Genomic DNA, 225291 nt, shown 5'->3' on the forward strand with positions numbered 1-225291 from the left:
CCCGCCAGACCGGCCAGTCGGGCTCGTCCGCCGGCGCCGGCGCGGCCTCACCGGTGTAGGCGCTGAGTGGCTGCAGCCCGTACTGCTCCTGAACGGCCCGCAGTTCCTCGATGTCCTTCTCCGTGGCGCCCGTGAGCGTGGTACGCCCGAGGCAGCCGACGAGCTGGGAGTCGGCGCGGAGTACACCGGCCGCGCCGTCAGGGAGTGGTCCCGTCCATCCGGGGCCGGCGATCACGTAGTCGCCGGCACCCTGGCCGGTGGTGCGGGCGCCGACGAAGCCGACGTACGTGGTGTCGAGATCATGGAAGGGGAGGACGTAGTACCGGTCCATGGCAGGTACCGAGACCACCCAGGGCTCGGCCCGAAGGTCGAGCCAGCACCACGAGTACGGTGTGTCGTTGTTCGGTGTCACGATGTCGGTGTTCTCCGGCCGTGAGGGCCTCGGATAGTGCCGGAACGTGCCGAAGCCCCCCACGTATCGGTGATCGTTGGAGTCGACGGCCTGCGTGTACAGCGTTCGGTAGTTCTCCAGCATCGGATGGCCGAAGATCCAGGCCCGAGCCGCCGTGTCCCGTACCGCGTCAAGGCTCGCACCGCTCATACGCACCGCCCTTGGAAGGTTGCTTACTTACCCTTTTCGGGAGTTTAGGGACGAGGCGAAGGTATGCGCGTTCCACGCGCCGGGCGCGGTTCCTGCAGGTGGGTTCAGTGCGTCTCCGCACCTCGACGCCCCCACCGCCCGCGGGATGTGCGCAGCACACGGAGGCCCGCCGCACTCTGAACGGTCATGGCGGCGGCGGCCGTGGCGGTGACCGCGAATCCGCCCTGAGGTCCGAACGTGTCGATCGCCCAGCCGGACAGCGCGGCCGCGGCAGCCGAACCCGCCGCGCCGGCGGCGCCGAGCCACGCGAATGCCTGGGTCAGGACGGTGTGGTCGACCGTGGCCTCCGTGAACACGGGGAAGAGCACGAGCAGAGGCGGGATCGCGGCTCCGGTCAGGATCACGACCAGGGCGAGCCCGAAGGGTGAGCCGACCGTGAACAACAGCATGGTGCCGAGGCTCAACACGCTTGTTGCCGCGACCAGTTGTACAGGCGGTGCCGCCCTCCATCGGCGCAGGCCGTAGAGCCATCCGGCCAGCAGACCGCTGAAGCTGGACGCCGCGAAGATCGGGCCGGCGGCGCCCGGCGCGCCGCACTCCACCGCGAGCCCGGTCACCGACACCTGCATGGCTCCGAAGAAGATCCCGATGGCAAGGTTGAGCCCCATCAGGAGCAGAACTGGTGCGCACAGCAACTGCCCTCTCCCCCTGGCGTGTTCGGCGTCTCCGGTCGAGGTGGCGGGTGCCGTGTCGCGCCGGGTGGCGAGGAACAGGCCGCCGAACACCGACAGAGACGCGGCCAGCACCAGGCCCGCGACGGCATGTCCGGCCGCGGCGAGGGCGCTGACCAGTGCGGGACCCACCAGGAAGGCGCCCGCGTTGCTGATCGACTCCAGGGCGAAGGCGGTGGGCAGTTCGGCGGCACGGTCCGGGCGCAGAAGCGCCGCCCAGCGTGCGGCGGACATCGCGCCGAGTTGGGGAACACTGCCACCGACCAGCCCTCCCCCGACGATCAGGAAGGTGTCGTCGGCATCTGCGGCGACCAGGGAGAGGAGGAGCGCCACGGCGACGGCGTGGGCGAGAAGAGTGGGTGGCAGGATGCGGGTCTGCCCGAACCGGTCGACCAGTCGGGCCAGTTGAGGGGCGCCGAGCGCCTCGGACACGGCGAACGCGCCGGTGACCAGGCCGGCGGCGGAGAAGGTACCGGTGTGGCTGTGCACGAGCCAGACGATGCTGAGGCTGGTCATCGCCACGCCGACGCGGCCCAGTGACGCCGGGAGGAAGAAGGCTGCGGCACCCGGGGTGCGCAGCAGGGAACGGTAGTTCGCCGATGGCACGGCGAGTCCTGTTCGCTGCCCGGCGGGACGGCCCACCGGGCCGTCGGTGCCCGACCGGACCGACCCGGGGTTGCCGTCTGGAACCGTCCAGTGCTGGCGCGGAGAGGGGGCACGCGCCCCGCACCGACTCCGTCACCGGGCAGAATTCTTGACGTGTTGTGGGCGTCCAGTCTCACCGCGGGGAGCGTTGATGTCCATCCCGCCCTGGCCGGCCACGTGCTGCGGAGCCCCGGTGCGGGACGGCCCGGCCGGGCTCGCAACCCCGCCGATCTGCCGTGGTACGTCCGAGCGCCACCGCCGGATCAGCCGCGGGTGACGGTGACTCCGCCGAGCAGCCCCCAGGCGTCGATACGGACCGTCGGCCCGCCGGGCTCGGTCGGGCCGTCGTCCTTCACTCCCCCGAGGCGGATGCCGTGGACCTCCACGACGACGTCGGGGCGGACCCGGAGGCTGACGCCGCCGATCAGGCTGAGCTTCGTGACGCGCAGTTCGGCACCGTCAGGGATGTCGATGTCCGTGAGGTCGATGTCGGCCCCTCCGATGAGGGACGCCGTGAGCGTGCGCTCGTGCAGCGTCGCGCCCTTGAGCCGGTGACCGCCGATCAGGCTCACCTTGACGTCGGTCTTCTGCGGCTTGCTGTCAGCTGTTTTCGTCATGAGAAGAAGGTAGATCCAGGGCGTCCGGCTCCCCCAGTGCCCGGCGTACGGCATTTCGCATGACAGGTGTCACGGGTCCGTCCGGACACGACCCCTCCGCACGACATCGACGTACAAGAACGCAATCCCACGGCATGCCGGTCGCCCTTCGGCGGCCCTCCCGGATCCCTCGGCGATAGCGTGACCCGTATGACGGCAGATGGTGCGGCGGCAGACCGTGAAGCGCTGGTCGGCGGGATGGCGAACGCCGGCGCCGTCTTCCGCCGGGGCGCGCTGGTGGAACGCCCGGCGCCGCCGAACGCGGTGGCGCTCCACGCCTACCTGCGTGCGCTGAAGAAGCACGGCTTCGACGCGGCTCCGACCCCGGTCGGCCTCTCCACGGACGGGCGCGAGCAGTTGACCTTCGTCCCGGGCGATGTCGCGCTCCCCCCGTACCCCCGGTGGGTGATGACGGACGCCGCCCTCGCGTCCGTGGGAAGCCTGCTTCGGCGCCTGCACAAGAGCAGTGCGGCGGTCGAGGTCGATCCGCACGTCACGTGGTCCGACGATCTCGCCGACCCGGAGGGAGGGACGATGCTGTGCCACAACGACGTGTGCCCGGACAACGTCGTCTTCCGTGACGGCAACGCCGCTGCGCTGATCGATTTCGACCTGGCGGCGCCCGGGCGCCCGCTCTGGGACCTCGCCATGACGGCCCGCTACTGGGTCCCGATGGTGGATCCCGAGTCCGCCGCCGGCTTCTACCCTCCGGGCCTCGTCGCATCGGTTCGACTGCGGATCCTCGCCGACAGCTACGGCCTCTCCCCACGGGAGCGCGGCGAGTTGCCCGGCGCCGTCGAACAGGCCACCGAGGTCTGCCGGGCCTTCGTCGCACGGCGCGTGGCCGACGGTGACCCGGTGTACGTGCGAGCGCTGGCGGAGCGCGGCGGTTGGGAGCGCTGGGACCGGATACAGGACTGGCTCGCGGCTCGGCGCGATACGTTCACGGCCGTACTGCTGCGGTGACCTCCAGGGTGTCCGGACGCCCCCCGGTGGGGACGTTCACGCTCAGTCGGTCAACGTGAGGAGAACTTCGTCGATTTCGGTCCCCCGGGCGTTCGCGAAGCCCCGCCCGGTGCCGGAGAGCACGAACCCGCAGTTCGTCAGGACCTTGATCGAGGCGAGGTTGTCCGCCGCCGCGCGGGCGTACACCGGCCGCTCCGTCGCGATGCCGAGCAGTGCCCGCAGCGCCGCGGTGGCCACCCCGCGGCCCCAGTAGTGCCGTCCGATCCAGTACGTGACCTCGCGCTCCTCAGGCGGTCCGAACACGGAGACGTGCCCGAGGATATCGGCGTCATCGATGTCACCACCGTCATCGGCAACGACGGCGCGCATCACGATCGCCGGATCTCGGCGGATCCGCGCCCAGTGGTCCTCGAACCATCTCTCGTCCGACGGGTCCTTGGCGGTGAACGCCGCCATACGACATCCTTCGGGATCGTTCGTCTGAGTGAAGAAGACGGGCAGGTCACTGTCCCGTACGTCACGCAGCCGTACCTTCATGCGGGCCTCCCGGCCGGTGATCGTGAGCCGTGGCGCAGTTCTCGGCGACGACGCCCGCGCAGTCGGACAGGCCGGCGCCTCGACGCCCCGGGTTCGGGGCGCTGGTTCATCTCTACACCAGGCCAACCGCACGCGTCAGGGCATTCGTCCCGCCGGGGGGCGAGGACCGTCACGCACCCGGAAGGAACAGGCAGAACAGATGGCCGTGCGGATCGCGGAGTACCCGTACGTCCTGCTGAGGCTGGTGTTCCTCCAACGTCGCTCCCAGGGCGCAGGCCCGCTCGGTCTCCTCCTCCAGGTCGTCGACCAGCAGGTCCAGATGCGCCTGCATCTGCTGAGTGCCCGGCCGTTGGGGCCATGTCGGAGGGGTGTGGTCGACCTCCAACTGGAAGCTCAGGCCGGGGCGTTCCCGTTCCGGGGCTTTCAGCCGGACCCACTCCGGAGCGCGATGGACCTCCTGCCAGCCGAGCAGTGTCCGGTAGAAGTCGGCCAGCGCGGGAGGATCGGGCGTGCCGAGGACGAAGGCGCCGAGTGTTGTGGTCATGCTTCGGGCCTTGCCCCCATCACTCCCGCCCATGCGTCCGCCCACCCCACGGACAGGGGTTCCCATGGTCAGCTGCCGCGAGCACCCGGACGCCTGCACGTGGGTAGGCTGCACGTCCGGATGCATGGGAGGTGGCCGCGTATGCGGGAGCCAGTCGGGGTGGATCGGCCTGACCGATCAGCCGTCAGGATCGGTGCCCTCGTGCCGTTGACCCGGCCCGGCTGGGCCGAGGCGGGCCGACACCTGCTCGCCGGACTCGAACTGGCCGTCCGTGACGTCAATGAAGGCGGCGGGATCGCCGGAAGGTCACTCGAACTGGTGGTCCGCGACACCGCGGCGGATCCGCAAAGGGCCGCGGCCGCCGTGGACGAACTGGATCGGCTTGGCGTGGCCGCCTTGGCCGCGGAGTACCACAGCGTCGTCGCGCGCACCGCGGCCGCAAGAGCCGACGCTCTCGGAGTGCCGTTCCTCTGCTCGTCCGCGGTTCTCGACGCGCTCACCGAACACCCCACGGACTGGGTCGCACGCCTCGCGCCGCCGCAGTCCCGCGGCTGGCAGCTGTACGCGGACTTCCTCCTCGGTTCGGGGCACGGTCGCATCGCCGTCGCAACACAGCCGAGTGCCTACTGGGCGTCGGGGACCCGCATTCTGCGCGAGTACGTCACCGCACGTGGGGGCAGCGTCGTCGAACTCGACATGACCGCGCTGACGCCCTTGGCCGTGTGCGAGAAACTCGTCGAGAACGAGGCGACGGTTCTCCTGCTGCTGGTCGGCCACCCGGACCCGGCGGTGTCCATCGTCCAGGCCGTCCGCCGCGATCAGCGCCTCGCCGACATCCTGATCGGCGCTCCGGCCGGACAACCGGAACTCGCCGACTGGAAGACCTTGTTGGGTAGCGAGGGCGCCGCGATCCCGTTCCTCCGCTATCTGCCCGAGCACCTCACCCCACTCGGCACCCGTGTCGCAGAGGCCCTCGTCGAGCGGCTGGCCCAAGCACCTTCCTTCGTCGCCTTCGAGGGCTACGACACGGTCACCGTCCTCGCCGACATGCTGCGCACTCACGGCGTGGACCGGAACCGCATCGCCGCCGCCTGGCCTCGCGTTGCCGTCGAGGGCACCCGAGGACTGATCCAGTTCTCCCGCACACCGGGCATCAGCGTCTGGCAGTGGGGCGGTACGCCGATCCAGGTCGCGGATCGCGACCCCGCCGAACTCGACAGATTCCGGATCCTCCATGCGAGCTGAGGGCGAGCGGAGCCTGCGCTTCCCGATACGTCCGGAACTTCGGAGCCCGTGATCACCTGGCCCTATGCTGCAGCGGTGATCAAACCGATCGAGCTGGTGATATTCGACTGCGACGGCGTGCTGGTCGACAGCGAACGCATCGCGGTACGCGTTCAGGTCGCCCTCGGCGCCGCCCTTGGCTGGCCTCTCACCCACCAGGATGTCGTTGCACGGTTCATCGGGCGCTCACACGCCGCCATCCGCGAGCAAGTGGCGGCTCAGCTGGGTCACGAGACAGCCGCGGCATGGTCGGCCCAGTTCGAAGAGCGTCATCGCGAGGCCGTGGACGCCGAGCTTCTGCCGGTCGAGGGGCTGCCGGAGGCACTCGACATGATCACGCTCCCCACCTGCGTCGCCTCCAGCGGCTCGCACGACAAGATGAGACACACCTTGGACCGTACCGGGCTGTACGAACGCTTCGCGGGCCGGATCTACAGTGCCGCCGAGGTCGCCCACGGCAAGCCCGCGCCCGACCTGTTCCTGCATGCCGCACAGCACATGGGCGTCGATCCCGCGGCCTGCGTCGTCGTGGAGGACAGCCGGCCGGGCGTCCGCGCGGCCCGCGCCGCAGGCATGCGGTCCTTCGGTTACGCCGGCGGACTCACTCCGGCCGAGGACCTCGCGGGCCCAGGCACCGTCATCTTCCACGACATGCGCGAACTGCCCGCCCTGCTCGCCGAACAGTGAACCCCGCCGCCCTCCGGCCTGCGTCCCGCCCAGTCGGACCCCGCACCCACCGCGGCACAGGCCACGTATCGGATCACGGCCCGCGAACCCGTTCCGGCCGGAACCTTCCATGCCGAGGGGCGACATGGCCGGACCACGGGCCCTGCGGTAGGTCGCCGTCATCGCGCCGAGGAACGTGTGCCGTCGAGCGACGCGGGCACCCGGCTGTCCTGAGAGGCCGTCACGGAGTCGGAACTCCACGGCTCAGCCTCACTCGGGAAATGAATGTCGTTGAGGGAGTCGCACTGTGAGTGACAGCATCTGGGGCTATCAGCCGACCGCCGGTTTCATCGCAGGAACGGACCTGACCGGGTGGCATGTCGAGGCAACCGACGGCAGCATCGGGAAGATCGACAAGCACTCCGACGAGGTCAACTCCTCCTACATCGTGGTCGATACCGGCGTATGGATCTTCGGCAAGCACGTTCTCCTGCCCGCCGGAACCGTCAAGACCGTCGACCTTCTCGAACACAGGGTCTACGTCGATCTCACTCAGGAACAGATCAAGGGATCCCCCGAGTTCGACAAGGACAAGCACCTTCAGGATGCCGGGTACCACGAGCAGGTGGGCGGCTACTACCAGAGCCACCGACGGGTCTGACCGTCCACCGGACTCACCGCGGGGGGGGCGCCCGGAGACTCTCCGGACGGCCCCCTGCCGACTGTCGTGAGCAGCCCCTTCGCGCGAAGGATTGTCAGGTACGCGACATCGCTCTACGGTGCGTTTCAGGAGTGGGACCGCTCCCACCCTCCTGACGTCCGAGCAACGGAGCTCCGATGCGATCAACTCTCCTGTCCAGGACCAAACTTGTCGCCGCCGCGTTCGCGGCCCTGGCGCTGGTTCTCCTGACCCAGCCCCCGGCGCACGCCGGCACCTGGGGCGCTCCGCAGACCGTCAACTCCTGGAACACGATCAACGGCCGATGGACGGCCAACAACGAACTCGAGACCTACACGCCCGCCTGCGTCTGGTACGAGGGCGGCACACTGGTCATCAAGACCTACAACGCGGGGAACGGGACCTACTACTCCGGCCGCGTCGAATCCAAGGCGCTCTACGGCTACGGGACGTACAGCTTCACCGCGAACATGCCCAACGGAAAAGGGCTGTTGCCCGCGGTGTGGGCCGCCTACCTCAGCCCGTGGCTGCCCGAGTTCGACGCCGCCGAGATCGTGGGGTCCAGTCCCAACACCGTCTACCAGACGTTCCACGACACCAGCAACGCACAGGCCCAGTGGGCCGTGAACAACAGCGGCGGATGGACCAACAGCTTCCACACCTACTCGTTCACGTGGTGGCCCGACCACATCGACTTCACCGTCGACGGTGCCTACCAGGGAACGAAGTGGTACTCGACCGCTGCCGGCGTCGGGATGCACTTCATCGTCAACACCGCTGTCGGCGGCGACTGGCCGGGCAACCCCGACTCCTCGACCTGGGCCACGGCGGACGGCGCGCGCTATCTCAAGGTCTCGGCGATCACGTACACGCCCTACTACCCGTGAGGCGGGCCGGCCGGACGCGCGTCCTGCCGGGTCCAAGGGGCGGCACATGGCGAAGGCAAGGAGAGAACCCTCTCCTTGCCTCTCTCAACTTATAGCGCACCGGGGGGCTTGCGGCAAGGCCCCCGTCGTGGCGCAGAATCGTCCGCCGAAGCCATCACCTGCGGAAACGAGAGCCGTGCCGTGTGTGCCGCCCGACTGGCGGAGCGGCCGGGTGACTCGTCAGAGGGAATGCGGCCAGGGATGACGACGTGTCCGACAAGAGGTTCGAGAGAGTGGGAGGCGCCGGTGATTCGGTCGGCCATGGCGGCACGACGGAACACGGCCGCCTCGGAGGTGTCGCAGTGACTGAACAGTACGTGCTGGATCTTCAAGAGGTCGACGAGACGCAGGTCGCCGTCGTCGGCGGCAAGGGCGCACACCTGGGCGAGCTGTCGCGGATCGAGGACATCCGTGTCCCGGCCGGTTTCTGTGTGACGACGGAGGCCTTCCGGCGGATCGTGGCGGAAACCTCGTCGCTCGACGATCAGCTCGATCGGTTGTCACGCTCGGCCCCGGACGACCGCGAGGGCATCCGGACGCTGAGCGCGCGGATTCGCCGGACCATCGAAGAGGTCGCCGTCCCGGAGGAGCTCGCCGCGGCGATCACCCGCGCGCTCGGCCGGCACGGCGAACAGGCTGCCTACGCCGTGCGCTCCAGCGCGACGGCGGAGGACCTGCCGACGGCCTCCTTCGCGGGCCAGCAGGACACCTACCTGAACGTCATGGGAGTGACGGCCGTCCTCCAGCACGTCAGCCGGTGCTGGGCGTCGCTGTTCACCGAGCGGGCCGTGGCCTACCGCCAGAGGAACGGCATCGACCACCGCACGGTGCACATGGCCGTGGTCGTGCAGCGCATGGTCTTCCCGCACGCGGCCGGCGTCCTGTTCACGGCGGACCCCGTCACGGGCAACCGGAAGGTCGCCACTGTGGACGCCGGCTTCGGTCTGGGCGAGGCCCTGGTCTCCGGGCTGGTGAATCCGGACGTCTTCAAGGTGCGAGACGGTGAGATCGTCTCCAAGGTGATCGCCGCCAAGCAGCGTGCCGTTCACGCGCTGCCGGCCGGCGGTACTCGGGAGGTGGCCGTCGACGCGCAGCGGCAGGAGCAGCCGGCGCTGACGGACGCTCAGGCGGTGCGGCTCGCGGAGGTCGGCCGGCGGATCGAAGCGCACTTCGGGCGCCCTCAGGACATCGAGTGGTGCCTGGTCGACGACGGCTTCCAGATCGTTCAGAGCCGGCCGATCACGACGCTGTTCCCCATCCCGGAGAGCGACGACCAGGAGAACCACGTCTACGTCTCCGTCGGCCATCAGCAGATGATGACCGACGCGATGAAGCCGCTGGGGCTGTCCATGTGGCAGCTGACGGCCATGGCGCCGATGCACGCGGCCGGCGGGCGACTGTTCGTCGATGTCGCCCGGCGCCTGGCGTCGCCCGCGAGCCGGGCCGGCCTCCTGGACCTGATGGGGAAAGGTGATCCGCTGGTCAGGGACGCTCTGGAGACCGTTCTCGCCCAGGACGGCTTCGTCCCGTCACTCCCCGACGCGGGCCCCGGCGGGCTACCCGGGCGCGGCGCGGCCGACCCGATCGAGACGGATCCGGCCGTCGTCACCGAGTTGATCGAGCGCAGCCGGACGTCCATCGCCGCTCTTGAGCACGACATCCGGAGCAAGACCGGACCCGCACTGTTCGACTTCCTGCTGGAGGCGTTCGAGGAGCACAAACGCGTCCTCAGTGATCCGCTGAGCATTCAGGCGATCATGGCGGGGATGGAGGCCACGTGGTGGCTCAACGACCAGTTGCGGGAGTGGCTGGGCGAGAAGAACGCGGCGGACACGCTCACGCTGTCCGCCCCGGACAACATCACGTCGGAGATGGGGCTGGCGCTGCTGGACGTCGCGGACGTGATCCGCCCGCACCCGGAAGTGGTGGCCTTCCTGGAGGGCGTTCAGGACGAGGGATTCCTGGACGAGCTGGCGAAGCTGACGGGCGGGGCCGAGGCACGCGACGCCATCGAGGCCTATCTCGACCGGTACGGGATGCGCTGCGTGGGCGAGATCGACATCACGCGGCCACGGTGGCGCGAGCGTCCCAGCACGCTGGTGCCCGTGATCCTGGACAACGTCAGGCTCTTCGAGCCGGGCGCGGCGGAGCGGCGCTTCGAGCAGGGACGGCGCAAGGCCCGGGAGAAGGAGCAGGACGTGCTGGCTCGCCTGCGGGCCCTGCCCGACGGGGACCGGATGGCCGACGAGACCAAGCGGATGATCGACCGAGTGCGGACCTTCATCGGGTACCGGGAGTACCCGAAGTACGGCATCATCGCGCGCTACTTCGTCTACAAGACGGCCCTGATGGAGGAGGCCGAGCGCCTCGTGCAGGCCGGCGTTCTTCCTGAACCGGAGGACAGCTTCTACCTCACGTTCCAGGAGTTCCACGCTGTCGCGCGCTCGCACCAGGTGGATCAACGGCTCGTCCAGCGGCGCAAGGACGCGTTCCGCTCGTACGAAAGGCTCACTCCGCCCCGCGTGCTCACGTCGGACGGCGAGGCCGTCACCGGGGCGTACCGGCGCGACGACGTGCCGCCCGGCGCTCTGACGGGTCTGCCGGTGTCCGCCGGGACCGTCGAGGGACGGGCCCGCGTCATCCTCGACATGGCGGAGGCCGACCTCGAAGCGGGCGACATCCTGGTGACGACCTTCACGGACCCCAGCTGGTCACCGCTGTTCGTCGGCATCGCAGGCCTGGTGACGGAGGTGGGCGGCCAGATGACCCACGGCGCGGTGATCGCGCGTGAGTACGGCCTGCCGGCGGTCGTGGGGGTGGACCGGGCCACCCGCCTGATCGAGGACGGGCGGCGCATCCGCGTACACGGGACGGACGGGTACGTCGAGATTCTGTCGTGACCGTGCGCACCGGGCGGCCTCATCGGTGGGCGAGCCACCGATGAGGCCGTCCTGCGGGCGTCAGTCGACGAGTGCCCCCGCGGACAGGTTGGCGACGGTGCCCGTCATGGCTCCGGCTCGGTCCGAGGCCAGGAAGGCGGCCGTCTCGGCGATCTCGGAGAGCGTCGGCAGCCTCTTGAGGAGCGTTCCCTGCGCCATTCCCCCGTCGTCGAGCATTTCCTGGACGGACTGTCCGGCGGCTGCGGCCATCGGCTTGAAGAGGTCCTTGGTGTAGGAGCCGGCCGCCGGTGCGTCGACGACGGCGTGGGGGCGGATGCAGACCACCCGGATGTTGTGGGGTGCCAGTTCCGCGGCGAGCACGCGGGAGAATGCCTCCTTGCCCGCGGCGCTGACGCTGTGGCCCAGGATGCCGCCCGCAGCCAGTTTCGATCCCGGCTCGGACAACGTCAGGATGACGCCGGGACGTTCCCCTCCCATGTGCCGTGCCACGGCCTTGCTCGTGATGAACAGCGCTCGCAGAAAGCCGTCGACCGGCCGCATGAACTCCTCGACCGAGAGGTCCGCCAGGAGCGTCCCCTGGTCGTGCAGGACGCTGACGGCGTTGAGGGCGATGTCGATGCTTCCGGCTGTCGCCGCGACCGACTCGGCGTGCTTCTCGACCGCCGCTTCGTCGAACACGTCGACCTGCGCGGTCTCGACCCGCCCGCCCGCCGCGGCGATGTCACGGGCCACGGTGTCGAGCTTCCCCTGAGTGCGTCCGGCGATGAAGACCCTCGCGCCTTCCCGGGCGAACACCCGCGCGACGGCGCCGCCGATGGCGCCCCCGCCTCCGTGGATCACAGCGTTCTTGTCAGCGAGCAGCAGAGTCATGGCGCTCTCCCAAGGTGATCGATACTTCTGACTGATGGAGGCTGTCGTCGCCTCCGGCGGACGGCGGCCGGTCACTCGCTCCGCTGCCGCTGGATCTCCTCCGCGATGCGCTTGATGCGGTCGAGCCGGGCGTCCCAGGTCCTGCCGACCTCGTTCAGTTGTCGGACGGCGCGGGCGAGCTGTGTCTCGTCGACCTCGTACCGCCGTTCGCGGCCGATCGGTGTCGCGTGCACGAGGCCCGCGCGATCGAGGACCCCCAGGTGCTTGGTGACCGCCTGGCGCGTGATCGGGAGACGGTCGCTGAGGCTGGTCGGCGTTCCGAAGCCCTCCGCGAGCAGCAGGTCGAGCAGTCGACGCCTGATCGGGTCGCCGATCGCGGACCAGAGTTCGTCGTCGACGGCGGCCGACATCACAGCTCCACGGACGGCGCGTAGCCCAGCAGCCTGGGCAGGAACATGTCCCAGCCGCGCTCGTGGTCGTGGAAGGCCTCTTCGAGTACGGCGGCCTCCCAGCCCCTCTCGCGCCAGCCGCTCTCGGTCAGACGCAGGATCGTGCCGTCGCCGGAGGGTTCGAGCTCGAAGGTGACCAGGAGGGAGTTGTCCGCGTCGGGCAGCTCCGCGGCGGGGGCGACCCAGCGGAAGGCGAACCTGTGAGGCGGGTCCACGTCCACCACGGCGATCGATTCAACCGCGGTGCGGTCGCCCCACACGAGTTCGCCGAACGTGCCGGGCTCCGGCTCGAACGCGGCTTCGTCGGACCACCACATCTTGATGTGCTCGGGCCGGCTCACCACCTCGAAGACGATCTCCGGTGGCGCGTCGACATGGATCTCACGCTCCAGCTTTCCGAACTCCACCAGGACCTCCAACATGCAACCATCAGTTGCATGTAACCCTAAGCGTCGAGCCGGAGATCCGCAACCTTATGTTGCGCAAGGGCCGCGAGTGCGCCTGCCGAGGGAGCCGGGGGCGAGCGTCCGGAGTCGTGCGAGCGCCTGCCGTCGGTGCAGCGGCGGTGCACATCCCACATTTCTTCGCACCGGGTCCATCCATCCCCCCGTCGGTCTCGAATACCTCGTAGAACGTCCGCGTGGGATCGGCACCGGGTGCATTCGGCACAGAGGCACCCGACCGCCGAGGGATCACGGTCCGCGCCCACGGTTCCACGCGTCGTACGTCCGCCCGACCCGAGTCCCCGGCCGTGCGGAGGACAGCACCTCCGGCCCGGGCCGCTCCAGGGTCGTCGACGTCGCATCGAATCCTTCTCAGGGAGTTCCCATGACGGGAAAGCCGGTCGGCACCTTGCCCCAGAGCCCCCGGAGTGCCGTGACCGAGGCCACGGTGCCCGGCCCCTGCGCCGAGGGCACCGAGGAAGCGCTGGCGCGGGTGCTCGCGGACGTCATGCACCTCGACCAGGTGGAGACCGACCGTCACTTCTTCAACGACCTGGGGGCCGACTCCCTGGTGATGGCCCACTTCTGCGCCCGGGTCAGGAAACACGCGGGCCTGGGACGGGTGTCCATGAAGGACGTGTACGCGCACCCCACCGTCGGGGCTCTGGCGGTCGCGATGGCCGCACCCGTTCCCGCCACGATCACGGAGTCACCGCACTCCGCTCCGGCCGCTCCTCCCCCGGCCTCTCCCACAGGGAAGGCCAGGTACCTGGTGTGCGGGGCGCTGCAACTCCTGGCGTTCGTCGCGTACTCGGGCATCATCGCCTTCATCAGCGTCCGCGGCTACGCATGGATCTCCGCCGGGTCGGGTCTGCCGGATGTGTACCTGCGCTCCGTGGTCTTCGGCGCGGCCGTCTTTCTGGGACTGTCCGCTCTGCCCGTCGCGGTCAAGTGGGTGCTGATCGGACGCTGGCACCCGCAGCGGATCCGCATCTGGAGCCTGGCGTACTTCCGGCTCTGGATCGTGAAGACGCTCGTCCGCTCGGATCCGCTGGTCCTGTTCGTCGGTTCGCCGCTCTACACGTTCTACCTCCGAGCGCTGGGCGCGCACATCGGGTCCGGTGTCGCGATCTTCTCCCGCAACGTGCCGCTCTGTACCGACCTGCTCACCGTCGGGGACTCCGCCGTCATCCGCAAGGACTCCTTCTTCGCCTGCTACCGCGCCCGCGACGGTCTGATCGAGACGGGCACCGTGACCCTGGGGAAGGACACGGTCGTCGCCGAAGCGTCGGTGCTCGACATCGGGACCTCACTGGGCGACGGGGCGCGGCTCGCCCATGCGTCCTCGCTGCACAGCGGTCAGGCGGTGCCGGCCGGCGAGCACTGGCACGGATCGCCGGCGTTGCGCACCGAGGTGCCGTACGAGGTGGTGGCGTCGGCCGCCTGCGGCACCGTGCGCAGGTCGATCCACAGCATCACCCAGTTGCTGAGCGCGCTGCTGGTGTATCTGCCGCTGGCCGTCGGCGGGATCGGCATCCTCCTCGCCGAGGCACCCCAGCTGTCGGCCGTACTGGAACCGGGACCCACGGTCCTCACGACCTGGGCGTTCTACCGCGATGCCCTGGCCGTCTCCTTTCTCCTGCTCTTCGTGATCACTCCGCTCGGGTTCCTGCTGCTCGCGACCGTTCCCCGGCTGCTGAGCCGGACCATCCAGCCGGACCGGGTCTATCCGCTCTACGGCTTCCACTACGGAGTGCATCGCGCGATCACCCTGCTCACCAACCGGCGCTTCCTGACCAGGCTGTTCGGGGACAGCTCCGGGATCGTGCCCTACCTCCGCCTCCTCGGCTACCACCTGACCCCCGTCGAGCAGACCGGCTCAAACTTCGGCACCGAGGTCAAACACGAGACGCCGTACCTGAGTTCGGTCGGAACGGGGACGATGGTCGCCGACGGACTGTCCATCAACAACGCGGAGTTCTCCAGCACCTCGTTCCGGGTGTCCCGGGCCACCATCGGAGCGCGCAACTTCCTGGGCAACCGGATCGCCTACCCCGCGCGGGGACGGACCGGGGACAACTGCCTGCTGGCCACCAAGGTCATGGTCCCTGTCGACGGGGAGATCCGGCGGGACGTCGGCCTCCTCGGCTCACCCAGCTTCGAGATTCCGCGCTCGGTCCGACGCGACAGCAGCTTCGACCCGATGTACGAGGGTGAGGCGCTGCGCAGTGGCCTCGCCGCCAAGAACCGGCACAACGCGACCTCCATGATCCTCTACCTGCTGGCGCGTTGGTTCTACGCCTTCGTGGTCACCATGGTCGTGTCGGGAGCCGCCGAGCTGTACACCTCGATCGGGGCCGAGGCCATCGCGCTCGGCAACATCCTCGTCGTGGTCGTCAGCGCCGTGTACTTCGTTCTCGTGGAGCGCGCGGTCACGGCCCTCCACCCGCCGGGCCCGCTGTTCTGCTCGATCTACGACCGTCGCTTCTGGCGGCGTGAGCGCTTCTGGAAGGTGCCTTCGGAGACGTACCTCCAGGTCTTCAACGGAACCCCCTTCAAGAGTCTGGTCTGGCGTCTGCTGGGCGTCCGGATCGGGCGCCGGGTCTTCGACGACGGCTGCTACCTGACCGAACGCACGATGGTCAGCATCGGGGACGACGCCACCCTGAACGCGGGCAGTGTCGTCCAGTGCCACTCGCAGGAGGACGGCACCTTCAAGTCCGACCGGTCCCGGCTGGGTTCGCGCTGCACCCTCGGCGTCGGTGCGTTCGTGCACTACGGCGTGACCGTCGGCGACGACGCGGTGCTCGCCCCCGACTCCTTCCTGATGAAGGGCGAATCGGTCCCCCCGCACGCCTGGTGGGGCGGTAATCCGGCCCACCAGATCCGCCCGGGCGGGTCCACGGACGAGGAGGCGTCACGATGAACGGGTCCGTACGGTCCGGCGCGGAGTACTGGCGCGACGTACTCACCGCGGGTGGGGCCACCTCCGTGCCCCGGTGGACGCGCACTCCGGTGCCCGGGACCGCGGTGGCCGAGACGGCCGTCCCCGACGCTCTCGTCGGGGAGTTGGACCGTCTGGCGACTTCGGCCGGCGTGTCCGTCACGGCGGTGCTGCTGGCGGCCCACGCCAAGGTTCTCGCCGCCCTGTCCGGGGAGTCCGCCGTGACCACCGGATACCTCCTCGGTGCACGTACGGAGCCGCTGCTCTGCCGTCTGTCGACCGACGCCGTGTCGTGGCGGAGCCTGCTCCTGCACACACACGCCGCCGAAGCGGAGCTGCTGGCCCATCAACGGTTCCCGGTCGAGGCACTCCGCGCGGAACTGGACCTGCCCCGCCTCGTTCCTGAGACCGTGTTCGATCCGGCGGGCAGCGTCACCGCCGCCGTGAACCCCGTACTGAACGTGGCCTTCCCGCGGCGCGACGGCCGCTTCGTCATCCGGATCCGGTACCGGACCGACGTCCTCGACGCGGAGGCCGCCGACAGGATCGGCGGCTACCACCTCACCGCGCTCAGCCATATCGCGGCGGACCCGGATGCGGCGCACGGCCGGCAGAGCCTGTTGGCGGACGACGAACTCCGCCACCAGGTCGACGGCCTCGCCGGGCCCGACCGTCAACTGCCCGACCAGCGCTGCCACGAGCTGTTCGAGGAGCAGGCGCGGACGCGTCCGGACGCCGTCGCGGCCGTGCAGGGCGACCGCCTGTGGACCTACCGGGAACTCGACGGCCATGCCAACCGGGTCGCCCACGCCCTCCTCGACGCCGGACTCCACCGGCAGGAAGTCGTCGCCGTACTGACCGAACGCAACCTGGAGTGGATGGCCGGCGTCATCGGCATCCTCAAGGCCGGCGGCGCCTACCTGCCCGTCGAGCCGCACTTCCCGGCAGAACGCGTCACCGGCATGCTGCAGCGCGCCGACTGCACGCTGGTCCTCACCGCATCCGGCAGCACCGCCGCCCTCGACAGCGCGCCGGACCACCACCTGCCGGGAACAAGGACGTTGTTCGTCGACCGACTCTGCGAGCAGAGGGGCGAAGACAGCGGTCCAGGCGTCCCCGTGCGGCCCGGCGATCTCGCGTACGTCTTCTTCACCTCGGGCTCCACCGGCGAACCCAAGGGCGCGATGTGTGAACACGCCGGACTGCTGAACCATCTCTACGCGAAGATCGACGACTTGGGGATCGGCGAGGGCGACGTGGTCGCTCAGACGGCGCCGCAGTGCTTCGACATCTCCTTGTGGCAACTGCTGTCCGCGCCCCTCGTCGGTGGGCGCACCCTGCTGGTCGAGCAGGAGGCCGTCCTCGACGTCCGACGGTTCCTCGACACACTGGTCGACGGCAGAGCAGGCGTGCTCCAGGTGGTGCCCTCCTATCTCGACGCGGTTCTCTCCTTCCTGGAGCGGAACCCGCGTGAACTGCCCGATCTGCGCTGCGTGTCGGTCACGGGCGAGGCGGTGAAGACGGATCTCGTCGAGCGCTGGTTCAAGGCCCGCCCCGGTGTCCGGCTCGTCAACGCCTACGGGCTGACCGAGACGTCGGACGACACCAACCACGCGGTCCTGGACGGCGTTCCGGAGGGCGACGCGGTGCCCCTCGGCCGTCCGATCAACAACGTGCGCCTCTATCTCGTCGACGAGCACCTCGCCCCGGTCCCGCTCGGCGCACCCGGCGCCATCGCCTTCTCCGGGGTCTGTGTCGGACGCGGATACATCAACGATCCCGAGCGAACAGGGGCGGTCTTCCTGCCCGATCCCCATCGGGCGGGCGAGCGGCTCCATCTCGGAGGGGACTACGGGCGCTGGCTGCCCGACGGGCAACTGGAGTTCCTGGGCCGCCGGGACAGCCAGGTCAAGGTGCGCGGATTCCGGATCGAGATCGGTGACGTCGAGGAAGGTCTGCTGCGCGTACCCGGCGTGCACGACGCGGCCGTGGTGGTCGCCGAGAGGGCGGAGGGCGGCCGGCACCTGCACGCCTTCTACACGGGGCCGCGCCCACTGGATCCCGCCCGTATCCAGGCGGAGTTGGGGCACATCCTGCCCGCGTACATGGTTCCGTCCGCCTTCAGCCGTCGGGAGTCCTTGCCGCTCACCGGCAACGGGAAGATCGACCGGAGTCAACTGACCGCTTTCGCAGCCGAGTCCGATCCCGGTGGCGGGCTCGGGAACGACACGCCCCGCACGCCGACGGAGCGGCGCCTCGCCGCGGTCTGGGCCGAGGTTCTCGGGGTCCCGCCCGGCCGTGTGGGACGGAGCGACGACTTCTTCGGCCGTGGCGGGACCTCGCTGTCAGCCGTCAGGGTGGCCGTCTCCCTGGACCGCGAGGTCACGCTCAAGGACCTTGTCCGCCACCCCGTCCTCACCGATCTGGCCGCGCTGGTCGACCGGCGTTCCACGCCCTGAACCGATCGCAACGCAAGGAGCGACATGCCTTCCATCGAATCGACCATCTCACCGCTCGGCCTGGAACTGGAGCCCGGTCGGCCCGCGCTGCTGCGGGTCCGGGACACCGACGACCCGGCCGGCTGGGCGGCCGCATCCCGGGAGGGGCTCGCGTCCGCGCTCGCCGAGCACGGAGCGGTCGTGATCCGAGGGCTGGCGCTGCACGACACGACCGACGTGGCGGCCGTCCTGGATCGACTCGGAGTGCAACCCATGGCGGAGAAGGAGACCTTCGCCGCTCGGGAGACGTACGGCCCGGGTCTGTACTCCGCCTCACCGTGGCCGCCGAACCAGCCCATGTGCATGCACCACGAGCTGAGTTACACCCTCGATCCCCCTGGCCTGCTGCTCTTCGCCTGCCTGTCCGAGCCCACCGTCGGCGGAGCGACCTGCGTCGCCGACGCCGCTGCCGTTCTCGACGCGCTGCCCGGTGATCTCGTCAATCGCTTCGAGCGCGACGGATGGCTGCTCACGCGTACCTACAACGACGAGATCGGGGCGACCCTCACCGAAGCGTTCGGCACAACCGACAGGGATGTCGTCGAGGCCTACTGCCGCTCCCAGGACATCAGTTGGGCCTGGCAGCCCGACGGCAGTCTGCGCACCGCGCAGCGCCGCCGGGCGGTGGTGCGCCATCCGGTCGACGGACGGCGCTGCTGGTTCAACCAGGTCGCCTTCCTGAACGAGTGGACGCTCGCCCCCGAGGTGCGCGAGTACCTGGTCGAGGAGTACGGCACCGACGGTCTGCCCTTCAACACGTTCCACGGCGACGGGGAGCCCCTCGGCGAGGACGTCGTCAGGCTCGTCAACGCGGCCTACGAGGACCACACCGTCCGTACACCGTGGCAGGCCGGAGACCTCCTCGCCGTCGACAACGTCCGCACGGCGCACAGCAGGGAGCCCTATGAGGGACCCCGAAGCGTCGTCGTGGCGATGGCCTCGCCAACACACCTCGACGCCCCTCCCACGATCGAATCGGGGTCGCGATGAACACCGGACCCGCACCGTCCGCCCTCGTGGACGGCGCCGCCGAGGCCACCGTGCCACCGTTCGCGGTGATCCCGGGCGGCCAGGTGCGGCGCGCCCTGGCCGGTCGCGAGAAGGAGATCGTCGAGGTGGTCGAGGCCACCTACCGGCTGCACGGGGCCGGCGAGACCGTCAACCCTCCCTCATCCTTCCTCCGCTTCCCGGACCGTCCCTCCTCCCGGATGATCGCCCTGCCCGCCTCGCTCGGCGGCGAGTCGCCGGTGGACGGGCTGAAGTGGATCTCCAGTTTCCCGGAGAACGTGCGGTCCGGGACGCCCCGGGCCTCCGCCGTCCTGATCCTCAACGACCCGGCCACCGGCTACCCGTTCGCCTGCCTGGAGAGTTCCATCATCAGCGCGACCCGGACCGCGGCCTCCGCGGCGTCGGCCGCCGACCGCCTCAGCCGCGACCGTCCGACGCCCACCAGCGTGGGGTTCTTCGGAACGGGACTGATCGCCCGCTACATCCACACCTTCCTGCAGGGCGCGGGCTGGTCGTTCGACGACCTGGGGCTGTACGACGTCTCGGCCGAGAGCACCGACGGGTTCCGCGCGTACGCGGAGCGGTCCGGCGAGACCGCCCGGGTCACCGTGCACCGGCGGCCCGAGGACCTGATCCGTGCCGCCGATCTGATCGTCTTCGCGACAGTGGCCGGCGAGCCGCATGTCGGCGACCCGGCGTGGTTCGACCACAACCCCGTGGTGCTGCATGTGTCGTTGCGGGATCTCGCACCCCAGGTCCTGCTGGCCTCGACCAACATCGTGGACGACGTCGAACACTGCCTGAGGGCCGCCACCTCGCCCCATCTGACCGAACAGCTCACGGGAGACCGGGACTTCGTCCACGGCACGCTGAGCGACGTGATGGCGGACCGGGTGCGTGTCCCGGCGGACCGCCCCGTGGTGTTCTCGCCGTTCGGCCTCGGCGTGCTCGACCTCGCGGTCGGGAGCTACGTCTACGACCAGGTGGCCCGCTCCGGCGAACTGCGGATCGTCGACGACTTCTTCCACGAACGAGGCCGCTACGGATAGGGAGACCGTGCAGGCCGGTGCACCACGAGAAGAGCCCGCACCGAGCCGCATCCGGCCCCCGCAACCAGCACGACACCGAAGAGGAGCTCGTCATGTCGGTCATCTCCGTTCCTCAAGCCTTCAATGAGGAGGAGCTCTACGTCGACCTGGAGTCGATCTTCGGGCACTCGCTGCTCCTCAAGTGCGAGGGGTTCAACTTCGCGGGCTCGATCAAACTCAAGGCCGCCGCCGAGATGGTGGCGTCGGCCGAACGCGACGGATCCCTCACCGCCGACTCCATCCTCGTCGAGTCCTCGTCCGGCAATCTCGGTGTGGCGCTGAGCATGATCGCGGCGAGCAAGGGCTACCGGTTCGTCTGCGTCACGGACTCCCGCTGCAACCTGGCGACCCGGCTGATGATGGAGGTGCTGGGCAGCGAGGTGCACGTCGTCTCCGGCCAGGAGACCAACGGCGGGCTCCTCGGCGCACGCCTGGACCACGTCCGGCGCATGTGCGCCGCCGACGACCGGTGCGTCTGGCTCAGCCAGTACACCAACGAGGCCAACTGGAGAGCGCACTACCGCACCACGGCACCGGAGATCGCCCGCGCCTTCCCGGAACTCGACGTGCTGTTCGTCGGCGCGGGGACCACCGGCACGCTGATGGGCTGCGCACGCTACTTCCGGGACCATGACCGGCCCGTTCGGATCATCGCCGTGGACAGTGTCGGCTCGGTGGCGTTCGGCGGCACCCCCGGCCGCCGCATGATCCCGGGGCTGGGCATGAGCATGCGCCCGCCGCTGCTGGACGAGTCCTACGTCGACGAGGTCGTCCGGGTCGAGGAGGCCGACACCATACGTACCTGCCGTCGCCTGGCCCGTCAGGGCTTCCTCTTCGGCGGCTCCACCGGCACCGTGGTGAGCGGCTCGATCGGCTGGCTGGCCGACCACAGGCCGCAGGAACTCACCGCGGTGGCCGTCGCGCCGGACCTCGGGGAGCGCTACCTCGACACCATCTACCAGGACAACTGGGTCCAGGACCTGTACGGCGGGGATCCGCTCGACGAGGTCCCCCTCGCGCCGGTGCAGGCCGTCGGGGACCGACGGTCGCGGTGAGGAAGGCGCCGGGGTACCGCCTTGTGACGGTACCCCGGCGCCGATGTCAGCCGACCTTGAGGGTCAGAGCCGCGGTGTGCAGCTCCCCGCCGGCCCGGAACTGCAGGAACAGCCGCCAGTTGCCGGCTGTCGGCAGTTCGGCGTCGAAGGCCAGCTTCGGGCCGCCGTGGTCACCGTCGACGCGGGTCGTGGGGTGCAGGTGGGCGAACGCGGTGTCGCCCTCGTGGAACGCGGTCAGGTGGGCGTAGGTGTCGAGGTAGGGCTGCAGTGTGGTGATGGGCCTGCCGTCCTTGGTGACGGTGACCGTCAACGGGTGGGACATGCCGGCCATCGGCTCACCCTGGACCGTGACGGTGTATCCGTCGACGCGGGCTCTGGCGGCCGCCGCCGGGACGGGAGTTCGCTTCTCGGTTCCGGGGACGGTGACGGCGCGGCTGAGGACGAACGCCGTGCCCTTGCCGGCGCCGCCGTCGGGCGTGAACGAGGCGAACATCCGCCAGGATCCGGGCGCGAGGGCGGAGAGATCGGCCGTCCAGGTGCCGTCGGCCGCCATGGTGGGGTGGAGGTGCTGGAAGCCGGTCAGGTCGGTGCGGATGGCGTAGAAGTGCATGCGCTTGGTCTGGTCGAGGGCGAAGGCGGTGACGGGCTTCGCGTCCGGGCCGGTGACGGTGAAGCGGTAGGCGGTCCGCTCACCGGCGGCCAGGGTCGCGTTCGGGCTGCCGAGCCGGTAGCCGTCCTTGGCGCTCGCGAGGCCGTTGCCGCCGGCCATGTGGTCCATGCCGGGCATGTGGCCCTTCGAGGGCGAGTCCTTCGAGGGCGAGCCGCTCGCCGCTGGGGACGTGGACGCTGTGGCGCCATGGTCCATCCCCGGCATCGAGGAGGGGTCGCCGGAAGAGCCGCAGGCCGCGAGGACGAGGGCCAGGGCGACGGCCGTTCCGGGTGCCACGAGGGCGCGTCGGCGTACGGCGGGACGGGCTGTGAACATGGAGTCGGTCTTTCCGCGTGGGCGCACCACGCCGGGCGGGCGCGCGGGAGTGAGCAGGACACGTCGCCGGCTCCGGGAGTCCGGAGGCCGGCTCGGTCCTCTCAGGTCCGCGCGATGCACACCTGGAGCAGGAGGCTTCGCCCGCCCGGCGGGGGTAGGCCGCGCCGTCCCATCGGCCCGAGGAACACGGGCTGGGCCAGGAGGGCGGCGGCCAGTACGGCGACGAGGGCCGGCAGGCTGCCCGTCGGCAGGGGCATCCGGTCGCGAACGGGCGTCGAGACGCATGGGGTCCCGCGCGTCCCGGTCACCTCGGAAGCCTGGTGAGCCGCTGCCCTTGTCGACGTCGGTGTCACGGCGGAGTGCATCGCCATCGCAGGCTCGGCGCCTGTCGATGGCACGGCGACGAGGTCGTGAGGCTCGGCCATCGATCCGGCCGACGTCGCACCGTGGCATCCGTCGGCGGCGCTCGCCGGCGCTCCGTGCATGAAGAAGAGGCCGAGCAGGACCGCGCACAGGGTGAACAGCCGCATGCCGCCTCGCCTGTTCCGCTGTCCGTCGCCTGCCACGCCCGGTCCCTCTCCCCGCGTCGTTCGGATGCGCGCTCGCACGAGCGCGGGCTCGACGATACCCCGGGCCGGTATCCGCCGCATGCCGGCGGAGGCTCGCGCAGCGGGTCAACCGGGCGGCGGGGAGACCGAGTCAGGGACGCGCCCGGGGCAGCGACGCGATCACCGACCGCCCCCGGTCGGGCCGGTGGCAGCGGCAGTGGGGGTGGCGGTGGGAGTACCGGTGGCGGTGGACTTTGGTGATCGATCGCCGGGGACCGCTCCGTCCACCGGCGGCGCATCCGAGGACCCTGCCGCGCGTCGGACATCGCGGCCTGTCGTGCGACCGCCTAGCACGGCGGCGAGGACGAGCGCCATGCCCGTCGCCTGCGGTGCCGTCAGCGCGTCCCCGGCCATGGTGACGCCGAGCAGGACGCCGGTGACCGGATTGAGCAGGCCCACGAGGCCCACGGTGGCCGCGGGCAGGCGCCGCAGGCCGGTGAACCAGGCGACGAAGGCCAGAGCCGTGGCGATCACGGAGGTGTAGGCGTAGGCGGCGAGGGCGGCAGGCCCCGTAGAAGGGGGCGCGCCCTCCGTCGCTGCGGCGAAGGCCACGAGGAGGAGACCACCGAAGGTGAGCTGCCACGCCGTGACCGACAGGACGTTCGGCCCCGGATCCCATCGCTTGCTCAACAGGAATCCGACGGCGGAGACGAGCAGGGCAGCCACCGAAGCGAGGACGCCCACCGGCCGGACCTCGGCGCCGGGACCGCCCAGCATCAGAGCGACCCCTCCGAGGCCGACGGCCGCCGCGACGAGTTGGGCACCGCGTGGCCGCTCCGCGAGCAGAGCCCATGCGCCCAGCATCAGCACGAGCGGCGAGAGCGCCATGACCATCGAGGCCGTACTGGTGGGGAGCGTCTGCGAGGCCACGTAGACGAGGACGAAGAACGCGCTGGTGTTCAGCAGCCCCAGGACCGCGGACCGGCCCCACCACGCGCCCCGCGGTCGCTCCCGGGCGATGGCGAGCAGCAGGCATCCGGCGGGCAGAGCGCGCAGCGCGGCGCCCCAGAGGGGCTGCCCAGCGGGCAGGAACTCACGCGTGACGTAGTAGTTGGCACCCCAGGCGACGGGAGCCACCGCGGTCAGGGCTATCCACCGAAGATTACCTTCCATGGAAGCCATTATAGCTTCCTCAGAAGATATAGTGGCGTCGTGGAAGACGACAGCCCCGAAGCGCCCGACCATGTAGCCCGCATCCAAGCCGCCTGGCGTCGTGAACGACCCGACCTCGATGTCGCCCCTCAGGCCGTCATCGGCCGCCTGCACCGCCTGGCCGCGCTGCTCACGGAGGAGCTGTCCGTCGTCTACCGCCGCTACGGACTGGGCGAGGGCGACTTCGACGTCCTGGCGGCTCTCCGCCGGGCCGGCGAGCCCTACGAACGAGCGCCGGGAGAACTGGCAGCCCACACGATGGTCACGACCGGCGCCATGACCAAGCGCATCGACCGACTGGAGCGCTCGGGCCTGGTCACCCGCCGCCGCGCCGCCGACGACGGCAGGGGCCGAGTCGTCGCCCTGACCACGGCGGGCAAGGAACTCTTCGACCGCGCCTTCACCGACCACATCCACAACGAGCACCGCCTGCTGAGCGCCCTCGACCCCGACGAGACCACGACCCTCGAAACCGTCCTAACGAACTGGCTGGGACGGCTGGAGTCGCCTTGAGGTGCCGGGCACGGCCGGAGCCCGGACAGCCGGTGTCGGTCCCTGGGGGCCGAGCCGACGGCGCCGCTCTCGTCGACGGACCGCGCGCTGCGGCCGGCCAACTGACGGCCAGGCGCAGGGGCAGGGGCGGGGACGAGGGCAGGGGCAGGGGCAGGGGCAGGGGCGATCCTGTTCGGCCGACAGGCCCCGCGTGCGTTCGCCGCACTGGCACGATGCACATCCATGACTGATCAAGAGGCTGCGTCCACCCATGCCGCCCGCATGGTGGCCGAACTACTCCCCCACGCACTCGGGGCCGTGCTCGGCGGTTCGGCTGCGCAAGGTCGTTCGACTCCGACCAGCGACCTCGACATCGGGGTTCTGGTCCCGGATTCCGCTCGAAGCGGCCGAGAAGTCCTGCGTCACGAAGGACGCCTCGTGGAACTGTTCCTCAACTCAGTCGAAGATCTGGCCGAGTTCTTCCAATGGGACCGTGCGCGTCGTCGAGCGACTGTGGTCTTCCTCTACGCCCGTGGGGCAACCCTGACCGACCCGCGCGGTCATGTCGCCCGCGCCCGTCGGATGGCGGAAGAGATCATCAAGCTGGGGCCACCACCCCTGACCACGGAGCAATGGCGTCACGGTCGTTACGTGCTCACCTGCTACTTCGACGACCTCGTCGACTCTTCGAGCTCGAACCGCCACGAGCAGCTTGCCGTCGCCGACCACGCGCTTCGGGAGGCTGCCGAACTCCTCACGGCCCGCCAAGATTCCTGGACGGGAATCGGCAAGTGGCTACCGCGGCGGCTCGTCGAGGCCGACCCGGAGCTGGGCACCAAGCTCCTTGACGGCCACCAAGCAGTGGCTGAACGCGCGGACCCGACTCAGTTGGCGTCCGCCGTGGACGAGCTTCTGCGGTCGATCGGCGGCCCGTTGCGCGAAGGCTACTCACAAAGGTGGCAGTCGTCCGCAACAGGGCGATCATGAAGGCGAGGTTCACGCACGCCAACCCCCTGGCCTCACTGCCGCCCCCCGTCCAGGATCATCGACATCAGCTGTGCGTGGGTCTCGGGATCGGCGGAGGCTAGGAGGCCTCGGCGTGTGCGGCCCACGGGGGCGCCGTCGATTCCGGTGACGACGCAGCCGGCCGACCGGCAGAGAGCGATGCCGGCGGCGAAGTGCACGCTCTCGGAGAGGTCACCCCCGTCGGTGATGTAGGCGGCGCGCTTGCCGGCTGCGACCCAGGCCAGCGCCAGTGTCGTCGACACCACCCGGGGCCGGAACCCCTCGACGAAGTCGGGTCTGGCCAGCAGGTCGACGGCTCGGAAGCCGGGGGCGTTGGGGAAGGGCGGGTCCAGGTTCACCTCCACGAGCCGTGTCGCGGACGTGGGCGCCAACGGGGTGTCGGCACCGTCGTGCCGTACCCAGGCGGTCTCGCCGTCGGTGTGGAAGATCTCGCCGCTGAACGGATCGGCCACGGCGGCCGCCCCGTCGCGCAGCGCCACGTTGACCGCCACCAGCGTGGTGCCGACGGCGTAGTTCAGCGTGCCGCACAAGGGATCCACCAGCCACGTGCGAGCGGTCTGCGAGGCGCCGTACCGGCCGCCCTCTTCGCCGAGGACGGCATCATCGGGCCTCGCGGCGCGAATGACGCCGAGAATGCTCTTCTCGGCCTCGATGTCGGCGGCCGTCGCGAAATCTCCGCCACCCTTGTCCACGCGGAACAACTGTCGGCCGTACAGGGCGCGCACCACGTCGGCACCGGCGTGCGCCGCGGCTATGGCGACACCGGCATCATCAGTGCTCGCGGGTGAGTTCGTCACGACGCCGAGGGTATCGGGCGGGTGATGTGGCGGGAGCCGCCGTCGCCGCGCTAGGCGGGACGGACCTCCACCGCGCGGACACCCGCGTCCACCTGCTCGATCGCGTAGATGACGGTCTGGCCCTGTGTCAGATGGTCGACGAACTTGAGGGACTGCGCCTGGAACGGGACATCCTCGTCACCGCCGTAGGGAGCGATGAGGCCGGAGCCCCTGACAGCGTCGAACGAGAGCACCCTGCCGGCCCGCAAATGGGTTCGCACACCCTCACCTCTTCGTCCGTGCTCTGTCGTCTTGTCGCTTTGTCTTTTCCCGCGCAGGACTGTAGAGCACACCTCGCCTCCCGAACAGCACGCCAGGCAGTTGAGGGGCCGCGGTTCGCTCATGGCGATCATCGCGCGACAACGCCGACCGGTCCGACCGATCACTGGGGCGCATCGCCGGTCAAGGACCGCGCCACGGCGGGTGGAAGGACACGCACAGCCGCTGCATGACAGGTCGTGGCTATGCCGCGTCTGATGGCCAACCATGGAGAGCATGGACCAAACGTTCGATCGCTCGTCCCTGGGCGCCTTCCTGCGCACCCGCCGCTCGGCGCTGCAGCCGGAGGACGTCGGGCTGCGGCGTGGCCGGCGCCGTCGCGCCCCGGGGTTGCGTCGTGAGGAGGTGGCGGAGCTGTGCACCATGTCCGCCGACTACTTCGCCCGGCTGGAACGCGGGGACGGGCCCCAGCCGTCGGAACAGATGGTCGCCGCCATCGCCCGCGGCCTGCGTCTGACTCCGGACGAACGCGATCACCTGTTCCTGCTCGCCGGCCACCGCGCGGCACGCCGTGATCTGCGGCTCGGCCATGTGAGTCCCGGGATGATGCGGGTCATGGACGGTCTGGCGGGTGCCACCGCCCAGGTCATGGGCCCGCTGGGCGAGACACTTCTGCAGACGCCGTCCGCCGTGGCCCTGCTGGGCGACCAGACCCAGTACACCGGCGACGCCCGCAGCGCGACGTACCGCTGGTTCGCCGATCCGACGGCGCGTGAGCGGTACGACCCGCAGGAGCACGACGACACCAGCCGGGTCAACGTGGCGCTGCTGCGCGGGGCCGTCACCCGTGACGGCCCCGGTTCCCCCGCCGCGGACCTGGCGGATGTCCTGCTGCGGACCAGCGACGAGTTCGCCCGCCTGTGGGAACGCCACGAGGTCGGACTGCGGTGGAGCGAGACCAAACGACTCGTCCATCCCCAGGTCGGACCGCTGGAGCTCTACTGCCAACTCCTGCTGGAGCCCGACCAGGGACAGTCCCTGCTCGTCTTCACCGCCACCCCGGGCACGGAGAGCCACGACAAGCTCGCGCTGCTCACCGTGCTGGGGACGGACCGGTTCGCCGCGGACCCAGGAGCACGCCCGGACCCTCCCCTCTGAGACGCACCGAGGCGGAGGCCCCTTCGTGCGGATGCGGTCAGAACCAGTGGAGGCAGTGCGGAGGGCGGTCGGCGCGGAAGAGCGCGTCTGCCAGGGCGGCCGCGCCCGGGCGGTGGGTCCGGATGTGTCCGGCACGCACGAGGGTGCTCGGAGCGGTGCCGCCGAGGTAGATCGAACCGAGGTCACTGACATCCAGGGACAGGTCCGGCTCGCGGTCCGTCGGCACGCAGTCCGCCTTGCCGTCCCGGACGGTGAGCAGGTACCGCTCCCGCTCACCGAGGAACGGGTCGTCGACGTCGAGGACGAGTTCCCCGTCCGTGAACCAGCCGCGTGTGGTCAGCGCCCGCGGGACGTCGAGGATCCGTACCCAGAGCCAGTCGGTCTCGTGGCTCACCTCGCCCGCGCGGAAGTCCTCGAACTGCCAGCGCAACGGGTGCTCCGGCGGGAAGTGCTTGAACACGATCTGAGCCACCAGGTCGTGGCCGAGGAGGAACGTGGCCAGAGCGGCGAACGCGGCGTCGTCGGTGGCGATGGTCTCGTCCACCGTCAACGTGTCGCCGTCACCGAGCGAGTAGCTCGCGTACCCGTCCGGGACGCCGTCGCCGTCACGGTGGACGGCGATGTACCGCGGCGCCGGAGAGATCGGCGGCTGCCCCGCTCCCGAGGCCCACCAGCGGTGCGGCCGGGACAGCGCACCCGGCTGTGCGCGCCGGTAGCGGTCGTAGATCTCCTCCAGGATCGGGCCGCACTCGGCGCGCCGCATGACCTCGATGGAGCCCGGCGCCTCGGCCTCGGCCGTCCCGCGCCCCCGGGGTGCGGCGAGAGCGCCCTTGTGGCGCGTCACCGACAGCCGGCGGGTGTAGGTGGACGGCCCGTAGCCGAACCTGCGGTAGATCCCGGCCTCGGAGGCCAGGAGCACGGAGAGGAACTCCCCTCGTGCCCGCAGCTCCGTGAGCTGGCGCCGCATCATCGCGCTGAGCAGGCCCTGGCGTCGGTGCGAGGGCACCACACCCACGGCGGTCACCCCGGCGGCCGGAGCCAGGACCTCGCCGGGCAGGGTGAGTTCGAAGGAGTACGCGGCCGCGGTGCCGACGGGCCGGCTGTCCTCCGTCGTCGCGAGCAGTCCGCGGTCCATTTCCAGCGCCGCCCACCAGACTCCGCCGCCGTCGGTGGGGGTCCCCGGGAAACGTCCGAACGCGGCATGGAGAGTGTCGACGAAGACGTCGAGGTCCTGGTCGGTCGTGGGACGGATCTCCATGACTACAGCTGCCTCCCCGGCATGCGGACACCACCGGTCGTCGTGTCCCGCAACAGTGGAGCGACGGGCATCGCTCGGGACAATCGTATGGCGGTCACCCTCGGGGCCGTTCACCGCCGTCCTGTCCCCGGGGGCGGCTCCCGCCGTGGTGGGCCGCCCCCCGGGACATGGGTCTCGACTTCGAGGAACCGTCAGCGGCGGGCCAGCGCCAGGACGCTCAGACCGAACATCAGCACACCCAGCGGGAGATGGACCGACGGAACGTGTGCGATACCGAGGACGACCTGGATCGAGGCGAGGGCGAGGAAGCCCGATGCCTGCCCTATGTGCCGGGGCGAGCCGCCGCCCGGCTTCCATGCCAGCACCGCCGCCAGCACGTACAGCATCGACGCCCCGTACATCACGCGGGCTCCGACACTGTGCAGCGTCTCTCCGTACGACGCGGTCAGCAGGATTCCCGCGGAGACGGCCTGGAGGAAGATGGTCAGGGTCTGCAGAGTGATCGCGATCCGAAGAAACGAGAAGTGGTGCTGTGTCGTCGCCTGGGTGGCCATGCCACGGTCCCCTTTCCGCCCCGGGGGCGGTCGATCGATAAGGTCTCACCATCCCGACGACGCGGGACCGCGAAAGGTAAGGCCGGGGGGCGGGTCAGAGGATGGGGACGGCTGGGGCGGGCACCGCTGAGACAGCGGGTGAGCGACGCCAACTGATGAACATCGCCTACCGGTTGCTCGGCTCGGTCGCCGAGTCGGAGGACGCGGTGCAGGAGGCCTACGCGCGCTGGTACGCACTGCCGCGCAGCCGGCAGGAGGAGATCGCGTCGCCCGGCGCCTGGCTGACGACGGTGACCGGCCGCGTCTGCCTGGACGTGCTCGGCTCGGCACGGGCGCGGCGAGAGCGCTACGTCGGCGCGTGGTTGCCCGATCCGTTGCCCGACCGTGCCGAGTGGGACCAGGCGCCCGGACTCGACCCCGCGGACCGGATCGTCCTGGACGAGTCCGTGACCATGGCCTTCCTCGTCGTCCTGGAATCGATGACACCGGCGGAGCGGGTCGCGTTCGTCCTGCACGACGTCTTCCGGTACCCGTTCGCCGAGATCGGCGGGATCCTCGACCGGACCCCCGCGGCGTGCAAGCAGCTCGCGGCCTCGGCCCGCCGACGGGCACGGGACGCCCGTGCCTCGGTCGCGGCGGCCGTGCAGGCGGACGCGGTGCGCCGGGTCAAAGAGGCGTGGGAGACGAAGGACGTCGCGGCCCTCGTCGAACTGCTCGACCCGTCGGCGGTCATGACCGCGGACGGCGGCGGGCTGGTCGGCACGGTCCTGCGTCCGATCGAAGGCGGCGCGCGCATCGCCCAGTACATGGTCGCCATCGCCGACAAGGCACCGGCGCTCGAACTGCTGGAGCGGTCGGTCAACGGGCGGCCGGGTCTCGTGGCCCGGAGCGGGGGCACCGTGATGACCGTGGCCTCGTTCGACGTGACCGAGGGGCGTGTGACCCGGATCTGGGCGGTGCGCAACCCCGAGAAGCTGGGACCGTGGCTCGTGGACAACAGACCCTGAGGCACCAGGACTTCACCTGCGGATCTCCCCACGGACGTGCGATAGGTTGCCCGCCATGACTGGACTCGGACCCGTGCCCTGGCCGCCCGCCCCCATGAAGACCGAGCGGTTGGTGCTCCGCGAAGGCGAGGCCCGGGACCGCCCGACGTTCATCGAGCTGTTCGCGTCGCCGGAGGTGGGCACGTACGTCGGTGGCGCTCGACCGTGTGATCAGCTCGAACGCGAGGTGCCGGAGGTCCCCGGCCGGCGTCCTGGCTTCTTCGTGGTCGAGCTCGACGGATCGATGATCGGCATGATCACTCTCGATCGGCGCGACGCGGAGCCTCCGGGGGATGTCCGTTCTCATGCCGGGGCGACCGAACTCGGTTATCTGTTCCTGCCGCAGGCGTGGGGACAGGGGTACGGCGCGGAGGCGTGCGCAGCGGTACTCGACTGGTTCACCGAGACGCTTCCCGGCGAGCCGGTGGTGCTCACCACCCAGACCGCCAACGTCGGTTCCCTGCGTCTCGCGGCGAAGCTGGGATTCACGGAGGTGCGGCGGTTCGAGGAGTACGGCGCCGAGCAGTGGTTCGGCGTGCGGTCCCCGATCCCGCGATCCGGCTGAGGGGCACGGCTGTTGCTCTCCCCGGCGGCGCCCGAGCCGGTTCCCGTGTCCGCTCGGGCGAGCCAGACACGACGGGCCGACAGGGACTCCGACCGGCTGATCAGACGGAACAGCGAGAAGGCCCGCCGATGACAACCGGCGGGCCTTCTGCGCGACTTCGGGTACTGCGGCGACTCAGACGGCCGGCGCGTACTTCGGGTTGGGGCCGTACTCGTTCGGCTGCTGCTTGCCCTCGCTGGCGAGGAACACGATCAGGATGATCGCGCCGACGAGAGGAATGAGGCCGATCAAGATCCACCAGCCCGAACGGTCCGTGTCGTGCAGGCGGCGGACTGCCACGCCGAGCCCGGGAAGCAGGACCGCAAGCGAGTAGACGGCGCTCAGGATGCTCGTTCCGATGATCCTGCCCACGACCGCCAGAACGATCGCGATGATCAGGTTGAACAGGAAGAACATCCAGTATTCCTGTCGCCGAGCGCGACCGCTGAACACGGCGTACTTCTTCAGTACGTCTACGTACCAGTTCATTTCTCGTCCCCCAGGGAATCAAGGTAGGTGCTGAAGTACATCGAATCAGCCACGCTGACCGGAAGCCATGATCTTGGCGTGCGCGGTTCAAGCCGTTACCTTGCTGCGGCCGTTCAGTGATCGATCGCGCGGTCCCGCACTGCTCGGCGAGGTCGGCAAGGGGGATGGACCGCCCCCTCCATCCGACGGGGGTTCGCGGCGCGGAGAGTCCGGCCGCACGGTCAAATCGTCGCGGAACGAACACGATCCGGTGTCCGCCCTTGCCACGGACCGGATCTTTGCCAGGGTGTTCGCGGCATCACTTGATGAACAGTGGGCATCAGACCGTCTGCACGTCACCTCTGCCTGAAGGAACCCGCTCGTGCCCGAATACCCCACCACGACGTGGATCTACTCCGTTGCCGTCTGCGGGGGCGCGGTCGAGCACGATCGGTGCACCCGTTGGCACATCGTCAGCGAGCACGTCGACGGGCGCGACGACGCCTTGCGCTCCGCGGTCACGCACGCACACGCCCGGGTCACCCGGCACGCGCAGGGGTATCCGCAGGCGGCCTGCCTCGCGTTCGAGCACCAGGAGGGCGGCGGCCCCTGCGCCGTATGCGTCAACGGGCGCGGGCCCTGCGCGGAGACACCCGGTGGACCCCTGTTCCTGTGCGCCGACTGCACCACGGTTCTGGACCGGGCGCTGGGCCGGGACATGGCCCAACTCGGCCTCGCCTCGCCCCTGACCGACAGCGCCGTCGTCTTCGCGTGACGGCACCCAGGCCGTGCCCCGTTCCAGGGTGCGGCCCCGCGGGCCGCGGTCGAAGCCGGACGACGTCGATTCGATAGGCTGCGCTGATGGACTAGGAGGTTCCGAATGTCGGCCAACTGGCTGTTGCTCATTCCCGTCGCCGCTCTCGTGGCGATCGCGCTCGGTTCCTTCGCTGTGCTGAGGCTCCAGAGGGCCACCCTCCGGCACGCCGACCCCCGCTCGGCGACGTCACCGGCCGGCGTGAACGGAGCGGGCTTCCGGCAGTCACCGCAGGAATCCCGTGAGGACTTCGTACGAAGGCACCGACAGCGCCCCGGCGTGGTCGCCGACGGCGAGACACTCGTCGACCTCTACGACCGCATCCGTGCCCTCGAAGAACGCGTCAGGGCAGCCGAGGAGCGCGCGGCGGCACCGGAGCGGGACTAGGGCCGACACCCCGGACCCGTTCGCGAGATCGTCGTGCTCGCGCACGAGCCCCGATTGATCAACCCCGGCGACGCCGATCCGCGCTCCGTGAGGCAGGGAGCGGCGGATGCTGAGATGCGTACGACCTCGTCATGCGAGCCAGTTGTACGGCAACTTGAGGACGGCCACGGCGTTCACGGCGACCGCGGCTGCGTGGGGAGGAACGCCTCCCTCAGCGAGGCCGCGGGTCAGGTGCAGATGCAGCGATTGCAGAGTCGCGATCGAGTTGAACGCCCACGGTGGCACCGCGCCGGCTCCTCCGTCCGCGAACGCCCGGGACACCACGCTCAACCAACCCGTGGCCTGCTCCGCTGTCAGACCGGGCGCCATCAGAATGCGGCAGACCGCGCGCGCCAACCGGGCGTCCTCGAACTGGACATAGCGGTAGTCGGTGGGTGCCGTCATGCGGCGGGCGCACAGCTCCAGTGCTTCCACGCGACGAGCGGGCAGGGCCTGTGCGAATGCCGCGGCGGCGTCGGCGCCATGGGCGACCGCGTGCAGCCAGCCCAGTGAATCGTCCCACCCTCGGGTGTCGCGCTCGGCGGGATACCAGGTCGCGAAGGCGGCCCACCAACGCTCCGCGGAGGCCGTCCCGAGGATGCCGGGCTCAGTCACCGCACGCGCGAGCACGCATCTGAGGACGAGGGGAGCAAACGTCCGCGCCTGGATCTCAGGATGCGTGAGCCGCTCGACGGCCGTGTCGCCGAGGTCCTCCAAGACCTCGTCGAGACGACCCTCGCCCATCCACCGTGCGGTGGCCGTGTACGCGTGATGGTCGCGAACCTCCGGGTCGGGCGACACGAGCATGGTGGACAACTCGTCGCTCACGCGCTGAGCCGAAACACCTTCGGGATAGGGAAAGTTGTCGGCGGCGATCGACGACCAGGACTGACACTCGGCAGGCATCGCGACACCCTAGCCAGGACCTCTGCTTCGAGGAAGAGTGCGGCATCGCAGTGGGTGATCCGCGCAACGCTCGGCGGACAGGAGAAGTGGGCGGGAGCCGTCGGCCTTCAGCGGTGACCCTGGCCGGAAGCCCCGCAGGCTCACCCGGTTCGTTGCCGCGTCCGGTCGTACCAGCGGCGGTGCACCAGGGGTTCGACGGACAGGACGGCGGCGCCCGCCATCACGCCGATCAGGAGGGCGGGCGGGCCGCCGCCGTTGAGGAACGCGCCGAGGCAGGCTGCCGCGACGGCGAGCGGGCGCAGCAGGGTCAGGGGGCCGAGGCCGATGACCATCGCGAGGGTGCCGGCGCGGAACGGCAGGGCGAAGTAGGCGCCGAGCGACAGCAGGACGGCGGCGGCGTACACGGTCAGGGGGATCAGGTAGCCGATGCCGCCGGCCGTGAGGGTGGCGTAGGTGTCGCGCCGGTCGTGGGCGGTCAGCAGCACGAAGGTGCCGACCAGCGCCGGGACCAGCAGGAGTGCGGACCCGACGGCCAGGCCTCGCAGGGCGGCTCGGGTGTTGGGCCGTCGCTTCCGGATGCGGGCGTCGCTTCCGGCGTACGCGCGAAAGCCGCTGAAGGCGGCGTCGACCAGCCCGAGCAGCACCAGCGGTGCGGCGGGCGTCATCGAGCGGCCCCTGCGAGGTGTTCCGGGCCGACGAGGCGGCGTGCGTCCCGCTTGAGTGCCTGACGAAAGGGTGCTTCCAGGTGGGGGCGCACTCCGATGACCGGGCGCAGGGTGGTGCAGAACGGGTTGGCCGTGGCGCGCGGCTCGTACAGGAGCGCGCGGATGCCCGGTTCTGCCGCGGCGCGCAACAGGGTCTCGTCGCTGTGGGCGCGCAGTGCGGAGGCGACGCCGTCGTGGCGTCCGAGCGGGTGGCGCATGCGGGCGCGATGGAAGATCCAGGCACCGAGCGGTGCCACCGGGGTCCGGGCGATGTCGAAGTGACAGAAGGCGTACGCCGGTGACGCGGCCTGCGCCTGGAAGAACTCGGTGAGGGCGGAACCACGGAAGTGGTGCAGCACCCCGGTGGAGACGTAGACGGTCGCCGCCTCGGGCAGAGCGAACGCGTTGCCGTGGACGAAGGCGCAGTCGAGCCCTTCGGCCCGGGCCAGGCGCTCCGCCTCACCGACGAGAGCCGCGTTGAGGTCGACGCCGACCAGGTCGACGTCCGCGCCGAGCGCGTTGGTCGCCGCCAGCCAACGGACCAGGTACCCCAGGCCGCAGCCGACGTCGACCAGCCGGTAGGGCCCGGAGTCGCCGGTGGTCGACCGGATCGCGGTGAAGAGGGGTCCGAGCACGTCGACCATGCGTTCACCGAGCCGCAGTTCCTCGCTCAGGCGCTGCAGCTCGGTGTGCACACGGACGAGCAGGCGGTCCACGGCGTGCGGGTCGAGTACGTCGTCCGGGCCCGCGGGCAGCGCCGCCACGATCCGGACCGCCCGCTCGTCGCCGTTCTCACGGAGCTGTCGGATCACCTCGGAACGCCGGACCGGGAGCCGGTGACCGCTGTGCGGGTCGACCGCGGTGATCAGGTCGGATATCTCGAGCTGGGGCACGAGCGGGAATCCTACGTCCTCGACCGCGCGGAGCCGGCTGGGCCGACGGCCTCGCATCCCGTAGCGCGTACGGCGTCCTGGCCATCCCGGTCCTGGCGCTGGGACTGTCGACCGCACACCCTCCCGGCGGTGGCTGCGCCCGGAGACGGCCGACGCACGGCTGAACGAGCGAAGCTTCCGCGGGTGCGGGGACGCGGGCGTGGCCTGCTTGACCGGCCCGGCGGCCCCCTGCACAGTCGGGATGCGGCGCCTGGCGGCGCCGCCCGACTCTTCCGACGGGCCGGTCCGTCCATGTCGGGAGGCGGCCCCGATATCCAGGAGCGACTGATCCGATGGTCCTCGACCTGCTCCTGATCGGTACGGCCATCACGCTGGGGCCCCTGCACAACAGTGCCTTCATCCTGCTGCTGTCGTCGCGGCGCGGCACCCGCCAGGGCCTCGCGTTCCTGCTGTCGTGGCTGGCCGACCTGATCGCGGTGATCGCCTGCGTGGTGCTGCTGACCGGTGGTCAGCCACCGGCCCGTCACAGCGCGCCCTCGACGGTCGCGGTCGCCGCGAAACTCGCCATCGGTGTGGCGCTGGTCCTGTACGGCGGGCACAGACGCCGTCGGCCGCCGCGCCCGCACGGACCGCCCCGCTGGGCCGCCCGCATCGACGACGCCTCCCCGGCCACCGCGGCGGGCCTCGCCTGGGTGCTGCAACCCTGGGCTCTGGTCGGCGCCGGCGCCGCGACCGCTGTCGACGCCGACCTCTCCACCCTCGCGGACTGGCTCGCGCTGACCGGCTACTGTCTGCTGGCCACGCTCAGTCTCGTCGTCATGGAGATGTACACGGTCTGGGCGCCGACGGCCGCGAACGCCCGGTTGAGCGCCTTGCGCAGCTGGCTGGAGCACCATCAGGAGCAGCTGATCGTCACGCTGTCGCTCCTTCTGGGCCTGTGGCTGATGGCTCGGAGCATCTACGAACTGGTCGGCTGACCAGCACGAGCGCGGCGCTACGTCAGGACCAGCCAGCGGCGGCCGTCGATCAGCTCGCGTGCCGCGTCGAGGTGGCCGGCGTGACATGCCGTCTCGGTGATGACGTGCAGCAGGACGTCGCGCAGGGTGTGCAGGTGTGGTTCGCCGAACAGGTCGTGGGGCCACCAGGCCAGAGCGGCGTCGGCGGGGGACGCGGTGATGACGGCGTCGGCGGCGGCCGTCTCCTGGCGGTATCCGTCGAGGACGGCGGCGGCCGTCGCTTCCGGGCCCACGTTCCACGCCTCGTCGCCGGTCGGCAGGCCTCGGATGATCTCCTCGTCGCCGGCGACGACGCCTCGGAACCAGAAGCGCTCGACGTCCAGCGCGAGGTGCTGGACCAGCCCGAGGCAGTTCCATCCGGAGGGCAGCACGGGCCGCCGCAGTGCGTCGTCGTCGAGCCCGTCGAGAATGCCGAGGACGTGGCGGCGCTGGCCGTCCAGCACCTTGAGAAGCGAGGAGACCTCGCTGTCCGCGTCCGCTTCGCTCATGTAGTCGGTCACGGCCATCAAGGGTCCCTGATGTCCCGCGTCCACGTGAGGTCTTGCCTACGATCCGGGAGGCCCGGCCGGCGTGCCACCGGCCTGACCTCTGAAGTGACCGGTCTGCGGGCTGAGTTGACGATGCGCATGACGCTGCGCGGGATATTGACGGGTTCACGGACCGTGGCTACGTTCGGGAGCGCTCTCAGTCAACTCACATCGCGTACAGCGCTGTAGCGGAGTTACGGAGTATCCCCCCATGAAATGCACCAAGTCATTCGTCGCCACGCTCCTCGTCTCGATGACAACGTTATCGGGCGGGACGGCGCTCGATCTGTCCGCGGCCGGGTCCGCGGTCGCCGCGACAGCGGTGTGCAACAAGTTCTGCGACGCCCGGGATCCGGGCTTGAGCGGCCAGGACCGGCAGCCCGTCACGGTCACCCTCCAGTCCCGCTCGATCACCCTCCACTTCGACGACACGGACGCGATGGGCTGGGCGTCCGTCACGAAGGGCGCGGCGGGTGACGAGGTCTGGCTCGACCGTTCGATGGACGGCGGCCGGACGTGGGCGAGCGGCAGCAAGCTAGGCGACACCAGCGTTCCGACCGGCAACACCGGTTGGCGCACGCTGATGTACAACGTCGACGACTGGAATACCCAGGGCGTGGGTGCTCTGCGGGCCTGCGGGCAGGTGGCCGGGAGCATCGCCTGTACGGGCTGGGCGCGGACGACCTGGAACGCCGGCGACCGGCGGACGGCCGCGGCCACCGCCCTGATGATGTCGTTCGACCGCACCACCAAACTCTTCGGCGGAAACGGCTGGTGGACCAGCGCCAACGCGTTGACGGCGATCATCGACAACGCCCGGGTCAGCGGAATGGGCAGCTACAAGTACACGATCGCCGACACCTACAACAAGAACATCAACGCCCAGGGCGGCAACTTCACCAACGAGTACCTGGACGACACCGGTTGGTGGGGTCTTGCCTGGGTGGACGCCTACGACATGACGGGCGACAGCCGCTACCTCGCCACCGCCCGCGCGGACGCCGACCACATGTACGCGAACTGGAACTCCACGTGCGGCGGCGGTGTCCGCTGGAACACGAACGGCAACTACAAGAACGCGATCACCAACGAGCTCTTCCTGTCACTGACATCGGCACTGCACAACCGGATCGCCGGTGACACCTCGTACCTGAACGAGGCCAAGGACGAGTGGGCCTGGTTCCAGAAGAGCGGCATGATCAACGGCGACCACATGATCAATGACGGACTGGCCGACTCCTGCGCCAACAACGGCCAGACCGCGTGGACGTACAACCAGGGCGTCGTGCTCGGCGGCCTGACCGAGCTCTACAGGGCGACCGGTGACGCGGGCCTGCTCGACTCGGCCCGAACGCTCGCCAACGCCTCCACCGTCAGACTCCAGTCGGCCGGCGTACTGCGTGAACCGGGCGAGGGCGACTCGTGCACGGGCGACGGTCCGACCTTCAAAGGTGCGTACGTCCGCGGCCTGGGAAAGCTCAACAACCAGCTGAGCGACCACCCGTACGCGTCGACACTCAGCAGCTGGGCGAACTCCGCGTACACCAAGGACCGCAACACCCTCGACCAGTACGGCCCGCACTGGGCGGGCGGCAACGGCAGCAGCGACTACGGGTGTCAGGCGAGCGTGCTCGATCTGCTCAACGCCGCCGGCTGACCGTCGGCCTCAGTCATCGCACCGGGAGATGCTGCGCACGATGCGCAGCATCTCCTCGTTGAGCAGGTGTTCGTTCGCGGTGGCGAGCGTCTCGTCGGGCAGCAGATGACGCAGGATCACGACGCCGATGAAGAGCGACAGGACGAGCTCGGAACTGAGGTCGGCCGCCCCCTCGGACGTCTCGGTCCGGTCGGCCCGCAGGGCCCTGCTCAGCCGGTCGACCGCCGTCAGCAGGCCCTCGCGTCGAAGGCGCTCGGCGACCGGGTCGGGGCCGGCGTTGCGCAGCATCAGCATGATCGGGTGTTCCCCGCCGTACTCCGACCAGTCCCGCTCGTTCAGGCCCGCGAGCATGGAGGCGAACACCTCGGACGCGGACTCCTCGACCGGCCTGCCGGCTTCGTCGGAACCGTCGAAGAGCGAGTTCGATTCGTCGAGCACCGCGGCGAAGAGGCCGTCCTTGGACCCGAAGTAGCGGTTGATCAGGGCGACGTTGACGTGGGCGTCCGCGGCGATGGCGCGCATCGTGGTGCGCTCGTACCCCATGAGCGTGAAGCGGCGACGCGCCGCGCGCAGCAGGTCGGCCCGCGTCCTGGTGGCATCGCGGGGCCGGGAGGCGGGAACGGCGGCGTCGGCATCCATGGCTCCATCCTCCTATACGCCGGCATGTAAACAACTGTTTGCATGCCCGGCCGGACCGCCGCTAGGGTGATGTAAACACTCGTTGACTTAGGGGTCCGGATGGAACGTGACGCGATGACCGACGAGTCGGTCGCGCAGAAGACGTCACCTGTACGCGCGTATCTGGAGATCGGCGCCGTCGGTCTGGGCGCGCTCATGGCGTCGCTCACGCAGACACTCGTCATTCCCGTGCTCCCGGTGATCTCCAAGGACATCGGGGCGTCCACGACACAGACCCAGTGGCTGCTCACGTCGACGCTTCTGGTCGCGGCGGTGTCCGTGCCGGTGGTAGGCCGGTTCGCCGACATGGTCGGACGCCGGCTGATGCTGGTCTTCAGCCTGGGCGCCCTGGCCCTCGGGTCCCTCATCGACGCCCTCACCACCGACACCACGCTCATGATCGTCGGGCGGGCCCTCACCGGACTGTCCGCGGCGTCGATCCCGTTGGGCATCAGCCTGCTGGCCGCCGTCCTGCCCGTCGACCGGAGGTCGTCCGCCACGGCCCTCATCAGCGCCATGCTCGGCATCGGCAGCGCGCTGGGGCTCCCGCTGGCGGGCCTGCTCGCCGACAACGTCGACTACCACGTGCTGTTCTGGATCGGCGCGGTCGGCGCGGTGCTGAGCCTCGTGGCGATCCTGGCCCTGGTGGGCGAACCCCGGCACACGAGCACCCGGTCCGTCGACCTGCCCGGCATCGCGCTGCTGACTTCGGGGCTCGTGTGCCTCGTTCTCCCGTTGTCCCAGGGCGGAACCTGGGGCTGGGGCTCCTTGCGCACGATCGGCCTCCTGGTGGCCGCCGTCGTACTCCTGGCCCTGCTCGTCCGGGTCGAGTCGAGGTCGGCGGCACCGGTGGTGAACGTGCGCGCCCTGGCGAATCCCCCGATCGCCATGACGAACGTGGCGAGCCTCTTCTTCGGCTTCGCCCTCTTCGCCAGTTTCGTGGGCACGGCCAACTACGTTCAGGCGCCCGCCGCCACCGGCTACGGGTTCGGCTCCTCGGTGCTGACCGCGGGTCTGTGCCTGCTGCCCAGCGGTCTGCTGATGCTGCTGCTCGCCCCGGTCACGGCGAAACTCAGCACACTGTGGGGAGCGGGCAGGGTGCTGTTCCTGGCGGGCCTCATCGTCGCCGCCGGACTGATCGCGAGAATCCTCTTCGTGGACAGCCTGTGGCAGATCGTCGTCGGAACGGCGATCATCGGCGCCGGATCGGGCATCGGCTACGCGACGCTGCCGACGCTGATCAACACCTACACCCCGGCGACCGACCTGGCCGCGGCCAACGGCATCAACGCCCTCGCGCGATCGCTCGGGAGCACCCTCGCCAGCGCCGTCGGCGGGAGCATCCTGGCCTCGATGACCATGGCTCTCGGCGGTTTCGAGATCCCGTCGCTCAAGGCGTACCGCGTGCTGTTCGTCATCTGCGCGGTGGCCGCGGTCGCCGCGGCGCTGCTCGGCCTGATCGCGTCCCGCACGAAGGTTCCGCAGGAGCACACCCAGCCTGTGGTGGAGACCGTCTGACCCGCCCGGTCGGGCGCGGCCCCGATTCACGGGCCGCGCCCGACCGGGAACGCGTCACCCCTCGGAGGCGTGCGCCGTCCTCCGGCGGTCGACCCCACGGCCACCGGGCACCGCAGGTCCGGGCGCGACGCGGGGCATCCCGTCAGCCGTACATCGCCAGGCGGTAGAAGTCCGCGAGCGCGGCGTCGATGGGGTGCGGTTGCGGCCTGCCCGTGGCATCGAGCCTGTTCCACCGCTGCGCGGTGACCGCGACGCTCATCTGCCGCCCGCCGTCCGCCCGGGTCATGGCCAGGGCTCCGCCACCCCAGACCGTGCCGCCATGGCCCCAGAAGGCGCGGGGACCGGGGGCGTCCATCGGGTGCAGGCCGAGACCGTAGTCGATCACCCTCCCCTCCTGGGAGACGACGGGGACGGTGCGCTGCATCTCCGCCAGCGACGCCGGGCTGACGATCTCGCCGGCGAGCAGCTTGCGGAAGAAGCGGTTGAGGTCCGTGACGGTGGATATCAGCGCGGCTGCCGGTCCCACCCAGGACATGTCGTAGACGCTGAAGTCACGCGGTGGGTCGATCATCCCGAACCATGCCTCGTAGATCTTCGCGTGGGGCCCGCCGAGGTTCGGCTCGACGGGCAGTTCGGTGTCCCGGAGTCCGGCACGCTCGATGACGTTCCGGGTGATGATCTGCGCGGCGGGCGCCCCGGTGACGTGGCGGAGGAGCTCGCCGAGGAGCAGGTAGTTGGTGTTGGAGTAGACCCCCGGCGTGCCACCGGGTGGGCCGACGGCCGGTGCGGTGACCCCCATCTCGATCAGTTCGGTGGGATCGAACCGTGTGAACCGGTTGTCGTCCAGACTCTGCGGTCCGGTGTCCGCGAGCACCGGGAACGCCTTGAGGGAGGGATAGGCGTACGGGAGGTACTCGGCGAGGCCGCTGGTGTGGTTGATCAGCATGCGGACCGTGACCGCGTCGCCGCGCGCTCCGGGGACGAGCTCGGGCAGGTACCTGCCGATCGGCGCGTCGAGGCCGATCCGGCCGCTCTCGACCTGCTGCATCACCGCGGCGGCGGTGAAGGTCTTGGTGATGCTGCCGACGCGGTGCCTCATGCCGGCGGTGACGGGGCGGCCGGTCGCGGTGTCGGCGACACCGGCGGCGCCGCGCCAGATCTCGTCGCCGTCACGGACCTCGGCGAAGAGGCCGGGCATTCCGGCGCGGTGGACGTTCTCGATGGCGGCGTTCAGTTGCGCGGGATCCGGTGAGTTCCTCATGACACGCGTCCTTTCGTCCTCGCCGGGTGGGCTCCACGTCGGCCGCCCGACCCGGGTGACCGGGCTTCGAGTGGCGCACCGGGACGTCTCGGGTCAGGCCGCTCGGCACGCCATGCACCCATTATGCACGCGGTGCGTGCAACACCAAGTGCATAGGTTAGGCTGAGACCCGGTGAAAGGAGCCGAAATGGCTGGTCGAAGGCGCTGGGCGACCGAGGAGATCCTGGATGCGGCAGCGGAACTGCTGCGCACGAGCGACGCCGAGTCGTTCAGCGTGCGCAAGCTCGCCGCCGTCCTCGGGACGGACTCGTCGAGCCTCTACCGGCACTTCCGCAGCAAGACGGAACTGCTGCGGGCCGTCGCCGACCGCATCCTCCTGGCGGCCGTGGACGGCTACGTGCCCGAGGGTGACTGGAAGCAGCGCATCACCGGCCTGGCCCTGCACGTACGAGAGGCCTTCGGTCAGCAGCCCCAACTCGCCGCCGTCTGGGGACGTTACGCGTCGAGCGGCGCCGGCTCCCGACTGATCATGGAAGAGATGCTCGAGGCCTTGCAGGCTTCGGGGCTGCCCGACGAGAAGATTCCGGCGCAGTACCACCGGCTCGCGGTCCTCGTCACCTCGCTGATCGCCTCCGAGGCGGGGTTCGGCACCCTCACCCCCGAGGAGCACGAGCAGGGCCTGGAGCTGTTCCGGGTGGCGGTGCTGGGCGCCGACCCCGAACGCTTCCCCGCCCTGGCCCACTTCGCCCGCGACGTCCGCCCCCTGGGAGTGGATCGCGGAGCCGCGTTCGAAGAGATCCTGGCCGCCCACCTGGCCCACGTCGAGGCGTCGATCTGACCGGCTCGCGCTCGCGCGGGGACCAGGAGGGCGGCACCCGGGAGGCGGCCGTGCTGTGGACCTGCCCTCTCGTCAGCGTTCGTAGACGCCGGTCAGCCGGCCTCGGGCGAGGACGGGTGCGGTGATGGCGAGCAGGAGGGTGCGGGGACGGGCCCGGTCCACCGACGTGGCGGCGGACCCGCTGTCCACCGGTGCCGCGAGGGCGAAGAGCTGGAAGGTGTAGTGGTGCGGGCCGTGGCCCTTCACGGGCGCGGGACCGTGGTAGCCCCGCCCGATGGTGGACTTCAGCAGTCGCACTCCGGGGGCGGGTTGCCCCGTGTTGAGCCCACCGGCCTCCAGGTGCCCGGCATCGGGGTCGACCAGTGCGAGACAGTGCACGGCCGGCTTCCCGACCGGGACGTCGATGTCTTCGACGACGAGCAGGAGTTGCTGCGTCCCGGACGGCGGCGGGGTCCAGGCGAGGTGGGGTGACAGGTTGTCGCCGCCGGCGTACTTCTCCGCGTGGGCGACGGGCATGGCGCCACCGTCGCCGAACTGGCCGCTGGTGAGGGCGAGTTCGTCAGGGCCTTGCAGGTTGGGCAGGTTCCACGCGGTGTGGGTCTCGCCCGCCCTGCGGTTGATGAGAAGCCGACCGAGCAGGCTCATCGCGTCTCCTCCACCATCGTGACGACCTCCGCGGTGGTGGCGGTTTCCCCGAGTTTGGGGAAGACGCGTTCGACACTGTGACGGTGTGCGTCCGCGGCGGGGTCACTCATGGCGTCGATGGCCAGGACGACGTGGTAGCCGTGGTCGGAGGCCGACCGTGCCGTCGACTCGACGCCGGAGCTGGTCGAGATGCCCGCGAGCACCACCTGGGTGACGCCCAGGTCCCGCAGCAGGGTGTCGAGGCCGGTGTCGTGGAACGCGCTGCGCCGCCGCTTGGTGATCAGGTGGTCGGTCGGACGGACGTCGAGTTCGTCGATGAGGTCCGCCCAGCCGTCCGGCAGCGCGAACGTGCTCGCGGATCCGCCGTTGTCGGTGCGTCCTGGCGCGCGGCCGGTGACGTTGACCAGAACCACGGGAAGGTCGTGCTGCCGGAACGCGTCGGCCAGGCGGGTCGCCCGGGCCACGGCCGCGGTGGCCGCGGAGTCGGTGTGGGCCGAGACGATCCCCTTCTGCAGATCGATCACGACCAGTGCGGCCGTGGGGTCGAGGGTTGTCAGTGCCATGGGTCTTCTCTCCTGCGGAAGTCGGCTGTCGGTCGCTGGGGCGGGTGGGGGCCGGCCTCAGCTGCTGGTGGACCTGTCGGATCGACGAGGTCGGCCTCGCCGGTCGTGGCGGTGTGCGCCCTGGTGGTCCCGGCGGTGGAGCTGGTCCCGCGCAGCAGGGACGCGATCGCGGCGAGGAAGGCGAGGGTGGCGCCGAAGGCGAAGACGATGACAAGGCCGGAGTGGAACGGCCCGGCTATCAGGCTCGGGAAGAACTCCCGGCCGGTCAGGGCCTGTTGCTGTGCGGCGGTCAGGTGGGCCAGGGCGCCGGTGGGCTGGAGGAGGTGCTGGATCGGATTGACGCCCAGTTGGGCGGCGAACAGGGACGCGACCGGGGGCAGGCTGCCGATCTGGCCGGCCACGTGAGCCGACACGCCCTGCTGCTGGAGTCCGGCGGTGAGGGTGTGCGGAAGGCTGCCGGCCAGTCCGGCGATCATCAGCGAGAAGAACACACCGATGGAGACGGCGGTTCCCGAGTTCTGGAACGTGGCCCGCATGCCCGAGGCGACTCCGCGCAGCGGGGCGGGGACGCTTCCCATGATCGAGGAGGAGTTGGGTGAGGCGAACATGCCGCTGGCGATCCCGTTGAGCGCGATCAGCAGCGCGAAGATCCCGTAGCTGAAGTCGATCGGCAGGAGCATCAGGCCGAGGAAGGTCGCCCCGAACAGCAGCGCGCCGCCGGTGGCCAGCCCCCGGGAGCCGAGCCGGTCGGAGAGGTAGCCGGAGACCGGGCCGGCGGCGAGGAATCCGGCGGTGAGCGGGAGCATGAAGATGCCGGCCCACAGTGGGGTGTCGGCGTAGTCGTAACCGTGCAGCGGGAGCCAGATGCCCTGGAGCCAGATGATCAGCACGAACTGCATGCCGCCGCGGCCGATCGAGATGGCCAGACCGGCGAGATTGCCGAAGGTGAAGGCCCGTTGACGGAAGAGGCTCAGCTGGATCATCGGCGCCGACGTGCGGTTCTCGATCGCGACGAACGCCACCAGCAGGGCCAGTCCCCCGGCGATGAGCAGGTCGACGAGGGGGTTGGTCCAGCCCATGGTGTGACCGCCGTAGGGCTGGAGGCCGAAGGTGACGGCGATCAGGACGGCGCTCAGCCCCACCGCGAAGGTGATGTTGCCCCACCAGTCGATCCGGCCGCCGCCGCGCTTGCCGGTCTCGCGCAGGGTGCGGTAGGCCCACACCGTGAAGAACACGCCCACGGGCACGTTCACCCAGAACACCGCCCGCCAGTCCCAGGCCGCGAGCAGTCCTCCGGCGACCAGGCCGATGAACATGCCGGCCAGGGCCGCCACCTGGTTGATGCCCAGGGCGAAGCCGCGCTGTTCCTCCGGAAAGGCGTCGGTGAGAATCGCGGCGGAGTTCGCGGTCAGCATCGATCCCCCGACTGCCTGCAGCACCCGCCAGGCGATCAGCCACATCGCGCCGTGCCCCCCGTCGAAGGGATCGAAGGACAGCAGGATCGAGGCGAACGTGAAGACGGCGAACCCGGCGTTGTAGATGCGGACGCGGCCGTACATGTCCCCCAGGCGCCCGACGGTGACCACGAGGACGGCCTGGACCAGCCGGTACCCCATGATCATCCACAGCAGGAAGGCGATGTTGCCCGGGGCCAGCGGGTCCAGGTGCACGCCGCGGAAGATCGCCGGGAGGGCGATCAGCACGATGGAGCCGTCCAGCGCCGACATGAAGACGGCGGCGGTCGTGTTGGACAGGGCCGTCCACTTGTACCGGTCCCCGGGCGGCGGTCGGACCGGGGCGGGCGTCTTGGGGGTGACCGACATCAGGTCGCTTCCTCGAAGGTCCGGTGTCGCGATGTCGCGGCGTCGTCAGATGTTCCGTGCCAGTCGCTCGAGCAGCGGCGCGGCCGAGGCGAGTTGCTCCAGTTCCGCCGGGGTGAAGGTGCCGCCGGTCAGCGCCTCGGCGAGGAGTTCCGTCCGTGCGTTGCGCTTGTCCTTCAGCGCCTGCCGCCCTGCGTCGGTCACCGTCAGCACCACGCGTCTGCCGTCGTCGGGGTCCGGGCGGCGTTCGACCAGGCCACGCTCCCGGAGCGCGCCGACTGTCGCCCCCATGGCCTGCGCGGTGATCTGCGCCTCCCGGGCGAGCGCCGAGGAGGTCGTGGGGCCGGAGCGCTCCAGGTGGGACAGGGCGCTCCGCTCGGGCATGGTGAGTCCGCCGCCGACCGGCACCTGCCGTATCCGTCGCACGAGCAGGCTGAGGCTCGCCAGCAGGACTGAGGCGACCGCGTCGGGATCAGGAGCCAGGTCCTCGTTCATATGCTAAGGCTACCTTATCAATCCGCCTTAGTAGATTCGGGCCACCAGATCTGCCGCGCGGACCGGACCGAACGCGATGCCCGCGTACCAGGTCGGAGGGGGCGGACTGCGATACTCCCGCCATGAATGCCGACATGCCGCCGGGCCGGACGCGATCGGACGTGGGAGTGCCTGCGCAGACCGGGCCGGGGGGTGGCGCCGGCTGGACGCTGCGTCCCGCCGTCGCGGCGGACGTCGAGGTACTCGCGGAGTTGCGGGCGACGGTGATGCGCGCGGACCTGGAGCGCCTCGGACGCTACGACGGACACCGGGTGCGACAGCGCCTGCGGGACTCCTTCTCCACGGAGCACACGTCGGTCATCACGGTCGACGGCGACGTCACGGGATGCGTCACGGTCCGCCCTGCCGAGGGTGCGCAGTGGCTGGAGCACTTCTACCTCGCGCCGCAGCATCAGGGCCGCGGGCTGGGATCTGCCGTCCTGCGCACGGTGGTGCGGCGGGCCGAGACACACGGCACGACCCTGCGCCTGAACGTGCTGCAGGGCAGCGCGGCCCGTCGTCTCTACGAGCGGCACGGATTCGTCGTCGACTCCGAGGACCCGATCGACGTCTTCATGGTGCGCCCGCCGGGCGCGGGCACCGCCGGGAGAGCCTGACCGCGCAAGCGCCCTCGTCGCGACACCGCCCGCGCGGGGCCGGCGTCAACAGTTCGCGCTGTAGCGGACGCACATGGTCGACGGGGCGCGGTGATCGTTGTCCCACTCGTGCTGCGCAGCCGTCAGCGCTCCTCCTGCCAGGACGGCGAGCAGCAGGTGTGCGATCACCGTCCAGCGGGCCCGGAAGACTGCCGCCAGAACCGTCGGCACGAGGAGGACGATCAGAAACGTTCGCAGCCGCTCCATGTGGGCGAGGCTCGCGGCGTCGATCCGTCCTTGGTCTCCTTGCGCGGCCCACACCTCCAGCCCGAAGGCGAACACCCAGTCGAACGCGAGCCACCCCACCCCCAGCAGAAGCATCGGGACGGCGAAGGCGAGATCCACGCCGAGGCGTGTCCTGTCCGACCAGGGACGGCGCCGGGCCGGGGCGGAAACGGTGTCGGTCATGGATGCAGGGTGCCGCGCCGGGTGGTGACGCACATGAGCACGCGTACTCAACTCCACTCCGCACGGGATCGGTTGTTCCCGGGTGGGCCGGCATCGTCCCGGCGTTCAGTCTCCGTGGAGCCCGGGCGGTCAGACGGATGCCGCGGTCGGACCGACGGGCCCCTCGACGTACGGAAGGTGCACGGCGAACACCGATCCGCTGCCGGCGGTGCTGGACACGGTGACGGTTCCGCCGTGCGCGGTGACGAGTTGCCGGACGATGGCCAGGCCCAGACCGCTGCCCCCGGTGCGCCGGCTGCGGGACTTCTCGGCTCGCCAGAAGCGGTCGAAGACGTGCGGCAGGTCCTCTGGGTCGATACCGGCGCCGGTGTCCGACACTTCGAGGACGATCCGGTCGTCCTGGCGCCGGGCGCGCAGGGTGACCGTGCCGCCTGCCGGCGTGTGGCGGATCGCGTTGGACATCAGGTTGCCGAGGGTCTGCCGCATCCGCACGGGGTCGGCGTTCAGCCACAGCGTGCCGGTCGAGCCGACGGCAAGGCGGACCTCCGCGTCCTCCGCCCGCACGCGGTGGATCGCGGCCACCTGTTCGAGGAGTTCGTCGGCACGTATCTCCTCGGGGTGCAGGCGCAGGGTGCCGGCGTCCGCGGCAGCGAGTTCCTGAAGGTCGTCGATGACACGTTGGAGGATCACCGCCTCGTCGTGCAGGGAGGCCAGCAGTTCCGCGTCGGGGTCGACGAGACCGTCACGGGCCACCTCCAGCCAGCCCCGAATGTTGGTGAGCGGGGTGCGCAGTTCGTGGGCGATGTCGCTGACCATCGCCTTGCGCTGCGCCTCCATGCGTTCACGGCGCTCGGTGAGTTCGTTGAACGCCAGGGCCAGCACCCCGGTCTCGTCGTGCGTGGTGACCGGGACACGGACGTGCTGCTCCGGCGGCTGCTGCGCGGCCGCCGTCAGGGCGCGGAGCGGACGTACGAGGCGAAGGGCGATCAGTGCGGTGGCGGCCACCGTGAGAGCGAGGACGAGTCCGGCGACCCCGGCCACCTTGACCTTGTTCGCGGTGGACATGTTGAAGCGCGGGGTGGCGCTGTCACCGGTGCCGAGGAAGAGTTCCGCGGCCGGGGCCGCATAAGGGACGAGCTGCTGCCGGCGCGCGCCCTCGACGCAGGCCTTCACCGTGCGCCCCCGGGCCCCCTGCTCGTCGAGGGGCTTCTTGTCCATGAAAGAGGGCTCCGCGGCGGATCCGGTCGTGGCGTCGACGGTCAGGGCCACGGGATGGCCGAGGTGCACGTCGTGCCGGTCCAGACAGGACTGGGTCAGCGCGGAGAGAGCGTCCAAGGCCTTCTGCTCGGTCGGGGTGGGGGTGTTGAGTTTCCCGTCGGCGCACTCGTCGGGGACGTAACCAGGATCTGCCCGCGGAGCGAGGTTCGTGAGGTGCGTCCTGCCGCTCGGCAACCGTTCCATCCGGGTGCGAACACCGTTGCGGGCGAAGCACTGCTGACGAACGGTGGCCAGTTTCGCGACCTTGAGGCGTTCGGCCGCGGGCAGCCGGTACGGTCCCACGGCGCGCGGATCGATGCCGCTGAGCTGCGCGCCGGGCTCGGTGTCGGTGTCGGTGCGCAGCGGATCGACCGTCGCCGCGGCTTTCAGCGGCAGGGAGGACGTGCGGTCCGCGGAGTCGGCGATGGGGACGCGGCCGGTCGTGGTCAGGGCGATGCGGCGGCCGGTCCGGTGAGAGATGGAGCGCAGGGTTCCGGCGACATGCGTCCAGTCCGGATGGGTGGCCGCGTATCCGCTGAGCTGCCGGAGGATGTCCATGTCGTCGGCCAGTACCTGGCCCTGTTCCTCCTGGATGGCCCGGGTCGTGGTCTGCACCGCGAGCCAGGCCGTCGCCGCCACCGAGCACGCCGCGATGAGCACCGAGGTGATCAGCAGCCGTACGAGAAGGCTTCTGCGCAGGGGCAGTGCGCGGCTCACGCGCGGCCTCCGCTGAGCTTGTACCCGACGCCGAACACGGTGAGCAGGCGTACCGGCCTGCGCGGGTCCGTCTCGATCTTCCGGCGCAGGTTCATGATGTGGACGTCGATGGCGCGTTCGGTCGAGGCCCGGTCGATACCGCGGGTGTGATGCAGCAACTGGCGTCGTGAGAAGACCCGTTCGGGTTCGCTCACCATCGCGAGGAGGATCTCGTACTCGCCCGGGGTGCAGACCACCGGTGTGCCGTCGCACAGGACGGTGTGCCGCACCGGGTCCACCGTGATGCCCGCGGCGCGTACGCACGGGTCACTGTGCTGGTCGGCCGCGAGCCGGCCACCGCGGCGCAGGACCGTACGGATCCGGGCCATCAGCTCGCGCGGGCTGTACGGCTTGGTCATGTAGTCGTCGGCGCCGAGTTCGAGGCCGAGCAGTATGTCGTCCTCGGTGGAGCGAGCGGTCAGCATCAGGACGGGGATGTCGTCGTCTCTGCGCAGTGCCCTGCACACCTCGAAGCCGTCGATCACCGGAAGCATCAGATCGAGGACGACGAGGTCGGGGCGGTGTCGCCGCGCTTCCGCGAGGGCGGCTCCGCCGTCGTGAACGACGGTGGCCGTGTGTCCCTCCCCCAGCAGCGAGCGACGTATCAGTTCCGCCTGCTTCTCGTCGTCCTCGGCGACCAGCACATGTGCGCACACGGCGCCGATGCTATGCGCATCCGGCCGGGTACCGGCCGGTGAGAGGGGCTTCCCACACGCTGACACCTTCCTCACAACCCTCTGCGTGGCTGTGCCGGAGCCCCTCCCCCGCTCTCTTCCTCGCCTCCGTCAGCGGGCGAGCGAGGCGGCGTCCCCCATGACCACTACCGGATGCCGGCCGGGGTCCAGCGCGCGCATCAGGTGCTTCAGGTCGTCCTCGCGGAGGCTGACGCAGCCATGGGTCGGACCCCCGTGGTCGACGTGCAGCCATATGCCGCCGCCCCGGTCCGCCCCCATCGGCCGCGTCCAGTCCAGGGGTGAAGTGCCGGACTTCCGGTTGTAGTTGATGGCGACCACGTAGTCGAAGGAGCCCGACAGCGACTCGCCCTCGAATCCGGTGCCGGGTGAGACGAAGCCCTGTGAACGGTCGTACGGGAGCCGGGTTCCGGGGTCCGGCCGCAGTCCCCCGGCGTCCGTCAGCGTGAAGACGCCGATGGGGGAACGGAGGTCACCACCATGATGGTGATCGCTCCAGCCCTTGAGGGCGTTGTGCGCGGGCAGACTCGGGCCGGCCTGCCAGCCCGCCTCGGTGCGCTCGTACAGCACCACGGTGGACTGCGGGGAGTCCTTGCCCCGGCCCGTCACCACGACGGCCTGTCGACTCCGCGCGGGAACCGCGGCCCGGGTCCTGGGCCCCAGTCCCGGGAGTTCCCGTGGTGGCGCGTCCGGTGAGGCGGCGGACGCCGGATCCAGGGTCACCGCATCCTGGTGCGGCGAGGGCCCGGCGGTGCTCAGCCGGTCGGTCTGGGTACCGGCGCCGCACCCGGCGAGCAGAAACGAAGCGGCGGCGATCGCGAGCGGAACGCGGTGTACGGGGTTGATCATGCTCCGACCATGGCCCAGGCATATGAGGAACTCGTCAGGTCATCCACGATGCGGTGGAGTACCTCGGTGGGAGCGTTTCATCCATGATCCGCGGACTTGTTCATCGGACGGTCACGGACGGCCCACCGCATGGGCGCCCAACTCGGCGCAGGCAGACAGCCTCCCGGGCTCGATCCGGTCGGCACGAGCGCGACGGGGAACGTGGACTTCGCCCGGCCGCACCGACCGCGACCCGGACCGGGGAACGTGAGAACCCCGCCATCACCAACCCTGTTCTGTACGGGGCTGGTTCGGCAGCGGGCCATGGGTACCGGGACGGCCACATGCGTGCCTCGTACACTTTCACTCTCGGCAGGGCGACCGGTCGGCGCCGGCGTGCCGCCCGGCCGACGTCACACCGGCTCTTCCTCCGGGAAGGGCATGACGCGTAGGGAGAGACAGCCGTTGTCCGTGTCCACCGGTCCCCGAGGCAGCTACTTCGAAGCCATCGACGACCACCGCTACAAACCGACCCCGCACGCAGGCGGCGCCTGGGACCCCGACGAGCAGCACTTCAGTCCGCTGGGCGGGCTGGTCGTCCACGCCCTCGACCGCCACCACGCGGCAGGCCCGAACCGTGGGCTGGCCCTTGCGCGGGTGAGTTACGACATCCTCGGCCGCCTCGCCCTCGACGAGTGCACGATCGAGGTGGAGACCGTCCGCCCCGGCCGGACGATCGAGCTTCTGGAGGCGGTCGTACGCATCGCGGACCGGCCGGTCGTCCGGGCCCGCGCCTGGTTCCTGGCCACCGCCGACACCTCGGCGGTCGCAGGGAGCGCCGGAGATCCCCTCCCCCACCCCGATTCGCTCGCCACGTGGCCGATGTCCGAGGTCTGGCCCGGCGGCTACATCGCCTCCTTGGACGTCCGCCCGCTCGCACCGCCTCGGCCCGGTCGCACAACTGCCTGGGTGTCGACCCCACTTGATCTGGTCGCGGACAGCCCCGTCAGTCCGCTCGCCTCGTACCTCGCCCTCGTCGACACGGCGAACGGCATCGCCGTGCGCCAGTCGCCCACCGAGTGGATGTTTCCCAACGTCGACCTGACCGTCCACCTGCACCGCCGGCCACAGGGCACGTGGACAGGGCTCGACACCACGGTCACCTTCGGGCCCATGGGGCAGGGCCTCACCAGCACGGTGCTTCACGACGTCGACGGCCCGGTCGGCCGCGCCGAACAGATCCTCACGGTTCGGCCTGTGCCGTAGCTGTGGCGCTGTGGCGCTGTGGGACACCCTGGACCCGGCACGGCCAAAGGGGTCTTCACCTGGGAGGCCTCTGCGCCGTCGATCCTCCGCACCGGCTCACGAGCCCGACGCCGTGGCGCCGGCGGGCCCAGGCGGACGGCCCGCCCTTTTCAAGATCACAAGATGGACACACCCGTCCCGCTCGGGCTGTGCGCAACGCATGATTCCCTGTCAGCACCAGCACTTCCCAGGGGGACCATGCCTGTCCGCAGAGCCGCCGCAGTCCTGCTCATCGCCGCATCGGCCACCGCCTGCGGCTTCGCCGACGGCGGCGGACCGGGTGCCGGGACACCGGCCACCGCAGGACAGTCCGGCGCCGGGCCGAGTTCCCGTCCCGCCGCCAAGGCGCTCCCCTTCGGTACGGGCTCCCACTGGAGCGACACGGACACCGACGGCAGTCACATCAGCGGCACGACCACCGTCATGGGCTACCGGCAGCCGGCCAAAAGCGTTTCCCTGCCCGACGAGGCGTCGGGCGTCCCCGACCCGGACTGGGCGGTCCTCGACGTCAAGTTCTGCGCCGCCACGGACAGCACCAACGTGATCGTCGCCCAGGCGCCCTGGAGCCTCCGCTACGCCGACGGCACCCGGCTCGCCGCCCCCAGGATCACCTCCCGAGGAGTCGCCGAACCTCTGTACTCCGTCGCCGGGACCGCGGTGAGACCGGGCACGTGTTACCGGGGAAAGATCACGTTCTCCGTCAAGCACGGGAGCAGACCGACAAGCGTCGTCTACGACGTCGACTCACGCGACCCCGTCGAATGGACCGTCCCGAAGGCGTAGACCGTCAGGCGGCGCCCGGGGCTCCCTCGCCCGCCGTGAGCACCGGTTTCCGAGCCGGCGCCCGATCACGCGAAAGCCGAACCGGCGTGGCCGAGGCCCCTGGAGCGCGCCTCGCGTCACAGCCCCCACACGATCGCGGCCCTCCGGGTCACGCCGTGGCCCCCTTCGGATAGTGGCGACGCAGGTTGGCGGCGAGGATGCGGTCCAGGGTGCGATCGGAGAGGAGTCGGCCCAGGCGCATGATGAGGGCGGCGTCCCGGCCCGCGGTGTAGCGGGGGCGTGGCCTGCGGGTCGTCACGGCTTTGACGATGACCTGGGCGGCGGCGTCCGCGGTCAGGCCCGATGCCGTACCCGAGGCCATCAACCGGTTGTTCGCCCGGACCAGATCGCCGTAGCGCCGGTCCTGCTCCGGTGTCATCCGGGCCGCCAGATCGTTCGCCGTCGCGATGCCGCGGGCCGCGATCTCCGTACGGACGCCGCCGGGCTCGACCACCACGACCTGAACGCCCAGCGGGGCGACCTCCCGGCGGAGCGAGTCGCTCACCGCCTCCAGGGCGAACTTCGCCCCCGCGTACGCGCCGTACGTGGCCATGGCGTACTTGCCGCCGATCGAACTGATGTTGATCACGCGACCCTTGGTGCGCAGCAGCTCCGGCAGGAGTGCCTGCGTGACCGCGATGTGGCCGAACAGGTTGACCTCGAACACCCGCCGCCACTCGGCCATGGGCAGGGCTTCGACCGGAGCGTTCACCTGGACACCGGCGTTGTTCACGAGTGCGTGCAGCGTGCGGGAGTCGGCGGCGACCCGGGCCGCCAGCGCCTCCACCTGTTCGGGCTCGGTGATGTCAAGGATCACGGGCTCGACGCCGGTCGCCCGGATGGCGTCGGCGTCGCGGTCGCGTCGCACGCCGGCCAGGACGTGGAAGCCCCTGCGGGCCAGTTCACGGGCGGTGGACGCGCCCATGCCCGTGGAGGCTCCGGTCACGACGACCAGCTTCTGTGCTTCAGATGACGTTGTCACCTCAGTTACGTTACCCGTTCGGATGACACTGTCAACTGTATGATGGACGCCATGGTCACCCGCGCGGAATCCGCCGCCGTCACCCGTCGCGCCCTGCTCGACGCGGCCTCCGATCTCCTCGACCTCGGCGGCCCCGAAGCCGTCACGCTGCGCGAGGTGGGAGCGCGAGCAGGTGTCTCACGAGGAGCGCCGTACCGGCACTTCACCGGCAAGGACAGCCTGCTCACCGCGATCGCCACGGAGAGTTGGGAACGCGTCGCCGACCAGGTCCACAGCCTGCGGACCGATACCGGCCTGTCGGCCTCCGACCGACTGCGCGGCGCGCTCGGCACTCTCCTCGCCATCGGCCGGGACCGGCCCCACCTGTACGACTTGCTGTTCAGACGGCCCGGGCGCCGCCCTGAGGACCTCGACGCGGGACTGGACCCCGTCCGGCGCCGGCTGTGCGGCCCGGCGGGAGACCCGGTGGCGGAGCGGATGCGGGCTGCGGGACGCTTCCAGGGGGAGTTCACGGCCATCGTCGCCGACCTCGTAGGAGAACAGAGCGCCCGCCACTACGGCGCCCTCCTCCTCGCCGGCGCGCACGGCATCGCGGACATGGAGCTCAGCGGCCACCTCGACCCGGGCAGTCTGGGCACCACCGCGGACGAACTCGTCGACACCCTCGTACACATGGTCGCGAACGCCCGCGCGACGACGTAGCGGCGCCGGCGCCACATCAAGGCATAGCGGGGCCCGCGCCGCATCGCGCGCGGACGAGCGTCGTCCCTCGCCGCTTCAGCGATGAGGTCGCCCCTGCTCGGGGTCGTCGTCGGGAGTGCTCCAGTCGGCTCCGCTGCGCGGGGGGTCTTCCATCTGCCGGCGCGCCTCCGCCACCTGAGGACCCGGCGGCGTGGGGGCGGACGCCCGGCGTTCGGCGGTGCGCCGACTACCGAGCACGAAGGCCGCGAGCAGGATCGCGACGACGAGGACGCCCGCCACCGTCACCCACAGGACCCCGGCGGACGAGAAGGCCAGTACCGTCTGCGTTTCGGCAATCATGACCGCCGAGTGCCCCACATAAGGACAAACTACCCTTCCGTCCGGTTACCGGACATCGATCTCGCTCGGACCGGCCTTGACCTGCGCCCGGACGAGCCCCACGCGACGCGATCGCGTCACCGACATGGCCGTCGTGGCCGTATGCCCTGCGGCGGCAGCACGGAGGCGGGCGTCCGCCGCCGCCCGAGGCCGTCCATGTGCCGGCGGACCAGGACCGCCGAGCTCACAGTCCGTCGTTCAGCAGCGCGTACATGAACATGTCCCTGCGCTCGTCACCCACTTGCTGCCATTTCCGCAGCAGTCCCTCGCGTTGGAACCCCGCACGTTCCGCGGTGCGGACGGATGCCGTGTTCTCGGGTTCTATCCACAGTTCGAGCCGGGGGATGCGCAGGGTGCGCAATGCCCAGTGGGCCACCGCGCCCACGGCGGCCACCGCCGCGCCCCGACCGCGTGCCGACCTGGCGACCCAGTAGCCCATGGAGGCGCGTCCCTGCGCCAGATCCTTCAGCCACAGGCCCACCTGGCCGACCGGCCGGCCGTCGGAGGCCACGACGACGAACGTGTAGCCCGCACCCGTGGTCGCCCGGCTCCACTGTCGTTCGATGAAGGCGACACCGGCCGCGTCGGTGCAGGGCGAGGGCACTGTCGTGATCAACGGGATGTAGTCGTCCTCGGATGCTTCGAGGACGAGCGGGAGATCCGAAAGGCGCCACGGCCGGAGGGTGAATCCGTCACGGGCGTCGAGTTCGGGCACGTCAAGGGGCTGTTCCATCCGCCCATCCTGCCGTGACGCCCGCTCGGCCCGCGCCACGGGTTCGCGCTCGACCGATCGACAAGGCCGTACAGCGTGTGACGTCGGATATACAAGATCGGCGATAGCACCTCAATGTCGAATGAACAGGATGAAACGATGGCACTCACGCGTCGTGGTTCGCTCGCCGCGCTGACCGGACTCGCGGTCGTCCCCCTGGTCGGCGCCGCACCACGCGCGCCGGCCGTGCCGACGCGAACGGCGCCGTCCTTCGCGGGCCTGGAGCGGGAGTTCGATGCCCGGTTGGGCGTCCATGCCGTGGACACCGGCACGGGCAAGGCCGTCGCGTACCGGCCGGACGAGCGGTTCGCCTTCGCCTCCACCTACAAGGCCCTGGCCGCCGGGGCGGTCCTGAGGAGGAACACGCCGGCGGGGCTGGAGCGCGTCGTCCCCTACACGCGGGCCGAGCTGGTCGCCCACTCCCCCGTCACCGAACGGCACGTGGAGTCCGGCATGTCGCTGCGCGCGTTGTGCGATGCCGCGATCCGGTACAGCGACAACACCGCCGGGAACCTCCTGTTGGACGAACTCGGCGGCCCGAAGGGCTTCCAGGCCGAACTGGCCGGTTTGGGCGACACCACCACCCGGGCCGACCGGTACGAACCCGCTCTCAACGAAGCCGCTCCGGGCGACCCCCGCGACACCAGCACCCCCCGTGCCCTGACCTCCGCCCTGTACGCGTACACCCTCGGCGGCGTCCTGGACGGCGAGAAGCGCGCGCTGCTGCTCGACTGGCTGGGGCGCAACACCACCGGCGGTGCGCTGATCCGCTCCGGCGTCCCCGCCCACTGGAAGGTCGGCGACAAGACCGGCAACGCGAGCTACGGCACCCGTAACGACATCGCCGTGGTGATTCCCCCCGGTGCCGCCCCGATCCTCCTCGCGGTGCTCTCCAGCCGTGCCGCCCGGGACGCGGCCTACGACGACCGGCTCATCGCCCGAGCCACCGAGGTCGTCGTCGCCGCGCTGCGGGCGTGAGCCGGGGCGGACGGTGCGGCCCGGCCCCTCAGTCGAGGGCGGACGTACGCAGGTAGGCGTACTGCCGTGAACCGAGGCAACCCCGCGAGGCCTTGGCGGGGCCGCTGCCCGTGCCGTAGTGGATGACGGTGGCGCCTGCTCGCGCCGCGGCCTCGACCAGGTGGTAGTAGAGCAGTTCGAAGTAGAGCGGCAGCCCGCGTTGGGCCGCGTAGTCGAAACCCGCGCGGTGCGCGAACCAGCGGTCGTGATGGACCACGATCAGCGCGAAACCGATGATCTCGCCGTCGAGGCGGGCGGTGGCCGCCAGCGCGTCGGGGCCGCAGGCACGGAGCGCGCGCTCCAGGATGGCCGCGGAGCGCGCGGTGGTCCAGGCGCTCATCCCGTATTTGCCGAGGAGGGTGGTCTCCAGCTCCGCGAAGCGGGGGATGTCGGCGGCGTCGAGCGGAGCCGTGGCGATCTGGACACCGGCATCGCGCACCGCCCGGCGTTCGGCGCCCATCCGGCGACGGCGGTGAGCGGAGAACCCTGCGGCGTACTCCGCGAAACCGCCCGACGGCACCGACAGCCAGTGATAGTCCTCGGAGTGGAAGGAACGGTAGCCGCGCCGGGCCAGCAGCGTCCGCAGCGCGGTGTCGTGCTCGTCGACGTGAAGGAAGGAAACGCTGCGCAGCCCCTCCTCGTCCGCGAGCCGCTCGGCGGCGCCCAACAGCCGTTCGGCGGTGCCGTCGTGGCCGTCGCGGCTCAGGAGCGTGGTGCGGCCGAGATGCCGGCCTCCGCAGACGAGGCCGGGCAGCAGGGCGTCGGCGAGGTCGTCGGGCAGGTCGCCCGCCACCTCCCCCGCACCGTGGCGTCCCTCCTCCGCGCAGAGCCGCAGCACGGTGTCCGGGCGGCCGGCGAGCCACGGGGCGTTCGTGTCGGCGACCGCGGTGGCGAGCGCCCCGGCCAGGCCCTCGCCGTCGGTGAGGGTGAGGTAGCGCATGACCGCGCCGGAGGTGTCCTCCGCCACGTCGAGCCAACGGGTCGCCAAGTAGGCGGCGTCGGGGCCGGCGAGGCGGTCCCAGGCCGCGCGGGGAAGGTGCGCGGCCCGGCGGACGACCCCGAGTGCCGGAGGGCGGGGGGATGCGCCGCCGGAGACGGGCCCTTCGTCCAACGGCGGTAACGCCGGTCTGAGGCGGGCGCGTTCGGTCGCCCGGATGTCCACGTCCGGAATCTGCACGGTGCTCTCCTGATCGGCTTCACGGCGGCCGGTGTCGGTGCCGTCGTGTGCGGGTCCAGCGGCCGGGCCGGGCTCCCGGAGCCGTCGGAGGTCCCGTCGGCCGATGCTTCTGACGGAGTCTTGTTGTGCTGCTGCATGGCGCCCTGTCGTCGGCCCCTCCCACAGCGGCATGCCGCAGACCCGTGCGGGCGCAGCGCCCTGCCGGTCCGGGACGCTCCACAGGAGGTACGGGAGCGGGGGAACCGTCGCGAGCGGGGCACAGCACAGGGGTGGACGGGGGTGTCACGTCCGGCGGGGCGCCGGGAGGAACGCCGCACCGGCACACGGCGGGAGAGCCGGGATCAGGGGTGCGGAGCGGTACGAACCGCGGCGAGGTGGTCGTGCCGTCACCCGCGGAGCGGCGGCGAGGACAACGTAGGTGAGTGCCCCCTGCGACGCAAGCGCCCGTATGCCACCGAAGGGACGTCTCCGCCATTGTCGCGGCTCGTCAGCGGAAATCGGCGGAAAACCGATGGAGCAGGTGACCTGCCGCTCTGCGCGGAGATTCACGAGATGGGCGCCAACTCTCCTCCTTCTCCGGCCATTTCACGTCTCTCCGCCCGCTCTCCGTCGTCTCTTCGCCGCTTGCGGCGCCTCCGTACCGCCTCTAGCGTCGTCGCGCTCCCCGGCGGGACCCGGGCAGCCCGCTCCGCACCCCGGAGAGCGGCGTGCACGGGCCCCGCCGTCGCTGTGCGCCGTACCGCGGTTCCGTGACGGCACGGGACCACGCCCTCCGGAAAGGCCTGGTGATGGTCGGACCACCCCGTTCCACCGCCGGCGCGGGCGAGGTGGGCGCCCTGCGCCTGCTGCTGACCGCCCAGGCGCTGAGCCAACTCGGTTTCCGGCTGCTGGGGTTGGCGATGCCGATCCTCGCCACCACCACCCTGCACGCCTCCGCCTTCGAGGTCAGCGCCGTCGCGGCCTGTCAGACGGCGGCGTTCCTCGTCGTCGGGCTGCCCGCCGGCGTGTGGGTGGACCGGATGCGCAAGCGAACGGTGATGGTCGCCTGCGACCTCGGCCGCGCCGTCGCCCTGGGCAGCATTCCGGTGGCGTGGACCCTGGGCACCCTCGACGTGCTCCACCTGTGCGCGGTCTCCCTCGTCACCGGCGTCCTCACCGTCTTCTTCGACGTCGCCGAGCAGAGCTACCTGCCGCACGTGGTCGGTGGCGACCGACTCGTCACCGCCAACGCCCGGCTCACCGGTGTGGAGGAGGTGGCGGGTGTGGTCGGGCCCAGCGCCGGCGGCCTGCTCATCCAGGTGGTGAGCGCACCGCTCGCCATCGTCGCGACGGCGTTCGGGTACGTGTGGTCCGCCGTGTGCGTGGCCCTGATCCGACGGCCGGAGCCGCTTCCGCCCCGCAAGGACCGTCCCCAGCTCCTCAGGGGAATCGCCGAAGGCGTGCGGCTGGTGACGCGGGACGCGCTGCTGCGGCCCATCGTCCTGTGCTCCACGACGTTGACCTTGTTCTGGAGCATGTCCTACGCGATGCTCCTGGTCCTGCTCGCCCGCGACCTCGCCGTACCCGCCACCACCGTGGGTCTGCTCCTCACCGCGGGAAGCCTCGGAGGCGTCCTCGCGACGCTCGTGGTGCGCCGGCTCATCGACGCGGTGGGGGACGCGACGGCGGTGAAGTACAGCGTGGCGTGCGGCGCCCCGCTCACCCTGCTCGCGGCCCTCGTCCAGCCCGGGTGGCGACTCGGGCTGGTCAGTGTCTCGCTGTTCGGGCTGGGGGCGGCGCTCGTGGTCTACAACGTGGCCCAGGTCAGCTTCCGCCAGCGGGCCGTGCCGCCCGACCGTCTGGGCCGGGTCAACGCCACCGTGCGGTTCTTCGCCTGGGGGGCCCGCCCCGTCGGCAGCCTGTGCGGCGGTGTGCTGGCCGAGGTGTTCGGTGCGCGCGGTGCCGTGCTCACCGGGGCGGTCGGCACCTCGCTCGCCTTCCTCTGGCTCTTCCTCTCACCGCTGCGCCGACTGCGGACCCTGCCGACCGGCACTCCCGCCGGAGAACCCCTCGCGGCCACCTGACCGGGGCCGGCCGCCGCACCGCACGACCGTGGCCGATCACCGCCGCTCGGCCCACTCACCCGTCCGCCCGACGAACGGAACCCCTGCCGTGACCGACGCCCTCCCCCCGACCGACGCGCCCGACGCCCCCGCGATCGTGTGGATCACCAACCCGGACAACTACGACCCGCGCCGCCACCTCCTGCTGCAGAAGGAGGGCTCCGACCGCGTGAACCTCTTCGAGAGCAACGGTCTGCCGGTCCGCGTGGTGCATTCCGGAGACCTGGTACCGGCATGGTCCGGCGGCGCTCCGCGCCTGTACCTGGACGAGGAGGACCTGCTCGGCGGCGGTCACGCCTTCCTGCTGTCGGACTGGACCTGGGACGCGGGCATCGGACGCCACGTCCAGGCCATCACGCGCACCATCAGGGCGGCGGGGCGCGTGCTCCTCAACGACGGCATCCGTGACGCCGAGTCCCTGGGTTCGGACAAGCTCGCCATGTGCCACACGGCGGCGGGACTCGGCATCCCGGTCCCGCCCACGGTCGCGGTCCCCTTCGGACGGTACGCACGGCGGGTCCTGCCCGTGGTCGGACGGGAGTTGGGAACCGGTCCGTACGTGGTCAAGCCTCGCGCGATAGCCATGGGGTTCGGCGTGCTGAAGGCCGAGGGCCCGGAGCAGTTGACCGCCGCGGTCGACCTGGTCACCCCCGCGGCGCTGGGCGCGGTGGTGCAGCCGTTCCAGGAGAACGACGGCGACGTACGGGTGTACGTGCACCGGGGGAAGGCGGTCGCCGTGATGCTGCGCCGCCCGAAGGAGGGCTCCTACCTCGCCAACGTGAGCGAGGGCGGGTCCGGCGCGTCCTTCGAGGGTGACGACCGCGTGCGCTCGCTCAGCGAACGGCTGGCCGCGGGAGTGGACGCGGACTACCTGTGCGTGGACTGGCTCCTCACCCGCGAGGGCCCGGTCTTCAACGAGTGGATGACCGTCTCCGCGGCCTACGAGGACCTGCCGGAACCGGACCGCTCCCGGGTGGCGGCGGCGCTGGTCGCCTATGTGCGGGACCGGATCGCCGCGGGCTCCTGACACATACCTTCCGGGCGTCCGTCCGGGGCGTTCCCTTGACGGGCTGCCCCGGACAGGTCCCGGACGACCCCCGTGCGACCTGCGCACGGCCGTACGCGCGACACCGCCGCGGCGTCCGGAGCGCCGCCTCACCGGCGCGGTTCGTGCCCCTGCTCCGCGAGGTGAGCGACGAGGACGCCGACGTGGCTGTTCTCCGGTTCCTTCACAGCGGTGACCAGGGTGACGGTGCCATCGCTCGCCAGGCCGAGGAGGTGCTCGACCGCCGCTGCGTGCTCGGCGTCGTCGAGCTCCGCCTCGTACTGCCCCTGGAAGGCGGCGAAGTCCACCTCACCCGCGTGGTACGCGACGCGAAGACCGCTCGACGGCGCGATGTCCTTGAGCCACTCGTCGAGGTTCGCCCGTTCCTTCGAGAGCCCACGGGGCCACAAGCGGTCCACCAGAATCCGTCGACCGTCGGCCGACTCCGGCGGGTCGTAGACCCGGCGTACGCGGAACCCCGCATCCGACTTCATCTCGTCTCCTCTCGGACGGTGTGTCGGGGGAGGCCCATCGAGAAGGACCGATCTCGGTCCACGGGCCCCATGGTCCGCACGGGCTAGTCGGATTCCCTGGCAAGAACACGGCGAGCCGCCTCGGCCTCGGCCGCCGCCGGGGACACCTCGTCGAGGGTGTCGAGTTCGTCGTCGCCCGCCAGCTCCTCTTCCCAGGCGGCTGCGAGCCGTTCCTGCTCCTCCCCGGGTCCGGCGGTGACGGACTCCCTGTCCTCCGGGGTCAGTGCGGCCAGGAAGCGTGCGACCGAGTCGTTCGGCATGCGTGACCTCTCATCGCTGGGCATGGTGCGGGTACCGGCTCAGCATGGTCAATCGGCCCGGTGGCCGGTGCCCGACACAGCCGCGGCACACTCGGATGGCCCCGGCTCCCGATGCCGCTCGCGGTCCCCGCTCATCCCTCTGGACGGACCGCGCCTCGAAACGTGATTCCGCGTCAGGACGGCGCGAGCACGCAGAAGGCGTGGCCCTCCGGATCGCTCAGACATGTCCACGGGACGTCGCCCTGACCGACGTCGAGGTCGGTGGCACCGAGGGCCCGCAGGCGGGCGACCTCCGCCTCTTTGTCGTCGCCGGGACGCGGCAGCAGGTCGAGGTGGACGCGGTCGTCCCCGGCCTTCGTCTCGGGCGTCCGAATGAACTCGAGATAGGGGCCGACGTCCTGCGCGGAGCGCAGCGACGCCTGATGGTCGTTCACCTCGTGGAGGGTCCAGTCCGTCGCCGCGTCCCAGAACCGGGCCATGGCCCGCGGATCCACGCAGTCGACGACCACCGCGGCGATCGGACCGGTGTCCCGGTAGATGTCGCGAGGCTCCAGGACGCAGAACTCGTTGCCCTCCGGGTCGGCGAGGACCGTCCACGGCACGTCGCCCTGGCCCACGTCGACGGGCGTCGCGCCGAGAGCCCGGAGACGCGCGACCAACTCCGTCCGATGGGCCGCGGAGGTGGTGGCGAGATCGAGATGCACTCGGTTCTTCGCCGTCGTCTTGGGTTCCGGGACGGGAACGACGTCGATACAGACATCGACCGGGTCCGGCCAGACGAAGCCGACGGGCGCCACGAGCCGGGTCACGCCGGACGCCCCGCCGGACATGTGCCGGCCGAGCGCCTCCGCCCAGAACAGGCCGACCGCCGAGACATCAACGGCCTTGATGTTCACCTGGACAGGTCGCAGAGCCATGCCGCCGATCCTATGCACCACTCCGTGACGACTTCCACAGGTGCCGCCTCGCGACGGGTCAGGGCGAGACGAACGCGGGGCGTGGGACGTCGGGGGCCCCGGTCGTGTCGGTGGCATCCGACGGCGACGCCGAGAGGCGATTACCGCGCCGGTCGGCAAGGAGCACACAGGTGACCCCGATGACGCCCCAGGCCGTGAGCACCAGGGCGGGGAAGCCGGCGCCCGTTCCGTCGAAGAAGGCGTTGGTCCGCAGCAGACTGCCCGAGGCGCCCGGCGGGAGCAGTTGGCCGACGGTGGCCCATCCGTCGGGGAGCCAGTGGGGGCCGGTGGCCAGTCCGGACAGCGGGTTGCCGAGCAGCATCATGAGGGCGCCGCCGAGGGCGAAGCCGCCCATGCCGAGGAAGGCCTGGAGGCCGAGCAGGGTGGTGGACATGGCCGTCATACCGAGGATGACGCCGAGGGCGGTGAGCCCGTAGGTGCCGTCGATCGAGTGCGTGCCGAACTGGAGCACGGCGGTTACAGCGGCGCCCGCGACGACGGAGAACAGCAGGGCTCCCGCCAGCCGGATCCGCAGGCCGCGGTGACCGGGGAAGACGCCGCCCAGGATCAGTGCGGGGAAGATCCCGCCGAAGATCATCGGCATCAGTGCGGCCGTCAGACCCGCGCCCCGAGGGTCCTCGGCGGTGAACGGCACCAGGTCGTGGACGGTGGCGCGCGTCCTGTTCTGTTCGGCGACGCCGTTGCCGAGTGCGGTGAGGGCGCTGGTGGCCGAGGGGCCGCCGGCGGTGGCGGTGTAGACGTCGACTCCGTGGGCGGTGACGGCGAGGCCGCCCGCGATGTCCTTGTTCCTGACGGCCGTCTCGACGGCGTCCGAGGTCTTGTAGAGGCGGACGTCCCATGCCGGTCCGTCGACGTTTCCCTGGACCGCCTCGGTTGCCTGGCGGGGCCCGGTGACCCCGATGGGTACGTGGTGCGGGCCGCTGTGGAGCGAGGGCAGCGCGAAGGCGCAGAGCATCGCGGCGATCAGGGCGGACAGTCCGAGGACGACCAGGGCCAGCTTGCGTCCCGTACCGGGTGGGGTGGCGTCGTGCGACATGGTGAGGTCTTCCTTTTCCGGGCACCGTCCGCCGGAGGGCCGGGCCCCTTGTCGTCTCGGGTGGTGGGGAACGTCGGGCAGGCGTGGAGGGACGCTGAGGGAGCGCGTACGCCGGTGAGCCGACGGGTGTCGGCCGGCCTCTCGGGCGGTTCAGCGCCTGCCCCGAACGACACGACCTGAGCGCCGCCGGGAGCGCGCTCCCGGACGCCCGACGGCTGCCGGCCGATGACGTGGGCTCGCCGACGGCCGATGACAGCCGACGGCGAGCCTTGCCGAGGTCCGTCAGGCCTGGGCCGCGGCAGCGGCGACGATCCAGTTCCTGAACTCGACGGCGTAGTGCCGCAGGTGGTGGTCGAGGACGTCCTGCGGGCAGGACGTGGGGAAGTAGACCGTGAGGTTCGCGGTGAACCCTTCGGCGGTGTCACCGAACTGGATCAGCGCCCGCCCGACGACGGTGCCGTCCTCCAGGAACAGGTTCGAGGACATCTTGCGCGGATACTCCGACTCCGGAAGGAGCTCGTCCGCGTCCTCGGCCCACGCCATCGCGGCCGTGCCCCAGCCGCCCATGTAGAACGAGCAGATGTGGGGGCCGATGTTCTCCACCACGCGCGCCCCGATGTCGTCGGTGCCCATCGCGTAGTGCTCGGGGTGCGCCGCGAGGAGCGGCCGCTCGTCCTTGCCCGCGAACGCCGCGTCCATCCAGGTCAAGAACTCGCCCGAGGTCAGTCCGCCCGCCTGCAGCACCGTCGTCCCCGCGCGGAACGCACCGTCGGAGGTGCGCGCGCACTCCCGCAGGAACGCGTTGCCCTCCTCGATGTCCGCGGCCAGCAGATCGAGCAGGCCCTGGCGGCCCAGTCGCGCCCTGAAGCGATCCAGGGCACGGCGGGCGTAGAACAGCTCGAAGTCGTCGATGCTCCCGGCGCCCGTGGGCCCCGACTCGAGCGTCACGGTCACCGGCGGGAAAGTCCGGTCGTCGGTCATGGTCGCCACCTCCAGTAGAATGCGAATGTAGATTCACATTCGCGTTATGAGAGTACGCGGAGAGGTGCACCCCTTGTCAAAGGTCCCGCCGGGGCAGCCGCCGATACGATGCGGGACATGACCGACGAGCACGACCGCCCGGCGCCCTATCGCGAGCCCCGGCAGGCGCGCAGCGCCGCGACCCTGGCCCGTGTGCTGCAGGCGGCAGAGGACATCGCGTCGTCGGCCGGACTGGACGAGATGACGATCACCGGTGTCGCGGAACGCGCGGGCGTCTCGGTCGGCACGATCTACCGCCGTTTCGAGGACAAGGACCAGCTGGTCAACGCGTTGACGGAACGCATGCTGGACCGGCGTGAGGAGTACGTGGCCGAGCGGCTGTCCGAGGCCGAGCCGTCCCTGTCCGGCGTCATGGACGCCTACGCGCACGCCCTGCTGGAGTCGTTCGCCGACAGCAGCGGTCTCTTCCCCCAACTGCTGCGCGCGCGGGGAACCAAGCCTCCGGACCGCGGCGCCCGCACCATCACGGAGATCCATCGCCTCCTGCTCGAAGCGGCGGCTCCCTACGCGGACCAGATCCGCCGCTCCGACCCGCGGGCGGCGCTCGACACCGCCGCCCGTGCGGTCCTCGGCGCCTGCTTCCACAACTCCGTACGCCCCGACCCGGCGACCGGCGAAGTGGCCCAACGCCGCTACGCGGACGAACTCAGCGACATGGCGATCGCCTACCTTCTGACACCCGACCGCCGGCGTCCCGCCCGCACCTGAGTGGTCGCGCGGAGGGCGGGACGAGCGACCTGCACGAGACCGAGGCCTTCGGCTCCTCCGTTCCCGAGGTGAACCGAAAAAAGACCTCGTGCCCGGCGGCGGGCTGCGCGATCATGACCCGATGGACACGCGCTTCCTTGCGATCGCAGAGTTGGACGACGCCCCTTCCGTGGCGGTCGTGGTCGACGTGATGCGCGCTTTCACGGTGGCCGCCTGGGCCTTCGCCCGGGGAGCGGAAAAGATCGTCCTGGCCGAGTCGCTGGACGAAGCGCTGGCGCTGAAGGCTCGCCACCCCGGCTGGGTGGCCCTCAAGGACGGACCGCCCGCGCCCGGGTTCGACGCTGTCAACTCTCCAGGCATGCTGCGGTCCGTCGACCTCGGTGGCCGGACCGTCGTGCAGAAGACCACCGCGGGGACGGTCGGCGCCCTCGCCGTCAAGGAGGCGTCGCTGGTGCTCTGCGCCGGGTTCGTGGTGGCGGAGGCGACGGCCCGGCTCCTGCGGATACACGCGGCCGACCAGGTCACGTTCGTCGTCACCGGCGAGGACGGCCGCGCGGACGAGGATCTGGCGTGCGCTCAGTACATCGCTCGGAGAGCCACCGAAGCGGATACGGACGCGGACGCGTTCCTGCGCCGCGCCGGCGGGTCGCGCGCCGCCGCCGAACTGGCGCAGGGTGTGCGTCAAGGAGTCCATCCCGACGACGTGGCGCTCTGTCTCGAGCTGGACCGGTTCCCCTTCGCCATGGTGGCGACCCTGGAAGACCAGCTCATGGTCCTCCGCCCGTCCGCCGTTCCTTCACCGACCGACTGAGTTCGTCCGCCACCGCCCGCTCCGCCCGGTGACCGGCAGGTGCCGGGTGTGCTCCGGGTTCGCCGTGGCCGGCGAGAACAGGGGGGCGGACACACCCGGCAGCAGGCTCTACTTCGGTGCCTGGAAGCCACCCATGGTGTCTTCGAGCAGTTCCGCCAGCCGCAAGGGCGTGCGGTCCTCCAGCATCGGACCGATGAGCTGAACTCCCACCGGCAGACCGTCGGGAGACAGGCCCGTCGGTACGGCGGTGGCGGGCAGGCCCGGCATGGTGGCGAGACCGGCCCAGACGAGCTGGTCGAAGAACGGGTACGCGACGCCGTCGATGTCGATCCGGCGCCCCATCAGATCGGGGTCGTGGTCATGGGGGAAGGCGGGAGTGGGCGTGATGGGACACACGACGGCGTCGAACTCGGCGAAGAACAGCCGCCAGCCGAGGCGGTGGAGTTCACGACGGCCGTTGACCTCCATCCAGTCGCGGTGGCTGAGCACCATGCCGCGCAACCGCGCCGCGTCGAGACTCCGGTCGTCCGCGCTCAGTCGCGCTGCCCGGGTTTTCAACTGCTCGTACGCTTCGACGGGAAAGCGTGCCACGGAGCCCGAGAACAGCAACTGCGTGTAGAGGACGGCGGCCTCGGTCAGGTCGGGCAGCAGCGGAGTGTGCCGTTCGACGCGGGCACCGGCCGCGACGAGCACGTCGGCAACCCGGTTCACGCCCGCCCGCACGGCTGATCCCGTCGGAAGGAGGGGATGCCGGTCGAGGACCAGGACCCGGAAGTCGCCGAGCCGTTCGTGGCGCGCGGGCGGCAGCGTCGCCCTGTAGGCCACACCCCGCGTCAGAGGATCCGGTCCCGCCATGACATCGAGCAGGAGAGCGAGATCCCGGGCTGAGCGTGCCATCGGACCCACGACGGCGAGGTCGAGTTCGTCCGGCAGCGCCGGTCCGGGCGGCGGGACCATACCGCGCGTCGCCGCCAGCCCGACGGTCGGCTTGTGCGCGTAGACACCGCAGAAGTGCGCGGGGGTGCGCAACGAACCTCCGATGTCGGAACCGATGGACAGCGCGCCGAATCCCGAGGCGAGGGCAGCCGCCGATCCACCGGATGATCCGCCCGGCGTACGAGCGGGATCCCAGGGGTTGTTGGTGGTGCCGTGGATCTCGTTGAAGGTCTGCAGGTCCTGCAGTCCCAGGGGCACGTTGGTCTTGCCGAGCACCACCGCCCCGGCGGCCTTGAGCCGCGACACCTGCACGGCGTCCTCGACCGGCAGGTGGGTCCTGTACTGCGGCATCCCCCACGTCGTCGGCAGACCCGCGATGTCGTAGCACTCCTTGACCGTCACCGGGATGCCGAGCAGCGGACGGTCCTCGCCGCGCGCGCGTGCCTCGTCGGCAGCGCGCGCGGCGAGCCGTGCACGGTCGAAGTCCCGCACACAGATCGCGTTGATCTCCGTGTCGTCCCGCTCGATACGGGCGATCGCCGCGTCGGTCAGTTCCTCCGAGGTCACGTCGCCGGCCCGCATAGCGGCCGCGAGTTCTACGGCTGTCCGTTGGTTCCAGTCCATGACGCGGGAACGTACCTTTCCCCCGTCGGAGCCACGAAATGCCGCTGTGCGCAACGGAGATGGAGCTATCGGCGTGCCCGGCGGCGTGTCACCGCGACACCCACGGCTCCGGTGCACAGCGCCACGGCCGCCGCGGCCTCGATCCAGAGCAGTCCGCCCGAACCGGTGGCAGCCATCGAACCGTTCTGGGCGCTCGACCCGCCGCTCGTGCCGGCTCCGCCGGATGTCGAGTCGGACCCTCCCGTCGCGGTGCCGGACCCGGTTCCGGGGGATGCCGAGGCCGACACCGACGGGGAGGGTGAGGCGGACGAGCCGCCACCGGTGATCTTCAGGGTGACCGGTGCGGAGTCGTTGCCCGGCTGATCGTCGCGGTTGGGGAAGTCGGTGCGGCCCATGACCTCGACGGAGCCCGGCTTCGGGTGCGCGACCGCCTTCTGGATGCGTACGTAGAAGGTGAGTTGGTCGGTGTCGCCGGCCGGGAAGGTGTCCGAGATCCGGCACTCGTACGTGTGGGTGCCCTTGATCGGCGCGCCGCAGGCGTGGTCGTCGTCCTCGCCGGGGAAGGGGATCTTGGTGATCACCGTGCCCTCGGGCGGGGTGACGCGGTAGACGCCGGAGCCCTGGCCGGGACGGCTTTAGAGGTTCATGGAGCCCGGGCCGCCGTTCTTCACGCCCAGGCTCACCGGCACCGTCCGACCCACCTTGCCGGTCACCTGGCCTCCCAGCGCCTGGTAGTCGGCCCGCTGGGCGGTGGACACCTCGACGAAACCGCCGAAGTCGGGGAAACCGGAGGCGGGGACGGGCGTGAGGCCGAGTTCCGGTCCGCTGCCGGTGACGGTGTAGTCCGCCGGGTCGTCGTACTGCCACGGGTTGCCGCTGCCGAGCGGCCAGGTGAGGTAGCTGATCGTGGCGTACATCAGGTCGTCCGACGCGGTGAAGTGCCACGGCTTGTCGAACGCGTACGCCGTCCCGGGTTCGATCGGGGTGTCGAAGGTGCAGTACGCGGTGGGCTGCGGCATCGGCCGGTAGTGGCAGTTGCTGTACTGCTCGGCGACCTTCAGTCCCTCCTCGCCGAACAGCTTCACGCCGATGCCCCGGGGCGCGGCCAGCGGGCCGGTGTTGGCGATGGCCGGGGTGATGTCGAAGTTTCCGCCGGGGGCGACGCCGGTGACCTTCTTCTCGCGCTGGGTGAGCAGTTTGGGGCCGCCGATGATGGTGTGCGTGGTGGCGGTGGCCGTGCCCGCGTCGCTGGAGACGGCGGTGTAGTGGATGTCGCCGGAGGCGCCGGCCTTCACACCTTTGGCGCCCTTGATGTAGAAGGGCTGGACGCTGGTCAGGCCGTCGATCGAGGTGTACGTGCAGGTGTAGACGTACCCGGAGCGCGAGCAGGCACCGCCGTCGCCCGTGATGAGGGCCTTGCCCTCCAGTTCGGTGGCGTCGATGGTCAGCTTGACGTTCTTGGCCAGCGGCTCGGTGCCGTCGGGGGCGCTCAGGTTCAGGTCGAGCCGGAACAGATCACCGTCACCGGGTGGACCCTCGCCGTACTGGTAGGTGTAGTACGTCTCCTGAGCGTCGATCGTCAGCTTCGTGTCGGCGGCGTTCGCCGTGGCGGGCAGCGCCGCCACACCGAGTCCGGCCGCTCCGGCCAGCAGTGCTGTCAGCCGACTCCATCGCCGTATCCGTCCCATGCCCCACACCCGTCCCACCCGCGTCATCCGGAACGCACACACGTGTCGTTCGGATGGCTGGACTCCCCGCGCGAGGGGATGGTTGCGCTCCGGATCGTTGCGATTTCACGACTGCCCGCCGCCTCGGGCTCCTCGTTCACCGACGAGCCCGTACGCACGACCGACGGGACGCCGCACCGGAACCGCCCGCGCGGGGCCATTGACCCTCACGTGGCGTCATGCCGCACAGTCGGTGGTGTGGAGGAGCATCTGACGGTGGGGCGGGTGGCGGAACTGGCCGGCGTGAGCGTCCGCACGCTGCATCACTATGACGAGATCGGCCTCGTACGGCCGTCGGTGCGGACCGGGGTCGGGTATCGGGCCTACGCGGCGGACGACGTGGAGCGGCTGCGGGAGGTGCTGGCCTACCGGCGGCTGGGCTTCGGGCTGCGCGAGATCGCGGATCTGGTCGACGACCCGGCCGTCGACGCGGTCGCGCACCTGCGCCGGCTGCGCGGCCTGCTGGCGCAGCAGCGCGACCGCGCTGTCGCGATGGTGACGGCGATCGACCGGGAACTGGAGGCGCGAGCGATGGGGATCAGGACGACACCGGAGGAGCAACTCACCATTTTCGGAGCGGAGTTGTACGACGCCATCGGGTCGGCGTACCCGGTGACGCGGCGAACCGAACCGCGGATCGCCGCCCGGGTCTGGGACGCCCTCGGGGACGCCCGCACCGTGCTGAACGTCGGCGCCGGCACCGGCTCGTACGAGCCCCCCGACCGCGACGTCGTCGCGGTGGAGCCGTCGGCGGTCATGCGGTCCCAGCGCCCCGCCGACGCGGCGCCGTGCGTGGCCGCCGCGGCGGAGAGCCTCCCGTTCGAGGACCAGTCGTTCGACGCGGCGATGGCCTTCAGCACCGTGCATCACTGGCGGGACCCCATCGCCGGCCTGCGGGAGATGCGGCGCGTGGCCCGCCGCGTGGTGGTGTTCACGTACGACGCCGGTGACACCGGCCGGCGGGCGACGTTCTGGCTCACCCGCGACTACCTGCCCGAGTTCGCCGACCTCCTCGTCGACTGGCCCTCGCTGGCCGACCTGACCCGTGCCATCGGCGGCCGCGCGGAGCCGGTGCTCGTACCGTGGGACTGCGCCGACGGCTTCTTCGAGGCCCACTGGCGGCGGCCCGAGGCCTACTTGGACGAACCCGTGCGCCGCGCGGTGTCGGTGTGGACCCGGGTGGGGCCGGAGGCGGAACGGCGGGCGGTGGACGGACTCCGCGACGACCTCTCCTCGGGCCGGTGGGCCGAGCGCAACCGCGACCTCGTCGCCCTCGACGCGGCAGAACTCGGCCTCCGCCTCCTCGTGGCCTGATCCGCCACGAATCGAAAGCACCGGGCAGGAGCCCCTCGCACGACCGCACCGTCCTCGACCGACACGAAACGCGCACCGGTCACGGCCCGATGCAGCGAGCGAGGAGCGCGGTCACTACGATCAGAGCCCAAGACAACCATTCGACCGGCTCGATGGGAGAACCGGTCAGGGTCGCCGATGCCGGGGTCCGCTCCCCGGGCTGCGGTGATCTTCCTGCCCAGGAGGACCCCCCGCATGTTTCGACGTATTGGGATCACCGTCGTCCGACATCCCGTCTGGACGATCGTGGCTTGGCTCATCGCGGCAGTGGCGATCGTCGCCTCGGCTCCGGGCCTGCCTTCGAACAGTGACGAGAGCAGTTTCCTCCCCAAGAGTTACGAGTCCATCAAAGCGGCGGATCTCCAGGCGAAGGCGTTCCCCGGCGCCTTCACCCCGTCCGCGATCGCGCTGTACCAGCGCACCGACGGCGGCAAGCTCACCGCCGCCGACAAGAAGGACGTCGCCCGGATCACCACCGAGCTGGGTCAGAAGAACATCGACCAGGTGCAGAAGGTCGTCCCCGGCCGGCCGTCCAAGGACGGCAGGTACGACCTCACCCTGGTCCAGATGGACAGCAAGAACGCCGGCCAGCCCAAACAGGCCGACGCGGCCAAGGTGTTGCGGGACGACGTCAAGCAACTGACCAAGGGGACGGACCTCGACGTCAAGCTCGGCGGCTCCGCCGCGCAGGCGCTCGACCAACAGGACTCGTCCAAGCGCGGCCAGGCCCTGATCGGGATCGGTACCTTCCTGATCATCCTGGTGACCATGCTGATCATCTTCAGGGCGCCGATCCTCGCGGTTCTCCCCCTGATCCTGATCGGCGTGGTGGCCGCCATCGCCAACGGGCTGATCGCCTACGCCACCAAGCTCTTCGACCTCCAGGCGAACAGTTCGGTGTCCTCGATCCTCATCGTCGTGCTGTTCGGCGTGGGCACGGACTACTTCCTGTTCCTGATGTTCCGTTACCGCGAACGCCTGCGGGCCGGGGACGAGTCGAAGGAGGCGATGATCAACGCGGTGGGCCGGGTCGGTGAGGCCATCGCCTCGGCGGCCGGCGCCGTCATCATCGCCTTCCTGGCACTGGTGCTGTCCACGCTGGGATTCCTCAAGCAGATGGGCCCGGCGCTCGCCATCTCCGTCGCCGTCACCCTGGTCGCGGGCCTGACCCTGGTCCCGGCCGTGGTGTCGCTCATCGGGCCGAAGGTCTTCTGGCCCTCGAAGTCCTGGCAACAGGAGCCGGAGAACGCCCGGTTCGCCGCCCTCGGCCGCGGTGTACAGCGCCGTCCGGCACTGACCGCGGCACTCTCCGGGCTCGTCCTGGTCGCCCTGTCGCTGGGCGTGTTCGGGTACAACGCCACGTTCGACCTGGCATCGGGCTCCATGCCCAAGACCAAGGAGTCCATGGTCGTCCAGGACGAGATGCAGAAGGCGTACTCGGCGGGCGCCGCCGCGCCCACCGACGTCTACCTGTCGAGCACCGACGGCAAGCCGCTGGACAAGGCCGCCTTCCCCGCGTACGAGAAGAGTCTCGGCGCGGTGGACGGCGTCGCGAGCGCGAGCATGACCCAGGTGAACAAGGCGGGCACGACCGCCGACTTCACGGTCACCCTCAAGTATGAGGCGTCGACGGACCAGGCGATCGACACGGTGGGCAGCGTGCGGGACGTCGCGCATGCCGACGCACCCGAGGGCACCGAGGCCCTCGTCGGTGGCATGTCCTCCATCTACAAGGACATCGACACGGCGGTCAACCACGACTACCGGACGGTCTTCCCCGTCGCCGCGATCCTCATCATGATCATCCTGGGACTCCTGCTGCGCAGTGTGGTCGCCCCCTTGTACCTGATGGCCTCGGTGGGCCTCGGGTTCGGCGCGACCCTCGGTGCGACCGTGTGGATCTTCCAGGAAGGGCAGGGGCACTCGGGCCTGATGTTCATGCTGCCCGTGATCATGTACCTGTTCGTGGTCGCCATCGGTACGGACTACAACATCCTCATGATCGCCCGGCTCCGCGAGGAGGCCCGCGAGGGCCGGGATCCGCGTGAGGCGGCCGGCATGGCGCTGAGGCACGCCGGTCCGACCGTGGCCGCGGCGGGCTTCATCCTCGCGGCGACCTTCGCCACGATGATGCTGGCGGGCAACGCGCTGCTCACGGAGATGGGATTCGCGGTCTCGTTCGGCATCGCGATCGCCGCCTTCGTGATGGCGATGTTCTTCACGCCGAGCCTCACCGCCCTGATCGGTCACGCGGCATGGTGGCCGGGGCACGCGGACCGGGCCCAGGTGGAGGCGACCGGAACCGGAACGGAGCCCGTCGGCCCCGGACCGTTCGCCGACGAGGACCGGGACGTCCTCGCCGACGATCCCTCGGGACGCCGCGGGTAGCACCCGTGGAACCGGCTGCTGCCGGGCCGGCGACCTCCGGCCCGGCAGCAGCCCACCGTTTCTCTCGGCTCAGTGGACCGCGGATGCCTCGCGCGCGTGGGGGTACTCGGCGGGCCGGTGCTGGAAGGAGAGGATCTTCGGGTTCTGGACGACGCCCTCGCGGATCTCGATGGCCTTTCTCAGCGTGACGTCCGCGTCCCAGCCGGCGGGACCGCTCATGACCTTGCGCAGATAGGGAAGCAGCGCCTCGCTGATCTCCCAGGTGGCGGAGTTCCACAGGTGCGACGGACTGTGGTCCACCGCGTAGTAGTGGCAGCCCGGACCCACCGTGTGCATGGGTTCGCCGAAGGTGGTGGGGCGGGCCCAGGCGAAGCCCATGCCCTCGTCGCAGGCGACGTCGATGAAGAAGGTCTCCGGGCGGAACACGGCGAGTTCCTCGTCGGTGACGAACATGAGGGGCGCGTCGGTGTCCTGCAGGACGCAGTTGACGATGACGTCGAACCCGGCCAGGTACTCCGCCAGCGGCACGGACCCGTTCGCGGTGACGGCCTCCAGCCGTGACGGATCGTCCTCCCGCTCCGCGAAGTGGCCCATCACGACCGAGGGCATCGGCGAAGCGACCGCCGCGGCGGCACGCTGCGTGAGCACCGTGACGTCGGAGATGCCCATGGCGCCCAGGCCCGTGACCGCCCCGCGCGCCGTGGCGCCGAAGCTGATGACCACCGCACGCAGCCGACGCCCGTAGCTGCCGGTCAGGCCGCCGAGCTGGAGGGCGTGCAGCACCGAGCAGTAGCCGGCGAGTTCATTGTTCTTGTGGAACACGTGGACGCTGAAGGCGCCCTTGGACGTCCAGTGGTTCATGGCTTCCCAGGCGATGAAGGTCAGCCGTCGGTCGATCCCGATCTGCGTCATCTTCTCGTCCTGGACGCAGTGCGGCCATCCCCACAGCACCTGGCCCTCGCGCAGCTCGGCGACATCCTCGTGCATGGGCTTGGGCAGCAGCAGGACGTCACACTCGGCGAGCAGTTGCTCACGGGTGCGCAGACCTGCCACGAGTGGTCGCAGGGCGTCGTCGGCGACGCCGAACCGTTGGCCGTAGCCCTGTTCGAGGAAGATCCTCTCGCGTATGTCCGGAGCGATCCGGTCGAGGTGGCGGGGGTGCAGCGGCAGACGGAACTCGTTCTCCTTGCGGGAGGAGGCGAGTACTCCGAGACTCATCAGGCTCATGTGGGGCGGCTCATCTCCGACCGGACGCGAGTGCTCCGGCCATTGCCGTTCCCCGAGGGCGACGCCGAAACGGATGACGGCGTGCGAGGTGCGCTCGGTACCGCCACCGTACTCCCGTCCAGGCGCCTCCCCACGCCTGTGTTCGTCGTCCTCCGAGGTCCGGGCGCCCCTCACCGGACGGCGCGGCCCGCCGCGGCCCCGTGCGGCTACCTGGTGTGGACGGTGGTCAGGTCGGTGAGGCCCGAGATGGTCAGGACGGGTTCCAGGAGCGGGTTGGTGACCAGTTCGAGGCGGTCGGCGTGGGGGAAGAGCACGCTGAGTCCGGCGCTGTCGAGGTATTCGACACCGGTGAGGTCGAGTACGAGAGGTCCGGTCATGTCCGTGAGGGCGTCGGCCAGTTCCTCTGTGTTGCTCATGTCGATCTCGCCGACGGCGGTCAGCAGCGCGGTGCCGTCGGCCCGTCGCCCGCGCGTGAGGGTCAGGGAAGTGGTCATCAGGCGATCCTCGTGTGCATGTCGACGGTGGTGCCGGACGGGCCGGGGGTGATGGTCACCTGTTGCATCAGGGCGCGCATCAGCCTCATCCCGCGACCGCGATGGGTGTTGAGTTCCGGCTGCGGCGCTTTCCAGCGACCGGTGTCGGCGATGGTCAGGCGCAGGTTGTCGACGAACGCCTCGGCTCGGATGTGGATGGCGTCACCGGGGGCGTCGCGGTGACCGTGCTCGATGGCGTTCGCACACGCCTCGCCCGCTGCGACCAGGACGTTCTGCACGGTGCTCGGCGGCAGATCGCACTGGTCGAGCCAGCTGCGGAGTGTCTTGCGGACGGGGGCGAGCTGGGAGGACTCCGCGGGGAAGGACATCTCCAGCGGGGCGGGGTGGCGGTAGAGCAGCAGGGCGACGTCGTCGTCGTAGCCGTCGACGGGAGCAAGGCGGGACATGACGTCGGTGGCGAGCTCGTCGACCGCGGTCCCCCGGCCGTCCTGGAGGGCTTCGCTGGCCTCGTCGATACCCACGCTGAGCGGACGGCGACGCCGTTCGACCAGTCCGTCGGTGTACAGCAGCAGGGTGGACCGGGCCGGTATGGTGCAGGCGCCCTCGGGCCGCTCCTTGCCGGGGCGGACCGCCAGGGGCAGCGAGCGTCCGTCCTCGAGGAGTCGGGTGGTGCCCTCGGGATGGACCAGGATGCCGGGCGGGTGGCCGGCGCTGGAGTACGTCAGCTGGCCGGAGTCGGTGTCGAGGACGCCGCAGAAGACCGTGGTGCAGGCCGCGCCCGGAACGCCGGCGGCGAACTGGTCCAGGGCCATCAGTGTCCGGGCGGGGCTTGCGTCCTGGAGCATCAGGGCCCGGCAGGCGCTGCGCAGTTGGCCCATGACGCTGGCGGCTTCGAGCCCCCGGCCGACGCAGTCACCGACGACGATGCCGATCCGCCCGTCGGGCAGGGTGACCGTGTCGTACCAGTCGCCGCCCACCTCCAGGGGCTGGGTGGCGGGCTCGTAGCGGACGGCGAATCCGTCGGGGAGCCGTGCCGGGCCGAGGATGGCGCGCTGCAGGGCGATGGCGGTCTCACGCTGCTGGTCGATCTGGTGGGCCCGCTGCAGGCCTTGGGCGAGGTGGCCGGCCAGGAGGGACAGCAACAGTTGGTCCTCTCCGGTGAAGGGCCGGTTCTCGCCGAGGTCGATCCACAGCGCCAGGGGGCCGTTCGGGAACTCCAGGAGTATCCCCGCCCCGGTGCGGTCGGCCACCGGCGTGAGAATCGGCCCCTGGCGCAGGGCGTCGAGCCGTTCGCGGCGCTCGGAGGGCAGTCCGGGCCAGGTGGGCGACGCGCTCGTCGAGGTCAGCGTGGGTTCGTCGCCGTGGTCGAAGACCGCTGCCACGACGGACCGGGCGCGCCACAGCTTCTTGAGTTCGTCCAGTGCTCCGTTAAGAGCCTCGGGGAGGCTGGTGGCCCGGGACAGGCAGGTGCCCAGGGCTGCCAGGGCGCTTTCACGCTGGATGGCGTAGTGCTCGGCGGTGACGTCGCGGAAGGTGCCGACGGTGACGCGTCGGCCGGTGTCGGGATCGTCGACCTGGTTGAAGGTGGCCGTGGCCCACAGCCGGCGTCCGTCCCGGTGGGTGATGGGGATGGTGTAGGAGCCCTTGGTGTTGCCGAGCAGCAGCGCGAAGGCGTCGCTGACCTGCTGATACGCCGCGGAGTCGGTGGTGGCGTCGGGCCACCAGGGGTGCACCGGCCGGTACGGCAGGCCCTCGGGCCCGTAGCCGAGGATGTCGGTGAACGCCGCGTTGATCTCGATGACGGCGCCTTCCTCGTCGCAGACGAAGAAAGCCTCCTGGAGGGAGTCCACCAGTGCGGTGCGCCAGCGGGCGTGGTGGCTGCGCAGCCGTGCCAGTTCGATGTTCGCCCGCACCCGGGCGAGGAGTTCGGCGGCCGCGAACGGCTTCACGAGGTAGTCGTCGGCACCGGCCTGGAGTCCCTCGATGGACGCTTCCTGTCCGGCCCGCGCGGACAGCAGCAGCACCGGGAGGGAGGCGGTCCGCGGGTCGGAGCGCAGTGCCGCGACCAGGGCGAGACCGTCCAGGTGGGGCATCATCACATCGCTGACGACCAGGTCGAAGGCCTTCGTCCGTATCGCCGCCAGGGCCTGCCGGCCGTCGTCGACCGTGCTGACCTGGTACCCGGCGCCGCGCAGCAGCCGGTTGAGGTATTCGCGCATGTCGGCGTTGTCGTCGGCGACCAGGACGTGCGCGGGGAACGCGGCTCCGGTTCCGGCACCGTCAGCTCCGCCGTCGGTGGCGCTCGCGACCTCGACGGGCGTCGTCCCGGTCTGTTCGCCGGGAAGCCAGCGCAGGGCCTCCTGTACGAAGGGGTCGGTCGCCGTGGAGGCCGAGCCGATGGCCGGCTCCGGATGAACCGCCTCGTCGGGCAGGTGTGCGGAACCGAACGGCAGCCGGATGGTGAAGCCGGTGCCCCGTCCCTCGGCGGACGCTGCGGCGATGTCGCCGCCGTGCAGTCCGACGAGTTCCTTCACCAGGGCCAGGCCGATGCCACTGCCTTCGTTGGAGCGGGAACGGGCGTTCTCGATCCGGTGGAACCGCTCGAACAGCCGGGGCATCTCCGCCGCGGCGACACCGATGCCGGTGTCGTCGACCGTCACGACGGCCCTGCCGTCCTCGGCACCCACGGTGACGCGTATCGAGCCCTCGAAGGTGAACTTCAGCGCGTTGCTGAGCAGGTTGAGGACGACCTTCTCCCACATGCCCCGGTCGACGAAGACCGGTTCGGGCAGCGGGACGCAGTCGACCTGGAAATCCAGGCCCGCTCTGTCGACGGCGGAACGGAACACGCTGGCGAGTTCGCCGGTGACGGCGGCCAGGTCCACCGGCTCGTAGCGCGCCTGCATCCGGCCGGCCTCGATGCGGGAGAAGTCCAGCAGCGTGTTCACCAGCTTGCCCAGGCGCAGCCCGTTGCGGTGGATGACGTCCAGTTCCTCACGCACGCCCGTGTCCGCGTCGGCGAGCTTGTCGCGCAACTCGTCCACGGGCCCCATGATGAGCGTCAGCGGTGTGCGGAACTCGTGGCTGATGTTGGAGAAGAACGTCGTCTTCGCCCGGTCCAGCTCCGCGAGTTCCTCCGCGCGCCGCTGCTGCGCCTGGTAGCTGCGGGCGCTGGCGACTCCGGTGGCGACATGACCGGCGACGAGTTCGACGAAGCCGCGGTACCCGTCGTCGAGGGCCCGGTAGCGATTCAGACCGACGACCATGAATCCGTACGGGGAGCCGCCCTGCTGCTTCAGCGGCACGACCAGGGCCTGGACGGGCGGTTGAGGCCACTCCCCCGCCGGCACATCCGCGAAGGGGGCTCCGTCCAAGGGGACGAGCACCGACTCTCCGAGGGCCGCGGCGGCCGTCGGCCACACCGTCTCGGAGCCCGGCGGCAGAACCTCCACGGCGGCGGGGTGCCCCCTCTCGACCCCGGTGACCGCGGCCAGGGCGGCGCTGCCGTCGTCCTGGAAGAGGTAGGTCAGCGTGAAGGGCAGATCGTGCGGGTTGAGGCGCAGTTGCCGACGGGCGAAGTCGAGCATCTCCTGTTCGGTACGCACCACACTGGGGTCGGAGCCGAGATCGCGGAGCGTGGTCATCCGGCGTTCGCCGATGACCCGCTCGGTCTCCTCGCTGACCACGCAGAGCATCCCGACGACCTGGTCCGCGTCGTCGCGCAGCGGGCTGTAGGAGAAGGTGTGGTAGCTCTCCTCCGAGTACCCCGAGCGTTCGACGAAGAGCAGCAGCGCCTGGTCCCAGGTCGCTTCGCCGGTGGCGAGGACGGTGTGGATACGGGGGCCGATGTCGTCCCAGATCTCCGCCCAGACCTCGCTCGCCGGCCGTCCCAGGGCCCACGGGTACTTGCGGCCCAGGGTGTCGCGCCGGTACGCGTCGTTGCAGAAGAACGTGAGTTCCGGCCCCCAGGCCATCCACATCGAGAACTTCGACGACAGCAGGATGCTCACGGCGGTCTTCAGGCTCTGCGGCCAGCTTTCCGGGTCACCGAGTGGGGTGGTCCCCACCCAGTCCACCAGCGCCAGGTCCTGGCCGACCGTCGCGTCCGCGGCGAACACACCGGCGCCTGCCGCCGCCGTTTCCGGCACGGCATCCTCGGAACGCGTCACTGCCCACCCCTTCGTTCACGACAGGCCGATGCCCGAGGGCAGTCTGTCGGTGTCCATTGTGCGGTCGCCTCCGCGCGCAGTGGACACCATAACGAGGAGAATCCACCCGACCGACGGGCACCCGGGGGAAGCTCGTTGACGGGCTCATTAGGATAGGACAGCCGCGCCTCGCGCCAGCAGTCACGGCCAACGGGGAGGGGAGGGACGCGCCATGACGGCTCCCCGCACGCCCTTCACGGCCTCGGACCTGTCGGACCGTGCCACGCGAGGAGACGGCGGTCTGCCGGCCACGGTGCACAGACTCTTCACCGATCGGGGAACAGGAACAGGAACAGGACGACATCGCACCGCTCGCCCTGTCCGTCCCGACCGGCCACACACCCCCACCCGCCCAGGAGAACCGGTGAACGACCGCACTCTGACCGTCACTCGACACACCCACGCCGACGGCGCCACGGTGCTGACCGTAGCCGGTGAACTCGACCACCACACCGCGCCGGACCTCGCCCGGGTCATCACGGAGACACCCTTCACCCCGGACGTCCCCCTGCTGATGGAGATCTCCGAGCTGACCTACTGCGACTCCACCGGGCTCACGGTGTTCGTCAGCGCCTACGACCGCGCGCTCAAGGCCTCGTCGCGTCTTCTGCTGGTCGGGATGAACGCCGACCTGATGCACCTGTTCCGCATCGTGGGCCTCGATCAGCTCTTCATGTTCCAGCCCACCGTCGAGGACGCCATCGACGCCCTTCACGCCTGAGCGGCGCTGCCGGCGGGCCTGCAGCGCGGCAACCCGCACGCGGTCAGCGGCCCGCGGTCGCGCTCAGGCCGTCCAGGAGCAGATCGAGGCCGGTGGTGAACTGGTCGCGGTCGTCATGGTCCCGCAGGTCCGTGGTCGTGCCCGTCAGGAAGGGGTACTCGGCGGGGTCGAGCGCGGCCCAGTGTTCGGCGGTCCGGGTCAGGAACGCGGCGCGGCTGGTGGCCGTGCCGACGGTGACGCCCGGGGCGATGATCTCGGCACTCACGCCGGTGATGTAGTACGAGATCGAGGTGGAGACCGCGAACTGCCGCTCGGCGGGCAGTCCCGTCCGTGCCACGAGGGTGCCGATGCGGTCGAGCAGTCGCAGGGCGTTCTCCAGCGTGGCCGGCGCGGTGACGTGGGACGCCGCCCATGGGTGCCGGTCAAGGGCGTCGAAGACGGCGACGGCGAGCGTACGCAGCCCGGCGACGGCGTCCCCCTCCGTGCGGGGGACCGTGCCGAAGGCGTGGCCGAGGACCTGGTCCGCGGCGAGGGCGACGAGTTCGTCCTTGTTCGCCACATGCCAGTACAGGGCGCCGGGTCCGGTGTCGAGCTGCTTGGCCAGCAGCCGGAAGGTCAGTCCCCGCTCCCCGTGCTGGTCGAGCAGGGCGACGGCCGCGCTGACGATGATCTCTTGCGACAGGGCGTCGGGGCGCCCCTTCCCGTCGGGTGCTCTTCCTCGTGTGCGCGGCATGACCACATTTTGACACACCCTGGATCGGTGTTCCATATTGGTTATGGAACACCGATCCATAATGTGTCCGGCGAGCGCCCAGCGCCGTCGCGGGCACGGGAACGAGGAAGCCATGACCACCACCCACCACCCCATCGCCATCGTGGGCGCCGGCCTCGGGGGCCTGACCCTCGCCCGGGTCCTGCACGTCCACGGCATCCCCGCGACCGTCTTCGAGGCGGACCCCTCGGCCGCGTCCCGCACCCAGGGCGGCCAGCTCGACATCCACGAGGACGACGGGCAGCGCGCGCTGGCCGACGCCGGCCTCACCGACGCGTTCCGCGCGATCATCCACGAGGGAGCCGAGGCACTGCGCGTGCTCGACCAGGACGGAAAGCTGCTCCACGACGAGCCGGACGACGGCTTGGCGCAGCGCCCCGAAGTGCTGCGCGGAGACCTGCGCGGGATCCTGCTCGACTCGCTGCCGGACCGGACCGTCCAGTGGGGGCGCAAGGTCGGCGCCGTCCGCTCCCTCGGCGACGGCCGGCACGAGCTGACCTTCACCGACGGCACGACCGTGACCAGCGGCCTGCTCGTCGGTGCCGACGGCGCCTGGTCGAAGGTCCGCCCCCTGCTCTCCGGCGCCACACCCCGGTACATCGGCACGACGTTCATCGACACCTATCTCCACGACGCCGACCGGAAGCACCGTGCGGCGGCCGAGGCGGTCGGTGTCGGCGCCATGTACGCGCTGACCCCGGGCAAGGGGATCGTCGCGCACCGCGAGGCGGGAAACATCCTGCACACGTACGTGCAGCTGAACCGCCCCGCCGACTGGATCGCCGGCATCGACTTCACCGACGCCTCCGCCGCGACCGCCCGGGTGGCGGCCGAGTTCGACGGCTGGGCACCGGAACTCAGGGCACTGATCACCGACGGTGAGACCACACCGGTCGCGCGCATGATCCACACCCTCCCGGACGGGCACCGGTGGGACCGTGTGCCCGGGGTGACGCTTCTCGGCGACGCGGCACACCTGATGCCGCCGTCGGGCGACGGCGCGAACCTGGCGATGTTCGACGGCGCCGAACTCGCCAAGGCGATCGCCGCGCACGGCGACGACCTCGAAGCGGCTCTCGCGGCCTACGAGACGGCGCTGTTCGCCCGCACCGAGCCCTTCTACGCCGACGCCCACGAGATCCTGGACCTCTGCCTCGGCGACCGCGCGCCGTTCGGACTCATCGATCTCTTCAACGGCGTTCCCCAGGGCGGGGACGGTACGCGGGAGCAGGGCTGAGCCCTCCCACCCTTCTTGTGCAAGCGCCTTCAGGCGGACGCGCTCACGACGCGTCCAGGTCGCCGTACAGCACGTGGTGGTCCGAGTACGACGACGGACGCACGGCGTGTCCGGTCGGCACGAGGCCCCGCAGGAAGACGTAGTCGAACGTGCTCTGCCAGTCGGTCGTCGGCTCGCAGTCGCCCGTGGACGAGGGGCCGCATCGCGGGTCCACGTCCACGGCCAAGGCCCACATCGGGGCGAGTTCGGGAGCATCGGGAACGGCGTTGAAATCACCGAGGACGACGGCACGGTCGTGCCGGGCGACTTCCGCGGCGAGGACGCGTGCCTGTCCCGCTCGGACCGTCTCCTGTCGTCGCTCGGCGAAGTGCGTGTTGAAGACCCGCAGCGGCCGGCCGTCCACCGTGGTGGTGACCGCCATGTACCCGCGGTCCTCGGACCCGCCGTCGGGATACTCCGCCGTGACGAGATCCCTCATGGGTGCGGCCGAGAGAATCGCCTGGCCGTAGCCTCCCGGACTCCAGGGTGCTCCACCGCAGCGGCCCCAATTGCGCAGGACGGAACCGAACTCGACCTGGTAGGTGAGTCCGTACAGGTCCTCCAGGTAGTCCACGATCCTCTCGACGTCCCCCACGCACGCCTCTTGCAGGCCGACGACCTGGGGCGCGTACGAGGCGATCTCCGACGCGCGGTCGACGTTGCTCCCCGCACAGGGGTTGCAGAGGTTCCAGGTCATGACGCGGTTCGGGACGACGTCGACGGCGGCGTCCACGGCTCCCGACCTGACGAAAGGAGAACTACTGGGCGCGGTGGGGCCGATGAGCACCAGGCACGCCACGATCACGGCACCCGCGATCAGTTGCGTGCGTCCCTTCGCCACCGGCGGCCCCCTCACGGCGGACAACCCCTTCGCGGGCGTCCTCTTCACACGAGGATAAGAGGTGTGCCGCTCCTGCCCGAGAGCAGCCGGTCACTCGGGGCTGCGCCAGATGTTGTCGAACGCCGCTCCCTCGATGCTGCGACGCTGCCGTTCGGCCTCCAGTTCCTGAAGTGCGCCGCTGACGCCGGCCAGCACCGTCTCCGCGGCGTCGTCCCCGATCTCCGGGACCTCTCCGGCTGTCTCGCCGGTGATCCCGATCCCTTCGGCAAGGGTGCGAAGCACCGGCTCCGCGGCGGACCAGTGCTCCGCCGCCTGCCGACGGGGAATCGAGTCGACGAGGACGGTGTGTCCGCCGCGGAAGGGGCGTCTGCCCTGTCTCCGAACCAGGCCCTCCGACTCGAAGGCGGCCCTGTACGTCGCAGCCAGGCCCTCTCCCCTGCGCCACAGCCAGTCGTCGACCGACTCGTACGGTTCGGTCACGACCACGGCGGCCGCCGCATCCTTCAAGAGACGGTCTGTCGGAGCCGCCAGGTCACCCGGCACTATCCGGTCGCCCTCCAGCCGAACCGCCTGGCTCTCCGACAGAGCGAGCAGTTCGGCCCCGGCGAGCGCGAGGGACAACTCACCTGATCGCACCGGCCGGTTCCCCTCGACATCGAGAGCGACGATCAGGAGATCCCGCGGCATGCTCATGAGCAGTCTCCCGTCCAATGCGTCGGCAACGGAACGCCGTTGACGGACACGGGTACCGCTCCGGACGCGGGACGTCGGTTCGGCTGCGGGTGCAACCGGCGCTCTCCACAGGCAAGTCCGGGCAGATCCGCCCCCATTTTACGCAGCGTGCCCCACACCTGCATCCCGCGCCGTTCTCCTCTGCCGTCGAGGCCGCCCTCTCTCCTCTGCGGTCGAAGCCGTCGTCGCGCGTCCAGCGACGGGCGTGGCTAGGCTGGAGCAGGCGGCACACTCCATTCCCTCCGCCCCGCCGCAGGAGGCGCACGGTGACGAACTCCGACGACCGGACGCGGGGCGCGCTGGAGGAACACTGGCGGGCGTCGGAGCTGGGGGACATCGAAGCCGAGCACGCCATCTACGCCCCGGACGCGATCCTCGACTACCCGCAGTCCGGTGAGCGATTCCGTGGTCGCGCGGCGATTTCCGCGCAGCGGGGCGGACACCCGGCCAGTCGGCACTTCACCGTGTTGCGCATCATCGGCGGAGGTGATCAGTGGGTGAGTCAGTGCGTGATCACCTACGACGGGGTGCCGACGTATTCGGTGAGCATCATGGAATTCACCGACGGGCATGTGGCGCACGAGACGCAGTACTTCGCGGAGTCTTTCGGGGCCCCGGAATGGCGAACGGCGCTTGCCGAGCCGATGCCGGGCAGAACCATCGCCAAGGCCTGATCCGTGCCGGAGCGCGGAGCGGATGCCGTCCGGTCGAACGAGTGACAGACTGAAAATCCGGTCGGCCGCACAGCCGGTCGAGTGGAGCGTCGTTGTGCCCGCGCATCGCACGCGTTTCCGGCTGGGCCCGACGCCGCAGCGTGACGCCGTGGGGGACTCGCACGAATTCCGCGTCCTGAGAGTGGTGACCCCTTGTGAGTGGGATCGATGGAGAAGCCGACGGCGCACGCGGCCGGCTCGCCGGGCAGACGGTCGTGGTGGTCGGAGGCAGCGCGGGCATCGGTCTCGAGACCGCGCGCCAGGTGCGTGCGGACGGCGGCGACCTGGTCCTGGTGGCGCGGGACCCCGGGCGCCTCAAGCGTGCGGCCGAGCAGCTGAACCCCCTGAGCACCGCCGCGTTCGACGCCCATGACGTCGAACGCCTGGAGCGCTTCATCCAGGAACTCCCCGGACAGGTCGACCATGTGCTGGTCACGGCGGGCAGCCCGTCGTACACACCGATCGCCGAACTCGACCTGGCCGAGGCCGGATCCGACTTCGGCGGGCGCATCGCGATGGTCCTGGCGGTGGCGCGGGCGAGCCGGGAGAAGGTCAGGCCAGGGGGAACGCTGCTGTTCATCGGCGGTACCGGCGGCAGGCGCCCCGCACTCGGGATGGCCGTGACGGGCGCCGTCACTGCCGCGCTCCCGGCACTGACCGCCAACCTGGCGCTGGAGATCGCGCCGGTCCGGGTCAACCTCATCGCGGCCGGGTTCGTGGACACACCCCTGTCGGCCTCTCTCCTCGGCGACCAACTCGACGCCCGGCGAGAGGAGTTGAGGAAGACGTTGCCGATCGGACGCGTGGTCGGACCCGAGGATGTCGCCGCCCTCGCCCTGCACATCATGGTCAACGGCGCACTCACCGGGGCCACATACGACATCGACGGCGGCCAGCAGCTCGTGGCGCACTGACACCCATGGCCCGGGGTTCGGGCCGCGGCCGGAGTGGAGCACGGCCCGGCACTGTTCGGGAAACAGGTCGTCGTCCGTGTCGCCCTCGGGACCGAGACGAGAGGAACAAACGATGGACATGAAACTCGAGGTCGTCGTGGTGCCGGTCTCCGACGTCGACCGCGCCAAGGACTTCTACACAGGGCTGGGCTGGCGGCTCGACGCGGACGTCCCGACCGGCGAGGACTTCAGGGTGGTCCAGATGACCCCGCCGGGCTCTCCGGCCTCGGTCATCTTCGGTACGTCGGTCACCGAGCAGGCCCCGGGTTCCGCGCGCGGGCTGCACCTGATCGTCGACGACATCGAGACGGCCCGCGAGGAGCTGCGAAAGGGCGGCGCCGACCCGGGCGAGGTGTTCCACGACTCCGGAGGCGTCTTCCACCACGCCGGCACCGACGCCCGGGTTCCCGGCCCCGCTCCCGAACGCGGCAGTTATGGATCCTTCCTGTCGTTCAGCGACCCGGACGGCAACGGCTGGCTTCTCCAGGAGATCACCACGCGGCTTCCGGGCCGGCTGGATCCCGCGACCACCGCGTTCTCCTCGGCCGACGACCTGGCGAGCGCGCTGCGGCGTGCCGCGGCCGCGCACGGGGAGCACGAGGCACGTACCGGCGCGGAGGACCCGGACTGGCCGGACTGGTACGCGCGGTACATGGTGAGCGAGCAGGCCGGGACGGAGCCGCCCACCTGAGCCCGTAACGGCGGTTCGCCCAGCGCCGGTTGCGGAGGGGCGGAGCCGACCGCGTCGGAGGCGACGATCCTGAAGGACGCCCGCAGATGGCGGGTCCGTCGGGATCGTCGCCTCCGTTCGTGTGGCGAGTGTGCTGATTCGGACCACGGGGCGCTCCGGGGTGGCTACGGTGCCTCCGGGGTGCCGCGTCGGCATGACTCGCGCGATTCGGGCAACCCGCTGAGACATCCGACGGGGTTCCGATGAGGGGGTGCTCGTGAGGGAGACGCTGCAGCGCTCGAGCCAGGAGGAAGCTCGCCTCGGTCGTCCGCACGAAGACGATCCTCAGGGGACAGCCGGCGACGGAGGGCCCCGAAACCCGTCCGGCGAGGACACCCGGCCGAAGCGGACAGCGCAGCGTGAGGCCTTCTTCGACAACGCGAAGTACCTGGCGATCGTGCTGGTCGCCATGGGCCACGCCTGGGAGCCGCTGCGCGGTGACAGCCGGGCGGCGGCGGCGCTGTACATCACGGTCTACACGTTCCACATGCCCGCGTTCATCATCGTCTCCGGCTACTTCTCGCGAAACTTCGACGCGCGTCCGAACCGGATCAGGCGTCTGGTGACCGGCGTTGCCGTTCCGTACGTGGTGTTCGAGGTGGCGTACTCGCTGTTCAAGCGGTGGGCGGACGACGACCCGGGCTTCGCGATCAGCCTGCTGGACCCCTGGTATCTGACGTGGTTCCTGGGCGCCCTGCTCATCTGGCGGCTGACCACTCCGGTGTGGAGGGTCGTGCGCCGACCGCTGCCCCTCGCGCTCGCCGTCGCGGCGCTCGCGGCGGCCTCCCCCGACATCGGCGACGACCTCGACCTCCAGCGTGTCCTGCAGTTTCTGCCCTTCTTCGTGCTCGGGCTCTGCCTGAAGCCGGAGCACTTCCACCTGATCCGCCGCCGTGAGGCGCGCATCCTGTCCGTGCCCGTCTTCGCGATCGCCCTGGCCGTCGCCTACTGGGCGGCGCCGCGGATGAACGCCGCCTGGTTCTACCGTCGGGACAGCGCACAGGAACTGGGCGCACCCGGCTGGACCGGTGCCGCCATGACGTTCGCCCTCTTCGCCTGCTCCGTGGTCCTCGTCGCCTGCTTCCTCGCCTGGGTTCCGCGGCGCACGACGTGGTTCACCGTGCTCGGTGCCGGGACCCTGTACGGCTATCTGCTGCACGGCTTCCTCGCCAAGGGCTCCCGCTTCTGGGACTGGTACGACCACGCCTGGATCCACCGGCCGCTCGGCGAGATCGCCGTCACCGTCGTCGCCGCCGCGGTGATGACCCTGCTGTGCACCCCGCCCGTACAGCGGACCTTCCGCTTCGTCATGGAGCCGAAGATGCGGTGGGCGTTCCGGCAGAACGCCGTCGATGTCGCGAAGGCCCGGCGGTCGGGGTGACCGGCCCGGCGAGACCGCCCGCACTTCACTTCGAGCGCCTCGGCGCGTCGACACCGGCGGGCCTTCAGGCCGTCGTCATGCGGGACGGCGAGGGACGGGCGGCTGGACGGCTGGACTTCCAGATCTGCCACTGTTGCCGGCTGGGTCATGTGGAGAGCATCGTCGTCGCGGCACACTGGCAGGGCCAGGGCGTCGGCAGACGAGCCGTCCACACGGCTCTGGGCCCGTCCATGGGCTACGCCTGGTCCACGTCACGGCAGACGTCCGAGGGCCGCCGCTTCTTCGCGGCCATGCGGGAGGAGACGGGCCTGGCGTTCACGGCGGGCGGCGCGGGATGCCCGCACATGCTCGCCGCGCACCGGCCGGGACTCCTGCGCGGTCTGCTCACCCACCACCGCGCGTAGGCCGCCGACGCGCCGCGGGCGGGAGCCCGGTGGTCAGGCGGCGCCGCCGTTGGAGAACAGGACCTGGCCGTTGACCCACCGGCCGCCCGGACCCGCAAGGAACGCGACCGCCTGCGCGATGTCCTCCGGCGTGCCGAGCCGCTCCAGCGGAGAGACGGCCGCGATCCGCTCGACCAGCGCGGGGCTCTTGCCTTCGAGGAAGAGCGGGGTGGCGGTCGGCCCGGGAGCGACGGCGTTGACGGTGACGTCCCGTCCCCGCAGTTCGCGGGCGAGGATCAGGGTCATCGCCTCGACCGCGCCCTTGGTGGCCGCGTAGGCGGCGTACGTCGGCTGCTGGAGCCGGGTGACGGACGTGGAGAAGTTCACCAGCGCTCCGCCGGGGCGCAGCCGGCGGGCCGCGAGCTGGGACACGACGAACGTGCCGCGCACGTTGACCCGGTGCATCCGGTCGAAGGCGTCGAGATCCATCTCGGCCAGCGGGGCCAGCACCATGATCCCGGCGGTGTTGACCACCACGTCGACCCCGCCGAATCGCTCCTCGGCGGTGTCGTACAGGGCAGCCATCGCCGTCTCGTCCGCGACGTCACCGGAGACGGCGACGGCCTCGCCGCCCGCCTTCCGGATCGACGTCACGACCTCGTCGGCGCGTTCGGCCCGGCCGGAGTAGTGCACGACCACGGACATGCCGTCCGCGGCCAGCGCCTGCGCGACGGCGCTGCCGATGCCTCCCGAACCTCCGGTCACGATCGCCACACGGGCGGCGGGCTGCTCAGTCGTGGTCATGGTGATCTCCCTCTGGCTTTTGTGGACGGTTAGTACATTAGCAGGATGTAGACAAGTGGTCCATATACATGTGGCCGGTGGGTCCATATAGTGGTCGGCGGATGCCGCGCCGCCCCGGTCGGCCGATCGTGACGAGGAGGAGCCCCGTGGAGCGCGGAGACACCGAGGGAGCCGGAACCGGCATCCTCAAGCCGGGCCGCGGGCGCCGTCGCGCGGAGGACGTCCGCCGCGCCACGCTGACCACGGCGGCCGAGCTGCTGCTCGCCGAGGGGGTGCACGCACTCACCTTCTCGAAGGTCGCAGCCCGCGCGGGTGTCAGCAAGATGACGCTCTACAAATGGTGGCCCTCCCCGGGGGCCCTGGCCTTCGACGCCTACTTCACCACGTTCAAGGAGACCCTCGCCTTCCCCGACACGGGCGACATCAGGCGTGATCTGCGGACGCAGCTGCGCAGTTTCGTCGATCTCCTCGACCGCAAGGGTTCCGTCATCGCCGGGATCGTCGGAGCCGCCCAGGGGGACCCCGACCTGGCGGAGGCGCTCTCGACGCACTACGTCACACAGCGTCGCGCCCTCGCCGTCGAACGTCTCACGCTCGCCCGGCAGGCCGGCCAGATCCGCGACGGGGTCGACCTGGAAACGATCGTCGACCAGCTCTGGGGCGCCGTGTACCACCGGTTGCTGATGCCGGCGCAACCACTGACCACGGAGTTCGTCGATCAGCTGATCGACAATCTCTTCCAGGGCGTCGCGCCGCCCCCTTCCGACCCGGCGCCTTAGTCGCGGGCCACCGCCCTCGCGGGAGACTCCGCGGACACTCTCAGCTCAAGTGGTCACGCACGACGTCCAGGAACGTCCGCCGGCTCGGCCGGATGGCGGCCCAGACCTGCTCGTCCCGGGGTTCCCCGGGAACACCGGAATCACCGGGCCCGTCCCTGATCACGTCCTGGACGGCGAACGCCAGCCGCCGTGCGGCTTGGTTCACCTCGGGTGCACACAGCATGTGGATCGTCTTCTGCGCGACCCACATCCTGTCGATGGTCTGTCTCGCCCGCGCCTGCCACTGCTCGTCGGCGATCCCGTGGTGATGGCGGTCCACGGCGACCCGCTCCCCCTCCTGCACCGTGCGCAGGAAGTCGATGAGCTGGGTCAGGCGCTCGCTCCGACGCGCTTCTGCACGTTCGCGAAGACTTCTGCGCGTCTCGGCCCGCTCCGACGCACGTCCCAACGCGTGCTGGGCCACCCACGAGACCAGCCCGCCGAGCAGAACGCCGATGAGCGGCGCGAGTGTCGTCCCTACCATGCCTGGAACATGGCACCGACGACGCCGATGTCGTGGTTCTTCGGACAAACCCGAGACAACGCGGTCCCTCTCGCATAGGGCTGCCGCCCACGGGGCGTGAGGCGTCGGCAGCGGGGTGGGAGGACCGGGCGCCCGCACTCCCATCGCCCGCGTGGGAGGGGGCCGATCACGGTAGTGATCCTCCGTGCAGACCTTTCTTCCGTATCCCGACTTCACGCGGTCGGCCGAAGTGCTCGACCAGGCCCGCCTGGGCAAGCAGCGGGTGGAAGCCCTCCAAGTGCTGCGCGGCCTCATCGTGCCCGGCTACGGATGGCGGCACCATCCCGCGGTGCGCATGTGGACCGGCTATGAGGAGGCTCTCGTGCGCTACGGGCTGGACGTGTGCGCCGTGTGGGTGACGAACGGGCGCGCCGACACGTGTGCGGCCACGCTCACCGCCGACTTCGAGAGGCACCGTCCAGGCGCGCCCGTGCGTGTCCGGCGGCAGCTCGCCGAGGCCCGCGAACTGCCGCCCTGGCTGGGCGACCCCGCCTTCCACCGGAGCCACCAGTCCGCTCTGCTGCGCAAGGCACCCGAGGTCTATGCCGCGTCCTTCCCGGACGTGCCCGACGACCTGCCCTACGTCTGGCCCACGTCCGACCGGACGACCTCGTAGCACCGACGGCGTCGCCCGCGCCCCGCTCGGGGCCGGCTCGGCCGCCTCCACGCGTCCGTGCACCCTGGGTCAAGTGCCGTTGCAGGCAGGGGCAAACGGGAGCCGCTCGACGGATCTAGCGTGACGGGTGACGGCACGGACGGCCTCTGGCACGGAACCTCGCCGTCGTCACGCCGGACGGACCGGCGTGTGAGCAAGACTCCTGGAGACTCTCATGGCCGACGACATCACGCCGGTGCTGGAACCTGCGGCTGCCGCCTTCGCCGAGGCGACCGCCCAGCCGCCCTACCTCTTCGACCTGGCTCCCGCCGAGGGCCGCAAGGCCGTCGACGAGGTGCAGGGAGGCGACATCGCGAAGCCTGCCGTCGACGAGGAGTGGATCACCGTCTCCGGCGGGCCGACGGGAAGCGTGCGCGCCCGCATCGTCAAGCCCGCCGGCGCGACGGACACCCTTCCCGTGATCCTCTACATCCACGGTGCCGGATGGGTGTTCGGCAACGCCCACACCCACGACCGCCTCGTGCGCGAACTGGCCGTCGGCGCCCGCGCCGCCGTGGTCTTCCCGGAGTACGACCTCTCCCCCGAGGCCCGCTACCCGGTCGCCATCGAGCAGAACTACACCGTCGCCCGCTGGATCGTCGAACAGGGCGCGGGCAAGGGTCTGGACGCCTCGCGGATCGCGGTGGCCGGGGACTCCGTGGGCGGCAACATGACCGCCGCGCTGACCCTGATGGCGAAGGAACGGGGCGACGTCCCGCTCGTGGCGCAGGTCCTGTTCTACCCGGTCACGGACGCCAATTTCGAGACGGGCTCGTACCACCAGTTCGCGACGGGCTACTTCCTGCGGCGCGACGGCATGCAGTGGTTCTGGGACCAGTACACGACCGACGAGAACCAGCGCGCCGAGATCACCGCCTCCCCGCTGCGCGCCACGACCGAGCAGCTCACCGGCCTGCCTCCGGCCCTCGTCATCACCGGCGAGGCCGACGTCCTGCGCGACGAGGGCGAGGCGTACGCCAACAAGCTGCGCGAGGCCGGCGTCCCGGTCACGGCCGTCCGCTACCAGGGCATCATCCACGACTTCGTGATGCTCGACGCCCTGCGCGAGACCCACGCCGCCGAGGCCGCCATCACGCAGGCCATCGGCACGCTGCGCTCGGCACTCAAGACCGTCTGAGACCCACGGGGAGAAACAGCACATGACCACCTCCACACCCACCGTCGTCCTCGTCCACGGCGCGTTCGCGGACGCCGCCAGCTGGTCCGGAGTCGTCGCGGAGCTGCAGAGCCACGGCATTCCCGTGGTCGCGCCACCGAACCCGTTGCGCGGCCTGGCCGTCGACGCCGCGTATGTGGCGTCCGTGGCAGCCCAGATCGACGGCCCCGTCGTCCTCGTCGGACACTCCTACGGCGGTGCGGTCATCACCGTGGCCGGTGCGGCGGACAACGTCGTCGGGCTCGTCTACGTCGCCGCCTACGTCCTCGAAGAGGGCGAGAGCCTGGGCGAACTCCAGGGACGCTTCGCCGACTCGCCGCTCGCGACCAGCCTGCAGCAGTCGACGTATCCCGTGGACGGTGCCGGGACCGCCGTCGAGGTGACCATCGAGGCGCAGGCCTTCCCCGACGTCTTCGCGGCCGACCTGCCGGCCGATGTCACCAAGGTGTTGGCCGTCGCCCAACGCCCGCTGGCCGCGGCGTCGTTCACGGAGGCCGCCTCGACCGCCGCCTGGCGGACGAAGCCCAGCTGGGCGCTCGTCGCCGGAGCGGACCGGGCGATCAACCCGGAGGTCGAGCGCTTCGGCGCGCAGCGGGCCGGCGCGACAACCGTCGAGATCGAGGGCGCCTCGCACGCCGTCGCCGTGTCTCGGCCCGTGGACGTCGCCGGCCTGATCCGGGACGCGGTCCGCGCGACGAGCTGACCGCGTAGCCACGACGGTCCCGCGGGCGCTCCTCCCCCGTGACGTCCGCGGGACCGTGCTGCGAAACTTCCTCCGTCTCTTCCTGGTCCCTCCCCCGTCGACGCTGTGTGATTGCGGTACAGGCTGCTTTGCCGAGCGATCACGCTGCCCGTGGGAGATTCCTGGTGTCCACCGTCCTGTCCACCGCACCGCTGTCCGCCGCCGAGCGGACGGCACGCTGGCACGAAGCGGTCAACCGCACCTTCGTGCCCCTCGATGTCGAACTCCTCGAACGCGAACCGTCGCCCGGATCCATCGTCAGCCACCAGCTCGGTCCCCTGCGGATCTCCACCGTCCAGGCCGGACCGCAGGTGGTGCGGCGCGACAGGCGTCTGATCGCGCGGGACAGCCGGGAGACGGTGATCCTCAGTCTGCAGAACCGCGGCACCGCGGTGAAGGAGCAGGACGGCCGCGAGTCCCGGATAGCACCGGGCGGCTTCTCCCTCAGCGATTCGTCCCGGCCGTTCAGCAAGAAGCTCGCCGACGGCTTCAGCTTCACGTCGTTCCAGTTCCCCCGCGATGAGCTGCGGGTGCGTGACGAGGATCTGCGGGCCGTGACCGCGACGTCCTTCCCCGGCGACGAGGGCACGGCGGCGCTGCTCGCGACGTACCTGGCCGGGACCGCCCGCGAGGCGGCGGCCTTCGACCACGGCGTCGGGGGCAGGGTCGCGGCCACGGCACTCGACCTGCTGGTCCTGCTCATCGACGAGCGCTGTGGACGCTTCGTTCCCGATGCGCCGGAGCATGCCGCGGCATCACTGGTCCGTGTGAAGGAGCACGTGGTGCGGAATCTGTCCGACCCAGATCTTTCGCCGTCCAGGATCGCCGAGGCGAACTTCATGTCGGTGCGGTACGTGCACAAGCTGTTCCAGCTCGACGGCACGACCGTGGGTGGATGGATGCGGGCGCAACGGCTGGAGCGGTGCCGCCGGGATCTTCTGCGGCCCCGGGCGAGGGACCTGGGCGTGGCGGCGATCGCCCACCGCTGGGGCTTCGTGAGTGCCAGCCACTTCAGCCGTGCCTTTCGCGCGGCCTATGGGATGGCCCCGCGGGACTGGCTGGCCACGGGAGGGTCGGAGGGGCGGCAGACCGCTTCGGAGCTGTGAGCGGCCTGGTGTCACCCGCGCGCCGTGAACGCTTCGGGCTTCAGGATGCGGGGTCGGTGCCGATGGATGACGACCGCTCCTCGGCCGGGGCCTGGAGTCGGGAGCGCGCTTCCTCCACCAGCTCCGGCGGGACTCGGCCTTCCAGTACGAGAACGTGCTCCAACTCGGCAGTGGCGGCGGCGAGTTCACCGAGCCCGGTCAGAGCGCGGGCCAGGTACAGGTGGACCTTGCCCTCCTGCTTGTCCCATCCGAGAGCCTCGAACCGCCCACCGATCGGCCGGAGAACGTCGACGACGTGGTGCCAGTCCTCTCGGGCGAGGTAGGCGAACGAGAGGTGGTAGGCGGCGATCAGAGCCGTGACGTCCCGCACGTTCGACGGGATGCGGTCGATATTCCGGGCGTCTGCGAGAACCGCCATGACCTCCCCGTAGGTCTCGATGGCCTCGTCGGTCCGGTCGGCCGAAGCCAGGCTGTCGATGGCGACGTTGCAGGCCTGGAGGTATCCGTTGATCTCGTCGGCCTTGGCGAACAGGTCCATGGCCCGGCGTGCGCTGTCCGCGGCGCGGGACGGATCACCGGCGCGGCTCAGGAGTGAACCGAGGTAGGTGTGGGCCCATGCCTCCTGGATGACGTCGCCCGCCGTACCGGCCAGAACCAGGGCACGCTCGGCGGCGCCGACCGCGTCGTCGTGGCGGCGGTCACAGGCCCAGTAGGCCCAAGCGAGGTAGTTCAGGTGGGTGGCTTCCAGGACGGGATCTCCGAGCGACGCGGACGCCTCGGCCGCCCGCTCGTAGAGGTCGACCCAGAGCCCCGACGAGACCCAGTTGTCGGAGAACCAGTGCATGGCCTCGGCGACTTCGACCACCTTGGCGTGTTCGCCTTCGGCGGCGGCCGCGTGGAAGGCCGCCGACCAGTTGGCACTCTCCGCCTTGATCCACTGAAACGCCTGCCGACGGCTGTCCAGGGCCACCAGACGCAGCGGATCCGGCGCGGGCGCCCCGTAACCGGGCTCGTACCAACGGCCGGCGAGGACGGCCGTATCGAGCAGCCAGGCCCGCAGCCGTGCCGCGTCGGCGGCCGACCGCTGGGGGCTGTCCTCCACCTGGTGCCGTGACCGCGCGTACAGACACAGGAGGTCGTGGAGGCGGTAGCGGTCCTCGTGATGCGTCGCGAGCAGCCCGGCCTCCAGCAGCTCCTCCAGTACGTCCTCGGCCTCGGGAATCGTCGTGTCCGCGAGTACCGCGGCCAGCGGCACGCCGAAGTCGCCGCCGGGTACGAGCGAGAGCAGCCGGAACATCCGTGCCGCGCCGGCGGCGAGACGTGAGTACGACAGGGAGAACGCGGAGTTCACGCGCAGGTCGCCGGCGCTGAGCAGGTCCAGTCTGCGGTTCTCGTCGTTGAGGCGGGTGGCCAGGCGGTGGAGGCTCCAGTTCGAGCGGGTGGCGGCCCAGTTGGCGGCGACGCGCAGAGCGAGCGGGAGGTGACCGCACAGTTCCGTCACCGACCGCGCGGCCTCGGGCTCCGCGTCCACGCGGCCGGCGCCCACCACCGCGCGCAGCAGGGAGGCGGACTCCGGCTCGCTCAGGGCGCCGAGTTCGACACGCTGGACACCTTCCAGGCCCGCCAGGGTGCGACGACTGGTCACCACCATCAACACCCCGCCCGTACGCGGCAGGAGCGGGCGCACCTGGGCCTCGCCGGCCGCGTTGTCCAGGATGACGACGGCGCGGAGGTCCGCGGCCATCGCGTGATAGCGCGCCAGACGCTCCTCGCTGTTCAACTGCGCCACGTCGAGGTCACCGACGCCCCAGGCTCCGAGCAGACGGACCACCGCGTCGTCCACGGAGAGCGGGTGGGCGTCCAGACCCCGCATGTCCACGAGGAACGCCCCGTCCGTGAAGGAGGTTCCGCATTCTTCGGCCAGTCGGATCGCCAGGGTGGTCTTCCCGCTTCCGGGAGAGCCGAACACCACGGCCACCGGGGGTGCGACCGCGTAGCGACCCCGGTCCGGCGCGTCGGTGTCCGCGAGGTGCCGCTGGGCGACGTCCCGCAACAGGTCCAGCTCGGCGCGCCGTCCGACGAAGTCACGGACGCCCCTCGGCACCTGATGGGCAGGGACCACGGAATCGGAGGGGCCGGCGACCGGACGGGAGGCCCGGGCGATCGCCAGCAGGTCGGCATGGATCGACTCGTCCAGTCCCAGGCCCTGCGCCAGGGCGGCGATCGTCCCGCGTCGGGGGCGAAGACTCCGCCCCCGCTCCATGTCGCCGATGGCGCGTCCCGAGACACCGGACGCCTCGGCCAGCTCCTCCAGCGTCAGACCACGACTCTGACGCAGTTCCCTCAGCCGACGGCCGAACCGCGTCCCGCTCCTGCTCTCCACCACACCCCGCCGTCGGCACTACCCACACATTTTTGTCGTTTCATCTTACTCTGCGCGGTGTTCCGGCCATTCATTCAATTCTCAGGTGGTCGCGGTCACCGCCCACGACGGCCGTCAAGGTCCCCGCGCGAGTCGGACGGCGATGAGTCCCACCGCTTTTGCCAGTCTGTATTCACAGCACGCGAGCAACCGCACTCGAGGAGGCCATCATGACCGTGACCTACACGTTCGACGTCTTTTCCAGCCTCGACGGATTCGGCGCAGCCGGCGGAAACTGGACCGGGTACTGGGGCAAGCAGGGGCCGGAACTCCTGGACCACCGGCTCGCCCTGTACGACGAAGCGCAGCGGATGGTCTTCGGCGCCAACACCTATCGGGCGTTCGCACGGATGCTGGCCGAGAGCACCGAGGACTCCGACGTCCGTGACCCGTGGGTCACGCGGATGCGGAACCTGCCGACGACGGTGGTGTCGAGCACGCTCGAGGGGCCTCTGGACTGGCCGGACGCCGAGGTCGCGAACGGCGATGCCGTCGATGTCGTCGCCCGGCTCAAGAAGGACTCCGCGGTGCCGCTGCGCTCGCACGGCAGCCTCTCGATGAACCGGGCCCTGATGGCGGCCGGCCTGGTGGACCGCGTCCAGGTGACGCTCTTCCCCGTCATCACCGGTCGGACCGGACTGGAACCGATCTTCGGGGGTGCGTCCGACTTCGACCTCGAACTGATCGAGCACCGCACGCTCGACGGCGATATCCAAGAGCTCGTCTACCGGCCCACCGCACACGTCTGAGTCCGGCGAGAGCAGGTGCCCCGCGGGAGGCGCACCACCGAAGGCGGGCCGTCCACGCCCGGCATCTTGGTGAGTGTCAGGTCCATCATGCCTGTTCGGAGGCTGTTTCGGTAGGACGGAGGCCACGTCCGTTCGGCCTTGTCGCCGGTGGCGGTCCACCCGCAGACTCGTCGTCATCCACCCTCCGGCGTTCGTGCCGGCATCCGTTCCCGGCTGCCGGTGCGTTCGCCGTGCTGTCTCGTCGCGCGGCGGGCGCGGCGCGGGGTGGGGACGAAGGGGGATCGGTGGATCAGGACATGGTTGTACTGGCGAGAGTCCGGCTGCTCAGTGCCAACCGACGCGTGGTGCGCGGCACCGAGGGGCTGTGGATCTATCGCCTTCTCACACAGGTCGAACCGGAGGTGTACGGGTCGAAGCTGGCGTACGTGCTGGTCGAGGCCGGCGCTTCTCCTCGGGTGAGCGAGTTGCCGGAGCGACGGCTGGCCCTGTTCGACGAGGCGGTGACCGTGGCGAAGGCGCTCGACGTCACGAATCCCTACCGGGCGAAGGTGTTGGAGCGGGCACTGGCGGCCCGGCAGCGGGAGTTGGACGGACGACCGGTGTCGTAGCGGATCCTTACAACAGCAGGTGGCCCGGGTCTCGCGTGCGTCCGGTCCGGCGAGAGCCGGGCCGGACGCCCGGCCCGGCACCAAGGGCTTCCCGCGAGCCGACTACCTCAGAGATCATGAAGCATGCTCCCGGACGACTGGCAACTCACCGCCGAAACGGACGACTTCCTCACCCGAAGCGGAGACTTCCTGCGCTCGCGGGCGGCGATGCACAACACGGTGCTCACGGACATCGAGAAGCTGCGGACACGCGGGCCTGACCCCCGCGACGCCGCGTTCGCCCCCGTGTTCGGCCGACTGGTGTCAGGAGACGAGGTGCTCGCCGTCTTCTACTACACCCCGGGCGGGCGCCTGGGCCTGACCCCACTCTCTGTCCAGCAGGCCGACGGCCTGGCCGCGCATCTGGCCGACCTCGGACACTCCCCTGCCCATGTCATCGCGGACCACGACACCGCCACGGCTTTCGCCGAGGCATGGCAGCGGCACACGGCCGCCGTCCCGACGCCCTTCTGGCGAACCCACCTCTACCGTCTCGGTACGCCCACTCCACCGCAGCCATGCCCGGACGGCCGAGGCCGTGTCGCCGGGCCGGAGGACCACGAGCAAGTCGTCGACTGGTGCCGGGAGTTCTGCGTCGCCGTCGAGGAACAGGCCACCATCGACGCTCTTGACGCCGGCTCCTGGGGCAGCACCCGTTTCGCGGACAAGCACTTCACGTTCTGGGAGACCCTGGACGGCACTCCCGTCTCCATGGCGGGTTCCACGTCGATGATCGGCGGGATGGTCCGGGTCGACCCGGTCTCCACACCGGCCCGCTTCCGGGGTCGCGGGTATGCGGGCGCGGTGACGGTCGAGGTGAGCGGCGCCGCGTTGGCGGCGGGGGCGACGGACGTCGTGCTGTTCGCGGACCCGCGCAATCCGACCAGCAACGCCCTTTACCAGCGCGTCGGTTACGTCCATCTCGCCGACTTCACGGGGTACCGGTTCTCGTCCACCGGCGGACCGGAAGGCACTCGACGAGCGACGTGAACTCGGGGCCTGATTCCCTTCGCCCGTGCTCGTCCCGTCCGGTACGGTCGCGGGATTGTCCCCGCTGCCGGGAGCCACGCGGATCAGAGCGGGCGTCCCGGCAGCTCCGTCGTTGAGAGCGGGTCTTCCTCCATGGCATGTCGTATCGGTGAACTCGTGCTCGGTTGCCGCGACCCTGAGGTGCTGGCGCGGTTCTGGTGCGAGGTCCTGGATTTCGTCGTCCTCAGTCGTGAGGAGGACGGCTCGATGGAGATCGGTCCTCGCGAGGGGTTCGGCGGCGCGCAGCCGACGCTCTTCCTCAGCCGCAGGGACGAGCCGGAACAGGGCAAGTCCCGGCTGCACATCGACGTCAACGCGACCGACCGCGATCAGGACGCCGAACTCGAACGCCTCCTCGGGCTCGGCGCCCGCCCGGCCGACATCGGTCAGACCGGCGAGGAACAGTGGCATGTCCTCGCGGACCCGGAAGGCAACGAGTTCTGCCTCCTCAAGGCCCGCCTCAACCCGATCTGACGCCCGTCGGCCCCCGCCTCGGCACCACCACGCGAGAGCGCCGGGAACAGACGTTGCCGGCGCGGCTGTTGCCCGCGCTCACGCGGTCCGTTCGGTTCACGTCGCGTCGGCTCGGTTCACGTCGCGTCGGTTCGGTTCACGTCGCGTCGGTTCGGTTCGGTCGCCGAGATCCTCCCGACGCCGGACGATCTCCTCACTCGCCGGAGAGGCCCCGCTACCGCGCCAGGGTGAGGATCTCGGCCCCGTCGTCGGTGATGGCGATGGTGTGTTCGCTGTGCGCTGTGCGGCAGCCCGTCGCGCTGCGGAGTGTCCATCCGTCGTCGTCGGTGACGAGTTCGGCGGTGTCCGCCATGACCCACGGCTCCAGTGCCAGCAGCAGTCCCGGGCGCAGTTTGTATCCCCGGCCGGGACGGCCGGTGTTCGCGACATGCGGGTCCTGGTGCATCGTCGACCCGATGCCGTGGCCGCCGAACTCGGTGTTGATGGGGTATCCGGCCTCACTCAGCACCGTGCCGATCGCGTGGGAGAGATCTCCGATGCGGGCCCCGGGCCGGGCAGCGGCGATCCCCGCGGCCAGTGCCCGTTCGGTGGCGTCGATCATCGCCACGCTCTCCGGGGGCTTCACGTCCCCCACGAGGAAGCTGATGGCGGCGTCGGCGGCGACGCCGTCCTGAGAGACGGCGAGGTCGAGGGTGAGCAGATCACCGTCGGCGAGGGTGTAGTCGTACGGCCGGCCGTGGAGCACGGCGTCATTGACGGCGGTGCAGATGTAGTGGCCGAACGGGCCGCGCCCGAAGGACGGTGCGTAGTCGACGTAACAGGACTGCGCCCCGGCGTCGAGGATCATCGCCTTGGCCCACCGGTCGACGTCCAGCAGATTCGTGCCGACCACGCAACGGCTCTTCAGCGTCTGCAGGATGTCCGCGACCAGGGCGCCGGTGACTTTGGCCCGGGTCAGCAGGGTGGGGTTCAGGATCTCGATCATGCGACGCCCTTCTCATGCAACCAATAACAATACCGGTTGAACTATACCGGTACTAGAATCGCCTCATGGTCAGGACGCCGCTCACTCCCGCAGAGGTCGCACGCGGTCAGCGCCTCGGCGCCCTCCTGCGGCGCGCACGGGGAAACCGCTCGATGCTCGCCACCGCCCTCGACGCACGCGTCTCACCGGAGACGCTCCGGAAGATCGAGACGGGCCGCGTGGCGACTCCCAGTTTCTCGACCATCGCGGCGATCGCCGAGGTCCTCGGCCTCTCCCTCGACGCGGTGTGGGCCGAGATCAGCGAGCCGGAATGTGCCGTCGGCGCGCACATCGGGCACGGCGCGCGTGAGCAGCTGACCTCGTAGGCCGCCTCACGGCCGGTCGCCACGTCGGAGAGCGCGGCGAGGGCGGGCGCGCGTCGCGGTGAGAGCGCGGCGACCACGCCGGAAGTCAGCCCGCGGCGGCACGCGAAGCTTCGCCCCGTCAACGCCCGCGCATGGCCGGCGGGAGGGGCGTAGAGACGAACAGTCCTACGGAATCAGCGAGTTGCCGTCTCGGCCAGGGTCTCGCGGACGATCCGCACCGCGCGCTCCGTGTCCGCGCGGGTCACGTCGAGGTGGAACACGAAGCGCAGTTGTCCCGGGTATCCAGCGCACAGCAGGCCCCGGCGCGCCAGCCGGTCGCTCAGGTCCTCGGTGTCGATGCCAGGGGCGGACGTCGCGAAGACCATGTTGGTGCCGCTGGGCTCGATGGTCAGGCCTTCCAGGTCCTTCAGGCCGTCGGCGAACAGGGCTGCGTGCGCGTGGTCGTCCGCGAGTCGCGCCACATGGTGGTCGAGCGCGTGGAGTGCCGCGGCCGCCAGCACGCCGGCCTGCCGCATCCCGCCCCCCAGGACCTTGCGCCAGCGCCGCGCACCGTTCACGAACTCCCTGGATCCGACGAGTGCCGAGCCGACGGGTGCGCCCAGGCCCTTGCTGAAGCAGACGGAGACACTGTCGAAGTGACCGGCGATCAGTCGTGCCTGCGCGTACGGATCGTCTCCGGAGGCCACCGCGGCGTTGAAGAGCCGCGCCCCGTCGAGGTGCGTGGCGAGCCCGTGATCGCGGGCGAGTCCCGTCGCCGTCTTCAGGTAGTCCGGGGACACCGCGCGGCCACCGATGGTGTTCTCCAGGCAGAGCAGCCGGGTCCGCGCGAAGTGCGGATCGTCCGGCTTCACGGTGGCGGCGATGTCCTGCGGGTCCAGTGTCCCGTCCGCCCGATGCGGCAGCGGCTGGGGCTGGATGCCTCCGAGCACCGCGGCGCCACCGCCTTCCCACCGGTACAGGTGGGCCATCTGGCCGGCGATGTACTCGTCCCCCCGACCGCAGTGGGTCAGCAGGGCGCACAGGTTGCTCTGCGTTCCCGAGGAGACGAACAGCGCGTCCTCGAATCCGAGGAGTCCGGCGATTCGCTCCTGCAGCGCGTTGACGGTGGGGTCGTCACCGAAGACGTCGTCTCCGACCTCGGCCTCGGCCATGGCCCGCCGCATCGCGTCGCTGGGCCGGGTGACGGTGTCGCTGCGCAGATCGACGGGACGACCGGACGCGCCGTATGCCGCGCCCGTCTCGTTCGCGGCGTGGGAGACGTCGGCGGCGTCGGCCGCGCGGGCGGAATCAGTGGTCGGCACACGCACACTCTGCCACGCCGGGAGCGGCCTTGACCGTCGGGGTGGCCGACGGTCCGCGGAGCATGGCTCGCTCCCGACCGCCGACCGGACAGTGCCCGGACTCACCCCTCCAGGAGGCTCAGGCAGCGCGCTCCGCCGACGGATCCTCCTCCTGCTCCGGTACGGACTGAACCGACGCCCCCTGTACGAGAACCCGAGCGGCGGCGAGTTCCTCGCGGGACGCCTGTTCCGCCGCTTCGAGGTACATGTAGGCGTCGTCACCGATCGGGATGCGCAACGGGGTCGGGCCGTCGCCGGTGACGATGTCCAGTACGCGGGCCGCGTAGTCCTCCGGGCGTCCGGTGGCGGGATCGTCGGCCATCGCGCGCAGCCCGTCGAGCGTCCCGGAGGTCGTGTCCGTGTAGGCGGACAGGCGGCGCTCCGACTCGGAGACGGTCGTTCCGTAGTGGGTGGCGAAGCAGCCGGGTTCGACGACCGTGACGCGAATGCCGTCCGGGGCCACCTCCGCGGCCAGCGCCTGACTCATCCCCTCCAAGGCGTACTTTCCCGCGGCGTACGCGCCCAACCCGGGAAACGCGATCCGGCCGGTCAGGGACGAGACGTTGACGATGTGTCCGCGGCCCTGGGCCCGCATGAGCGGGAGGACGAGCCGCACCAGACGCCAGGGGGCGACGACCAAGGTCTCCAACTGGTCCCGCACCTCGGCGTCCGAGACTTCCTCGACCGCGCCGAACAGGCCCGCCCCCGCGTTGTTCACCAGTACGTCGATGCCGCCCAGCCGGCCGGTGGCCGTCCGGACCGCCTCCTCGCACTGGCCGGCGTCACGCAGCTCCAAGGGGATCGGGACGATCTGCTCGGGCCAGGCGCTGCGCAGTCCCTCCAGCCTGGCGACGTCGCGAGCGGTCACCGCCACCATGTCTCCAGCCCGCGCCGCGGCCTCGGCCAACGCCTGACCCAGTCCCGACGAACACCCCGTCACCAGCCACCGTCGCACCATTGATCCCCCGTCGCGTTCGTGACGCTCCAGTCATGCCCCCGGCACCGGGCTCGGCCCGGTGCCTCATGATCGGTCACGAACAGGCCGCCGGTCATCCCGCGGCAAGGGGCGCCATGGGGCACACCCGGCGCGCGTCCAGCTCACGTTTCACTCCCCGAGCCCCTTTTTACGGTTCCTTTCCCTGCGCGGCTACAACCTTTCCCGAATTCCCTGCTGTACAAAAACAGCGCCGCCCATGCGCAACCATTCCGTCGCTCCAGCGCTCTTACAGGACGACCAAGCGCCCGCGGGAATACCGCGGGTTTTATCGGGATTCCGAAAACGGGGAAGGTTTTCATCCAATGCGTACTCGTGTCCGCACCACATTGTTCGCCGCCGCCGGTATCGCCGCCGCCCTTTCGCTCGGCGCGATCACCCCCGCCCTTGCCGGTACCAGTCAGCAGCCGGGCACACAGAGCGCGGCGACAGCCACGGCCGTCCAGGGTGACCCTCGCGCGGCCACCACGCGCGTCGCCGACTTCTACGGCGCCTACATCGACTCCATCTGGGACAACGAAGACCCGGCGGCCTCCGCGAACGCCAAGGCTCTGCGGAAGTTCTACCTGAGCCCCGCGGAACAGAAGACCGTGGCCGCCTTCGAAGCGAAGGAGCACGCCGACGGCATCCTGTTCGCCCAGAACGTGCCGGTGAAGTGGAGCGTCACCTACACCGGTTCCGGCGCCGGTCACGCGACGTCGCTGGTCACGCTGACCTGGAGCGACGGCCAGAACCCGGAAGTCACCAAGATCAAGGTCCAGTCCGACCTCCAGACGCGCAAGATCACCGACCTTCAGCCGGCCGGCTGACGGCGCCGACAGCACGGACGGAGCGCCCGGATCGCCGGTCGTCGACGGCGGTCCGGGCGCTCGCCTCTCCTTCACCGATGCGCGGCCAGTACGGCCGTGAGCCCCTCGCGAAGATCGTCGACGAAATAATCGGGAACCTCCAGCGACGGGAAATGTCCCCCGCGTTCGGGTGAGCCCCATCGGACGATCTGCCGGTACCGTTCCTGCGCCCACGGACGCGGGCACTTCTCGATGTCGCGGGGATACATGGTGATTGCCGACGGGACGTCGACCCGGAGTTCGGGGTCCAGCGAGTTGTGGCTTTCGTAGTAGATGCGGGCCGCCGATGCTCCGGTCCGCGTCAGCCAATAAAGGGTGACGTCGTCAAGAACCCTGTCCATGGAAATCGTCTCGAACGGACTGTCCTCGGTATCCGTCCACTCGGCGAACTTGTCGAGGATCCAGGCGAGAAGCCCGACCGGTGAGTCGACGAGCGCGTAGCCGATGGTCTGCGGTCGCGTCGCCTGCTGCTTCGCGTACGCCGCCCGGTGGCGCCAGAAATCGCGGGTCTCCTCGGTCCAGCGACGCTCGGTCGCCGTCAGCCCGTCCGTCGTGGACCCGGGCGGTGCCTCCGCGAACGTCGTGTGGATGCCGAGGACGTGCGCCGGGAACCGGCCGCCGAGAACCGTGGTGATGTTTCCTCCCCAATCGCCGCCGTGGGCTGCGAACGTGCCGTAGCCGAGCCTTCCCATCAGTTCGACCCATGCGGCCGCGATCTTCTCGGTCCCCCACCCGGTGGTGGCCGGCTTGTCGCTGTAGCCGAAACCCGGGAGCGACGGGACCACGACGTGGAACGCCGGCGCGTCCGCGTCGTCCGGATCCGCCAGCTCGTCCACCACATCGGTGAACTCGGCGACGCTGCCCGGCCAGCCGTGCGTCAGGATCAGCGGAACGGCGTCCTCGCGCGCGGACCGGCGGTGCAGGAAGTGGATCCCCAGACCGTCGATGGTCGTACGGAACTGGCCGATTCGGTCGAGACGCTCCGCGAAGGACCGCCAGTTGTACCCGGTCCGCCAGTAGTTCACGACTTCGACGAGATCGGCGAGAGGAACACCCTGTTCCCATCGACGGGCTCCGGGCGCGGCCTGACGGACCGTCTCGGCCTCCGGCAGCCGTGCCGCGGCCAGCCGCGCGCGCAGATCGTCGAGGTCGGCGTCAGGTGTGTGGGCTTCAAATGCTTGCACGTCGCTGCTGGGACGGGGCATGAGACCTCCTGGCCATCGCGGAACCGGCTAAGCCGGTTCTAACAGGAGTCCCGGCCCTGCCGCAACCGGCTAAGGTGGTTCCATGCGTGCTGAGTTCCCTGAATTCCGCCTCGGTAGCGTGCTGGCGACCAGCTTCACCGGGACCCTTTCCGAGCGTCACGGCAGCGCCGTGGAACGCATTCCCGCACCGCACCGACTCGTCGACTGGCTGGAAGTGAACGGCCTCGCCGTGGACTCCTGCACCGCTGCACAGCTGGACCTCGCCCGTGAGCTGAGGGAGTCGATCCACGCCGCCGCGACCGCGGCCGCGCGCCACGACGCTCTTCCCGCGTCGGCCGTCCACGTCATCAATGACCGCAGCGCCCAGGGGCGGGCCGCGGCGATCCTGACGCCCGAGGGCCGGCGGCGGTGGCGGCTCAGCTCGGCCTCCTGCGTCGAGGACGCCCTCGGCGTGATCGCCGCCGACGCGATCGGCATCATCGCGGGCGAACGAGACGGAAGACTGGCCCTGTGCGCGTCACCGACCTGCCGAGCCGCCTTCTTCGACACCAGCCAGAGCCGCACCCGCAAATGGTGCGACATGAACACCTGCGGGAATCGCCAGAAGAAGGCGCGCTTCCAGGCCAACCGGCACAGAAGCCCTGACTCGGAGCCTGCCTGACACCGGTGGACCAAGACCCGCCCTGGAATCGCGCCTGCGACGAAGCCCCGGCCTAGCCGACCGGGGGCTTGTGCCGCTGGTAGTAGCGGGCGACCCGGGCACGGTTACCGCAGCGGGTCGGGGAGCACCAGCGGCGTCGCGGGTGGGCCGGCCGGAAGAGCATGACGCAGTCGGCGGCCTCGCACTCCCGGACCTTCTCCATGCCCGAGCCGGTGAGGAGGTCGGCCGCGGCCTCGGCGAAGACCGCGGCGAGAATCGCCCCGGGTGCCCCTGCGCGACGCGGCTCGGCCGTCACCACGCCTCCGTCCCAGGCGAGTTCACGGACGGACGGCGCCGCACGCTGGGCAGCGGTCAGATCACGCAGGGCGGACGGCGGCGGTTCGTCGTGGTCCAGAAGCGCCCGCACCACGGCCTCGGTGGCGGCGCGCACCGCGTGGAGCGCGGGGAGGTCGGCCGGCCCCGGTCTGAGGCCGCGGGCCATGGCCGGCATGCGGTCGTCCTGCAGCGCCAGCCATGCGGCCAGTCGTCGCGGGGTGTCGATGAGATCGGCCCGTCCGTTCGGATCGATCGGGCGGGTGTTGATCAGGTCGAGGGCGAGCGGTTCGCCGACCAAGGGGCCGTGATCATCCATGGCCTAATGCTACATGAGGCCATTGACGCATTAGAAGGATGCGGCTAGAACTAATGCATCATCCCGCCAAGGAGGCATGTGACGTGACGTCCCACAGCTCGCTCCCGCCGTTCCTCCCCGCCCAGGTCGCCCACCGCCGCATCACGGTCGGAGACGTGGAGGTCTTCTACCGGGAGTCACTCCCCCAGCACGCCGATGCTCCGGTTCTGCTGCTCCTGCATGGCTTCCCGTCCGGCTCGCACCAGTTCCGCCGCCTCATGGACACCCTGGGCAGGCGCTACCGGCTCATCGCCCCCGACTATCCCGGTTTCGGTCACACCGACGCGCCCGAGGACTTCGTCCACACCTTCGACCGTCTCGCCGATGTCCTCGACGGCTTCACCGATGCCCTCGGTCTGAGCCGGTACGCGCTCTACGTGTTCGACTTCGGCGCCCCCGTCGGGCTTCGCCACGCAACTCGCCACCCGGAGCGGATCACCGGGCTGGTCGTGCAGAACGGAAACGCCTACGAGGAGGGCCTGTCGGACATGGCCCGCGCCTTCACCGCCCTCACCCCCGACACCCCCGGCGCCGAGCGGACGATCCTTGACCTGTTCACCCTGGAGGCCACCCGGGCGCAGTACGAGACCGGAACGGCGCACCCTGAACTGATCGCGCCGGACGGCTGGCTGCTGGACCAGTACTTTCTCGATCAGCCAGGGCGCAAGCGAGCCCAACTCGCCCTGGCCTACGACTACAAGAGCAACGTCGCCGCCTACCCGGCGTGGCAGGCGTGGCTGCGCGAACACCAGCCCCCGTTGCTGGTCGTGTGGGGCACGGGTGACCAGTTCTTCGTCGAGGCGGGTGCCCACGCCTACACGCGGGACGTACCCGGCGCCCAGGTGCACCTGTTCCCGACCGGGCACTTCGCCCTGGAGGACCACCTGCCCGAGATCGCCCCGCTGATCGCCGACTTCCTCGACGGACTCCCGGCGTGAACCGCTGGTCTCCGGCCGGGCCGGCCACCCCGGCGCTCAGTGGCCCGGGCACCACAGGGCCGTGACAACCTGCCCCACGGCGACGGGAACCTGCCGCTACTTCCGCTTGAGTTCGATCTCGACGAAAGCCAGGGCCGAGCCGCCGGCGTTGACGACCTCGTGTTCCCCGCCCGCCGGGCGCGCGTAGGACTCCCCTGCCCGCAGCTCCGAGGAGGTGGTCGTGCCGTCGGGGGTGACGATGTCGGTCCGGCCGTCGGTCACGGGGACCACGACGTAGTCGTACGCGTGGACGTGCCGGCCCGTGCTCTCCCCGGGCTCGAAGTCCCAGCGGGTCACTCGCACCTGCTCGTCCTCGTGCTGCACGCTCGCGCGGGCGGTGGTCGTCATCGCACATCTCCTCGTCATCGGCTGCCGCACCCGACGGTCGCGGCAGACGGGCACCGTCGGCTGACACTGGCCTGCGGGTGACACCGCGCGGTCGCCAAGCATATGTACGCGGTCAGGTCAGCAGGATCGGATTCGTGAGAGCGGCCATGCCACCGTGGGGATGACGCACCTCGATCCGGACGAACGCCGAGTCTTCCGACCTCGTATGCCATGCGAGGGTGCCCGTGCCGGCGCCGGACAACGCCTCACAGTGCACTTCGCCACGGTCGGTGTGAAAACTGACCGTCGCCCGGGGGACACCACTCACACGGACACGCACTCTGACGGATTCCCCCTGTGCAGACAGGCGTTCGCCGATCCCCGCGGTGTGCCCTGCCGCGACGGCCGAGAGTGACAGAGCGACAGTTGATGCCTCCGCGATCCAGCTGCGGCCTGCACGTAAGCCGTCCAGTATGGCCGCTGCGCCGAGTTCCTCGGCGAGTACGACCGTGTGCGGGACGCCGATCTGGCCCTCGAGGTGGGTGTCGCTGTTGCCGATGGCAGGCCGCCAGCGGCCCGTGCGGCTCCCCTGCACGAGAGCCTGACCCCACGCGGCGAGTGCGGCTTCGTTGTCCGCGTTCCACGGTCGCTCCGACGCCCACAGGCCGTTCCACACCTCGACCGCGTCGAACCCTTCGTACGAGTACATGAAGCTGCCTGACGGATACGGCGCGTGGGGGTGCGCAGCCACAGAGATTCCACCGGAGTCACGGACCTGACGCAGGCCTCGGCCGATGAGATCGTCGCCCACTCCGTAGTCCCACTCGATCAACTCCCCTGGCGCTATGCCGAGTGCCAGCCAGTGCCCGGTCTTGGTGGTCACCTCTTCACCCAAGAGGATCAGCAGGCCGTCCGAGGCAAGGGACGCCCAGATCCCATGCGCGCTTGCGGTGTTGTGCTCCGTCGTGGCAAGGAAGTCGAGCCCCACAGCGCGAGCATCGGCGGCCAACTGTTCAGGAGCGAGCTCGCCGTCCGAGTACACGGAGTGGACGTGGCAGTCTCCCCGATACCAGTTCGCGCCATGCGCTCGTGCCCCCGCGCGCGGGGGCCCCGACTCCGACGTAATTGCCCTTGCCGTCACATCCACAGCACGCCGTCCTCCTCGTGCTCGCGGGCCCGTCCGGCGTAGCGACCGACGTACTCGTCCATCGTCCGGGGCTTGCTCATGCCGCCAGTCTGGCAGGTGGTGCTCCGGCCGACACTCCGTACTTCTTCAGAGGCCCAGTCGAGTGCTCACGGGAAATACAGAGCCGCCTTCTCCAGCACGTGGTTCGTGAACATGCCTCCCCAGCGGGTCCGGCCCCGGTACATCGTGGTGTGTGTGCCGGACGGGGTGGTCTCGACCGTGATGGGGCGGCTGATCAGTGTCGTGTCGAGTATGCGGGCGTCCTGAGCGGCCCAGCGGGCGGCCTCGGGACGGACGTGCCCACTCACCAGGGCGGGGAGCACGAGTGCCGCGTTGCGTGCACCCGGTATGCCGCCGCGCAGGCTCTTGGCGTATTCCATGGCCCATACGGTGAAGGCGCCGAGGGTGGCCGCGTCGATCGTGGGGACGGCGGTCGCGAAGACGAACAGTTCGGCCTTCGTTCCGAACCAGCGGGCCTTGCGGTCGGCCCGGCAGCCGATCACCACGCGGGAGTCGTTCCAGTGCGGCGAGGTCACCGTGCAACCGTCGGTCGTGAGCCGTTCTTGGAACGCTGCGAGGTATGTGGCCGCCGCGTCGGCGGTCGGTCCGGTTGCGTGCAGGTTCATGTGCGAATCCTCCAATATCCTTGGTTCGTAAGGGAAGAGGCGGAAATGAGGTCATGATCCGGACAGGAGCCGCGACCGCGAAAGGACGGACCTCTGAGCGGCTCCGCCGGAGCGGACAGCGTCACTGGCGGCAGGTCCACCACCGCCCTCACGTCTCCTGCGCCGGTTCATACACTTCGGCACCGAGTCCGAACGTCCAGGCGACACCCTCACGAGCCGTGCGGGTCGAGGGTGGGACGCGGAGCCAGTAGGTGCGGCTCGTGCCGTCCGGTTCCGGGGTGGAGTTGATGACCTCCACCATCACCACGTCCTCGTCGCCGACCAGTTCGACGCGCCACAGCACGCCCGTCTCGTCGCGGTGCACCGGAACGGCGCCGGACTCTTCGAGGTAGCGGTCGTAGCCGTAGTGCTCCAGCATGACGCGGCGCAGTTCGGCGTTCTCCTCGTCGCGGATCCGCTCGGGTGTCAGCTCGGTGAGTTCGTCGAGGAAGGTGCTCGGGACGGGCATTCCACGCCACGCGTACAGTTCGAAGCCGTCGCCGTAGGCCAGTGCCGGGCCGTCACCTCTGTCCAGGCGGCCGGCCTCGTCGCGGTGCAGGCTCAGCGGTCGTTCGCTGATGACCGCCACTTTCTCGTAGGGCCACCACCAGCCGGCGTCGCGGGCCACCGCGGCGATTCCGGCGAGGGGGCCGGTGTCGCCGGCATCGAAGGCGCTGAGCCATGGCGCGTCGTGCTGGCCCAGGGCCGCGTCCAGGAGCAGCAGTCGGATCAGGCTCTCCTCGTGCCGGCCGGTCGCGAGGTCCTCGACGATCCCCGACCGCACCCGCTCGGTCAGTGTGCGGGTCGACTCCCACAGGGCCGCTCCGGTGGCCCGCCAGTGACCGCTCCATCCTTCGGGGCCGAGTTGCCGGTGGGCGCGATCGCGTGCCGCCGCCCAGGGCCTGCCGACGACCGCCTCGCGCACGCTGGGGCCGGTGTCGCCCAGGCTCGTTCCGTCGGCGGGTGCGGTCCCCCTGAGGATGCGCACGGCCTCATGCGGCGAGCGTGCCCAGACGATGCGGGCGGGCGCGTCGAGCCCCGCCTGCCGGTAGGCCAGCCGGACGCCTTCTTCGGCGGAGGTCCGGTCCCCCGCTCCCGTCCGCACTGCCGCGGCCCGCCAACTTCCCTGCTCCATCACGCCGTTCCTCTCCGAGTTCTCAAGGTGTCCGCACAGCACGCGGAGCTTGTGGGTCCTGTCGGTCCGTCGCCGCCTGAGGTGCCCCCGCGCTGCCACGCGCCGTTCCGCGTCGGCAGCGTGCGCCGCCCCGGCGTGTCAGTCGGCGACGATCCGTACCGATCCCGGCACGTACTCCCGCTGGCGAATCACCCGGTACCAGCCTCTGTGCAGCGAGATGGGTCCGTGTTCCTCGTGGACGACCCGCGCGCCGTCGGGAACGTGCAGCAGCATCGGGCCGAACACTCCGGCTTCGCGGATCAGCCGTCCGGGTCCGACCACGGCATGGGCGTGTCCGGTGACCTCACCGAGTGCCAGGACCAGCCGTCCGCGGCCGTCCCGCGGTTCGGACGGCGCCGCGAGGGCGTGCTCCGGCACCGCCTTCTCGTCCAACGGCACGATCAGCACGTCTCCTTGGCGGAACATGGTTCTCCCTCCCGTCGCGGCACCGGGATGTGCCGTGGAAAGGACGGTAGGGGGGACCACTGACAATCGGCCTCAGACGTGTGTGTGATGCCCCTGTTGAACGGGCGTCGTGGTGAGCCCGGTGGGCCTTCGAGCCGCTGTACTCCGCTTTCGTCTCCTCTGCCGTCCACAAGTGGCGACCCCTGTTGGCCGCGATGTCAGTGGGACTTGGTAGAACTCCTCTACCTGGGTGTGGTCCGCGGGCGGGACTCACCACGATCGTCGATCCACCGGAAGCAGTACGAAGGAGCGGGTCCGCATGACCATCGGTAGCCACCTCAAGGAGTTCCACGGCCTGCCGGCCTTCACCTTCCCCGACGCCGGCGACTCGTCGTCGGAGGCGGAGTCGCTTCCCGCTCCCGATTCGGTGGCCTGGCGCATCGCCGTGGACGCCTACGACAGTGAGGAGGAGTGGCAGGACGCGTTCGCGCGCTTCCTGGCGGCGGTGGACTCGCGGCAGGTGCGGGCGCTGATCGTCGGCGCGTGGAGCGAGGTGTACGACACGGCCCCGGACGCGGTGATCGGCGCCCTGGTGGCCGCACGTGACCAACTGCCCGCACTGCGCGGTCTGTTCCTCGGCGACATCGTCATGGAGGAGTGTGAGATCTCCTGGATCGTCCAGGGTGACGTGACCCCCCTCCTCCAGGCCTTCCCGGCCCTGGAGCAGTTCGGCGTCCGGGGTGGCAATCAGCTCGTCTTCCCCGCCGTCCGGCACGAGCGGCTGCGCAGTCTGACCGTCGAGACCGGCGGCATGCCCGTCGAGGCGGTGCGCGGCATCGCCGGCAGCGACCTGCCCGCCCTGGTGGCGCTCGACCTGTGGCTGGGCACCTCGGAGTACGGAGGCGATGCCGATGTCTCCGACCTGGAGCCGTTCTTCGCGGGTGACCGGCTGCCCAGCCTGATCCGCCTCGGCCTGCGCAACAGCGAGATCCAGGACGACGTGTGCCGGGCACTGGCGTCGGCCCCCATCGTGGCGCGCCTGGAGGATCTCGACATCTCCATGGGCGTACTCACGGACGACGGCGCGACGGCACTGCTGTCGGGCCAGCCGCTGACGCACCTGAAGAAGCTCGATCTCCACCACAACTACCTCAGTTCGGCGATTCGTACCCGCCTCCTCGAGACGCTGGAGCCCGCCGGTGTGCAGGTCGACGCCGGTCAGGGTGACGCGGAGTCCGACGAGGAGGACGACGGGACCGTGTGGCGTTTCGTCGCGGTGGGTGAGTGACACCGACCGCCGCGACACGCGACGAGGACGAGCGATGAGTGACAAGCCGCGCGTGCCGCTGAAGTGGGCGGTCGTCGCCAACGGGGAGAACCGGCGGGTCGACCTGTTCGCGGCGGCGGCCGAGGACGCGGGCTGTGGCACGCCCCGCGTCGTCGAATGGCTCGACGTCCTGCGGGACGGCGGGCACGACTTCGCCGACGACGAATGGGTCCGGCTGGACTCCCCCGGCGAGAACGCGGAGGTGGACCGCCTGCTGCGCGGCACCCACGACCCGACCCGGGTCGAGGGTTCGGCGCGCTGGTACGCGGGCTTCCTGGACGGTGTGCGGTCGTTGCGCGGCGGCCGGCGCCTGGACGACCCCGCGGATCTGGCCGTGCTCTTCGACAAGCGGCTGTGTCACGCCCGTCTCGACGCGGCGGGTGTGCCGGTGCCCCCGTCGCCCACCTCCGGTGTCCGTCGGCCCGTCGAGAGCTGGAGCGATGTGCGGGTCCTCATGGCGGAGGCGGGACTGCGGCGGGCGTTCGTCAAGCTCGCTCACGGTTCGTCCGCCTCGGGCGTGCTGGCCGTCGAGACGAGCACCACCGGCCGCATCCGGGCGACCACTTCGGTGGAGCGCACGGCTGACGGCGGTCTCCACAACTCCCTGCGGATCCGCCGTTACACGGACGAGGCGGAGATCGCCGCCATCGTGGACACGCTCGCACCGGACGGGCTGCACATCGAGCGCTGGCTGCCGAAGGCCTCGCTCGGCGACCGGTCCGCCGACCTGCGGGTCGTGGTCGTGGCCGGCCGGGCCACCCACGCCGTGGTCAGGACGAGTCGCTCCCCGCTCACCAACCTGCATCTGGGCGGGGCACGCGGTGATCTCGCGGCCGTACGCGCGCTGGCGGGTGACCGGTGGGCGCAGGCTCTCGACATCAGCGAGCGGGCCGCAGCCTGCTTCCCCGGCACCCTGTGTGTCGGCGTCGATCTGCTTCCCGCGATCGGCTGGCGCCGGTTCACCGTGGGAGAGGTGAACGCCTTCGGTGACCTGCTCCCCCGCCTGACGGGTCTGCCCGGCAGCGGCGCCGAGGGCCTGGACACGTATGCGGCGCAGGTCGCGGCCGTCCAGTCCGTCCCACCCGACCGCTTCCCCGCACGCCCCGCTCCCTCCGCTCGACGCACCACCGAGGACAGCACATGATCCCGCCCGACACCGACACCGCCGCCGCGCACAGGCCGCCCGCCGCACCCGGTGCCTGCGACACACCGGACATGAACGAGGTGGTGGGCCGCGACGACCTGCTCCTGCTCACGCTCGACACCCTGCGCTACGACGTGGCCGTCGAACTCGCCGCCGCCGGCCGCCTTCCGAACCTCGCGGCGCATCTGCCCGGGGGCACCTGGGAGCGGCGCCACGCGCCGGGCAACTTCACCTACGCCTCGCACCAGGCGATGTTCGCGGGATTCCTCCCCACGCCCGCCGCCCCGGGACCGCATCCCCGGTTGTTCGCGGCGCGCTTCGCGGGCAGCGAGACGACAGCGGGCCGCACGTACGTCTTCGACACCCCGGATCTGGTGTCCGGCCTCGCCGCCCGGGGCTACCGCACGGTGTGCATCGGCGGGGTCGGCTTCTTCAACAAACAGGGCGCGCTCGGCGGCGTACTGCCCGGCCTCTTCGAGGAGAGCCACTGGGAGCCGGAGTTCTCGGTGGCCTCTCCGACCTCGTTCGAGGCCCAGGTCGCCCGGGCCGAGAAGACCGTGGCCGAACTTCCTCCCCGGCAGAGGCTGTTCCTGTTCCTGAACGCGTCGGCCCTGCATCAGCCGAACTGGTTCCATCTGCCCGGCGCGACCCCGGAGACCGGCGACAGCCGGGCCACTCACGCGGCGGCTCTGGAGTACATCGACCGGCATGTGGGCCGGCTGCTCGCCGCCATGAGTTCCAGGCGCCGGTGCTTCGCCATCGTCTGCTCCGATCACGGCACCGCCTACGGGGACGACGGCTACACCGGCCACCGCCTCGGCCACGACTGCGTGTGGACCGTGCCCTACAGCCACTTCTTCCTGGAGCCGACCGTATGACCCTCACTCCCGTGGCCGCCCCGGCCGGGACACCGCGCCCGTACCAGAGCTACACCTACGCCTATCCGCACAAGACCGCCTATCGTCCCCTCACTCCGCGCCCCGCGCTGAAGGACCTGTGGGCGGGCGAGTCCCGGAGTTCGCTCTCGCTGTACGTGCACATACCGTTCTGCGAGGTCCGCTGCGGGTTCTGCAACCTGTTCACCCGGATCGGTGCGCCCGACGATCTGAGCGGGCGCTACCTGGACGCGGTGCGACGCCAGGCCGTGGCGATGCGCGAGGCACTGGGCGACGACGAGCCCCCGCGATTCGCCAACGCCGCGTTCGGCGGTGGGACACCCACGTTCCTCGACGCCGGCGAGCTGGAGCGGCTGTGCGACATCGCCGAGCGGGAGATGGGTGCCGACCTCCGTTCGATCCCCCTGTCCGTCGAAGCCTCTCCCTCCACGGCCACCGCCGACCGGCTGGCCGTGCTGGTGGCGCGGGGCACCACGCGCCTCAGCCTGGGAGTGCAGAGCTTCGTCGAGGAGGAGTCACGCGCCGCAGTACGGCCGCAACGCCGCTCCGAGGTGGAAGCGGCACTCGCGCGGATCCGCGAGGCGGCGGTACCGGTCCTCAACATCGACCTGATCTACGGCATCGACGGCCAGACGGCGGCCAGTTGGCGTGTCTCCCTGGACGCGGCCCTGTCCTGGCGGCCGGAGGAGATCTACCTCTACCCGCTGTACATCCGTCCTCTCACCGGCCTCGGCCGGCACACCGATCCGCACCGTGCCGACCGCGAGTGGGACGAGCAGCGCCTGCGCCGGTACCGCGAGGGGCGCGACCATCTGCTGGCCCACGGCTACGAACAGGTGTCGATGCGCATGTTCCGCCGCGCGGACGCGCCACCTCAGGGACCGGACGACTACGCCTGCCAGACCGACGGCATGATCGGCCTGGGCTGCGGCGCCCGCTCGTACACCTCGACGCTGCACTACTCCTTCGACTACGCCGTGACGATGCGGGAGATCCGCGGCATCATCGACGACTACACCGCGACCGAGGACTTCTCCCGCGTCCTGCACGGCCGCCATGTGAACGAGGACGAGGCCCGGCGCAGGCACCTGCTGCAGTCTCTGCTCCAGGCCGAGGGCCTGCCCGTGACGGACTACCGTCACCGCTTCGGCTCCGATCCCCGGGACGACTTCCGTTCCGAACTGGACACCCTCGCCGCACGGGGATGGCTCATGCCGCCCGGCGACGGTCGGCTGTGTCTGTCCCCCGAAGGACTCGCCCACTCGGACGCGATCGGGCCCGAGTTCTTCTCCCCGGCCGTGCGGGACGCCATGGCCGCCTACGAACTGAAGTGAGACCGCAGTGGACCTGACGATTCTGTACCGCGGGCCGCTCGCCTCCTGCGACTACGACTGCCCGTACTGCCCGTTCGCCAAGCGCCGGGACACCACGGACCAACTGCGCTCCGACCGGGCGGCGTTGCAGCGGTTCACCACGTGGGCGGGCGAGCAGCGGGAGGACCGGCTGTCGGTGCTCTTCACCCCGTGGGGCGAGGGCCTGGTCCGTTCCTGGTACCGCCGTGCTCTCGTGGAGCTGTCCCACCAACCCCACATCCAGCGGGTCGCGATCCAGACGAACCTGAGCTGCCGCACCGACTGGCTCCAGGAGGCGGACCGGGACACGGTGGCGCTGTGGTGCACGTACCACCCCGGGCAGACGCCGCACGAACGCTTCCTCGCCAAGGCACGCCGGCTCACCGCCCTGGGCGTGCGCTTCAGCGTCGGCGTCGTCGGCCTGCCCGAGCATCTGGAACCGGCGCGACGGCTGCGCGAGCAGCTCCCGGAGCACGTGTACCTGTGGGTGAACGCCGCGGAAGGACACACCTACTCCGACGAGCGGGCCGCCGAGTGGACCGCGCTCGACCCGCTCTTCCCCTTCAGCCGCCATCCGCACCGCTCGGCCGGCCTGCCCTGCCGCACCGGAGAGTCCGTCATCTCGGTGGACGGCGACGGAACGGTCCGCCGCTGCCACTTCGTTCGCGGCGAACTGGGCAACCTGTACGACGGTTCCTACCGGACCGCACTCGCTCCGCGCCCCTGTCCCCTGACCTCGTGCGACTGCCACATCGGCTACGTGCATCTGGAAACGCTGCCGCTGTACGACGTCTTCGCGGGCGGGGTACTGGAACGCGTCCCGCGGATGACGCCGGACCGGGACCTCCTGCCGGTGGTCCCGGCACGCCGGCCGGTCTGACCGACACCACCACGTCCCTTCACCGGCCGCTCTATCAGCGGGCGTTGACGTTCCCGGCGCACAGGGCGTGATCCACCAGGTCGCTGGCGGCCCGCTCCTGTTCCAGGATGTGGTCCGGGCTGTCGCCGCGCGCCTCGGACATGGAGACCACGACACTTCGAGTTCCGCTCGGGGTGACGCCGTTGAGCGTGATGTAGCCGCCGTCCCCGCCCTCATGACTCCAGTAGGTCCCGCCACAGCTCAGCGGGCGTTCGACCAGCCCGAGTCCGTATCGGCCGCCGGGCCACAGCTGTTGGACCTCCGCGTTCACCGGCACGGTGCGCTTCATCTCGGCCAGCTGTCGACGCGGCAGGAGACGGCCTCCCAGCAACGCACGGAGGAAGCGGTTCTCGTCCCCCGTGGTCGTGACGAACGAGAGGTTCTCGTGGTCCACGGGGATCTGGTCCGTGACGTCCGCGCGTGCTCCGGGGCCGAACAACTGGTAGGCGTTCGCGTGCGGTCGAGGGAGGGTGGACGCGGTGCCGCCCCATCGGGTCCGGCCGAGGGCGAGCGGGCGCAGGATGCGGTGTTCGATCTCCTGGTGGGCGGGGTGGCCCGTGGCTCGGTGGATGATCGCGGCGAGCAGGATGTACCCCGTGTTGGAGTACTGCCAGCCCTCGCCCGGCGGGAAGTCCGGGGCGTGATCCATGGCGCGGGCGATCAACTGCTCCGAGCTGTAGACGTAGTGGCGCTGCTCGTAGTACTCCTGCGGCGTGGTGTAGCCGGGCACGTCGTCGTGCAGGCCGCTCGTGTGCTGGAGGAGCTGTCGGACGGTGATCCGGCGGCCGTCGTTGCCGTTGCCGTCGACCACTCCCGGGAGCCAGTGGTCCACGGTGTCGTCCAGGGACAGCCTGCCCTCGGCCTCCAGTTGGAGGACGACGGTGGCGATCAGTGTCTTGGACGTGCTGGCCATACGGAAGTAGCCATCCGGAGGGACCGGACGACCGGTGTCCAGGTCGGCGGTTCCGCTGGTCGCGACCGTCTGCCGGCCGTCGGGGTCGATCGTTCGGGCCTGGACACCGCTGACGCCGAGCGCATGGATCGCCCGAGTGTCCTCGCGCAACTGCCGTTCGAGGGTGGGTCTTTGAGGCTGCGCGGCGGCGGTGCCCGCCTCGGCGGTGAGCAACGCCGCGATGCCGAGCGCCAGGGCCAGGCGTTTACGCCGAGTCGAGGTCATGGTCGAACGCTAGGTTCCCGCGAGAGGGCGGGGTATCCGGCGGACCCCCGGCTCCGGTTGGGGATATCCCCCCGCGCGATGCGTCATGGGGTGGCCGCCCCGCCGGGAGGGCGGCCACCCGTGCTCGGCGTCAGGGGGTCCAGGGAGCGGCGACCGCCCAGCTGACGTCGTCGGGCCAGAGGGCCGTGGCGTCGAAGGTGTTGGAGCCGCCGTTCGAGGCGACGTATCCGGTGTTGGCGTAGTGGCGGATGTAGCGGTCGGCGAAGTTGTAGGAGACGAGTGAATTGCCCTGACCGTTCACGCCGGCCTGCGAGCAGAAGGTGGCGTCGTTGGCGAACAGGACGCTGCCGTCGTTGGGGTGGAGGTAGAGCTGGAAGTTCTGGTGCCGCAGGTAGCTGCCCGGCGTGTTCTTCGACTCGAAGGAGCGGCAGGCGCTGTTGGCCAGGCCGGGGCGGACGATCCAGGAGGCGTTCGCCTTGTCGGTCGCCGCGCTCGTGGAGGTGACGACCGCGGTGGCGACACTGGTGCCGGAGTGACTGAGGAAGCTGGTGGTGCAGCAGGCGGTGGTCGCGCGGAGCGAGATCGTCGACCCGGTGTTGAGGGCGGTCCCGCCGCCCGAGCCCGGTGTGTATCCGGCTGCGACGATGTTGGCCTGGACGGCGTTCTCGGTGGCGTCGGAGGGATAGCCGGAGGTCATGACGCCCTCGTAGAAGGTGCCGGCGGAGCTGTTGCTGTTGTCGCCGCCGATGCCGAGGATGATCGCGCCCTCCTTCTTCATCGGGTTGTAGCCGGAGGCGTTCGGCCGGACTCCGTTGTAGTAGGTGGACAGGCCGCCCGACTGGGCGTTTCCGCCGCGGATGGCCCAGTGGTTCGACTCGCCCTTGACGATCGCGGTGAGGAAGCGGTGGTTCACGGTCGGGTCGTTCGCGTTGTTGCCCGGATTGATCCCGGAGAACAGGCCGTTCTCCAGGTCGGCCATGACCCAGGGGCCGTTGCCCGCGCCGGAGCCCCACCCTCGGCTGTTGCCGAAGTAGACGGCCTCCATGGTGCCGTTGCCGTTGTCGCGGCTGTTGGTCTCGGCGTTGCCGTAGTCGAAGCAGCAGCCGTCGTTGTAGTGCGTGCCGTCGAAGAGCGCGTACATGCCCTCGGGCCGGTCGCCTGTGGCGATCCCGTTCGTCGCGTTGTTGCGGTAGCCGGTTCCGGGCGAGACGAAGACACCATAGGCGCGGTTGCCGTTGAGGGAGACCGGCGCCATCGTGGCGTTGGCGAGCTTGTCGTAACCGCCGGCCTCCGGTCCGTTGAACCCGCCCGGGGGTGCCTGGGTGAGGCGGTTGTTCCGGCCGGTCTGGTCGTAGACGACGGTGATGACGCAGCTCGTTCCGGCGCAGAACGAGTCCTGTGCGGCGGCGTTGGCGTAGCCGCCCGCGCCGAGAACCCCGATGTCACGCGTGGCGTTGTCCGAAGCACGGCGCACCTGGTAGAGCGCCCCGTTGTAGGCGCCGTACAGGGCGCGGGTGGTGCTGTGTGCCGCCACGCACGGGGTGCCCCCTGCGGCGTAGAGGTCGCAGGGCTGGGATGTCGCGGCCTGGGAGACCGACGTTCCCGAGAGGGCCCCTGCGACGAGTACGGCGGCGAGGGTCGCCGTCAGGGTGGCGGCGCGACGTCGGAGAACGGACCGAAGTCCTCTCATCTGTGTCCTCGATTCCATGGTGGGTTTCCGGGAATCCCCGTGCCGGACGGCCCGCGGCGGACCAACGTCCGTGCGGGCAGAGGGCCGTGACCACGCAGCTCGGGGCAGGGCCTGCCGCCCGCGGACAACGGTTGCCGGCAGGGGCCTGCCCCGCACGGGCAACGCTTGACGGTCGTGGTCGACCGCGGAGTGAGGTGCGCCGACCCTTCCGGCTTCGGGGGCTGTTCCGCGCTCGTGCCTACGGCGCGCCCCGGAGGGCGCGCGTGATGTCCGGCCGTGGAGACGGTCCGGCAGCAAGGTGGTACGCCGTCAGGTGGGTGGGGCCCATCCGGCGTCTGGGGGCAGCCGTGCTGGTGATGCCACTACGGCGACAGGGTCGTGCCGCACGGGTTCATGGGTCGCCCCGGGCACGGCGGATCCTGCCGAGAACGGGAGTGCGCATCCGGGCGGAGCCCCTGGTGGGGCAGGGAGCGGTCGTCGGGCTCCGCAAGGCGGCGCTGCACCTCACGTCGTCCCACGCGAGGCGCCCGAGCCATTTTGTTAGCGCTAACAATTTGGTGCGTTGTCGAGCAGGAGGGGTGGATGCTCGAGTGGCACAGACGCTAAGCCGCGCCCGTCGGGCGCGCAAGAGCTTCTTCCGACTCCCCCGAAACACGCCTGAAATCAACGCTGTTCGGCGTCCGACGCAGGGCCGGAGGCGTCCGTCGCAGGGCCGGGGGCACCGGGCCCCGGGCCTCCGGGATCCAGGCTCTCCCGGGCGCGGAACGGCGTCGCAGTAGGACGCGGGAGCTGCGCCGGGACGGTACAGGGAGAGCCCCAGCCCCGCGACATCGGCCGGACTGGCGAACCGGCGCCCCGATCGGCCGACGATGCGCTCGGGCGCGGACGAGATCGACGTCGGCCCTCAGTGTGAGCCGTACAGCGCTCAGATCAGGACATGCGCGACGGTACGGCCCCAACCCGACCATAGGGTTCGAGGAATGAATTCCTCCCCGTCCGCCCCTCCGACGGCGCTTACGGCACACAGGACGACGCGTCCGCCTCTCGGTCCCAGCTGGTTCGCCGCCGTCATGGGCACCGGCATCGTCGCCAACGCCGCGGTCACGCTGCCGTGGACCTTCCCCGGTCTGCGAACCGGCGCCATGGTCGTCTGGCTGGGCGCCGCGCTCCTCCTGGTCCTCCTGGCCGCCGGATACCTGCGGCAGCGAGCCCTGCGGCTTCACGCCGGTGATCCGGTGATGGCGCAGTTCCTGGGGGCGCCCCCGGTGGCGCTGCTCACGGTGGGCGCCGGGGCGCTGCTGCTCGGCCGCCCGCTGATCGGAAGCGAGGCGGCGCTGGGCGTGGACTGGGTGCTGTGGTCACTCGGTACGGTGCTCGGCCTGGTCACCGCCTGCACGGTCCCGTATCTGATGGTCACCCGGCATCGCTTCGCACCGGACGCCGCGTTCGGGGGCTGGCTGATGCCTGTAGTGCCGCCGATGGTCTCGGCCGCGACGGGCGCCCTGCTCATCCCCCACGCACCGGCGGGTCAGCTCCGCCTCGCCCTGCTGCTGGCCTGCTACGCGATGCTCGGACTCGGCCTCATCGCGGCGCTGCTGGTGATAGCGCTGATCTACGGCCGCCTGATCCATCACGAGGCACCCTCCGGAGCGGTGGTGCCCACGGTGTGGATCGGCGCCGGTGCCCTGGGGCAGGCCGTGGCGGCCCTCGGCGCACTCGCCGCGGCGGCGCCGAGCGTGCTCCCCGCGCCCTACGCGCAGGGGACCGTGGTGTTCGCGCTGCTGGGCGGGCTCGGCGTGTGGGGCTTCGCCATGCTGTGGCTCACGCTCGCCGCGGGGCTGACGGTACGGACGATCCGGACCGGCCTGCCTTTCGCGGCCACCTGGTGGTCCTTCATCTTCCCGGTCGGCGCCTGCGTGACCGCCGGCAACTCCCTTGCCGCACAGACAGGTTCGGACGCGTTCAAGTGGATCGCCGTGGCGACCTACGGGCTGCTCGTCGTCGCCTGGATCGTCGTGGCCGGGCGGTCCGCCCTTCACGCCGCCGAGCACCTGTGCCACAGGGTGGTCGCCGGCCGTGTACGTCATCCCGCCGTCGGGACGTCACCTCGCGGAGACGGGACCACGCCGGTCACGGAAGGCGTCGACGCCGGCGCGCGTCCGGCCACGGAGGCCCGGAGGCCCGGCCTCGACCCCACGGCCGAGATCGTCGTGGCCGCCGACGAGCGATGACCGCCCCGGACCGTTGACGGCGGGCCCGCTCCGATCGCCGGAGCGGGCCCGCCATGACTGTCGCCAGATGTCCCCCTGAGATCCGCGTGTCCTCCGTTCCGAGATCGACTAAGGGAACCGAGCCGATCGGGCACCCCTGCTGTTTCTGCTCCAACCACCGCTGCGCACACGGCTCGTCCGGGGCGGGCGGCACCGTGGCTCTCGCCGCCGGCACGGGCCGTCGCGCCGACGCTGCTGTGCCGCCGTGGGATGGGGTGTCCCCTCATCCGCCCCGTGGGCCGTGCACGCAGGGCTGTCCGGTCTGCCCGTTCACAGAGGTGACGGGTCCGCGTTCCGCCGGACAGGTGCGGCTGTGTGTTTGCGCATCGCGGCGAGTCGGGCCATCTGCTCACCCATGCCGCGCGTCCCGGCCAGGGGACTCAAGGCCCCCGGCCAGACGCTGCGGACGAGGCTCACATGCCGGGCGCCCCCGAGGGCCACGACGGGAGTCCCGAGAAGGGCACCCCGCCCGCGCGCCTGCTCCAGGAGTGCGTCGGCCGTGATGGAGCCGGCGGCGCCGTGGGGAGTGTCGTACGGCTCGACGACGTCGTCGAGGTCGAGCAGGCCGTACCGCGCGGAGAGGATGAGCAGCCGGCCGGGCTCCAGAGCCTCGGCCGCCCTTCGGCACGCGCGGTGGTAGGAACCCACGTACAGGTCCCCGGCCGGTGCGCGCCGGTCCAGCTTGCGGCTGCCGCACGGGATGACGACCAGTTCGGGCTCGAAGCAGTCGAGATGGTCGTTCACTGCCATGCGTGCCGTCCTGTTCCGGTGCGTGTGCCCGTGTGTGCGGTGGCGGGCGGCAGGGGCCGACGGTCCCTACGGAAGGCGGGACACGTGGTAGTGGGCGATCTGCCAGTCCTCGGCCGTCCGGCGTACGAGGACGCTGAGGTTGACGCCGATGGTGGGGCGGTCGGTGAAGGAGAAGTCGACGGCCAGGTAGCCCAGTACGAGGTCCTGGGAGAGCCGCCTGGTCTCGAGCACCTGGTACGCGGCCTCCATGCCGAGGGGCTGCGCGTCGTAGTAGGCGGCGACCCCTCGTCTCCCCGTGCTGTAGGGGTGGAGCCCCTGGAAGATGGCGTCCTCGGTGAACTGGGCGGCGACCTGCTGGGGCTCGTGGGCGTCGACACCGGCCTTCCACCGGTCCAGGACGTCACGCAGGATCGCTTCGTCGTCCTTGGTCTTCGTGGTGTCCATCAGGTTGCTCCTGCTGTTCGGGGCGCGAGGCCTGCCGGTGTGGTGGACGGTGCGGGGTGCGCGACCGGCGACACCCCACACCTCCAAGGGTGGACCCGCCGGGTCAGTGACCGGCGCTCATCCCACCGTCCACGTGGAGGATCTCGCCCGTGACGAACGGCGCGTACTGCAGATACATCACCGCGTCGACGATGTCGGAGGACTCGCCCATACGACGGACCGGGTGCAGTCCCGCGAGAGCCTCGTGCGTGTCCTCGGGGTGCATGGGGGTCTTGATGGTGCCGGGCGAGACCGCGTTGACCCGGATCCCGCGCGTGGCGTACTCGATGGCGAGGGACTTGGTGGCGGACTGCAGGCCACCCTTGGTCAGCGAGGCCAGCGCGGACGGCACCCGGGCGTCGGCGTTGTCGACGAGGCTGGTGGTGATGTTGACGATGTGGCCGCCGCCCTGCGCGAGCATCTGCTCGATGGCGAGCTGGGTGATGTGGAAGAAGCCGGTGAGGTTGATGCCCGTCACGGCCGCGAAGTCGTCCGCGGTGTAGTCCGTGAACGGCTTGGCGACGAAGACGCCCGCGTTGTTGACGAGCGCGTCGATGCGGCCGAAACGCTCGATGGCGGCGGCGACGACGCGTTCCGCCGTCGCGGGGTCGGCGATGTCGCCCTGCACCGTCAGGACGTCGATGTCGTCGGTGGGGGCGATGCTGCGGGACGTGCCGACGACGGCGTAGCCCTGCTTGCGGTAGGCGGCGAGGAGGTCGGCGCCGATGCCCTGAGAGGCGCCGGTGATGATCGCGACCTTCTGGTCCTGAGTGGTCATGGTGACGTTCTCCGTGCGATAGAGCGGCCCGTCCGCTCGATGCGGGACGGTTGTCGACTGATTCCGGTTGGCCGATTTACTAGCCGACCGGTCGACTAATGCGAAGGTAAGCGATCCCCGCGCTTCCGTCCACGGTCGGCGGCGCTCTCCCCGGGACCGGGTTCCTCCCAGGTGATAGGCGCAGACTTTCAGCCCAGGTCAGGCGGTTCCGCCCCAGCCGACCGAGGCCGGCTCCTGTTCAAGGGGGGCGTGCGGGGGCTACTGCCGGTACGGATCGCAGTCGGGCAACCAGGCATCCGCCGCGTGGACACCGAGGTCACCGACGCCGTCGCACAGTGCGTCCATCGTGGAGAGGACCGACGAACGGACCTCGTTCCGGCGCCGGACCAGGGACCAGGTCCAGTGGATCTCGGGCCCTACGACGGCACGTCGGACCAGGTCGGACGGCAGCGGTGTGGTCTGCCCCTTGGGCGAGTTGATCACGGGCCCACCGATGCGCCGGACGTGATCGAAGAAGGCGGGACCGGTGATCCCGCCGTCGGAGATACGGACGGCGCGCGCTCCGGTGCCCTTGGCCAGCGCCTCGGCATAGGCGTTCCAGGACGACCACGAGGTGGTGTCGTCGTCCAGGAGTACGGCGCTGTCCGAGGCACGCACCTCTCCCGTGACATCTCCTGGGGCGACCGCGTAGAGCCGGTCCGCGCCGATCAGGCGGGCCCGCAGGCCGAGCTCGTCCAGGGTGCCCGTGGGTACCCAGCAGATCGCCAGGTCCAGGCTTCCGTCGGCGACCCGTCCGGCCTGGGCGTGCGAGGGCGCCACCCAGGCGTCGATGTGGACCTGCGCCACGGCTGCGGTACGCGCGGTCAGGTCCGCCGGAAGCCAGTTGACGTAGCCGAGGCGGACGGGTTCCGAGCCGGACAGCCGGCGAGCGCGGAGCTGGAGTTCGTCGGCGCCGTCCAGGAGGGCGCGGGTGTGGGGCAGCAGAGCCGATCCGGCGGGGGTGAGAGAGACCGAGCGGCGGTCCCGGTCGAACAGGCGCACGCCCAGGTCGCGTTCGAGGGCCTTGATCTGCTGGGACAGGGACGGCCCGGCGATCAGGAGACGCTCGGCGGCCCGGCCGAAGTTCAGTTCCTCGGCGACGGCGACGAAGTACCGCAGCTGGCGCAGTTCCACACGGGTCATGCTACGTCGGTGGGAGGGTGCGCCTACCAGCAGGGAGCCGGCCGGTCGTGGCGCTCCCGCGGGAGCGGGCGGAGGATGGACACATGGGTGCCCGAGAGCGGGTGAACGCGGTGCTTTCCCTCGGAGGGAGGCCGCTCGCTCACACCTGTGCGTCGAAGGCGTCACCGACCGGACCGCCTCACCGAACGGAGTACGACCATGCGTGAGTTCCTTGTCGAGATCACCACGACCGTCCCGGAGGGGACCCCGCAGGAAGAGGTGGACCGGCGGCGGGCCGCCGAAGCCGTCCACGCACGCGAACTGGCCGCCACCGGCCACCTGGCACGCCTGTGGCGCCCGGTCGGCGAGCTGCGCAGCATCGGCATCTGGCGCGGAGACGACGAGGACGACCTCAGGGAGAAGGTGCTGGGCACCCTTCCGCTGAGCCCGTGGATGACCTTCGAGGTCACACCGCTGGAATCCCACCCGAACGACCCGGGGAGCGCGGACACGACGGCGTGAGCCGTCCCCTGCCGGAGGTCCCTCGTGCAGCTCCGAGGACCTTCATGTCGTCGTGCCGTCCCGTCACGTCCACCGCCACGGAGCTCGCCTCGCGACACTCGGCATGGGTCCACGTCCTCCAGGCCGCCGCCGCACTCGCGGCGGGCATGGGCGTCGGCCGGTTCGTGTTCACCCCGATCGTCCCCCTGATGCACACCCAGGCGCGACTGTCCCCGGGCGCGGGCGCGCATCTGGCCACCGCCAACTACGTCGGCTACCTCGTCGGGGCACTCGCCGGCATCCTGGCGCCCTCCCTGGTCCGCTCCCCCGCCCTCCTGCGCGCGAGCCTGGTCGTCCTGGTCGGCAGCCTGGCGGCCATGCCCGCGACCCACAGCACCGTCCTGTGGATGGCGTTGCGGCTGCTGGCAGGGGTGGCCAGCGCGCTGGTCTTCGTCATCGCGGTCAGCTCGCTCCTGAGCCACCTGCGCGAGCATCCGGCCCACCTGACCGGCTGGGCGTTCGGCGGTGTCGGCGCCGGCATCGCCCTGTCCGGCCTGCTGGTCCTCGCCGTGCGGTCCTTCGCCGACTGGCGGGCCGCCTGGTGGGCCTCGGCCGTACTCGCCGCGTTCCTCTCCGTCGTGGCGTGGAACCTCCGCCCCGAAGGCGCACCTGAGCGATCGGCCGCGACGGCGGTGCCCGACCCTGCCGGCGGCCGTTCACGGAGGGCACGCACAGGGCGCTGGTTCGCCGCCCTGTTCACCTCGTACACCCTGGAAGGTGTCGGCTACATCGTCGCCGGCACGTTTCTGGTCGCCGCGATCGAACAGGGCTCACCCGGTTGGATCGGCAGCGGCGCCTGGGTGGTGGTCGGTCTGGCCGCTCTGCCGTCCTCCGCACTGTGGGCCTGGCTGGGGCGTCGTTGGTCCCGGCCCGGTCTGCTGTGTGCCGCGCTCGTGATCCAGGCGGTGGGCATCGCCCTGCCCGCTCTGTTCGGCGGTGTGACGGCCGCCCTGATCTCGGCGGTCCTGTTCGGCGCGACGTTCATCGGCATCAGCACCCTCGCGCTCGCCACGGGCGCCCATCTGCGGTTCCCTCGGTCCGTCGCCCTGCTGACCGCCGGTTACTCGGTCGGGCAGATCGCCGGTCCTCTTCTCGTCGCGCCTCTGCTCCAGCACGGCTACCGACAGGCGCTGCTGCTGGCGTCCGGTGTGGTGCTCGCGGCTGCCGTGTCAGCGGCCGTCCTGCGGAGCGGGTTCCCGCACCGGATCGTCGCGGCGGAGCACGGCACGGGCGGCGGGCGAGCCGGAACCGCCCAGCCTGTCCCGGGCCCGGAAGGGCGGGCCGGCTGAGCCGTGCCCGAGGCGCCGCACGGTCCTCCGGGGACACCGGCCCTGAGCCGATCGGCGGCCGGGGGGGCGCCGGCCGTCAGATCCCCGCAGCGGACTCCTGCGGCATCGACGCGCCGAGCAAGGCCAGGCAGTTCGCCCACAGGGGGCCGAGCTGCCGGGTGTTGTTGTACAGCTTGGCGAACAGGACCTGGCCCTCCAGCTGGGCGACGACCGCCCGCGCGGCCTCCCGGCTGTCGGTCACCGCGATGTCGTGGCGGGCGAGCGCCTCGGAGACGACCGACTCGACCATGCCGACCTGCTCCTCGAAGATCGCCTGCAGCCGTGCCCGTACGGACTCGGTCTGGTTGCTCATCTCCAGCGTGAGGTTCCCGAACATGCAGCCCGACACGGTGCCGCAGTTCTGCTGACCGGCGAGCTGGGCGGCTTCCGTGTCCTCGAACAGCCGACGGAGCCGGATCAGCGGTTCCTCATCGCTGCCGAGGGCCCTCGCCCAGGCTGTCTTCTGTCCGGCCCACTGCTCGTCGATCACAGCGAGAGCGAGAGCCTCCTTGGACTCGAAGAAGTAGTAGAAGCTCCCCTTCGGCACGCCGGCCGCCTTGCAGATCTCGGCCACCCCCAGCGCCGAATAGCCACGCAGCTCGATGAGTGACTGCGCGGCGCCGAGGATCTTCTCTCTCGCGTCGCTGGTACGTCCCATGAGGGAAGTGTACGACCGGTCGTCTATCGATGTCGGGTCTGACCTAGACTCCGCCCCATGGAGATCACGACCGCTTCCGTCGTTGAGGATCTGGCCCCGGCCGGTGCACTGAGGGCCTCCATCAACCTGGGCAATCCCGTCCTCGCGCAGGGCACGCCCGCCGAGCCCCGCGGGGTCACGGTGGACATCGCGCGGGAGATCGGCCGGCGTCTGGGAGTGCCGGTGGAGCTGCTGTGCTTCGACGCGGCGCGCACGTCGTTCGAGGCGATGGCGTCGGGCGCGGCGGACATCTGTTTTCTCGCCGTGGAACCGGCGCGCGAGGCGGAGGTCGCGTTCACCGCCCCCTACGTGGTGATCGAGGGCGTGTACGCGGTGCCCGTCGGCTCCCCCCTCACTTCGGTCGCCGAGGTCGACCGGCCCGGCGTCCGGATCGGGGTGAAGCACGGCTCCGCGTACGACCTCTTCCTGACCCGGACCCTCCAGCGGGCAACGGTCGTCCGCGGTGACGAAGGCGTGGACGTCTTCCGCACGCAGGGCCTGGAGGTCGCCGCCGGGATCCGTCAGCCTCTGGCCGGGTTCGTGGCGGCGAACGCGGGCGAAGTCCGGCTGATCGAGGAGCGGTTCATGGAGATCCGGCAGGCGGTGGGAACGTCGCGTCAGCACGCGCCGGAGACCGTACGGTTCCTGCACGACGTGGTCGAGGAACTGAAGGCGGACGGTTTCGTGACCGACGCGCTGCGCCGCTCCCACCAGTCGGAGACGCTGGTCGCACCGCTCGCACGCACGCGCGGCTGAGCCGGGGACGCCGGCCCCGAACCGGGCTGCCGGTCGGTCCGGACGCCTCCGCACGCCGGTCGGGAATCAGGCCCTGTCCGGGGACGGCGACCGCGTCAGTTGCGCGGCGGCGCTGTCCAGCAGCATGTCCAGGGCTGTCGGGTAGGCGCTGGTGACCATGCGGGTGGCGAGGAGCGGAGCCGCCTCGGCGATACGGGGATGCGTCGTGGCGGGCAGCCGGGCGTACGTGGACCGCCACATGGCCTCGTCGGCGCGCAGCGCGGCACTGGGCAGGGCGAGCGAGGCCGCGTCGAGGGCGGCGAAGGCGAGCGTCTGGTCGATGAAGGCGTGGTAGATCCGCACGGTGTCGGGCAGCGGAAAGCCTGCCGTGCGCAGCAGTTCCAGGACCATCTCGTCGGCCGCCAGCTCGTTGGCCCGGCCGCTGACACGGCTGGTGGTCAGCTGGGCGGCCTGCGGGTGGGCGACGTAGGCGGCGTGGATGCGCAGCCCCATGGCCCGCAGGTCGGCCCGCCACTCCCCCGTCGGCTCCCAGCCCCGCAGTGCCTGGCCTATGAGCGCGTCGGCGATGGCGAGGGTCAGGTCGTCCATACCGCGGAAGTAGCGGTAGAGCGTGCTCGGGTCGCAGTCGAGCGCCAGGCCGAGGCGGCGCGCGGTGAAGCCGGCGCTCCCGTGCTCGCGCAGCATGCGCAGTGCGGTCTCGACGATCAGTTGTTCGGAGAGCACGGTGCCGCTGCGGGTGGGGCGGCGGCGGCGCCGTTTCTCCTCGGGCACCACGGGTTTCGCCACGGTAACCTCCGGGTGGATGCTTACGCCAACGCCATTGACCTTACGTGACGGCGGGGCGTTGTATCTCACCGAGGGGCGCGCCTCGTTCTCCGTAGGACCGACAGGGAGTTCTTGCCATGCGTGTACTGCTCGTAGGAGCCGGTGGTGTGGGTACCGCGATCACCCGGATCGCGGCGCGACGTACGTTCTTCGAGGCGATGGTGGTCGCCGACTACGACCCGGCCCGGGCGGAGGCCGCCGTCACGGCGGTGGGCGACGACCCGCGGTTCGTCGCGGCCCGCGTCGACGCGAGTGACACCGCGGCGGTGGCGGAGCTGCTGGCCCTCCACCGTTGCGACGTCCTGCTGAACGCGACCGACCCGCGCTTCGTCATGCCGCTGTTCCAGGCGGCGCGTGCCGGCGGCGCGAACTACCTCGACATGGCGATGTCGCTCTCCCGGCCGCACCCGGAGCGACCGTACGAGGAGTGCGGGGTCAAGCTCGGCGACGGCCAGTTCGCGGAGGCGGAGGACTGGGAGAAGGCGGGCTCGCTCGCACTCATCGGCATGGGCGTGGAACCGGGCCTGTCGGATGTGTTCGCGCGGTTCGCGGCCGACGAGCTCTTCGACGAGATCGAGGAGATCGGCATCCGTGACGGCGCGAACCTCACCGTCGACGGCTACGACTTCGCGCCCTCCTTCAGTATCTGGACCACCATCGAGGAGTGCCTGAACCCGCCGGTCGTGTACGAGGCGGACCGCGGCTGGTTCACCACCGAGCCGTTCAGCGAACCCGAGGTGTTCGACTTCCCCGAGGGCATCGGTGAGGTCGAGTGCGTGAACGTGGAGCACGAGGAGGTGCTGCTGGTGCCCCGCTGGGTGGACGCCCGGCGCGTCACCTTCAAGTACGGCCTCGGGAACGAGTTCATCGAGACGCTCAAGACGCTCCATCTGCTCGGGCTCGACCGCACGGAGCCGGTGACGGTCGCCGGAGCCGACGGGCCGGTCGCGGTGTCGCCGCGGGACGTCGTCGCGGCCTGTCTGCCCGACCCGGCGACGCTGGGTGAGCGCATGCACGGGAAGACCTGCGCGGGCACCTGGGTCCGCGGCAGCAAGGACGGCGCACCGCGCGAGGTGTACCTCTACCACGTGGTCGACAACCAGTGGTCGATGGCGGAGTACGGCAGTCAGGCCGTGGTCTGGCAGACGGCGATCAATCCCGTCGTCGCCCTCGAACTCGTCGCGAACGGCACCTGGACCGGTGCCGGCGTCCTTGGGCCGGAAGCTTTCCCGGCCCGCCCCTTCCTGGAGCTGCTGACGGCGTACGGCTCCCCGTGGGGCATGCGGGAGCAGTGACCCGCGGGGCGGGCGGTGACGCGCCGCGCCCGGTCCCGGAACCGGTCGTCACAGAGACGTGGCGTGGACACGGACGGGGAGTCCTGACCGGGAGACGGCCTCCCGCTCGAACGGGAGCCCGATCTTCGCGGCGACCCGCTGCGAGGCGAGGTTGTCCGGTCGGACGATCGCGATGAGACGCGTCGCGCCGAGGGCGTCGCGGGCGTGATCGCGGCAGGCCCGCGCCGCCTCGGTCGCGAACCCGTTCCCCTGGAGGTCGGCCCGGACGTGGTAGCCGACCTCCAACTCCGTGACGCCCTCGATCTCCTGAGGTGTCAGGCCGCAGCCTCCGACGAACTCTCCGGTGGCCCGGAGCGAGACCAGCCAGAGTCCGAACCCCTCCTGCTGGTAGAGACGCTGGTTCCACTGAATCCAAGCCAGGGATTCCTCCCGGGTTCTGGGCCTCGGATAGTGGCGCATGACGTCCGGATCGCCGAGGAGTGCGGCCATGTCGTCGAGGTCGCCCTCGGCCATCTGCCGGAACGAGAGCCTCTCGGTGGGCGGCGGACCCTGCTGGTGCCGGTTCACGGGCGCTCCTTCATCGTGGTGGCCGAGCCGTCGGCCGCGCGGGCTGCCGGGTCCTCGGGAGCGGCCTGTTCCGGTCGCTCCCAAGACCCGATTGCGGTGAATGTCGTCCGGCAGGGGCGGCCGTCGCGCAGAGTACTCCGTATGACGACCCCCGCTGAGCTGCTCCGTTCCCTCGCCCGCACCCGAGCGTCGCTCGACGGCGAGGAGGTCACGTACTGGTGGACGGGAGACGTGTACTCCTGGTCGCCCGACGAGCCGTACCAGCGCGTGTTCGGCTTCGAAGGCATCAATGTCGCCCGCCTGATCCAGGACCCCGAGGACGGCCCGGACGCGTACCGCCTGCTCACCCGCGAGGCCGCCTTCTACCTGGATCCCGTCACCCGCGACATCCTGGAGACCTGGCAGGAACTGCCGGTGGTGCACGTCTGGAACGATCCCGCCAACCAGAAGTGGCGCCCCTTCCCGGTCCCGACGACCGACCTCGGTGACCAGGTCTGCTTCAGTCTGGAGATCCCCCTCTCCTACCCGTCACCCCTGCCGGTGGCCCAATACCCCGTGCACTCGGCCGGCGACACCTACAAGGCATTGGAACTCTTCCAGTTCTTCGCCGACCGCGCCGACCTGGCCGGCACCGCGCCCGGCGTCCCCGCCACCATGTCGTGGACCCGTATGTCGCCCTGGCTCCCGTGGATGGCCCGCGGTCCGCGCCCGGGCGGCCTCACCTACCACTGCCGCGGCCGCAAGCTCAGCTCCTCCGCTGAGGTACCCGAACGCATCCGCGCCTACATCGCGGACCACCACCCGGAGTTCGCCCAGGCACCGGAGAAGTGGAGCGAGCCGAACGAGACGAGCTGGACGTACTTCCGCAGGCTCAATCCGCCGGCGTAGGTACTCGGGCCGGGGCGGCGGCCCTGGGCGACCGCCCCGGCCACTCCGACCGATTCCTTTGGGAGCCGGCCCGGGTCTCTTCATTCGACAGGGCCGGATCGGCCGGCCCCGAGGACGGAGACCGTCATGCGCAAGCTGATCGCTGGATCATTCGTCACCCTCGACAACGTCGTCCAGGATCCGGGCGGGTTCGGCGAGATCGATCGTGGTGGCTGGGCGCTGGAGTACTTCGACGAGGCCTCGCGCCGCCGCGCCACCGACGCGCTGTTGGCGAGCGACACCTTCCTCCTGGGGCGAGCGACGTACGAGACGCTCGAGAAGGCGTGGTCGAACAACACCGGCCCGTACGCCGAGGCGATGAACGACCTTCCCAAGGTCGTCGTCACGAACACGCTGAGGGGCCCGTTGCCCTGGAACGCGACCGCCCTCCCCGGTGACGCGGCGCAGACGGTCGCCGACCTCAAGCAGCAGCCCGGCGGCACCATCGTCATGTACGGCAGCTTCACCCTGATGCGAACGTTGCTGCAGCACGAGCTGATCGACGAACTCAACCTCAGCGTCCACCCCGTCGTCGTCGGCGAGGGCCGGCGCCTCTTCGACACCGCGCTGCCGCACGGGTTGACGTTCGCGGCGGCGACCCCGAGTGCCACGGGTGTCGTGACGCTGACCTACACCCCGTAGCAGGTCCGCAGAGCCGGCAGTTGCCCTCATCCCCCGACAACGCCACCACCAGAACGGGACTACGGGCTAGAAGATGTGGGCTCGTCTCTGCAGTGTTCGGTCGCCGTGGATCTCACGCAGCCACGGAGTGCGTACGTCGGGAAGCCGGGCCAAGGCGTTCCGGAAGGTCGTCGGATCGATCCGGAAGAACCGATCAGGTCGGGGTGCGGCCGGGTCGTCACGCAGGACACCGGTCGGCATGGTGCCCGACGCGGGCACCGGTAGGTGGACTTCGGGAAAGGCCAGCCATCGCCAGATCCCGAACGGAAGCGGCACCGGACATGCCGAGGCGGTGGGACTGTCCGGTGCCCACACTTCGCCTGTCTGGGGATGGGCCGGCACGAGAAGGATCGCGGCATCAACGTCGGGATCGGGGCACCCGGGGCCGGCTATGACTGCCGTGCGCTCTGGTGACCCGTCGGGCAGGAGCACGTCCAGGGCGCGTCGGAACACGGCCTCCGCCAGGCCTCTCGGGACCGTGACCGGGTATCCCGCCGAGGCCGCCAACAGCTGAACGAGGACCGGCCCGGCCGCAGCTTCCCACTGGGGATTCCAGGACCACCAGCCCGCCGAACCCGACCTCCACCCCGTCGTGATCGGCACGCATGGGGGCGTCCCGTCCCACTCCGTCATCAGTTCCGACCAGGAGAGGGGCGCGGAGTCCGGGCCCGCAACGGGCAGTCGCCGCACGGCGTCAGGGTCCAGCCATACCGTCTGCCAGGAGGAACAGTCATCGATCCGGGTGGCCACGGCGAGTCCGCAGCCCACGCAGTCCATATTGGGGCCGTCGCTCCCTCCGATGCCGCAGCAGAAGCCACCACCCCTCGCCGGGATCAGCTCGGTGCCGCGGACATCGCCGGGAGCGACGGCGATCGCGCCGGGCCCACCGTCGGACAGGATGTCGACCGGCGCGTGGATTCCGCGGGCTCGCGCCTCGTCCGGACCGACGTCGTTCCCCTCGCGCCATGGTGGTCCCCAGGGCTCCGGGTCCACGGCGAACGTGCCCGGCGCCATGAGCACCGGCAGCTGAAGGCCGTTTCCGTACTGCTGATGAGCGTGTGCGGGCAGGACGACTTGGGACAGGGGAACGGTCAACTCGGCGCCACAGTCGGCGCACACGAACACGAACAAACGTCCTCCGCCTCGGAAAGAGAGGCATCATCGCATCCAGGCGCCGACCGGCCCATCGAATTTCGACGGGTCATGATCTGGCCCTCCGCAGGCTGCCGGCGGGGGGGCGACCGCGGGGACCGGGGGACAATGAGCAGCCCCCGAATTCGACGGAGTGAAGGAAGCGGATGCTGACCGGGATCGTGATCGACGCGCTTGATGTGCGACGTATGCGTCGCTTCTGGCTGGAGGCGACTCGGGGGCGGACGAACGGCCTCGAAGTGCGGTGTGTGGCAGCCTCGGAGCCGAGGGCCGCGCACAAGAACCGGCTTCACCTCGACCTCGCGGGTGGGGTGCACTGGGAGGCCGAGGTGACGCGCCTGCTCGGGCTCGGCGCGACGCGGGTGGACATCGGGCAGGGGGATGTCCCGTGGGACGTGCTGGCCGATCCGGAGGGCAACGAGTTCTGCGTGCTGCGCCCTGGTCACCCTGGTGTGATCGCCGACTCCGGGCTCGTCGCGATCTGCCTGGACGTCGCCGAGGGCGATCGCCACGCGCAGTCGGCCTTCTGGCAGGCCCAGGCCGACTGGCGCACGGTCGAGGACCACGACTGGGGCGTACGCCTGCGCAAGGAACCCACCAGCACCGTCTCACTGGTGATGGGACCACCCGCCACACCGAAGGCCGGCCGCAACAGACTGCGCCTGGAGGTCAGCCGGCGCGCCGGGGACACGGGCGAGTTCCACGACCCGGGCGACAACGAGTTCCACGTCAGGGGCGGAGCTCTTGTTCCCGTACCAGCCGCGCGCCCATCGTTCCCTAGGTGACCCGCCGCATACTGTCGGCGCCGAAGCCTTCCCAGTCGATCGTCATCGTCGACGCCGTGAGTCCGTAGACCCGACCCACAGCCCGGTCCGTGTTGCCGTCGTCGCACTTGAGCCTGACGATCTGCACACCGTCCTGCCTCGTCACCCTGCCCCGGCAGTGATGCTGACCCATCATCTCGGCTCTCAGACCGGTGACGTGGAGCACCATCGGTTCGAGGTCCGAAGCAGTCCATTCGCCGACGAGCGTCGCTGCCGCACCGTCGCTGGTGCCTTCAGCGCTGGGCGTGGGTACCACGCCACTTGCGGTGGACGGGGGCGTCGACGCGGAAGACTTGGCGTCCTCGGCCCCGGCATCACTGCATCCGGCCAAGGCAACAAGCGTCGCCGCGATCCCGGTAGCCCTCTGCATTCGCTTGGCCACGTCACCCCTCACAAGTACCACCCTCAAGGCCAGCGACAGACAGAAGCGCTGGTCAGCGGGCTGAGAGTAGCAGCACACCGAGCCGGCATCTGCACCGTCCCGCAGGCCCCCACTCGACAGGGCCGCGGCGCGGGAGTGATGCGCCGCGGCCCTGCTGTAAGCCTTCGCTCAGCGGCCCGCCTGCAGGGCGCCCCAGGTGGCCGGGCCGACCTGGCCGTCGACACTCAAGGAGCGGCTGCTCTGGTAGTCACGGACCGCCTGTTCGGTGCCCGAGCCGAAGTCGCCGTCGGCAGAGACGGTGCGGCCGAGGGCGGCCGTGAGGGACCTCTGGAGTCGTTGGACGTCGGCGCCCGTGCTCCCTTGGCGGAGCGCCGGCACGGTGCCGGCGGAGAGGAGAGCCGTCCAGGTGCGGGCGCCGACGACCCCGTCGGCGCCGAGGCCGCGGGCCTGCTGGAAGGAGGTGACGGCTGCGGTGGTCTTCGAGCCGAAGCTGCCGTCCACGGTGCCCACGCTGAAACCCTGTGCGTTGAGGAGCGACTGCGCCGCCGACACCTGGGCTCCGGAGGAACCGGCGCGCAGGGTGTCGTACGACGGGAAGGTCAACTGGACGCCGCCTCCGCCTCCGCCGCCGGTGCTGCCGCCCACCAGTTGCATGTAGTACGTCCAGTTCCAGTTCGGCCCCGGGTCCGTGTGGTCGTTGCCCGGCACCTCGGAGTGGCCGACGATGTGGGCGCGGTCCTTGGGGATTCCGTAGCGGTTGCACAGGTAGGCCGTCAGGGCCGCTGACGAGCGGTACATCGCGTCCGTGAACCAGGTCGGGTCGTCGATGTAGCCCTCGTGCTCGATGCCGATGCCCGTCGCATTGCCCGAACGGGCGTGCCACGCCGTGTCCTTGTCACGGACCATCTGGGTGATCTGGCCGTCGGACGACCGCACGACGTAGTGGGCGCTGACCTCGGCCGTCGGGTTCTGGAACCAGCTGATCGTCCCGGCGTAGGAGCCCTGCGTGACGTGGATGACGACCTTGCTGATCGAAGCGGTGCGGCCCACGGCGTAGTTGGACGTACTGGCCGGGACCCACAGGGCCGAGGGATAGTCCGGGCTCTGCGCCGCCGGCGCCACGGCCGCTTCGTAGGCGCCGCGTTCGGGTGCGACGGGGCGAGCGGGAACGGTCAGCTCCTCGCCGTCCGGCGTGCGGGCCTGTACGCCGTCGGCCAGGAAGGTGTAGACGGTGTCGGCGTAGAGGCGGGCGGAGGAGGGTTCGGTGGCGCCGCCGTATCGGGCGACGATCGGGTACCAGGCGTCCGCGTCGTGCCGTTGGGCTCGGCCGAGGCCCGCGTCGTCGGCGTAGGAGCGCAGGACGGCCGCTCCGCCGCGGATGTTCGACGCGGTGTTCTCGCGGAGGTCGCGAGGTGTGTCGCCGGTGATCCGCGCGGCCAGTTCGAGGGTGTGCTGGTCGGGGTTGCTCACCAGGTGCATCACCCCGTAGCCGCCGGCCTGGCTCGGAAGGCCGTCATGGTCGTCGAGGTGGGTCTCTCCGTATCCGAGGGCGACGAGGACGTCGCGCGGTACGTCGAACTCGGCCGCCGCCCGGGTGAAGTCACGGCTCACCGGTCCGGGAGCGGATCCGCCCTCGGGGCGCGGCCCGGCCACGGCGGGCTGTACCGCGGTGACGAGCACGGTCAGCGTGCCCAGAACGGCCAGGGCCGCGCGCAGTTGGAGAGGGCGGGTCGTTCTGCGGTTCATGCGTGTGCCTCCGGTGGGGACTGGGGCTTCGGGCGCGCGGTCGCAGAGCCCGTGGCTTCGGGAGGGAGGGCGAACAACAGGTCGCGAAAGGCGATGCACATTGCACCGTGCACATTGCAGGCGATGGCCGCCGGTCTGTGAGCTGTCGGCATGACGGGCTACGGGGACGGCGGACCGCCGGCGCCGGTGACGTCCACGGAGCCTGGCCCGGCCTGCCGGAGTCGATCAGGCCAGGCCTGGCCAGGCCGCCCCCCGCTCAGGTCCGAGTCGGGTCGGACCCATGGCGGAGTCGGGTCGGTTCGCGTCGGACGAACTCAGCTCCACAGGTCCTCAGATGGTGCCGTTCTCCCACCACCAGGCCCGGCCGAGGTCCGCGCGGCTGTCGACGTGCTGGTGGTCGACGGTGTACGTCTCCAGGCCGGAGAAACCGCAGGTCTCCGCCTTCTGGTACACGGTGCGGTTGGCCACGCCGGGCACGTCGAGGTCGGCCGCGGTGCCGTACAGGTGCATGCTGTCGCTGGCCCCGCCGATCTCGGCGTTGTGCGCGATGCTGCGGAAACCGGAGTTGACGGTGATGGCCGTGTTGCCGAGCTTCTTGCGCAGCGCCTCCAGCTTGTACATGGCACGCCGGGCGTTCTCCTTGGCGGCGGCCGCGCTCACCTTGCCGCCGCTGAAGGTGCCGCTCGAACGGTCGGTGAACTCGCTCCAGTTGAAGTGGGCGGTCGAACCGTCCGACTGCTCCAAGGCGTTGAGCTGAGCCTGGGTGGCGGGTCCGGCGCTGCCGTCGGCGGACAGGCCGTAGGCGGCCTGGAACCGGCGGACCGCGGCGGCCGTGCCCGGGCCGAAGTCACCGTCCACGCTGACCCGGGAGTGCCCGGCGGAGTCCGCCGCCCAGCCGGCGACCCGGATCTGCAGCTCCGTCACGTCCGCTCCGGTCGCGCCCTGGTTCATGGTGCGGGTCCAGTTGTAGGCCTGCGCGGTGCCCGACAGGAGGAGAGGGCCGGCGAAGACGCCGAGGGTCGCGGCGAAGGTTCCGCGCAGGACGGCGCGACGGTTCGGAATGCGCTGGGGGGAGGTCATCGTGATTCCTTCGGGGACGTGGCGGCTTGGTGGGTGTGGTTCGTCAGTAGGCGATCTCGACGCGGGCGGTGGCGCCTGGTTCGGGGGCAGACGAGGAGGCGGGCGGGGCGTGGGGAACCGCGTGTCGTTCTGTGGGGCCGGTGCGACGAAGCGAGTTCATGCTCCGGCCTGCGCCTCGAACTGTCATGCTCATTCGAACGTGCTGAAATGTCGCAGGCGGAAAGGGTGTTGGCCGTGCTTCGCTTCCACTTCTCTGCTGAGGATCTGGCTCGGACCCGGGTCGCCGCCGCCCCGCACCCGCTGTGGGAGATCGCCGCCAGCCTCCACCGCTTCCAGACCCCGGCGGGCCGCTGGGCGTACGCACACTGGTACCGCCTCGCCCGTGAGCGCCTGCGCGAGGCCGGGCTGGAGGATGTGGTGCGGCGGGTCCTCCTGCCGCTGTTCCCGCGTGCTTCCTACTTCCCCGACTTCCTGACCCCGTTGGAGGGCACGGCTGGCCTCGAAGCGGGTCTCGAGGCGATCCTCGGCACCCCGGCCGACCAGGTCGCGACGGAACTCGCGGCCCTCGCCCGGGTCACCCGGATGCCCGCCTGGCTCGGCCGCCTCACGGAGCAGGAGACCCGGGGCGAGCTGGCGGAGATACTGCGCGCCTACCACCGCGCCGTCATCGCCCCGCACGAGGAGTGGATGTACGAGAGCCTGCACACCGAGCGGATCCGGCTGGCCCGTCACCTGCTCGACGGGGGCACGGAAGGCCTGCTGGGCGGGCTCGGGCCGACGGTCCGGTGGAAACACCCGAGGCTGGAGATCAGCACCTATCCGACGGAACACGACATCCGGCTGGAGGGCCGCGGACTGCTCCTCATTCCGTCGTACTTCTGTTGGAAGGGGCCGATCTCGCTCGCGGATCCGGGGTTACCCCCGGTCCTCATGTACTCCACCCACCAGGAGGCGCTCGGCGGGCCGGCCAGGACCGCGTCGGAGAGCCCGGGGTCGCCACCCTTGCAGGTACTGCTGGGCCGCTCCCGTGCGGCGGTGCTGCAGGCCGCCGCAGCCGGAGCGACCACGACCGAGGCCGCCCATCGAGCCGGCGTCACACCAGCCACCGCGACCCATCATACGACCGCGCTCCGCGACGCCGGACTCATCACCAGCCACCGCCACGGCAACACCGTGATCCACACCCTGACCCTGATGGGAGCGACCATGCTGAGCAAGAACCAGGCGGGTCCGCTCCAGGAATCCGCGTCGGCCCGTCGCCCCCACCTGTGATCCGCACCGGACGGCAGCCTTGCGGGTGGCTTTCCGATCTCCGTGTGGCGGGCTCTCCCGGGCCGGGGAACGATGGCGGTCGGGACTGGTCACGAGAGGGCGGTACGGAGTGTCGGATCTTGCGGAGCTGGCAGCGGAGGCGTACGTCTACGGCTTTCCGATGGTGGTCGACCTGGACGAGGTGGGCCGCTTCACCCGCGACGGCATGGGATCGGTGGAACCGGCTCCCTTCAACCGGTTCAGCCACGCGGCCGTCCTCGCCGGTCCGAAGGACACCTTCGTCAGTATCAACAACGACACCGTCTACTCGGTGGCGCAGCTCGATCTGAGCGGCGGACCGCTGCTGCTCCGGGTGCCCGACACCGGCGGCCGCTATTACGTGCTGCAGTTCGTCGACGCGTGGACCGACAACTTCGCGTACGTCGGCCGTCGCGCCACCGGCACCGCGGCGGGCGGGTTCCTGCTGGTCCCGCCGGGCTGGACCGGTGACGCGCCGCAGGGTGTGAAGACGATCACGGCGCCGACGACGGTGGCAACGATCGTGGGCCGCTGGGCCTGCGACGGCGTCGATGACCTTCCGGCCGTCCGTGCTCTCCAGCAGGCGACCACGCTGGAGCCCCTGGGGGCCGGTGCGCCGTGCGTCGGGCTGCCGGCCCCTGAAAGCGCCGTCGCCGAGACCGAGTTGGTGTTCTTCGAGAAGCTGCGCACATGGATGCGCGCGTTCCCGCCCGCGCCCGCCGACCAGGACTACCAGCAGAAGTTCGCGCCGCTCGGCCTCCTCGACCGCAGCAGCCCCTACGTCACGCCCTCCGCCGAGCTGGAGGAGGCGCTTCGAACGGGCTACCGGCGCGGCAAGGATCGCGTGGAGCACGCCACCACGCACGGCGCCGGCCCCGAGCAGAACGGGTGGAAGCTCACCTACGACGTCTTCAACTACAACCTCGACTTCTTCGAGGTCGGCACCGTCAAGTCTCCCCAGTGGGTCCTTCAGGACCGCGGCGCCGCCCGGACCGTACGCGCCGCGGCCGCGCGTGCCGGGCTGTGGGGCAACCACGGCTACGAGGCCGCCTACGCGATGGCCTGGGACGACGAGGACGGCAAGCCGCTCGACGGCACCCAGGCCTACACGATCCGCTTCGAGACGACCCCACCCGTGGACGCCTTCTGGTCGATCACCATGTACGACATGCCGCGGTACTACCTGGTGGACAACCCCATCGGCCGTTACTCCATCGGCGACCGGACCGCGGATCTCCACTACGACCGCGACGACTCGCTGACCCTCCACCTTCAGCCCGAGCGGCCCGCCGACCGGGCGGCGGCGGCCAACTGGCTCCCCACGCCGCCCGGTCCGTTCCGCCCCATCCTGCGGATGTACCAGCCGCACCCCGCCGTTTTCGACGGCAGGTACACGATCCCTCCGATCACTCGGCGGGAGCACCCGGCCTAGAACGGTTCACGCTCACGCGGGAAGCAGTGCGTCCCCTTCGAGGATCAGCCGTTCGGCGGCGCTGGCCTGCGGGATCCACTCGGGCGCCACGGCCGCGTACGTCGCCACGTCATGCCACTCGCCCTGGGTGTGGAACAGCTGGCGCAACGTCGCCTCGGGGCGCAGGCCCGCCGCGAACATCACCTCGCTCATGCGTGCGTGGTCCGCCCGGTGCCCGGCCCAGATGCGGTGCAGGCCGAGCCGGCCGAAGCCGTACGCCATGAGGAGCCGGCCCGCCTCGTGACCGTGACCGCTGACCGGCGCACCCGGCAGCAGCACCAGACTGGTCAGCATGGCGTTGCGCCCGTACTCCTCGACGAGGAGCCCCATGGTGCCGACCATGGCGTCCTCCCCCGGTGCGCACACGGCGAGGGTGTGCTTGCGGCGCGGCTGCACATAGGGCTGGGCGAGGCATTTGGCGAAGGCGTCCTGGGCCTGCCGGGCGTCCATGCGGTCGATGCCGAGGAAGCGTGTCAGCAGTCGGTGGGTGTGGATGCGTTCGAAGGGCGCGAGGTCGGTGGCCCGCATCTCCCTCAGCCACAGGTGTTCGCCGTGCAGTTCGGGGAGGTGGGTCATGCCGAGGCTCCCGCGCCGACGAGGGCCGGGACGGCGCCGATCAGCTCTTCGAGGTCGACGTAATAACGGCCGGAGGCCACCGGCCCGCCGAGCAGGATGCGCCGGGCGGTGTCGGTCACCAGGGCGCCGCCGAGCATCACGCCGCTGGCCAGTTGGGGCCAGCTCGAAAGGGTGCTGCCGATCCGGGCGAGGGCCTCGGTCATCGCCGGACTCAGGCGGCTCTCGTCGCAGATCCGGAGCAGGTACGCCAGGGTGCCGGCCGGGTCGAGCTCCCGTACGGCCTGAGCGGTGAGATCACCGCCGCGGCCGTGGAAGAGGGGGCGGTCCGGCTCGTCGTCGAAGCGCTCCACGTCCAGCAGCCCGCGGTCGTTCGCGTCCATGAGGACGGGTACGCGGTGGGCACGCGCGTACTCGCGGGCGGCCACCTTGATCCAGGGGGTGTCGCACTCCTCGATCAGAAGATCCAGGGGGTGCTCGTCATCGCCGAAGAAGCTCTCGATGTTCTCCTCGGTGATGCCCTCGTTCCACAGTTCGATATCGAGGTAGGGATCGATCTCGTACATCTGACGGGCGCAGAGAACGGTCTTGGGAATTCCGAGGTCGTGGACTCCGGCTCGCAGGCGATTGAGGTTGCTCAGCCCGAGCACGTCGAAGTCCGCCAGGCGGAACGATCCTCCTACGCCTTCCATCGCGCAGGTGAGCGCGGCACTGTTCCCGACGGACAGACCGATGACTCCGATACGGCGTTCCAGCAGGCGGCGCTGTTCGGTGTCCGTGATCTTGTCGCGGTTGCGGTCGGTGCGCACGCGCCGGAACTCCCGCTCGGGCAGCACGTGAACGAGACGCCCCGACCACGGGTACCAGACCCAGCTGCCGAAGTGGTGGCGTTCGACTCCACCGCACAACGCGTCGACAGCGGCGGCGTGTTGCTGGTCGGTGAGGGTCTCCCCGGGCCGCAGGCAGCTCACCAGTTCGGCGAGCTGGTCGTGGATGAAGTCGTGCGTCTCACGTACGGCGCCGGAGGCGAGCAGCGCGTCGAAGCGTGCGCGGTCGTCGCTCTCGCCCAGGCGATACAGCACGGGACGAGCGACGACGTCCGAAAGGTCGAGCGGCACGGAGCCGGACCGTACCTCTCGGGGAACGGGAACAGGGGAATTGATCACGAGTAGGGAAGTTAGCAGCGCGTGATCTTGGAAAATCGCCGATTCGGACGGAACGCAAACTCGAATTCATGCTCGAACTCTCACCTCCTCCGCACCGTTTACGAGGTCACGGTGCCGAAGCGTGACCGGTCGCGTCGCTTCGGGCCGGAGTCCTGGTCACATGGCCGTCGGGGCGACGACGCCGGGCCTGCCGTGGGAGCAGCGTCCGCCGGTCGACCTCGGGATGCGCATCCGGCGGAGCAGGGCCCGGGTGAGGCGGGCGTCGAGGGTGGTCCGCCAGGTGACGTCGGGGTGCAGGGAACGCAGGTGCGACAGTGCCCGCGTGCCGAGCCCGCAGTCGCGGAACGGTTCGTCCAGGACCACGTCGGTGATGACGCCTTCGGCGCACTCGTCGCACGCTCGATAGGTCACCAGTCCGATCACCCTGCGGACGTGCACCAGGAGCAGGCACTCGGCGCCGACGGTGTCGGGGGACGCGGACGGCATGAGCTCCACGTTCCGGTAGGCCAGCACCCTCCGATGCCAGCGGCCCCGGCGCCGTCCGGTGCGCCGGTGCCTTCCGGGTGCCGATACCGATGGCGCGCCCCCGTGAGGTCCGGTCTCACCAGGCGCCTTGCTCGGGCTGTTCGACTGAATTCCCTGCATAGCCATGGCGAGTGCCCCCTCGCGCCGGACACATGCCCCCCTCGACGCCCGTGCGTCAGGTGGTTCCACCTGTGGGGTCGACGTCACCGGCGGCGTTCTCGGTCGCGCCTCGTCCGACGTCCGGCGAGCCCGTTCACTCCTCCCGCAGGAGGGTGCTCCGGAGCAGTTCGATCAGGTCGGCGGGATCGGCGGCGGCCAGTTCGTCGAACGCTCCGGAGTGCCGGCCCAGCAGGATGCCGGTGACCGCCGCGGCGACCAACTCGGCGCGCAGACCGGGCCGTTCGGCACCCTCACGGGTCAGACGCTCCCGCAGCGGCTCGACGAGCCGGGTGTGCAGCGCCGAACGCGCGGCCTCCTGTGCCGCCGGGTCGCTCAACGGCTGCACGGCGACCTGAAGCAGCGGGACGGGGCCTCGCCGGTCGGCCCGGTCGAAGACCTGGCGCAGCCGCCGCTCGTCGAAGAGGTCGGCCAGGGCCGCGTCGCCCTGTTCGGCGTTCAGCGCCGCGACGTACAGCAGTGTCTTGGAGCCGAAGTAGCGTGCGATGAGCGCCGGATCGACGCCCGCGCGCTCGCCGATGTCGCGGATGGTGGTGCGGTCGAAGCCCCGCTCGGCGAACAGTTCGCTCGCCGCCGTGAGCAGGAGTTCGCGGCTGCGGGCCGCGTCGCGGCGGCGTCCGGGCGCCTCGGCGCTCATCCCTTGCCACCGGTGTCCGCGACGAGGCGCCCGCCGTCCGGTTCCGGGACGCCGTCCGCCGCGGGGGCGGGGCGGCCGATCCTGACCTGCGCGGAGGGGCCGCGCGTCCCCGGCCGGACCAGGACGTACGCGACCACGGCGGTGGCTGCCCAGACCGCGCAGCCGACGAGACCCGCGGTGCGGTAGCCGTTCTCCGGCGGGAGGTCGTGACCGGGGGTGGTGGCGGCCTGGAGGATGACGGCGCTCAGGGCGCTGCCTGCCGAGTATCCGATGTACTTCACCACCTGATTGAAGCTCATGGCGCTGCCGGTCTCGTGGGCCGGGACGCTTCCGACGACGAGTCCCGGGGTCACGGCGAAGTTCACGCCGACGCCGAGGCCGGCGACGGCCATCGTCACGAAGACCTCCCACAGGGCGCCGTGGGCGAACACGAAGCTGAGGAGCGCCGCCAGGGAGAGCAGGCAGCTGACGGGCAGCAGCCGTATCGGCGGCTGGGTACGGACCAGGAGGCGGACCACGCGTCCGGCCACCAGGCTGCCCGCCGAGAACGGCACCAGGATCAGACCCGTGACGACCACGGAGGCTCCGAAGCCGTATCCGAGGCTCGACGGTGTCTGGACGTAGCGCGTCACGAGCGAGATCAGCAGGTACATGCCGACGCCGCCCATCGTGGTGGTCAGGTGCGCGGCGAAGACCGTACGGTCGCGCACCAGACGCAGGTCCACCAGCGGATGTGTGACGCGCAGTTGGTGCATCGCCCAGCCGGCCAACAGCAGCACGGACACGGCGCCCAGCACGAGCAGCCGGGGTGAACCCCACCCCCAGCGCTCGGCCTGGGTGAGCGCGAACAGGAGGCCGCTCATGCCGAGCGTGAGGAGCAGTGCCCCGGTGACGTCCATCGGTCGTGCGGGGCGTCGCGGAGCCGTGGGGATGACGACGGCCGCCGCGATGAAGGCCAGCGTGGTGGCGATCACGGCGAACCAGAATCCCGCGTACATGCCGAGGCTCTCGGCCAGCAGGCCGGTGACGGGGTAGCCGATACCGACGCCGGCGGCCGTGGTCAGCGAGAGCGTCGCCAGCGCCGACCGGGCCCGCTCGGGCGGCAGGGAGTCGCGCGCGGTGGCGATGGCGAGGGGGACAAGACCCAGCCCCACGCCCTGCAGCGCCCGGCCGGTGATGAGACAGGCGAACCCGAGCGGCAGGGCCGCCAGCAGGCTCCCGACGAGCACGGTGGCGAGCCCGGCGAGGATCACGATCCTGCGGTGCGGTCCGTCTCCCAGTCGTCCCATGGCCGGGGTGGCGACGGCGCCGACCAGCATCGTGACGGTGAGGGACCACTGGGCGTCGGCGACCGGGACGTGGTCCACGGCGGCGATGGTGGGGATCAGCGGGGCGCCGAGGCTGCTGATGATCGCGACCAGCATGCCGAGGGACACCAGGACGGGGACGAGCGCCCGCTGCCGCCAGGGCGACGGGGCGGGGCCGGATATCGGATGCACGGGCAGTTCGTTCCTGTCGTCCGTCATTGTCATCAGGTGATGTCTTCAAGCGATGACATCGAGTGTCTCACCCGGCCGCCTCCGGCGGTACCGGGCCCCTTTTCCGCCGTGGGCCCGGCGCGCCACGGCGATACGACTCCCGACCTCACGACGCCGAGTTCGGCGAAGGCGGCGCGTCAGACCGTGGCGGGGTGCGGCTCGACCTGGGCCTCCGCGCGGGCCGTTCCACCGCGCCGGAACACGTCCTTCAGGTAGAGCACCAGGGCGGCTCCGATCACCCAGAGGGGCAGGATCACCAGCGCTTGGGTCAGGCCGTCGTCCTGGAAGCGGGAGAGTCCCTCCATCGCGCGGACACCCACCCCGACGGGCAGGATCTCGGAGAGCGGGCGCAGCCAGGCGGGAAGGTAGGCCGGCGGCATGATGCCCCCACTGGTGCTGTTCCCGAGGATCAGCATCAGGATCGAGGCGAGGCTGACGCCGGCGGGGCCGAAGAGGCGCAGCAGCACCATGGTCGTGGCGCCGACCGCCGCCCCCATCAGCGCGACCACGAGTGCCAGTGGCAAGAAGGGGCCGGGCAGCGCGCCGAATCCCGGACCCCCCGCGACCGCCGTCACGACGACGCCGCCGACCACACCGAACAGGGCGAGGCTCGCCATGCGATGGCGGTACTCGAGCCGGGGGGCGAGTTGGTACGTCGTCATGCCGAAGAGGTAGCCGGCCAGCACGAGCCCGAAGGCCGCGTAGAAGACGGAGAGTCCGCGGGTGTCCCCCGGCGCCGCCGGGACGACGTCCTCGACGGAGAGTGCGTGGTGCTCGGCCCGGGCCGCGGGACCGAAGGCGGCGGTCACGGTGCCGGTGACGGCTGCTCCGTTGGCGCTTCCGTACAGCAGCTTCCCCTGGCCGAGATAGGCCGCGTACACGGTTCGGTCCTGGACGGCATGGCGGGCGGCCTGCGCGTCGGGGAAGGTTTCGAGGGCGAACCCGCCGGGGACGGCGTGTGCCAGATCGTCGCGCAGCTGCTCCTGCCGGGAGCCGACCTCCGTCGTCCCGACGTGAAGGTCGTGGGGGCGGGGCGCGTGGAAGGCGGCGAGGTACACGCTCACGAAGACGGTGCCGATGAGCAGGACGACGGCTACGGGGAGCAGTACCGCCCGTGCCGCGCCGGAGCGTGGAGGCGGGTGGGCCACGTCGAGAGCGTGCTTGTGCGGTTGCCGGGTGGAGAGGTGCTGGGCCATCGAAGGTGATCCTAGATTGGAAGGCAGCTGATAATATCTGCACAGCATAATCAGTTGCCTTCCAATGAGGTACGCCGCGTGAACCATCCCGACGAGAACCCCGACCGGCGCACGGGCTATGTGGCCTGGCAGATCGGCCAGATCATGGCGTCCAGGATCGAGCGCACGCTGCGTCCGTTCCAGCTGACGCTGGCGCAGAACAACGCCATGACGCAGGCGATCCTCGATCCGGGTGTGTCCAGCGCGACAGCGGCCCGCCGTGCCGCGATCACCCCGCAGTCCATGGGCACCGCGGTCAACGGCCTGGTCGAGAGGGGCCTGCTGGAGCGCCGGACCACCCCGGGCGACCGGCGCACGCAACGACTGCACATCACGGCGGCCGGCCGCCGGCTTCACGGGGAAGCCCTGGTGGCGGTCGACGCGACCCACGCCGAGGCGTTGCAGGCGCTCACACCGGCGGAGCAGGGCCACGCTCACTCGCTGCTGCTGAAACTGCTGGCCTCGCTCAATCCCGCAGCCGTGGACGGCGACAGCACGCCCTGACGTCGCGCGCGGGACGACCGGGCGGCGACCGGACCGCCGGCGAGGGGGCCCGGGCACGCTGGAACGCCGGAACGATCATGCCGTGCGCCGGCTGAGGAGGCCGGTCCCGTGTCCGCGGAAATAGAATCGCCGTAGCGCGGAGATCGCGCCGATCGCACAGCAGGCATGGTCCGCACCGGCCGTCCATCGTGCAGGAGGTCCGCAATGGCGACACTGCTGTCCGTCAACGTGGGGATGCCGAAAGACGTCGCGTGGCAGGGGCGGACCGTCCACACCGGAGTGTGGAAGGCGCCCGTGCAGGGCCCACGGCTGGTGCGGCGACTGAACATCGAGGGGGACGGCCAGGGCGATCTCGCCGGTCACGGCGGCGAGATGCGGGCCGTACTGGTCTACCAGCTGCAGTCCTACCAGTACTGGCAGAAGCAGCTCGGTCGCGACGACCTGACGTTCGGGAACTTCGGAGAGAACTTCACGGTCGACGGGCTGCCCGACGACGACGTCCGCATCGGCGACCGCTACCGCATCGGGGACGCCGAATTCGAGGTGACCCAGCCCCGCGTCACCTGTTACCGCGTCGGCATGCGCCTCGGCGAACCCACCATGCCGTCGCTCCTGGTCGCCCACCATCGCCCCGGTTTCTACCTTCGCGTCCTCACCGAGGGACACGTCCAGGCGGGCGACGACATCACGCTGATCAGCAGGGGCCCGGAGCGGCTCAGCGTCGCCGACACCGACGCGCTCCTCTACCTCCCCGACCGTGACGCGGACCAACTGCGCAGGGCGCTGAACGTCCCCGCCCTCAGCCCCGGATGGCAGCAGTCGTTCCGCGAGCTCTCGGGTGCCCCGTCACCGCAGGGGCAGGACCCGGGGTGGCCGGGCTTCAAGCTCATGCGCGTCGCCCGGATCGCCCACGAGACCCCCACGGTGTCGTCGATCTACCTGAACACCACCGACGGCACTCCCCTGCCCAGAGCCCGGGCGGGCCAGTACCTGTCCATCCGCCTCGGCATCGACGGCGCCACCCCGGTGGTGCGCAGTTACTCCCTGTCCTCGGCGCCGGACGCGGACGCCTACCGCATCAGCGTGAAACACGAACCCCGCGGACAGGTCAGCACGTACCTCAACGCCGGTCTGCACCCCGAGGACCTCGTGGAGATCGCCAGCCCCCGCGGGACGTTCGTCCTCGACGAGGGCTCCGGGCCGATCGTCCTCGCCTCGGCGGGAATCGGTGCCACCCCCGTGGTGGCCATGCTGCACCAACTCGCCGCGGCACGAGACGCCCGTCCGGTCTGGTGGATCCACGTCGCGCACGACCGCGCCCATCACGCCTTCGCCGACGAGACGCACGCGCTCCTGGCGCGGCTGCCCGCCGCCCAGGAACGCGTGTACTACACGGCCGCCGACGAACCGACCCCGTCCGCGGACGAGGCCTACGTCCGGCGGGGACGCCCGACCGCCGAGTCCCTCGCGGCCATGGGCATCCCCGCCGACGCCGATGCCTACCTGTGCGGGCCGACGGCCTTCATGGACGCCTTCGGCGCGACGCTCCGGGATCACGGTCTGCGTCCCGAGCGGATCCACACCGAGGAGTTCAGCACGCTCGCGGCCGTCAATCCGGGCATCACGTCCGCACCGACGGTCGAGCCCCACCAGCCTTCCGGCCCGAAGGGCACCGGCCCGCTCGTCGCCTTCGCCCGCAGCGGCATCAGTGTCCCCTGGTCGCAGGCCCGGGCATCGCTCCTCGAACTCGCCGAGGCGTGCGACGTCAGCACCCGCTGGTCCTGCCGTACCGGCGTCTGCCACACCTGCGTCACCCCGCTCATCTCGGGCGACGTCACGTACACCACTCCGCCCCTCGAACTCCCGGAGGCGGGCTCGGTCCTGATCTGCTGCAGCGAACCGGCCGACGAGATCGTTCTCGACCTCTAGGACGTCCGGCGAGGACGACAACGGCATCGCCGGTCCGCGCGAGGACCGATCACCGGCCTCTACGCGGCCAACGTCTCGTCCGCCTGCGTGGCGCCGCCCGCGCGGTCGGCGCCGTAGCGCTCCAGCAGGGCATCGGCCGTACGCAGGGCCTGCTCGGCCGTCCGGGCCCCCGTCATCACGCACAGCGTGTACGTGGCGTCGTCGAGCGCGCGGCTGGTACGGCCGGTGGGGCGCACATCGTGTTCGATGCGCACCTCGGCAAACCGGGCCAGCACGGCGCGCAGTTCCCTCTCCGCCGGAAGGATCATGGTTCTCCCTCTCCCCCTGAACAGCTCGCGAGGCGGCCGACCGCCGTCACGAGAACCAGGCCACATGTAAGGCGTCCGACACCGCATCTGGCACGGAGTGTCATCACGCAGCTCTTCAAGTGCCCGGCGCGGAGAGGTCTACGCCACTGCTTTCGGCCAAGAATTTCGAGACGTGCCCGGACCGGGGGGCGGCGCCCTGGTGCCGTCAACGGCTCTCCGCGTCAGCGAAGTCGGGGAGTTCCGTGGAGAGCAGTTGTTCGGCACCCCCGTCGAGGAGCTCCTGCATCCGGTGGGAGCGAGGCAGCATGGTGGCCTCGTAGGCGTGGATCGCCTCGTCGATGGTGCTGTTCTTCGCGAGGGCGAGCGCCAGTTCGCAGGCGTCCAGCATGGCGAGGTTGACTCCGACGCCGAGCGGCGGCATGAGGTGGGCGGCGTCGCCGAGCAGGGTGATCGTCGGGTTGTGGTCCCAGGTGTGAGGGACGGGCAGGGCGAGGATCGGGCGGTCGACGTAGCGGCCGTCGTTGTCGGTGAGCAGGTGACGCAGTCGGGGCGACCAGTCGCGGTAGCGGTCCAGGAGGAGGGCGCGGATGCCGTCCGTGTCCTGGATGGTCAGACCCGCGCCCGTGATCCAGTCGGCGGGCACGCGCTGGATGATGTAGACGCGGATGTGGTCGCCGCTGTTGCGCTGGGCGAACAGGCCGCGGTCGCCGTCGGCCGCGGCGGCGCCGCCCTGGCCGACGAGTTCGGCGATGTCGGAATGCCGGTTCTCTACGTCGTGGAACCACGCTTCGAGGAAGCTGACGCCGCTGTACCGGGGGACGGCCGGGGAGATGGCGCGGCGCACCGTGGACCAGGCACCGTCGGCGCCGATGACGAGGTCGGCCTCGGTCGTCGTGCCGTCGGCGAAGCACAGGTGGCGGGGGCCCTCCGCCGGACCGTCGACCGACCGCAGCCTATGGCCCCACCGCACGGTGCCGGGCTGGAGGGAGTCGAGGAGGAGGTCGCGCAACCGGCCGCGGTCGATCTCCGGTTTGAAGCGGTCGCCCGCTTCGGGGGTGTGGTGGAAGAGGATCGTCGCGTCCGCGTCCATCTGACGCATCTCCTGGCCCTCGGGGCGGGACAGCCGGAAGAACGCGTCCAGGAGGCCGGCCTCGCGCAGGGCGATCTGACCGTTGTCCTCGTGCAGGTCGAGCGTTCCGCCCTGGTCCCGGGCGTCGGGTCCGCTCTCATGGTCGTAGACGGTGGCGGAGATGCCGTGCCGCTGAAGAATCCGGGCGCAGGTCAGGCCGCCGGGACCGGCGCCGACGATGGCGATGCGGGGAGTCGGGGTGGTGTTCATGATCATGCTCCGTTCGTCCCACCCGGGAAGGTGGCGCCGGGCGGGCTGGACAGTGGCGTCCCTCCGGACAGGCCGGCGAGGGATGGCAATGGATGAGGATGCGGAGCGCGTTGGACAGCGGGCCGCGACCCCAGAAGAGCACACCGACTCACTAAGTGCAACCGTGTCACTTTTGAAGTCGATCCACCTAAGGGTAGGATGGAGACATGCCGGAGACAGAGACCTCCCCCACCGCCGCCGCTCCGATCGGGCGCCGTGAGCGCAAGAAGGCCGCCACCCGTCAGGCCATCGCCGACGCCGCCCTGCGCCTCTTCCTCGCACGCGGATACGACGACGTCGGCATCCGCGAGATCGCCGATGCCGCCGACGTGTCCACCACGACGCTGTTCAAGCACTTCCCGGTCAAGGAAGCCCTGGTCTTCGACGAGGAAGCCGACCAGGAGGCCCGGCTCCTCTCCGCCGTACGCGATCGCCCCGCCGGTCAGTCCGTCCCGGCGGCCCTGTGCGAGCACGCGCTGTGCCTCCGCCTGGCCACCGCGGACGGCGACGCCGAGTTCACCGCGTTCCTCGGCCTCGTCGACAGCACGCCGGCCCTACGCGACTACGTCCAGTCCATGTGGCTGCGTCACGCCGACGCCCTGGCCCGGGTCATCGCCGAGGAGAGCGGCCTGCCCCACGACGACCCCGCCTGCATCGCCCTGGCCCACTTCGCGCTCGAAGCCCCCCGCACCGCCCACGGCCGGGACAACCCCCGCGAGGCCATCAGGCGCGCGTTCGCCCTGCTGGAGAACGGCTGGACGGCCATCGACTCCGGCGGCCACCAGTAGGGGCCGTGTCCGGTCTTCCGCCTCTGGGGTCAGCCCAGTTGGGACAGACCCTTCTGCAGATCCTCCGCGTTCATGACGGGGGCGAGTTCGAGCCGCGCGCCGAGGTTCATGAAGAACGGCTCGGCGATCAACGGTATTTCACTGGTGTCCTGCATGTCGAAGACCATGAAACAGGCCCGGTTTCCGTCGATGGTGGTGAAGTAGGTCGCCTCCGGCTTGAGGTGCTCCATCGTCTCCCGCATCAGCTCCGCGAGCTTGCCGCTGCTGATCAGCTCGTTGGCCTTCTCCGTGTCCATGGTCGCCCTGAGCATGACGCGCATCGCACTCACCTTCTCGCCTGGTCGACACACGCATAGGCACATCAACGTGCACTTTTAGGCTATGCCGCTTGCCACTTGCGCGCCCTTCGGCACCCGGGCTCCGACCGTGCGGCGACGATCACGCACGGCGGATCACGGCAACTCCCGCCCTGGCGAGGAGCGTTGGCGTGGCCGGCGTCCCGGCGCCTCAGGGCCTGACCATGCGGTCCTGTTCCACCAGGGGCGCGCCGTCGTGCCACGGCAGCACCTTGCCGAAGCGGATCAGTTCGCCGTACAGAGGGGGATCCACCCGCTCGGCGAAGACCAGGTCGAGCAGGGCCCCGGCCGCCCGGGCGGGCGACTGCGCCTGGCTGTAGTCGCTGAACCAGGGGCGCGAGGTCGCGGTGTCGACCATGCCGGGGCATACGGCCGCGATCAGGATCCCGGCCGCGAGGTCGCGCTCCCGGCGCTCGGCGGCGACACCGCGCACGGCCGCGACCTGGGCCACCTTCGAGGGCACGTTCAGCCAGACCGGCCAGCCGGCCTCCTGCGCGGTCCCGGCGTGGACGGCGCTGCGCCAGGACTCGACGGCGTACTCGACCTGGTCGAGGCTCGCGCCGTCGAACAGAGGGTGCAGCCGCGGATCGAGGTGGCCGAGTGTGCCCAGGCTGCTGGCCACCACGAGCATCCTGCCGCCCGGACGCAGGACGGGGGCGAAGGAGCGCAGGATCGCGTGCGTGGCGGTGTTGGAGACGTCGATGAACTCGTCGGCGCGTTCGGCCTGGGACTCCTCGGGCAGGACGCGGGCGACCGCGTTGGACAGGACGACGTCGACCCCGCCGTGGCGGGCCCGGAGGTCTTCGGCGAGACGGGCGACGGCGTCGGTGTCCGTGACGTCCAGGATCCGGCCCTCCACGCGGGCGCGGGTACCGGGAAGCTCCGCGACCTCGCGGGCGGCGTCCGCCACCCGTCGGCCGTCCCGGCCGGTGGGCAGGACCAGGTCGCCGGGGCTCATGCGGGCGGCCAGTCCTTCGACGAGGGCGCGGCCGAGTCCTTGGTTGGCGCCCGTGACGAGGGCGATGCGAGAAGCGTTCATGCCTCCACGCTAGAAACCCGCGGCCTATGCGTCCAACGAGAGTTGAGCATGGCTAGTATGCGTGAACGTCATGGACTTCACGGATGTGTCACTCACCGCGCTGCGGGTCTTCCGCGCGGTCGCCGAGCAGGGAACGTTCACCTCGGCCGCCGCGTCGCTGGGTTACACCCAGTCGGCCGTGTCCCGGCAGATCGCAGCGATCGAGCGGGCCGCCGACGCCGAGCTGCTGGAGCGGCGGCGTGACGGCGTGCGGCTCACCGCCGCAGGCCGGATCGTCATGCGCCGCGCGACCGTCGTGCTCGACGAGATCGAGGCGACCGCCAGGGAGTTGTCCGGTCTGCCCGAGCAGTCGGGGACGGTCCGCCTGGGGTGGCTCCCGAGCGCCGGAGCCGTACTGCTGCCGCTGGCGCTGACCGCGCTGCGGACGACGGATCCCGGGCTGCGTGTGGTCGGCAGGGAAGGCACGACTCCCTCCCTCGTCCGTGCCGTGCGGGCCGGCAGCCTGGATCTGGCCCTGCTCGCGTCCGCCCCGCCGTTCCGGCCGCCGGACGCCGAGTCGCCGCCGCTCGCGGTGCAGACCCTCACCGAGCGTCCCCTGTGTCTGGCGGTGCCCGCCACGCACCCGCTCGCCCGGGCCGACGCCGTCGACGTGGCCGACCTGCGCGGTCAGCGGTGGATCGCCGGCACCTCCTCGGGAGAGGACCGGCTCCTCGGCGTCTGGCCGGGCCTGGACGAGCGGCCCGAGATCGCCCACACCGCACGCGACTGGCTCGCCAAGCTGCATCTCGTGGCCGCCGGCTTCGGCCTGACGACCGTGCCCGCCACCCTCGCCTCCGCCGCTCCGCCGGGAGTCCGTGTGCTCCCCGTGCGCGGAGGCCCCCAGGAGACGCGGCGCCTGTTCCTGGCCCGTCTCCCCCACCCGCCGGCCGACCCGGTCACCCGGGTGGCGGCCGCCCTGCGCGCGGCGGCCCTGGAGGCCGACGCGCCCGCGCCGTCACTGCCGCCTTCGTGACGACGTCACACGGCCCGCGCTGCGCTCCCGTCAGAGGCGGCGCGGCCGTGCGGGCCGCCCGTCAGTGATGCCGGCGCCCGCCCCGGTTCTCGAACTCCCGCCGGACCCCGGCACCGTCGTCCACGACCAGTCCGGCACTGTCCGGTATCTCGAGCACCCCGGCGCAGTGCTCGCACAGCATGGGACCGCTCGCGGACGGGATCGCGGGCCTGCTCCCGCAAGCCCTGCAGACGCCCGTCCCCCGGCCGTCGTCGGTCTCTCGCACATCCATCACTGCACTCCCTCCGAGTGGGCGACGCGGCGGCTCCGCTCGCCCGCAGGCCGAGTTCCCAGAAGGGCCGGGACTACCCACGTCGGGCATGCTGAGAGGCAGGACCGTGAGTCCCCGTCGCCGTGCGAGCCCCCTCCGGCCATCCGCCGCGGAGGCGGGCGTGAGGTGCGGCTTTCTGGGAACCACACACGGCGTGCACCGAACGCGGATCCGCACGGATCACGCAGGACCGGGCCGAGAGGTGAGCGATGGACGAGGCTCAGAGATCGCTGCTGGACGGGTTGACGATCGACGCGAGCAGTCCCGAACAGCCCGTCCTCCTGGACGAGGCGGGCCGTCCGCTCGCGACGTGGCGGGAGAACTACCCCTACGACCGCCGGGTCCGGCGCAAGGAGTACGACCGGCAGAAGCGCATCCTGCAGATCGAGCTGCTCAAGCTGCAGCGTTGGGCCAAGGACACCGGCGCCCGCGTGGTCGTCGTCTGCGAGGGGCGGGACGCGGCGGGCAAAGGGGGAACGATCCAGCGCTTCACCGAACGCCTCAACCCTCGCAGCGCGCGCATCGTCGCCCTGGACAAGCCCACCGAACGTGAAGCCGGACAGTGGTACTTCCAGCGCTACGCCGCGCATCTGCCGGCACCGGGTGAGCTCGTCTTCTTCGACCGCTCCTGGTACAACCGTGCCGGGGTCGAGCGCGTCATGGGCTACTGCACGAACGACCAGTACGACCTGTTCCTGCGGCAGTGTCCCGCCTTCGAGGCGATGCTCGTCGAGGACGGGATCATCCTGGTGAAGTTCTGGTTCTCCGTCTCGCGCGCCGAGCAGCGCACCCGATTCGCCATCCGTCAGGTGGACCCCGTCCGGCAGTGGAAGCTCTCTCCCACCGACCTCGACTCCCTGGACCGCTGGGACGAGTACACCCTCGCGAAGATCGAGATGTTCCGCGCCACGGACACCGAGCACGCCCCGTGGACCGTGGTGAAGAGCAACGACAAGCGCCGAGCCCGTCTGGAGTCCATGCGCAGCCTTCTCGCCCGCATCGACTACACCAACAAGGACACCGAGGCGGTCGGAACACCGGACCCGCTCGTCATCGGCCCGGCCTACACCCTCCTCGAACCCGGCGAGGAGGACACCGCGCTCTCCCCGACGCCCCTGGCCGGTCACACCGACGGACCGGGACACCACCCGGTGGCGGACCGACGGGCGTGAGCCGCGGGGGACGCCTCACCCGCCGGCCGACCGGACCCGTTCCCGCGCCGTCCTCAGCGCCAACGGTGTCGCCGCCGCCCAGGCCTGCGGCGAGCAGCTGTGCGGATAGGGGACGGGACGCGGGGTGGTGGCGCGGTCGTAGCCCGCGATGACCTCGGGGAGGCGATGGCCGTGGTGGGCGGCCGCGGCGACGAGGCCGCCGGTCACGGTGTCGAGTTCGCGGGCCAGCCCGTAGCGTGCCAGGCCCAGGGCGATCACGGCGTTGTCGTGCGGCCAGGCACTGCCGCGGTGATACGAGAGCGGGTGGTAGGGCTGCTGGTCCGCGGCGAGCGTGCGGATCGCCCAGCCGGAGAAGAAGTCGGGCTCCAACAGCCTTCGGCCGACGCGCTGAGCGTGGGGGGTGTCGAGGATGCCCGACCACAGGAGGTGGCCGGCGTCCGACGCCAGTGCGTCGGCCCGGCGCCCGTGGCCGTCGAGCGCGAGGGCCGGGAAGTCCGCTTCGGGCATCCAGAAGTCCGTGTGGAACCGGTCGCGCAGGTCGGCGGCGGTCTTGTCGAGGCGCTCCGCGAGAGACGCGTCCTTCCATACGTCGCGGGCGAGCCGGGCCGTTCGCAGCAGCGCGTCGTACGCGTAGCCCTGGGCTTCGCAGACGGCGACGGGGCCCTCCGCCTGGGTGCCGTCGGCGAAGCAGATGGCACCTTCGGAGTCTTTCCAGTTCTGGTTGACCAGGCCGCCGGGGTCCGGCTGGTAGACCAGGTATCCGTGGGTGTCCAGGCCGCCGTCGGTGTGCATCCACTCCACCGCACGGCGGGCGTGGTTCTCCAGCCGGCGGGCGAGGGAGGCGTCGCCGGTCGCCTCGTAGTGGGCGTGCAGGAGGACCAGGAAGAGCGGGGTGGCGTCCACCGCTCCGTAGTAGCGGCCGTACGGGACCTGGCGGAAGTGGGCGAGTTCTCCGTGGCGGGTTTCGTGGACGATGCGGCCGGGCTGTTCGCCGCTGAAGGCGTCGTGGCGGCGGCCCTGCGTGGCGGCGAGGGCGCTGAGGGTCGCGGCGGCCGTGTCCGGGCGGTACGGCAGCAGGAAGTACGAGGTGAGCAGGGAGTCACGGCCGAAGAGGGTGAGGAACCAGGGGATGCCGGCCGCGGGGACGTGGACCGTTTCGCCGTCGAGGCCGGTGGCGGAGATGGTCAGCAGGTCGATGTCGGCGAGTCCGCGCTCGCAGGCGCGCCCCAGATCGTCGGTTGCCGGGGCGGCCTCGGTCCGGGACGCGGGGGAGGTCGAGTGCCGTGGTGCCGCCGGTGGTTGGGGTGCCATGCCGTGGGGATGGGCGCGCACGGTGAGGTGGAGTTCGGCCTGCCCGTGTGCTTCGAGGGGCAGGTTCCAGCGCAGGACCCTGGCGGTGGAGGGGCCCGCGGCCTGCGCGGCTTCCGTGGCGTCCGGTGCTGGACGGCAGGTGAGCGCGGTGTGCGACTGCCAGTCGGCTCGCCGGTAGGTGAACAGCACGCCCGTGTCCGTGGCGGCGGAGTGGCGTTCGGCGTCGGGCTTCGGGTAGCGCCGGTCGTCGGCACGCAGTTCGAAGAGGTCGGCGAAGTCGGCGTCCACGACGAGTTCCAGGACCGCCGTCACCGCTTCGGGACGGTTGCTGACCAGCCGCACGTGTTCGGTGAACACGCCTGCGGAGACGCTCTGTTGACGGAAGACGGTGTACGCGGCGGGTTGGTCCCGCGTGCCGGGAGGGGTGAGGACGCACGCTGCCGTGGCGTCGTCCTGGACCTCGGCGGGCACCAGGATGCCGGGTGCGTTGCCGTCGACGGTGAGCTGCCAGCGGCTGAGGTGGCGGGCGTCGCGCAGGAACAGGCCGTCGGGCAGGGTGCCGGGGGTCGCGTTGATGCCGCCGTCGGCGTCGAGGTGGGCGAAGGTGGCGTCGCGTACGAGCTGTACGTGGTGGCCGGCCGTGGTCACGGTGGGGGCTCCTTGGGGTCGGCGTCGTCGGCGCACAGGAGGTCGAGGGTGAGGGCGGCGGTCCACGAGAAGTGGCGGGCGCCGCGGGCCTCGCCGCTGAGCGGGTCCAGGTATTCGGCGAATCCGGTGCGTCCGGCGTCCGCGAGGAATCCCTGGCGCAGCCGTGCGGCGTCGCCGTGCAGTCCGTGGGTGCGCAGTCCCCGCTCGATGAGCCAGGCGGTGTTGAACCAGGCCGGACCGCGCCAGTAGCGGTGCGGGGCGAAGGCGTGGCCGGTGAGGTCGTAGCTGGGGACCAGACGGGTGGCCGGCGAGGTGAAGTGCGGGCCGTGGAGTGCCCGGCTCAGGCGCCGGACGATCTCGGGTGGCAGTCCGGGGATGATCAGCGGGACGAGTCCGGTGATGCTCCGCTCGTCGACCAGGCTCCTGTCGCCGAGGTCACGGACCCGGAAGATGCCCGCGCCGGCGTCCCACAGCGTGTCGACGAGGTGCCGGGTGAGGCGATCCGCCCGTTCCCGGTGTGGCTCGCCGGGCAGGCCCAGTTCGCGGGCGATCTCGGCGAGGGCCAGTTCGCTGACGACGAGGAGCGCGTTGAAGGCCGGGTCCTCGACGGCGAAGCGGTGCTCGGCGGCGCGGTCGTCGTATCCGGCGTCGCGATAGTCGGTGGCCAGCCTGACGTAACGGCCGTAGTCGAGGTCGGTGGGGCGGTCGGCGGGCTGGCCGTGGTCGAGGTCGGCGCGCCGGAAGGTGCCGGGTGGCGTCGGTTCGACGCGCGCGAGGGCGCGGTCCCACGTGGGGCTGTTGTCCATCCCCGGCTCCCAGGGGTGGACCACGGACACCAGTCCGTCGCCGCCGAGGTCGCGGCGGGTGAGCAGGTAGTCGTGCCAGCCGACGAGGCGGGGGTGGACCCGGGAGAGGAAGCCGCGGCGCCGGGATTCGGCCGGGTCCGCGCTGTGCACGAGCCACGCCGCCAGGGCGTGGACCGGTGGTTGGACGATCCCGGAGGTCTCCCGGTTCGCGGGGGCTCCGGCGGTGGCTCCGGATCGGGAGGAGCGCCAGAAGTCGGGGCTGGGGAAGTACGCGTCGGCGGGCACGGCGTCGTTGAAGACGATGTGCGGGACGCGGCCGTCGGCCCACTGGGCGGCGAGCAGGGACTCCAGTTCCTGCTGGGCCCTGCGCGCGGACAGGTGGCGCAGCCCGATCGCGATGAAGGCGGAGTCCCAGCTCCACTGGTGCGGGTAGAGGGTCCGGGAGGGGACGGTGGAGGTGCCGGTCCAGTTGTCGAGGAGGACCCGCGCCGCGCCGCGCCGCAGGGTCAGGGCTGCGGCTGCGGCGGGCGCGGGCCGGTCCAGCAGGGTGTTCACGCGCCGGACCTCTGGAGGAAGGCGGGAACGGAGCGGACGGCCTCCACGGGGTCGCCGGTGAGACGGCATTCGGCGGCGAGGTAGCCGTCGTAGCCGATGGTGTGCAGGGCGCCGAGCCAGGCGGGCCAGTCGAGGTGGCCGGCGCCGGGCTGGAAGCGGTTGGAGTCGGACACCTGGGCGTGCCCGATCCACTCGGCGTGGGCGAGGATCGCGGCGGCGGGATCCGCCTCCTCGATGTTCATGTGGTAGCTGTCGATGCCGATCTTCACGGAGTCGAGGCCCGTCGCGCGGATCAGGTCGGCGGCCTGTTCCAGTCGGTTGACCATGTGGTCCTCGTACCGGTTGAGCGGTTCCAGGAAGAGGGTGACGCCCTCCTTGCGGGCGTGTTCTCCCAGTTCGGTCAGCCCGGTCAGGAGTACCTCCCGGTCCTGCTCCTCGGTGCGCGGCGGTTCGAAGGGAGGGAGCCGGCGGGAGAACATGCCGTAGGAGGCGGGGGTCTGCGCGCCGATGCCACCGATCTCGGCGATCACGGTGAGCTGGGACTTCATCTGGGCGATGGCGTCGCGGCGCACGTCCTCGTCGAAGGCTCCGAAGAAGTGGAGCATCTCGACGCACACCGTCGGCATGACGACCCCGTCCTTGCGGGCCCGCTTCAGTTCGTCGAGGCGGGAGGCGAAGTGGAAGTCGCCCTTGGCGCGCAGTTCGACGGCGTCGTAGCCGGCCTGCTGGGCGAACTCCCACTTGGCCTGCAGGGTGTCTCCGGGCAGGAGCTGTTCCTGGGCGGCGGTCTTGAGCATGGGGAAGGGCCTTTCAGAATTCCAGGACGACCTGCAGCGCCTCGGCAGGACGCTCGTCGAGCAGGACGTACGCGTCGGCTGCGTCGGCGGCCGGGATGACGTGGCTGACCAGGGAGGCGACGTCGACCTGATCCTCGGCCACGAGCCGGAGGAAGGTCTGCTGGAGGCGTTCCACACTCCAGCGTCCCGCCAACTGCGGTGGGACGCCGCCGATCTGGGAGCAGATGAGCTGCACGCGGTTGTGGTGGAACTCGTCGCCGAGCCGCAGTCCGACGCCGTCGCCCTGGTAGAAGCCGGAGGCGACGACGCGGCCGCCGACGGCGACCGAGCGCAGCGCCTCGTGCAGGGCGGGGTAGACGCCGCTGATCTCGATGGCGAGGTCGGCGCCGGAGCCCGCGGTGGCCTCGCGGATGCGCTCGGCGACGTTGTCGGTGCGGGCGTTGAGCGTGTGGTGCGCGCCGTAGGCCTTCGCGGTCTCCAGGCGTCCGTCGAGGGCGTCGACCGCGGTGACGCGGGCGCCGTTGAGCTGGGCGAGGCGGGTGGCGAGGAGGCCGATGACGCCCTGGCCGAAGACGGCGACGTCCTCGCCGAGGTGGATGTCGCCGGCCAGGACGGCGTTGTAGGCGATGGCGCCCACCCGGGCGAAGGCTCCGGCCAGGGTGTCCAGCCCGGCCGGGAGCGTGTGGCCGATCATGCGCTCGACGGGGACGATACCTTCGCTGCGGTGTCCCCAGATGCCCCACACGAGGTCGCCGGGGCGCGGCAGACCGGGTGTGCCGGTGAGTTCGGGAGAGATCTCGACGACCTCGCCGACCTCCGAGTAGCCCCAGCCGGCCACCGGGTACTCGATGCCGGCGGCTCCGTCGCGGAACAGGCGGCCCTCGGGGTCCCAGGTGCGGGTCAGGTACGGGTTGGTGCCGCGGTAGGCGGTGAGCTCGGTGCCGGCGGAGATGCCCGAGTAGCGGGTGCGGACTCTCAGATGTCCGGGCGGCAGGTCGGCGTGAGACTGCTCGACCACCTCCACCTGACGTGGGCCGGTGAACTGAACGACGCGTTCCACGGATGACTCCGGAAGGTTGCGGGTGGCGGGTTGAGATGACAATAACCGGAACTTATGTCTTGTCAACAAGCAAAACTAATGCTGAGATGCGTGCTCAGTAGACGTAAGTGGAACGAGGACACGCAATGCTCAGCAAGCACCTGCGGTCGAAGGTGACCGCGGTCGGCGTCACGTCAACCCTGGGGCTCGGGCTGCTCACCGGCTGTTCCGGCAGCACCGGGCCCGGCGCACCGGACCGGGAGATCACGGTCTGGTCCCAGGAGAACCTCCCCGACCGCGTCGCCGCGACGCAGAAGATCGTCAGCGGGTTCGAGAAGCGGACCGGGATCAAGGTCCACCTCGTCGGCGTCGATGAGGGCCAGATGCCCCAGCTCATCATGGCGGCGGCCGCCTCCGGAAAACTGCCCGACGTCATCGGTGCGGCGCCCATGGGTCAGGTCTGGCAGATGTACACCAACGGCCTGCTGAACACCGACATCCCGAAGAAGATCGTCAGCGAGCTCGGGCAGAGGACGTTCAACACCAACGCCCTGGATCTGACCTCCGACGGCGCCACGCGCCTCGGCGTCCCGTCCGACGCCTGGCTCCAGCTGATGGTCTACCGCAAGGATCAGTTCGACGAGAAACACCTGCCCGCACCCGACACCTACGACCGCACCCTGAAAGCCGCCCGGGCCCTCACCGGCAAGGGCCACGACGGCATGTCCGCGGCCACCGACCCCTCCGACGTCTTCACGTCCCAGAGCTTCGAGAGCGTCGCCCTGGCCAACGACTGCCAACTCGTCGACGACCAGCACGAGATCGCCCTCGCCTCACCCCAGTGCGAGAAGGCCTTCGCCACCTACGACCGCCTCGCCCGCGCCTACGGAGCCCCCGGCACCCAGACCGTCGACTCCACCCGGGCCACCTACTTCGCCGGGCGCTCCTCCATGGTGATCTGGTCCTCCTTCCTGCTCGACGAGTTGGCCGGCCTCCGCAAGGACGCCCTGCCCAGCTGTCCCCAGTGCAAGAAGGACCCCGGGTACCTCGCCCGCAACAGCGGTATCGTCACCGCGCTGAAGGGGCCCGACGCCGCCGAGGCCGCCCAGTTCGGTGAGGTCACCTCCTGGGTCACCACCAAGACCGCGGAGACCGCCGCCTCCCGGGAGTTCATCGAGTACATGATGGGCTCCGGCTACGAGTCCTGGTTCGGCATGTCGCCCGAGGGCAAGATCCCCGTCCGGCACGGCACCGCCGAGGAGCCGAACCGCTACATCGACGCCTGGCGGCACAGTGACATCGGTGTCGACACCCGCAAGCCGTTCGACCAGGTCTACCCCGCGAGCCTTCTCAACCAACTCGCCGCCGGGGTCAGCAACATGCGCCGCTGGGGAATCGCCCAGGGCGAAGGAGCCCTCGTCGGCGCCACCAACGGCGAACTGCCCGTACCCAAGGCCATCGGCGAGATGACCGGCGGCCAGACCTCGCCCAGCGAGGCGGCCCGCGAGGCCGACGACGAAGTCGCCGCCCTCAAGAAGTCCCTTCAGTAGCCGCCCGCCTGCACGTAACGAAGGTCTCCCCATGACTACAGCCCCCTCCGACGCACAGCAGCGCCGGGATCCCGACACGCGGCCGGCGCCGCAGCCCGCCGCGCCCAAGCGCCGCCCGATGACCGCGAGCCGCCGCACCAACCGGGCCGGCCTCGCGTTCGTCTCGCCCACCTTCCTCGTGGTCCTCGTCGTGGTCGTCCTGCCCATCCTGTGGACCGTCCTCCTGGCCTTCCAGCACGCCAAGTTGGTCGACATCCAGGGCATGGGCCTCTTCGGCCGCTGGACCCTCGGCAACTTCACCCAGGTCTTCGACTCCGCGGGCTTCTGGTCGAGCCTGACGACCACCCTCATCTACACCGTCGGCGCCACGTTCGGCTCCATCCTGCTCGGGTTGGTCGCCGCCCTCGCCCTGCGCACACCCTTCCGCGGACGTGGACTCCTGCGTGCCGCGATGCTGCTGCCCTACTGCGCCCCCGTCGTCGCCGTCGCCTTCGTCTGGGAGGTGGCCCTCAGTCCGCAGTACGGCATCGTCAACGACTGGGGCCGGCGCCTGTTCGGCTGGGACGATCCCGTCGCGTTCCTGTCCACGCGTTCCTACGAAGTCCACCTGCTGGGCGTCCACTTCGACATCCCGCTCGCCCTGCTGACCGTCATCGCCTTCGAGTGCTGGCGCTATTTCCCCTTCGCGTTCCTGTTCATCCTCGCCCGCCTCCAGGCGATCCCCGACAGCCTCGAGGAAGCGGCCAAGGTCGACGGAGCCACTCCCACGCAGCGCTTCCGTCACGTCCTGCTGCCGCAGCTGATGCCCGTGATCGCCCTGCTCTGCGTCCTGCGGTTCATCCTCACCTTCAACAAGTTCGACGACGTCTACCTGCTGACCGGCGGCGGCGCGGGCACGGACGTCGCGGGTGTGCGCGTCTACGACTTCCTCACCGCCCGCTACGACGTGGGAGCCGCGGCCGCCCAGGCACTCGTCCTGGCCGCCGCCCTGGTGATCCTGCTCGGCTTCTACTTCAAGTTCTTCGGCAACAAGGTCCAGGAGGAATCGTGACCCCCAAGGCCACCCTGACCAGGGCCCAGTTCGAGGAGAAGTTCTTCGGCGTCCTGCGCTGGTTCGTCATCGCGTTCCTCGTGGTGATCACCGTGCTGCCCTTCTACTACATGCTGATGCTGTCGGTGAAGCCCATCGACGCCCTGCTGCTCGACCCGGGCTCCCTGTGGGTCCCGGCCAAGGACTTCACGCTGTCGACCTACCACGACGTGCTCAGGTCCACCGACGACGGAGGCCAGGGCTTCCTCAAGTTCCTGCTCAACTCCGCGCTGGTGTCCCTGGCGACGGTCGTCCTCACCCTGCTCGCCGCCGTCCCCGGCGCCTACGCCGTCAGCCGCCTGAAGTTCTTCGGCCGGCGGCAGGTGAGCGCCCTCTTCCTGGCCGTCTACCTCTTCCCGTCCACCCTGCTGGCCGTCCCGCTGTTCGTCGTCTTCGCCAAGATGGGGCTGTCCTCCAGCCTGATCGGCCTGGCCATCGTCTACGTCGCGCAGACCGTGCCGGTGTCCATCTACATGCTGAAGAACTACCTCGTCACCATCCCGTACTCCATCGAGGAAGCGGCCGCCCTGGACGGCTGCAGCCGGCTCCAGACCATCCGCAAGGTGATCCTGCCGCTGGCCCTGCCCTCGCTGATGGCGACCGGGCTGTACGTCTTCATGATCGCCTGGAACGAGTTCCTGTTCGCGCTGCTGTTCCTGGCCGCCGCCCCCGACCAGTGGACCGTCTCCCTCGGACTGGCCCAGCTGTCCAACGGAATCGAAGTCCCCAAGACCGTACTCATGGCCGGTTCCGTGGTGTTGACCATTCCCGTGGTACTTCTGTTCTTCGCCGCCGAGCGCCTCCTCACCGAAGGCCTCACCAGCGGCGCCGACAAGAGCTGAGTCATGGGGGACTTCACGATGACGCCGAACCAGGTCAGCGCGGGCGAGCTGCTCCAGCTCATCCGCGGCGGCCGCGCCAACACCCGCGCCGACCTCCAGCGCGCCACCGGGCTGTCCCGCTCCACCATCGGCCAACGCCTCGACCTGCTCAACCGGGCGGGCTGGCTGCGGCACAGCACCGGTACCTCCACCGGCGGCCGGCCCTCCCACCAGATCGTCTTCGATCCCACGCACGCCTCGGTCATCGCCGTGGACCTGGAGACCCGGCACGCCCGCGCCGCCGTCCTGGACCTCGCGGGCACGATCCTCGCCGAACACACCGGGCCCCTGGACATCACCGACGGGCCCGACGAGGTGCTGGACCAGCTGTCCTCGTGGTTCCCCGACCTCATCGCCGCCGCCGGCACCGAGGCGACCCACATCTGCGGAATCGGGCTCTCCGTCCCGGGCCCGGTCGACTGGGAGACAGGCCGGGTGGTCGAGCCGCCGATCATGCCGGGCTGGGACCAGTACCCCATCCGCGAACGGCTCCAGAAGGCCTACGCGCAGCACGTCGGCGTCAGTGCGGAGGACGGGCCCGTCCCCGTCTTCGTCGACAACGACGCCAACCTCATGGCCCTCGCCGAACACCAGGCCAACCACCAGGACTGCTCGGCCTTCGTCCTCATCAAGGCGTCCACGGGCATCGGCGCCGGCGTCGTCATCGGCAACCAGGTCTTCCGGGGTGTCGACGGAGGCGCCGGCGACATCGGCCACATCCGCCTGCACGACCGGCCGGACGCGCTGTGCATGTGCGGTTCCTACGGCTGTCTCGCGGCCGTCGCCAGCGGCCGCGCGCTCGCCCGCGACCTCACCGAACTCGGCCTCCACCCCACCTCCGGCTCGGACGTCAGGCGCCTTCTCGCCGAGGGGCAGCCCGACGCGATCCGGCTGGCCCGGGACGCGGGACGCCGGGCCGGCGAGGTCCTGGTGACCGTGGTCGCCCTCCTCAACCCCGGAGTCCTCATGCTCGCCGGCGACCTCTCCGGCGTCCCCTTCATGACCGGGGTGCGTGAACTCCTCTACCAGCGCGCCATGCCCCGCACGACCGCGAACCTCCAGGTCGTCACCTCCCGGCTGGGCGATCACGCGGGCCTCATCGGCGCCGCGTCGATGGTCGTCGAGATCCTCTACTCCCCCGCCCGCGCCGACACCCGTCTCGCCCGCCTCACCCTGTGACGGCGGGCCGCACCGACCGAAGGAAAGAACGAACGTGACCACTGACCTCGCCGCCTGGACGCACGCCCCCGTCGAGGTCGGGCTGGTGGGAGCCGGCCCCTGGGCCCGGGCCATGCACGCCCGCGTCCTCGCCGCCGGGCCCGAGACACGGCTCAGCGCCGTCTGGGCCCGCCGCCCGGAGGCCGCGCGGGAGACCGCCGCCCCCTATGGCGCCCACGTCGCCAGCGACTTCGAGGAACTCCTCGACCACTGCGAGGCCGTGGCCTTCGCGGTGCCCCCCGCCGTCCAGGCGGAGCTCGCCCCTCTGGCGGCGAAGCGGGGGAAGGCCCTCCTCCTGGAGAAGCCGCTCGGCCCCGATCTGTCGGCGGCCCGCCGCGTGGCGGACGCCGTCGCCGAAGCCGGTGTCGTCTCCCAGCTCGTCCTCACCAAGCGCTACCACCCGGCGACCAGGGAGTTCCTCCGCCGAGCACAGGCAGTCGACGTTCTCGGAGCACGCTCCTGCTACCTCCACGGCGCCTTCCTGGGCGGGGAGTTCGCCACCGGCTGGCGTCTGGAGCACGGCGCCCTCCTGGACCTCGGCCCTCACCTGCTCGACCTTCTGGACACCGCGATCGCCCCCATCACGGGCATCCGCAGCACGGGCGACGCACGCCGCTGGACCGAGCTCACCGTCGAACACGCCAACGGCGCCGTCAGCCAGGCGACTCTCTCGGGTTCGGTCCAGGTCCCGCGCGCCATCACCCGCGTCGAACTCTTCGGCGCCGAGGCACCCTTGATCTACGACACCGCCACGATCGACCACGAAGAGGCCTGGCCCGTCCTCCGCAGGGAGTTCGCCACCGCGGTACGCACGGGCACCGCGTCCGAACTCGACGCCCGGCGCGGGCTCCACCTGCAGACCCTGCTGACCGAGGCCCACCGGAACAGGACCGACGCCGACCGATAGCCCCTTCTCCGGTGGAGATGCCGAACGTGACGGCGGTGGATCAACTCGCATGCGACGACCGGCCGGCCGTGCGACGCTGCCACCCATGTCCGTCACAGGTGGAGCAGCACACACGAAGGGCAGAGCCGAAGGGGGCGACGGCAAGCGACGCGTCTTCCTCGACATCGACGAGACCGGCTCCGGCTGGCTGTTCGTCGTGGTGGCCGCGCCGACCGGGGTCATCTACCAGACCCAGGGCGGCGGTTACGGCTGTATCCCCTACGAGCAGGAGGGCTATCTGCTGCCCTTCTACGTCCCCGGCGCGGACGCCGGCCTGAACGACCTGTTCGTCGGCGCGCTCAGAAGCTGCGGATCGAGGCGGCTCGACTGGCCGCCGAACCTGCTCGACCGGTTGCGCCGGGAGGTCGCCGACCTGCACATCTGGGGGTCGGCCAACCAGGACGACGTGAGCCCCACCCCTCTGGCCCTCGACGAGTCCCGCCTCACCGAGACCGACGAAGCATGGGTGCCCGTTCTGACCCCGGACGGGCCGGGCATCCTCGTGTGGCAGAACTCCGACTAGCTCGCCTCAGCCCCGCGGCCGCGTCCGGAGCGCCCGACCCGCGGTGGCTATTGGGGAGTTGCTGTCAGGACGAGGATCGCCTGGTCGTCGTCGCCGTGGCGGCCGTCGGTGAAGGTGTGGACCGTGTCGATGACGGTACCGATCACGGCCTTCGCGGTGGGCTGGTTCAACGGCATGGCGTCGGCGAGGCGTTCCTCTCCGAGCAGTTCACCGGCGCTGTCGCGGGCCTCGGTGATGCCGTCGGTGTACAGCAGCAGGCTTTCCTGGGGCCGCAGGGTCAGCCGGTGCGCCTGGAGATGGAGGCTGGGCGTGACGCCGAGCAGGGAACCCGTGGCGTCCACGGGGCGTGTGCCGTCGGCCGTGATGTGGAGCGGCAGGGTGTGGCCGGCCCGCACGAGTGTGATGTCCAGCCCGCTCTCGGTGGGGGTGAGGTGGCCGTACACGAGGGTGACGAATCCGGTGCCGTGGCTGTCGGGCCGGTTGAGCAGGGCTCGGTTGACGGCGTCGACGACGGCGTCGGGGCCGGGTACGAGGGGTGCGACCGCGCGGGCGGTGTGACGGACGAGGGCCGTCGTGGTGGCGGCCATGGCACCACGGCCGCACACGTCACCGACCATGAACGCCCACCGGTCGTCGGCGAGGGGGAAGACGTCGTAGAAGTCGCCGCCGATGTCGAGGCCTTCGCCCGCCGGGTGGTAGTGGGTGGCGATGTCCGCGCCCGGGACCACGGGCACTTCGGGCAGGAGCAGGCCTGCCTGGAGGTCCCGGGCGAGTGCGACGCGCTGCGTGTACTGCCGGGCGTTGGCGGCCGCAGAGGCGGCTCGGCGGGCGAGCTCCTCCGCGAGGGCGACGGTGTGTCCGTCGACCGCGTCCTCGCCCGTGGTGAGGAGCGTGAGGGTGCCGAAGGCGCGGCCGCGGTCGACCAGGGGCACGCACACGTAGCCGGTGACCGACAGGTCGTGCCAGGGGCCGGGGCCGGTGGGGGCGCGCCGGGCGACCTCGCTCAGGCCCGTGTCCAGGACGCGGGCCACGGCGTCGTCGGCGGCGTCGTAGACGGGGATGTGGGAGGCGAGCAGCGCCCGCTCCTGGACCGTGGGCGCGGCGGTGGCGACGCGACGGACGCGGCCCCCCTCGATGATGTCGATGGCGCACAGCGGCGCCAGGACCGGCACGCAGGAGTCGGCCAGCCGCTGGAGGGCGTCGTGGTAGTCGAGGTTGCTGGTCAGCGCGGTACTGGTTTCCAGGAGGAACGCCAGGTCGTTGCGGGCCGCCCGCGCTCGGGCCTCGGCGGCGAGGCGCCCCTGCTCGGCCTCGTGACGTTCGATGGCCAGGGCCGCCGTGTCGGCGAAGACGCGGGCGAGCGCGTGGTCGGCTTCCTGCGGGGCGCGCGGGGCGCGGTGGCACATCGCGAAGGTGCCCAGGAGGGAGCCGTCCCGCGCCAGGATGGGTGTGGACCAGCAGGCGGCGACCCCGGCCCGGTCGGCGAGGTCGCGGAAGTCGTCCCAGAAGGGGTCGGTGGCGATGTCGGTCACGATGACGGCCGTGCGGCGGTGGGCCGCCGTACCGCACGAACCGACGCCCTCGCCGGTGGCGATGCCGTCGATGGCCTGGTTGTAGAAGTCCGGGAGACTCGGCGCGGCACCGTGGCGCAGGCGCCGGCCGTCGGCGTCCGCGAGCAGCACGGAGACCAGGACCTCGTCGGGAGAGAGGTCCTCGATGGTGCGTGCCATACCGTCCAGCACCTGATGCAGGGGTGCTTGCCGGGCGATCTGCTCCAGCAACGCCCGGTGCTCGGTCGTGAGGCGCTGCGCCTGCTTGACCTGAGTCGTCTCCACGCCGAACACCCAGACGCCGGTGACATTGCCGCCTGCGTCCAGTCGGGGCTCGTAGGAGAAGTCGAAGAAGGCCTCGCGTGCCGTGGGACCGCTGCCGAGCAGGGCGCGGGTGTCGCGGCCGACATGGCGCTTGCCGCTGCGGTAGACCCGGTCCAGGAGTTCGAGGAACCCCTGGTCCGCCAGTTCCGGCATCAGCTGCGCCAGGGGCGCGCCCGTACGGGCGCGGCCGTCACCGCCGATCGCCGCGATGAAGGCGGGATTCGCGCTCTCCAGCAGGTGGGCGGGCCCGGCGAGGGAGGCGAACACGGCCGTCGACTGTCCGAAGAGCGCGCGCAGATCGTGGCCGGCCTGCTCGTCGGCGTGCGGACGTACCACGGTGGGAAGGGCGGTCGGTGCCGGCTGTTCCGGTACGCGTGTCATCGCTTCTGCTACCTCTCAGCTGACAGGGACGCCGAGGGAGCACTCCCCTTGGAGTCGGGTCCGTGCCCACCACTGCCGGAGGCCAGAGCAGCCTCCATCGTCCCATGGACGCCGATCGCCTGGTCCAGGCCGGTCAGGGAGAAGGCACGCGCCACCGTCGCGGGGACCGCCGCGAGCCGCAGTTCGCCACCGTGCGCCGCCAGTCGCTGATAGATACGGACAAAGCATCCGATTCCCGACGAATCACAGAAGTCGAGGGCGGTGCAGTCGACGACGACCAGCGCTCCCTGCCCGTCGGCCTCGTCCAGGAGACGGTCGGCAGCCTCGTCCAGTTGGACGACGCTGTCGAAGTCGAGTTCCCCCCGCACCACGAGTACGGACGCGGGCGCGGTCGACCGGACCTCAATCGAGAACACTCTTCACAGCCTCCAACTCGACTTCCTCGCCCTCATCGTAAAGATCTCGTGCCGCATCACGGAAACCCGGCTCCTGGGCAGGCGACGTGACCTCGCGATCGGCGCCGGAGGCACGGTGGCGCGGGCCTCTTTACACAGACACATCCACCCGATCGCGTGCCTCCGCGAAACCCTTCACCGTCTCCGCAGGTTCTTCACTTGTCATCTCGCGGTCACGAGGCGGCGTCGCTCCCCGGCGGCCGACGACGCGACGGCAGGCCGCTGACCTGCCCGCTTGTTCCCTTCGAGGCGCGACGTCGCCCCGCGAGCCGCAGCGGAGGGAGGTGCGGGCCGGAGCCGTAGGGTGGCGAAACGTCCGTCCGGCAGGGCATTCGAGGGACGGCGGGTTGCCAGGGAAGCAACCGGTGGAGGATGGTTGCCACACGGCAACAATTCTTCGACCGGAAGAGGTGAGGGGTTCGCACAGCGGGCCTTCGTCTTTGTGACTTCAACCCAGCAGGAACACGGCATGAGCGCGCACGCTCCGGCACTCATGTCATGGTCGTCCGTCCCCTACCCGGTCGTGATCGCGGATCCCGCCGGCACGGTGCGGCACGCCAATCCACGGGCCGAGGACCTGTTCCCGGGGATCGTCGTGGGCGCGCCCCTGGGATCGACCGTCCCTGCCTGGCTGGCGGAGGCGCACACCCGCCGGACGGCGGACGACCGGGGCGAGGGCGCCGCGGTGTCCGGCCCGGTGGCCGAGCGGATGTTCGAGGCTCACCCTTCGGTGCAGGACGACGGCAGCGTCGCCTGGTGGCTGACGGACGACACGGACCACCAGCTGGCCCGCGAGGCCCTGGAGACGGAGCGCGATCGGACCGCGTTCCTCACCGAGGCGTCCAACACCCTGCTCTCGTCCCTGAATCTGCAGCGCTGCATGGACGTCACCGCGCAGCTGGCGGCCGGGCACCTCGCGGACGCGGCGCTCGTCGTCGCGCCCCGCAACGGAAACCGACTGCCCGTCGTCACCTGCACCGGGTACGGACAGCCCGAGCGCTCCCTGCGCGAGGTGAACGCCGAGGACGTGCCTGGTCTCGCCGAGGCTCTACAGGGTTTCCCGCCGGTACCCTCGCGCTGGATCGATCCCGCGTCCGCCCCGGACTGGCTCGTCCCCGAGGTGTTCGGCCCGGTCGGCTCCATCGTCGTCACGCCGCTGCCCGGCCACGGCGTGCCCGCCGGTGCGCTCATCCTGCTGCGTCGGAGCGAGGAGGCCGCCTTCACCGAACAGGAGGAGGTCTTCGCCCGCCTCTTCGCCGCCCGCGCCGGCGCCGCCATGTCCGCGGCCCGGCTCTACGCGGAGCAGGCCTCGCTCTCCCGGACCCTGATGCGCGACCTGCTCCCGCCGGAACTGCACCAGATCTCGGGGGTCGACTTCGCCGGAGGCTACCGTCCGTCGAAGGACCACGAGCGGATCGGCGGCGACTTCTACGACGTCCACCCCGCCACCACCGAAGGTGAAGCGTCCTTCGCCGTACTGGGCGACGTCTGCGGGAAGGGGCTCGAAGCCGCCGTACTCACCGGCAAGATCCGCAACACGCTGCACGCCCTGCTGCCGATGGCCGACGACCACCAACGGATGATCGACCTTCTCAACGGTGCCCTCCTCAACTCCCACAGCACCCGCTTCGCCACCCTGGTCATGGTCTCCGCCGTGCGCGACGCGGGCTCCGTGCGGTTGCGGCTGACGAACGCCGGCCATCCGGCGGCGCTGATCGTGCGCGCCGACGGCACCGTCGAGGAGGCCACCCGCCGCGGCACGCTCGTCGGCGCGCTCCCCGAGGCCCGCGCCACGACCACGCACAGGACCCTGACACCGGGCGAGTTCTGCGTGCTGTTCACCGACGGCATCACCGAGGCCCGGGGCGGCCCGCTCGGCGACGAGATGTTCGGCGAGGCCCGGTTGAGGGAGGCCCTCGCCCGGTGCGCGGGGATGCCGGCCGAGGCGATCGTGGAGCACGTCCAGATGCTCGCGTCGCAGTGGGTGGGATCCGAAGGGCACGACGACATGGCGGTCATGGTGATCGCCGCTCCCCGTTCCCGGCATCTCAGTGCGGTGGGCGGCCGAACTCGGGGCAGGTTCACCTCATGACCCTTACCGCCACCATCTCCCAGGACCACTGGAGACAGCAGCTCTGGGAGGCCGTCAGCACCGGCGACGAGCTCGCGGCCACGGACACGGTGTTCGACGCGCTCGACCGGGGCGTGACCGCGGAGAGCCTGCTCCTGGAGCTGATCGCGCCCGTCCAGCGCAAGGTGGGTGAGGAGTGGGCCGCCAACCGCCTCACCGTCGCCCAGGAGCACGCCGCCACCGCGATCAACGACCGTGCCGTCGCCGCCCTGTCGCACCACTGTGCCGACGGCACCGCACCTCCCCTGGGCCGGGTGACGGTGGCGTGCGTGGACGGCGAATGGCACGGGCTGCCCGCCCGTCTCCTCGCCGAGGTGCTCAAGCTGCGCGGCTGGAAGGTCGACTACCTCGGCGCGCAGGTCCCCACGGGCCATCTGATCTCCCACATCCATCAGACCGGACCCGATCTGGTCGCGCTGTCGAGCTCGATCGCCACCCGGCTGCCGACCGCTCACGCGACGATCACCGCCGTCCAGGCCACCGGCACTCCCGTGCTGGTCGGCGGGGCGGCCTTCGGCAGCCGCGGCCGGTACGCCGCCCTCCTCGGCGCCGACGCCTGGGCCGCCGACGCGCGCGACGCCGCCGACCGGCTGAGTCACGGTCCCCTGCGGCGGCCCGCCGCCGCGCATCAGCCCATCGACGACCTGCCGCACCTGGCCGACCAGGAATACACGATGGTCACGCGCACGCGCGCCCCGCTGGTGCGCACCGTGATGCGCACACTCGAAGAGCGCTTCCCCGCCATGCGCGAATACAGCGACGCGCAGCGTGCGCACACCGCCGAGGACATCGCACACATCGTGGACTTCCTGGCGACCGCCCTCTACATCGACGACGTGGAACTCTTCACGGGCTTCCTCACCTGGACGGCCGGGATTTTGACGGCCCGCAGGGTTCCCGCGCGTTCGCTCACTCCGGCCCTGGCCATCCTGGGCGAGCAGCTCAAGGACTTTCCCCGCGCCACCCTTATGCTCACCCAGGCCGCCGGCCGTCTCACCGGTGCAAGGTCCGTGATCGCCTCCGACACCAGGAACACCGTATGACGCCGCCCGCTCCGTTCGACCCCACCTACCTGCGCCTGACCACCGCGAGTGAGTCCGGCGACGAAGTGCGCCTGGAGCTGCACGGGTTCCTCGACTACGACAGCGCCGACCACTTCCTGGCCGTCGCGACCGAGCAGCTCGCCGACAGCCCCGGTCTGCGCGTCCTGCACGTGGACTGTGCCGGCATGAGCGGCATCGACTCCACGGGCCTGGCCATGCTGCTCATGCTGCACCGCCGGACGACCGCGGCCGACGTCACCCTCCGCCTGGTCGGGCGACCCCCCGCCCTCGAACGGATGCTGGACATCACGGGCACCCTGGAGCACCTCGTCCCCGATCGGGCTGCCGAGGCCGGGGGCCGGTCCGAGTCCCCGTACGCCGAGTACCGCCCCGCGTCGGAGAACGGCCTCCCCGCCGACTCGGCGGGCCACGGCTCGCACGCCGTGGGACCGGAGATAAGCGGCTGACACCGGGGCCCGGCCGGGGACGGCTCCGGACGCCCGTCCGTGATCTCCGACAGGCGCCCTCCTGATCCTTGACGGATAGTGGTCCGCGTCGAGCCGTCGCGGGATTGGATGCATATGGACCGCTACCCTCCCATCGCCGAACACGGCCTGGTCGGCGACCTGCAGACCGCCGCCCTGGTGTCCTCCCAGGGCGTCGTGAACTGGTTCTGCTCGCCGAGGTTCGACTCCCCGAGCGTCTTCGCCTCGTTGCTCGACCACGACGGCGGGGGGTACTTCCGGCTGGCTCCCGAGCACGCGGACGTGTCCTGCAAGCAGCTCTACTACCCCGACACCGGCGTGCTGGTCACGCGGTTCATGTCCCCGGAGGGCGTGGGCGAGGTCGTCGACTGGATGCCGGCGAACACCAGCCGTGTTCCCACCGACCGGCACAGCCTGATGCGGGTGATCCGTGTGGTGCGCGGCACCGTGCGGTTCCTCCTGGAGTGCCGGCCGAGGTTCGACTACGGCCGGGCGGAGCACGAGCTCGACCTGAGCTCACAGGACGCCGTCTTCCGCGGTCCGGGGATCGCGGGTCACCTCCAGGCCACGTTCCCGCTGACCCGCGACGGCCAGGACGTGCGGGGCGCCATCACACTCGGCGTCGGCGAGTCCGCCGTCGCCGTCTTCACCACGTGTGCCCCCGATGGCGAGGCGCCCCCTCCCCTCACCGTCGACGGGGTCACGGAGAGCCTGTGGCACGAGGTGGACTTCTGGCAGAAGTGGCTCCACACCTCCCACTACCGCGGACGCTGGGCGGAGATGGTGAACCGCTCGGCCATCACCATCAAGCTCCTGACCTATCACCCGAGCGGCGCACCGGTCGCCGCCGCGACCATGGGGCTGCCGGAGCAGGTCGGCGGGGAGCGCAACTGGGACTACCGGTACTCCTGGGTGCGGGACGGCGCCCTGTCCGTGCGGGCTCTGCTCGACCTCGGTTTCGCCGAGGAGGCGTCGGCGTTCACCAAGTGGCTCGGCGACCGGATGCGGGACCGGGCCGACCTGCCCGGTGAGCGCCTGCAGATCATGTACCGGGTCGACGGCGACCCCCATCTGACCGAGGAGACCCTCGACCACTGGGAGGGCTACCGGGGATCGAGGCCGGTCCGTGCCGGCAACGCCGCCGCCGACCAGCTCCAGCTGGACATCTACGGCGAAGCGCTCTACGCCCTGGCCGAGGGCAAGGACGTCGGGGTGGAGCTGGGCTACCACGGCTGGAAGGGCCTCGCCCGGACGCTGGACTGGCTGTCCGACAACTGGGACCGCCCCGACGAGGGCATCTGGGAGACGCGCGGCGGCCGGAACGACTTCACGTTCAGCCGCGTGATGTGCTGGGTCGCCTTCGATCGCGGCATGCGCCTGGCGACCGAGCTGAGCCGCCCCGCGGACATCCCCCGCTGGCGCAACGCCCGCGACGCCATCCTCGAACAGGTCATGGACAAGGGCTGGAGCGAGTCCGAGCAGGCGCTGGTGCAGCACTACGGCGGAGACGTCCTGGACGCCTCGCTCCTGCTGATCCCCCGTGTCGGATTCCTCGCCGCGAAGAGCCCCGGCTGGCTCAACACCCTGGACGCCATGGAGCGCAAGCTGGTGTCGGACAGCCTCGTCTACCGCTACGACCCGGCCGCCTCCCCCGACGGCCTGCGCGGCTCGGAGGGCACCTTCAGCCTCTGCACGTACCTCTACGTCGACGCGCTGGCCCGCGCCGGACGCGTTCGGCCCGCCCGCTACACCTTCGAGAAGATGCACACCTACGCCAACCATGTCGGCCTGTTCGCCGAGGAGATCGGGCCGAGCGGCGAACAACTCGGCAACTTTCCGCAGGCGTTCACCCACCTGTCGCTCATCATGGCGGCATCGACCCTGGACGAGGCCATTGACCGGCAGCGACAGCTCCGCTGAGGCGCATGCAGCGCAGCCCGGACGCGGCGCGCGCCCCCGCGAGAGCCGTGCCGCCTTCGACGCGCTGTACGCGCGTCTGCGGCAGGTGGCGGACGACACCGCGCCCCCGGACAGGCCCGGTGCGCCGACCGGGATCACGCGGGCGACGGTGCTGGCCGCGGCGGCCGAGGTCCGCACGGGGCTGACGGTCTCGCTCGCGTCCCCCATCGACACCCGCACCGCGCCCGACGACCCCCACCCGGCCGTCCACCGGATCACCACCCGCCCCAGGACCGCGGCAGCGGGTCTGCAGTTCGCCACCGACCGCTTCGCGATGAACGTCCACGGTGACGCGGACAGCCACCTCGACGCCCTGTGCCACGTCGTCTTCGACGGCACGCTGCACGGCGGTGTTCCCGCGAGCACCGTCACGGACGAGGGTGCCACCGCCCTGTCCGTCGCGTCCCTGCACGACGGCCTCGTCGGCCGGGGTGTCCTGCTCGACATTCCGCGGCTGCGGGGAGTGCCGTGGCTGGAGCCCGGCGACTGCGTCACCTACGACGACCTCGTGGCCGCGGAAGCGGCGCAGCACGTTCGGGTCGGCGCCGGGGACATCCTGCTCGTGCGGGTCGGTCACCGCCGCAGGCGCGAGGAGCTCGGGCCCTGGGACGCCGCACGCGACCGCGTCGGTCTGCACCCCGCCGCCGTGGAGTTCCTGGCCGAACGCCGGGTCGCCGTGCTCGGCGGCGACGGCAACAACGACACGGCCCCCAGCCCCACCGACGGCGTGGACTTCCCCGTACACGTCCTCGCCCTCCACGCGCTCGGCGTGTATCTGATGGACTATCTGCGGTTCGAGGACCTCGTGCCTCGCTGCGCGGAGGCGGAGCGCTGGTCGTTCCTCTGCGTCGTCGCACCCCTGCGCCTGCCCGCCGCGACGGGTTCCCCCGTGAATCCCATCGCCATCCTCTGACGTTCGGGGTTGGATGGTCGCGCCTCGCCCGCATCTCCCCTCCGACGAGGGGACGACCGCAAGGAGCAGCATGGTGGGATCGGCCACGGCACCGGCGATCATCGTGGTGATGGGTGTTTCCGGTTCGGGCAAGACGACGCTGGGCCGGCTGCTCGCCGTCCGCCGCGGGGAGCCGTTCGTGGAGGGCGACGAACTGCATCCGCCGGAGAACATCGCGAAGATGTCAGCTGGTGAGGCCCTGACCGACGAGGACCGCGCGCCCTGGCTCCGGGCCGTCGCCGACGTGATCCGTGCCGCGACGGAGAGCGGGAAGGGTGCCGTGATCTCGTGCTCGGCCCTCCGCCACGACTACCGGTGTCTCTTCCGGGCGGCCGGCCCCGGGGTGTGGTTCCTGTACCTGGCTCTGGACCGCGAGGTCGCCGAGGCCCGGGCCGGGGGACGGTCGGGACACTTCATGCCGGTCGCCCTCCTCGACTCGCAGTTCGCGGCGCTGGAGCCGCTGCGGGGCGACGAGCCGGGGCTGACGGTGGACGCGGCCTCCGGAACCGAGGCGATCCTGGAGCGGGCGGAGGCCGCTCTGGCGCGCTTCGAACCCCCTCGGCAGCGCTGACGGCCTCACGTCACCGCAGGCGGTCGAGGAGATGGTCGCCGACTCGCAGAGCGTTCGCGATCGCCGTCAGGGACGGGTTCACCGCGCCGATGCTCGGGAAGAACGACGTGTCGACCACGTACAGGTTGTCCAGGTCGTGGGCCTTGCAGTTGACGTCCAGCGCCGAACTGGCGGGGTCCGTACCGAATCTGACCGTGCCCGCCTGGTGGGCGGTCGCCCCGATCGGCATGCCCTTGTGCAAGTAGATGCTGTGCGACAGCAGATGGTCTTCGTGCATGCCCAAGTGCCCGAGCATTCCCTGCAGTTTGTGGCGCAGTCGGTGGAGACCCGCGATGTTGTTCTTCTCGTCCAGGGCGAGATGGATGCCCCCGTCGGCGTCGAGGGTGACCCGGCTCGTGGGCAGTGGCAGGTCCTCGCCGCACAGCCAGAAGTCGACGGCGTGGTGGGCGAGCATCTCGAACGGCATGTCGGGCGCGACCGCACCGGCCCAGCGCGGTGCCTCGCCGTGGATCTGGTCGGCGTCGGACTTGCCGAGCATCTGGATCCCGCCCAGGGGGTAGTCCCAGTCGTCCGCGCCCAGGTACCAGTCGTGCAGAGCGAGGGTCTTCTGGAACCGGGTGGGATTGGGTTCCTTGGACACGGCCATCAGAGCCAGGTTGTTGTGCCGCATGTAGTGGCGTCCCACCACGTCCGAGCTGTTGGCCAGGCCACGCGGATGCCGGTCGTTGGCCGAACGCAGCAGGAGGGCAGCCGAGTTGACCGCTCCGCAGGCGACGACCACGATGTCCGCCCGGAAGGTCTCGGTCGATCCGTCGCCGAGGGCGGTGACGACGCCGGTGACGGTACGGCCGTCCGCGCCGGTCTCCAGGCGCCGCACTTCGGCGTTCGTCAGCATCGTGACGTTGTCGTGTTCGAGGGCCGGATCGACACAGATCACCTGCGCGTCGGACTTGGCGCCCAGCAGACACGGGAAGCCGTCGACGCGGTCGCAGCGGATGCACGCGCTGCCGTGTGCGGCCCGGCCCTGCTCGTCCTGGGTGAGGTCCACGCCGATCGGCAGGTGGAAGGGGTGCAGCCCCTGCTTCTGGAGGTCGTCGCTCAGTTGCTGGATGCGCGGCTCGTGCGCGACGGGAGGGTAGGCGTAGTCCGCGCCGGCCGGACCCTCGGTCGGGTCCTCACCGTGTCGCCCGTGCACGCGGTAGAGGTGCTCGGCCTGCGTGTAGTACGGCTCCAGGTCCTGGTGGTCGATCGGCCAGGCCGGTGACATCCCGTCGTGGTGCCGGAGTTCACCGAAGTCCTGCGGGCGCAGCCGGAAGAGGGCGGCGCCGTAGAACTTCGTGTTGCCGCCGACGTAGTAGTTCACCTCGGGCGGGAACGGGTCGCCGTGTTTGTCGTACCAGAACTCGGGGGCGCGGTACTTGCCCTTCACGAACACCGCCGTGGAGTCCCAGTTGTCCCGTTCCCTCGGCAGGTAGTCGCCGCGCTCGAGGACGAGAACTCGTTTGCCGCTGGGGGCCAGTCGGTGGGCGAGTGTGCCGCCGCCCGCACCGGTGCCGATGATGATGACGTCGAAGTGCTGCTCGTCGGCCATGCGACGGCCCCGTTCCTGGAGTTCCGCGCCGCCCCGGCCCTGTTGCGGACCGGCTCCGGTCCGAGGCCGTCGGGGCGGCTGTCTGCTGAGACATCACGTCCGTTCCGGACGGGAACCTATCCCGGCCCCCGGACGGTGGAGGTCCGCGTCGGTCCGGCGGGCCGACGCTTCACCCGAACGCCCCTCCCGGGTCGGCGTCGCGCGGGATCCTCCGCTGCCGGGCGGCTACGCCTGCACCCAGCCCTGCCGGACCGCGTGACCGCCGAGCTGCATCCGGGTCCGGACGCCGGCGATGTCCATGAGGCGGCGCAGCCGGCGGTGCAGGGTGCGGGGTGACAGGCCGAGCTGGGTCGCGGCCGTCAGGTCCGTCACTCCGGCCAGGAGGAGGGCGAGGATCATGCGGTCGAGGTCGGTCGGTCCCTCCGCTCCGCGTTCCGCGGCGGCCTCGGTCGCCTCGCCCGTGGCCGGGAGTTCCAGCGGGTGGGCGGTGCGCCACACGGTCTCGAACAGCGTGTCCATCGCGTCGAGCAGGCCGCTGCGGTGGAGGAGCACCGCCCCGGGTTCACCGGTCGGCGTGGTCGCCAGCGGGACGAGTCCGAGTTCGGCGTCGGCCAGCATGAGCTTCATGGGCAGTTCGTCGGCCACGCGGAGCTGTACGCCGTTGCGCAGGGAGGCGATCGCGTCACCGATGATGCCGGGTTCCGCCAGGACGGCACGGTCCAGGACCGCGCGGAAGCGCACGCCGCGGCCGAGGGCCACCGGCTCGGCCGTGTTCTCGTCGGGAGGCAGGGCGATGAACGGTGCGGTGATGAAGCCGCGGACCTGCGACCGAGCCGCCTGCTGTACCTGGAGGTAGCGATGGCGGATGGCGTCCGCGCCGGTGACGACCTCGATGAGGTCGACGATGCTGTCCGCTTGCATGGCCGCGCGGTGTTCCTCGGCGAAGGTCACCAAGGCGTGCTCGGCGGCGCGGAGCCCGTCCCGGCGCTGACTGATGAGAGCGCCGAGGGCCATGGCGGGCGGCGCCGCGGTGAACCGTTCGTCCGCCGACCGGATCACCAGTCCCCACCGGACGAGGCGTGCCAGGCAGGTGTCGACCTGGGGACGCGGCAGAGCGAGCAGCTCCGACAGCGTCCCGGCGGGGCGGTCGGGCAGGCCGAGGAGGGCCCGGTAGACCTGTTCGTCGTCCGGTTCGAGGCCCAGGACATCCAGCATCGGCGACCGACTCTCCTTCGCTCGTCGCGGCGGTGAGAGTATGCGCCATGGTGCGAGATCCTGAATAGCCCCTGGTGGGAGCGGTGGTGACGGGTGGCGCCCCGGGAAGTCGCCCTCCCGGGGCGCCGTGGAGCGGATCATCGCAGGCCGTACGCCCGGATGATCTCGTTGCTGACTCCGAAGCCGCCGCTGGTCTCGGCGCTCGCGCGAAGGGAGACGTATCCGCCCGGCTTCCCGGCCGTTCTGAACGAGCCCGTCCGCCGGCCGTCCGCGCCCTGGGTGAGGGTCACTTTCCGCCAGGTGGCGCCGTCGTCGTACGAGACGTCCAGTTTCACCGTGGTGACTCTGCCGGGCACGGTTCCGCCGTCCATGGACACCGGCTTGATGGCGATCCTCTGGGTCGTGCCGGCTTTGACGTCGCCGTGAAGGTCCGACTCCAGGTCGTAGTTCAGGTTCAGGACCGAGAACGGTTCGAAGGAGTCGGAGTCGACCGTGTCGGACCGGAAGGTCCACTCCGTGTGGGTGCGGGTGGACAGCCGGAAGACGTCAGCGGGCCGCTCCGCGTCGAGGACGGCGCGGTAGGGCAGGTTGCCCGCCGGCACCTCCTGCCACTGCATGTCGCCGCTGACGGGGTTGTCGTAGATCCGCTCGGCACCCTGGAAGACCTGGAGGTGCGACGGTGTCTCGCCCCAGGGCAGGTAGCCGCCGAGCCGCATGACGTCGTTTGCGGAGGCCCACGCCTGGACGTTCCAGGTCATGTAGTTCTGCCATCGGGAGTTGTACACGCCGAAGGACTCGCCCTGTCCGGGCCGCGTCGCGGGAGCGAACCAGTCCAGTCGGGTGGTGCTGCCCTTGGTGTACGTGTTGTCGCCGGACACCATCGACCACGGCAGGGCCTCGTCGACGCCCTGCGTGTGGAACTCCCTCCAGTCCTGGCCCGGAGTCACCCATTCGGTCCGCGTCCCCGGATGCCGCTCGGCCTCGGGAAGGTTGAACGAGGGGTTGAGGGTGAAGTCGGACCGGTAGCCCTCGGCCGCCTCGCCGCCGGTGGCCGAGTAGTAGCGGGCGTCGATCCTGGCGAGGTCGCGCTGGGACGGCTTGTAGACGAGGGCTCGATTCGGCACCTGACCGGGATAGTCGCGGGTCAGGTCGTAGACGAAGGGCGTGTACGCGGTCTGCCGGGCCGTCAGTTTCACGCGGCCGGACCTGGCCAGCGCGATCAGGGTCCGTCCGGCGTCACGGTGCACGGTGGTCACCGGGATGGTCGACTCCCCCACGTACTCCATCAGCGGACCGGCACCGTCGTTGACCACGACCAGGGCCTCGGCGCCGGCCGCCGCCGCTGCCTCGGCGCGTTCCTGCGGGGTGACGTCGTCGCTGCGTCGGACGACCACCAGCTTGCCCTTGGCCCTGACCTTCTCGTAGGCGGCCACCGCACCGTCACCGGCGTAGACGGCGTCGAGCCGGTCGGTGGAGGTGCCCAGGTCGCTGCCCGCCTGCACGAGCGTGTCGAACCGGAGGCCTCCGCCCAGCGCGCTCAGCGCGAACTGCGGCTCCCCCTTGCGCCAACGGGTCGTCAGGATGAACTCGCCCTGCTTCATCGGCTCCGTCGGAGCGACATAGACGTCGTCGTACGTCGGCGGGAGCACGTAGGCGCTGCGGTAGTCCGTGTACGCGTCCTGGCCGGCGTAGTGGACGTTGAAGTCGACCTTGCGCTGCCGGTCCTCGGTGCGCTCGGGGGCCTCGGTCTGCAGCAGCCGGGCCTTGCTCGCGTCCAGCACCACGTCCGAGGAGCCGTCCTTGAGTTCGGTCTCCGGGTCCACCAGGACGGCCAGGCCCGAGCGGTCGGCCCGCTCCCCGTCCACGTCGAGGTAGCCGGCGACGGTGTAGACGCCGGGTGCCATGCGCAGGGTGGTCGAGCCCTCGACGTAGACGGACAAGGGCCAGACGTCGCCGGCGAGGTTGACCCCGACCCACCCGGAGGCGGGCTTGCCGTCCCGGCCGACGAGCTCGATGTTCAGGTCGTAGCGTTCCTCCTCCTTGATCAGGCCCACGGAGGTGCGGGCCACGGGCTTTCCGGTGGCGGCGTCGGTGGCGGTCACGTATCCGACGTGACGGCCTGCCGTGGCGGACCGCGGGTCACCGGTCACCGGGACGGCGGCCGTTCCACCGGCGGGGACGGTCACCTCGGCGGCTCCGAGTCCGAACGTTGCGTCGGTGGTGCTCAGCGCGAGGTCGAGCGTCACGTCGGCGGATCCGGTGTTCGTGTAGGTCAGGTCCTTCGTGACGGGGACGTCGCTCGGCTCGTGGGGCCACGTGTAGTTGCCGAAGAAGAGCGACCCGGTGCCGCGGACCGCGGTGCGCACCGCCGCCGCCACATCGACGCGGCCGGTGCCGACCTCGTACGGCGAGTACCCGCCGTCCAGGCCCTTCGCGGTGCTCATCAGGTGTTCCTTGAGCTGCGCCCCGGTCCAGTCCGGGTGCTGCTGGGCCAGGATCGCCGCCGCGCCGACCACGTGCGGGGTGGCCATCGACGTGCCGCTGAGGGTGCGGTAGAAGCCCTCGCCTCCGTCGGTCATGTCCTGTGAGCGCGCCGCGGTGATGTCCACGCCCGGCGCCGAGATGTCGGGCTTCAGCGCGCCGGAGGACGCCAGCGGACCGGTGCTGGAGAAGGACGCGAGCTGGTCCTGCTTGTCCGTGGCGGCCACGGTCAGTGCCGAGGCGGCCGCGCCCGGGGCCGAGATGGTCTCCGGGCCCGCGTTGCCGGCGGCGATGACGAACAGCGTGCCGTACTTCGCCGACAGTGCGTCGACGGTCTGCGACATCGGATCGCTGCCGTCCGTCGGGTAGGAGTCGCCGAGGCTCATGTTCACGACGTCGGCGCCCGATTCGGCGGCCCACTGCATGCCGGCCATGACCCAGGAGTCCTGGCCGTATCCCTCGGCGCCGCCCAGCACCTTGCCGACGTAGAGGTCGGCGCCCGGCGCGACTCCCTTGTAGTCGCCCCCGGACGCGGCGCCCGAACCGACGATGGTGCTCGCCACGTGGGTGCCGTGTCCGTTGACGTCGGTGACGCCTTCACCCGGCACGAAGCTGGCCGTGCCGTCGATCAGGCCGGCGAAGTCGGGGTGGTCGGCGTCGATCCCGGTGTCGAGGACCGCGACCTTGACGCCCTTGCCGGTGTATCCGGCCTTCCATGCCTCGGGCGCGCCGATCAGGGGCACGCTCTCCTTCAGGCTGGCCTTCACGCGGCCGTCGAGCCACAGTTTGTCCACGCCGGCGCTCATCGTCGCGCTGCCCTGCGGTGCGACCGAGGTCCAGAAGGTACGGGCCTCGCGCTTCCGCTCGCTGAGCACCGCGCCGCGGATGCCCTTGAGCGAGCGGGTGAGCTTGCTGCCGCGCGGGGGTGTCGGCTCGGTGGCGGCGCGGGTCCTGGATCCGGTGTACGTCGCTATCAGGGGCACCGAGGGCGTCTTCGCGTCGTCGTACCCCATCTTGATGAGGGCGGTGACGTCGAACAGCCGCCGGTCCAGTCGGTCCGTGCTCAGCAGCGGTGCCGCCTCGTCCGGGACGACGAAGAGGTCACCGTGGATCTTCTGCACCTTCACGCCGCCGACGGCGCTGTCGGGCCGGTCGACGTCGGCGGTCTGCCGGCCGTCGGCCATGGTGGTGACGGTCACGACGTCGCCGGTGACCAGGGTGACCTTGTGGGTTGCCGTCGGCTTCGCGGGAACGGGGGGCTTGCTGGGCGCGGCCTGCGCGGGCTCCTGCAGTACGGCGAGCCCGGACGCCAGGAGCGGCACCGCGGCGAGGGCCGAGAGCAGTCGCCTGCGTCTGCGCCGGGGGGCGGAGGACGGGGAGGGAGAGAACATGCCCCGGGTCTACCGGCCCGTCGACACCGCCGAGAAGGCAGGACGACGACAAGTCCTCGCCATGGCAAGGACTTGTCAGTCACAAACCGCACCCGAACCGGCTCGGCCGCACTTTTCGGATCGGCCGGCCTCGGCCGCACGGTGCGATCGGCCGGGCCAGGTCCGCCCGTTCGGATCGGTGCCGGCCCGAACGCGAAGGCCCTTGTCCGGACCGGGCGTCGAGCCGTCCCACGGATCCTTCGCTCAGGCGCCGACCAGCGCCTTGTTGACGGCGCCGAGGAAGTCGTCGAGGTCCTTCGGCGTCCGGGACGTGACCAGGGTGTAGCCGTTCGCGGTGTCGCTCACGACGGACTCGTCGACCCAGTCCTTGGCGCCCGCGTTCCGGATGTCCGTGCGCACGGAGGGGTAGGAGGTCAGCGTCTTCCCGTCCAGTACGCCGGCTTCCACCAGCGCCCAGGGGCCGTGGCAGATCGCGGCGATCGGGCGGCCCGAGGACGCGAACGCCCTGACCGTCTCCAGTGCCTTGGGTTCGAGCCGGAGTTGGTCGGCGTTGATGGTTCCGCCGGGAAGCAGCAGCAGCTGGTGCCCGTCGGGATCCAGAGATGCGAGGGTCGCCGTGGGCTCGACGGTCTCGCCCGGGTCCTTGTCACCGACGAGGGTCTGGATGGGGTCCGAGGACACGGCGGCGATGGTGACATCGGCGCCGTCCTCCCGCAGTCGGTTGACCGGCACCACCAACTCGTCCTGTTCCACGCCGTAGTTGGTGACCAGGACGAGCACGCGGTGACCGTTGAGGGGCTTGTCGGACATGGTGATGCGTCCTTCCTTTCGTTCTGCCTGTGCCGTGGGTTTCAGGGGGCGCGTGAGAGCTGGAGCGGTGGCTCACGCGAGACGCCTGCCGGCTCCGTCTCGGTCCGGCGGCCTTCGGACGTGCCGGTCGCGTCAGTGGTCGACGGACTGCTTCGCCGCGTCCTTCTCGGTCGTGGCGCCGTCCGTGGCGAGAGTGCCGCCCGCGGTCTCCAGGTGCGCCCGGATGAACCACTGGAACTGCTCCAGGTCCCGCAGCTGCCCGATGAGCAGGTCCTCGGTGGCGGGGTCGATGTCTCCCGCCTTCTTGACCGCGGCGCGCAGATCCTCGATCAGCCCGGTGTACACGAGGTCGAGCGCTCCGAGGTGAGCCATGGCGTCGGCGCGGCCGACGCTGTAGTCCTCCCAGGTGCGTCCGTCGACCAGTGCGCCCGGCGTGCCGTGCGCGACTCCGCCCAGCGCGGCGATGCGCTCGGCGACGTCGTCGGCCATGGCGCGGACGCGGTCGACCTGCGGGTCGAGCATCTCGTGCACGGCGATGAAGTGCGGGCCCACCACGTTCCAGTGGACGTGCTTGAGCGTGAGGTGCAGATCGTTGAGAGAGTTCAGGCGCTGCTGCAGTACGTCGATCAGGGAGCCTGCGTCCTCCACCGTGAGGCCGGGGACGGTGTAACGGGGGGTGGTGGCGCGCGCCATAGGTATATCTCCTGTTCTCTTGCGCTTTGCCCACTCTGGGTACCCGGGACGGGAGGACGCAATCCACCGTGTCGCATCCGGACCGGAGGGCGCGTCTGGCTCTGCTTCCCGTCCGGCTGCCGTACCTGGTGCCGCTCGGCGTCGGGGCGTTCCCGCGGAGTCGGTCAGACGCCGGCTCGGTGCCGAGCGGGGTCTCCCCCGCCGGCTGCCGGGTCGCGCAGGGCCGTCAAGAGGTCCGCCAGGCCGCCCGGAGCCCGCCCCCGCAGTCGGGTCGCGGTGTGCACGGGGTGCCGGTCGGTGCGGGCGATGCGGTGGCCTGTCGTCGACAGCCGGACCGCGAGGTCGTGGTCCTCGCCGGTGGGCAGCGGGGCGAAGCCGCCCACCCGAAGGTAGGCGGCGGCGGAGACCCCCAGGTTCGCCCCGTGCACATGCGGGTGCTCCCACCTCGACCTCGTCCCCGTGACACGGCGGGTACGGAAGTAGTCGGCGTCGTGGCGGGCCACATGGAGGGCACCGACCGTGGTGGAGGCGAGGCGGATGGTCCCCAGGACGGCGTCGTATCCCCGGTGCGCCCAGGCGAGCTGGTGGGCGATCCACGTGGTCGGCACGGTGCTGTCGGCGTCCGTCATGGCCAGCCACACGTCCGGGCCGGCATCGGCCAGCAGCATGAGGGCGTGGTTGACGCCCGCCGCCCTCGCGGCACCGACGTTGCGGTGCCAGGTGGGGACGACACTCGCTCCCCCGTGGACGGCGAGCGCCGCTGTGGCGTCCGTGCAGGCGTCCGCCGCCACCACGATCACGACGGGCACCGGCGCCACGAAGGCGGCGGCCGCGCGCACGCTGCGCAGACAGGCCTGGACGCGGCGCTCCTCGTCGTGTGCCGGGACCACGACGGCGACGGCGGCGGGTGTCACGCCAGTCCTTCCGCGCGAGCCGGTGAGAGCACCGGGCCGGGGCCCGGCCGGTGCTCGTGGACGGTGAGGGTGAAGTCCGGGTCGTCGTAACGGGCGAGGGCGCTCAGGCCCGTCAGGGAGTCGAGCCGGTCGGCGATGTCACGGCCCGTGCAGGTGTGCTCGGCCACCGGGTGGTTCCAGTGGACGGTGACCAGATGGCCGCCTTCACCCAGGCTCTCCGCACTCCGCCGGAGCAGCCGCGTACGCGTGTCGCTGTCGAAGTAGTAGAGGAGTTCCGACAGCACGATCAGGTCGAACACGCCCTCCGGCCACTGGTCGGGCACCGTCATCCGTCGCACGGTGACGTGGTCCAGGCCGGCGGTGCGGCGCGCCGTCGCGTCGACGGCCGAGGCGACGCGGTCGGTGGACAGCAACTGCTCGCACCGGGACGCGAGGAGTCCGGTCAGCACACCCACCGAACAGCCCGGCTCGAAGGCGCGCAGGTAACGGCGGCGGGGCAGCGCGGCCACGGTCAGGTCGTACTTGCGTCGGTCGTACCACCGCTCTCCGAGTTGCCACGGGTCGGTGGCCCCGGCGTACTGGTCGTCGAAATAGCTCGCCGGGGTGTTCAACGGATCACCGTCTCGAAGGTGCGGGTGTGGTGGGCGATCTCCTGCGCCGGCAACACCGGCCCGACTCCGGAGGCACGGCCTTCGAGCTGGCTGGTGAACCGTGCCAGGGCCGCCTTCTTGCGGTCGACCGCCGCCTCCGCCAGGGGGAGGACAGAGACGCGCTCCCACGGAACGCGAGGGTCGTACGGACGCGCCCAGTGCCACATCCAGACCGGGTAGAACCACACCGGCGTGGAACGGTCACCGCAGGCATCCCGGGCGGCCCGGCCTGCGGCCTCGTGGTCGCTGTGCAGGTCGCCCACCCAGGGCGCCACACACACGGCGGCCCCCACGTCGTCCAGTACCTCGCCGATCACGGTCCGCGCCCTGGTCTCGTACTCGTCGAGACCCGTGTCGGGGAAGCCGGCATGCACGGGGAAGGGCAGGTCACCGAGTTCGCCCAGGGCCGCGGCCAGCTCGCCGCGACGGCGGGCGGCCAACTGTTCCCGGCCGGGCGTCGGCAGCATGCCGTGCGAGGCTTCCCCGTCGGTCAGGCACACCGTGTGGACCGTCGCACCGGCATCGAGCAGAGCGGCCATCGCGCCACCGAACCCCAGCACCTCGTCGTCCGGATGGGCGGCCACGACGACGACGGGACCTTCCGGGAGAGCGAGGTGGGGCAGCTGGTCCGGCAGCTGTGCCGCCAGCCATTCGGCCTCGTCGGTGCCCTGCGCGTCGATGGCCGCGGCGGCGGCCGACCTCTCGGCGTCCACGGTCTTCGGCGAACTCATCGCGTCGTCTCCGCCGAGTCCGTCGTGATCAGACGGCCGAGTTCGGCCAGGTTCGCCTCGGCGTGGTGCTGACGGACGTAGACCGTCAGGTCCGCCACCGCGCGAGCGTGCCGTTCGTCGTGGCACAACGGGCCGGCACCCGTGGCGCGCCCCACGTGGTCCAGCACCTCGGTGCACACCTTTTCGGCGAGGGCTCGCACGCGCATGCTGCGCACACGGGCCTCGTTCCGGACGTCGAGGGGGTCGGCGTCGATGTCCTCGCCCGCATGGCGCAGCATCGTGTCGGCCGTGTGCAGCAGGACGTCGACGGCTCCGAGATGAGCGGCCGCGTGCGCGTTGAGCCTGCCCGCCGCGCCGCGCTCGTACAGGGGCGCCGCGACGGCGTGGGCGCCGCCCAGCCAGCACGCCGCCACGCCGATGCCTCCGTGCTGGAATCCGGGCCGCTCCAGATAGCCCTCCACCGGGCCGACGGCTCGCGCGGGCACGGCGGTGAAGGACACCTCCAGGCTGTCGCTGCCGGCCATGCCGATCGCGGGCCAGGTCCCTTCCACCGGTCGGACGCCGGGGTGGTCCAGGGCGACGGCGAAAAGGCGATAGCCGTCCTCGGCGTCCGCTGTCACCAGGGCGTGGGTGCAGGCGTGGGCACCGGAGCAGTAGGGCTTGACGCCGCTCAGCGTCCACCCCCGTTCGGTGCGGGTGGCATGGGTACCGGGTCCTGGCGGGCGTGCGGCCCAGACGCCCCATCTCTCGCCCGCGGCGGGCAGGGGGTGGCCCAGTTCGTGCAGGATCGCGGCGGCGTCCAGGTGCCCCTCCGCGAGCCGGGCGAGCGAGAGGTCTCGACGGCCCAGGGCCATGAGTACCGCGAAACGCCGTGCCGTCGACCGGCCCGGCAGGGGCACGCTCGGTGCCTCGCGCTCGACGAAGTCGGCGAACAGGTTCGCCGTGCGCTGTTCCGGTGTGCGGAGGCGATCGGGGATCTGGGGAGGCGTGACGGTCACGCGGACCTCCTGCGTACATCGTCGAGGGTGTCGGGAGGCGTTTGAGTATCCGCAGGCCCGTGGTCAAAACACGCAACACGCCTGGTCCGGCGGGCGGCCGGCGCCGGTGGTCCGGGCCGATCGACCCGCGACCGGCCGGCACGCCTCTCTACGCAAGGGCCGCTCGGGCGGTCGGGACGCGTTCCCGTGCCTTCGCGGCGACCCTCCGGCCGCAACCGGCGGTCTGTGTCGTCCGTCCGAGCGGGGCGGACACCGTGCACAGTCAGCATCCGGCAGCTCACGGACAGCCGCCACTCGCGGGGGGCCTCGCACTTGTGTGGCAGCGATCGGTCGGCATACCTCGGCGGAACAGTGGCACCTGCATTGCCGTACCCGGGCGGCGCGGGGAGGGACCGGTCGAGCAGGTGAAGCGCGGAGAGGGCGCCGCCTGACGTCGACCTTCGTCGGGGGCCTCGCACGGGGCCCCCGAGCCGACGCGCTTCCCCATCCCTTCGCCGTCGGCCGACGGCGAAGGGATGGGCCGACCGACGCTCGGGCGACCGGTCCGGACTCAGCCGGACCGGAGACATGTCAGGAGATCACCCATGCGGATGCGCAGACTCGGCTGGGAGCTGGCGGCGACCGCCGGCTCCCTGCGCCGGGCGTTCACTTCGGCGGGCCGGGAGCGCGACGCCTGTGTGCAGGCGCTCAAGGCGGCGGGGGCGGCCGTCGCCGCGTGGGCGGTGGTCGGCGCCTGGTGGGACGCGCCGATGGCTCTGATGGCGCCCTGGACGGCCGTCGCTCTGGTCCAGGGCACGGTCTACCGCTCGGTGCGCACCGGCATCCAGCAGCTGGCGCTCATCGCGGCGGGCACCTTCCTGGCGGCCGGGGCCGCGATGATCACCGGCAACGTCATGGCGGCCATGGCCCTCGCTCTGCCACCGGCGGCCCTGCTCGGCATCCACAACCGCTTCGGCGACCAAGGGGTCTACGCCCCCACCACGGTGATCTTCGCCCTCGCGTACGGGACGCTCTCCGGAGAGGACATGGCGCATCGCCTCGCGGAGACGGCGGTGGGTGCCGTCATAGGCATCTCCGTGAACGCGCTGCTCCTGCCCCCGGTGCATCTGCGCGGTGTGGAGGAGGCGCTGTCCGCCATGGCGCGGGAGCACTCGTCCCTGCTCAGGATGATGGCGGACGACCTGGCGGCCGGATACGCGGAGGAGGACGCGGCCAGGTGGCGGGGCCGCGTGGCCCAGATCTCCGCGACGCTGGAGGGACTGCGCAACGCACGGATCTGGAACCGGGAGAGCTACCGTTTCAACCCGGGCCAGCGCATGCGCCGCGGCTTCCGGGACGTTCCGTCGATCGACCACGACGCGTACTGGGAAAGGTTCCTGGACCGGACCTCCGCGATCGTGGACAACCTCGCGGCGGCGGCGGGCGAGGAACGCGGGCTCGCCCAGCCACCGCCCGCGCGACTGATGCTGGCCCGGCTCCTCGGCGCTGTCGCCGACGTCTGCGAGTGGGACCGCACCCGGTGGGGGCTCCACAGCGACGAGGCGGACCTGGCACGGCGCGACGCCGCCGAGGACCGGGCCGAGCAGGCGCTGGCGCGTCTCAAGTCCGGGTTGGCCGACGAGGAGCCGGAGACAGTGGTGACGGTGGGCGCGCTGAGCGCGTCGGGGCAGCAGTTGTTGCGTCTGCTCGGCGGCGCGTCCGGCACGCCCGGGGTGCGGAGCTGAGCACGTGTCCTGTCCCCCTCGTCACTCCGGCATCGCCATGGTGCCGTCCTCGCCTGTCGCGGTCCGGCGGGGCGGGACGCTCCGGAACGCCGTGCACATCCCGCAGGTGATGTTCCGACGAATTCGGGGCAAACATGTCGAGACGAGCAGGTCGCCGGGCGGTGGCGCCCTGCGAAACGCGGTGCCGAGCGCCGCGTCCCCTCGTCAAGTCGAGGCAAGCCACTCCGGGTTCTTGGAGGACCGCGTGGACGACCGCGTGACAGAGCTGGGGAATCTGCGGAGCGACAACACCCATCTCCACGAGACGATGCGCTCCGGCGCCGTGGTGGACCATGCCATCGCGGTCGTCGTGGCTCTCGGGCAGCTGGCGCCGGAACAGGCGGAGCACATTCTCCAGGAGCTCGCTCGGCACACCGGGATCAAGCTGCGTCACGTCGCGCAGTTGCTCATCGAGTGGACGCGTACCGGACGGCTGTGCGCCGACCTCCGTACGGAACTCGACCGGCAGCTCGCCGGACACACCAAGTCACCGCAGGTCGGCGTCTGAGCTGGCCGACGAGTGCCCCGTTCACCCCTGGAGCCCGCACCGCACCGCGGGCCCGGGGGAACGCGGGTCAGCGCCCCAGCGCCTTGCGCAGCTGCTGCTTGTTCATCGAGGAGCGCCCTTCGACGCCCTTCTTCCTGGCCTCTTCGTAGAGCTGGTCCCTCGTGGGACCCTGGGCGCCGCTGTGCGAGCGTTCGCCGCCACGCTGCGACGCGGACTTCTTGTCGCGTGTGGACGTCCTGCTCGCCGTCTCGGACTCGCCCGCCCTGGCACGCTCCTTGTTGACCGTCCGGGCGGCGATCTCCTTCGCCCGGCCGGTGGACTCGCCTCGCTTCTCCGCGCTCTCCTTGACGTGCTCGTACTGGCGCTCACGCTTGGGACTGGAACCTGCCGGCATGACGTCTCTCCTTGTCTTTCCGAAGGCCGGTCGGGCTGAACGGCCCGTGGTACGAGGGGTTCCCCTTCCGGTGGGACGCACGCGCGGGAACCGCCGCCTCCACTCCAACGCAAGACCACTCGGAGCGCGACCCAAGGGGTTCCGGGCCCGCCGTGTGTCACAGCCCTGAACCGTCCGTCCGGGACGACACGCGGCGCGGCACGGGCATGAACGATCACGAACGGGGGACCCACGAACGGGTGTCGGTGCGCACGCGCGCGGATCTTCGCTGTCCGGCCGACGGCACGCCGCGTTCACAGCCGAGCCCAGGAGGCCGGAATGTTCGAGGGATTCGAGACGGAGCGGATCGACGTCTGCGAAGGGTCCGCCTTCGTCCGTCACGGCGGGAGCGGACCGCCGGTGGTGCTGCTGCACGGTCATCCCCGTACGTCGGCGACGTGGCACAAGGTGGCTCCGCTCCTCGTACGGGCCGGCCACACGGTGGTGTGCCCTGACCTGCGGGGCTACGGGCGCTCCAGGGGGCCGCGCTTCACGGAGGACCACGTGGGCTACTCCAAGCGTGCGGTCGCCTCGGACGTGGTGGCCGTCATGCGGCAGCTCGGGCACCCCCGGTTCGCGCTGGTCGGACACGACCGCGGCGGCAGCGTGGCGTTGCGTCTCGTGCTCGATCACCCCGATGTCGTGTCCCGGGTGGTCTTCGCGGACTGTCTGCCGCTGTCCGAGCATCTGTCCCGGATCACCGCCGAGTTCGCCACGCAGTGGTGGCACTGGTTCTTCTTCGCGCAGCCGGACATCCCCGAGCGCGTGATCACGGCAGACCCGGACGGCTGGTACCGGGGCGACCCCGGGGTGATGGGGCAGGAGAACTACGACGAGTGGCGGCAGGCCACACGCGATCCCGACGTGGTGCGGGCGATGCTCGAGGACTATCGCGCCGGTCTCACCGTCGACCGGCGGCACGAGGAGGCCGACAGGGCCGCCGGTGCCCGCCTCACCTGCCCGACGCTGGTCCTCTGGTCGCTTCGCGACGACTTGGAGGACCTCTACGGTGATCCCCGTGCTGTCTGGCGCCGGTGGGCCGACGATGTCCGCGGCCACGGCATCGACGCCGGGCATCACGTCGCCGAACAGGCACCCGAGGCGTTGGCCGCCGCACTGATCGAGTTCCTTGGGGAGGAGCCGCGCGATCCCGAGTAGAGCGCGCCTGGAGTCCTCCCCGACCGGTCATACGGAGGACGGGCGGCCGATCGGACCGGAACGCGACCGGCAGGGGCATGGGCATCGAGGACGCGTACGTCAGCCCTGGGGCCGTTCGATGCGGAGTCGGGCGCCGGAGAGCAGCCGTTGCGCGGAGGCCAGTGCATGCCGGGTGGCCGTGCTGCCGTGGAGCGCGGCGCGCGCCGCGTTCGCTCCGCAGGCGCCGTGGACTCCCCCGCCCGGGTGCGCCGACGCCGAGGCGAGGTAGAGCCCTCGCACAGGTGTCTCGGGGCGGCCGGTACCCGGCACCGGCCGGAAGACGAGTTGTTGGTGGAGGTTGGCCGTGCCGCCGTTGATCGCGCCCCCGTGCAGGTTGGCGTCCATGGCCTGAAGGGTGGGAGGCGCGAGGATTCTGCGGGCGCGGACGAGTGAACGGAATCCCGGTGCGTACCGCTCCACCTGGCGTTCGACCCGGTCGGCCATCGCCTCCTGTTCACGCTCGTCCCAGGCTCCGGTGATGCCGTCGGCGCCCGCGTCGCCGACCACGGTCTGCGGGACATGCGTGTACGCCCAGGCGCTTTCGGTCCCCAGCGGGGAGCGTGAGACGTCGGCCGTCGTCATCTGGCCGAGCAGCGTGAAGGGCCGGTCGGGCACGCGGCCTGCTGCGAGTTGGGCCGCGAAGCGCGTCATCTCGTCGACCCCGTCGGACAGATGCACGGTGCCGGCACCGGCCGCCGCGGCGGCGTTCCAAGGGGTCGGACCGCTCAGTGCCCAGTCGATCTTGAATGTGGCGAAGTCCCACTGGAAGCGGCGCATGCTGTCGAGCAGGCGGCGCGGCAGGTGCCGTTCGTCGACCAGGCCGCCGTACAGGCCGGGTGCCGAGACGTCCGCGAGCACGGCGCGGCCGACCGGGATCGCCTCACCGCTCTCGGTACGCACTCCCACGGCCCGGCCGCCTCGCACGACGATCTCGCGCACCGGCCGGCCGCAGCGCACGATGCCGCCGCGCCGTTCGAGCCGGCGTACGAGCGCGGCCGAGAGGCTTCCCGCTCCGCCGACCGGAACCGGAAAGCCGTACTGCTGTCCGAGCATGCACAGCAGCCATCCGAAGCCACCGCTGCCGGCCGCCTCAGGTGCCAGGTCGGCGTGCAGTGCGTTGCCCGCCAGCAGCAGACGTCCCGCCTCACCGCGGAACTCCTCCTCGCCGAGCCTGCTGGCGGGCAGCACGAGGGACCGGACCAGGGGGAGGCCGGCCGGGCCACGCAGCCGCCTCGCCAGGCCGGCCCCTGCCCTGAGCGGGGGAAACGGAGTGAACAAGGCGTCCAGAAGCTGGGTGCTGATGCGGTCCCACGTACCGCACATGCGCGTCCACGCGGCGCCGTCCCCTTCGGCGAAGGCGTCCAGCCCCTTCGCCGTCGCCTCGGTCGAGCGTTCGAGAACGGCACAGCGTCCGCCCGGGAGTGGGTGGGCGAGCACGGACGGGGCGTGGGCCCAGCGCAGTCCCTCCGCGTGCAGGTCCATGTCCCGGATGACCGGGGACGCGGCCGCCAGGGGGTAGAACGCACTGAACATGTCACTCACATAGTCGGGATGCACACCGCGATCACTGCGAACGGCGCCCCCGGGCCGGCTCTGCGCTTCCAGCACCTCGACGCTCCATCCCGCGTCGGCCAGGAGGTTCGCGGCCACCAGGCCGTTGGGACCGGCTCCGACCACCACGGCGTCCAACATGGCGACTCCTCATGCCCCGCGGACGAGGCCCTCGGACGCGCGCACTTGGGGGGAGGCCTCGGGAGCCGGCCGACGCTCCACGACCTCCGCGAGGCGGGCGAGCATCTTGCGGTGGCGCAGTTGGATGAGAACCTCCAGTGGAGCGGTGTGCAGGGCACCGCCCAGGCCGCGCAGCGGGTGTTCGTCCACCAGGACCAGCGAGTGAGGTCCCCATGTGCGCACCTCGATCGCGATACGTGCGGTACCGAGCCGGCCGCTGTCGGCCTCGAGCTCCAGCCATCGCAGGCGCTCCATGCGGCGCACGACCGTCCGCCCCTCGTACGCGAGGCGGCCGCGCCCGAGGACGTACGCCAGTCGCGACCCGACCTGCGGCCACCGGCCGTCCAGCGGTCTCGACTCCGAGGTCCCGACGACCCACTCGGCATAGAGCCGGGGATCCTCCAGGACCGCCCATACGGTCTCGGGAGACCGCTCGATCACCTGGTGCCGAATGGCCACGACGGACTCCTCACCCAGTGACGACATCGTGACGAGTAGCGCATATCGGGCGAGTGCCCCTCTGGGGCCACACCATGCGCGGCCCTGCCGGGCGTTCCGTCGGCCTCTGCCGCCGCACTCGACCCCCGGGCGACTCCTGAGTCAGCAGCCCACCGGCCCGCCCGCGCGTCACCCCGGTCCGCTCGTCACGCGGTCGCCGAGGACACCGAGGACACCGAGGACACAGTCAACGGCTGTTCGGCACCGTGAGTACGGACGTCAGTTCCATCACCGCCAGCAGGCGGCTCACGCTCGGCTGGAAGGACCCGCGCAGACGAAGTCGCGCGCCGGCCGCCTGCGCCTTCTGTCGGGCCCGTATGAGAACGCCCAGCGCGGCGCAGTCGCAGAACGAGACGTCGGTGAACTCGACGTCCACCCACCCGGCGCCGCCCGCCAGTACGTCCTCCAACTCGTCCGCGAGGCGGGGCGAGGTCAGGTAGTCGACCTCACCCGCCACGCGCACGATCGTCCTGCCGCTCGCCCCTGCGACGGACAGATCCATCCGCGAGTCGACATCGTCTCCCTGGCCCATGTGCGCCGAGTGCCCACATGGTGACAGTCGATGCTCACGTCTTTTCTCCCCGTCTGCGGTTTCTGGTGTCGGCGGCAGGGCCGGCCGTCGAGACGCCCACGGCGGGCTTCACGCATCGACACAGATATCGGAGCAGACCGGTTCCGACACGGGTGCCGGAGCCGGCACGGTTCCGGGCCCCGTCCGCGGGCCCTTCCGGCTCAGGAGACGCGCAGGAGAGTGGTGGCCGGGCGGATCGCGTCGGGCCCGAACTTGGCACGGATGCGGTCGCTGACCTCCTCGGCCACGAGGCGGGTCTCGCGCACCTCGTCGAGGCTGATCTGCTCGGCCACCTGGTCGGCAGAGACGAGGTCGTCGGCCTTCAGCGTGATCGCGGTGATCCGGCCGCGCTGAAGCCCCGCGGCGTCGATGAGCCGGTACGCCATCGTGCGGAGGTCGTCGTCGTGGGCGGAGGCCTCCGGAAGCCGCCGGGACTTCTCCCAGGTGGTGCCGCCGGCGAAGCGCAGCGCCAGGGTCAGACCCCGAGCGGCCCGGCCACCGCCGCGCAGCTGGACAGCGAGGGTGACGACGAGGTCGAGGAGGGCCGCGCGGACGGCGGCACCGTCCAGGGTGTGCCGGGGGAAGGCACGGTGGACGCTCGCGGTCGCGGGCAGCGCCCGCGGGACGACAGGGCGGGGGTCGACGCCCCGGGCACGGTCGGCGGCCTGCCGTCCTGCCCGGCCGCCGAGAAGTCGCTGCGCGGTGGCCGGCGGGACGGTGGCCAGCAGGCCGACGCTGTGGACGCCGTAGTCGCGCAACGCCTGGGCCTGGCGGGGTCCGATGCCGTGCAGGGCTTCGACGGGCAGCGGTCCGAGCCAGTCCGTGACCCGGTCCGGGGGCACGGCGAGGACACCACCCGGGCGGGGGACCTGTCCGGAAGCGGTGGCCGCGACCGTGATGGACGACCCGATCCCGACCCGTATGTCGACGCCCAGCCGGGAGATGGTCCGTACGCGCAGCATCTCCCCCAGCCGGACAGCGTCCGCACCGTGGTAGCGCAACGCACCCTTGAGTTCCGCCAGGGCTGCTGTTGGAGGCAGCGCCTGCACGACCGGCGACAGCTCCGCCATCTGTTCGAGCACCTGCCGGTAAGCGTCCTCCGGCAACCGGTCCGGGCAGCGCACATGCATCACGCTCGCCTCGCTTCGCACCTCGACCTCTGACGTCACGGCACCCACCTCCTCTCCACAGACTATCGAACTATTATTCGAACACGCGAGGTGGCGAACCCCGGCAGCCAGGGAACTAGAATCGGATCTATGTTCGATGACCTGCCGCCTGACCTGGCGCGACTGCTCACCCTGCGGGTGTGGCACGCCATGTGGCTGCAGCGCATCGACGCCAAGATCGCCGCGCTCCGGAAACGGGAGGCCGAACAGGAGCAGGGCCGTACGAACCGGCCGGCGGAGCCGGACTGGATCGTCGAACTCGGCATCGGCAACGGACGCCCGCCCATCGAGGTGCACGCGGGCGACTGCTACGCCGCCGGCAAACGACGGCGGGCCGTCCCCCGGGACGAAGCGCGCCGGCTTCTCTCGTCGGGCGTCCGCGCCTGCGCCCACTGCAAGCCCGATGCCCATCTGCGGATCCTCGAATGAACCCCGTGGCACGCGGCGCCGCGCCTCCGTGACCGACGACAGAGGTTCGGTCGCCATGCCACGGGAGCGGAGTGCTCCTAGGCTGAGAACCCTCGGGGCCTGATGCGGAGGTTCAGCATGCCCCGAACCGTATGGTCCGGCGCCATCTCGTTCGGCCTGGTCACCGTGCCGATCCAGGTGGTCAGCGCGACCGAGGACCACTCGATCCGGTTCCACCAGGTCCATCTGGAGGACATGTCCCGGGTGCGCGTGCGGAAGGTCTGCGAGATCGAGGACCGCGAGGTCGCCCAGTCCGAGATCGGCAAGGGCTACCAGTGGGGCAAGGACACGATCATCCCCGTACTCGACGAGGAGCTGCGGGAGTTGCCGCTCCCCACGGCGAAGGCCATCGAGATCGAGGCCTTCGTGCCTCTCGACTCGATCGACCCGATCCAGATCGGCGACGGCTACTACCTCCAGCCGTCCGGACAGGTCGCCGCCAAGCCGTACAAGCTGCTCCGCCAGGCCCTGGAACGGTCCTCGAAGGTCGCCGTCGCCAAGTACGCGTGGTCCGGCCGCGAACGTCTGGGCCTGCTGCGGGTCCGCGACAACGTGATCGTCCTGCACTCCATGCGCTGGCCCGACGAGGTCCGCGACCCGTCCTCCCTGGCCCCCGAGGCGGTGGAACTCACCGAGGACGAGATCGCCGGAGCCGAACAGCTCATCGCCCGTATGACACGGGACGACCTGGACGGCCCCGAGTTCGTCGACCGGTACAACGACGCCGTCGCCGAGGTGATCAAAGCCAAGCGCGAGGGCGTCGAGCCCCCCGAGGCCCCGGAGGAGGCCAAGCCGGCCGGGAAGGTCGTGGATCTGATGGCCGCGCTCAAGGAGTCGGTGGCCAAGGCCAGGGAATCGCGGGGCGAGGACGCGACCGTCCACGATCTGCCCAAGAAGAAGAACACCGCCAAGACCGCCAGCAAGACGGCAAAGAAGCAGCCCGCCAAGAAGGTGGCGAAGAAGACGGCGGCGAAGAAGACCACGTCGGCACGGAAGTCCCGAAGCGCCTGAGGCGCCTCCGGGCAGGCGAGACGTTGCGGAGACGCCCTGGCGGCGGCCCGGCCTCGGGGTCGGACGCGGCCGTCCGGGCGGAGGGCCTGTGGTGCACCCGCAGGCCCTCCGCCCATCACGCGACCCGCCTCGCTACACCGCCTTCTCAAGCTTGGCTATCTGCGCTTCCATGACCTTCGCGGGCACCTCGGGGGCCTGCCCGCCCAGAGCGTTCATCGCGTAGAACACGACGAGCGTCGAGCCCTCACGTACGACGGTGTAGGACACGGGGATCTTCTCGCCGTCGATGTCATTGGTCATCGAGTAGGCCACCGCCTCGTCGCCCAGCGCAGGAGCCTGGAGAGCCTTGACGGAGGTGTACTTGAAGTCCGTGTGCTCGAAGGACGTGCACTTCTCGCTCTGCGTCCGCAGGTCGGCCACCACGTTCTTGGCGTCCGCCTCCTTGTGCGCGAGCAGCCCCATCCGCAGCACCGTCGCGTCGGTCTGCTCCAGGCTCGTCAGCGAACGGGAGACCCGCGCCACCGCGTCGGGCTCGGTGCCGAGCAGGAACATGTCGGCGATGGCCTGACAGTTCGCGGGCTTCGCCGGCACGCTCACTTCGGGGATCTCGTCATCCGGAGTGTTGCCGACGCGGTATCCCTTCACATCCGCCTTGGTGACCGCGGCCTGCGTCAACTGCGCCTCGGTGAGCGGCTTCAGGCCTTCCTGGGCGGCCGGCGAGGCCTTGGCCGTCGGCTTGCTCGACGCGGCGCCCTTGTCACCGCCGTCGTCCTGCCCCCCACATGCCGCCGTCGCCGCGAGCGCCACCGACACACCGGCGCCGACCAGCACGCGCCCCAAAACTGACTTCACGTTCGTTCCACCCCAAGAGTCCCAGGGCGCGACCACGAAATCGGTCGCACCGCGACGCATCAAAGCCCACAACCAGCGGGTTTTGCCAGCGCGTTAGCTGCTCTTGGCGTAACGATCGGAGATCAACTATTTGGTTGTACGGAGGCAAAGTGGCACGCGCCACAGATCCGTGGGCGGCGGTGGCGCGGACGCCGGCCCACTGGCGACATCTCCCTTCGTCCAGCCGAGCGCACGGGTCAACCGCGTTGCGACGGGCCTGCGTCGAGGCCCCGAGGCCGCATCGACGCCTCTCCCGGCATGGCCGCGGAGGGCGAGAGGCAGCGGCTCCGAGCGACCCGGTGATCCCGCACGACGGGTGGCGGACCTCTGCGCGTGACACGGCCTCACCGACGAGAACCTCGATCTCGATCCGGGCCACCGGGAGCGAACCCTGCTGACCCCGCGAGACCGACCGTCGCGTGCCGGAAGACCTCCCCAGAGACGCCGCGCCGACACCCCCAGCCCGGTCGACACCTGGCCATGACCGCGAACGCCCACGTGAGAGGCAGTCAGCTACGCAGAGTCATGGGCTGTTTGAGTTATTTTTTGGGTTTTTGACGGTGTCTCAAAGGATCTTTGGCCGATTCATGGCATTCATTACGTGCTCGGTCGATAAGTACGACAATCATTCCGGCTTGAAGGAGCCTCGCATGGTCACCAGCTCTTCCCTCCGCGCCCGCAGCATCCGTGGAGGTGCCGCGATGGCCGTCGCGGCCGTCGCCACTCTCGCCGGAGCGGGCGCCTCGTACGCCGCTCCCGGCGACAGCGGCGACATCGACGTCCGCTCGATCGGGTGGCACGCACGGGGCGGCGACGGCGTCGAGGTCTGTGAGTTCGTCCTCTCCGCCAGCAACTTCGAGTCCTTCCCCGCGGTCGCCTGGACGATCACCGCCCAGCCCCCGACCACGCCCCCCGGCGACACGCTCCAGAGCACGCTGCCGCTGGTCAACGGCTCGGCGCGGAGCGCGAAGTACCTGCTCCCGGAGGGCACGTACCAGCTGGTGTGGACCACCCCGGCGGGCCCGAAGCAGAAGCGGTTCTCGGTCGACTGCAAGACCCGGCCCCAGGCCCAGCACAGCGGTCCGGCCGAGATCGGCGCGGGCGGCAGCCCCGCCAAGGAGTACTCCAAGCCGGTCGGCGGAGTTCCCGCGGGCGGCGGCGCCGTCCCGGAGGGCAAGGAGAACCTGAGCTCCGGCAGCGACACGAACTTCGGCACCACCGCCGCACTCGCCGCCAGCGGTGTCGGCATCGCGGCGCTGGTCATGGTCCGCCGAGCCGCGCGCCGCCGTGCCCGCAACGAGGCGTAACGTCCCCAACCGACGGCGCCGACGACGTGGACCGAGTCGCGCGTGCCGTCTGTCGATGACGCTGACGGTGTCCTTCTCGCTGGTGGCCGGAATCGTCTGGGCGTGCTCCGGCTCGCCCGACGACTCCGCGGTCACCGCCGCCCGTGGCAGTGACGCCGCGGGCGGCGGGCCGCCGCCTTCGGCGCAGGCCGCGCCCCCGCCTCAGGCGCGTTCGCGGCCCGTGAAGATCGCCATTCCCTCCATCTTCATCGAGGCCCCGGTCGTCGACCTCGGTCTCGACAAGCAGGGGCAACTCGGCGCCCCGCCTCTGACCAAGCCGAAGGAGGTGGGCTGGTTCCGCGGCGGCCCGTCCCCCGGCGAGGCGGGAACGTCCCTGATCGTCGGTCACCGGGACACGACGACCGGACCGGCCATCTTCCTCAACCTCAACGCACTGCACCGGGGGGACGCGGTGAAGGTCACCCGGGCCGACAACGTGACCGCCGTCTTCACCGTCGACGAGGTCGGCAAGTACGCGAAGGACAAGTTCCCGAACGACAAGGTGTACGGGAATACGAAACGTCCGGAACTCCGGCTCATGACGTGTGGCGGTCGCTTCGACAAGAAGCACGGCTACGCGGCCAATGTGGTGGTCTTCGCCCACCTGGCCTCGCTCAAGAAACGCGCGACCTGAACACGAGCACCGTGCGGAAGCGGCCGGCACCTCGCATCGAGGAACCGGCCGCTCGGCATGTCAGGCCGCGTCGGACACGAGCCGTCCGTCGACGGGGACCAACGTGAGGTAGGCCAGGCCGAGTACACCCCGATAGCCCTTCAGCCAGCTCGTACGGTGCCGGTCCACACGCTCACGTGTCTCGTCCGCCAGCGGGTGGTCGCCGTGGACGGCGAGCCACTCCTCCACATCGGACTGGTACCCGGACTCGAACGCGTCCCATTCGTCGCTGTTCGCCGTCTCGATCCAGACCGGGCGAAACCCGGAGGCCACGGCGAGGTCGACGAGCCCGGCCAGATCGTGCAGCTCGTCGACGCGGGCCCCCGGCCACATCGCGTCGAGTTCGGCCCGGTTCGGGGTCCGCTGCCAGAAGGTCTCGCCGAGGAGGACCCGCCCGCCAGGACGGACCAGTCCGCGCAGCGCGCGCAGTGCGGCGGCGGTGTGCGCGGGAGGTTCCGAACCGTTCAGCGCGTGGGTGGCCCCGAGACACAGCACCAGGTCGGCCGGGCCGCGTTCCGTACCGTCGGCGGACTCCTCCACGAACGTCACGCGGTCGGCCAGTCCACGCGCCACGGCGTTCGCGCGTCCCCGTGCCAGGTCCTGGGCGTTGACATCGACGCCGAGGCCGGACGCGCCCTTCACCACCTCCAGCGTGCGGAGCATCAACTCGCCCCAGCCGCACCCGATGTCGAGGACGGTGGCCGGTGCGGCCGGGGCGAGTCTGTCGACGATCCGTGCGGCTCGGGCCTCGGAGAGGGGGCCCTGGAACGTGAGGCGGGTGAGCCGTGGCGGAGGATCCTGATCATTCATGGAGCGCAACGCTAGCCTCGGCACGGCAGCCGCGACATCGAGTTTCCGCGGACCTCGGCTCAGCGCATGCTCCACACCTGGTTCGGCTGGGTGCCGCCCCCGCCGTAGCAGTCCCAGATCTGGATGCGGGTGCCCGCCGCGGTGCCACGCTCCACGGCGTCCAGGCACTTCCCGGACTGCGTGTTGACGAACGTGCCGTCGGCGTTGATCTGCCACTTCTGCGCGCCCTGCCCGTTGCAGGACCACAACTGGACGAGCGTGCCGTTGGCGGTGCGGCCACCGGAGACGTCGAGGCACTTGGAGGTCCCCGGGTTCACCAGTGCTTCGCCCTGGCGGGCCCACTTCTGCGCGTCGGCGCCGTTGCAGTCCCAGAGCTGGACGACGGTGCCGTCCGCCGCCGCTCCGTTCTTCACGTCCAGGCAGCGGTTGCCGGCCTGGCCGACGACGGTGCTGCCGCCGGACGGGGGCGGTGTGGTGCCGCCTCCCCCGTCGGTGGTGAAGGAGAAGGTGTCCACGGCCAGACCCTGGCCGCCCACCCAGGGCTCGAAGCCGAACTGGACGCTCGTCAGGTACCACGCCTTGTCGACGTACCCGCGGCCGGCCGCGTCACCGGTGAAGTCCGCGATGTGCACGTCGAGCGAGCCGGTGGCCTGCCGGCGCACGTAGGACACGACGTTCCAGGAGATGCCACCGTTGGACAGCCGCCCTTCCCACACGTCGTATCCGGCGCCTCCGAGGGTCGCGGTGCCGATCCTCGAACCGGCGGGCTGCGGCGGACCGGAGTGGGCGCCCCAGATCATGATCTCGGCGCCGTTGTTCTGCCCGGCCGGGTTGGGTGAGGAGTCGAGCCAGATGTCGTACGCCGCGTCCCAGGAGCCGCCGGTGGTCCGGTAGGAGACGGTACTGCGCGGGTCCTTGAAGGCGCTGACCTGGACCGGGAGGCCGCTGCCCGCGCTGCAGTTGCCGTAGTGGCAGCCCGCGTAGACGGACGGGTACGCGGCGGGGGCGCCGTTCGTCGGGACGTTGTGGCTCGCCGTGCTGATGTTGAAACCGGTGCCGGTGACGGTGAGGCACTGCGGGGTGTCGTCACCCCACTCGTTGTTCTGCACGATGTACTTGCCGCCGGCGATCGGCGTGCTGCCGAACGTGTCGCACACCACCGTGTCGGCGCTCGCCGTTCCGCCGGTCACCAGGGTCAGAGCGGCCGCGAGTATCAGGGCCGCGAGCACACCCAGTGCGGCGCGCGCACCTGAGCGGACAGGGATCATCGAGGGCTCCTTCAAGAGGCGTGAAGGTGAGGGGGGTCGCATCCCGCTTCATCGTGTTCTCATCCGGTTCGTCGTGTTCTCGTGCCGCTCGGCCGCGTGCCGCCGCACGGCGAGGCTCGCCACGTCATGTGCCGTGTCGAGGTGCGCTCTCTGCACGTAGACCTCGCCGTGCGGCGTGCAACACCCTGTTCGGGACAGGGGCGAGCAATTTCCCTATGTGGCACGGCAGTTCAGTACGGGCGTACCGGCCCCGCCCGGCGCGGCGCCGAAGCCGAAGCCGGTGGAGGCGCCGGCCGCGATGGCGCCGTTGTGGTCGGCGTTGCTCGCGGTCACCGTCCTGCCGACCTGGCTGTAGGAGGCGTTCCACATCCCGGAGACGGTCTGGCTTCCCGGCCAGTCCCAGCTGACCTGCCACGACTTGGTCGCCGAGGTGCCCGTGTTGGTGACCGTGATGTCGGCGTTGAACCCGCTGCCCCAGTCGCTGCTGACCTTGTAGGTGGCCTTGCAGCCGGCCGAGCCGCCCCCGGTGCCGGTGGTCGTCGCGGCGACCGAAGCGGACGCCGGGGAGGTGTTGCCGGCCGCGTCACGGGCCCGCACCGTGTAGTCGTAACGGGTCCCCGCGGTGAGGCCCGTGTCGGTGAAGGACGTGCCCGTCACCTGACCGACCCTGCCGGTGCCGCGGTAGACGTCGTAGCCCGCCACCGCGGTGTCGTCGGTGGACGGTTTCCACGACAAGGACACACTCGACGCGGTGGTCGCGGTGACCGCGAGTCCGCTCGGCGTCGACGGCGCGGTCGTGTCACCGCCTCCCCCTCCCCCGCCCCCGGTGAATCCCGGGGCCTTGATGGAGGCGAGGTAGCCGTCCTTGACCGTGTCCACGGTCTGCCAGTCGTCCTTGAGGATGCCGCCGGTGTCGCCTGAGTCCGGATTCCATGACCAGAAGGTCCAGTTGAAGCTGTCCGCGCCGTACGTGCTCGTCGGGCGCAGATAGTCGACGAGAGCCGCGAGCCACTTCTGGTCCACCGTCGACTGCAGTGTGGTGCCGAACTCGCCGAGCCAGACGGGGGCGATGTTCTGCTTGAAGATGTAGCCCCAGTTCTTGTCCCAGATGGCCGGCATGTTCGCCGGGAACGACGGGTCGCTGAACCACGGTTGCTGGGCGACGCTGGTGGCGTAGTCGTGGGCCGAGTAGACGAGGCGGTCGGCGACGCTCAGGCGTACCGGTGCCGAGGCGACCCCGGCGAGGTTGCCTCCCCACCAGTTGCTCTGACCGTTCACCGTCTGCACGCCCTCGACGAATATCAGCAGACCGGGATTGACGGAGAGGACCGCGTTGCCGGCCCGCTCGGCGGCGAGCCGCCAGTCGAGGCTCGTGTCTCCGCATCCCCAACAGGCGGGGTCGTGGGGCTCGTTGTGCAGGTCGATGCCGATCACCGCCGTGTTGCCCTGGTAGCGCGCCGCCAGTGCCTTGAGGTCGGAGATCCAGGTCGTCTCGGGGACGGCGGAGGTGTACCAGAGCGCCGACTGGCCCGAGGAGTCGGGGCGATGACGGTCGAGGACGACCTTGAGGCCGATCGACCCCGCGTAATCGACGATCTTGTCCATCACCTGGAGCGAGTTGAGGCCCGCCAGGTCGGTGTTCAGGCCGTTGGCGTAGGTGATGCCGTTGGGCTGGGTGCCCTTGAAGATGTCGTCGCTGTAGGGCAGGCGGATGGTGTTGTAGCCCAGCGTCTTCATCTGGTCGATCATGGACTTGTAGTCGCGCGACCAGAGGCCGTGCGCGACGTAGTTGGCCGTCTCGAACCCGAACCAGTTGACGCCGGCCATCCGCACCGGCTGGTTCTGCGCGTCGAGGATCCGGCGGCCGTCGGTGTGCCAGTACCCGGCGCCGGAGGCGGCTGCCACGGCCGAGCTGGGCGAGGGGGCGACGGCCGCCTGCACGGGTCCTGCCGCCGCGAGCGGGACGAGAGCGGTGAGCGCCGCGGTGAGGAGCGCGACCAGGGCGCGTCTGACGCGGTAGCGGGGTGGATGACGCATGGTGGGGGTCCTTTCCGGGTGGGAGCGCTCCCATTCTTGGGCGCACGTCTCCGGACGGGCAGGCGGGTGGGCATCCGGCATGGCGGCTCCCGCAGACCGGCAGGAGTGTCCCGCTCCCGCCGGCCGGCTCATCGAAGCCGGACTGCGCACATGGAAGCCACTAAGCGTGTCCGCGTCAATACCTCACGCAGCGATCGCGTCCCTTCGCGGACGTGTCGGCCACCGGGCACGCCCGTTTCGGCCACGCCCGCAGCCATCCCGCCATCGAGACCACGACGGCCACCTTCCGCGTTCCGCGACGAGCGCCTCGGAGGCCCCCGCCCCTCCGTGCCCACCGCGACCTGGCGTGCACACCGCGCAGGCGCCGCTCGACCCGCGGCCCTCAAGGGGACGCTCGACGTCCCGTCAGAAACCCACTCCTGACACGGGTGTTGACATCCACGGTTCCGGCGTCGCACCTTGGGAGCGCTCCCACGTTCGGTGCCCCTGTCCCCGCCGTCACCTCAGCGACCGGGCACCGTCTGCGCGCGACGACGAAACGCCGGGCCCCCGCCCGGTCGGCGCCGCGGCGCGCTCCTGTTCGGCGGCCCGTCTGTTCCACTCCGCGCGACGCACACGGTCGCACCGTCGTCCTGCCCGCACGCCACTGTCCGGCGGTCTTCCGTCCGGCGTGCCCGGGACGCGGCGCACCGGACGGTCGCCGCCGTCCCCGCACACGCCCGTACCTGCCCGCTCTCCCCAGGAGATGACCGATGCCCTCCCGTAGACCTGACTCCGCCCTGCGTCGAAGGGGCCCGAAGCGGACCGCCGTTCTGGCCGCAGGCGCCCTCCTCGGAGCCCTGTCCATCACCGCCGTCCCGACCACCGCGACCGCGGCCGCCAAACTCGACAACCCCTACGTCGGCGCGAAGGCGTACGTGAACCCCGACTGGTCGGCCAAGGCCGCGGCCGAGCCGGGCGGTTCGGCCGTCTCCAACCAGCCGACCTTCGTCTGGCTGGACCGGATGGCGGCGATCCAGGGCACCGCCGACGCCCGTGGTCTCAAGGCGCACCTGGACGCGGCCAAGGCCCAGGGCGCCAACCTCGTCCAACTGGTCATCTACGACCTGCCGGGCCGGGACTGCGCGGCGCTCGCCTCCAACGGCGAACTCGGCCCGGACGATCTGGCCACCTATCAGAGCGACTACATCGACCCGATCGCCGCGATCCTCGCCGACCCCGCGTACGCGAGCCTGCGGATCGTCAACCTGATCGAGCCCGACTCGCTGCCCAACCTCGTGACCAACGCGGGAGGCACCGCCGGCTCCACGCCCCAGTGCGCCACCATGAAGGCCAACGGCAACTACGAGAAGGGCGTCGGCTACGCCCTGCACAAGCTCGGCGCTCTGCCCAACGCCTACAACTACATCGACGCCGGTCACCACGGCTGGCTCGGCTGGGACAGCAACCTCACGCCGTCGGCGCAGGAGTTCAAGAAGGCCGCCACCACCAACGGCGCCACCGTGAACGACGTGACGGGCTTCATCGTCAACACCGCCAACTACTCGGCCACCAAGGAGCCGTACGTCAAGGTGACGGACACGGTGAACGGGCAGACGGTGCGCCAGTCCAAGTGGATCGACTGGAACCAGTACGACGACGAGAGCTCGTACGCGCAGGGTCTGCGGACCGCGCTCGTCGCGCAGGGCTTCGACTCCGGTATCGGCATGCTCATCGACACCTCGCGCAACGGCTGGGGTGGTTCGGGCCGGCCGACCGGTCCCGGCCCGACGACGAGTGTCGACGCCTACGTGGACGGCGGTCGCATCGACCGGCGCATCCACGCGGGCAACTGGTGCAACCAGAGCGGCGCGGGGCTCGGCGAGCGCCCGGCGACCGCGCCCGACACCGGGATCGACGCCTATGTGTGGGCCAAGCCGCCGGGTGAGTCGGACGGGGCGAGCCAGGCCCTCGACAACGACGAGGGCAAGGGCTTCGACCGGATGTGCGATCCCACGTACACCGGGAACGGGCGGAACGGGAACAACCTCACGGGAGCGCTGGCCAACTCCCCGCTCGCCGGGCACTGGTTCTCCGCCCAGTTCCGCCAGCTGCTCGCGAACGCCAACCCGCCGGTGAGCGGATCGGGCGGCGGTGGCGGTGACACGCAGGCCCCGACCGTGCCCGGCGGTCTCGCGGTCGCATCCACGACGAGCACCAGCGCCACCCTGAGCTGGAGCGCCTCGACGGACAACACCGCCGTCACCGGATACGACGTCTACCGCGACGGCACCAAGGTCGGCAGCGCCACCACCACGTCCTACACCGACACCGGGCTGTCCGCCTCCACCACGTACGCGTACACCGTCAAGGCCAAGGACGCGGCCGGCAATGTCTCGGCCTCGTCCACGGCGGCGTCCGCCACCACCAAGGCGTCGGGCGGCGGTGGAGGCACACCGGGCGTCAAGGCGCAGTACAAGAACAACGACTCCTCCGCCACCGACAACGGGATCAGGCCCGGTCTCAAGCTCGTCAACGGCGGTTCCACCGCGGTCGATCTGTCCAAGGTGACCATCCGCTACTGGTTCACCGGGGAGTCCTCCTCCGCCGGATACCAGACGTTCTGCGACTGGGCACAGCTCGGCTGCTCGACGGTGAAGACCTCGGTGAGCGGCGTCTCCCCGAGCCGCACGGGTGCGGACCACTACCTGGAGGTGGGCTTCACCTCCGGTTCGCTCGCCGCCGGTGCCGACAGTGGTGACCTCCAGTTGCGCCTGGCCAAGTCGGACTGGTCGAACTTCGACGAGTCGAACGACTACAGCCGCGGCGCCAACAGCTCCTACGCGGACGCGGCGAAGGTGACCGTGTACGTGGCGGGCACCCTCGTCTGGGGTACCGAGCCGTAGAGCGGCCGGAGTGAACGGGGGGCCGGGGCCGGGACGGCGACGTTCCGGCCCCCGGCCCGTCGGTTCGCCATGCGCACGGGCCGGCCTTCGGCGTACGAAGAGCAGCGACGGCCGGCCGTCCTCCGCCGGCTGGACGAGGCGGCCGGGCTGTCAACGCGCCGACGGCACGCCCCACATCAGCGGACCGTCATCCGGGCGTCCGCGGGGGGAAGCGTGTCCTGGCGTCGACCGTATGGGCGCGCATCACCCTTTCGGCGCGAGTGCCGTCGCCGTGGGCGATGGCGGCGATCAGCTCGCGGTGTTCCGCCCAGGCCTGGTGGACGATGGGGGTGTAGTAGCGACGGACCCGGCGTTCGACGTGGACGGCCAGTTCGGCCAGCACGGTGTTCCCCGCCAACTCCCGCACACAGGCGTGGAATGTGGCGTTGGCGTCGACCGCGGCTTCCACGTCGTCCGCCGCGACCGCCGCTTCGCCCGCGGCACACAGATGGTCGAGTCGGTCCAAGCCGGCGGCGGCGGACGAGCCGACAGCGGCCAACCGCGCGGCCTCCGTCTCCAACAGCGCGCGGACGCCGAAGAGCTGGTCGGTCTCGTCCTCGGTCGGCGTGTGGACGAACGCCCCCTTGGCCGGCCGGAGATCGACCCAGCCCTCGGAGTTGAGGCGCTGGAGAGCCTCGCGCACCGGCTGTCGTGAGACACCCAGGTGGCGGGCGAGTTCGTCCTCGATCAGGTGTCGGCCGGGAGGCAGCGCCTGCGAGCTGATCAGTTCCAGCAAGGCCTCGTACACGCGGTCGCGCCGCGGCTCCGGGCGCGCCGGCCCGGGCAGTGATCCTCGGGACAGCCCCTCGAACACCATCTCGGCCTCCCCTGATCCATCTCGCTCCCCCAATCTAGGCACCTCGCCAGCCCGGGGAAAGGGCCTCGTCCCGACCGGCTCCCGAGATGCGCCGCCCGGAGGGGAAGGGGCGGCTCAGCCGTTCGTACCGACGGCGAGCCAAGAGCAAGCGCGGCCGTCCGCAAGCAACTGGAGCTGCTGGACCCCTCATGGCCGGTGGGCGCGGAGCCTGAATAGACCGCGTCCGCCCGCCCGTTCAGGACGCCGCCCTTCCGTACCGTGCGAGGACGGCGGCGCCGGCCACCGGCCCATCATGACGGAGGCGTGGGCGCGTCGGCGGCGCGGTCCGCCACGAGACGGATCGCCGCGATGGTGAGGTCCGGGTCGTGGAGCATGACGTAGTGGTCGCTGCCCGTCGCCAGAATCTGCGGGGTCTGCGGCCGGAGGCCCACCAGCGCCTGCTGGGCCTTGGGCCAGGCGGCCTCCAGCTTCTTCAGCAGACCCTTGTCCATGCCGGGCGGGGCGGCGAAGGGTGCCGTCTTGCTGAGCACCGCGAGCGGCACCGGGGGCAGTGGGCCACCCCGCTGGATGTCCGTGACGCCGCCGTCGATGTCGACCTGCTCGAAGTCGGGGTTGTTGTCGAAGGCGGTGCCAGGGTGCCGCAGCGCATCGACGTAGGCGGGCCAGGCGTCGCCCATCGCGGGCTTCAGTCCGGGTCCGAGCGCGTCGACCAGGACCAGGCCGCGGGTCTTCTTCGGGTGCTCCTGGGCGTAGCGCAGGGCGATCATGCCACCGAAGGAGTGCCCCACCAGCAGGTACGGTCCCGGCACGTGGCCCGCGGTGAGTACACGGTTCAGTTCGTCGACCATGGCGGGAAGTTTCCGGGTGCCGCGCTCGGGTGTGGTGCGGGTGGTGAGCGCCGGCGGCTGCGAGTAGCGCAGGGTGCCGGGACGGTCGTAGGTGCACACGCGGGTGAAGCGGGCCACGCCCGGCAGCACCGGGGTCTTCGGGACGGGCGGTTTGACGTCGGAGAGCGACCACGGGTCGGATGATTCGTGCAGTCCGGACACCAGCACGACCGTGGGGCTCCCGGATCCCGAGCAGTGGAGGTACACGCTTCGCCCACCGCCGACGTCCACCTGCTGGTCCGTGTCGCCGCCGGCCGATCCGGGAGTGGCGGCGACCAGCAGCACGACGGCCGCCATGGCCGCCACGCCGCTGGACGCACGCCATCGGCATCGCATACCTCCAGCGTCCTCTTGTGACCGCGGGCTCGCATCCGGGAGCGGCGGCCCGCCCGGTCAGCGGCCGAACGTGTCCGCGAACCTGCGTCCGTCGACGACGGGGTAGCCGAAGTCCGTGGCGTTGAAGGCGGTCGCGGACGTGCTCGTCAGACCCGTGGTCGAGCCGCGCAGCACCCACGCCGCCCCGTCGTCGTATCCGCCCGGCAGGACGTCCTCGCCGTACGCGCCGACCGCGAGATCCGCCTTTCCGTTGCGGTTGATGTCGCGCAGCCTCACCGACGAGCCGAAGTGGTCCCCTGCCTCGGCAGCGCCCGGCACACCCGGTGTGGCCTGATGGAAGGACTGGGCTCCGCTCGTGCTGAGTCCGTTCCAACTGCCCTTCAGGAGAACGATGTTGCCGACGTTGCGGACGCCGTCCACCGTCTCGTTCGGGGCGCCGACGGCGACGTCCGCGCGTGCGTCGCCGGTCGCGTCCCCCACCGCGACCGCCGCGCCGAAGTTGTCGTACGGCTCGTCGGTGCCCGGTACGCCCGCGCTGGCCTGGGTGTAGGTCTTGCCCGTGACGGGGAGTCCCGTCGAGGTTCCGTACCTGACGGTGAACGAACCGCCCTTTCCTGCGCCGGTGTTGCCGGTGACCAGGTCGTCGTAGCCGTCGCCGTTGATGTCTCCGCCCGCGACGGCTGCCGAGAACAGGGTGCCGCCGGGGGTGTCGCCCGCGGCCAGGGCCGAGTAGGAGAGGCCGATGTCCCCGGGGCCGCCGCGCAGGAGGCCGAGATAGGCGGTGGAGGTGGTGCCGCTCGCGTTGTCGATCCTGCCGTGCACCACGAAGTCGTTGCCGTCCGTGGCGGAGAAGCGGCCGGCGACGACCCCGTCCAGTCGCACGCCGGGCGGCAGGAAGTCGACCTCCGGGGCCAGCGCGCCGTCCTGGGTGGGCTTTCCGTCGCCGTACCACCAGAAGGTGTCGTCGCCCACGACGACGAGGTTCCCGCCGCCGTCGCCGTCCAGGTCGGCGAAGGCGGCGCCCTCACCGAAGCCGGACGCCTCACCGGTCGGGGCGGTGAGTGACATGCCGCCCGACGTGAAGGGCTTCGCCCCGCCCCAGATGATGGTGACCGAGCCACGGGGCTTGCCGGTGACCTCCTCGCCGGGCGCGCCGACGATGAGGTCGGCGTAGCCGTCGCTGTTGACGTCGCCGCTGGTGACGTTCTCGCCGAACCGGTCCACGCTCTCCGACACTCCCGGGACGCCCGGGGTGTCCTGGGTGACGTTCACCGAGCGGGCGGGGCTGACTCCGGATGCCGAGCCGAAGACCACGGTGACCGTGCCCCCGCTCGCCTTGGGGGTGCCGATGGCCAGATCGCGGTAGCCGTCCCCGTTGAAGTCGTAGGTGAGCACGGCCGGGGTCCCGACGGCGGCCGGGGCAGCGAGCCCCGCGACGGCGAGGGCGACCGCCGTCGCGACGGCGAGAGTACGTGCGCGCAAGGTGACGCTCCCTGTCTGTGGAACTGAATCGCCGCTACGGGCTTCGGTGACCTAGGACTCCACGGATGACCAAAGGGTTGTACGCGCGCGTCGACAAGGTGAACGCGTCGCGCGGGCGCCGCCGTTGGCCGAGCGGCGAAGGGGCGGCGAGACCGTGAGCCGGCCCCGGGAGTGGTCACACGACCCCCCTGACACCCAAGCCTGACGTGCGTTCATCGAACGAGCTGTCAGAGTGACGTCCTACAAGCCGAACATGCCCGGGGAGGCATCTGCTGTGAACACCGTGCGGTCCCTGCTGCGGCGCGACGCGGGTTACGCCGCGCTCCGGAGGTCTGTCAGAGCCGCGATCGTCGCTCCCGGCCTCTTCGCCCTGACACGGGCGATCACGGACAGCCCCGTCGTCCCGCTCTTCGCCGCCTTCGGATCGATCGGGCTGCTGCTCTTCGTGGAGTTCGGGGGGCCCATGCGCGACCGGCTCACCGAGCAGTCGGCGTTGATCGTGACGGGCGCGGTGCTGATCTCGCTCGGGACGCTGGTCTCCCGCGAGGTGTGGCTCTCCACCGTGGCCACGGCGGTCGTGGCGTTCCTCGTGCTGTTCTCCGGCGTGGTCAGCTCGGCGCTGGCGGGTGCCTCCACCTCACTGCTCGTCAGCTTCATCCTGTCCACCACACTGCCCGGTTCGGTCGACGCCATCCCGGACCGGCTCGCCGGTTGGGGTCTTGCGGGTGTGGCCTCGCTCCTGGCCATCCGCTTCCTGTGGCCGTCGCCGGTGCGCGAGCCGCTGCGGACCGCCACCGCGAGCGCGTGCGGCGCGCTCGCCGCACAGCTCAGGGCCGAGGCGGACTGTGTGCTGCGCGGCTTCGTCACGGCCGACCGCACGGCCCTCGGTTCGGTCGTGGACGAGGCGAAGGGCGCGGTGACGTCACTGCGGGACACGTTCTTCGCCACCCCGTACCGTCCCACGGGCCTCTCCACATCCACGCGCGTCCTGATCCGCCTCGTCGACGAAGTGCTGCTCCTCGCCACGATCCTGGACCGCGCTCCCGTGGGAGAGAAGACGGGCCCCACGGACGTGATCGTCTGCGGAGTGAAGACGGCCGCCTCGGATCTGCTGCGGGCGAGCGCGGAGCTCCTGGGCGCGACGGACGACAGCGACCCCGGCGGGCTGGCCCCGCTGCAGGAACGGCTCGTCCAGGCCCGGTCCACGATGGAGAACGCCGTCACCGCGTTCCGGCCGATGACGGCCACCGGGCACGACGCGGAGCGGAGTCCCGCCGAAGGCCGGGGCGAGCGGACCGCGACCCGGTTCGTGAGTTCCCTGGAGCCGAGTTTCCGCGCCCAGGAGATGAGCTTCGCCGTGTCCGCGATCGCGAGGAACGTCGACCTCGTCCTGGCGGCGCGCCGGCGCACGCTGTGGCAGAAGATCACGGGGCGGCGCCCCGAAGGTGCCGCCTCGACGCTGGCGTCGGCACAGGAACGCGCGGGCGCGCATGCCGAGCGGCACTCGGTGTGGCTGCACAACAGTGTGCGGGGCGCGATCTCCCTGGCACTCGCCGTCCTCGTCGCGGAGTTGTCGGGAGTGCAGCACAGCTTCTGGGTCGCCTTCGGCACGCTGGCGGTGCTGCGCTCCAGTGCCGTACTGACCGGACAGAACTCCCTGCGGGCGATCGCCGGTACCACCGTGGGCATCGTCGTCGGCGGCGGACTCATCTACATGGTCGGGTCCAACACGACGTTCCTGTGGATCCTGCTCCCGATCGCCGTCCTGTTCATGGGTTTCGCCCCGGCGACCATCTCCTTCGCGGCGGGGCAGGCCGGGTTCACCGTCTCGATCCTCATCCTGTTCAACCTCCTGCAGCCGACGGGCTGGACCGTGGGCATCGTGCGCATCGAGGACGTCGCGATCGGCTGTGCCGTGAGCGTCGTCGTCGGTCTGCTGTTCTGGCCCCGCGGCGCCGCGTCCGTCCTCGGTCACGCGCTGGCGGAGGGGTTCTCCGAGAGTTCCCGGTATCTGCGCAGCGCGATCGACTACGGCGTGACGCGCTGCGACGGCCTCGTGCGCACCGCTCCCGTTCCCGACGCCGAGCGGTATCGCGCGGCGGGCGCCGCACGGCGGCTGGACGACGCCTTCCGGGGGTTCCTCGCCGAACGGGGCACGAAGCACCTCTCCCTGACCGACGTCACGACCCTGGTGACGGCGGTGGCGGTGCTCAGGCTGACCGCCGACGCGGTGCTCGACCTGTGGGAGAGGGAGACGCCCTCCGCCGCCGACCGCACCGCCGCGCGCGCGGAGATCGATCGTGCGGGGGACGTGCTGGTGACGTGGTTCGAGACGACGGCCCAGGCCCTGACGGGTGTCGGCGAGGTACCGGAGGCCAGGCTCAAGGACACCGCGGCCGACGAACGACTCATCGGCGCTGTCGAGCGTGACCTCGGCGACGAGGAGAACCGGCGTTCCTCGACCGCCATCAGGGTCGTGTGGACCGCGGACCACATCGAGGCCGCCCGACGTCTCCAGCAGGGCGTACTGGGTCCGGCCCGTGCTGTTGCCAGGCTGCAGCGGGAACACAACGCCCGTCTCAGGCTGTTCCGGCCGTCCTAGCAGACTCCTCGGCCTTCGTGGGCCGGAGTCGGTCGCCCTCCTCCGGCCCACGGGGACGTCAGCCGAGTCCCACCGAGAAGATGTGCAGCTCTCCCTCCTTGGGGAGGGTGACGGACTTGATCTGCTTGCCGTCCGGCACCTCATAGGGCTTCGTGGCGAAGACGAACGCCGCGTCGCCCTTGCCGCCCGCGCTGTTGCGGTACTCCGTCCTCGCCACGACGGTGTTTCCGTAGACCGGATCCGTCCCGCCGCCGGGCCGGGTCCAGTCGCCGAAGGAGAGATCCGCCTCGGCGGTCGTGCCGTCGGTGAAGGTGACCGTGGCGCTCGCCCGGTGATCGCCGTTCGTGGCCGAGCCGACGAAGACCAGGCGTGTGGCGTCCTTGGTGTCGGCGGCGAGGTCGAGGCGCTGTCCGTTCGCGGTGATGCTGTCGGGGCGGCCCTGGGGCGGGCCGGGCCAGACGAAACGCGTGCCGGAGACGTCGACCGCCGCACCGCCCTTGAGACCGGCCGCGGCCAGCGCCTGCCGCGAGTAGCTGTTGCCCGCCCCGTCGAGATCGGCGCCGGCCGGCAGGTCGTCGCTCGACACGCCGACGACCCCGTAGGCGCCGCTCAGGGCGGCGGTGACACCGCCCTCCTCGGCGACGAGGACGATCACGGTGCGGTGGACCGTGTCACCGCCGCGGCCCCGGACGGTGAACGGCACCTCGTAGTAGCCGGGGTCCGTCCCGGCCGCCGCCTTCACGGTCACCTCGGAGGTACCGGAACCCGTACCCGTCGCGAGGTTCATCCTGCCGCCGGACACCGCCAGCCCCGCCGGAGCGTCCGCGGCGACCGTCAGCGTACGGTCGCGCCCGGCCAGCCGCTGCCCGTGCACCGTGAGCTTGGTGCCGTCGCCGCCCGGTGACACGGTCACCTGGTTCCGGGCCGCGTACGCCAGGAAGTCCTGCTCCCCTTCGCGGTACGACGGCGGCGCCGCCTGCGGGGAGGTGGCCCAGGTCTTGTCCGGTGTGCCGGACAGATCGAAGTCCAGTCGGCCGCCCTTCGTCACCGCGGACTTCGGCAGGTACGTACGTTCGTAGTCACGGCCGTCGAGTCGCAGCCCGTGGACGTAGGGTGCGCCGGCGGCCGCTCGCGGAGCGCGCAGGTCCAGGTCCCGGCCACCGCCGGGAAGATCCACGACCACGCGGGGGAAGAGCGGGCTGTGCACCGACAGGTCGGCGGTGCCCGGTGTGGCGGGGTAGAGCCCCATGGCGGCCCAGACGTACCAGGAGGACTGGGCGCCGAGGTCGTCGTTGCCGGGCTCGCCGTCGGGGGTGGGACGGAACAGGCCGGTCGCGATCGAACGGACCTTCTCCTGCGTCTTCCAGGGCTGCCCGACGTGGTTGTACACCCACGGAACACCGAAGTCGATCTCGTTGCCCGCCCACATGAACGGCTCGTTGGGCCCGGCGTTGAGTTTGCCGAAGAAGGTGTCGAGGCGCTGCGCCGCGGCATCGCGTCCGCCCATGGCCTGGATCAGACCCGCTGTGTTCTGCGGGACGAGCCAGTTGTACTGGGCCGCGTTGCCCTCGTCGAAGCCGTCCTGGCCGAACTTGCCCTCCGGGGGCGGCTGGTAGCCGGGGCCGTCCGGGAAGAGACCGTCCTCGCCGCGCGGGGAGAGGTAGCCGGTCGCGGGATTGAGGATGTTCTGCCAGTTCTGGCCCCGGCGGGTGAAGGCGCGCGCTGTGTCGTGGTCACCGGCGGCCTGCGCCAACTGCGCGATGGCGAAGTCGTCGATCGCCCATTCGAGGGTGACGGAGGCGCCGACGCGCGCGTGGTCCCCGCGCACGGTGCTGTTGTTCGCGTAGCCCCGCTCCATGTAGTCCTCGACGCCCGGCCGCTCCTGGTAGGCCCCTGGCGTGTGGTCCACCGATGTGGCGCCCTTGACCAGGTACTTCACGGCCGTCTTGAGGTCGAAGTCGCGTGCCCCGTAGGCGTAGAGGTTGGCGATCAACGGGACGGAGTTGTCGCCGGTCATCTGGCCGGTGTAGTCGTTCGCGAGGGGCCAGCGCGGCCACCAGCCGCCCTGCTCCGCGTCGTTGACGAGCGACTGGGCCATGTCACTGGCCTGCCGGGGGAACAGCATCGCCTGGAGCGGCGCGAGGGAGCGGTAGGTGTCCCAGTCGGAGAAGTTGGCGTACTGGGTGCGCCCCTCGGGCAGTGTGCGGACCTTGTCGTCGAAGCCGATGTAGCGGCCGTCGGCGTCGTCGAAGGTGTTCGGGTGCATCAGTGAGTGGTAGAGGAAGGTGTAGAACATCTTCCTCTCACCGGCCTCGCCTCCCCCGACGCGGATCTTCCGCAGCGCCTGCTTCCACTGGTCGCGGGTCTGCCGGCGCACGTCGTCCTGGTTCCAACCGGGTATCTCCGCCGCCATGTTGGCCTCGGCTCCGGCCACGGAGACGTACGACATGGACACCTTGGCGCGCACCGTGCGCTCTGCGCCCGTGTCGAAGGTCAGATAGGCGCCTGCCTTCGGGGCGTCCACCGCGTTGCCGCCCGCCGTAACGGCCTTGCCGTCCCAGGTGCCGTGCGCGACGAACGGGCGATCGAAGGTGATCGCGTAGTGCACGGTGTACTCGTTGCCCTTGCCGCAGAAGTTGCCCGTGGTCGCGGATCCGGTGACCTGGCGGTCTCCCGAGATCTCCAGATCGGCCTTCTTGTCGCCGGCGAGGCTGCCGCCGCCCTTGACGAGGACCTGCGCCTGCTTGCCCGTGCCGGCGGGGAAGGTGAACGCGGCCAGGCCGGTGCGGGTGGTGGCGGTGAGTTCGGTGCGGACCTTCGCGTCGCCACCGGTGGTCACGGCGTAGTAGCCGGCCTCCGCCTTTTCGTCGGTGTGCGTGAACGGCTCGGTGCGGTCCCACGGCGCGCTGCCGATGTCCCCCGCGACCGGCAGCAGCGGCACGTCGCCGAAGGCGGTACAGCCGACGGAGGCGTGGTTGAGGCTGAAGCCCTTGATCTTGCTGCTGTGGTACTGGTACCCGGCGTACGAGCCCTCCGTGTCGGGCGAGAACTGCATCATGCCGAACGGGGCGGACGGACCGGGGAAGTTGTTGATCTCGCCGACCGACTCCCCTCCGTTGCCCGTTCCGATGAGCGGGTCCACGAACTCCGTCGGATCCTCGACGAGTTGAGCGCTTCCCGGCTTGGACAACGTTGTCAGAGTGGCGGAAGCGACTCCTCCCGATCCTCCGACGAGCGCCGCCACGGTGGCGGCTACGACTGCGACGTGCGTTCTGAAACGTGTCACGTGCGACTCCTGTGCAATGGCGTCCCGGCCACCACACCGTCGGTCATGCTCGCGCCAAGGTCAAGAGGCGTGCGGCGTCCGCGCGTTGGGCGCCGCACGCCGGCCCGCCGGATCCGGCGGCCTGGACCAACCGGCGCCGAGCAGCCTTCCGGGCCACGAAGACCGAGGTCAGGAAGGCTGCGGCCCGTGCAGCACGAGGGCGAGGCCGTGTTCGGCGTCGTCGCTCAGCGCGTCGTGGAAGGCCTTGTCGTAGGCGTCGCCCCCTGCCGCGTTCCGGGCCTGGAGCTCCCACAGGTCACGGACCTCGGCGAGCTCGGGGGTGCCGCGGCCGGGGTGGCCGAGCATGCGCCAGAAGGTGTTGCCGGTACCCGATGTGCGGGCGGCCTCGACGCCGTTGCCCTGCACCGCGTTCGCTCCGGTGAGCAGGTCGAGGGCGAGGGCGATCCCGAGGTTGTCGTTGAGGTTGTGCTTGCTGGCGAGCATGGCGCGGGCGTGGCGTTCGGCGTCGTGCGCTCGCCCCTGGAGGAGGTCGATGAAGGCGAGTTGGTGGAACGCGTACGACCGGGCCCAGTGCTCTCCGTACTGGAGACTGAGCCGGCGCAGGCCGACGGCCGCGGCATAGGCCTCGTCCAGCCGGCCCAGCGCGGAGTCGGCGAAGGTCCGGATGACCATGCAGCAGAGCTGCGGCGCGCCCGACGGGGGCGAGGTGCTGTGCGCGGTCAGGGCCTCGTCGCTCACGTCGTACGCGGCCTGGGGGCGGCCTGCCATGAGGTGGGTGAGACCGAGGGTGTGGGCGGCGAAGAGCCCCGACTGGGCCGTGCCGTCCTGCCGCGCGGCACTCGCGCACTCCTCCCCCACGCGCAGGGCGGTCTGATGGTCGCCCTGGAGCGTGAGGGTGATGCCGAGGGCCCAGAGGGCGCGGGTGCGGGAAGGGCTCTCGGGTGTGTCGAGGGCCAGGACGCGTTCGAGGTAGTCGCGGGACTCGTGGAGGTGTCCGCAGCAGGGCCAGAACAGGCCGGTTCGGCCGGCGGCGTCCAGGGCCGCGTCGGGGTCGGTCTCGATGAGGTGATCGAGTGCGGCGCGAACGTCGGGGTGGCTTGCCGAGATTCGCGCGTACCAGGCGACCTGCTGGTCACTGAGCCAGCCGGCGTCCGCCTCCGCCAGCACCGTGGCGTAGTGCTCGGCATGACGTCGGGCGAGGGTGTCGTCCTCACCGAGTTCCGCGAGCCACATGGCGCCGTACTCGCACAGCGTGTCGAGCATGCGGTAGCGCGTGCCGTCCCGCTGGAGCACGGACTGGTCGACCAGCCGGTCGAGGAGCCCTGGGATGTCGTGGGCGTCGAGCGGGCCGCCCGCGCAGACGGATCGGGCGTCCGACACGTCGACGGGACCACGGAACACGGAGAGCCGCGCCCACAGCAGTCGCTCGATCGGGGAGCACAGTTCGTGACTCCAGCCGATCGCCGTGCGAAGGGCCCGGTGGCGCTGGGGCCACACCGTCTCGTCGACGAGGGTGTCGAGCCGTGACCCGAGCCGGTCGGCCATCTCGGTGAGACTGCTCTCCCGCAGGCGGGCGCAGGCCAGTTCGACGGCCAGCGGAATGCCCTCCAGGCGGCGGCAGATGGCGGAGACCACGTCGGCGGAGCCGGGAGAGTCGAGGGACACCGCAGGGGCGGCCGTGGCGCAGCGTTCGCGGAAGAGGCGTACCGCGTCGCCGTCTCCGCCCGCGTCCATCGAGAGCGGGGCCACTTCGACACGGTGTTCACCCTCGACGCCGAGGGCCTGTCTGCTGGTGGCGAGGACCGACAACTGAGGTGCTCCGGGCAGGAGTTCTCCGATCAGGTCGTGACAGGAGTCCAACACTCTTTCGCAGCAGTCGAAGACGAGCAGGACCTGTCGGCCGGTCAGCCACTCGGCCAGTGCCTCGACGGGCGCCCGCGGGTTGTGGTCCAGGAGATCGACCGCGTCGCAGACCGTCGAGGTGAACAGTCGGTCGTCGTAGAGGTTCGACAGGTCGACCCACCAGACCCCGTCGGGATAACGACCGCGCAGCCGTTCCGCGGCGCGCAGGGCCAGTCGGCTCTTGCCGACACCTCCGCCACCGGTGAGGGTGACGAGGCGGTGCCGGGTCAACGCCGCTCCGACCTCGTCGAGTTCGCTGTCGCGGCCGACGAAGCTGGTCGTCATCGCCGGGAGGTTGCCTGCCACGGAACCATCCTGCCCGGCCCTTGGGCGTCGCTGGGGGTGGTTGCGGGAATCGGTCACAACCGATCGGACCTGCCCCCGACCGCGGTTCGTCCGTCCGACGCCCGACGATGTCGAGAGCGACACGCGGTCGGGAGCATGCCCAGGGCGGGCGGCGGAGGGCACGCCCGGCAAAGGCTGCCCCCGTGAGCGCGGATCGACCGCGCCCTCGACCGTGTCCCTGCCGGGCGACCCACTCAGTCCGGCCCCTCTCTCGGGCACGGCGGACCGGGTGGGCACGTCCCTCGCGAGGGAGGTGCGGTTCGCATCCGTCCGGGCCGTCGCCCGACGTCCGCGACCCGGCTCAGGGGCAGGGCCTATCGCGGCCGGGTCGCCTGCACGTAGGACAGCCAAGGGCGCAGGTCACCCCGCCCGTTCGCCTCGAAGCCGGTCGCCGCTATGTGGACGTCCAGCAGTTCGACCCGGTTGTGCGCCATGGCGTGACCCGCGCCGCCGTGCACCATGTGACGGCCCATCCGGCTCTTCGGCGGCCGGAACTCCACGACCAGAAGCCTGCCGCCCGGCCGCAGGACGCGGTACATCTCGCGCAGTGCCGCGGGACGGACCTCCTCGGGCAGGTGGTGCAGCATCAGGCTGGTGACGACGGTGTCGAACGAGGCGTCCGGCAGCGCGAGCGCCTCGGCGATCCCCTCCTCGTAGGTGATCGGCGCATGGCCCCGGGGTTGCTTCTTGCGGCGCGCGTAGTCCAGGACGGGCGGCGACGCGTCCACGCCGGTGACCGCGCCTTCCGGGCCGACCCGGACGGCCATGCGCCGCGTCAGGTAGCCCGTGCCGCAGCCCACGTCCAGGACACGGTCACCCGCTCGGGCTCCGCTGAGTTCGGCGAGCCGGGTGAAGAGGCGATGTCGCCGGCCCGCGAAGCAGACGTCGACGAAGAGTTCGTAGGAGCGGGGGGTTGCGATGGTCACGCCGGGCGTGTCCGTGCGGGGTTTGCCCTGCATGAGGCTTCCGAGGTTCATGACGATGGCCCTCCTCGATAACTTAGTCATGACTAAGTACGAGACCCAACTTAGCCGCGACTAAGAAGCGCCGCAAGGGGTCGTACGATGGCGTCGTGACCGAGCCCCGTTCCCGACCGCGCACGCGTCTGCCCGCCGCCGAGCGCCGCGCGTCGATCCTCGCCGCGGCCACCGAGGTCTTCTCCGAGACCGGCTACCAGCGGGGCAAGGTCTCCGACATCGCCAAGCGGGTCGGTGTCACCGAGCCCGTGGTCTTCCAGAACTTCGGCTCCAAGTCGGCGCTGTACCGGGCGACGCTCGATCACGCGACCGGCGCCGTCGCCGCGCTTCTGCACGGGGCGACCGACGACGGCCGGCCCGTGTCCGAGGTGCTGACGGCGTTCCTCGACCCCCAGCACCTGGACCGGTACCACCAGCCCGGCGCCCACGGGTTCCTCTTCGCGGACGCCACGGCGCTGGCGCACGATCCCGAACTCGGCGACGCACTGCGCCAGGTGCACCAGCACGTCGCCGACATGCTCGCCGGGCTGCTGAGCCGTGGACAGTCCGCCGGCGACATCCGGGACGACATCGACCCGCAGACCGCGGCCTGGTGGCTCGTCTCGCTGCTTGCGGGCCGCTCCTTCCGCGCCGCCGTCGTCCCGGACCGCGACGCCATGGAGGCCGAGCTGACGGAGCTGGCGCTACGGTCCCTGCTGCCGGAAGGGGTCTCGCCCGGCAGGGCTGCGTCCCCTCCCGCTTGAGGGATACGCCGGTCGCCCCGCCCTCGACGGGATCCCTGGCGGTGCGAGCGACCCGGGCCGGCGCCCAGCCCCTTCTCCGGGGTGAAGGGAACCTCGTGAATCAGCGGAACTCGTGGACCACTTGGATCGGGCCGACGATGTTGCTGTTGAACTCGTCGAGCTCCTCGCCCGGCGTCGAAGACCGCCGCGCACGCCATGTGCCGCGTGTGTTTCAGCGCCGGTCTCCCCCTCAGGGTGGACGTGGACGAGCCGGAGATCTCCACCTGGGGTTCCACCCGCGGGTCCACGCGTCGAAGGCGCTGTCACAGCAGGCTTGGGGCATGACGACATCCGATTGGATCACCGACATCGCCCTGATTCTCGTCGTGTTCCGGCAGTTGCGGGAGGGCCGGCTCGATCTCAAGTCCTTCCTCATCCCGCTGGGCATCGTGACCTTCGTGGCGCACACGTACCTCGACTCGATCCCCACCGGTGGCAACGACCTGGTGCTGGTGGGCACCCTCATGGCCGCGGGCGCCGCACTCGGTGTCGCCGGCGGCGTCTACACCCGCATACGCTCCGCGGGCGGACACCTGTTGATCAAGGCCGGTGCGGTCTCGGCGATCCTGTGGGTGGTCGGCATGGGCGCCCGGATGGGCTTCCAACTGTGGGTCGACCACGGCGGCGGCGACGATGTCGCCCGTTTCAGCGTCACCCACCACATCACCAGTGACCAGGCCTGGGTCGCCGCGTTCGTCCTGATGGCACTCACCGAGGTGGTCACCAGGCTGGCCACCATCTTCGTACGGAGCCGGATGACGCCCCGCGCCCAACCGGCCCCGGTGACAGGCCGCGAGGCACCGGTCGCCGACACCCTGGTCTGACCGAGCGGCCCTCCGACCGGTCCGCCACCTGTGGCGCGAGCGGGTGGTTCGATACCTTGGGAGCGTCGTTCGATGAGAAGAGGAAGAGCGTTGACCCAGCTCCCCGACGTCTCACGAGCGCCCACGATGACGGATGTCGCACGCGTCGCCGGCGTGTCCCACCAGACGGTTTCCCGCGTCCTCAGCGACCACCCGAACGTCAGCGCCAAAACGCGTGCGGCGGTGACGCGGGTCATCGAACAGCTGGGATACCGGCGGAACTCCGCCGCGCGGGCTCTCGCCACCCGCCGGACCCACACGTTGGGTGTCATGGCGGTGGACACCACGCTCTACGGCCCGGCCAGCACGCTCGCCGGAGTCCAGGAGGCGGCGCGGGAGCGCGGCTACCTCACCTCCGCGGTCACCCTGAGGACGGCCACCCAGGGAGCCCTCGCCGAGGCCATGCACCACCTCGCGGAGTGGGGCGTCGAAGGGATCGTCGCCGTCACTCCGCAACGGGCGGCAGTGCGGGCCCTGGCATCGCTGGCGGCGCCCTGTCCCGTGGTCACCGTGGAGGGTGGCCACACGCTGGACCTGCCGGGAGTGTCACTGGATCAGCGTCTCGGCGCCCGCATGCTCACGGAACATCTCCTCGCGTCGGGTCATGCGACGGTGTGGCATGTCTCCGGGCCGCTCGACTGGCTGGAGAGCGAGGCCCGCACCGAGGGCTGGGAGGGCGCACTGCGCGATGCCGGTGCGGTGGTGCCGCCGCCGTTGCGTGGCGACTGGAGCCCACTGTCGGGATATCTGGCCGGCCGGCAGCTCGCGGACCGGGTCCTCGCGTCGCCGGGGCGGCAGGCGGCCCCGACCGCGGTGTTCGTCGCGAACGATCAGATGGCTCTGGGCGTCCTGCGGGCGTTCCGGGAAGCGGGCCTTGATACGCCGGAGGACGTGGCCGTCGCCGGGTTCGACGACATCCCCGAGGCGGAGTTCTTCCCTCCGCCCCTCACCACGATCCGTCAGGATTTCGCGTCGCTCGGTCGCAGCAGTATCGGACTGCTCTTGGACCACATCGAGGGCAGGACGAGCGAGTCGACGCATCTGACGGTGGCTCCGGAGCTCGTCGTGCGCGCGAGTACGACCCTGCGGAGATCCGCTTCCGAGGCGTGAACGCCCCGGGACCGTTCGACCTGGGTCGCCCCCCCGGCTCGGCATTCCCCTCGGGCGAACAACAGGATCGAGGGTCGAACGACGCTCCCGAGGAGGGTGCGCACAGTCGACGCCGCCGGACGGCGACTGCGCGCACCCCGTACCTCAGTGACGAGACGCTACGGCCACGGTGTCGGGGCCGGCGGTGCGACCACCGGAGGCCGGTCGTCGCACGTGATGGTGTTCGGGAGTTCCCAGGACGCCATCCACGCGCCCGTCGTGCCGCCACCGTCGTTGCCGCCGAGGTCCTGCACCGCGAACTCGGATCCCGTGGGCGGGAAGTTGAACGATCCGCAGTTGTTGATGCCGACCGCGCCGACGTTGCGGGCGTCCACGTTCTCGAAGGACGCCGAACCGGCGGAGCGGGCGCTCAGCACCGACGTGCCGGTGCCGTCCACGCGGATGTCCTTGAAGTGGACTCCCCGGATCGCGTACTTGTCCTTCACCGGGAAGTCGGAGACCAGCATCACCGCGTTGTAGGTGTTGTCGAGGAAGTGGTCGCCGGTGACCTGGATGTCGGCGTCGATGTCCCGCTCCAGGGCGTAGAACCAGATGGCGCCGAGACCGATCTTCCAGTTGAGCTCGAACGGTCCCGATCGCACGGTGGTGTTGTCCGTGATCCACAGGTGCCCGCCGAACGGTTCCGCGCCGAAGCGGGAGCCGACCTGGATGGCGCTGCCCTCCCTGATGGGGTCGGCGATGAGGTTGCCGGTGACCTTGTTGTCGGTACCGCCGTACAGGGCGATGCCGTTGGCGAGGACGGGGGTCTGCACGGTGTTGTGGGAGAAGACGTTGCGCGCGTTGCCGGTCTTCTCCGACCACATGGCCAGCCCGTCGTCACCGGAGTTGCGGACGAAGGTGTCCGAGACGGTGGAGTCGGTGACGCCGGTGTGGAAGTTGAGGCCGTCGGCGATCTGGTCGGCGATCACGTTGCGTGTGATGCGCAGGCGGGTCATGGGGCCGTCGAACCACATGCCGACCTTGGTGTGGTGCAGATAGAGGCCGTCGATCGTCGAGTCGCTGAGGGCGCCGCCGATGGCGTTGACCTGGTCGGTGTCGACGCGTTCACGGACGTCGCCCTCGACGGCGAAGCCGGACAGGTGGACGTCGTGACTGCCGCCGTCCGCCGCGTCCTTTCCGTAGAAACCGACACCGGTGTGGACCGACCCGTCGGGGGCCGGGGTGTCGAGGGTGACCTGGTGTCCCTTGACGACGGTGTACCAGTTGCCCGCGCCGACGATCGTCACGTCGTCCACGACGATGTGCCGGTTCACCTGGTAGGTGCCGGGCGGCAGATACACCTTGAGGTGGCGCTTCTTGGCGTACGCGATGGCGCGATCGAACGCGTCGCCCGCGTCACGTCGGCCGGTGGGGTCGGCGCCGAACGCGAGGACGTTCGCCGCGCGCAGCTCGATGTGCGGGGCCGCGACGAGTTGCGTGTCGAGCAGGTCGATCACCGTCCAGGCCGCCGCGCTGCCCGGGGGCGCGGTGAGCCGGACGGTGTCGCCCGCCTCGTAGCGCTTGCCGAGCAGGAGCCGTTGCTCGTCGTAGAAGTGGCTGGGCCTGAACGGCTTGTCGACGACGGGAGTCGGGGTGGTGGCGGCGGGCACGCATCCGCACTCCGTGATCCACCAGTCCGGGTGCAGCAGGTCGGCCTGGGGGTCGTTGCTGAACGGATACTGGTTGTAGAGCCAGGAGTACTGCGAGGTGAGCGTCATCGTGGAGCGGTGCCTGCCGTCGACGGAGACGTCGAGCGGTGCGGTGATGCCGCCGCCCCGGGGCGCGTCCGGGATGCTGTAGCGCACGGTGAGAGCGTTGGCGGCCCGCGGCAGGGTGAACTCGACGTGCTCGCCCGGCTTCAGGCGCACCGCGGTCCGGCCCGAGGCTTCCGAGGGCAGGGTGTAGGCGGTGCGGTCGGGGCCGATGACCGTGCCGTTCGTCGACGCGTTCTCCGCCTCCTGTTCGGCGAAGTCCACGGCGGCGCCGCGCCCCGCGACGAGGGCGGGATCGAGGCCGGCCCGGGTCACCACCGGAGTGCCGGCGCCGCCGCCCTGCGCGCCGGCCTGCACGCCGGCCGCGGGTGCCGGTGAGCCGAGGCCGAGGACCAGTCCGGCGGCCGCCGCGGTCACTGCCGCGGCGGTTCTGACCGGTCTTCGCGCGCGGCTGCGGACCCGCTCCGCATCCCCGTCTGTGCTGTACCGCGACATCGGATTCTCGTTTCTTTCGGGACGGACGAACCAGGACGGACGAGGGGCGAGGAACGAGCGCCGAGCACGGTCGGACAGTGGCGGGGAAGGGTGGACGAACGGTGCGTGCGAAGGGAGTTGAGCCG

Annotated in this window: 212 protein-coding genes (1 of these 212 cut by a window edge); 97 read left to right on the forward strand and 115 right to left on the reverse strand. The window is 70.8% G+C overall.

Going from position 1 to position 225291, the window contains the following annotated elements:
- The 3 genes from OG406_RS01280 to OG406_RS01290 form a co-directional block, all read right to left on the reverse strand.
- Nucleotides 1-601 carry the 5' portion of a DUF1254 domain-containing protein gene (locus OG406_RS01280; RefSeq protein ID WP_329183350.1) on the reverse strand. Its footprint begins 722 nt before the window's first position, so 601 of the gene's 1323 nt are visible here — the first part of the coding sequence; its start codon is at nt 599-601; its stop codon lies off the left edge, out of view.
- Nucleotides 602-705: 104 nt separating this feature from the next.
- Nucleotides 706-1938, reverse strand: a complete 1233-nt coding sequence (locus tag OG406_RS01285) for an MFS transporter (RefSeq protein ID WP_329183352.1) — start codon at nt 1936-1938, stop codon at nt 706-708.
- A 302-nt stretch (nt 1939-2240) separates the two neighbouring features.
- Entirely contained in the window at nt 2241-2594 is a 354-nt protein-coding gene (locus tag OG406_RS01290) for a hypothetical protein (RefSeq protein WP_329183354.1), read from the reverse strand.
- A gap of 189 nt (nt 2595-2783) precedes the next feature.
- On the opposite strand from OG406_RS01290, the gene OG406_RS01295 reads away from it, so the two are divergent.
- On the forward strand, nt 2784-3599 hold the full coding sequence (locus tag OG406_RS01295; RefSeq protein WP_329183355.1) for a phosphotransferase: 816 nt from the start codon (nt 2784-2786) through the stop codon (nt 3597-3599).
- 42 nt (nt 3600-3641) lie between these two features.
- On the opposite strand, the gene OG406_RS01300 is transcribed toward OG406_RS01295, so the two are convergent.
- The gene (locus tag OG406_RS01300) at nt 3642-4136 is read right to left on the reverse strand and encodes a GNAT family N-acetyltransferase (protein WP_329183358.1); all 495 of its coding nucleotides are present in this window, start codon (nt 4134-4136) and stop codon (nt 3642-3644) included.
- 169 nt (nt 4137-4305) lie between these two features.
- Complete coding sequence (locus OG406_RS01305) at nt 4306-4680, reverse strand: VOC family protein (protein ID WP_266850034.1); 375 nt, start codon at nt 4678-4680, stop codon at nt 4306-4308.
- A 141-nt stretch (nt 4681-4821) separates the two neighbouring features.
- On the opposite strand from OG406_RS01305, the gene OG406_RS01310 reads away from it, so the two are divergent.
- The 5 genes from OG406_RS01310 to rph all read left to right on the forward strand — a co-directional run bounded on the left by OG406_RS01310 (nt 4822) and on the right by rph (nt 11135).
- Entirely contained in the window at nt 4822-5925 is a 1104-nt protein-coding gene (locus tag OG406_RS01310) for an ABC transporter substrate-binding protein (RefSeq protein WP_329183359.1), read from the forward strand.
- A 75-nt stretch (nt 5926-6000) separates the two neighbouring features.
- Nucleotides 6001-6651, forward strand: a complete 651-nt coding sequence (locus tag OG406_RS01315; protein ID WP_329190604.1) for an HAD family hydrolase — start codon at nt 6001-6003, stop codon at nt 6649-6651.
- Between the two features lie 286 nt (nt 6652-6937).
- Entirely contained in the window at nt 6938-7291 is a 354-nt protein-coding gene (locus OG406_RS01320; protein WP_164375951.1) for a PRC-barrel domain-containing protein, read from the forward strand.
- A gap of 176 nt (nt 7292-7467) precedes the next feature.
- Nucleotides 7468-8196 (forward strand): glycoside hydrolase family 16 protein, encoded by a 729-nt coding sequence (locus OG406_RS01325; protein ID WP_329183363.1) that lies wholly within the window; start codon nt 7468-7470, stop codon nt 8194-8196.
- 341 nt (nt 8197-8537) lie between these two features.
- The gene (rph, locus tag OG406_RS01330; protein ID WP_329183365.1) at nt 8538-11135 is read left to right on the forward strand and encodes a rifamycin-inactivating phosphotransferase; all 2598 of its coding nucleotides are present in this window, start codon (nt 8538-8540) and stop codon (nt 11133-11135) included.
- A gap of 60 nt (nt 11136-11195) precedes the next feature.
- Here rph and OG406_RS01335 read toward each other — a convergent pair whose 3' ends face one another.
- The 3 genes from OG406_RS01335 to OG406_RS01345 all read right to left on the reverse strand — a co-directional run bounded on the left by OG406_RS01335 (nt 11196) and on the right by OG406_RS01345 (nt 12876).
- Nucleotides 11196-12005 carry an SDR family NAD(P)-dependent oxidoreductase gene (locus OG406_RS01335; RefSeq protein ID WP_329183367.1) on the reverse strand — a complete coding sequence of 270 codons (810 nt, stop codon included), beginning with the start codon at nt 12003-12005 and terminating at the stop codon, nt 11196-11198.
- Between the two features lie 71 nt (nt 12006-12076).
- The gene (locus OG406_RS01340; protein ID WP_164375947.1) at nt 12077-12415 is read right to left on the reverse strand and encodes an ArsR/SmtB family transcription factor; all 339 of its coding nucleotides are present in this window, start codon (nt 12413-12415) and stop codon (nt 12077-12079) included.
- Complete coding sequence (locus OG406_RS01345) at nt 12415-12876, reverse strand: SRPBCC domain-containing protein (protein ID WP_329183371.1); 462 nt, start codon at nt 12874-12876, stop codon at nt 12415-12417. The genes OG406_RS01340 and OG406_RS01345 overlap by 1 nt, the downstream gene beginning before the upstream one ends.
- Nucleotides 12877-13282: 406 nt before the next feature.
- Between OG406_RS01345 and OG406_RS01350 the strand changes: the two genes are divergently transcribed.
- From OG406_RS01350 to sbnA, 5 genes are all read left to right on the forward strand, one after another.
- Nucleotides 13283-15823 carry a Pls/PosA family non-ribosomal peptide synthetase gene (locus OG406_RS01350; protein ID WP_329183373.1) on the forward strand — a complete coding sequence of 847 codons (2541 nt, stop codon included), beginning with the start codon at nt 13283-13285 and terminating at the stop codon, nt 15821-15823.
- Complete coding sequence (locus OG406_RS01355) at nt 15820-18300, forward strand: non-ribosomal peptide synthetase (protein WP_329183375.1); 2481 nt, start codon at nt 15820-15822, stop codon at nt 18298-18300. Before OG406_RS01350 ends, OG406_RS01355 begins: the two co-directional genes overlap by 4 nt.
- Nucleotides 18301-18324: 24 nt before the next feature.
- The gene (locus tag OG406_RS01360) at nt 18325-19329 is read left to right on the forward strand and encodes a TauD/TfdA family dioxygenase (protein ID WP_329183376.1); all 1005 of its coding nucleotides are present in this window, start codon (nt 18325-18327) and stop codon (nt 19327-19329) included.
- Nucleotides 19326-20396, forward strand: a complete 1071-nt coding sequence (gene sbnB / locus OG406_RS01365; RefSeq protein WP_329183377.1) for a 2,3-diaminopropionate biosynthesis protein SbnB — start codon at nt 19326-19328, stop codon at nt 20394-20396. Before OG406_RS01360 ends, sbnB begins: the two co-directional genes overlap by 4 nt.
- Nucleotides 20397-20488: 92 nt before the next feature.
- Nucleotides 20489-21490 carry a 2,3-diaminopropionate biosynthesis protein SbnA gene (gene sbnA, locus OG406_RS01370; protein ID WP_329183379.1) on the forward strand — a complete coding sequence of 334 codons (1002 nt, stop codon included), beginning with the start codon at nt 20489-20491 and terminating at the stop codon, nt 21488-21490.
- Nucleotides 21491-21536: 46 nt separating this feature from the next.
- Here sbnA and OG406_RS01375 read toward each other — a convergent pair whose 3' ends face one another.
- The 3 genes from OG406_RS01375 to OG406_RS01385 form a co-directional block, all read right to left on the reverse strand.
- Nucleotides 21537-22475 carry a hypothetical protein gene (locus tag OG406_RS01375; RefSeq protein ID WP_329183380.1) on the reverse strand — a complete coding sequence of 313 codons (939 nt, stop codon included), beginning with the start codon at nt 22473-22475 and terminating at the stop codon, nt 21537-21539.
- Nucleotides 22476-22576: 101 nt separating this feature from the next.
- On the reverse strand, nt 22577-23041 hold the full coding sequence (locus OG406_RS01380; protein ID WP_329183381.1) for a hypothetical protein: 465 nt from the start codon (nt 23039-23041) through the stop codon (nt 22577-22579).
- Nucleotides 23042-23203: 162 nt separating this feature from the next.
- Nucleotides 23204-24196: a DMT family transporter gene (locus OG406_RS01385; protein WP_329183383.1), complete on the reverse strand. Its 993-nt coding sequence runs from the start codon at nt 24194-24196 to the stop codon at nt 23204-23206.
- Between the two features lie 39 nt (nt 24197-24235).
- Between OG406_RS01385 and OG406_RS01390 the strand changes: the two genes are divergently transcribed.
- On the forward strand, nt 24236-24748 hold the full coding sequence (locus OG406_RS01390) for a MarR family winged helix-turn-helix transcriptional regulator (protein WP_329183385.1): 513 nt from the start codon (nt 24236-24238) through the stop codon (nt 24746-24748).
- 222 nt (nt 24749-24970) lie between these two features.
- Entirely contained in the window at nt 24971-25714 is a 744-nt protein-coding gene (locus OG406_RS01395; RefSeq protein WP_329183387.1) for a nucleotidyltransferase domain-containing protein, read from the forward strand.
- A 32-nt stretch (nt 25715-25746) separates the two neighbouring features.
- Here OG406_RS01395 and OG406_RS01400 read toward each other — a convergent pair whose 3' ends face one another.
- Together OG406_RS01400 and OG406_RS01405 are read right to left on the reverse strand one after the other, a co-directional pair.
- Nucleotides 25747-26550: an inositol monophosphatase family protein gene (locus OG406_RS01400; RefSeq protein WP_329183389.1), complete on the reverse strand. Its 804-nt coding sequence runs from the start codon at nt 26548-26550 to the stop codon at nt 25747-25749.
- Nucleotides 26551-26600: 50 nt separating this feature from the next.
- A complete protein-coding gene (locus tag OG406_RS01405) occupies nt 26601-26810 on the reverse strand; it encodes a cold-shock protein (RefSeq protein WP_164375936.1) in 210 nt (69 codons plus the stop codon).
- A 274-nt stretch (nt 26811-27084) separates the two neighbouring features.
- On the opposite strand from OG406_RS01405, the gene OG406_RS01410 reads away from it, so the two are divergent.
- Nucleotides 27085-27966, forward strand: a complete 882-nt coding sequence (locus OG406_RS01410; protein ID WP_443067038.1) for a helix-turn-helix transcriptional regulator — start codon at nt 27085-27087, stop codon at nt 27964-27966.
- Between the two features lie 37 nt (nt 27967-28003).
- On the opposite strand, the gene OG406_RS01415 is transcribed toward OG406_RS01410, so the two are convergent.
- Together OG406_RS01415 and OG406_RS01420 are read right to left on the reverse strand one after the other, a co-directional pair.
- Nucleotides 28004-29224 carry a GNAT family N-acetyltransferase gene (locus OG406_RS01415; RefSeq protein ID WP_329183392.1) on the reverse strand — a complete coding sequence of 407 codons (1221 nt, stop codon included), beginning with the start codon at nt 29222-29224 and terminating at the stop codon, nt 28004-28006.
- A gap of 191 nt (nt 29225-29415) precedes the next feature.
- Nucleotides 29416-29778, reverse strand: coding sequence for a hypothetical protein (locus tag OG406_RS01420; RefSeq protein WP_164375933.1), 363 nt, complete (start codon nt 29776-29778; stop codon nt 29416-29418).
- A 101-nt stretch (nt 29779-29879) separates the two neighbouring features.
- Between OG406_RS01420 and sigJ the strand changes: the two genes are divergently transcribed.
- The gene (sigJ, locus tag OG406_RS01425) at nt 29880-30785 is read left to right on the forward strand and encodes an RNA polymerase sigma factor SigJ (protein ID WP_329183394.1); all 906 of its coding nucleotides are present in this window, start codon (nt 29880-29882) and stop codon (nt 30783-30785) included.
- A gap of 55 nt (nt 30786-30840) precedes the next feature.
- Complete coding sequence (locus OG406_RS01430) at nt 30841-31389, forward strand: GNAT family N-acetyltransferase (protein WP_329183396.1); 549 nt, start codon at nt 30841-30843, stop codon at nt 31387-31389.
- A 174-nt stretch (nt 31390-31563) separates the two neighbouring features.
- On the opposite strand, the gene OG406_RS01435 is transcribed toward OG406_RS01430, so the two are convergent.
- Nucleotides 31564-31917, reverse strand: coding sequence for a DUF805 domain-containing protein (locus OG406_RS01435; RefSeq protein ID WP_081224248.1), 354 nt, complete (start codon nt 31915-31917; stop codon nt 31564-31566).
- Between the two features lie 361 nt (nt 31918-32278).
- Between OG406_RS01435 and OG406_RS01440 the strand changes: the two genes are divergently transcribed.
- Together OG406_RS01440 and OG406_RS01445 are read left to right on the forward strand one after the other, a co-directional pair.
- Nucleotides 32279-32671 (forward strand): hypothetical protein, encoded by a 393-nt coding sequence (locus OG406_RS01440; RefSeq protein WP_266619449.1) that lies wholly within the window; start codon nt 32279-32281, stop codon nt 32669-32671.
- Nucleotides 32672-32776: 105 nt separating this feature from the next.
- Nucleotides 32777-33097, forward strand: a complete 321-nt coding sequence (locus OG406_RS01445; RefSeq protein ID WP_329183399.1) for a hypothetical protein — start codon at nt 32777-32779, stop codon at nt 33095-33097.
- A gap of 129 nt (nt 33098-33226) precedes the next feature.
- Here OG406_RS01445 and OG406_RS01450 read toward each other — a convergent pair whose 3' ends face one another.
- The 3 genes from OG406_RS01450 to OG406_RS01460 all read right to left on the reverse strand — a co-directional run bounded on the left by OG406_RS01450 (nt 33227) and on the right by OG406_RS01460 (nt 35639).
- Nucleotides 33227-34042 carry a DUF2785 domain-containing protein gene (locus tag OG406_RS01450; protein ID WP_329183401.1) on the reverse strand — a complete coding sequence of 272 codons (816 nt, stop codon included), beginning with the start codon at nt 34040-34042 and terminating at the stop codon, nt 33227-33229.
- Nucleotides 34043-34182: 140 nt separating this feature from the next.
- Nucleotides 34183-34707, reverse strand: a complete 525-nt coding sequence (locus OG406_RS01455) for a hypothetical protein (protein WP_329183403.1) — start codon at nt 34705-34707, stop codon at nt 34183-34185.
- Nucleotides 34704-35639 (reverse strand): class I SAM-dependent methyltransferase, encoded by a 936-nt coding sequence (locus tag OG406_RS01460; RefSeq protein ID WP_329183405.1) that lies wholly within the window; start codon nt 35637-35639, stop codon nt 34704-34706. Before OG406_RS01460 ends, OG406_RS01455 begins: the two co-directional genes overlap by 4 nt.
- A 332-nt stretch (nt 35640-35971) precedes the next feature.
- Between OG406_RS01460 and OG406_RS01465 the strand changes: the two genes are divergently transcribed.
- Nucleotides 35972-36616 (forward strand): GAP family protein, encoded by a 645-nt coding sequence (locus tag OG406_RS01465; RefSeq protein ID WP_164375925.1) that lies wholly within the window; start codon nt 35972-35974, stop codon nt 36614-36616.
- A 17-nt stretch (nt 36617-36633) separates the two neighbouring features.
- Here the strand turns inward: OG406_RS01465 and OG406_RS01470 are convergent, their stop codons facing one another.
- Nucleotides 36634-37161 carry a DinB family protein gene (locus OG406_RS01470; RefSeq protein WP_329183408.1) on the reverse strand — a complete coding sequence of 176 codons (528 nt, stop codon included), beginning with the start codon at nt 37159-37161 and terminating at the stop codon, nt 36634-36636.
- Between the two features lie 274 nt (nt 37162-37435).
- Between OG406_RS01470 and OG406_RS01475 the strand changes: the two genes are divergently transcribed.
- The gene (locus tag OG406_RS01475; protein ID WP_329183410.1) at nt 37436-38839 is read left to right on the forward strand and encodes a glycoside hydrolase family 76 protein; all 1404 of its coding nucleotides are present in this window, start codon (nt 37436-37438) and stop codon (nt 38837-38839) included.
- A 9-nt stretch (nt 38840-38848) separates the two neighbouring features.
- Here the strand turns inward: OG406_RS01475 and OG406_RS01480 are convergent, their stop codons facing one another.
- On the reverse strand, nt 38849-39478 hold the full coding sequence (locus OG406_RS01480) for a TetR/AcrR family transcriptional regulator (protein ID WP_329183411.1): 630 nt from the start codon (nt 39476-39478) through the stop codon (nt 38849-38851).
- Between the two features lie 99 nt (nt 39479-39577).
- Here OG406_RS01480 and OG406_RS01485 point away from each other — a divergent pair, with 99 nt between their 5' ends.
- Nucleotides 39578-41035 carry an MFS transporter gene (locus tag OG406_RS01485; protein ID WP_329183412.1) on the forward strand — a complete coding sequence of 486 codons (1458 nt, stop codon included), beginning with the start codon at nt 39578-39580 and terminating at the stop codon, nt 41033-41035.
- A gap of 142 nt (nt 41036-41177) precedes the next feature.
- Here the strand turns inward: OG406_RS01485 and OG406_RS01490 are convergent, their stop codons facing one another.
- Nucleotides 41178-42296, reverse strand: coding sequence for a serine hydrolase domain-containing protein (locus OG406_RS01490; RefSeq protein ID WP_329183414.1), 1119 nt, complete (start codon nt 42294-42296; stop codon nt 41178-41180).
- A gap of 187 nt (nt 42297-42483) precedes the next feature.
- Here OG406_RS01490 and OG406_RS01495 point away from each other — a divergent pair, with 187 nt between their 5' ends.
- The gene (locus OG406_RS01495) at nt 42484-43134 is read left to right on the forward strand and encodes a TetR/AcrR family transcriptional regulator (RefSeq protein ID WP_164375921.1); all 651 of its coding nucleotides are present in this window, start codon (nt 42484-42486) and stop codon (nt 43132-43134) included.
- Nucleotides 43135-43206: 72 nt separating this feature from the next.
- On the opposite strand, the gene OG406_RS01500 is transcribed toward OG406_RS01495, so the two are convergent.
- Genes OG406_RS01500 through OG406_RS01515 form a run of 4 tightly spaced genes read right to left on the reverse strand, consistent with a single transcriptional unit; the run spans nt 43207 to nt 46657 of the window.
- Nucleotides 43207-43779: a YbhB/YbcL family Raf kinase inhibitor-like protein gene (locus tag OG406_RS01500; protein WP_329183417.1), complete on the reverse strand. Its 573-nt coding sequence runs from the start codon at nt 43777-43779 to the stop codon at nt 43207-43209.
- Nucleotides 43776-44342 carry an isochorismatase family protein gene (locus OG406_RS01505; protein WP_329183419.1) on the reverse strand — a complete coding sequence of 189 codons (567 nt, stop codon included), beginning with the start codon at nt 44340-44342 and terminating at the stop codon, nt 43776-43778. The genes OG406_RS01500 and OG406_RS01505 overlap by 4 nt, the downstream gene beginning before the upstream one ends.
- Nucleotides 44333-46165 (reverse strand): MFS transporter, encoded by a 1833-nt coding sequence (locus OG406_RS01510; protein ID WP_329183420.1) that lies wholly within the window; start codon nt 46163-46165, stop codon nt 44333-44335. The genes OG406_RS01505 and OG406_RS01510 overlap by 10 nt, the downstream gene beginning before the upstream one ends.
- A gap of 45 nt (nt 46166-46210) precedes the next feature.
- On the reverse strand, nt 46211-46657 hold the full coding sequence (locus OG406_RS01515; protein WP_329183421.1) for a MarR family winged helix-turn-helix transcriptional regulator: 447 nt from the start codon (nt 46655-46657) through the stop codon (nt 46211-46213).
- A 122-nt stretch (nt 46658-46779) separates the two neighbouring features.
- Between OG406_RS01515 and OG406_RS01520 the strand changes: the two genes are divergently transcribed.
- The gene (locus OG406_RS01520) at nt 46780-47313 is read left to right on the forward strand and encodes a GNAT family N-acetyltransferase (RefSeq protein WP_327407653.1); all 534 of its coding nucleotides are present in this window, start codon (nt 46780-46782) and stop codon (nt 47311-47313) included.
- A 45-nt stretch (nt 47314-47358) separates the two neighbouring features.
- Here OG406_RS01520 and OG406_RS01525 read toward each other — a convergent pair whose 3' ends face one another.
- The 4 genes from OG406_RS01525 to OG406_RS01540 all read right to left on the reverse strand — a co-directional run bounded on the left by OG406_RS01525 (nt 47359) and on the right by OG406_RS01540 (nt 51314).
- The gene (locus OG406_RS01525; protein ID WP_329183422.1) at nt 47359-47760 is read right to left on the reverse strand and encodes a DUF6234 family protein; all 402 of its coding nucleotides are present in this window, start codon (nt 47758-47760) and stop codon (nt 47359-47361) included.
- Between the two features lie 129 nt (nt 47761-47889).
- A complete protein-coding gene (locus OG406_RS01530; RefSeq protein WP_329183423.1) occupies nt 47890-49734 on the reverse strand; it encodes a sensor histidine kinase in 1845 nt (614 codons plus the stop codon).
- Nucleotides 49731-50429: a response regulator transcription factor gene (locus tag OG406_RS01535; RefSeq protein ID WP_266619421.1), complete on the reverse strand. Its 699-nt coding sequence runs from the start codon at nt 50427-50429 to the stop codon at nt 49731-49733. Before OG406_RS01535 ends, OG406_RS01530 begins: the two co-directional genes overlap by 4 nt.
- 129 nt (nt 50430-50558) lie before the next feature.
- Nucleotides 50559-51314: a L,D-transpeptidase family protein gene (locus OG406_RS01540; protein ID WP_267049839.1), complete on the reverse strand. Its 756-nt coding sequence runs from the start codon at nt 51312-51314 to the stop codon at nt 50559-50561.
- A gap of 444 nt (nt 51315-51758) precedes the next feature.
- Here OG406_RS01540 and OG406_RS01545 point away from each other — a divergent pair, with 444 nt between their 5' ends.
- Together OG406_RS01545 and OG406_RS01550 are read left to right on the forward strand one after the other, a co-directional pair.
- Nucleotides 51759-52559, forward strand: a complete 801-nt coding sequence (locus OG406_RS01545; protein WP_267049838.1) for a thioesterase family protein — start codon at nt 51759-51761, stop codon at nt 52557-52559.
- Between the two features lie 237 nt (nt 52560-52796).
- Entirely contained in the window at nt 52797-53381 is a 585-nt protein-coding gene (locus OG406_RS01550; RefSeq protein ID WP_267049837.1) for a hypothetical protein, read from the forward strand.
- Between the two features lie 148 nt (nt 53382-53529).
- Here the strand turns inward: OG406_RS01550 and OG406_RS01555 are convergent, their stop codons facing one another.
- A complete protein-coding gene (locus OG406_RS01555; RefSeq protein ID WP_327407656.1) occupies nt 53530-54402 on the reverse strand; it encodes an SDR family oxidoreductase in 873 nt (290 codons plus the stop codon).
- Nucleotides 54403-54453: 51 nt separating this feature from the next.
- Here OG406_RS01555 and OG406_RS01560 point away from each other — a divergent pair, with 51 nt between their 5' ends.
- Nucleotides 54454-55104, forward strand: coding sequence for a TetR/AcrR family transcriptional regulator (locus OG406_RS01560; RefSeq protein WP_267049835.1), 651 nt, complete (start codon nt 54454-54456; stop codon nt 55102-55104).
- 75 nt (nt 55105-55179) lie between these two features.
- Here OG406_RS01560 and OG406_RS01565 read toward each other — a convergent pair whose 3' ends face one another.
- Nucleotides 55180-55443 carry a DUF6479 family protein gene (locus OG406_RS01565; protein WP_164375909.1) on the reverse strand — a complete coding sequence of 88 codons (264 nt, stop codon included), beginning with the start codon at nt 55441-55443 and terminating at the stop codon, nt 55180-55182.
- Nucleotides 55444-55666: 223 nt separating this feature from the next.
- Entirely contained in the window at nt 55667-56215 is a 549-nt protein-coding gene (locus OG406_RS01570) for a GNAT family N-acetyltransferase (protein WP_329183431.1), read from the reverse strand.
- Nucleotides 56216-56353: 138 nt separating this feature from the next.
- Here OG406_RS01570 and bla point away from each other — a divergent pair, with 138 nt between their 5' ends.
- Nucleotides 56354-57232, forward strand: a complete 879-nt coding sequence (bla, locus tag OG406_RS01575) for a class A beta-lactamase (RefSeq protein ID WP_329183433.1) — start codon at nt 56354-56356, stop codon at nt 57230-57232.
- 28 nt (nt 57233-57260) lie between these two features.
- Here the strand turns inward: bla and OG406_RS01580 are convergent, their stop codons facing one another.
- The gene (locus OG406_RS01580; RefSeq protein ID WP_327407659.1) at nt 57261-58448 is read right to left on the reverse strand and encodes a GNAT family N-acetyltransferase; all 1188 of its coding nucleotides are present in this window, start codon (nt 58446-58448) and stop codon (nt 57261-57263) included.
- A 749-nt stretch (nt 58449-59197) separates the two neighbouring features.
- Here OG406_RS01580 and OG406_RS01585 point away from each other — a divergent pair.
- Both OG406_RS01585 and OG406_RS01590 read left to right on the forward strand, forming a co-directional pair.
- A complete protein-coding gene (locus OG406_RS01585; protein ID WP_266619408.1) occupies nt 59198-60511 on the forward strand; it encodes an MFS transporter in 1314 nt (437 codons plus the stop codon).
- A gap of 88 nt (nt 60512-60599) precedes the next feature.
- Entirely contained in the window at nt 60600-61577 is a 978-nt protein-coding gene (locus OG406_RS01590; RefSeq protein WP_329183434.1) for an ATP-grasp domain-containing protein, read from the forward strand.
- Nucleotides 61578-61705: 128 nt separating this feature from the next.
- Here OG406_RS01590 and OG406_RS01595 read toward each other — a convergent pair whose 3' ends face one another.
- From OG406_RS01595 to OG406_RS01615, 5 genes are all read right to left on the reverse strand, one after another.
- The gene (locus OG406_RS01595) at nt 61706-62089 is read right to left on the reverse strand and encodes a DUF488 domain-containing protein (protein WP_266850101.1); all 384 of its coding nucleotides are present in this window, start codon (nt 62087-62089) and stop codon (nt 61706-61708) included.
- An 83-nt stretch (nt 62090-62172) separates the two neighbouring features.
- Nucleotides 62173-62388, reverse strand: coding sequence for a hypothetical protein (locus OG406_RS01600; RefSeq protein ID WP_164375902.1), 216 nt, complete (start codon nt 62386-62388; stop codon nt 62173-62175).
- Nucleotides 62389-62561: 173 nt separating this feature from the next.
- Nucleotides 62562-63305 carry a VOC family protein gene (locus OG406_RS01605; RefSeq protein ID WP_267049830.1) on the reverse strand — a complete coding sequence of 248 codons (744 nt, stop codon included), beginning with the start codon at nt 63303-63305 and terminating at the stop codon, nt 62562-62564.
- A 58-nt stretch (nt 63306-63363) separates the two neighbouring features.
- Entirely contained in the window at nt 63364-64401 is a 1038-nt protein-coding gene (locus tag OG406_RS01610; RefSeq protein ID WP_329183437.1) for a hypothetical protein, read from the reverse strand.
- A 282-nt stretch (nt 64402-64683) separates the two neighbouring features.
- A complete protein-coding gene (locus tag OG406_RS01615; protein ID WP_329183439.1) occupies nt 64684-65382 on the reverse strand; it encodes a hypothetical protein in 699 nt (232 codons plus the stop codon).
- Nucleotides 65383-65499: 117 nt separating this feature from the next.
- Here OG406_RS01615 and OG406_RS01620 point away from each other — a divergent pair, with 117 nt between their 5' ends.
- Nucleotides 65500-66150 carry a TetR/AcrR family transcriptional regulator gene (locus OG406_RS01620; RefSeq protein ID WP_329183441.1) on the forward strand — a complete coding sequence of 217 codons (651 nt, stop codon included), beginning with the start codon at nt 65500-65502 and terminating at the stop codon, nt 66148-66150.
- 121 nt (nt 66151-66271) lie between these two features.
- Complete coding sequence (locus OG406_RS01625; RefSeq protein WP_329183443.1) at nt 66272-66961, forward strand: 2-phosphosulfolactate phosphatase; 690 nt, start codon at nt 66272-66274, stop codon at nt 66959-66961.
- A gap of 108 nt (nt 66962-67069) precedes the next feature.
- On the opposite strand, the gene OG406_RS01630 is transcribed toward OG406_RS01625, so the two are convergent.
- The 3 genes from OG406_RS01630 to OG406_RS01640 all read right to left on the reverse strand — a co-directional run bounded on the left by OG406_RS01630 (nt 67070) and on the right by OG406_RS01640 (nt 70209).
- On the reverse strand, nt 67070-68521 hold the full coding sequence (locus OG406_RS01630) for an amidase (RefSeq protein WP_164375897.1): 1452 nt from the start codon (nt 68519-68521) through the stop codon (nt 67070-67072).
- 65 nt (nt 68522-68586) lie between these two features.
- On the reverse strand, nt 68587-69102 hold the full coding sequence (locus OG406_RS01635; RefSeq protein WP_329183445.1) for a hypothetical protein: 516 nt from the start codon (nt 69100-69102) through the stop codon (nt 68587-68589).
- Between the two features lie 54 nt (nt 69103-69156).
- Nucleotides 69157-70209, reverse strand: coding sequence for a hypothetical protein (locus OG406_RS01640; RefSeq protein WP_329183446.1), 1053 nt, complete (start codon nt 70207-70209; stop codon nt 69157-69159).
- 237 nt (nt 70210-70446) lie between these two features.
- Between OG406_RS01640 and OG406_RS01645 the strand changes: the two genes are divergently transcribed.
- On the forward strand, nt 70447-71562 hold the full coding sequence (locus tag OG406_RS01645; protein ID WP_329183448.1) for a MerR family transcriptional regulator: 1116 nt from the start codon (nt 70447-70449) through the stop codon (nt 71560-71562).
- A gap of 234 nt (nt 71563-71796) precedes the next feature.
- A complete protein-coding gene (locus tag OG406_RS01650; RefSeq protein WP_329183450.1) occupies nt 71797-73989 on the forward strand; it encodes an MMPL family transporter in 2193 nt (730 codons plus the stop codon).
- A 69-nt stretch (nt 73990-74058) separates the two neighbouring features.
- Here OG406_RS01650 and OG406_RS01655 read toward each other — a convergent pair whose 3' ends face one another.
- The 3 genes from OG406_RS01655 to OG406_RS01665 all read right to left on the reverse strand — a co-directional run bounded on the left by OG406_RS01655 (nt 74059) and on the right by OG406_RS01665 (nt 79879).
- Nucleotides 74059-75216 (reverse strand): N(5)-(carboxyethyl)ornithine synthase, encoded by a 1158-nt coding sequence (locus OG406_RS01655; protein ID WP_329183452.1) that lies wholly within the window; start codon nt 75214-75216, stop codon nt 74059-74061.
- 206 nt (nt 75217-75422) lie between these two features.
- Nucleotides 75423-75710, reverse strand: coding sequence for an STAS domain-containing protein (locus OG406_RS01660; RefSeq protein ID WP_266619391.1), 288 nt, complete (start codon nt 75708-75710; stop codon nt 75423-75425).
- Complete coding sequence (locus OG406_RS01665; protein ID WP_329183453.1) at nt 75710-79879, reverse strand: SpoIIE family protein phosphatase; 4170 nt, start codon at nt 79877-79879, stop codon at nt 75710-75712. Before OG406_RS01665 ends, OG406_RS01660 begins: the two co-directional genes overlap by 1 nt.
- Nucleotides 79880-80282: 403 nt before the next feature.
- Between OG406_RS01665 and OG406_RS01670 the strand changes: the two genes are divergently transcribed.
- Complete coding sequence (locus OG406_RS01670; RefSeq protein WP_266619386.1) at nt 80283-80639, forward strand: STAS domain-containing protein; 357 nt, start codon at nt 80283-80285, stop codon at nt 80637-80639.
- A 43-nt stretch (nt 80640-80682) separates the two neighbouring features.
- Here the strand turns inward: OG406_RS01670 and OG406_RS01675 are convergent, their stop codons facing one another.
- Complete coding sequence (locus tag OG406_RS01675; RefSeq protein ID WP_267049821.1) at nt 80683-81372, reverse strand: TetR/AcrR family transcriptional regulator; 690 nt, start codon at nt 81370-81372, stop codon at nt 80683-80685.
- A gap of 112 nt (nt 81373-81484) precedes the next feature.
- Between OG406_RS01675 and OG406_RS01680 the strand changes: the two genes are divergently transcribed.
- Nucleotides 81485-82648, forward strand: coding sequence for an FAD-dependent oxidoreductase (locus tag OG406_RS01680; RefSeq protein WP_329183456.1), 1164 nt, complete (start codon nt 81485-81487; stop codon nt 82646-82648).
- A 43-nt stretch (nt 82649-82691) separates the two neighbouring features.
- Here OG406_RS01680 and OG406_RS01685 read toward each other — a convergent pair whose 3' ends face one another.
- Together OG406_RS01685 and OG406_RS01690 are read right to left on the reverse strand one after the other, a co-directional pair.
- Nucleotides 82692-83528 (reverse strand): endonuclease/exonuclease/phosphatase family protein, encoded by an 837-nt coding sequence (locus OG406_RS01685; RefSeq protein ID WP_266850109.1) that lies wholly within the window; start codon nt 83526-83528, stop codon nt 82692-82694.
- Nucleotides 83529-83618: 90 nt separating this feature from the next.
- Nucleotides 83619-84221: a GPP34 family phosphoprotein gene (locus tag OG406_RS01690; protein WP_267049819.1), complete on the reverse strand. Its 603-nt coding sequence runs from the start codon at nt 84219-84221 to the stop codon at nt 83619-83621.
- Nucleotides 84222-84526: 305 nt separating this feature from the next.
- Here OG406_RS01690 and OG406_RS01695 point away from each other — a divergent pair, with 305 nt between their 5' ends.
- The 5 genes from OG406_RS01695 to OG406_RS01715 all read left to right on the forward strand — a co-directional run bounded on the left by OG406_RS01695 (nt 84527) and on the right by OG406_RS01715 (nt 88441).
- Nucleotides 84527-84934, forward strand: coding sequence for a nuclear transport factor 2 family protein (locus OG406_RS01695; protein WP_329183459.1), 408 nt, complete (start codon nt 84527-84529; stop codon nt 84932-84934).
- A gap of 194 nt (nt 84935-85128) precedes the next feature.
- Complete coding sequence (locus tag OG406_RS01700) at nt 85129-85887, forward strand: SDR family oxidoreductase (RefSeq protein ID WP_329183461.1); 759 nt, start codon at nt 85129-85131, stop codon at nt 85885-85887.
- A gap of 112 nt (nt 85888-85999) precedes the next feature.
- A complete protein-coding gene (locus OG406_RS01705) occupies nt 86000-86617 on the forward strand; it encodes a VOC family protein (RefSeq protein WP_329183463.1) in 618 nt (205 codons plus the stop codon).
- Nucleotides 86618-86873: 256 nt separating this feature from the next.
- A complete protein-coding gene (locus OG406_RS01710) occupies nt 86874-88037 on the forward strand; it encodes an acyltransferase family protein (protein WP_329183466.1) in 1164 nt (387 codons plus the stop codon).
- A gap of 77 nt (nt 88038-88114) precedes the next feature.
- Entirely contained in the window at nt 88115-88441 is a 327-nt protein-coding gene (locus OG406_RS01715) for an N-acetyltransferase (RefSeq protein WP_326841279.1), read from the forward strand.
- A 33-nt stretch (nt 88442-88474) separates the two neighbouring features.
- On the opposite strand, the gene OG406_RS01720 is transcribed toward OG406_RS01715, so the two are convergent.
- Nucleotides 88475-89224, reverse strand: coding sequence for an SDR family oxidoreductase (locus tag OG406_RS01720; protein WP_329183473.1), 750 nt, complete (start codon nt 89222-89224; stop codon nt 88475-88477).
- A gap of 146 nt (nt 89225-89370) precedes the next feature.
- Here OG406_RS01720 and OG406_RS01725 point away from each other — a divergent pair, with 146 nt between their 5' ends.
- Nucleotides 89371-90003 (forward strand): TetR/AcrR family transcriptional regulator, encoded by a 633-nt coding sequence (locus tag OG406_RS01725; RefSeq protein WP_267049814.1) that lies wholly within the window; start codon nt 89371-89373, stop codon nt 90001-90003.
- 40 nt (nt 90004-90043) lie between these two features.
- On the opposite strand, the gene OG406_RS01730 is transcribed toward OG406_RS01725, so the two are convergent.
- Complete coding sequence (locus OG406_RS01730) at nt 90044-90526, reverse strand: hypothetical protein (RefSeq protein WP_164375881.1); 483 nt, start codon at nt 90524-90526, stop codon at nt 90044-90046.
- 184 nt (nt 90527-90710) lie between these two features.
- Here OG406_RS01730 and OG406_RS01735 point away from each other — a divergent pair, with 184 nt between their 5' ends.
- The 4 genes from OG406_RS01735 to OG406_RS01750 all read left to right on the forward strand — a co-directional run bounded on the left by OG406_RS01735 (nt 90711) and on the right by OG406_RS01750 (nt 94245).
- The gene (locus OG406_RS01735; RefSeq protein WP_326841282.1) at nt 90711-91181 is read left to right on the forward strand and encodes an MSMEG_6728 family protein; all 471 of its coding nucleotides are present in this window, start codon (nt 90711-90713) and stop codon (nt 91179-91181) included.
- A gap of 214 nt (nt 91182-91395) precedes the next feature.
- Nucleotides 91396-92358, forward strand: coding sequence for an alpha/beta hydrolase (locus OG406_RS01740; protein ID WP_266850117.1), 963 nt, complete (start codon nt 91396-91398; stop codon nt 92356-92358).
- A gap of 22 nt (nt 92359-92380) precedes the next feature.
- Nucleotides 92381-93100: an alpha/beta fold hydrolase gene (locus tag OG406_RS01745; protein ID WP_329183475.1), complete on the forward strand. Its 720-nt coding sequence runs from the start codon at nt 92381-92383 to the stop codon at nt 93098-93100.
- A 164-nt stretch (nt 93101-93264) separates the two neighbouring features.
- Entirely contained in the window at nt 93265-94245 is a 981-nt protein-coding gene (locus OG406_RS01750) for a helix-turn-helix domain-containing protein (RefSeq protein ID WP_329183477.1), read from the forward strand.
- Between the two features lie 40 nt (nt 94246-94285).
- Here OG406_RS01750 and OG406_RS01755 read toward each other — a convergent pair whose 3' ends face one another.
- Nucleotides 94286-96628 (reverse strand): helix-turn-helix domain-containing protein, encoded by a 2343-nt coding sequence (locus tag OG406_RS01755; RefSeq protein ID WP_329183479.1) that lies wholly within the window; start codon nt 96626-96628, stop codon nt 94286-94288.
- 209 nt (nt 96629-96837) lie between these two features.
- Here OG406_RS01755 and OG406_RS01760 point away from each other — a divergent pair, with 209 nt between their 5' ends.
- The 4 genes from OG406_RS01760 to OG406_RS01775 all read left to right on the forward strand — a co-directional run bounded on the left by OG406_RS01760 (nt 96838) and on the right by OG406_RS01775 (nt 99566).
- Nucleotides 96838-97416 (forward strand): dihydrofolate reductase family protein, encoded by a 579-nt coding sequence (locus tag OG406_RS01760; RefSeq protein ID WP_329183481.1) that lies wholly within the window; start codon nt 96838-96840, stop codon nt 97414-97416.
- A gap of 296 nt (nt 97417-97712) precedes the next feature.
- On the forward strand, nt 97713-98024 hold the full coding sequence (locus tag OG406_RS01765) for a hypothetical protein (RefSeq protein WP_203661996.1): 312 nt from the start codon (nt 97713-97715) through the stop codon (nt 98022-98024).
- A gap of 123 nt (nt 98025-98147) precedes the next feature.
- The gene (locus OG406_RS01770; RefSeq protein WP_329183485.1) at nt 98148-99053 is read left to right on the forward strand and encodes a GNAT family N-acetyltransferase; all 906 of its coding nucleotides are present in this window, start codon (nt 98148-98150) and stop codon (nt 99051-99053) included.
- Nucleotides 99054-99185: 132 nt separating this feature from the next.
- On the forward strand, nt 99186-99566 hold the full coding sequence (locus tag OG406_RS01775) for a VOC family protein (RefSeq protein WP_164375872.1): 381 nt from the start codon (nt 99186-99188) through the stop codon (nt 99564-99566).
- A 214-nt stretch (nt 99567-99780) separates the two neighbouring features.
- Here OG406_RS01775 and map read toward each other — a convergent pair whose 3' ends face one another.
- Complete coding sequence (map, locus tag OG406_RS01780) at nt 99781-100551, reverse strand: type I methionyl aminopeptidase (protein ID WP_164375871.1); 771 nt, start codon at nt 100549-100551, stop codon at nt 99781-99783.
- 65 nt (nt 100552-100616) lie between these two features.
- On the opposite strand from map, the gene OG406_RS01785 reads away from it, so the two are divergent.
- Nucleotides 100617-100916, forward strand: coding sequence for a helix-turn-helix domain-containing protein (locus OG406_RS01785; RefSeq protein ID WP_266850123.1), 300 nt, complete (start codon nt 100617-100619; stop codon nt 100914-100916).
- Nucleotides 100917-101089: 173 nt separating this feature from the next.
- Here OG406_RS01785 and ltaE read toward each other — a convergent pair whose 3' ends face one another.
- Nucleotides 101090-102217 carry a low-specificity L-threonine aldolase gene (ltaE, locus tag OG406_RS01790; protein WP_329183487.1) on the reverse strand — a complete coding sequence of 376 codons (1128 nt, stop codon included), beginning with the start codon at nt 102215-102217 and terminating at the stop codon, nt 101090-101092.
- 118 nt (nt 102218-102335) lie between these two features.
- Nucleotides 102336-103214: an SDR family oxidoreductase gene (locus tag OG406_RS01795; protein ID WP_329183489.1), complete on the reverse strand. Its 879-nt coding sequence runs from the start codon at nt 103212-103214 to the stop codon at nt 102336-102338.
- Between the two features lie 341 nt (nt 103215-103555).
- Between OG406_RS01795 and OG406_RS01800 the strand changes: the two genes are divergently transcribed.
- The gene (locus OG406_RS01800) at nt 103556-104059 is read left to right on the forward strand and encodes a hypothetical protein (protein WP_329183490.1); all 504 of its coding nucleotides are present in this window, start codon (nt 103556-103558) and stop codon (nt 104057-104059) included.
- A 71-nt stretch (nt 104060-104130) separates the two neighbouring features.
- Here the strand turns inward: OG406_RS01800 and OG406_RS01805 are convergent, their stop codons facing one another.
- A complete protein-coding gene (locus OG406_RS01805) occupies nt 104131-105303 on the reverse strand; it encodes an epoxide hydrolase family protein (protein ID WP_329183492.1) in 1173 nt (390 codons plus the stop codon).
- Nucleotides 105304-105385: 82 nt separating this feature from the next.
- Here OG406_RS01805 and OG406_RS01810 point away from each other — a divergent pair, with 82 nt between their 5' ends.
- A complete protein-coding gene (locus tag OG406_RS01810; protein ID WP_329183494.1) occupies nt 105386-105964 on the forward strand; it encodes a CGNR zinc finger domain-containing protein in 579 nt (192 codons plus the stop codon).
- A 52-nt stretch (nt 105965-106016) separates the two neighbouring features.
- Here OG406_RS01810 and OG406_RS01815 read toward each other — a convergent pair whose 3' ends face one another.
- Nucleotides 106017-106595 (reverse strand): CGNR zinc finger domain-containing protein, encoded by a 579-nt coding sequence (locus OG406_RS01815; RefSeq protein WP_329183496.1) that lies wholly within the window; start codon nt 106593-106595, stop codon nt 106017-106019.
- An 83-nt stretch (nt 106596-106678) separates the two neighbouring features.
- On the opposite strand from OG406_RS01815, the gene OG406_RS01820 reads away from it, so the two are divergent.
- Complete coding sequence (locus OG406_RS01820) at nt 106679-107572, forward strand: alpha/beta fold hydrolase (RefSeq protein WP_329183498.1); 894 nt, start codon at nt 106679-106681, stop codon at nt 107570-107572.
- Nucleotides 107573-107668: 96 nt separating this feature from the next.
- Here the strand turns inward: OG406_RS01820 and OG406_RS01825 are convergent, their stop codons facing one another.
- The 5 genes from OG406_RS01825 to OG406_RS01845 all read right to left on the reverse strand — a co-directional run bounded on the left by OG406_RS01825 (nt 107669) and on the right by OG406_RS01845 (nt 111389).
- Nucleotides 107669-107959 carry a cupin domain-containing protein gene (locus tag OG406_RS01825; RefSeq protein ID WP_267049799.1) on the reverse strand — a complete coding sequence of 97 codons (291 nt, stop codon included), beginning with the start codon at nt 107957-107959 and terminating at the stop codon, nt 107669-107671.
- A 112-nt stretch (nt 107960-108071) separates the two neighbouring features.
- On the reverse strand, nt 108072-109085 hold the full coding sequence (locus tag OG406_RS01830; protein WP_443067039.1) for a CehA/McbA family metallohydrolase: 1014 nt from the start codon (nt 109083-109085) through the stop codon (nt 108072-108074).
- Nucleotides 109086-109231: 146 nt separating this feature from the next.
- A complete protein-coding gene (locus OG406_RS01835) occupies nt 109232-109750 on the reverse strand; it encodes a hypothetical protein (RefSeq protein WP_267049798.1) in 519 nt (172 codons plus the stop codon).
- Nucleotides 109751-109898: 148 nt separating this feature from the next.
- Nucleotides 109899-110927 carry a DUF6745 domain-containing protein gene (locus OG406_RS01840; protein ID WP_443067040.1) on the reverse strand — a complete coding sequence of 343 codons (1029 nt, stop codon included), beginning with the start codon at nt 110925-110927 and terminating at the stop codon, nt 109899-109901.
- A gap of 135 nt (nt 110928-111062) precedes the next feature.
- Entirely contained in the window at nt 111063-111389 is a 327-nt protein-coding gene (locus tag OG406_RS01845; protein WP_164375860.1) for a hypothetical protein, read from the reverse strand.
- 298 nt (nt 111390-111687) lie between these two features.
- Between OG406_RS01845 and OG406_RS01850 the strand changes: the two genes are divergently transcribed.
- The 5 genes from OG406_RS01850 (at nt 111688) to OG406_RS01870 (ending at nt 116967) form a co-directional block, all read left to right on the forward strand.
- Nucleotides 111688-112656 (forward strand): STM4015 family protein, encoded by a 969-nt coding sequence (locus OG406_RS01850; protein WP_329183503.1) that lies wholly within the window; start codon nt 111688-111690, stop codon nt 112654-112656.
- A 34-nt stretch (nt 112657-112690) separates the two neighbouring features.
- The gene (locus OG406_RS01855) at nt 112691-113839 is read left to right on the forward strand and encodes an STM4014 family protein (RefSeq protein ID WP_329183505.1); all 1149 of its coding nucleotides are present in this window, start codon (nt 112691-112693) and stop codon (nt 113837-113839) included.
- A 71-nt stretch (nt 113840-113910) separates the two neighbouring features.
- Entirely contained in the window at nt 113911-114717 is an 807-nt protein-coding gene (locus OG406_RS01860; RefSeq protein WP_329190610.1) for an STM4013/SEN3800 family hydrolase, read from the forward strand.
- Entirely contained in the window at nt 114714-116069 is a 1356-nt protein-coding gene (locus OG406_RS01865) for an STM4012 family radical SAM protein (RefSeq protein ID WP_329183507.1), read from the forward strand. The genes OG406_RS01860 and OG406_RS01865 overlap by 4 nt, the downstream gene beginning before the upstream one ends.
- Before the next feature lie 7 nt (nt 116070-116076).
- The gene (locus OG406_RS01870) at nt 116077-116967 is read left to right on the forward strand and encodes an STM4011 family radical SAM protein (RefSeq protein ID WP_329183509.1); all 891 of its coding nucleotides are present in this window, start codon (nt 116077-116079) and stop codon (nt 116965-116967) included.
- 34 nt (nt 116968-117001) lie between these two features.
- Here the strand turns inward: OG406_RS01870 and OG406_RS01875 are convergent, their stop codons facing one another.
- Entirely contained in the window at nt 117002-118183 is a 1182-nt protein-coding gene (locus tag OG406_RS01875) for a serine hydrolase domain-containing protein (protein WP_329183511.1), read from the reverse strand.
- A 130-nt stretch (nt 118184-118313) separates the two neighbouring features.
- Nucleotides 118314-119873, reverse strand: a complete 1560-nt coding sequence (locus OG406_RS01880; protein WP_329183513.1) for an alpha-L-arabinofuranosidase B — start codon at nt 119871-119873, stop codon at nt 118314-118316.
- Between the two features lie 1070 nt (nt 119874-120943).
- On the opposite strand from OG406_RS01880, the gene OG406_RS01885 reads away from it, so the two are divergent.
- Complete coding sequence (locus tag OG406_RS01885) at nt 120944-122104, forward strand: TDT family transporter (protein ID WP_443067041.1); 1161 nt, start codon at nt 120944-120946, stop codon at nt 122102-122104.
- Between the two features lie 309 nt (nt 122105-122413).
- Here the strand turns inward: OG406_RS01885 and OG406_RS01890 are convergent, their stop codons facing one another.
- The 4 genes from OG406_RS01890 to OG406_RS01905 form a co-directional block, all read right to left on the reverse strand.
- Complete coding sequence (locus tag OG406_RS01890) at nt 122414-122893, reverse strand: DUF6884 domain-containing protein (RefSeq protein WP_267049791.1); 480 nt, start codon at nt 122891-122893, stop codon at nt 122414-122416.
- Nucleotides 122894-122959: 66 nt separating this feature from the next.
- On the reverse strand, nt 122960-123337 hold the full coding sequence (locus OG406_RS01895) for a YybH family protein (RefSeq protein ID WP_164375852.1): 378 nt from the start codon (nt 123335-123337) through the stop codon (nt 122960-122962).
- 103 nt (nt 123338-123440) lie between these two features.
- Complete coding sequence (locus OG406_RS01900; protein WP_266850137.1) at nt 123441-124154, reverse strand: SDR family NAD(P)-dependent oxidoreductase; 714 nt, start codon at nt 124152-124154, stop codon at nt 123441-123443.
- A gap of 258 nt (nt 124155-124412) precedes the next feature.
- A complete protein-coding gene (locus OG406_RS01905) occupies nt 124413-125336 on the reverse strand; it encodes a LysR family transcriptional regulator (protein ID WP_164375850.1) in 924 nt (307 codons plus the stop codon).
- A 198-nt stretch (nt 125337-125534) separates the two neighbouring features.
- Here OG406_RS01905 and OG406_RS01910 point away from each other — a divergent pair, with 198 nt between their 5' ends.
- Together OG406_RS01910 and OG406_RS01915 are read left to right on the forward strand one after the other, a co-directional pair.
- Nucleotides 125535-125837, forward strand: a complete 303-nt coding sequence (locus tag OG406_RS01910) for a muconolactone Delta-isomerase family protein (protein WP_081224324.1) — start codon at nt 125535-125537, stop codon at nt 125835-125837.
- 146 nt (nt 125838-125983) lie between these two features.
- Nucleotides 125984-127165 (forward strand): YbfB/YjiJ family MFS transporter, encoded by a 1182-nt coding sequence (locus tag OG406_RS01915; RefSeq protein WP_329190612.1) that lies wholly within the window; start codon nt 125984-125986, stop codon nt 127163-127165.
- A 76-nt stretch (nt 127166-127241) separates the two neighbouring features.
- On the opposite strand, the gene OG406_RS01920 is transcribed toward OG406_RS01915, so the two are convergent.
- Nucleotides 127242-127862, reverse strand: a complete 621-nt coding sequence (locus OG406_RS01920; protein ID WP_267049790.1) for a TetR/AcrR family transcriptional regulator — start codon at nt 127860-127862, stop codon at nt 127242-127244.
- 57 nt (nt 127863-127919) lie between these two features.
- Between OG406_RS01920 and OG406_RS01925 the strand changes: the two genes are divergently transcribed.
- Complete coding sequence (locus OG406_RS01925; protein WP_329183523.1) at nt 127920-128657, forward strand: transporter substrate-binding domain-containing protein; 738 nt, start codon at nt 127920-127922, stop codon at nt 128655-128657.
- A gap of 66 nt (nt 128658-128723) precedes the next feature.
- Here the strand turns inward: OG406_RS01925 and OG406_RS01930 are convergent, their stop codons facing one another.
- A complete protein-coding gene (locus tag OG406_RS01930) occupies nt 128724-129443 on the reverse strand; it encodes a TetR/AcrR family transcriptional regulator (protein ID WP_164375847.1) in 720 nt (239 codons plus the stop codon).
- A 116-nt stretch (nt 129444-129559) separates the two neighbouring features.
- Between OG406_RS01930 and OG406_RS01935 the strand changes: the two genes are divergently transcribed.
- Nucleotides 129560-130777 (forward strand): saccharopine dehydrogenase family protein, encoded by a 1218-nt coding sequence (locus OG406_RS01935; protein ID WP_329183525.1) that lies wholly within the window; start codon nt 129560-129562, stop codon nt 130775-130777.
- A 48-nt stretch (nt 130778-130825) separates the two neighbouring features.
- Here the strand turns inward: OG406_RS01935 and OG406_RS01940 are convergent, their stop codons facing one another.
- A complete protein-coding gene (locus OG406_RS01940; RefSeq protein ID WP_329183527.1) occupies nt 130826-131344 on the reverse strand; it encodes a GNAT family N-acetyltransferase in 519 nt (172 codons plus the stop codon).
- A gap of 141 nt (nt 131345-131485) precedes the next feature.
- Here OG406_RS01940 and OG406_RS01945 point away from each other — a divergent pair, with 141 nt between their 5' ends.
- The 3 genes from OG406_RS01945 (at nt 131486) to OG406_RS01955 (ending at nt 134889) form a co-directional block, all read left to right on the forward strand.
- Nucleotides 131486-132232, forward strand: a complete 747-nt coding sequence (locus tag OG406_RS01945) for a DUF1838 family protein (protein ID WP_329183529.1) — start codon at nt 131486-131488, stop codon at nt 132230-132232.
- Nucleotides 132233-132358: 126 nt separating this feature from the next.
- Complete coding sequence (locus tag OG406_RS01950) at nt 132359-132913, forward strand: dihydrofolate reductase family protein (RefSeq protein ID WP_267049785.1); 555 nt, start codon at nt 132359-132361, stop codon at nt 132911-132913.
- Nucleotides 132914-134250: 1337 nt separating this feature from the next.
- Complete coding sequence (locus OG406_RS01955; protein ID WP_329183531.1) at nt 134251-134889, forward strand: VOC family protein; 639 nt, start codon at nt 134251-134253, stop codon at nt 134887-134889.
- Here the strand turns inward: OG406_RS01955 and OG406_RS01960 are convergent.
- The 3 genes from OG406_RS01960 to OG406_RS01970 form a co-directional block, all read right to left on the reverse strand.
- Nucleotides 134882-135310, reverse strand: a complete 429-nt coding sequence (locus tag OG406_RS01960) for a hypothetical protein (protein ID WP_329183533.1) — start codon at nt 135308-135310, stop codon at nt 134882-134884. The two genes, OG406_RS01955 and OG406_RS01960, sit on opposite strands and share 8 nt — an antisense overlap.
- 168 nt (nt 135311-135478) lie before the next feature.
- The gene (locus OG406_RS01965; protein ID WP_267049781.1) at nt 135479-137056 is read right to left on the reverse strand and encodes an N-acetylmuramoyl-L-alanine amidase; all 1578 of its coding nucleotides are present in this window, start codon (nt 137054-137056) and stop codon (nt 135479-135481) included.
- A 330-nt stretch (nt 137057-137386) separates the two neighbouring features.
- Nucleotides 137387-138136 carry a D-Ala-D-Ala carboxypeptidase family metallohydrolase gene (locus tag OG406_RS01970; RefSeq protein ID WP_203661991.1) on the reverse strand — a complete coding sequence of 250 codons (750 nt, stop codon included), beginning with the start codon at nt 138134-138136 and terminating at the stop codon, nt 137387-137389.
- Nucleotides 138137-138370: 234 nt separating this feature from the next.
- On the opposite strand from OG406_RS01970, the gene OG406_RS01975 reads away from it, so the two are divergent.
- Nucleotides 138371-139408: a helix-turn-helix domain-containing protein gene (locus tag OG406_RS01975; RefSeq protein ID WP_267049780.1), complete on the forward strand. Its 1038-nt coding sequence runs from the start codon at nt 138371-138373 to the stop codon at nt 139406-139408.
- A gap of 109 nt (nt 139409-139517) precedes the next feature.
- Entirely contained in the window at nt 139518-140858 is a 1341-nt protein-coding gene (locus OG406_RS01980) for a DUF1254 domain-containing protein (RefSeq protein WP_329183537.1), read from the forward strand.
- A 12-nt stretch (nt 140859-140870) separates the two neighbouring features.
- Here the strand turns inward: OG406_RS01980 and OG406_RS01985 are convergent, their stop codons facing one another.
- The 6 genes from OG406_RS01985 to OG406_RS02010 all read right to left on the reverse strand — a co-directional run bounded on the left by OG406_RS01985 (nt 140871) and on the right by OG406_RS02010 (nt 146709).
- On the reverse strand, nt 140871-141473 hold the full coding sequence (locus OG406_RS01985) for a GNAT family N-acetyltransferase (RefSeq protein ID WP_164375838.1): 603 nt from the start codon (nt 141471-141473) through the stop codon (nt 140871-140873).
- A complete protein-coding gene (locus OG406_RS01990) occupies nt 141470-142588 on the reverse strand; it encodes a ThiF family adenylyltransferase (protein ID WP_329183539.1) in 1119 nt (372 codons plus the stop codon). Before OG406_RS01990 ends, OG406_RS01985 begins: the two co-directional genes overlap by 4 nt.
- 204 nt (nt 142589-142792) lie before the next feature.
- Complete coding sequence (locus tag OG406_RS01995) at nt 142793-143122, reverse strand: N-acetyltransferase (RefSeq protein WP_203661987.1); 330 nt, start codon at nt 143120-143122, stop codon at nt 142793-142795.
- Between the two features lie 292 nt (nt 143123-143414).
- Nucleotides 143415-143975, reverse strand: coding sequence for a TetR/AcrR family transcriptional regulator (locus OG406_RS02000; RefSeq protein ID WP_267049777.1), 561 nt, complete (start codon nt 143973-143975; stop codon nt 143415-143417).
- Nucleotides 143972-145501 carry an MFS transporter gene (locus tag OG406_RS02005; protein WP_329183542.1) on the reverse strand — a complete coding sequence of 510 codons (1530 nt, stop codon included), beginning with the start codon at nt 145499-145501 and terminating at the stop codon, nt 143972-143974. The genes OG406_RS02000 and OG406_RS02005 overlap by 4 nt, the downstream gene beginning before the upstream one ends.
- 149 nt (nt 145502-145650) lie before the next feature.
- Nucleotides 145651-146709: an ABC transporter permease gene (locus tag OG406_RS02010; protein ID WP_164375831.1), complete on the reverse strand. Its 1059-nt coding sequence runs from the start codon at nt 146707-146709 to the stop codon at nt 145651-145653.
- 78 nt (nt 146710-146787) lie between these two features.
- Here OG406_RS02010 and OG406_RS02015 point away from each other — a divergent pair, with 78 nt between their 5' ends.
- Complete coding sequence (locus OG406_RS02015; RefSeq protein WP_329183543.1) at nt 146788-147252, forward strand: MarR family winged helix-turn-helix transcriptional regulator; 465 nt, start codon at nt 146788-146790, stop codon at nt 147250-147252.
- Nucleotides 147253-147456: 204 nt separating this feature from the next.
- Nucleotides 147457-149181 (forward strand): MOSC and FAD-binding oxidoreductase domain-containing protein, encoded by a 1725-nt coding sequence (locus OG406_RS02020; RefSeq protein WP_329183545.1) that lies wholly within the window; start codon nt 147457-147459, stop codon nt 149179-149181.
- Between the two features lie 59 nt (nt 149182-149240).
- On the opposite strand, the gene OG406_RS02025 is transcribed toward OG406_RS02020, so the two are convergent.
- Both OG406_RS02025 and OG406_RS02030 read right to left on the reverse strand, forming a co-directional pair.
- Nucleotides 149241-149489: a DUF5133 domain-containing protein gene (locus tag OG406_RS02025; RefSeq protein WP_081224345.1), complete on the reverse strand. Its 249-nt coding sequence runs from the start codon at nt 149487-149489 to the stop codon at nt 149241-149243.
- Nucleotides 149490-149694: 205 nt separating this feature from the next.
- Nucleotides 149695-150828, reverse strand: a complete 1134-nt coding sequence (locus OG406_RS02030) for an FAD-dependent oxidoreductase (RefSeq protein ID WP_329183547.1) — start codon at nt 150826-150828, stop codon at nt 149695-149697.
- A 206-nt stretch (nt 150829-151034) separates the two neighbouring features.
- On the opposite strand from OG406_RS02030, the gene OG406_RS02035 reads away from it, so the two are divergent.
- Entirely contained in the window at nt 151035-151655 is a 621-nt protein-coding gene (locus OG406_RS02035) for a TetR/AcrR family transcriptional regulator (RefSeq protein ID WP_267049771.1), read from the forward strand.
- A 29-nt stretch (nt 151656-151684) separates the two neighbouring features.
- Here OG406_RS02035 and OG406_RS02040 read toward each other — a convergent pair whose 3' ends face one another.
- Both OG406_RS02040 and OG406_RS02045 read right to left on the reverse strand, forming a co-directional pair.
- Nucleotides 151685-151975: a DUF3303 family protein gene (locus OG406_RS02040; protein WP_164375827.1), complete on the reverse strand. Its 291-nt coding sequence runs from the start codon at nt 151973-151975 to the stop codon at nt 151685-151687.
- 187 nt (nt 151976-152162) lie between these two features.
- A complete protein-coding gene (locus OG406_RS02045) occupies nt 152163-153050 on the reverse strand; it encodes an SDR family NAD(P)-dependent oxidoreductase (RefSeq protein WP_329183550.1) in 888 nt (295 codons plus the stop codon).
- Nucleotides 153051-153120: 70 nt separating this feature from the next.
- Between OG406_RS02045 and OG406_RS02050 the strand changes: the two genes are divergently transcribed.
- A complete protein-coding gene (locus OG406_RS02050) occupies nt 153121-154062 on the forward strand; it encodes a LysR family transcriptional regulator (protein ID WP_329183552.1) in 942 nt (313 codons plus the stop codon).
- A gap of 61 nt (nt 154063-154123) precedes the next feature.
- Here OG406_RS02050 and OG406_RS02055 read toward each other — a convergent pair whose 3' ends face one another.
- Nucleotides 154124-154333, reverse strand: coding sequence for a hypothetical protein (locus OG406_RS02055; RefSeq protein WP_164375824.1), 210 nt, complete (start codon nt 154331-154333; stop codon nt 154124-154126).
- A 248-nt stretch (nt 154334-154581) separates the two neighbouring features.
- Here OG406_RS02055 and ppk2 point away from each other — a divergent pair, with 248 nt between their 5' ends.
- Nucleotides 154582-155544: a polyphosphate kinase 2 gene (gene ppk2 / locus OG406_RS02060; RefSeq protein WP_329183554.1), complete on the forward strand. Its 963-nt coding sequence runs from the start codon at nt 154582-154584 to the stop codon at nt 155542-155544.
- Between the two features lie 15 nt (nt 155545-155559).
- Here ppk2 and OG406_RS02065 read toward each other — a convergent pair whose 3' ends face one another.
- Genes OG406_RS02065 through OG406_RS02080 form a run of 4 tightly spaced genes read right to left on the reverse strand, consistent with a single transcriptional unit; the run spans nt 155560 to nt 160721 of the window.
- Complete coding sequence (locus OG406_RS02065; RefSeq protein ID WP_329183556.1) at nt 155560-157503, reverse strand: amylo-alpha-1,6-glucosidase; 1944 nt, start codon at nt 157501-157503, stop codon at nt 155560-155562.
- Nucleotides 157500-158933, reverse strand: a complete 1434-nt coding sequence (locus tag OG406_RS02070; protein WP_443067042.1) for an MGH1-like glycoside hydrolase domain-containing protein — start codon at nt 158931-158933, stop codon at nt 157500-157502. Before OG406_RS02070 ends, OG406_RS02065 begins: the two co-directional genes overlap by 4 nt.
- Nucleotides 158861-159661, reverse strand: coding sequence for a sugar phosphate isomerase/epimerase family protein (locus OG406_RS02075; protein ID WP_267049764.1), 801 nt, complete (start codon nt 159659-159661; stop codon nt 158861-158863). The genes OG406_RS02070 and OG406_RS02075 overlap by 73 nt, the downstream gene beginning before the upstream one ends.
- 13 nt (nt 159662-159674) lie before the next feature.
- Nucleotides 159675-160721, reverse strand: coding sequence for a zinc-dependent alcohol dehydrogenase (locus tag OG406_RS02080; RefSeq protein WP_267049763.1), 1047 nt, complete (start codon nt 160719-160721; stop codon nt 159675-159677).
- Between the two features lie 125 nt (nt 160722-160846).
- On the opposite strand from OG406_RS02080, the gene OG406_RS02085 reads away from it, so the two are divergent.
- From OG406_RS02085 to OG406_RS02110, 6 genes are all read left to right on the forward strand, one after another.
- Nucleotides 160847-162250 carry an ABC transporter substrate-binding protein gene (locus OG406_RS02085; protein ID WP_164375818.1) on the forward strand — a complete coding sequence of 468 codons (1404 nt, stop codon included), beginning with the start codon at nt 160847-160849 and terminating at the stop codon, nt 162248-162250.
- Nucleotides 162251-162281: 31 nt separating this feature from the next.
- Nucleotides 162282-163301: a carbohydrate ABC transporter permease gene (locus tag OG406_RS02090; RefSeq protein ID WP_266619273.1), complete on the forward strand. Its 1020-nt coding sequence runs from the start codon at nt 162282-162284 to the stop codon at nt 163299-163301.
- A 14-nt stretch (nt 163302-163315) separates the two neighbouring features.
- Nucleotides 163316-164182, forward strand: coding sequence for a carbohydrate ABC transporter permease (locus OG406_RS02095; protein WP_385388946.1), 867 nt, complete (start codon nt 163316-163318; stop codon nt 164180-164182).
- Between the two features lie 3 nt (nt 164183-164185).
- Nucleotides 164186-165400 carry an ROK family transcriptional regulator gene (locus OG406_RS02100; RefSeq protein ID WP_267049761.1) on the forward strand — a complete coding sequence of 405 codons (1215 nt, stop codon included), beginning with the start codon at nt 164186-164188 and terminating at the stop codon, nt 165398-165400.
- Between the two features lie 34 nt (nt 165401-165434).
- Complete coding sequence (locus OG406_RS02105) at nt 165435-166346, forward strand: Gfo/Idh/MocA family protein (RefSeq protein ID WP_329183562.1); 912 nt, start codon at nt 165435-165437, stop codon at nt 166344-166346.
- Nucleotides 166347-166431: 85 nt separating this feature from the next.
- Entirely contained in the window at nt 166432-166908 is a 477-nt protein-coding gene (locus OG406_RS02110; protein ID WP_329183564.1) for a DUF6210 family protein, read from the forward strand.
- A 47-nt stretch (nt 166909-166955) separates the two neighbouring features.
- Here OG406_RS02110 and OG406_RS02115 read toward each other — a convergent pair whose 3' ends face one another.
- A complete protein-coding gene (locus OG406_RS02115) occupies nt 166956-169163 on the reverse strand; it encodes a SpoIIE family protein phosphatase (protein WP_329183565.1) in 2208 nt (735 codons plus the stop codon).
- Between the two features lie 8 nt (nt 169164-169171).
- Nucleotides 169172-169579: an STAS domain-containing protein gene (locus OG406_RS02120; protein ID WP_164375810.1), complete on the reverse strand. Its 408-nt coding sequence runs from the start codon at nt 169577-169579 to the stop codon at nt 169172-169174.
- Between the two features lie 508 nt (nt 169580-170087).
- Here OG406_RS02120 and OG406_RS02125 point away from each other — a divergent pair.
- The 6 genes from OG406_RS02125 to OG406_RS02150 all read left to right on the forward strand — a co-directional run bounded on the left by OG406_RS02125 (nt 170088) and on the right by OG406_RS02150 (nt 176759).
- Nucleotides 170088-171710 carry a SpoIIE family protein phosphatase gene (locus tag OG406_RS02125; protein ID WP_267049757.1) on the forward strand — a complete coding sequence of 541 codons (1623 nt, stop codon included), beginning with the start codon at nt 170088-170090 and terminating at the stop codon, nt 171708-171710.
- Nucleotides 171707-172792 carry a cobalamin B12-binding domain-containing protein gene (locus OG406_RS02130; RefSeq protein ID WP_329183570.1) on the forward strand — a complete coding sequence of 362 codons (1086 nt, stop codon included), beginning with the start codon at nt 171707-171709 and terminating at the stop codon, nt 172790-172792. Before OG406_RS02125 ends, OG406_RS02130 begins: the two co-directional genes overlap by 4 nt.
- Nucleotides 172789-173259, forward strand: a complete 471-nt coding sequence (locus OG406_RS02135) for an STAS domain-containing protein (protein WP_203661979.1) — start codon at nt 172789-172791, stop codon at nt 173257-173259. The genes OG406_RS02130 and OG406_RS02135 overlap by 4 nt, the downstream gene beginning before the upstream one ends.
- A gap of 108 nt (nt 173260-173367) precedes the next feature.
- Complete coding sequence (locus tag OG406_RS02140) at nt 173368-175197, forward strand: glycoside hydrolase family 15 protein (protein ID WP_267049755.1); 1830 nt, start codon at nt 173368-173370, stop codon at nt 175195-175197.
- Complete coding sequence (locus tag OG406_RS02145; RefSeq protein ID WP_443067043.1) at nt 175172-176149, forward strand: cyclase family protein; 978 nt, start codon at nt 175172-175174, stop codon at nt 176147-176149. The genes OG406_RS02140 and OG406_RS02145 overlap by 26 nt, the downstream gene beginning before the upstream one ends.
- Nucleotides 176150-176219: 70 nt before the next feature.
- Nucleotides 176220-176759 (forward strand): gluconokinase, encoded by a 540-nt coding sequence (locus OG406_RS02150; protein WP_329183572.1) that lies wholly within the window; start codon nt 176220-176222, stop codon nt 176757-176759.
- Nucleotides 176760-176769: 10 nt separating this feature from the next.
- On the opposite strand, the gene OG406_RS02155 is transcribed toward OG406_RS02150, so the two are convergent.
- From OG406_RS02155 to OG406_RS02195, 9 genes are all read right to left on the reverse strand, one after another.
- Nucleotides 176770-178350 (reverse strand): GMC family oxidoreductase, encoded by a 1581-nt coding sequence (locus OG406_RS02155; RefSeq protein WP_329183573.1) that lies wholly within the window; start codon nt 178348-178350, stop codon nt 176770-176772.
- A 225-nt stretch (nt 178351-178575) separates the two neighbouring features.
- Nucleotides 178576-179565 carry a TrmB family transcriptional regulator gene (locus tag OG406_RS02160; protein WP_329183575.1) on the reverse strand — a complete coding sequence of 330 codons (990 nt, stop codon included), beginning with the start codon at nt 179563-179565 and terminating at the stop codon, nt 178576-178578.
- Nucleotides 179566-179702: 137 nt separating this feature from the next.
- Nucleotides 179703-183437 carry a S8 family serine peptidase gene (locus tag OG406_RS02165; RefSeq protein WP_329183577.1) on the reverse strand — a complete coding sequence of 1245 codons (3735 nt, stop codon included), beginning with the start codon at nt 183435-183437 and terminating at the stop codon, nt 179703-179705.
- A 243-nt stretch (nt 183438-183680) separates the two neighbouring features.
- A complete protein-coding gene (locus tag OG406_RS02170) occupies nt 183681-184247 on the reverse strand; it encodes a type 1 glutamine amidotransferase domain-containing protein (protein ID WP_164375803.1) in 567 nt (188 codons plus the stop codon).
- A gap of 132 nt (nt 184248-184379) precedes the next feature.
- Nucleotides 184380-184940: a Dps family protein gene (locus OG406_RS02175; RefSeq protein ID WP_266619254.1), complete on the reverse strand. Its 561-nt coding sequence runs from the start codon at nt 184938-184940 to the stop codon at nt 184380-184382.
- A gap of 164 nt (nt 184941-185104) precedes the next feature.
- Nucleotides 185105-185854, reverse strand: a complete 750-nt coding sequence (locus tag OG406_RS02180; protein ID WP_329183579.1) for a glycosyltransferase — start codon at nt 185852-185854, stop codon at nt 185105-185107.
- Nucleotides 185851-186465, reverse strand: coding sequence for an SAM-dependent methyltransferase (locus OG406_RS02185; RefSeq protein ID WP_329183581.1), 615 nt, complete (start codon nt 186463-186465; stop codon nt 185851-185853). Before OG406_RS02185 ends, OG406_RS02180 begins: the two co-directional genes overlap by 4 nt.
- Entirely contained in the window at nt 186462-187235 is a 774-nt protein-coding gene (locus tag OG406_RS02190; RefSeq protein WP_329183583.1) for a PIG-L deacetylase family protein, read from the reverse strand. Before OG406_RS02190 ends, OG406_RS02185 begins: the two co-directional genes overlap by 4 nt.
- Nucleotides 187232-188233, reverse strand: a complete 1002-nt coding sequence (locus OG406_RS02195) for an acyl-CoA dehydrogenase family protein (protein WP_443067044.1) — start codon at nt 188231-188233, stop codon at nt 187232-187234. Before OG406_RS02195 ends, OG406_RS02190 begins: the two co-directional genes overlap by 4 nt.
- Nucleotides 188234-188817: 584 nt before the next feature.
- Here OG406_RS02195 and OG406_RS02200 point away from each other — a divergent pair.
- Together OG406_RS02200 and OG406_RS02205 are read left to right on the forward strand one after the other, a co-directional pair.
- Nucleotides 188818-189957, forward strand: coding sequence for an aromatic acid exporter family protein (locus tag OG406_RS02200; RefSeq protein WP_329183584.1), 1140 nt, complete (start codon nt 188818-188820; stop codon nt 189955-189957).
- A gap of 244 nt (nt 189958-190201) precedes the next feature.
- Complete coding sequence (locus OG406_RS02205) at nt 190202-190504, forward strand: ANTAR domain-containing protein (protein ID WP_081224373.1); 303 nt, start codon at nt 190202-190204, stop codon at nt 190502-190504.
- Between the two features lie 67 nt (nt 190505-190571).
- Here OG406_RS02205 and OG406_RS02210 read toward each other — a convergent pair whose 3' ends face one another.
- On the reverse strand, nt 190572-190898 hold the full coding sequence (locus OG406_RS02210; protein WP_164375797.1) for a plasmid stabilization protein: 327 nt from the start codon (nt 190896-190898) through the stop codon (nt 190572-190574).
- Nucleotides 190899-191216: 318 nt separating this feature from the next.
- Between OG406_RS02210 and OG406_RS02215 the strand changes: the two genes are divergently transcribed.
- Nucleotides 191217-192095: an alpha/beta fold hydrolase gene (locus tag OG406_RS02215; protein WP_329183589.1), complete on the forward strand. Its 879-nt coding sequence runs from the start codon at nt 191217-191219 to the stop codon at nt 192093-192095.
- A gap of 99 nt (nt 192096-192194) precedes the next feature.
- Here the strand turns inward: OG406_RS02215 and OG406_RS02220 are convergent, their stop codons facing one another.
- The 4 genes from OG406_RS02220 to OG406_RS02235 form a co-directional block, all read right to left on the reverse strand.
- A complete protein-coding gene (locus tag OG406_RS02220) occupies nt 192195-193826 on the reverse strand; it encodes a phytoene desaturase family protein (protein ID WP_329183590.1) in 1632 nt (543 codons plus the stop codon).
- A gap of 9 nt (nt 193827-193835) precedes the next feature.
- Entirely contained in the window at nt 193836-194324 is a 489-nt protein-coding gene (locus OG406_RS02225; RefSeq protein WP_329183591.1) for an SRPBCC family protein, read from the reverse strand.
- A gap of 226 nt (nt 194325-194550) precedes the next feature.
- A complete protein-coding gene (locus OG406_RS02230; RefSeq protein ID WP_326841352.1) occupies nt 194551-194895 on the reverse strand; it encodes an STAS domain-containing protein in 345 nt (114 codons plus the stop codon).
- Nucleotides 194896-195095: 200 nt separating this feature from the next.
- A complete protein-coding gene (locus tag OG406_RS02235) occupies nt 195096-196064 on the reverse strand; it encodes a DNA polymerase Y family protein (protein ID WP_326843961.1) in 969 nt (322 codons plus the stop codon).
- Between the two features lie 129 nt (nt 196065-196193).
- Between OG406_RS02235 and OG406_RS02240 the strand changes: the two genes are divergently transcribed.
- Nucleotides 196194-196532, forward strand: a complete 339-nt coding sequence (locus OG406_RS02240; RefSeq protein WP_326841353.1) for a DUF6233 domain-containing protein — start codon at nt 196194-196196, stop codon at nt 196530-196532.
- 117 nt (nt 196533-196649) lie between these two features.
- A complete protein-coding gene (gene ku, locus OG406_RS02245; RefSeq protein WP_164375792.1) occupies nt 196650-197582 on the forward strand; it encodes a non-homologous end joining protein Ku in 933 nt (310 codons plus the stop codon).
- Between the two features lie 132 nt (nt 197583-197714).
- On the opposite strand, the gene OG406_RS02250 is transcribed toward ku, so the two are convergent.
- Nucleotides 197715-198434 (reverse strand): hypothetical protein, encoded by a 720-nt coding sequence (locus OG406_RS02250; protein ID WP_329183594.1) that lies wholly within the window; start codon nt 198432-198434, stop codon nt 197715-197717.
- A gap of 689 nt (nt 198435-199123) precedes the next feature.
- Between OG406_RS02250 and OG406_RS02255 the strand changes: the two genes are divergently transcribed.
- Complete coding sequence (locus tag OG406_RS02255; RefSeq protein WP_164375790.1) at nt 199124-199780, forward strand: hypothetical protein; 657 nt, start codon at nt 199124-199126, stop codon at nt 199778-199780.
- A gap of 55 nt (nt 199781-199835) precedes the next feature.
- Nucleotides 199836-200453: a class F sortase gene (locus OG406_RS02260; protein ID WP_329183597.1), complete on the forward strand. Its 618-nt coding sequence runs from the start codon at nt 199836-199838 to the stop codon at nt 200451-200453.
- Between the two features lie 60 nt (nt 200454-200513).
- On the opposite strand, the gene OG406_RS02265 is transcribed toward OG406_RS02260, so the two are convergent.
- From OG406_RS02265 to OG406_RS02275, 3 genes are all read right to left on the reverse strand, one after another.
- A complete protein-coding gene (locus OG406_RS02265) occupies nt 200514-201302 on the reverse strand; it encodes an SAM-dependent methyltransferase (protein WP_329183598.1) in 789 nt (262 codons plus the stop codon).
- A 59-nt stretch (nt 201303-201361) separates the two neighbouring features.
- Nucleotides 201362-202570 (reverse strand): GH12 family glycosyl hydrolase domain-containing protein, encoded by a 1209-nt coding sequence (locus OG406_RS02270; protein ID WP_329183601.1) that lies wholly within the window; start codon nt 202568-202570, stop codon nt 201362-201364.
- Nucleotides 202571-202783: 213 nt separating this feature from the next.
- Complete coding sequence (locus tag OG406_RS02275) at nt 202784-204607, reverse strand: cellulase family glycosylhydrolase (protein WP_329183603.1); 1824 nt, start codon at nt 204605-204607, stop codon at nt 202784-202786.
- Nucleotides 204608-205359: 752 nt separating this feature from the next.
- Here OG406_RS02275 and OG406_RS02280 point away from each other — a divergent pair.
- The gene (locus OG406_RS02280) at nt 205360-207492 is read left to right on the forward strand and encodes a glycoside hydrolase family 6 protein (protein WP_329183604.1); all 2133 of its coding nucleotides are present in this window, start codon (nt 205360-205362) and stop codon (nt 207490-207492) included.
- 187 nt (nt 207493-207679) lie between these two features.
- On the opposite strand, the gene OG406_RS02285 is transcribed toward OG406_RS02280, so the two are convergent.
- From OG406_RS02285 to OG406_RS02295, 3 genes are all read right to left on the reverse strand, one after another.
- A complete protein-coding gene (locus tag OG406_RS02285; RefSeq protein ID WP_164375784.1) occupies nt 207680-208348 on the reverse strand; it encodes a GntR family transcriptional regulator in 669 nt (222 codons plus the stop codon).
- 290 nt (nt 208349-208638) lie between these two features.
- A complete protein-coding gene (locus tag OG406_RS02290) occupies nt 208639-209571 on the reverse strand; it encodes an alpha/beta fold hydrolase (protein WP_266850184.1) in 933 nt (310 codons plus the stop codon).
- 57 nt (nt 209572-209628) lie between these two features.
- Entirely contained in the window at nt 209629-211053 is a 1425-nt protein-coding gene (locus OG406_RS02295) for an FG-GAP repeat protein (RefSeq protein ID WP_329183607.1), read from the reverse strand.
- A gap of 274 nt (nt 211054-211327) precedes the next feature.
- Here OG406_RS02295 and OG406_RS02300 point away from each other — a divergent pair, with 274 nt between their 5' ends.
- Nucleotides 211328-213655, forward strand: coding sequence for an FUSC family protein (locus OG406_RS02300; RefSeq protein WP_164375781.1), 2328 nt, complete (start codon nt 211328-211330; stop codon nt 213653-213655).
- A 58-nt stretch (nt 213656-213713) separates the two neighbouring features.
- On the opposite strand, the gene OG406_RS02305 is transcribed toward OG406_RS02300, so the two are convergent.
- The 3 genes from OG406_RS02305 to OG406_RS02315 form a co-directional block, all read right to left on the reverse strand.
- Complete coding sequence (locus OG406_RS02305; RefSeq protein ID WP_329183609.1) at nt 213714-216845, reverse strand: GH92 family glycosyl hydrolase; 3132 nt, start codon at nt 216843-216845, stop codon at nt 213714-213716.
- Nucleotides 216846-217109: 264 nt separating this feature from the next.
- On the reverse strand, nt 217110-219128 hold the full coding sequence (locus tag OG406_RS02310) for an ATP-binding protein (protein WP_329190616.1): 2019 nt from the start codon (nt 219126-219128) through the stop codon (nt 217110-217112).
- A gap of 374 nt (nt 219129-219502) precedes the next feature.
- The gene (locus tag OG406_RS02315; RefSeq protein WP_329183611.1) at nt 219503-220165 is read right to left on the reverse strand and encodes a class I SAM-dependent methyltransferase; all 663 of its coding nucleotides are present in this window, start codon (nt 220163-220165) and stop codon (nt 219503-219505) included.
- Nucleotides 220166-220260: 95 nt separating this feature from the next.
- Between OG406_RS02315 and OG406_RS02320 the strand changes: the two genes are divergently transcribed.
- From OG406_RS02320 to OG406_RS02330, 3 genes are all read left to right on the forward strand, one after another.
- The gene (locus OG406_RS02320; RefSeq protein ID WP_266619214.1) at nt 220261-220908 is read left to right on the forward strand and encodes a TetR/AcrR family transcriptional regulator; all 648 of its coding nucleotides are present in this window, start codon (nt 220261-220263) and stop codon (nt 220906-220908) included.
- 320 nt (nt 220909-221228) lie between these two features.
- On the forward strand, nt 221229-221771 hold the full coding sequence (locus OG406_RS02325; RefSeq protein WP_266850189.1) for a hypothetical protein: 543 nt from the start codon (nt 221229-221231) through the stop codon (nt 221769-221771).
- Nucleotides 221772-221861: 90 nt separating this feature from the next.
- Complete coding sequence (locus OG406_RS02330) at nt 221862-222920, forward strand: LacI family DNA-binding transcriptional regulator (RefSeq protein WP_329183614.1); 1059 nt, start codon at nt 221862-221864, stop codon at nt 222918-222920.
- Between the two features lie 158 nt (nt 222921-223078).
- Here the strand turns inward: OG406_RS02330 and OG406_RS02335 are convergent, their stop codons facing one another.
- Nucleotides 223079-225166 (reverse strand): glycosyl hydrolase family 28-related protein, encoded by a 2088-nt coding sequence (locus tag OG406_RS02335; protein ID WP_329183616.1) that lies wholly within the window; start codon nt 225164-225166, stop codon nt 223079-223081.
- Between the last annotated feature and the right edge of the window lie 125 nt (nt 225167-225291).

This window comes from Streptomyces sp. NBC_01428 (assembly GCF_036231965.1).
Taxonomy (GTDB): Bacteria; Actinomycetota; Actinomycetes; order Streptomycetales; family Streptomycetaceae; genus Streptomyces.

Bases quoted from the DNA above. Each gene is read 5' to 3' on its own strand.
- OG406_RS01290 (WP_329183354.1), bottom strand. From the start codon at position 2,594: ATGACGAAAACAGCTGACAGCAAGCCGCAGAAGACCGACGTCAAGGTG.
- OG406_RS01295 (WP_329183355.1), top strand. From the start codon at position 2,784: ATGACGGCAGATGGTGCGGCGGCAGACCGTGAAGCGCTGGTCGGCGGG.
- OG406_RS01300 (WP_329183358.1), bottom strand. From the start codon at position 4,136: ATGAAGGTACGGCTGCGTGACGTACGGGACAGTGACCTGCCCGTCTTC.
- OG406_RS01305 (WP_266850034.1), bottom strand. From the start codon at position 4,680: ATGACCACAACACTCGGCGCCTTCGTCCTCGGCACGCCCGATCCTCCC.
- OG406_RS01310 (WP_329183359.1), top strand. From the start codon at position 4,822: ATGCGGGAGCCAGTCGGGGTGGATCGGCCTGACCGATCAGCCGTCAGG.
- OG406_RS01325 (WP_329183363.1), top strand. From the start codon at position 7,468: ATGCGATCAACTCTCCTGTCCAGGACCAAACTTGTCGCCGCCGCGTTC.
- OG406_RS01335 (WP_329183367.1), bottom strand. From the start codon at position 12,005: ATGACTCTGCTGCTCGCTGACAAGAACGCTGTGATCCACGGAGGCGGG.
- OG406_RS01340 (WP_164375947.1), bottom strand. From the start codon at position 12,415: ATGTCGGCCGCCGTCGACGACGAACTCTGGTCCGCGATCGGCGACCCG.
- OG406_RS01345 (WP_329183371.1), bottom strand. From the start codon at position 12,876: ATGTTGGAGGTCCTGGTGGAGTTCGGAAAGCTGGAGCGTGAGATCCAT.
- OG406_RS01350 (WP_329183373.1), top strand. From the start codon at position 13,283: ATGACGGGAAAGCCGGTCGGCACCTTGCCCCAGAGCCCCCGGAGTGCC.
- OG406_RS01355 (WP_329183375.1), top strand. From the start codon at position 15,820: ATGAACGGGTCCGTACGGTCCGGCGCGGAGTACTGGCGCGACGTACTC.
- OG406_RS01360 (WP_329183376.1), top strand. From the start codon at position 18,325: ATGCCTTCCATCGAATCGACCATCTCACCGCTCGGCCTGGAACTGGAG.
- sbnB (WP_329183377.1), top strand. From the start codon at position 19,326: ATGAACACCGGACCCGCACCGTCCGCCCTCGTGGACGGCGCCGCCGAG.
- sbnA (WP_329183379.1), top strand. From the start codon at position 20,489: ATGTCGGTCATCTCCGTTCCTCAAGCCTTCAATGAGGAGGAGCTCTAC.
- OG406_RS01375 (WP_329183380.1), bottom strand. From the start codon at position 22,475: ATGTTCACAGCCCGTCCCGCCGTACGCCGACGCGCCCTCGTGGCACCC.
- OG406_RS01385 (WP_329183383.1), bottom strand. From the start codon at position 24,196: ATGGAAGGTAATCTTCGGTGGATAGCCCTGACCGCGGTGGCTCCCGTC.
- OG406_RS01395 (WP_329183387.1), top strand. From the start codon at position 24,971: ATGACTGATCAAGAGGCTGCGTCCACCCATGCCGCCCGCATGGTGGCC.
- OG406_RS01410 (WP_443067038.1), top strand. From the start codon at position 27,085: ATGGACCAAACGTTCGATCGCTCGTCCCTGGGCGCCTTCCTGCGCACC.
- OG406_RS01415 (WP_329183392.1), bottom strand. From the start codon at position 29,224: ATGGAGATCCGTCCCACGACCGACCAGGACCTCGACGTCTTCGTCGAC.
- OG406_RS01420 (WP_164375933.1), bottom strand. From the start codon at position 29,778: ATGGCCACCCAGGCGACGACACAGCACCACTTCTCGTTTCTTCGGATC.
- sigJ (WP_329183394.1), top strand. From the start codon at position 29,880: ATGGGGACGGCTGGGGCGGGCACCGCTGAGACAGCGGGTGAGCGACGC.
- OG406_RS01430 (WP_329183396.1), top strand. From the start codon at position 30,841: ATGACTGGACTCGGACCCGTGCCCTGGCCGCCCGCCCCCATGAAGACC.
- OG406_RS01435 (WP_081224248.1), bottom strand. From the start codon at position 31,917: ATGAACTGGTACGTAGACGTACTGAAGAAGTACGCCGTGTTCAGCGGT.
- OG406_RS01445 (WP_329183399.1), top strand. From the start codon at position 32,777: ATGTCGGCCAACTGGCTGTTGCTCATTCCCGTCGCCGCTCTCGTGGCG.
- OG406_RS01450 (WP_329183401.1), bottom strand. From the start codon at position 34,042: ATGCCTGCCGAGTGTCAGTCCTGGTCGTCGATCGCCGCCGACAACTTT.
- OG406_RS01455 (WP_329183403.1), bottom strand. From the start codon at position 34,707: ATGACGCCCGCCGCACCGCTGGTGCTGCTCGGGCTGGTCGACGCCGCC.
- OG406_RS01465 (WP_164375925.1), top strand. From the start codon at position 35,972: ATGGTCCTCGACCTGCTCCTGATCGGTACGGCCATCACGCTGGGGCCC.
- OG406_RS01470 (WP_329183408.1), bottom strand. From the start codon at position 37,161: ATGGCCGTGACCGACTACATGAGCGAAGCGGACGCGGACAGCGAGGTC.
- OG406_RS01475 (WP_329183410.1), top strand. From the start codon at position 37,436: ATGACAACGTTATCGGGCGGGACGGCGCTCGATCTGTCCGCGGCCGGG.
- OG406_RS01480 (WP_329183411.1), bottom strand. From the start codon at position 39,478: ATGGATGCCGACGCCGCCGTTCCCGCCTCCCGGCCCCGCGATGCCACC.
- OG406_RS01485 (WP_329183412.1), top strand. From the start codon at position 39,578: ATGGAACGTGACGCGATGACCGACGAGTCGGTCGCGCAGAAGACGTCA.
- OG406_RS01490 (WP_329183414.1), bottom strand. From the start codon at position 42,296: ATGAGGAACTCACCGGATCCCGCGCAACTGAACGCCGCCATCGAGAAC.
- OG406_RS01495 (WP_164375921.1), top strand. From the start codon at position 42,484: ATGGCTGGTCGAAGGCGCTGGGCGACCGAGGAGATCCTGGATGCGGCA.
- OG406_RS01500 (WP_329183417.1), bottom strand. From the start codon at position 43,779: ATGAGCCTGCTCGGTCGGCTTCTCATCAACCGCAGGGCGGGCGAGACC.
- OG406_RS01505 (WP_329183419.1), bottom strand. From the start codon at position 44,342: ATGGCACTGACAACCCTCGACCCCACGGCCGCACTGGTCGTGATCGAT.
- OG406_RS01510 (WP_329183420.1), bottom strand. From the start codon at position 46,165: ATGTCGGTCACCCCCAAGACGCCCGCCCCGGTCCGACCGCCGCCCGGG.
- OG406_RS01515 (WP_329183421.1), bottom strand. From the start codon at position 46,657: ATGAACGAGGACCTGGCTCCTGATCCCGACGCGGTCGCCTCAGTCCTG.
- OG406_RS01520 (WP_327407653.1), top strand. From the start codon at position 46,780: ATGAATGCCGACATGCCGCCGGGCCGGACGCGATCGGACGTGGGAGTG.
- OG406_RS01525 (WP_329183422.1), bottom strand. From the start codon at position 47,760: ATGACCGACACCGTTTCCGCCCCGGCCCGGCGCCGTCCCTGGTCGGAC.
- OG406_RS01540 (WP_267049839.1), bottom strand. From the start codon at position 51,314: ATGATCAACCCCGTACACCGCGTTCCGCTCGCGATCGCCGCCGCTTCG.
- OG406_RS01550 (WP_267049837.1), top strand. From the start codon at position 52,797: ATGCCTGTCCGCAGAGCCGCCGCAGTCCTGCTCATCGCCGCATCGGCC.
- OG406_RS01560 (WP_267049835.1), top strand. From the start codon at position 54,454: ATGGTCACCCGCGCGGAATCCGCCGCCGTCACCCGTCGCGCCCTGCTC.
- OG406_RS01565 (WP_164375909.1), bottom strand. From the start codon at position 55,443: ATGATTGCCGAAACGCAGACGGTACTGGCCTTCTCGTCCGCCGGGGTC.
- OG406_RS01570 (WP_329183431.1), bottom strand. From the start codon at position 56,215: ATGGAACAGCCCCTTGACGTGCCCGAACTCGACGCCCGTGACGGATTC.
- bla (WP_329183433.1), top strand. From the start codon at position 56,354: ATGGCACTCACGCGTCGTGGTTCGCTCGCCGCGCTGACCGGACTCGCG.
- OG406_RS01595 (WP_266850101.1), bottom strand. From the start codon at position 62,089: ATGAAGTCGGATGCGGGGTTCCGCGTACGCCGGGTCTACGACCCGCCG.
- OG406_RS01600 (WP_164375902.1), bottom strand. From the start codon at position 62,388: ATGCCGAACGACTCGGTCGCACGCTTCCTGGCCGCACTGACCCCGGAG.
- OG406_RS01605 (WP_267049830.1), bottom strand. From the start codon at position 63,305: ATGGCTCTGCGACCTGTCCAGGTGAACATCAAGGCCGTTGATGTCTCG.
- OG406_RS01610 (WP_329183437.1), bottom strand. From the start codon at position 64,401: ATGTCGCACGACGCCACCCCACCCGGTACGGGACGCAAGCTGGCCCTG.
- OG406_RS01615 (WP_329183439.1), bottom strand. From the start codon at position 65,382: ATGACCGACGACCGGACTTTCCCGCCGGTGACCGTGACGCTCGAGTCG.
- OG406_RS01620 (WP_329183441.1), top strand. From the start codon at position 65,500: ATGACCGACGAGCACGACCGCCCGGCGCCCTATCGCGAGCCCCGGCAG.
- OG406_RS01625 (WP_329183443.1), top strand. From the start codon at position 66,272: ATGGACACGCGCTTCCTTGCGATCGCAGAGTTGGACGACGCCCCTTCC.
- OG406_RS01630 (WP_164375897.1), bottom strand. From the start codon at position 68,521: ATGGACTGGAACCAACGGACAGCCGTAGAACTCGCGGCCGCTATGCGG.
- OG406_RS01640 (WP_329183446.1), bottom strand. From the start codon at position 70,209: ATGGGACGGATACGGCGATGGAGTCGGCTGACAGCACTGCTGGCCGGA.
- OG406_RS01650 (WP_329183450.1), top strand. From the start codon at position 71,797: ATGTTTCGACGTATTGGGATCACCGTCGTCCGACATCCCGTCTGGACG.
- OG406_RS01655 (WP_329183452.1), bottom strand. From the start codon at position 75,216: ATGAGCCTGATGAGTCTCGGAGTACTCGCCTCCTCCCGCAAGGAGAAC.
- OG406_RS01660 (WP_266619391.1), bottom strand. From the start codon at position 75,710: ATGACCACTTCCCTGACCCTCACGCGCGGGCGACGGGCCGACGGCACC.
- OG406_RS01675 (WP_267049821.1), bottom strand. From the start codon at position 81,372: ATGCCGCGCACACGAGGAAGAGCACCCGACGGGAAGGGGCGCCCCGAC.
- OG406_RS01680 (WP_329183456.1), top strand. From the start codon at position 81,485: ATGACCACCACCCACCACCCCATCGCCATCGTGGGCGCCGGCCTCGGG.
- OG406_RS01690 (WP_267049819.1), bottom strand. From the start codon at position 84,221: ATGAGCATGCCGCGGGATCTCCTGATCGTCGCTCTCGATGTCGAGGGG.
- OG406_RS01705 (WP_329183463.1), top strand. From the start codon at position 86,000: ATGGACATGAAACTCGAGGTCGTCGTGGTGCCGGTCTCCGACGTCGAC.
- OG406_RS01715 (WP_326841279.1), top strand. From the start codon at position 88,115: ATGCGGGACGGCGAGGGACGGGCGGCTGGACGGCTGGACTTCCAGATC.
- OG406_RS01720 (WP_329183473.1), bottom strand. From the start codon at position 89,224: ATGACCACGACTGAGCAGCCCGCCGCCCGTGTGGCGATCGTGACCGGA.
- OG406_RS01730 (WP_164375881.1), bottom strand. From the start codon at position 90,526: ATGGTAGGGACGACACTCGCGCCGCTCATCGGCGTTCTGCTCGGCGGG.
- OG406_RS01740 (WP_266850117.1), top strand. From the start codon at position 91,396: ATGGCCGACGACATCACGCCGGTGCTGGAACCTGCGGCTGCCGCCTTC.
- OG406_RS01745 (WP_329183475.1), top strand. From the start codon at position 92,381: ATGACCACCTCCACACCCACCGTCGTCCTCGTCCACGGCGCGTTCGCG.
- OG406_RS01760 (WP_329183481.1), top strand. From the start codon at position 96,838: ATGACCGTGACCTACACGTTCGACGTCTTTTCCAGCCTCGACGGATTC.
- OG406_RS01765 (WP_203661996.1), top strand. From the start codon at position 97,713: ATGGTTGTACTGGCGAGAGTCCGGCTGCTCAGTGCCAACCGACGCGTG.
- OG406_RS01770 (WP_329183485.1), top strand. From the start codon at position 98,148: ATGCTCCCGGACGACTGGCAACTCACCGCCGAAACGGACGACTTCCTC.
- OG406_RS01775 (WP_164375872.1), top strand. From the start codon at position 99,186: ATGGCATGTCGTATCGGTGAACTCGTGCTCGGTTGCCGCGACCCTGAG.
- map (WP_164375871.1), bottom strand. From the start codon at position 100,551: ATGATCGAGATCCTGAACCCCACCCTGCTGACCCGGGCCAAAGTCACC.
- OG406_RS01785 (WP_266850123.1), top strand. From the start codon at position 100,617: ATGGTCAGGACGCCGCTCACTCCCGCAGAGGTCGCACGCGGTCAGCGC.
- OG406_RS01795 (WP_329183489.1), bottom strand. From the start codon at position 103,214: ATGGTGCGACGGTGGCTGGTGACGGGGTGTTCGTCGGGACTGGGTCAG.
- OG406_RS01800 (WP_329183490.1), top strand. From the start codon at position 103,556: ATGCGTACTCGTGTCCGCACCACATTGTTCGCCGCCGCCGGTATCGCC.
- OG406_RS01805 (WP_329183492.1), bottom strand. From the start codon at position 105,303: ATGCCCCGTCCCAGCAGCGACGTGCAAGCATTTGAAGCCCACACACCT.
- OG406_RS01810 (WP_329183494.1), top strand. From the start codon at position 105,386: ATGCGTGCTGAGTTCCCTGAATTCCGCCTCGGTAGCGTGCTGGCGACC.
- OG406_RS01815 (WP_329183496.1), bottom strand. From the start codon at position 106,595: ATGGATGATCACGGCCCCTTGGTCGGCGAACCGCTCGCCCTCGACCTG.
- OG406_RS01825 (WP_267049799.1), bottom strand. From the start codon at position 107,959: ATGACGACCACCGCCCGCGCGAGCGTGCAGCACGAGGACGAGCAGGTG.
- OG406_RS01835 (WP_267049798.1), bottom strand. From the start codon at position 109,750: ATGAACCTGCACGCAACCGGACCGACCGCCGACGCGGCGGCCACATAC.
- OG406_RS01845 (WP_164375860.1), bottom strand. From the start codon at position 111,389: ATGTTCCGCCAAGGAGACGTGCTGATCGTGCCGTTGGACGAGAAGGCG.
- OG406_RS01850 (WP_329183503.1), top strand. From the start codon at position 111,688: ATGACCATCGGTAGCCACCTCAAGGAGTTCCACGGCCTGCCGGCCTTC.
- OG406_RS01855 (WP_329183505.1), top strand. From the start codon at position 112,691: ATGAGTGACAAGCCGCGCGTGCCGCTGAAGTGGGCGGTCGTCGCCAAC.
- OG406_RS01860 (WP_329190610.1), top strand. From the start codon at position 113,911: ATGAACGAGGTGGTGGGCCGCGACGACCTGCTCCTGCTCACGCTCGAC.
- OG406_RS01865 (WP_329183507.1), top strand. From the start codon at position 114,714: ATGACCCTCACTCCCGTGGCCGCCCCGGCCGGGACACCGCGCCCGTAC.
- OG406_RS01875 (WP_329183511.1), bottom strand. From the start codon at position 118,183: ATGACCTCGACTCGGCGTAAACGCCTGGCCCTGGCGCTCGGCATCGCG.
- OG406_RS01880 (WP_329183513.1), bottom strand. From the start codon at position 119,873: ATGAGAGGACTTCGGTCCGTTCTCCGACGTCGCGCCGCCACCCTGACG.
- OG406_RS01885 (WP_443067041.1), top strand. From the start codon at position 120,944: ATGGGCACCGGCATCGTCGCCAACGCCGCGGTCACGCTGCCGTGGACC.
- OG406_RS01890 (WP_267049791.1), bottom strand. From the start codon at position 122,893: ATGGCAGTGAACGACCATCTCGACTGCTTCGAGCCCGAACTGGTCGTC.
- OG406_RS01895 (WP_164375852.1), bottom strand. From the start codon at position 123,337: ATGGACACCACGAAGACCAAGGACGACGAAGCGATCCTGCGTGACGTC.
- OG406_RS01900 (WP_266850137.1), bottom strand. From the start codon at position 124,154: ATGACCACTCAGGACCAGAAGGTCGCGATCATCACCGGCGCCTCTCAG.
- OG406_RS01905 (WP_164375850.1), bottom strand. From the start codon at position 125,336: ATGACCCGTGTGGAACTGCGCCAGCTGCGGTACTTCGTCGCCGTCGCC.
- OG406_RS01910 (WP_081224324.1), top strand. From the start codon at position 125,535: ATGCGTGAGTTCCTTGTCGAGATCACCACGACCGTCCCGGAGGGGACC.
- OG406_RS01915 (WP_329190612.1), top strand. From the start codon at position 125,984: ATGGGCGTCGGCCGGTTCGTGTTCACCCCGATCGTCCCCCTGATGCAC.
- OG406_RS01920 (WP_267049790.1), bottom strand. From the start codon at position 127,862: ATGGGACGTACCAGCGACGCGAGAGAGAAGATCCTCGGCGCCGCGCAG.
- OG406_RS01925 (WP_329183523.1), top strand. From the start codon at position 127,920: ATGGAGATCACGACCGCTTCCGTCGTTGAGGATCTGGCCCCGGCCGGT.
- OG406_RS01935 (WP_329183525.1), top strand. From the start codon at position 129,560: ATGCGTGTACTGCTCGTAGGAGCCGGTGGTGTGGGTACCGCGATCACC.
- OG406_RS01945 (WP_329183529.1), top strand. From the start codon at position 131,486: ATGACGACCCCCGCTGAGCTGCTCCGTTCCCTCGCCCGCACCCGAGCG.
- OG406_RS01950 (WP_267049785.1), top strand. From the start codon at position 132,359: ATGCGCAAGCTGATCGCTGGATCATTCGTCACCCTCGACAACGTCGTC.
- OG406_RS01955 (WP_329183531.1), top strand. From the start codon at position 134,251: ATGCTGACCGGGATCGTGATCGACGCGCTTGATGTGCGACGTATGCGT.
- OG406_RS01965 (WP_267049781.1), bottom strand. From the start codon at position 137,056: ATGAACCGCAGAACGACCCGCCCTCTCCAACTGCGCGCGGCCCTGGCC.
- OG406_RS01970 (WP_203661991.1), bottom strand. From the start codon at position 138,136: ATGACCTCCCCCCAGCGCATTCCGAACCGTCGCGCCGTCCTGCGCGGA.
- OG406_RS01985 (WP_164375838.1), bottom strand. From the start codon at position 141,473: ATGACCCACCTCCCCGAACTGCACGGCGAACACCTGTGGCTGAGGGAG.
- OG406_RS01995 (WP_203661987.1), bottom strand. From the start codon at position 143,122: ATGCCGTCCGCGTCCCCCGACACCGTCGGCGCCGAGTGCCTGCTCCTG.
- OG406_RS02000 (WP_267049777.1), bottom strand. From the start codon at position 143,975: ATGAGCGCCGAGGCGCCCGGACGCCGCCGCGACGCGGCCCGCAGCCGC.
- OG406_RS02005 (WP_329183542.1), bottom strand. From the start codon at position 145,501: ATGACGGACGACAGGAACGAACTGCCCGTGCATCCGATATCCGGCCCC.
- OG406_RS02010 (WP_164375831.1), bottom strand. From the start codon at position 146,709: ATGGCCCAGCACCTCTCCACCCGGCAACCGCACAAGCACGCTCTCGAC.
- OG406_RS02020 (WP_329183545.1), top strand. From the start codon at position 147,457: ATGGCGACACTGCTGTCCGTCAACGTGGGGATGCCGAAAGACGTCGCG.
- OG406_RS02025 (WP_081224345.1), bottom strand. From the start codon at position 149,489: ATGATCCTTCCGGCGGAGAGGGAACTGCGCGCCGTGCTGGCCCGGTTT.
- OG406_RS02030 (WP_329183547.1), bottom strand. From the start codon at position 150,828: ATGAACACCACCCCGACTCCCCGCATCGCCATCGTCGGCGCCGGTCCC.
- OG406_RS02035 (WP_267049771.1), top strand. From the start codon at position 151,035: ATGCCGGAGACAGAGACCTCCCCCACCGCCGCCGCTCCGATCGGGCGC.
- OG406_RS02040 (WP_164375827.1), bottom strand. From the start codon at position 151,975: ATGCGCGTCATGCTCAGGGCGACCATGGACACGGAGAAGGCCAACGAG.
- OG406_RS02045 (WP_329183550.1), bottom strand. From the start codon at position 153,050: ATGAACGCTTCTCGCATCGCCCTCGTCACGGGCGCCAACCAAGGACTC.
- OG406_RS02050 (WP_329183552.1), top strand. From the start codon at position 153,121: ATGGACTTCACGGATGTGTCACTCACCGCGCTGCGGGTCTTCCGCGCG.
- OG406_RS02055 (WP_164375824.1), bottom strand. From the start codon at position 154,333: ATGGATGTGCGAGAGACCGACGACGGCCGGGGGACGGGCGTCTGCAGG.
- ppk2 (WP_329183554.1), top strand. From the start codon at position 154,582: ATGGACGAGGCTCAGAGATCGCTGCTGGACGGGTTGACGATCGACGCG.
- OG406_RS02070 (WP_443067042.1), bottom strand. From the start codon at position 158,933: ATGCCGTCTCACCGGCGACCCCGTGGAGGCCGTCCGCTCCGTTCCCGC.
- OG406_RS02075 (WP_267049764.1), bottom strand. From the start codon at position 159,661: ATGCTCAAGACCGCCGCCCAGGAACAGCTCCTGCCCGGAGACACCCTG.
- OG406_RS02085 (WP_164375818.1), top strand. From the start codon at position 160,847: ATGCTCAGCAAGCACCTGCGGTCGAAGGTGACCGCGGTCGGCGTCACG.
- OG406_RS02090 (WP_266619273.1), top strand. From the start codon at position 162,282: ATGACTACAGCCCCCTCCGACGCACAGCAGCGCCGGGATCCCGACACG.
- OG406_RS02100 (WP_267049761.1), top strand. From the start codon at position 164,186: ATGGGGGACTTCACGATGACGCCGAACCAGGTCAGCGCGGGCGAGCTG.
- OG406_RS02110 (WP_329183564.1), top strand. From the start codon at position 166,432: ATGTCCGTCACAGGTGGAGCAGCACACACGAAGGGCAGAGCCGAAGGG.
- OG406_RS02115 (WP_329183565.1), bottom strand. From the start codon at position 169,163: ATGACACGCGTACCGGAACAGCCGGCACCGACCGCCCTTCCCACCGTG.
- OG406_RS02125 (WP_267049757.1), top strand. From the start codon at position 170,088: ATGAGCGCGCACGCTCCGGCACTCATGTCATGGTCGTCCGTCCCCTAC.
- OG406_RS02130 (WP_329183570.1), top strand. From the start codon at position 171,707: ATGACCCTTACCGCCACCATCTCCCAGGACCACTGGAGACAGCAGCTC.
- OG406_RS02135 (WP_203661979.1), top strand. From the start codon at position 172,789: ATGACGCCGCCCGCTCCGTTCGACCCCACCTACCTGCGCCTGACCACC.
- OG406_RS02140 (WP_267049755.1), top strand. From the start codon at position 173,368: ATGCATATGGACCGCTACCCTCCCATCGCCGAACACGGCCTGGTCGGC.
- OG406_RS02150 (WP_329183572.1), top strand. From the start codon at position 176,220: ATGGTGGGATCGGCCACGGCACCGGCGATCATCGTGGTGATGGGTGTT.
- OG406_RS02155 (WP_329183573.1), bottom strand. From the start codon at position 178,350: ATGGCCGACGAGCAGCACTTCGACGTCATCATCATCGGCACCGGTGCG.
- OG406_RS02160 (WP_329183575.1), bottom strand. From the start codon at position 179,565: ATGCTGGATGTCCTGGGCCTCGAACCGGACGACGAACAGGTCTACCGG.
- OG406_RS02165 (WP_329183577.1), bottom strand. From the start codon at position 183,437: ATGTTCTCTCCCTCCCCGTCCTCCGCCCCCCGGCGCAGACGCAGGCGA.
- OG406_RS02170 (WP_164375803.1), bottom strand. From the start codon at position 184,247: ATGTCCGACAAGCCCCTCAACGGTCACCGCGTGCTCGTCCTGGTCACC.
- OG406_RS02175 (WP_266619254.1), bottom strand. From the start codon at position 184,940: ATGGCGCGCGCCACCACCCCCCGTTACACCGTCCCCGGCCTCACGGTG.
- OG406_RS02190 (WP_329183583.1), bottom strand. From the start codon at position 187,235: ATGAGTTCGCCGAAGACCGTGGACGCCGAGAGGTCGGCCGCCGCCGCG.
- OG406_RS02200 (WP_329183584.1), top strand. From the start codon at position 188,818: ATGCGGATGCGCAGACTCGGCTGGGAGCTGGCGGCGACCGCCGGCTCC.
- OG406_RS02210 (WP_164375797.1), bottom strand. From the start codon at position 190,898: ATGCCGGCAGGTTCCAGTCCCAAGCGTGAGCGCCAGTACGAGCACGTC.
- OG406_RS02215 (WP_329183589.1), top strand. From the start codon at position 191,217: ATGTTCGAGGGATTCGAGACGGAGCGGATCGACGTCTGCGAAGGGTCC.
- OG406_RS02220 (WP_329183590.1), bottom strand. From the start codon at position 193,826: ATGTTGGACGCCGTGGTGGTCGGAGCCGGTCCCAACGGCCTGGTGGCC.
- OG406_RS02230 (WP_326841352.1), bottom strand. From the start codon at position 194,895: ATGGGCCAGGGAGACGATGTCGACTCGCGGATGGATCTGTCCGTCGCA.
- OG406_RS02235 (WP_326843961.1), bottom strand. From the start codon at position 196,064: ATGCATGTGCGCTGCCCGGACCGGTTGCCGGAGGACGCTTACCGGCAG.
- OG406_RS02240 (WP_326841353.1), top strand. From the start codon at position 196,194: ATGTTCGATGACCTGCCGCCTGACCTGGCGCGACTGCTCACCCTGCGG.
- ku (WP_164375792.1), top strand. From the start codon at position 196,650: ATGCCCCGAACCGTATGGTCCGGCGCCATCTCGTTCGGCCTGGTCACC.
- OG406_RS02255 (WP_164375790.1), top strand. From the start codon at position 199,124: ATGGTCACCAGCTCTTCCCTCCGCGCCCGCAGCATCCGTGGAGGTGCC.
- OG406_RS02260 (WP_329183597.1), top strand. From the start codon at position 199,836: ATGACGCTGACGGTGTCCTTCTCGCTGGTGGCCGGAATCGTCTGGGCG.
- OG406_RS02265 (WP_329183598.1), bottom strand. From the start codon at position 201,302: ATGAATGATCAGGATCCTCCGCCACGGCTCACCCGCCTCACGTTCCAG.
- OG406_RS02270 (WP_329183601.1), bottom strand. From the start codon at position 202,570: ATGATCCCTGTCCGCTCAGGTGCGCGCGCCGCACTGGGTGTGCTCGCG.
- OG406_RS02275 (WP_329183603.1), bottom strand. From the start codon at position 204,607: ATGCGTCATCCACCCCGCTACCGCGTCAGACGCGCCCTGGTCGCGCTC.
- OG406_RS02280 (WP_329183604.1), top strand. From the start codon at position 205,360: ATGCCCTCCCGTAGACCTGACTCCGCCCTGCGTCGAAGGGGCCCGAAG.
- OG406_RS02285 (WP_164375784.1), bottom strand. From the start codon at position 208,348: ATGGTGTTCGAGGGGCTGTCCCGAGGATCACTGCCCGGGCCGGCGCGC.
- OG406_RS02290 (WP_266850184.1), bottom strand. From the start codon at position 209,571: ATGCGATGCCGATGGCGTGCGTCCAGCGGCGTGGCGGCCATGGCGGCC.
- OG406_RS02310 (WP_329190616.1), bottom strand. From the start codon at position 219,128: ATGACGACCAGCTTCGTCGGCCGCGACAGCGAACTCGACGAGGTCGGA.
- OG406_RS02315 (WP_329183611.1), bottom strand. From the start codon at position 220,165: ATGAACCTCGGAAGCCTCATGCAGGGCAAACCCCGCACGGACACGCCC.
- OG406_RS02325 (WP_266850189.1), top strand. From the start codon at position 221,229: ATGACGACATCCGATTGGATCACCGACATCGCCCTGATTCTCGTCGTG.
- OG406_RS02335 (WP_329183616.1), bottom strand. From the start codon at position 225,166: ATGTCGCGGTACAGCACAGACGGGGATGCGGAGCGGGTCCGCAGCCGC.